This is a genomic window from Kribbella jejuensis, assembly GCF_006715085.1.
In the GTDB taxonomy this organism is placed as follows: Bacteria; Actinomycetota; Actinomycetes; order Propionibacteriales; family Kribbellaceae; genus Kribbella; species Kribbella jejuensis.
In genome coordinates, this window is record NZ_VFMM01000001.1 from 56,297 (window position 1) to 281,808 (window position 225,512).

Annotated in this window: 220 protein-coding genes and 1 pseudogene (2 of these 221 running past the window's edge); 87 read left to right on the top strand and 134 right to left on the bottom strand. The window is 68.8% G+C overall.

Annotated elements, in window-relative coordinates; all coding sequences use genetic code 11:
* Positions 1–683, top strand: the final stretch of a protein-coding gene (locus FB475_RS00290) for a HelD family protein (protein WP_141851367.1). 1,285 nt of this gene lie to the left of the window's left edge; only the last 683 of its 1,968 coding nucleotides appear in the window; the start codon falls outside the window, past its left edge; it ends in the stop codon at positions 681–683.
* Positions 684–704: 21 nt separating this feature from the next.
* Here the strand turns inward: FB475_RS00290 and FB475_RS00295 are convergent, their stop codons facing one another.
* From FB475_RS00295 to FB475_RS00330, 8 genes are all read right to left on the bottom strand, one after another.
* Positions 705–1,154, bottom strand: coding sequence for a type II toxin-antitoxin system VapC family toxin (locus FB475_RS00295; RefSeq protein WP_141851369.1), 450 nt, complete (start codon positions 1,152–1,154; stop codon positions 705–707).
* A complete protein-coding gene (locus tag FB475_RS00300; protein ID WP_185758973.1) occupies positions 1,144–1,413 on the bottom strand; it encodes a type II toxin-antitoxin system Phd/YefM family antitoxin in 270 nt (89 codons plus the stop codon). Before FB475_RS00300 ends, FB475_RS00295 begins: the two co-directional genes overlap by 11 nt.
* A 70-nt stretch (positions 1,414–1,483) precedes the next feature.
* Positions 1,484–2,599, bottom strand: a complete 1,116-nt coding sequence (gene aroB, locus FB475_RS00305) for a 3-dehydroquinate synthase (RefSeq protein WP_141851371.1) — start codon at positions 2,597–2,599, stop codon at positions 1,484–1,486.
* Positions 2,596–3,096, bottom strand: a complete 501-nt coding sequence (locus FB475_RS00310) for a shikimate kinase (protein WP_141851373.1) — start codon at positions 3,094–3,096, stop codon at positions 2,596–2,598. The genes aroB and FB475_RS00310 overlap by 4 nt, the downstream gene beginning before the upstream one ends.
* A complete protein-coding gene (aroC, locus tag FB475_RS00315) occupies positions 3,093–4,292 on the bottom strand; it encodes a chorismate synthase (protein WP_141851375.1) in 1,200 nt (399 codons plus the stop codon). Before aroC ends, FB475_RS00310 begins: the two co-directional genes overlap by 4 nt.
* A gap of 44 nt (positions 4,293–4,336) precedes the next feature.
* Positions 4,337–4,744 carry a type II toxin-antitoxin system VapC family toxin gene (locus FB475_RS00320; RefSeq protein ID WP_141851377.1) on the bottom strand — a complete coding sequence of 136 codons (408 nt, stop codon included), beginning with the start codon at positions 4,742–4,744 and terminating at the stop codon, positions 4,337–4,339.
* The gene (locus FB475_RS00325; protein WP_202878216.1) at positions 4,741–5,010 is read right to left on the bottom strand and encodes a type II toxin-antitoxin system Phd/YefM family antitoxin; all 270 of its coding nucleotides are present in this window, start codon (positions 5,008–5,010) and stop codon (positions 4,741–4,743) included. Before FB475_RS00325 ends, FB475_RS00320 begins: the two co-directional genes overlap by 4 nt.
* Before the next feature lie 36 nt (positions 5,011–5,046).
* The gene (locus FB475_RS00330; protein ID WP_141851379.1) at positions 5,047–5,268 is read right to left on the bottom strand and encodes a hypothetical protein; all 222 of its coding nucleotides are present in this window, start codon (positions 5,266–5,268) and stop codon (positions 5,047–5,049) included.
* 104 nt (positions 5,269–5,372) lie between these two features.
* Between FB475_RS00330 and FB475_RS00335 the strand changes: the two genes are divergently transcribed.
* On the top strand, positions 5,373–6,488 hold the full coding sequence (locus FB475_RS00335; RefSeq protein WP_141851381.1) for an ADP-ribosylglycohydrolase family protein: 1,116 nt from the start codon (positions 5,373–5,375) through the stop codon (positions 6,486–6,488).
* Here FB475_RS00335 and FB475_RS00340 read toward each other — a convergent pair.
* The 10 genes and pseudogenes from FB475_RS00340 to FB475_RS37355 all read right to left on the bottom strand — a co-directional run.
* The gene (locus FB475_RS00340; protein ID WP_141851383.1) at positions 6,473–8,053 is read right to left on the bottom strand and encodes an FAD-binding protein; all 1,581 of its coding nucleotides are present in this window, start codon (positions 8,051–8,053) and stop codon (positions 6,473–6,475) included. The two genes, FB475_RS00335 and FB475_RS00340, sit on opposite strands and share 16 nt — an antisense overlap.
* 87 nt (positions 8,054–8,140) lie before the next feature.
* The gene (locus tag FB475_RS00345; RefSeq protein WP_238331886.1) at positions 8,141–8,836 is read right to left on the bottom strand and encodes a prepilin peptidase; all 696 of its coding nucleotides are present in this window, start codon (positions 8,834–8,836) and stop codon (positions 8,141–8,143) included.
* Between the two features lie 119 nt (positions 8,837–8,955).
* A complete protein-coding gene (locus FB475_RS00350; protein ID WP_141851385.1) occupies positions 8,956–10,515 on the bottom strand; it encodes an FAD-binding oxidoreductase in 1,560 nt (519 codons plus the stop codon).
* Complete coding sequence (locus FB475_RS00355) at positions 10,502–11,326, bottom strand: shikimate dehydrogenase (RefSeq protein ID WP_141851387.1); 825 nt, start codon at positions 11,324–11,326, stop codon at positions 10,502–10,504. Before FB475_RS00355 ends, FB475_RS00350 begins: the two co-directional genes overlap by 14 nt.
* 1 nt (position 11,327) lies before the next feature.
* Entirely contained in the window at positions 11,328–12,530 is a 1,203-nt protein-coding gene (gene mltG / locus FB475_RS00360) for an endolytic transglycosylase MltG (protein ID WP_141851389.1), read from the bottom strand.
* Complete coding sequence (gene ruvX, locus FB475_RS00365; protein WP_141851391.1) at positions 12,527–12,985, bottom strand: Holliday junction resolvase RuvX; 459 nt, start codon at positions 12,983–12,985, stop codon at positions 12,527–12,529. The genes mltG and ruvX overlap by 4 nt, the downstream gene beginning before the upstream one ends.
* Before the next feature lie 13 nt (positions 12,986–12,998).
* Positions 12,999–15,668: an alanine--tRNA ligase gene (alaS, locus tag FB475_RS00370; RefSeq protein ID WP_141851393.1), complete on the bottom strand. Its 2,670-nt coding sequence runs from the start codon at positions 15,666–15,668 to the stop codon at positions 12,999–13,001.
* A gap of 5 nt (positions 15,669–15,673) precedes the next feature.
* Positions 15,674–15,925: a DUF6167 family protein gene (locus FB475_RS00375; protein ID WP_141851395.1), complete on the bottom strand. Its 252-nt coding sequence runs from the start codon at positions 15,923–15,925 to the stop codon at positions 15,674–15,676.
* Positions 15,922–16,332, bottom strand: a complete 411-nt coding sequence (locus tag FB475_RS00380) for a DUF948 domain-containing protein (protein WP_141851397.1) — start codon at positions 16,330–16,332, stop codon at positions 15,922–15,924. Before FB475_RS00380 ends, FB475_RS00375 begins: the two co-directional genes overlap by 4 nt.
* A gap of 173 nt (positions 16,333–16,505) precedes the next feature.
* Positions 16,506–16,577: pseudogene (locus FB475_RS37355) on the bottom strand (excalibur calcium-binding domain-containing protein); the annotation flags it as partial.
* 16 nt (positions 16,578–16,593) lie between these two features.
* On the opposite strand from FB475_RS37355, the gene FB475_RS37360 reads away from it, so the two are divergent.
* Positions 16,594–17,109, top strand: coding sequence for a hypothetical protein (locus FB475_RS37360; protein WP_185759362.1), 516 nt, complete (start codon positions 16,594–16,596; stop codon positions 17,107–17,109).
* Between the two features lie 210 nt (positions 17,110–17,319).
* Here FB475_RS37360 and FB475_RS00390 read toward each other — a convergent pair whose 3' ends face one another.
* The 5 genes from FB475_RS00390 to FB475_RS00410 form a co-directional block, all read right to left on the bottom strand.
* Positions 17,320–17,628, bottom strand: coding sequence for a nuclear transport factor 2 family protein (locus FB475_RS00390; protein WP_141851399.1), 309 nt, complete (start codon positions 17,626–17,628; stop codon positions 17,320–17,322).
* Positions 17,625–19,100, bottom strand: a complete 1,476-nt coding sequence (locus FB475_RS00395) for a replication-associated recombination protein A (RefSeq protein WP_141851400.1) — start codon at positions 19,098–19,100, stop codon at positions 17,625–17,627. The genes FB475_RS00390 and FB475_RS00395 overlap by 4 nt, the downstream gene beginning before the upstream one ends.
* Positions 19,101–19,151: 51 nt before the next feature.
* Complete coding sequence (locus FB475_RS00400; protein WP_141851403.1) at positions 19,152–19,778, bottom strand: VC0807 family protein; 627 nt, start codon at positions 19,776–19,778, stop codon at positions 19,152–19,154.
* A gap of 84 nt (positions 19,779–19,862) precedes the next feature.
* Positions 19,863–22,316 carry an accessory Sec system translocase SecA2 gene (gene secA2, locus FB475_RS00405; RefSeq protein WP_141851405.1) on the bottom strand — a complete coding sequence of 818 codons (2,454 nt, stop codon included), beginning with the start codon at positions 22,314–22,316 and terminating at the stop codon, positions 19,863–19,865.
* A 45-nt stretch (positions 22,317–22,361) separates the two neighbouring features.
* The gene (locus tag FB475_RS00410; protein WP_141851408.1) at positions 22,362–23,162 is read right to left on the bottom strand and encodes a GNAT family N-acetyltransferase; all 801 of its coding nucleotides are present in this window, start codon (positions 23,160–23,162) and stop codon (positions 22,362–22,364) included.
* A gap of 63 nt (positions 23,163–23,225) precedes the next feature.
* Here FB475_RS00410 and FB475_RS00415 point away from each other — a divergent pair, with 63 nt between their 5' ends.
* Positions 23,226–23,846, top strand: a complete 621-nt coding sequence (locus FB475_RS00415; RefSeq protein WP_141851410.1) for an AMIN-like domain-containing (lipo)protein — start codon at positions 23,226–23,228, stop codon at positions 23,844–23,846.
* An 8-nt stretch (positions 23,847–23,854) separates the two neighbouring features.
* On the opposite strand, the gene FB475_RS00420 is transcribed toward FB475_RS00415, so the two are convergent.
* Positions 23,855–25,864: a GxGYxYP domain-containing protein gene (locus tag FB475_RS00420; protein WP_141851412.1), complete on the bottom strand. Its 2,010-nt coding sequence runs from the start codon at positions 25,862–25,864 to the stop codon at positions 23,855–23,857.
* A 321-nt stretch (positions 25,865–26,185) separates the two neighbouring features.
* Here FB475_RS00420 and FB475_RS00425 point away from each other — a divergent pair, with 321 nt between their 5' ends.
* Both FB475_RS00425 and FB475_RS00430 read left to right on the top strand, forming a co-directional pair.
* A complete protein-coding gene (locus tag FB475_RS00425; protein WP_141851414.1) occupies positions 26,186–26,491 on the top strand; it encodes a hypothetical protein in 306 nt (101 codons plus the stop codon).
* Positions 26,488–26,754, top strand: a complete 267-nt coding sequence (locus FB475_RS00430; RefSeq protein ID WP_141851416.1) for a hypothetical protein — start codon at positions 26,488–26,490, stop codon at positions 26,752–26,754. The genes FB475_RS00425 and FB475_RS00430 overlap by 4 nt, the downstream gene beginning before the upstream one ends.
* 34 nt (positions 26,755–26,788) lie before the next feature.
* Here FB475_RS00430 and FB475_RS00435 read toward each other — a convergent pair whose 3' ends face one another.
* The 3 genes from FB475_RS00435 to FB475_RS00445 all read right to left on the bottom strand — a co-directional run bounded on the left by FB475_RS00435 (position 26,789) and on the right by FB475_RS00445 (position 30,165).
* On the bottom strand, positions 26,789–27,541 hold the full coding sequence (locus FB475_RS00435; protein WP_141851418.1) for a hypothetical protein: 753 nt from the start codon (positions 27,539–27,541) through the stop codon (positions 26,789–26,791).
* A 5-nt stretch (positions 27,542–27,546) separates the two neighbouring features.
* Positions 27,547–29,619: a M64 family metallopeptidase gene (locus FB475_RS00440; protein ID WP_141851419.1), complete on the bottom strand. Its 2,073-nt coding sequence runs from the start codon at positions 29,617–29,619 to the stop codon at positions 27,547–27,549.
* 75 nt (positions 29,620–29,694) lie between these two features.
* Entirely contained in the window at positions 29,695–30,165 is a 471-nt protein-coding gene (locus FB475_RS00445; RefSeq protein WP_141851421.1) for a hypothetical protein, read from the bottom strand.
* 20 nt (positions 30,166–30,185) lie between these two features.
* On the opposite strand from FB475_RS00445, the gene FB475_RS00450 reads away from it, so the two are divergent.
* Complete coding sequence (locus tag FB475_RS00450; protein WP_185758974.1) at positions 30,186–30,887, top strand: class I SAM-dependent methyltransferase; 702 nt, start codon at positions 30,186–30,188, stop codon at positions 30,885–30,887.
* On the opposite strand, the gene FB475_RS00455 is transcribed toward FB475_RS00450, so the two are convergent.
* Positions 30,872–31,225 (bottom strand): GntR family transcriptional regulator, encoded by a 354-nt coding sequence (locus FB475_RS00455; RefSeq protein ID WP_141851425.1) that lies wholly within the window; start codon positions 31,223–31,225, stop codon positions 30,872–30,874. The two genes, FB475_RS00450 and FB475_RS00455, sit on opposite strands and share 16 nt — an antisense overlap.
* 115 nt (positions 31,226–31,340) lie before the next feature.
* Here FB475_RS00455 and FB475_RS00460 point away from each other — a divergent pair, with 115 nt between their 5' ends.
* A complete protein-coding gene (locus FB475_RS00460) occupies positions 31,341–32,006 on the top strand; it encodes a class I SAM-dependent methyltransferase (protein WP_185758975.1) in 666 nt (221 codons plus the stop codon).
* Here the strand turns inward: FB475_RS00460 and FB475_RS00465 are convergent.
* Complete coding sequence (locus FB475_RS00465) at positions 31,999–32,565, bottom strand: TetR/AcrR family transcriptional regulator (protein WP_141851429.1); 567 nt, start codon at positions 32,563–32,565, stop codon at positions 31,999–32,001. The two genes, FB475_RS00460 and FB475_RS00465, sit on opposite strands and share 8 nt — an antisense overlap.
* A 39-nt stretch (positions 32,566–32,604) precedes the next feature.
* On the opposite strand from FB475_RS00465, the gene FB475_RS00470 reads away from it, so the two are divergent.
* On the top strand, positions 32,605–32,991 hold the full coding sequence (locus FB475_RS00470; RefSeq protein WP_141851431.1) for a nuclear transport factor 2 family protein: 387 nt from the start codon (positions 32,605–32,607) through the stop codon (positions 32,989–32,991).
* A gap of 31 nt (positions 32,992–33,022) precedes the next feature.
* On the opposite strand, the gene aspS is transcribed toward FB475_RS00470, so the two are convergent.
* From aspS to FB475_RS00485, 3 genes are read right to left on the bottom strand one after another with little or no spacing between them, the layout of a single operon-like run.
* Positions 33,023–34,798 carry an aspartate--tRNA ligase gene (gene aspS / locus FB475_RS00475; RefSeq protein WP_141851432.1) on the bottom strand — a complete coding sequence of 592 codons (1,776 nt, stop codon included), beginning with the start codon at positions 34,796–34,798 and terminating at the stop codon, positions 33,023–33,025.
* The gene (hisS, locus tag FB475_RS00480; protein ID WP_141851434.1) at positions 34,795–36,123 is read right to left on the bottom strand and encodes a histidine--tRNA ligase; all 1,329 of its coding nucleotides are present in this window, start codon (positions 36,121–36,123) and stop codon (positions 34,795–34,797) included. Before hisS ends, aspS begins: the two co-directional genes overlap by 4 nt.
* Positions 36,120–36,809 (bottom strand): MBL fold metallo-hydrolase, encoded by a 690-nt coding sequence (locus FB475_RS00485; protein WP_141851436.1) that lies wholly within the window; start codon positions 36,807–36,809, stop codon positions 36,120–36,122. Before FB475_RS00485 ends, hisS begins: the two co-directional genes overlap by 4 nt.
* Positions 36,810–37,044: 235 nt before the next feature.
* Between FB475_RS00485 and FB475_RS00490 the strand changes: the two genes are divergently transcribed.
* Entirely contained in the window at positions 37,045–38,271 is a 1,227-nt protein-coding gene (locus FB475_RS00490) for a DUF349 domain-containing protein (RefSeq protein WP_141851438.1), read from the top strand.
* Between the two features lie 36 nt (positions 38,272–38,307).
* On the opposite strand, the gene FB475_RS00495 is transcribed toward FB475_RS00490, so the two are convergent.
* Together FB475_RS00495 and FB475_RS00500 are read right to left on the bottom strand one after the other, a co-directional pair.
* A complete protein-coding gene (locus tag FB475_RS00495) occupies positions 38,308–38,973 on the bottom strand; it encodes an HAD family hydrolase (protein ID WP_141851440.1) in 666 nt (221 codons plus the stop codon).
* A gap of 41 nt (positions 38,974–39,014) precedes the next feature.
* Positions 39,015–39,953, bottom strand: coding sequence for a GlxA family transcriptional regulator (locus FB475_RS00500; RefSeq protein ID WP_141851442.1), 939 nt, complete (start codon positions 39,951–39,953; stop codon positions 39,015–39,017).
* 70 nt (positions 39,954–40,023) lie between these two features.
* On the opposite strand from FB475_RS00500, the gene FB475_RS00505 reads away from it, so the two are divergent.
* Together FB475_RS00505 and FB475_RS00510 are read left to right on the top strand one after the other, a co-directional pair.
* Positions 40,024–40,656 carry an HD domain-containing protein gene (locus FB475_RS00505; RefSeq protein ID WP_141851444.1) on the top strand — a complete coding sequence of 211 codons (633 nt, stop codon included), beginning with the start codon at positions 40,024–40,026 and terminating at the stop codon, positions 40,654–40,656.
* Between the two features lie 56 nt (positions 40,657–40,712).
* Positions 40,713–41,576 carry a hypothetical protein gene (locus FB475_RS00510; protein WP_141851446.1) on the top strand — a complete coding sequence of 288 codons (864 nt, stop codon included), beginning with the start codon at positions 40,713–40,715 and terminating at the stop codon, positions 41,574–41,576.
* A gap of 19 nt (positions 41,577–41,595) precedes the next feature.
* Here FB475_RS00510 and FB475_RS00515 read toward each other — a convergent pair whose 3' ends face one another.
* Genes FB475_RS00515 through FB475_RS00525 form a run of 3 tightly spaced genes read right to left on the bottom strand, consistent with a single transcriptional unit; the run spans position 41,596 to position 43,607 of the window.
* On the bottom strand, positions 41,596–42,165 hold the full coding sequence (locus FB475_RS00515) for a GrpB family protein (protein WP_141851448.1): 570 nt from the start codon (positions 42,163–42,165) through the stop codon (positions 41,596–41,598).
* A 4-nt stretch (positions 42,166–42,169) separates the two neighbouring features.
* Complete coding sequence (locus FB475_RS00520; protein WP_141851450.1) at positions 42,170–43,012, bottom strand: hypothetical protein; 843 nt, start codon at positions 43,010–43,012, stop codon at positions 42,170–42,172.
* 1 nt (position 43,013) lies between these two features.
* Positions 43,014–43,607, bottom strand: coding sequence for a papain-like cysteine protease family protein (locus FB475_RS00525; protein ID WP_185758976.1), 594 nt, complete (start codon positions 43,605–43,607; stop codon positions 43,014–43,016).
* A 186-nt stretch (positions 43,608–43,793) separates the two neighbouring features.
* On the opposite strand from FB475_RS00525, the gene FB475_RS00530 reads away from it, so the two are divergent.
* Positions 43,794–44,690 carry a hypothetical protein gene (locus FB475_RS00530; protein WP_141851452.1) on the top strand — a complete coding sequence of 299 codons (897 nt, stop codon included), beginning with the start codon at positions 43,794–43,796 and terminating at the stop codon, positions 44,688–44,690.
* A 3-nt stretch (positions 44,691–44,693) separates the two neighbouring features.
* On the opposite strand, the gene FB475_RS37365 is transcribed toward FB475_RS00530, so the two are convergent.
* From FB475_RS37365 to FB475_RS00585, 11 genes are all read right to left on the bottom strand, one after another.
* The gene (locus tag FB475_RS37365; RefSeq protein ID WP_238331887.1) at positions 44,694–45,662 is read right to left on the bottom strand and encodes a hypothetical protein; all 969 of its coding nucleotides are present in this window, start codon (positions 45,660–45,662) and stop codon (positions 44,694–44,696) included.
* A gap of 31 nt (positions 45,663–45,693) precedes the next feature.
* The gene (locus FB475_RS00540; protein ID WP_420359195.1) at positions 45,694–48,057 is read right to left on the bottom strand and encodes a RelA/SpoT family protein; all 2,364 of its coding nucleotides are present in this window, start codon (positions 48,055–48,057) and stop codon (positions 45,694–45,696) included.
* A gap of 132 nt (positions 48,058–48,189) precedes the next feature.
* On the bottom strand, positions 48,190–48,729 hold the full coding sequence (locus FB475_RS00545) for an adenine phosphoribosyltransferase (RefSeq protein ID WP_141851455.1): 540 nt from the start codon (positions 48,727–48,729) through the stop codon (positions 48,190–48,192).
* Positions 48,729–49,955 carry a protein translocase subunit SecF gene (gene secF, locus FB475_RS00550; protein ID WP_141851457.1) on the bottom strand — a complete coding sequence of 409 codons (1,227 nt, stop codon included), beginning with the start codon at positions 49,953–49,955 and terminating at the stop codon, positions 48,729–48,731. The genes FB475_RS00545 and secF overlap by 1 nt, the downstream gene beginning before the upstream one ends.
* The gene (secD, locus tag FB475_RS00555; RefSeq protein ID WP_202878374.1) at positions 49,955–51,664 is read right to left on the bottom strand and encodes a protein translocase subunit SecD; all 1,710 of its coding nucleotides are present in this window, start codon (positions 51,662–51,664) and stop codon (positions 49,955–49,957) included. Before secD ends, secF begins: the two co-directional genes overlap by 1 nt.
* 134 nt (positions 51,665–51,798) lie before the next feature.
* Positions 51,799–52,260 (bottom strand): preprotein translocase subunit YajC, encoded by a 462-nt coding sequence (yajC, locus tag FB475_RS00560; protein WP_141851459.1) that lies wholly within the window; start codon positions 52,258–52,260, stop codon positions 51,799–51,801.
* 224 nt (positions 52,261–52,484) lie between these two features.
* Positions 52,485–53,534, bottom strand: a complete 1,050-nt coding sequence (gene ruvB, locus FB475_RS00565; RefSeq protein ID WP_141851461.1) for a Holliday junction branch migration DNA helicase RuvB — start codon at positions 53,532–53,534, stop codon at positions 52,485–52,487.
* A 3-nt stretch (positions 53,535–53,537) separates the two neighbouring features.
* The gene (gene ruvA, locus FB475_RS00570; RefSeq protein WP_141851463.1) at positions 53,538–54,140 is read right to left on the bottom strand and encodes a Holliday junction branch migration protein RuvA; all 603 of its coding nucleotides are present in this window, start codon (positions 54,138–54,140) and stop codon (positions 53,538–53,540) included.
* Between the two features lie 30 nt (positions 54,141–54,170).
* Positions 54,171–54,767, bottom strand: a complete 597-nt coding sequence (ruvC, locus tag FB475_RS00575; protein WP_141851465.1) for a crossover junction endodeoxyribonuclease RuvC — start codon at positions 54,765–54,767, stop codon at positions 54,171–54,173.
* A gap of 89 nt (positions 54,768–54,856) precedes the next feature.
* Positions 54,857–56,014 carry a GNAT family N-acetyltransferase gene (locus FB475_RS00580; protein ID WP_141851467.1) on the bottom strand — a complete coding sequence of 386 codons (1,158 nt, stop codon included), beginning with the start codon at positions 56,012–56,014 and terminating at the stop codon, positions 54,857–54,859.
* Between the two features lie 10 nt (positions 56,015–56,024).
* Positions 56,025–56,486 carry a hotdog fold domain-containing protein gene (locus tag FB475_RS00585; protein WP_141851469.1) on the bottom strand — a complete coding sequence of 154 codons (462 nt, stop codon included), beginning with the start codon at positions 56,484–56,486 and terminating at the stop codon, positions 56,025–56,027.
* Positions 56,487–56,749: 263 nt separating this feature from the next.
* Here FB475_RS00585 and FB475_RS00590 point away from each other — a divergent pair, with 263 nt between their 5' ends.
* Positions 56,750–57,019: a hypothetical protein gene (locus FB475_RS00590; RefSeq protein WP_141851471.1), complete on the top strand. Its 270-nt coding sequence runs from the start codon at positions 56,750–56,752 to the stop codon at positions 57,017–57,019.
* 3 nt (positions 57,020–57,022) lie between these two features.
* Here FB475_RS00590 and FB475_RS00595 read toward each other — a convergent pair whose 3' ends face one another.
* The 9 genes from FB475_RS00595 to FB475_RS00635 form a co-directional block, all read right to left on the bottom strand.
* Complete coding sequence (locus tag FB475_RS00595; RefSeq protein ID WP_141851473.1) at positions 57,023–58,792, bottom strand: heparinase II/III family protein; 1,770 nt, start codon at positions 58,790–58,792, stop codon at positions 57,023–57,025.
* A 12-nt stretch (positions 58,793–58,804) separates the two neighbouring features.
* The gene (locus tag FB475_RS00600; protein ID WP_141851475.1) at positions 58,805–59,566 is read right to left on the bottom strand and encodes a YebC/PmpR family DNA-binding transcriptional regulator; all 762 of its coding nucleotides are present in this window, start codon (positions 59,564–59,566) and stop codon (positions 58,805–58,807) included.
* A gap of 32 nt (positions 59,567–59,598) precedes the next feature.
* On the bottom strand, positions 59,599–60,192 hold the full coding sequence (gene pdxT / locus FB475_RS00605; protein WP_141851477.1) for a pyridoxal 5'-phosphate synthase glutaminase subunit PdxT: 594 nt from the start codon (positions 60,190–60,192) through the stop codon (positions 59,599–59,601).
* The gene (locus FB475_RS00610; protein ID WP_141851479.1) at positions 60,189–60,740 is read right to left on the bottom strand and encodes a DUF6891 domain-containing protein; all 552 of its coding nucleotides are present in this window, start codon (positions 60,738–60,740) and stop codon (positions 60,189–60,191) included. The genes pdxT and FB475_RS00610 overlap by 4 nt, the downstream gene beginning before the upstream one ends.
* Before the next feature lie 23 nt (positions 60,741–60,763).
* Positions 60,764–61,654, bottom strand: a complete 891-nt coding sequence (locus tag FB475_RS00615; RefSeq protein WP_141851481.1) for a carbohydrate ABC transporter permease — start codon at positions 61,652–61,654, stop codon at positions 60,764–60,766.
* Positions 61,651–62,646 (bottom strand): carbohydrate ABC transporter permease, encoded by a 996-nt coding sequence (locus tag FB475_RS00620; protein ID WP_238331888.1) that lies wholly within the window; start codon positions 62,644–62,646, stop codon positions 61,651–61,653. The genes FB475_RS00615 and FB475_RS00620 overlap by 4 nt, the downstream gene beginning before the upstream one ends.
* Positions 62,643–64,064 (bottom strand): N-acetylglucosamine/diacetylchitobiose ABC transporter substrate-binding protein, encoded by a 1,422-nt coding sequence (gene ngcE, locus FB475_RS00625; RefSeq protein WP_141851483.1) that lies wholly within the window; start codon positions 64,062–64,064, stop codon positions 62,643–62,645. Before ngcE ends, FB475_RS00620 begins: the two co-directional genes overlap by 4 nt.
* A gap of 436 nt (positions 64,065–64,500) precedes the next feature.
* The gene (gene pdxS, locus FB475_RS00630; protein ID WP_141851485.1) at positions 64,501–65,400 is read right to left on the bottom strand and encodes a pyridoxal 5'-phosphate synthase lyase subunit PdxS; all 900 of its coding nucleotides are present in this window, start codon (positions 65,398–65,400) and stop codon (positions 64,501–64,503) included.
* 72 nt (positions 65,401–65,472) lie between these two features.
* A complete protein-coding gene (locus tag FB475_RS00635; RefSeq protein WP_141851487.1) occupies positions 65,473–66,825 on the bottom strand; it encodes an aminotransferase-like domain-containing protein in 1,353 nt (450 codons plus the stop codon).
* Positions 66,826–66,891: 66 nt separating this feature from the next.
* Here FB475_RS00635 and FB475_RS00640 point away from each other — a divergent pair, with 66 nt between their 5' ends.
* Positions 66,892–68,547, top strand: a complete 1,656-nt coding sequence (locus tag FB475_RS00640; protein WP_141851489.1) for a bifunctional 3'-5' exonuclease/DNA polymerase — start codon at positions 66,892–66,894, stop codon at positions 68,545–68,547.
* Here FB475_RS00640 and FB475_RS00645 read toward each other — a convergent pair.
* Both FB475_RS00645 and FB475_RS00650 read right to left on the bottom strand, forming a co-directional pair.
* Entirely contained in the window at positions 68,529–69,500 is a 972-nt protein-coding gene (locus tag FB475_RS00645) for an RNA polymerase subunit sigma-70 (RefSeq protein WP_141851491.1), read from the bottom strand. The two genes, FB475_RS00640 and FB475_RS00645, sit on opposite strands and share 19 nt — an antisense overlap.
* Positions 69,501–69,541: 41 nt before the next feature.
* Positions 69,542–70,030 (bottom strand): hypothetical protein, encoded by a 489-nt coding sequence (locus tag FB475_RS00650; RefSeq protein ID WP_141851493.1) that lies wholly within the window; start codon positions 70,028–70,030, stop codon positions 69,542–69,544.
* Positions 70,031–70,107: 77 nt separating this feature from the next.
* Between FB475_RS00650 and FB475_RS00655 the strand changes: the two genes are divergently transcribed.
* A complete protein-coding gene (locus FB475_RS00655; RefSeq protein WP_141851495.1) occupies positions 70,108–70,896 on the top strand; it encodes an S-methyl-5'-thioadenosine phosphorylase in 789 nt (262 codons plus the stop codon).
* Positions 70,896–71,876: an NAD-dependent epimerase/dehydratase family protein gene (locus FB475_RS00660; RefSeq protein ID WP_141851497.1), complete on the top strand. Its 981-nt coding sequence runs from the start codon at positions 70,896–70,898 to the stop codon at positions 71,874–71,876. Before FB475_RS00655 ends, FB475_RS00660 begins: the two co-directional genes overlap by 1 nt.
* Here FB475_RS00660 and FB475_RS00665 read toward each other — a convergent pair.
* On the bottom strand, positions 71,859–73,010 hold the full coding sequence (locus FB475_RS00665; protein WP_238331889.1) for a sensor histidine kinase: 1,152 nt from the start codon (positions 73,008–73,010) through the stop codon (positions 71,859–71,861). The two genes, FB475_RS00660 and FB475_RS00665, sit on opposite strands and share 18 nt — an antisense overlap.
* Positions 73,010–73,705: a response regulator transcription factor gene (locus FB475_RS00670; protein ID WP_141851501.1), complete on the bottom strand. Its 696-nt coding sequence runs from the start codon at positions 73,703–73,705 to the stop codon at positions 73,010–73,012. The genes FB475_RS00665 and FB475_RS00670 overlap by 1 nt, the downstream gene beginning before the upstream one ends.
* Positions 73,706–73,827: 122 nt before the next feature.
* On the opposite strand from FB475_RS00670, the gene FB475_RS00675 reads away from it, so the two are divergent.
* The 4 genes from FB475_RS00675 (at position 73,828) to FB475_RS00690 (ending at position 77,972) form a co-directional block, all read left to right on the top strand.
* Complete coding sequence (locus FB475_RS00675; protein ID WP_141851503.1) at positions 73,828–74,478, top strand: glycosyltransferase family 2 protein; 651 nt, start codon at positions 73,828–73,830, stop codon at positions 74,476–74,478.
* Complete coding sequence (locus FB475_RS37120) at positions 74,475–75,728, top strand: DUF2064 domain-containing protein (protein WP_202878217.1); 1,254 nt, start codon at positions 74,475–74,477, stop codon at positions 75,726–75,728. The genes FB475_RS00675 and FB475_RS37120 overlap by 4 nt, the downstream gene beginning before the upstream one ends.
* A gap of 266 nt (positions 75,729–75,994) precedes the next feature.
* Entirely contained in the window at positions 75,995–77,167 is a 1,173-nt protein-coding gene (locus tag FB475_RS00685; protein ID WP_141851505.1) for a DUF2029 domain-containing protein, read from the top strand.
* Positions 77,124–77,972: an ATP-grasp domain-containing protein gene (locus FB475_RS00690; RefSeq protein ID WP_141851507.1), complete on the top strand. Its 849-nt coding sequence runs from the start codon at positions 77,124–77,126 to the stop codon at positions 77,970–77,972. Before FB475_RS00685 ends, FB475_RS00690 begins: the two co-directional genes overlap by 44 nt.
* Here the strand turns inward: FB475_RS00690 and FB475_RS00695 are convergent.
* Positions 77,969–78,229, bottom strand: a complete 261-nt coding sequence (locus FB475_RS00695) for a WhiB family transcriptional regulator (protein ID WP_141851509.1) — start codon at positions 78,227–78,229, stop codon at positions 77,969–77,971. The two genes, FB475_RS00690 and FB475_RS00695, sit on opposite strands and share 4 nt — an antisense overlap.
* Positions 78,230–78,313: 84 nt before the next feature.
* On the opposite strand from FB475_RS00695, the gene FB475_RS00700 reads away from it, so the two are divergent.
* Entirely contained in the window at positions 78,314–79,255 is a 942-nt protein-coding gene (locus FB475_RS00700; protein ID WP_141851511.1) for a threonine ammonia-lyase, read from the top strand.
* On the opposite strand, the gene FB475_RS00705 is transcribed toward FB475_RS00700, so the two are convergent.
* Positions 79,252–80,688 (bottom strand): glycosyltransferase family 87 protein, encoded by a 1,437-nt coding sequence (locus FB475_RS00705; RefSeq protein ID WP_141857728.1) that lies wholly within the window; start codon positions 80,686–80,688, stop codon positions 79,252–79,254. The two genes, FB475_RS00700 and FB475_RS00705, sit on opposite strands and share 4 nt — an antisense overlap.
* A 199-nt stretch (positions 80,689–80,887) precedes the next feature.
* Here FB475_RS00705 and FB475_RS00710 point away from each other — a divergent pair, with 199 nt between their 5' ends.
* Positions 80,888–81,922, top strand: coding sequence for a LacI family DNA-binding transcriptional regulator (locus FB475_RS00710; RefSeq protein WP_238331890.1), 1,035 nt, complete (start codon positions 80,888–80,890; stop codon positions 81,920–81,922).
* Here the strand turns inward: FB475_RS00710 and FB475_RS00715 are convergent.
* Together FB475_RS00715 and yicI are read right to left on the bottom strand one after the other, a co-directional pair.
* A complete protein-coding gene (locus tag FB475_RS00715; protein ID WP_141851513.1) occupies positions 81,898–83,805 on the bottom strand; it encodes a beta-galactosidase in 1,908 nt (635 codons plus the stop codon). The two genes, FB475_RS00710 and FB475_RS00715, sit on opposite strands and share 25 nt — an antisense overlap.
* Complete coding sequence (gene yicI / locus FB475_RS00720) at positions 83,802–86,006, bottom strand: alpha-xylosidase (RefSeq protein WP_141851515.1); 2,205 nt, start codon at positions 86,004–86,006, stop codon at positions 83,802–83,804. Before yicI ends, FB475_RS00715 begins: the two co-directional genes overlap by 4 nt.
* 126 nt (positions 86,007–86,132) lie before the next feature.
* Here yicI and FB475_RS00725 point away from each other — a divergent pair, with 126 nt between their 5' ends.
* The 3 genes from FB475_RS00725 to FB475_RS00735 all read left to right on the top strand — a co-directional run bounded on the left by FB475_RS00725 (position 86,133) and on the right by FB475_RS00735 (position 88,526).
* Positions 86,133–86,810 (top strand): response regulator transcription factor, encoded by a 678-nt coding sequence (locus FB475_RS00725; RefSeq protein ID WP_141851517.1) that lies wholly within the window; start codon positions 86,133–86,135, stop codon positions 86,808–86,810.
* A 629-nt stretch (positions 86,811–87,439) separates the two neighbouring features.
* Complete coding sequence (locus FB475_RS38310) at positions 87,440–88,258, top strand: sensor histidine kinase (protein WP_420359218.1); 819 nt, start codon at positions 87,440–87,442, stop codon at positions 88,256–88,258.
* Positions 88,259–88,325: 67 nt separating this feature from the next.
* On the top strand, positions 88,326–88,526 hold the full coding sequence (locus FB475_RS00735; protein WP_238331891.1) for a DUF1918 domain-containing protein: 201 nt from the start codon (positions 88,326–88,328) through the stop codon (positions 88,524–88,526).
* A 2-nt stretch (positions 88,527–88,528) separates the two neighbouring features.
* Here FB475_RS00735 and FB475_RS00740 read toward each other — a convergent pair whose 3' ends face one another.
* Positions 88,529–89,416 (bottom strand): LysR family transcriptional regulator, encoded by an 888-nt coding sequence (locus FB475_RS00740; protein WP_141851521.1) that lies wholly within the window; start codon positions 89,414–89,416, stop codon positions 88,529–88,531.
* A 45-nt stretch (positions 89,417–89,461) separates the two neighbouring features.
* Here FB475_RS00740 and FB475_RS00745 point away from each other — a divergent pair, with 45 nt between their 5' ends.
* Positions 89,462–90,370 carry a DMT family transporter gene (locus FB475_RS00745; protein WP_238331892.1) on the top strand — a complete coding sequence of 303 codons (909 nt, stop codon included), beginning with the start codon at positions 89,462–89,464 and terminating at the stop codon, positions 90,368–90,370.
* Here the strand turns inward: FB475_RS00745 and FB475_RS00750 are convergent.
* Complete coding sequence (locus FB475_RS00750; RefSeq protein WP_141851523.1) at positions 90,332–91,441, bottom strand: DNA glycosylase AlkZ-like family protein; 1,110 nt, start codon at positions 91,439–91,441, stop codon at positions 90,332–90,334. The genes FB475_RS00745 and FB475_RS00750 overlap by 39 nt on opposite strands.
* Before the next feature lie 99 nt (positions 91,442–91,540).
* On the opposite strand from FB475_RS00750, the gene FB475_RS00755 reads away from it, so the two are divergent.
* Together FB475_RS00755 and FB475_RS00760 are read left to right on the top strand one after the other, a co-directional pair.
* Positions 91,541–92,386: a hypothetical protein gene (locus FB475_RS00755; RefSeq protein WP_141851525.1), complete on the top strand. Its 846-nt coding sequence runs from the start codon at positions 91,541–91,543 to the stop codon at positions 92,384–92,386.
* Positions 92,387–92,501: 115 nt separating this feature from the next.
* Positions 92,502–92,756, top strand: a complete 255-nt coding sequence (locus tag FB475_RS00760; RefSeq protein ID WP_141851527.1) for a GlsB/YeaQ/YmgE family stress response membrane protein — start codon at positions 92,502–92,504, stop codon at positions 92,754–92,756.
* Between the two features lie 28 nt (positions 92,757–92,784).
* Here the strand turns inward: FB475_RS00760 and FB475_RS00765 are convergent, their stop codons facing one another.
* The 3 genes from FB475_RS00765 to FB475_RS00775 are packed head-to-tail and all read right to left on the bottom strand — an operon-like array spanning position 92,785 to position 96,915.
* On the bottom strand, positions 92,785–95,154 hold the full coding sequence (locus FB475_RS00765) for a glycoside hydrolase family 65 protein (protein WP_238331893.1): 2,370 nt from the start codon (positions 95,152–95,154) through the stop codon (positions 92,785–92,787).
* Positions 95,151–95,894: a beta-phosphoglucomutase family hydrolase gene (locus tag FB475_RS00770; protein ID WP_141851529.1), complete on the bottom strand. Its 744-nt coding sequence runs from the start codon at positions 95,892–95,894 to the stop codon at positions 95,151–95,153. Before FB475_RS00770 ends, FB475_RS00765 begins: the two co-directional genes overlap by 4 nt.
* A 19-nt stretch (positions 95,895–95,913) precedes the next feature.
* Positions 95,914–96,915: an acetylxylan esterase gene (locus FB475_RS00775; protein WP_141851530.1), complete on the bottom strand. Its 1,002-nt coding sequence runs from the start codon at positions 96,913–96,915 to the stop codon at positions 95,914–95,916.
* Positions 96,916–97,023: 108 nt separating this feature from the next.
* Here FB475_RS00775 and FB475_RS00780 point away from each other — a divergent pair, with 108 nt between their 5' ends.
* Positions 97,024–98,655: an MOSC and FAD-binding oxidoreductase domain-containing protein gene (locus tag FB475_RS00780; protein ID WP_141851532.1), complete on the top strand. Its 1,632-nt coding sequence runs from the start codon at positions 97,024–97,026 to the stop codon at positions 98,653–98,655.
* Positions 98,656–98,672: 17 nt separating this feature from the next.
* On the opposite strand, the gene FB475_RS00785 is transcribed toward FB475_RS00780, so the two are convergent.
* Positions 98,673–99,698, bottom strand: a complete 1,026-nt coding sequence (locus FB475_RS00785) for an enolase C-terminal domain-like protein (RefSeq protein ID WP_141851534.1) — start codon at positions 99,696–99,698, stop codon at positions 98,673–98,675.
* The gene (locus FB475_RS00790) at positions 99,695–100,711 is read right to left on the bottom strand and encodes a DUF4037 domain-containing protein (RefSeq protein WP_141851536.1); all 1,017 of its coding nucleotides are present in this window, start codon (positions 100,709–100,711) and stop codon (positions 99,695–99,697) included. Before FB475_RS00790 ends, FB475_RS00785 begins: the two co-directional genes overlap by 4 nt.
* Before the next feature lie 36 nt (positions 100,712–100,747).
* Here FB475_RS00790 and FB475_RS00795 point away from each other — a divergent pair, with 36 nt between their 5' ends.
* The 5 genes from FB475_RS00795 to FB475_RS00815 all read left to right on the top strand — a co-directional run bounded on the left by FB475_RS00795 (position 100,748) and on the right by FB475_RS00815 (position 107,531).
* Complete coding sequence (locus FB475_RS00795; protein WP_238331894.1) at positions 100,748–101,392, top strand: HAD family hydrolase; 645 nt, start codon at positions 100,748–100,750, stop codon at positions 101,390–101,392.
* Between the two features lie 77 nt (positions 101,393–101,469).
* Positions 101,470–102,258, top strand: a complete 789-nt coding sequence (locus tag FB475_RS00800) for a universal stress protein (RefSeq protein WP_141851540.1) — start codon at positions 101,470–101,472, stop codon at positions 102,256–102,258.
* Positions 102,259–102,306: 48 nt separating this feature from the next.
* Positions 102,307–105,051 (top strand): helix-turn-helix transcriptional regulator, encoded by a 2,745-nt coding sequence (locus FB475_RS00805; RefSeq protein WP_141851542.1) that lies wholly within the window; start codon positions 102,307–102,309, stop codon positions 105,049–105,051.
* Entirely contained in the window at positions 105,048–106,181 is a 1,134-nt protein-coding gene (locus tag FB475_RS00810) for an N-acetylglucosamine-6-phosphate deacetylase (protein ID WP_185758982.1), read from the top strand. Before FB475_RS00805 ends, FB475_RS00810 begins: the two co-directional genes overlap by 4 nt.
* A gap of 78 nt (positions 106,182–106,259) precedes the next feature.
* Positions 106,260–107,531: an ABC transporter ATP-binding protein gene (locus FB475_RS00815; RefSeq protein WP_141851546.1), complete on the top strand. Its 1,272-nt coding sequence runs from the start codon at positions 106,260–106,262 to the stop codon at positions 107,529–107,531.
* Here the strand turns inward: FB475_RS00815 and FB475_RS00820 are convergent.
* Positions 107,521–108,345, bottom strand: a complete 825-nt coding sequence (locus tag FB475_RS00820) for an alpha/beta fold hydrolase (RefSeq protein WP_141851548.1) — start codon at positions 108,343–108,345, stop codon at positions 107,521–107,523. The genes FB475_RS00815 and FB475_RS00820 overlap by 11 nt on opposite strands.
* A gap of 89 nt (positions 108,346–108,434) precedes the next feature.
* Here FB475_RS00820 and FB475_RS00825 point away from each other — a divergent pair, with 89 nt between their 5' ends.
* Positions 108,435–108,857: a MarR family winged helix-turn-helix transcriptional regulator gene (locus FB475_RS00825; protein ID WP_141851549.1), complete on the top strand. Its 423-nt coding sequence runs from the start codon at positions 108,435–108,437 to the stop codon at positions 108,855–108,857.
* Between the two features lie 64 nt (positions 108,858–108,921).
* Positions 108,922–111,684 carry a helix-turn-helix transcriptional regulator gene (locus tag FB475_RS00830; protein WP_202878218.1) on the top strand — a complete coding sequence of 921 codons (2,763 nt, stop codon included), beginning with the start codon at positions 108,922–108,924 and terminating at the stop codon, positions 111,682–111,684.
* Here FB475_RS00830 and FB475_RS00835 read toward each other — a convergent pair.
* The 3 genes from FB475_RS00835 to FB475_RS00845 are packed head-to-tail and all read right to left on the bottom strand — an operon-like array spanning position 111,681 to position 114,181.
* A complete protein-coding gene (locus tag FB475_RS00835) occupies positions 111,681–112,409 on the bottom strand; it encodes an SDR family oxidoreductase (RefSeq protein ID WP_141851551.1) in 729 nt (242 codons plus the stop codon). The two genes, FB475_RS00830 and FB475_RS00835, sit on opposite strands and share 4 nt — an antisense overlap.
* Positions 112,410–112,421: 12 nt before the next feature.
* On the bottom strand, positions 112,422–113,891 hold the full coding sequence (locus tag FB475_RS00840; protein ID WP_141851553.1) for an MFS transporter: 1,470 nt from the start codon (positions 113,889–113,891) through the stop codon (positions 112,422–112,424).
* The gene (locus FB475_RS00845) at positions 113,888–114,181 is read right to left on the bottom strand and encodes a muconolactone Delta-isomerase family protein (RefSeq protein ID WP_141851556.1); all 294 of its coding nucleotides are present in this window, start codon (positions 114,179–114,181) and stop codon (positions 113,888–113,890) included. Before FB475_RS00845 ends, FB475_RS00840 begins: the two co-directional genes overlap by 4 nt.
* Positions 114,182–114,341: 160 nt before the next feature.
* Between FB475_RS00845 and FB475_RS00850 the strand changes: the two genes are divergently transcribed.
* Positions 114,342–115,679: a dihydrolipoyl dehydrogenase family protein gene (locus FB475_RS00850; protein WP_141851558.1), complete on the top strand. Its 1,338-nt coding sequence runs from the start codon at positions 114,342–114,344 to the stop codon at positions 115,677–115,679.
* Here FB475_RS00850 and FB475_RS00855 read toward each other — a convergent pair.
* Complete coding sequence (locus tag FB475_RS00855; RefSeq protein ID WP_141851560.1) at positions 115,676–117,736, bottom strand: transglycosylase domain-containing protein; 2,061 nt, start codon at positions 117,734–117,736, stop codon at positions 115,676–115,678. The genes FB475_RS00850 and FB475_RS00855 overlap by 4 nt on opposite strands.
* A gap of 66 nt (positions 117,737–117,802) precedes the next feature.
* Positions 117,803–121,228, bottom strand: a complete 3,426-nt coding sequence (locus FB475_RS00860; protein WP_141851562.1) for a glycoside hydrolase family 84 protein — start codon at positions 121,226–121,228, stop codon at positions 117,803–117,805.
* 146 nt (positions 121,229–121,374) lie between these two features.
* Here FB475_RS00860 and FB475_RS00865 point away from each other — a divergent pair, with 146 nt between their 5' ends.
* Genes FB475_RS00865 through FB475_RS00875 form a run of 3 tightly spaced genes read left to right on the top strand, consistent with a single transcriptional unit; the run spans position 121,375 to position 122,899 of the window.
* Positions 121,375–121,869 (top strand): DUF3592 domain-containing protein, encoded by a 495-nt coding sequence (locus FB475_RS00865; RefSeq protein ID WP_141851564.1) that lies wholly within the window; start codon positions 121,375–121,377, stop codon positions 121,867–121,869.
* A 35-nt stretch (positions 121,870–121,904) separates the two neighbouring features.
* Positions 121,905–122,372 carry an SRPBCC domain-containing protein gene (locus FB475_RS00870; protein WP_238332248.1) on the top strand — a complete coding sequence of 156 codons (468 nt, stop codon included), beginning with the start codon at positions 121,905–121,907 and terminating at the stop codon, positions 122,370–122,372.
* Positions 122,372–122,899: a hypothetical protein gene (locus FB475_RS00875; RefSeq protein WP_141851568.1), complete on the top strand. Its 528-nt coding sequence runs from the start codon at positions 122,372–122,374 to the stop codon at positions 122,897–122,899. Before FB475_RS00870 ends, FB475_RS00875 begins: the two co-directional genes overlap by 1 nt.
* Here FB475_RS00875 and FB475_RS00880 read toward each other — a convergent pair.
* Genes FB475_RS00880 through FB475_RS00890 form a run of 3 tightly spaced genes read right to left on the bottom strand, consistent with a single transcriptional unit; the run spans position 122,889 to position 126,326 of the window.
* Positions 122,889–123,380: a hypothetical protein gene (locus FB475_RS00880; protein ID WP_141851570.1), complete on the bottom strand. Its 492-nt coding sequence runs from the start codon at positions 123,378–123,380 to the stop codon at positions 122,889–122,891. The two genes, FB475_RS00875 and FB475_RS00880, sit on opposite strands and share 11 nt — an antisense overlap.
* Entirely contained in the window at positions 123,377–125,830 is a 2,454-nt protein-coding gene (locus FB475_RS00885; RefSeq protein WP_141851572.1) for a molybdopterin oxidoreductase family protein, read from the bottom strand. Before FB475_RS00885 ends, FB475_RS00880 begins: the two co-directional genes overlap by 4 nt.
* Before the next feature lie 58 nt (positions 125,831–125,888).
* Entirely contained in the window at positions 125,889–126,326 is a 438-nt protein-coding gene (locus FB475_RS00890; RefSeq protein WP_141851574.1) for an SRPBCC family protein, read from the bottom strand.
* Positions 126,327–126,448: 122 nt separating this feature from the next.
* Between FB475_RS00890 and FB475_RS00895 the strand changes: the two genes are divergently transcribed.
* The 4 genes from FB475_RS00895 (at position 126,449) to FB475_RS00910 (ending at position 129,437) form a co-directional block, all read left to right on the top strand.
* Positions 126,449–126,937, top strand: coding sequence for a DUF6328 family protein (locus tag FB475_RS00895; protein WP_141851576.1), 489 nt, complete (start codon positions 126,449–126,451; stop codon positions 126,935–126,937).
* A gap of 111 nt (positions 126,938–127,048) precedes the next feature.
* Positions 127,049–127,828 (top strand): sigma-70 family RNA polymerase sigma factor, encoded by a 780-nt coding sequence (locus FB475_RS00900; protein WP_185758985.1) that lies wholly within the window; start codon positions 127,049–127,051, stop codon positions 127,826–127,828.
* Between the two features lie 93 nt (positions 127,829–127,921).
* Positions 127,922–128,605, top strand: a complete 684-nt coding sequence (locus FB475_RS00905; protein WP_141851580.1) for a GAF and ANTAR domain-containing protein — start codon at positions 127,922–127,924, stop codon at positions 128,603–128,605.
* Between the two features lie 82 nt (positions 128,606–128,687).
* Complete coding sequence (locus FB475_RS00910) at positions 128,688–129,437, top strand: GAF and ANTAR domain-containing protein (protein WP_337678193.1); 750 nt, start codon at positions 128,688–128,690, stop codon at positions 129,435–129,437.
* Here the strand turns inward: FB475_RS00910 and FB475_RS00915 are convergent.
* From FB475_RS00915 to FB475_RS00945, 7 genes are read right to left on the bottom strand one after another with little or no spacing between them, the layout of a single operon-like run.
* Positions 129,420–131,159, bottom strand: coding sequence for a complex I subunit 5 family protein (locus FB475_RS00915; protein ID WP_202878219.1), 1,740 nt, complete (start codon positions 131,157–131,159; stop codon positions 129,420–129,422). The two genes, FB475_RS00910 and FB475_RS00915, sit on opposite strands and share 18 nt — an antisense overlap.
* 2 nt (positions 131,160–131,161) lie before the next feature.
* A complete protein-coding gene (locus FB475_RS00920) occupies positions 131,162–131,530 on the bottom strand; it encodes a sodium:proton antiporter (RefSeq protein WP_141851584.1) in 369 nt (122 codons plus the stop codon).
* A complete protein-coding gene (locus FB475_RS00925) occupies positions 131,527–132,489 on the bottom strand; it encodes an MnhB domain-containing protein (protein ID WP_141851586.1) in 963 nt (320 codons plus the stop codon). Before FB475_RS00925 ends, FB475_RS00920 begins: the two co-directional genes overlap by 4 nt.
* A complete protein-coding gene (locus FB475_RS00930) occupies positions 132,486–132,776 on the bottom strand; it encodes a Na(+)/H(+) antiporter subunit B (RefSeq protein WP_202878220.1) in 291 nt (96 codons plus the stop codon). Before FB475_RS00930 ends, FB475_RS00925 begins: the two co-directional genes overlap by 4 nt.
* Complete coding sequence (gene mnhG, locus FB475_RS00935; protein ID WP_202878221.1) at positions 132,776–133,108, bottom strand: monovalent cation/H(+) antiporter subunit G; 333 nt, start codon at positions 133,106–133,108, stop codon at positions 132,776–132,778. The genes FB475_RS00930 and mnhG overlap by 1 nt, the downstream gene beginning before the upstream one ends.
* Complete coding sequence (locus tag FB475_RS00940; protein ID WP_141851590.1) at positions 133,105–133,365, bottom strand: MrpF/PhaF family protein; 261 nt, start codon at positions 133,363–133,365, stop codon at positions 133,105–133,107. The genes mnhG and FB475_RS00940 overlap by 4 nt, the downstream gene beginning before the upstream one ends.
* On the bottom strand, positions 133,358–133,867 hold the full coding sequence (locus tag FB475_RS00945; protein WP_141851592.1) for a Na+/H+ antiporter subunit E: 510 nt from the start codon (positions 133,865–133,867) through the stop codon (positions 133,358–133,360). Before FB475_RS00945 ends, FB475_RS00940 begins: the two co-directional genes overlap by 8 nt.
* Positions 133,868–134,726: 859 nt before the next feature.
* Between FB475_RS00945 and FB475_RS36585 the strand changes: the two genes are divergently transcribed.
* The 6 genes from FB475_RS36585 (at position 134,727) to FB475_RS00965 (ending at position 138,234) form a co-directional block, all read left to right on the top strand.
* Complete coding sequence (locus FB475_RS36585) at positions 134,727–134,888, top strand: hypothetical protein (RefSeq protein WP_185758987.1); 162 nt, start codon at positions 134,727–134,729, stop codon at positions 134,886–134,888.
* Positions 134,889–136,393: 1,505 nt separating this feature from the next.
* A complete protein-coding gene (locus FB475_RS00950) occupies positions 136,394–137,029 on the top strand; it encodes an HhH-GDP family DNA glycosylase (RefSeq protein WP_141851594.1) in 636 nt (211 codons plus the stop codon).
* A gap of 39 nt (positions 137,030–137,068) precedes the next feature.
* Positions 137,069–137,458: a VOC family protein gene (locus FB475_RS00955; protein ID WP_141851596.1), complete on the top strand. Its 390-nt coding sequence runs from the start codon at positions 137,069–137,071 to the stop codon at positions 137,456–137,458.
* 41 nt (positions 137,459–137,499) lie between these two features.
* Positions 137,500–137,886: a DUF2231 domain-containing protein gene (locus FB475_RS38015; protein ID WP_202878222.1), complete on the top strand. Its 387-nt coding sequence runs from the start codon at positions 137,500–137,502 to the stop codon at positions 137,884–137,886.
* Positions 137,880–138,002, top strand: a complete 123-nt coding sequence (locus FB475_RS38020; protein ID WP_202878223.1) for a DUF2231 domain-containing protein — start codon at positions 137,880–137,882, stop codon at positions 138,000–138,002. Before FB475_RS38015 ends, FB475_RS38020 begins: the two co-directional genes overlap by 7 nt.
* A complete protein-coding gene (locus FB475_RS00965) occupies positions 137,968–138,234 on the top strand; it encodes a PCC domain-containing protein (protein ID WP_475422006.1) in 267 nt (88 codons plus the stop codon). The genes FB475_RS38020 and FB475_RS00965 overlap by 35 nt, the downstream gene beginning before the upstream one ends.
* Positions 138,235–138,271: 37 nt before the next feature.
* Here the strand turns inward: FB475_RS00965 and FB475_RS00970 are convergent, their stop codons facing one another.
* Positions 138,272–138,688 (bottom strand): CBS domain-containing protein, encoded by a 417-nt coding sequence (locus FB475_RS00970; RefSeq protein ID WP_141851598.1) that lies wholly within the window; start codon positions 138,686–138,688, stop codon positions 138,272–138,274.
* A gap of 125 nt (positions 138,689–138,813) precedes the next feature.
* Between FB475_RS00970 and FB475_RS00975 the strand changes: the two genes are divergently transcribed.
* Both FB475_RS00975 and FB475_RS00980 read left to right on the top strand, forming a co-directional pair.
* Positions 138,814–139,197 (top strand): hypothetical protein, encoded by a 384-nt coding sequence (locus tag FB475_RS00975; RefSeq protein WP_141851600.1) that lies wholly within the window; start codon positions 138,814–138,816, stop codon positions 139,195–139,197.
* Positions 139,194–140,417, top strand: a complete 1,224-nt coding sequence (locus FB475_RS00980) for an NRAMP family divalent metal transporter (RefSeq protein ID WP_141851602.1) — start codon at positions 139,194–139,196, stop codon at positions 140,415–140,417. Before FB475_RS00975 ends, FB475_RS00980 begins: the two co-directional genes overlap by 4 nt.
* A 4-nt stretch (positions 140,418–140,421) precedes the next feature.
* Here the strand turns inward: FB475_RS00980 and FB475_RS00985 are convergent, their stop codons facing one another.
* Positions 140,422–141,381: a TIGR03557 family F420-dependent LLM class oxidoreductase gene (locus tag FB475_RS00985; RefSeq protein WP_141851604.1), complete on the bottom strand. Its 960-nt coding sequence runs from the start codon at positions 141,379–141,381 to the stop codon at positions 140,422–140,424.
* Between the two features lie 225 nt (positions 141,382–141,606).
* Here FB475_RS00985 and FB475_RS36590 point away from each other — a divergent pair, with 225 nt between their 5' ends.
* Positions 141,607–142,119, top strand: a complete 513-nt coding sequence (locus tag FB475_RS36590) for a GAF domain-containing protein (RefSeq protein ID WP_185758991.1) — start codon at positions 141,607–141,609, stop codon at positions 142,117–142,119.
* Here FB475_RS36590 and FB475_RS00995 read toward each other — a convergent pair.
* On the bottom strand, positions 142,060–143,133 hold the full coding sequence (locus tag FB475_RS00995; RefSeq protein ID WP_238331895.1) for an iron-containing redox enzyme family protein: 1,074 nt from the start codon (positions 143,131–143,133) through the stop codon (positions 142,060–142,062). The two genes, FB475_RS36590 and FB475_RS00995, sit on opposite strands and share 60 nt — an antisense overlap.
* Positions 143,134–143,148: 15 nt before the next feature.
* Between FB475_RS00995 and FB475_RS01000 the strand changes: the two genes are divergently transcribed.
* The gene (locus FB475_RS01000) at positions 143,149–143,349 is read left to right on the top strand and encodes a CDGSH iron-sulfur domain-containing protein (protein WP_141851608.1); all 201 of its coding nucleotides are present in this window, start codon (positions 143,149–143,151) and stop codon (positions 143,347–143,349) included.
* Here the strand turns inward: FB475_RS01000 and FB475_RS01005 are convergent.
* From FB475_RS01005 to FB475_RS01035, 7 genes are all read right to left on the bottom strand, one after another.
* Positions 143,318–143,968, bottom strand: a complete 651-nt coding sequence (locus FB475_RS01005) for a methyltransferase (protein WP_141851610.1) — start codon at positions 143,966–143,968, stop codon at positions 143,318–143,320. The two genes, FB475_RS01000 and FB475_RS01005, sit on opposite strands and share 32 nt — an antisense overlap.
* On the bottom strand, positions 143,965–145,044 hold the full coding sequence (locus tag FB475_RS01010) for a carboxylate-amine ligase (RefSeq protein WP_185758993.1): 1,080 nt from the start codon (positions 145,042–145,044) through the stop codon (positions 143,965–143,967). Before FB475_RS01010 ends, FB475_RS01005 begins: the two co-directional genes overlap by 4 nt.
* A gap of 9 nt (positions 145,045–145,053) precedes the next feature.
* A complete protein-coding gene (locus FB475_RS01015; protein ID WP_141851614.1) occupies positions 145,054–146,070 on the bottom strand; it encodes a DNA topoisomerase IB in 1,017 nt (338 codons plus the stop codon).
* Positions 146,071–146,075: 5 nt separating this feature from the next.
* On the bottom strand, positions 146,076–146,291 hold the full coding sequence (locus FB475_RS01020; protein ID WP_141851616.1) for a hypothetical protein: 216 nt from the start codon (positions 146,289–146,291) through the stop codon (positions 146,076–146,078).
* Positions 146,292–146,358: 67 nt separating this feature from the next.
* Positions 146,359–146,877 carry a DUF1360 domain-containing protein gene (locus tag FB475_RS01025; protein ID WP_141851617.1) on the bottom strand — a complete coding sequence of 173 codons (519 nt, stop codon included), beginning with the start codon at positions 146,875–146,877 and terminating at the stop codon, positions 146,359–146,361.
* 7 nt (positions 146,878–146,884) lie between these two features.
* Complete coding sequence (locus FB475_RS01030; RefSeq protein ID WP_141851619.1) at positions 146,885–148,480, bottom strand: alpha-amylase family glycosyl hydrolase; 1,596 nt, start codon at positions 148,478–148,480, stop codon at positions 146,885–146,887.
* Positions 148,481–148,525: 45 nt separating this feature from the next.
* A complete protein-coding gene (locus FB475_RS01035; RefSeq protein ID WP_141851621.1) occupies positions 148,526–149,698 on the bottom strand; it encodes an alcohol dehydrogenase catalytic domain-containing protein in 1,173 nt (390 codons plus the stop codon).
* A 97-nt stretch (positions 149,699–149,795) separates the two neighbouring features.
* Between FB475_RS01035 and FB475_RS01040 the strand changes: the two genes are divergently transcribed.
* Positions 149,796–150,149: a hypothetical protein gene (locus tag FB475_RS01040; protein WP_141851623.1), complete on the top strand. Its 354-nt coding sequence runs from the start codon at positions 149,796–149,798 to the stop codon at positions 150,147–150,149.
* 62 nt (positions 150,150–150,211) lie between these two features.
* Here FB475_RS01040 and FB475_RS36595 read toward each other — a convergent pair whose 3' ends face one another.
* Positions 150,212–150,355 carry a GPGG-motif small membrane protein gene (locus FB475_RS36595; protein ID WP_185758995.1) on the bottom strand — a complete coding sequence of 48 codons (144 nt, stop codon included), beginning with the start codon at positions 150,353–150,355 and terminating at the stop codon, positions 150,212–150,214.
* A gap of 150 nt (positions 150,356–150,505) precedes the next feature.
* Here FB475_RS36595 and FB475_RS01045 point away from each other — a divergent pair, with 150 nt between their 5' ends.
* Positions 150,506–151,810 (top strand): cytochrome P450, encoded by a 1,305-nt coding sequence (locus FB475_RS01045; RefSeq protein ID WP_141851625.1) that lies wholly within the window; start codon positions 150,506–150,508, stop codon positions 151,808–151,810.
* Here FB475_RS01045 and FB475_RS01050 read toward each other — a convergent pair.
* The 3 genes from FB475_RS01050 to FB475_RS01060 are packed head-to-tail and all read right to left on the bottom strand — an operon-like array spanning position 151,807 to position 157,564.
* Positions 151,807–152,883, bottom strand: a complete 1,077-nt coding sequence (locus FB475_RS01050) for an enolase C-terminal domain-like protein (RefSeq protein ID WP_141851627.1) — start codon at positions 152,881–152,883, stop codon at positions 151,807–151,809. The genes FB475_RS01045 and FB475_RS01050 overlap by 4 nt on opposite strands.
* On the bottom strand, positions 152,880–154,670 hold the full coding sequence (locus FB475_RS01055; RefSeq protein ID WP_141851629.1) for a thiamine pyrophosphate-requiring protein: 1,791 nt from the start codon (positions 154,668–154,670) through the stop codon (positions 152,880–152,882). The genes FB475_RS01050 and FB475_RS01055 overlap by 4 nt, the downstream gene beginning before the upstream one ends.
* Positions 154,667–157,564: an FAD-binding and (Fe-S)-binding domain-containing protein gene (locus FB475_RS01060; protein ID WP_238331896.1), complete on the bottom strand. Its 2,898-nt coding sequence runs from the start codon at positions 157,562–157,564 to the stop codon at positions 154,667–154,669. The genes FB475_RS01055 and FB475_RS01060 overlap by 4 nt, the downstream gene beginning before the upstream one ends.
* 101 nt (positions 157,565–157,665) lie before the next feature.
* Between FB475_RS01060 and FB475_RS01065 the strand changes: the two genes are divergently transcribed.
* From FB475_RS01065 to FB475_RS01085, 5 genes are all read left to right on the top strand, one after another.
* Positions 157,666–159,120, top strand: coding sequence for a sugar porter family MFS transporter (locus FB475_RS01065; protein ID WP_272952075.1), 1,455 nt, complete (start codon positions 157,666–157,668; stop codon positions 159,118–159,120).
* A 255-nt stretch (positions 159,121–159,375) separates the two neighbouring features.
* On the top strand, positions 159,376–160,719 hold the full coding sequence (locus FB475_RS01070) for an extracellular solute-binding protein (protein WP_238331897.1): 1,344 nt from the start codon (positions 159,376–159,378) through the stop codon (positions 160,717–160,719).
* A 136-nt stretch (positions 160,720–160,855) separates the two neighbouring features.
* Positions 160,856–161,710: a carbohydrate ABC transporter permease gene (locus tag FB475_RS01075; protein WP_141851635.1), complete on the top strand. Its 855-nt coding sequence runs from the start codon at positions 160,856–160,858 to the stop codon at positions 161,708–161,710.
* A complete protein-coding gene (locus FB475_RS01080) occupies positions 161,711–162,640 on the top strand; it encodes a carbohydrate ABC transporter permease (protein WP_141851637.1) in 930 nt (309 codons plus the stop codon).
* A gap of 112 nt (positions 162,641–162,752) precedes the next feature.
* Positions 162,753–163,466: a hypothetical protein gene (locus FB475_RS01085; RefSeq protein ID WP_141851639.1), complete on the top strand. Its 714-nt coding sequence runs from the start codon at positions 162,753–162,755 to the stop codon at positions 163,464–163,466.
* Positions 163,467–163,500: 34 nt separating this feature from the next.
* Here FB475_RS01085 and FB475_RS01090 read toward each other — a convergent pair whose 3' ends face one another.
* Positions 163,501–164,382 (bottom strand): nucleoside hydrolase, encoded by an 882-nt coding sequence (locus tag FB475_RS01090; protein ID WP_185758997.1) that lies wholly within the window; start codon positions 164,380–164,382, stop codon positions 163,501–163,503.
* Between the two features lie 114 nt (positions 164,383–164,496).
* Between FB475_RS01090 and FB475_RS01095 the strand changes: the two genes are divergently transcribed.
* The 4 genes from FB475_RS01095 (at position 164,497) to FB475_RS01110 (ending at position 167,393) form a co-directional block, all read left to right on the top strand.
* On the top strand, positions 164,497–165,474 hold the full coding sequence (locus tag FB475_RS01095) for an LLM class F420-dependent oxidoreductase (RefSeq protein ID WP_141851642.1): 978 nt from the start codon (positions 164,497–164,499) through the stop codon (positions 165,472–165,474).
* Positions 165,467–165,895: an SRPBCC family protein gene (locus FB475_RS01100; RefSeq protein WP_141851644.1), complete on the top strand. Its 429-nt coding sequence runs from the start codon at positions 165,467–165,469 to the stop codon at positions 165,893–165,895. Before FB475_RS01095 ends, FB475_RS01100 begins: the two co-directional genes overlap by 8 nt.
* The gene (locus FB475_RS01105; RefSeq protein WP_141851646.1) at positions 165,892–166,449 is read left to right on the top strand and encodes a hemerythrin domain-containing protein; all 558 of its coding nucleotides are present in this window, start codon (positions 165,892–165,894) and stop codon (positions 166,447–166,449) included. The genes FB475_RS01100 and FB475_RS01105 overlap by 4 nt, the downstream gene beginning before the upstream one ends.
* Positions 166,450–166,547: 98 nt before the next feature.
* Positions 166,548–167,393: a helix-turn-helix domain-containing protein gene (locus tag FB475_RS01110; RefSeq protein WP_141851649.1), complete on the top strand. Its 846-nt coding sequence runs from the start codon at positions 166,548–166,550 to the stop codon at positions 167,391–167,393.
* On the opposite strand, the gene FB475_RS01115 is transcribed toward FB475_RS01110, so the two are convergent.
* On the bottom strand, positions 167,309–168,445 hold the full coding sequence (locus FB475_RS01115) for an MFS transporter (RefSeq protein ID WP_202878224.1): 1,137 nt from the start codon (positions 168,443–168,445) through the stop codon (positions 167,309–167,311). The genes FB475_RS01110 and FB475_RS01115 overlap by 85 nt on opposite strands.
* 118 nt (positions 168,446–168,563) lie before the next feature.
* On the opposite strand from FB475_RS01115, the gene FB475_RS01120 reads away from it, so the two are divergent.
* From FB475_RS01120 to FB475_RS01145, 6 genes are all read left to right on the top strand, one after another.
* A complete protein-coding gene (locus tag FB475_RS01120) occupies positions 168,564–169,313 on the top strand; it encodes an ABC transporter ATP-binding protein (RefSeq protein WP_141851654.1) in 750 nt (249 codons plus the stop codon).
* A complete protein-coding gene (locus FB475_RS01125) occupies positions 169,310–170,068 on the top strand; it encodes an ABC transporter permease (RefSeq protein ID WP_141851656.1) in 759 nt (252 codons plus the stop codon). The genes FB475_RS01120 and FB475_RS01125 overlap by 4 nt, the downstream gene beginning before the upstream one ends.
* A 15-nt stretch (positions 170,069–170,083) precedes the next feature.
* Entirely contained in the window at positions 170,084–170,923 is an 840-nt protein-coding gene (locus FB475_RS01130; RefSeq protein WP_141851658.1) for a MerR family transcriptional regulator, read from the top strand.
* An 84-nt stretch (positions 170,924–171,007) separates the two neighbouring features.
* Positions 171,008–171,847, top strand: coding sequence for an SAM-dependent methyltransferase (locus tag FB475_RS01135; protein ID WP_185758999.1), 840 nt, complete (start codon positions 171,008–171,010; stop codon positions 171,845–171,847).
* Between the two features lie 108 nt (positions 171,848–171,955).
* On the top strand, positions 171,956–173,002 hold the full coding sequence (locus FB475_RS01140; RefSeq protein ID WP_141851660.1) for a cation diffusion facilitator family transporter: 1,047 nt from the start codon (positions 171,956–171,958) through the stop codon (positions 173,000–173,002).
* Positions 173,003–173,109: 107 nt separating this feature from the next.
* Positions 173,110–173,823 (top strand): VIT1/CCC1 transporter family protein, encoded by a 714-nt coding sequence (locus FB475_RS01145; protein WP_141851662.1) that lies wholly within the window; start codon positions 173,110–173,112, stop codon positions 173,821–173,823.
* Here FB475_RS01145 and FB475_RS01150 read toward each other — a convergent pair.
* The 8 genes from FB475_RS01150 to FB475_RS01185 all read right to left on the bottom strand — a co-directional run bounded on the left by FB475_RS01150 (position 173,820) and on the right by FB475_RS01185 (position 183,330).
* Positions 173,820–176,318, bottom strand: a complete 2,499-nt coding sequence (locus FB475_RS01150; protein ID WP_141851664.1) for a family 78 glycoside hydrolase catalytic domain — start codon at positions 176,316–176,318, stop codon at positions 173,820–173,822. The two genes, FB475_RS01145 and FB475_RS01150, sit on opposite strands and share 4 nt — an antisense overlap.
* Positions 176,315–177,346, bottom strand: a complete 1,032-nt coding sequence (locus FB475_RS01155; RefSeq protein ID WP_141851666.1) for a LacI family DNA-binding transcriptional regulator — start codon at positions 177,344–177,346, stop codon at positions 176,315–176,317. The genes FB475_RS01150 and FB475_RS01155 overlap by 4 nt, the downstream gene beginning before the upstream one ends.
* 31 nt (positions 177,347–177,377) lie before the next feature.
* On the bottom strand, positions 177,378–178,199 hold the full coding sequence (locus FB475_RS01160) for a carbohydrate ABC transporter permease (protein WP_141851668.1): 822 nt from the start codon (positions 178,197–178,199) through the stop codon (positions 177,378–177,380).
* Positions 178,196–179,110 (bottom strand): carbohydrate ABC transporter permease, encoded by a 915-nt coding sequence (locus FB475_RS01165; protein WP_141851670.1) that lies wholly within the window; start codon positions 179,108–179,110, stop codon positions 178,196–178,198. Before FB475_RS01165 ends, FB475_RS01160 begins: the two co-directional genes overlap by 4 nt.
* An 11-nt stretch (positions 179,111–179,121) precedes the next feature.
* On the bottom strand, positions 179,122–180,453 hold the full coding sequence (locus tag FB475_RS01170; protein ID WP_141851672.1) for an ABC transporter substrate-binding protein: 1,332 nt from the start codon (positions 180,451–180,453) through the stop codon (positions 179,122–179,124).
* A 119-nt stretch (positions 180,454–180,572) separates the two neighbouring features.
* Entirely contained in the window at positions 180,573–181,208 is a 636-nt protein-coding gene (locus FB475_RS01175) for a TetR/AcrR family transcriptional regulator (protein ID WP_202878225.1), read from the bottom strand.
* A 39-nt stretch (positions 181,209–181,247) separates the two neighbouring features.
* Positions 181,248–182,570, bottom strand: coding sequence for a serine/threonine-protein kinase (locus tag FB475_RS01180; protein ID WP_141851674.1), 1,323 nt, complete (start codon positions 182,568–182,570; stop codon positions 181,248–181,250).
* A gap of 145 nt (positions 182,571–182,715) precedes the next feature.
* Positions 182,716–183,330 carry a DJ-1/PfpI family protein gene (locus tag FB475_RS01185; RefSeq protein ID WP_141851676.1) on the bottom strand — a complete coding sequence of 205 codons (615 nt, stop codon included), beginning with the start codon at positions 183,328–183,330 and terminating at the stop codon, positions 182,716–182,718.
* 63 nt (positions 183,331–183,393) lie between these two features.
* Between FB475_RS01185 and FB475_RS01190 the strand changes: the two genes are divergently transcribed.
* Positions 183,394–184,725 carry an aminotransferase-like domain-containing protein gene (locus FB475_RS01190; protein ID WP_141851679.1) on the top strand — a complete coding sequence of 444 codons (1,332 nt, stop codon included), beginning with the start codon at positions 183,394–183,396 and terminating at the stop codon, positions 184,723–184,725.
* 56 nt (positions 184,726–184,781) lie between these two features.
* A complete protein-coding gene (locus FB475_RS01195) occupies positions 184,782–185,573 on the top strand; it encodes a RibD family protein (RefSeq protein ID WP_141851686.1) in 792 nt (263 codons plus the stop codon).
* Here FB475_RS01195 and FB475_RS01200 read toward each other — a convergent pair.
* Positions 185,507–186,574, bottom strand: coding sequence for a DUF5937 family protein (locus FB475_RS01200; RefSeq protein ID WP_141851688.1), 1,068 nt, complete (start codon positions 186,572–186,574; stop codon positions 185,507–185,509). The two genes, FB475_RS01195 and FB475_RS01200, sit on opposite strands and share 67 nt — an antisense overlap.
* A 99-nt stretch (positions 186,575–186,673) precedes the next feature.
* Here FB475_RS01200 and FB475_RS01205 point away from each other — a divergent pair, with 99 nt between their 5' ends.
* Complete coding sequence (locus FB475_RS01205; protein WP_141851691.1) at positions 186,674–187,882, top strand: MFS transporter; 1,209 nt, start codon at positions 186,674–186,676, stop codon at positions 187,880–187,882.
* Here the strand turns inward: FB475_RS01205 and FB475_RS01210 are convergent.
* Both FB475_RS01210 and FB475_RS01215 read right to left on the bottom strand, forming a co-directional pair.
* A complete protein-coding gene (locus FB475_RS01210) occupies positions 187,830–188,483 on the bottom strand; it encodes a Rid family hydrolase (protein ID WP_141851693.1) in 654 nt (217 codons plus the stop codon). The two genes, FB475_RS01205 and FB475_RS01210, sit on opposite strands and share 53 nt — an antisense overlap.
* Positions 188,480–190,060 (bottom strand): flavin monoamine oxidase family protein, encoded by a 1,581-nt coding sequence (locus FB475_RS01215; protein WP_141851695.1) that lies wholly within the window; start codon positions 190,058–190,060, stop codon positions 188,480–188,482. Before FB475_RS01215 ends, FB475_RS01210 begins: the two co-directional genes overlap by 4 nt.
* A gap of 232 nt (positions 190,061–190,292) precedes the next feature.
* Between FB475_RS01215 and FB475_RS01220 the strand changes: the two genes are divergently transcribed.
* Positions 190,293–191,123, top strand: coding sequence for a ZIP family metal transporter (locus FB475_RS01220; protein WP_141851697.1), 831 nt, complete (start codon positions 190,293–190,295; stop codon positions 191,121–191,123).
* On the opposite strand, the gene FB475_RS01225 is transcribed toward FB475_RS01220, so the two are convergent.
* Both FB475_RS01225 and FB475_RS01230 read right to left on the bottom strand, forming a co-directional pair.
* On the bottom strand, positions 191,104–191,568 hold the full coding sequence (locus tag FB475_RS01225; protein ID WP_141851699.1) for a GyrI-like domain-containing protein: 465 nt from the start codon (positions 191,566–191,568) through the stop codon (positions 191,104–191,106). The two genes, FB475_RS01220 and FB475_RS01225, sit on opposite strands and share 20 nt — an antisense overlap.
* A 20-nt stretch (positions 191,569–191,588) precedes the next feature.
* Positions 191,589–192,212, bottom strand: a complete 624-nt coding sequence (locus FB475_RS01230; protein WP_141851701.1) for a VOC family protein — start codon at positions 192,210–192,212, stop codon at positions 191,589–191,591.
* A 106-nt stretch (positions 192,213–192,318) separates the two neighbouring features.
* On the opposite strand from FB475_RS01230, the gene FB475_RS01235 reads away from it, so the two are divergent.
* Entirely contained in the window at positions 192,319–193,866 is a 1,548-nt protein-coding gene (locus FB475_RS01235) for a N,N-dimethylformamidase beta subunit family domain-containing protein (RefSeq protein WP_141851703.1), read from the top strand.
* Here the strand turns inward: FB475_RS01235 and FB475_RS01240 are convergent.
* The gene (locus FB475_RS01240; RefSeq protein ID WP_141851705.1) at positions 193,855–194,460 is read right to left on the bottom strand and encodes a TetR/AcrR family transcriptional regulator; all 606 of its coding nucleotides are present in this window, start codon (positions 194,458–194,460) and stop codon (positions 193,855–193,857) included. The two genes, FB475_RS01235 and FB475_RS01240, sit on opposite strands and share 12 nt — an antisense overlap.
* An 88-nt stretch (positions 194,461–194,548) precedes the next feature.
* Here FB475_RS01240 and FB475_RS01245 point away from each other — a divergent pair, with 88 nt between their 5' ends.
* The 4 genes from FB475_RS01245 to uidA are packed head-to-tail and all read left to right on the top strand — an operon-like array spanning position 194,549 to position 199,384.
* Entirely contained in the window at positions 194,549–195,835 is a 1,287-nt protein-coding gene (locus FB475_RS01245) for a sugar ABC transporter substrate-binding protein (protein WP_141851707.1), read from the top strand.
* Positions 195,836–195,837: 2 nt separating this feature from the next.
* Positions 195,838–196,707 carry a carbohydrate ABC transporter permease gene (locus tag FB475_RS01250; protein ID WP_238331898.1) on the top strand — a complete coding sequence of 290 codons (870 nt, stop codon included), beginning with the start codon at positions 195,838–195,840 and terminating at the stop codon, positions 196,705–196,707.
* A 1-nt stretch (position 196,708) separates the two neighbouring features.
* Positions 196,709–197,584 (top strand): carbohydrate ABC transporter permease, encoded by an 876-nt coding sequence (locus tag FB475_RS01255; RefSeq protein WP_141851711.1) that lies wholly within the window; start codon positions 196,709–196,711, stop codon positions 197,582–197,584.
* Positions 197,585–197,596: 12 nt separating this feature from the next.
* Positions 197,597–199,384 (top strand): beta-glucuronidase, encoded by a 1,788-nt coding sequence (gene uidA, locus FB475_RS01260; RefSeq protein WP_141851713.1) that lies wholly within the window; start codon positions 197,597–197,599, stop codon positions 199,382–199,384.
* A gap of 7 nt (positions 199,385–199,391) precedes the next feature.
* On the opposite strand, the gene FB475_RS01265 is transcribed toward uidA, so the two are convergent.
* From FB475_RS01265 to FB475_RS01290, 6 genes are all read right to left on the bottom strand, one after another.
* The gene (locus tag FB475_RS01265; protein WP_141851715.1) at positions 199,392–202,055 is read right to left on the bottom strand and encodes a carbohydrate-binding protein; all 2,664 of its coding nucleotides are present in this window, start codon (positions 202,053–202,055) and stop codon (positions 199,392–199,394) included.
* Positions 202,056–202,063: 8 nt separating this feature from the next.
* On the bottom strand, positions 202,064–202,885 hold the full coding sequence (locus tag FB475_RS01270; protein ID WP_202878226.1) for a carbohydrate ABC transporter permease: 822 nt from the start codon (positions 202,883–202,885) through the stop codon (positions 202,064–202,066).
* Positions 202,882–203,754: a carbohydrate ABC transporter permease gene (locus FB475_RS01275; RefSeq protein WP_141851717.1), complete on the bottom strand. Its 873-nt coding sequence runs from the start codon at positions 203,752–203,754 to the stop codon at positions 202,882–202,884. Before FB475_RS01275 ends, FB475_RS01270 begins: the two co-directional genes overlap by 4 nt.
* A complete protein-coding gene (locus tag FB475_RS01280; RefSeq protein WP_141851719.1) occupies positions 203,755–205,068 on the bottom strand; it encodes an ABC transporter substrate-binding protein in 1,314 nt (437 codons plus the stop codon).
* 30 nt (positions 205,069–205,098) lie between these two features.
* A complete protein-coding gene (locus FB475_RS01285; RefSeq protein ID WP_141851721.1) occupies positions 205,099–207,183 on the bottom strand; it encodes a glycoside hydrolase family 36 protein in 2,085 nt (694 codons plus the stop codon).
* A gap of 130 nt (positions 207,184–207,313) precedes the next feature.
* Positions 207,314–208,318 (bottom strand): LacI family DNA-binding transcriptional regulator, encoded by a 1,005-nt coding sequence (locus FB475_RS01290; RefSeq protein ID WP_141851724.1) that lies wholly within the window; start codon positions 208,316–208,318, stop codon positions 207,314–207,316.
* Between the two features lie 89 nt (positions 208,319–208,407).
* On the opposite strand from FB475_RS01290, the gene FB475_RS01295 reads away from it, so the two are divergent.
* A complete protein-coding gene (locus FB475_RS01295) occupies positions 208,408–209,460 on the top strand; it encodes a serine hydrolase domain-containing protein (protein ID WP_141851726.1) in 1,053 nt (350 codons plus the stop codon).
* Positions 209,457–209,969 carry a pyridoxamine 5'-phosphate oxidase family protein gene (locus FB475_RS01300; RefSeq protein WP_141851728.1) on the top strand — a complete coding sequence of 171 codons (513 nt, stop codon included), beginning with the start codon at positions 209,457–209,459 and terminating at the stop codon, positions 209,967–209,969. The genes FB475_RS01295 and FB475_RS01300 overlap by 4 nt, the downstream gene beginning before the upstream one ends.
* Here the strand turns inward: FB475_RS01300 and araA are convergent, their stop codons facing one another.
* The 8 genes from araA to FB475_RS01340 all read right to left on the bottom strand — a co-directional run bounded on the left by araA (position 209,970) and on the right by FB475_RS01340 (position 220,079).
* On the bottom strand, positions 209,970–211,463 hold the full coding sequence (gene araA / locus FB475_RS01305; RefSeq protein ID WP_141851730.1) for an L-arabinose isomerase: 1,494 nt from the start codon (positions 211,461–211,463) through the stop codon (positions 209,970–209,972). It abuts the gene before it with no gap.
* 25 nt (positions 211,464–211,488) lie between these two features.
* On the bottom strand, positions 211,489–212,166 hold the full coding sequence (locus FB475_RS01310) for an L-ribulose-5-phosphate 4-epimerase (protein ID WP_141851731.1): 678 nt from the start codon (positions 212,164–212,166) through the stop codon (positions 211,489–211,491).
* Positions 212,163–213,827, bottom strand: a complete 1,665-nt coding sequence (gene araB, locus FB475_RS01315) for a ribulokinase (protein WP_141851733.1) — start codon at positions 213,825–213,827, stop codon at positions 212,163–212,165. The genes FB475_RS01310 and araB overlap by 4 nt, the downstream gene beginning before the upstream one ends.
* Before the next feature lie 93 nt (positions 213,828–213,920).
* Complete coding sequence (locus FB475_RS01320; RefSeq protein WP_202878227.1) at positions 213,921–214,943, bottom strand: LacI family DNA-binding transcriptional regulator; 1,023 nt, start codon at positions 214,941–214,943, stop codon at positions 213,921–213,923.
* Positions 214,944–214,989: 46 nt separating this feature from the next.
* On the bottom strand, positions 214,990–216,228 hold the full coding sequence (mmsB, locus tag FB475_RS01325; RefSeq protein ID WP_141851736.1) for a multiple monosaccharide ABC transporter permease: 1,239 nt from the start codon (positions 216,226–216,228) through the stop codon (positions 214,990–214,992).
* Entirely contained in the window at positions 216,225–217,763 is a 1,539-nt protein-coding gene (gene mmsA / locus FB475_RS01330; RefSeq protein WP_141851738.1) for a multiple monosaccharide ABC transporter ATP-binding protein, read from the bottom strand. The genes mmsB and mmsA overlap by 4 nt, the downstream gene beginning before the upstream one ends.
* The gene (chvE, locus tag FB475_RS01335; protein ID WP_141851740.1) at positions 217,760–218,896 is read right to left on the bottom strand and encodes a multiple monosaccharide ABC transporter substrate-binding protein; all 1,137 of its coding nucleotides are present in this window, start codon (positions 218,894–218,896) and stop codon (positions 217,760–217,762) included. The genes mmsA and chvE overlap by 4 nt, the downstream gene beginning before the upstream one ends.
* Positions 218,897–219,092: 196 nt before the next feature.
* Entirely contained in the window at positions 219,093–220,079 is a 987-nt protein-coding gene (locus FB475_RS01340; RefSeq protein WP_141851742.1) for a cytochrome c oxidase assembly protein, read from the bottom strand.
* Between the two features lie 97 nt (positions 220,080–220,176).
* Between FB475_RS01340 and FB475_RS01345 the strand changes: the two genes are divergently transcribed.
* Positions 220,177–220,911: an HD domain-containing protein gene (locus FB475_RS01345; RefSeq protein WP_185759001.1), complete on the top strand. Its 735-nt coding sequence runs from the start codon at positions 220,177–220,179 to the stop codon at positions 220,909–220,911.
* A 1-nt stretch (position 220,912) separates the two neighbouring features.
* Here the strand turns inward: FB475_RS01345 and FB475_RS01350 are convergent, their stop codons facing one another.
* Positions 220,913–222,235, bottom strand: a complete 1,323-nt coding sequence (locus tag FB475_RS01350; protein WP_141851746.1) for a TIGR01777 family oxidoreductase — start codon at positions 222,233–222,235, stop codon at positions 220,913–220,915.
* Between the two features lie 59 nt (positions 222,236–222,294).
* On the bottom strand, positions 222,295–223,014 hold the full coding sequence (locus FB475_RS01355) for a GntR family transcriptional regulator (protein ID WP_141851749.1): 720 nt from the start codon (positions 223,012–223,014) through the stop codon (positions 222,295–222,297).
* A gap of 143 nt (positions 223,015–223,157) precedes the next feature.
* Between FB475_RS01355 and FB475_RS01360 the strand changes: the two genes are divergently transcribed.
* The 3 genes in view from FB475_RS01360 to FB475_RS01370 are tightly spaced (at most 4 nt apart) and all read left to right on the top strand, a layout consistent with a single transcriptional unit that may run on beyond the window.
* On the top strand, positions 223,158–224,522 hold the full coding sequence (locus FB475_RS01360; protein ID WP_185759003.1) for an ABC transporter substrate-binding protein: 1,365 nt from the start codon (positions 223,158–223,160) through the stop codon (positions 224,520–224,522).
* A gap of 4 nt (positions 224,523–224,526) precedes the next feature.
* The gene (locus FB475_RS01365; RefSeq protein ID WP_141851753.1) at positions 224,527–225,495 is read left to right on the top strand and encodes a carbohydrate ABC transporter permease; all 969 of its coding nucleotides are present in this window, start codon (positions 224,527–224,529) and stop codon (positions 225,493–225,495) included.
* Positions 225,492–225,512: the beginning of a carbohydrate ABC transporter permease gene (locus FB475_RS01370; protein ID WP_141851755.1), read on the top strand. Its footprint extends 792 nt past the window's final position; only the first 21 of its 813 coding nucleotides appear in the window; its start codon is at positions 225,492–225,494; its stop codon lies off the right edge, out of view. The genes FB475_RS01365 and FB475_RS01370 overlap by 4 nt, the downstream gene beginning before the upstream one ends.

Genomic DNA, 225,512 nt, shown 5'->3' on the forward strand with positions numbered 1-225,512 from the left:
GCGCGGTGTTGGAGCGCGTTCCGACGTACGGCCATGTGATCGTCGACGAGGCGCAGGACCTCTCCCCCATGCAGTGCCGGGCGATCGCGCGGCGCAGCGACCACAACTCGATCACCGTGCTGGGCGACCTGGCCCAAGGTACGACGCCGTGGGCCGCCACCGACTGGCGCTCGCAACTGACCTATCTTGGCAAGCCGACCGCGGAGATCGTTGCCCTGAGCACCGGTTATCGAGTGCCGGCCACCGTGGTCGAGCTGGCCAACCGGCTGCTGACGGCGCTCCAGGTCGAAGTCCCGCCGACCAGATCCTTCCGGTCCGACGGTGAACTCACCATCACCCACGTCGACGACCTCGCCGCCGGCTGTGTCGCCGCAGTACGCCGAGCCCTGGCCGGCGAAGGCTCGATCGGCGTGATCGCCGCCGACCACCGACTACCGGCACTCACCGACGCGCTGAAGGCTACCGGCATCGAGTTCTCCGCGGCAGACGGCGACGCTCGCGTCACCGCCGTACCGGCAACCCTCGCCAAGGGCCTGGAGTACGACCACGTGATCGCGATCGAGCCCGCCGAGATCATCACCGCCGAACCCCGCGGCCCGAACCGCCTCTACGTCGTCCTGACCCGAGCCGTCTCCCGCCTCGACGTCCTGCATCATCGCGCCCTACCACCCGAGCTCCACTGACTGCAGTTTGGGCCTCGGGCCTCAGCGGGTCTTTGGTCGGGTGACTGGAACGACAGTGAGCAGCCCTTCAAGACCTTTGAAATCGTCGGGGTTTGTGGTGAAGAGCGGGATGTCCTCCGCGATGGCGATCGAGGCGATCATCAGGTCTGCGACGCGGCGCCTGGGTTTGCGTCCTGCGCTCACGACAGCGGCGCAGACGCGACCGTACGCGCGAGCAGCCTCTGCGTCGAACGGGATCGGGTCGAACTCGCTCTCGGCGCGTTGCAGGACGTCCATCCGACGTGCACGCTCTGCGTGTTCGTCGTAGTCGTCCTGTTCGTGGTTGCTGCGGACCTCATGCGGGCCTGCCGACAGCTCCGCGAGCGTGATGGCACTGATGGCGATCTCTGCCGGAAGCTCCGCGGGATCGATCCACTTGCGCAAGATCATGATGTTCGTGTCCAGCAGGCCCTGCTGATGCTCAGTGCGCATACGGGTCATCCGACTGCTGGTCGGACGTGGCGTCCTGGTCGGCACGGAAGGCGTCGACGGACATTTCAGGGGCGGTCCGGGACATGGCCGCGAACTCGGCGCGCGGGACGAAGCGTCGGCGGCGTCGCAACGGAATCAGTTCGCCGATGCGGTGGCCGTCCCGGGTGACGGTGAAGGACTGTCCGCTCTGGACGGCGTCCATGATCTCCTTCGATTTGGTCCGCAGATCGCGCTGGGTTATCTCCGGCTGTCCGGTCATGGCACCCACCATAACCTGACGTGCCACAGCGTGCTACCGAAGAGCACGTGCCTCTTGTCGAACAGGCTGCCTAGCTGATTTCGCTGTAGGCGGCGATGAGGAGGCTGGGGTCGGGGGCTTCCAGGATGGTGGGTTTGGCGAGGGCGTCGAGGATGACGAAGCGGAGGCGGTCGGCGCGGGTCTTCTTGTCGAGCTTCATCGCGTCCTGGAGGTGCGGCCAGGCGTCGGCGCGGTAGCTGACCGGGAGGCCCAGGGACTCCAGCACAGCGCGGTGGCGGTCGGCGGTCGCGTCGTCGAGGCGGCCGGCCGCGCGGGCCAGTTCCGCGACGAAGACCATGCCGATGCTGATCGCGGCACCGTGGCGCCACTTGTACCGCTCGACGCGTTCGATCGCGTGGCCGAGGGTGTGGCCGTAGTTCAGCGCCTCGCGGCCGATCCGGCCGCCCACGGTCGTGGTCCGTTCGCGCAGGTCGGCGCCGACGGTGTCGGCCTTCACCTGGATCGAGCGGGCGATCAGTTCCTCGGTCGCGGCGTACGACGGGCTGGTGGCCGCGACCGGGTCCTTCTCGACCAGGTCGAGGATCACCGGGTCGGCGATGAAGCCGCACTTCACGACCTCGGCGAGGCCGCTGACGTAGTCGTTCTTCGGCAGCGATTCGAGCGCGGCCAGGTCGCACAGCACACCGGCCGGCTCCCAGAACGCGCCGACCAGGTTCTTACCCTCAGCGGTGTTGATTCCGGTCTTCCCGCCGACGGCCGCGTCGACCATGCCGAGCAGGGTGGTCGGGATGTGGACCACCTTCACGCCGCGCAACCAGGTCGCGGCGACGAATCCGGCCAGGTCGGTGGTGGTCCCGCCGCCGACGCTGACGATCGCGTCCGAGCGCGTGAACCCGGCCTGCCCGAGCACCGACCAGCAGTACGCCAGGACCTCGGCGGTCTTCGCGTCCTCGGCATCCGGAATCTCGATCGCGTGCGCGGTGAACCCGGACGCAGTCAGATCGTCCCGGATCGCGTCGCCGGTCTCCCGCAACGCCCGAGGATGAACCACCGCCACCCGCTGAACACCGTCGCCCAACAGTGCCGGCAACTCCCCCAGCAAGTTGTTGCCGATGACAACGTCGTACGGTGCGGCGGCAGCCACCCGGATCCTGGTCGAGTCCGCGGAGGCGCTGTCCTCGCTCATCCGAGGTGCTCCTGGATTTCGTCGGCGATCTCGTCGGGAGTTTTGTTGTCCGTCAGGATCGTCAGCTTGGCTACCTCGGTGTAGAGGGGGCGGCGGGCTTCCATCAGGTTGCGGAGCTGGGTGCGGACGTTGCCGAGGAGCAGCGGGCGGGCGACGCTGAGGCCCACTCGCTTGGTCGCCTCGGCCAGGCTGACGTCGAGGAAGACGACCGTGTGGCCGGCCAGGTCGGCGCGGGTCTCAGGGTCGAGGATCGCGCCGCCGCCGAGGGACAGCACCTCCCCGGAGTCCTGCAGCGCCGCGGTGATCGCGGCGCGCTCGAGCTTGCGGAAGTGCGGCTCACCCTCGTCGACGAAGATGTCCGAGATCGGCTTGCCCGCGGCGGCCTCGATGTCCACGTCGGTGTCGCGGTGCCGGACGCCGAGGCGCTGCGACAGCACCGCGGCGATCGTCGACTTCCCGGATCCGGGCGGGCCGACCAGGACGACGATCGGGCTCACTCCCACTCCCGCGGCGTGATCGTCTTCGGCAGGTTCGCCAGGTACGACTGGTGGTTGCGCGCGGTCTCCGCGACCGAGTCGCCGCCGAACTTCTCCAGCGACACCTCCGCCAGCACCAGCGCGACCATCGCCTCGGCGACGATGCCGGCCGCCGGTACGGCGCAGACGTCCGAGCGCTGGTGGTGCGCCGCCGCGGCCTCGCCGGTGGCGGTGTCGATCGTGCGCAGCGCCCGCGGAACCGTCGCGATCGGCTTCATCGCGGCCCGCACCCGGAGCGTCTCGCCGGTGCTCATGCCGCCCTCGGTACCACCCGAGCGCCCGCTGGTACGGCGTACCTCGCCGGCTTCGGCGACGATCTCGTCGTGCGCCTTCGAACCCGGGGTGCGGGCGAGCTCGAACCCGTCGCCGAGCTCGACGCCCTTGATCGCCTGGATGCCCATCAACGCACCGGCCAGCTTGGAGTCCAGCCGGCGGTCCCAGTGCACGTAGCTGCCGAGGCCCGGCGGGAGCCCGTCGACGACGACCTCGACCACGCCGCCGAGCGTGTCGCCGGCCTTCTGCGCGGCGTCGATCTCGGCGACCATCTGCTTGCTCGCGTCCGGGTCGAGGCAGCGCACCGGGTCCTCGTCCAAGCGAGCGACATCGGAGTAGGCCGGGATCACGCCGTACGGCGCCTTCACCGTGCCGAGCTCGACGACGTGGCTGACGATCGTCACGCCGTACGCCTGTCGGAGGAAGCGGGCCGCCACCTCGCCGAGTGCGACCCGGGCCGCGGTCTCCCGGGCGCTGGCGCGCTCGAGCACCGGACGGGCCTCGTCGAAGCCGTACTTCTGCATGCCGGCCAGGTCGGCGTGACCGGGCCGCGGGCGGGTCAGCGGCGCGTTGCGGGCCAGGCCCGCGAGGGTCTCCGGATCGACCGGATCCGCACTCATCACCTGCTCCCACTTCGGCCACTCGGTGTTGCCGACCTGGATCGCGACCGGGCTGCCGAGGGTAAGTCCGTGCCGGAAGCCGCCGAGGAACGTCACCTCGTCCCGCTCGAACTTCATCCGGGCGCCGCGGCCGTAGCCGAGCCGCCGACGGGCCAGGGCGTCGGCCACGTCATCAGTGGTGACCTCGACCCCGGCAGGGAGACCTTCGAGTACGGCGACGAGCGCTTGTCCGTGCGACTCGCCGGCGGTAAGCCAGCGCAGCATGCCCCGATTCTTTCACGCGGTGTGCCGGTGCCTGGACACCGGTCTCAGCCAAAGGGATTGAGCAGCCGAGCCCCGGTCCGCTCGACGTCGGCAGTGTTGCGGGTGACAAGCGTCCAGTCGTGAACCAGCGCGGTGGCCGCCAGCAACCCGTCGACCACCGGCAGCGAAGACCGCGCGCTCAACCGGCCCCAGGTTTCGGCGATCTCCTGGGTCACGGGGACGATTCGGTCAGAGAACCCATGAACGAGACCCCGACACCAGTCATCGAGCGCGGCGGCCTGCTGCGGATCCCGGCCCGTCAATCGCTCGATCCCTCTCGTCAGCTCACCGATAACCAGAGCACTCACGTACAACTGACTCGACCGAACCGAATTCAACCACCTGACAACACCTGCGTCGGGCGCCTTCTTCCGGAACTCCGACACGACATTCGTGTCGAGCAGGTAGCTCATTCGAAATCAACCGGCCGCTCCGGATCGATCGGGCGCTCGATCTCCAGATCGCTCATGTCGGGCGCCGACATCAGAAAACTCTTGAAGTCCTCCACGCGTTCCACTCCCACCATCCGCCGGTAGTCGACGATGTCCAGCACGACCGCGACTTGCTGCCCGTGCTTGGTGACGAACTGCGGTCCGTTGGTGTGCACTGCGCGGATCAGTTCGCTGAAACGCTGCTTGGCTTCTTGCAGTTGCCACTGGTCAGGAGCGGTCGTCGTCATGAGAACAGTCTAGACAGACCGGACAGAATCTGCAATTCAGCCGCAGGCCTGGTTTTCGGCGGTCGGACCGGTGCGGACGGCGAGGACGGCGTTGAAGGTCTTCGCGATCGGGGAGTCCTTGCAGCCGGTGCTGGCGGTGGCAGCCTGACCACCGGCGATCGCGGCGCCGGTGAGGGCGGTCGTGGCGAGTGCCGCCACGGCCAAGCGCCCGGCGGTACGACGGAATGCGGTGGTCATCGTCTGCTCCTTCTCAGCCATCGGTTGCTTGTACCAACGACAGTAGAAGGAACGGACGCCGCACGAACTGGCCCCAGATCCCGTCTTGAAGGTAGCGCTGGCACCACCATCGATAGGGTCCTGGCATGACGCGGTTGGGTGAGGAGATGTGGCGGGCGCGGGTGCGGGGGTGTCTGCTGGGTGGGGCGATCGGGGACGCGCTGGGTGGGCCGGTGGAGTTCGAGGACGGGCGGTCGATCGTCGCGAAGTACCCGGACGGAGTGCGCGAGTTCCTGCCCGGCGGACCGGGCTGGCCGGCCGGGACGATCACCGACGACACGCAGATGACGTTGTTCACCGTCGAGGGGCTGATCCGCGCGAGCGTGCGGACCGATCGCGGGCTCGGTTTCACTGTGGCCGTGGTCCAGCACGCGTACGACCGGTGGCTGGACACGCAGACGCTGACCGGGCCGAGCGGTGAGCGGGATGGCTGGTTGCAGGGCGAGCAGTGGCTGTACGTACGGCGCGCACCGGGCAACACCTGCCTGACCGCACTGGAACAGGCGCGGCAGGGCGGGTCGAAGATCCCGCAGTTCGGCGCGCAGGCGGTGAACGCTTCGAAGGGCTGCGGCGGTGTCATGCGGGTCGCGCCGTTCGGGCTGTTGCCGCGGCAGTTCCCGGCCGAGTGGGTGTTCGACTCGGCCGCCGACGCCGCCGGCTACACGCACGGCCACCCGACCGGCAAGCTCGCCTCCGGCACCCTCGCCGCGATCATCCGCGAGCTCTGCAACGGCGCATCCCTCGAGGAGGCGATCACGCAGGCGACCAATCTGCTGACCCAGCACGAGGGCCACGAGGAGACCAGTACGGCGCTCAACTTCGCGCGGCACCTGGCCGCGACGGCACCCGCCGGACCGGTCACCGTCGAACGCCTCGGTGGCGGCTGGGTCGCCGAGGAAGCGCTCGCGATCGCCGTGTACGCAGCCCTCGCGTACCCGGCGCCGGAGCAGTTCCTCGACGCCATCGCGCTCGCGGTCACCCACTCGGGCGACAGCGACTCCACCGGCGCGATCTGCGGGAACATCCTCGGCGCCCTGCACGGCGAGACGGCTCTCCCCGCAGAGCTCGTCTTCGCCGTCGAGGGCCGAGCGGCGATCCTGCAGCTCGCCGACGACTTCGCCCTGGAGTTCACCCAAGGCAGGCGCTTGCACGGCGACTACGGCCCGCACACCGCATGGACGGCGCGCTATCCAGGCTGGTGAATCGAGAGCTTGTGGTGGAAGACGTTGCGCGGGTCCCACTTCGCCTTGATCTGCTGCAGTCGTGGGTAGTTGCCGAGGTAGTACAGGTCGTGCCACGGCACACCTGACTTGTTGTACGCCGGATCCGCGAGATCGGTGTCCGGGTAGTTGATGTACGACCCCGCGCTGATCGCGTTCGGCACCGGTACGCCGCCGGTGTCGCGGTAGATGTCGGCATACACCTTCCGCGCCCAGGCGAGGTGCTTGGCATCGTCGGTCGCCGACTCCCATGACGCGGCGAGCACCATCTTCGCCATCACGTCCCGCTGCGCGGCGGCGGTGGCGTTCGAGGGGACGGTGTTCACCTTGCCGCCGTACGGGACGAGCAGGATCGACGAGTCCGGACCGTCATAGGCCGGGTCGGTCAGCCCGCGGTACATCGCCAGGATCTGCGCGTCGGTGTAGCCCTTCTTCAGGTACCCGGCCTTGTACTTCGCCCGGCTCGGCGTCGCGGTCTCGCCGATCGAGCGCGCCATCGTCAGGTGCAGGAACGGACCGACGCCGATGTCGACGGTCTGCGGCTTGACCTGGACGCCATCCGTGATCGCCGCGTTGAATGCGTTCATCAGCTGCTCGGAGTCCGGCACAGCGGCGTCGATCTGGGTGGAGAGCAGGAACTGCCCCGCCTTCTGCTGAGTGATCACGAACGGCGCGTAGAGCGTCGCGTACGGCGAATCCGGCGTGTTGTGCTGCTCGAAGAATGTGAACCAGTTCCGCACCGTCCGGACGAAGTCGCCCTGGGTGGTCTTCGACCAGTCGTACACCAGCAGCGTGGAGCGCAGCGCGGCCGGTGCCTTGGGCAACGATTCCTCCGGCGTCCGGCCGGTCGCACCGCTGCTGCGGAGCAGGTACCGGATGACGACGCCGAAGTTGCCGCCGCCACCACCGGTGTGCGCCCACCACAGGTCGCGGTACTCGTTGTCCCGGGTCGCCACCACCGTCCGGGCCCGGCCGCGCGCGTCGACGACCACGATCTCCACGCCGTACAGGTGGTCGACGACCGAGCCGTACTTGCGCGAGAGCGGGCCGTACCCGCCGCCGGCGAAGTGGCCGCCGACGCCGACGCCGAGGCAACCGCCGCCCGGCACGGTCACACCCCAGCCGAAGAACAGCTCCTTGTACAGGTTCTCGAGGATCGCGCCGGAGCCGACCGAGAAGGCCCGGTACCGCGGATCCCAGGTGATGTCGTTGTTCGTCGACATGTCCAGCACGACCTCGATGTCGCTGCTGTCCACGAAGTCCTCGAAGCAGTGCCCACCGCCGCGGACCGCGATCCGCTTGCCGCCGCGGACGGCTTCCTGGACGGCCGCGACGGCGTCCTGCGGCGAGCGGATGACCCGGATGTAGTCGGGTCTGCCGACGAAGCGCCGGTTCTGCCCGCGGGTGACGAGGTCCTGGTAGCGAGGGTCGCCCGGGCCCATCTTGGGCGCCTCGGCACTGGTCACGGCGGACGCCGTACCGGGAATGGCGAGTGCTGCACCGGCGACGGCCGTTCCGGCCAACACGCCACGACGGCTGACTGGCATGGATTCCCTCCCGAGAGTTGAGTACCTCGACCCTAGGAACAGCGGCGATGCTCGCACATCAACCATCTGGTGGAGTGCAGGACTCCACTATCCGGCGTACAACCGCTCCAACGGCGCACCGAGCAGTACGCCGGCCAGCGCCCCGACGAGCATGAACGGCCCGAACGGAACCATCTGCTTGCGGGTCATCACCCGTGTCGCGATCAGCACGATCCCGACCACCGCACCGAGGAAGAACCCGCCGTACAGGCCCGACACGAACTGCCCCCACCCGAGCCATCCGAGCGGCAGGCCGAGCAAACCCGACAGCCGTACGTCGCCGAACCCGACGCCGCGCGGGAACGCGAACCACAGCACATAGAACACAGCGAACCCGATCGCTCCCGCAATCGCCGCCCGCCGCAGTGATCCCCACTCCCCCGTGGCGATCGCTGCGATCAGCAGGGCAATGCCGACCAGACCGTACGTCGGCCAGATGATGATCGACGGCAAGAACCGTGTGCGCGCGTCGATGTAGCCAAGAACCGCACCGGCCACCGCCAGCACGAGCCACGCGGGCAGTACGGCGTCCATGCCGAGCAGCCGGCCCAACAGCCCACCGGCGATCGCTGCCAGACCACCACACCAGGCCGCCGCTCTCGCGCCGGCCAGTGACACGTAAAGCGTCTTGGTCTCCCCCTCGTCCAGCACCGGCTCGGGGATGCGCCGCAGCAGCCAGGGGCCGAGGACGTACGCGGCTGGACCGCAGACGACCACGCCGATCCCGGCTGCAAGCACTGACACGATCGTGCAGCCTAGCGTCTCCGAGCGGACCGCCTGACCAGCACACGCGTGCCGATCAGCGCGCCGGCCCCGACCAGCAGCAGGCCGGCGAGCAGTACCAGCAGGTCGAGCCGCCAGAACTACATCAGGGTGTAAGCGGTGTGGAAGAAGTTGGTCGGGTCGTACTTCTTCTTCGTGGCCTGCAGTTTCGCCGAGCTGGCGCCGTAGTACGCGCTGACCGGCCGGCCCGCCTCGAGGTAGTTCACGTACGCGCCCGCCGAGAAGGACCGGACCGCGCGGTGGCCGTTCGCGATGAAGGTCTTCGCCGCGCTGTTCTGGGCCGACGAGTACCACTGGATGGTGCCCAGGGCGCTTCGCCACGGCCAGGACGATCCGCCGGCCGGTTGCTTCGCGGCCTGTCCGCCGAGCGGGTCGAGGATCGCGGAGGCCGGCGTACCGGCTCGGGCCGCTGCCTTCACCGCACCGAGCAGCCCCGTGATCGTGGCCGCGTCCATCGGGCCCTTGAGTACGTCGGAACCGGCGAGGAAGCCCTGCCGCGGACTCGTCGTGCCGCCGCCCAGGTACTTCACCGCGTCCAGGTGTGACTTCACCGAGATCGTCCGCGCCGACGCCTTCGCGCCGACGAACGACTCCAGCTGCGCCGCGGCCGCGTTCGCGTTGCCGGTGGTGGAGACACCGAGCACGTGGACGGACAGCGTTCCGTTGCTCTTGGCATCGATGTGCAGATTGCCCCACGCCGTGGTCGGCGCGGTCTGCGCGAACTTCTGCCAGCCGCGGACCACCGCCGCCGCCTGCGACTCCGGCCAGGTCAGCCGGAAGAATCCGAGCTTGGTCGCGGGGATCGTGGCGAACCGGAACGACGTGACCACGCCGAGGTTGCCGCCACCACTGCCCCGCAGCGCCCAGAACAGATCGGGTTCGGACGAGGCGCTGACGTTGTGCGCCTTCCCGTCGGCGGTGATCACGCCCATCGACACCACGCGGTCGCAGGTCAGCCCGTACGTCCGGGTGTGGACGCCCATCCCACCGCCGAGCGTCAACCCGGCGACACCGACGGTCGGGCAGGTCCCGGTCGGCAGCGAACGCCCGTACCGATCGAGGAACGCGTGGACGTCGTACAGCCGGGCGCCGGCGCCGACCGTGAGGATGCCGTTCGCGTAGCTCATGCCCTTCAGGCCGCCGACGTCCAGCTGCATGCCGTTGGCGATCGTGGACGCGCCGACGTACGAGTGGCCGCCGCTCTTCGGGACGAGGACGAGCTTGTTGGCCCGAGCGAAGTTGATCGCGCTCTGAACGTCGGCGGGCACAGCGGCTTTCACGACAGCAGTCGGGCGGACGCTGTCCCAGCGCGGGTTGAACAGCTGATGCGCGGCGGCGTACCCGGAAGAGGCCTGCAGGTAGAGGCGGCCCTTGAGCGAGCGGGCGAACGCATTCCAGTTGGGCGCGGCCGAAGTGAGGGTCGGCGCAGAGTCGGAAGGCGTACTGCTGCTGGGCGTCGTGCTCGGCGTCGTTGAGCTCGGCGGAGGTGCCGTGCTCGACGGCGCGGTTGTGGGTGTGGGTGTGGGTGTGGGTGTCTGCGACGGTGCCGTTCCGGCGGCATCCTTCTTCGCGTTGCCGCAGCCGGCCAGGGTGGCGGCGGCACCGGCGATCAGGACCGTACGACGGTCAAGCAGGCTCACGATCCCCCAGCTCCTCACGGGCAGCGGTCCTCATGGCCGCCAGAGGAGCCGGCGACCTACCGGTCATCATCTCCACCTGGAGGGTCGCCTGGTGCACGAGCAGGTCAAGTCCGTTCAACAGCTCTGTACCGATCCGGTGCGCCGCGAGCGCCAGCCGGGTCGGCCAGGGGTGGTACGCGACGTCGAACACCACCGGCGCAACGCCGGCGAAGTGCTCCGCCCACGGGTCGACCGCGCCACCGGGCAGCGTCGACACGCACAGGTCGAAGCCGCCGATCTGCTCCACCTGGGAGAAGTCCGCGACGGACGTCCGGAGTCCCAACTCCGCGGCCAGGTCCCGCAACCGCTCGGCCTTCGACACGTCCCGGACGACGACGGTCACCTCACTGACCTTCATCCCGCGCAACGCCGCGAGGGTCGACGCCGCCGTCGCCCCACCGCCCAGGACAACCGCGGTCTCGGCAGCCGTGATGCCTTGCTCGGCGAATGCGTTCACCAGCCCCGGTACGTCGGTGTTGTACGCGGCGCGGGATCCGTCCGGCTCGAAGATCATCGTGTTCGCCGCACCGATCAGCTCCGCGACCGGATCGACGGTGTCGACCAGATCGAGCGCGACCCGCTTCAAGGGCATCGTCAACGACAGCCCACGGACGTCGTCGCCGAGCCCGGCCACGAACCCGCGCAGCTCGTCCTCGCCGACCTCGTACGCCTCGTACGTCCAGTCCAGCCCGAGCGCGGCGTACGCGGCCCGGTGCATGGCCGGCGACAACGAGTGCGCGATCGGTGAACCCAGCACGGCACAACGGGTCACATCAGCACCTGTTCTTGTGCGCCTGGCACCACAGCTGCAGCTTCTTCACGTTCGCCTGGTGTTCCGCGAACGTGGTCGCGAACGCCGTCTCACCGGTGTCCAGGTTGACCAGCGTGAAGTACTTCCACGGACCCGGCGCCGGGTTGATCGCGGCGCTCAGCTCCTCGCGCGTCGGCGAGTTGATCGGCGTCGGCGGCAGGCCCTTGTGGTTGTACGTGTTGTACGGCGAGGGGTTCTTGCGCTGCTCGGGCGTCGTGTAGACGCCGCCGTCCTTGCCGACCACGTAGTGCACGGTCGAGTCCATGCCCAGGTACATACCGGCGCTCAGCCGGTTGTAGATCACCCGGGCGACCTTCGCGTAGTCCTGCTGACGGTTGGTCTCGGCGCCGATGATGCTGGCCACGATCACCGCCTGGTACGGGTCCAGGCCCTTGCGCTTCGCGCTGTTCACCAGGTCCAGCGAGGCGGCCGCCTTCGCGTAGTTGGCGGTCATCAGCTTGATCATCGTGTACGCGTTCGCGTTCTTCGGCACGTCGTACGTCCCGGGGAACAGGAAGCCCTCCGGGTTGTTGTGCGCGTACGACGGCAGGCCGAGCAGGGACGGGTTGGCGAGTGCCTTGGCGGCCGCGCCCGGCGGCAGCTTCATCTTGGAGCCTTGCAGGATCAGCGCGACCTCGGCCTTGGTCTTGCCGGCCGGGAAGCTGATCCGGGTCACCAGCACCGACAGCTGCGTGTCCAGCATCAGGTCCAGCGCGGCCTTCGCCGACATGTGCTTGCGGAGCGTGTACGTCGCGGCCTGGATCTGCAGCGACCGCGGGTCGTCGCGGGCCACCCGCTCGAAGGCGCGGGCGCTCTTCACGACCTCCTTCTTCTCCAGGGTGTCCGCGATCGACGAGACGGCCTGGCCCTTGGAGATCTCCACGACCACCGTGCCGGTGCCCTGTCCCTGGTAGTCCGGCGCGGAGAACACCCCGGCGAGCGCGTCCTTGGCCTTGCCGAAACCGAGCACCGCACCGGCCACGATGGCCCCGACGACGAGCAGCGAGACCAGGCCGGCGAAGCAGCCGAACGCGCGACGGCCACGGGCCCGGCGGCGGTTCGCGCGCCGCTCCACCCGGGTCTCGGCGCGCAGACCCAGGCCGCTACCGAGGTCGTGCTGTTCCTCGCCCTCGTTCAGGTCTTCGTCCACCGATGGTCCGTTCACAGGGGCCTCCCGGGTGGGTTGCCGGTCTCGCGCTCCAGGTCGAGCGCGTGCTGGAGAATAACGACCGCGGCGGCCTGATCGACAACGGCCCGCCGTTTGGAGCCCTTCTTTCCCCGTTCCCGCAACTGCCGTTCGGCGGTGACCGTGGTGAACCGTTCGTCCACCAGCCGGACCGCCGTCCCCGAGTTCTGCTCGCGTACCTTCTCCTGCACCTGCTCCGCCGTCTCCCGGATCTTCACCGCGGACGGCCCCTCTCCCCCGGACAGGGAACGCGGCAGCCCGACCACGATCTCGAACGCCTCCAGTTCGGCGGCGAGTGCCGCGATCCTATCCAGATCACCCGGTCCGCGGCGGACAGTCTCCACCGGAGTCGCCAGGATCCCGCGCGGATCGCTGCTGGCGACACCGATCCGGGCGTCCCCGATATCCAGCGCGATCCGCACGCCTGTCCTCATCAGCGGTGGTCCATCAGCCCGTGACCTGGTGACCGATGGCGTGCTCGACGGCACTCAGCGCGTCGTCGGCACCGGCCGGGTCCGTGCCGCCACCCTGCGCGACATCGTCCTTGCCGCCGCCGCGGCCGCCGAGCTTCTCGGCCGCGATCCGGACCAGGTCACCGGCCTTCAGCCGCCACTCGCGGGCGGTGTCGTTGAGCGCAATCACCACACCGGGCTTGCCGTCGTTCACGCTCAGCACCGCGACCACGACCGGCTTCTCGTTCCCCATCCGGCCGCGCACATCCAGGGCCAGCTTGCGCAGGTCCCCGCCGTTCACGCCGTCCGGTGCGCGGTGGCCGACGAACTGGACCCCGAAGACGTCCCTCGGGTTGCTCGCCAGTTCGGCGCCGGCCTGCAGCACCTGGGCGGCCCGCATCCGTTCGAGCTCCTTCTCCGCCGTACGTAGCCGCTCGGCCAGGTCCGCGACCTTGGCCGGCAGCTCCTCCGGCCGGGTCTTCAGGTTCTCGCTGAGCAGCCGGACCAGCGCGCGCTCCCGGCCGAGGTAGTGCAGCGCCTCCATACCGACGAACGCCTCGATCCGGCGGACCCCGGCGCCGACCGAGGACTCGCCGGTGACGGCCAGTGCGCCGACCTGCGAGGAGTGCTTCACGTGCGTGCCACCACACAGCTCGCGCGACCACGGGCCGCCGATCTCGACCACGCGGACCTGCTCGTCGTACGTCTCACCGAACAGCGCCAGCGCGCCCCACTCGCGGGCCTCGGGCAGCGTCATGTACTGCGCGGACACCGGGAGGTCCTGCCGGACGGCGAGGTTCGCGACCTCCTCGATCTCCGAACGGGTCGCCGGGTCGAGCGCCGACGTCCAGGCGAAGTCGAGCCGCAGGTACCCGGGCTTGTTGTACGAACCGCTCTGCAGCGCGTTCGGGCCGAGCACCTGGCGGAGCGCGGCATGCACCACGTGCGTACCGGAGTGCGCCTGGCAGGCCGAGACCCGCCATTCGTGGTCGACCTGGGCGTGTACGTCGGTCCCGGGACGCAGTACGCCCTCGAGGATCTCGACCCGGTGCACGATCAGGCCCTTCACCGGGCGCTGGACGTCCAGCACCTTCAGCCGCAGCCCGTCGCCCACGATCAGGCCCTCGTCCGCGATCTGGCCACCGGACTCGGCGTAGAACGGGGTCTTCTCGAGCACCACCTCGACGGTCTCGCCCTGCTCGGCGAACTCCGCGACGGCGCCCTCGCGGAGCAGCCCGCGGACCTGCGAGTCGGTCGACAGCTCCTGGTAGCCGGTGAACTCGGTGACACCCTTGTCCCGCAGCTCGCGGTACCCGGAGGTGTCCGCGTGCCCGGCCTTCTTCGCGCGCGCGTCGGCCTTGGCCCGCTCGCGCTGCTCCTTCATCAGACTCTTGAAGCCCTCGGTGTCGACGTTCAGGCCCTGCTCGGCGGCCATCTCGACAGTCAGGTCGATCGGGAAGCCGTACGTGTCGTGTAGCTGGAACGCCTTCGCGCCCTCGAGCTGGTGTGCACCGGACGCCTTGGTCTCGCGGACCGCCACGTCGAAGATCGTCGTACCGGCGGTGAGGGTACGGCGGAACGCCTCCTCCTCGGCGTACGCGACCTGGCTGATCCGGCCGAAGTCGGTCTCCAGTTCGGGGTATGACTTCTTCATCTGCTCGAGGCTCACCGGGAGCAGCTCGACCAGGCTCGGGTCCTCGTAGCCGAGCAGCCGCATCGACCGGATCGCGCGGCGGAGCAGGCGGCGCAGTACGTACCCGCCCTGCTCGTTGCCCGGGGTGACGCCGTCGCCGATCAGCATCAGCGCGCTGCGGACGTGGTCCGCGACCACCCGGAAGCGGATGTCGTCCTCGTGCTCGGAGCCGTACTTGCGGCCGGTCAGCTCGGACGCGCGCTCGATCACCGGGTAGATCTCGTCGATCTCGTACATGTTGTCGACGCCCTGCAGCAGGTACGCGACCCGCTCCAGGCCGAGACCGGTGTCGATGTTCTTCTTCGGCAGCTCGCCGAGGATCGGGTAGCCCTCCTTGCCGCCACCCTCACCGCGGATGTTCTGCATGAAGACCAGGTTCCAGAACTCCAGGTAGCGGTCGCCCGCCTCCCAGTCCCGGTCCGCGCCGAACTCCGGGCCGCGGTCGATCAGGATCTCCGAGCAGGGGCCGCACGGGCCCGGGATGCCCATCGACCAGAAGTTGTCCTTCATCCCGAGCCGGACGATCCGGTCGTCGGGCAGCCCGGCGACCCGCTTCCAGATGTCGATCGCCTCGTCGTCCTCGTAGTACACCGAGGCGTACAGGACCGACTCGTCGAAGCCGTAGCCGCCTTCGTGCTGGGGCTTGGTGACCAGCTCCCAGGCGTACTCGATGGCCTTCTCCTTGAAGTAGTCGCCGAAGGAGAAGTTGCCGTTCATCTGGAAGAACGTGCCGTGCCGGGTGGTCTTGCCGACCTCGTCGATGTCGAGCGTGCGGACACACTTCTGCACGCTGGTCGCCCGCGGGTACGGCGGGGTCTGCTGGCCGACGAAGTACGGCACGAACTGGGCCATGCCGGCGACGTTGAAGAGCAGGTTCGGGTCCGGCGACGGCAGCGGCGCACTCGGCACCACGGTGTGGCCCCGGTCCTCGAAGTACTGCAGGAACCGCCGCCTGATCTCACTGGTTTCCATGGGTGTTACCGGTAGTCCTTACGCTGCGTCGAATCAGTCTGGGATGCGTTCTCGATGCCGAGCGCGTCCCGTAGCTCGGTCTCCCGCTCGGCCATGCCCTCGCGGACCTGGTCGCCGAAGTGCCGGACCGCGGACGCCAGCTTGGCCGCGGACTCCTGCATTCCTGCCGGAGCGAGCACCTGGGCCTTCTTCTTCAGCCGGGTGACGGCGTACACGCCGACGGCGATCCCGATGATCAGCCAGAAGATCCGCTTCACCGCTTCCGCGCCTTCCGCTCGGCCTTCATCTCGTCCTTGACGCGCTTCGCGACGTCCTTGCGCTGCTGCTCGCCGAGCGCTCGGCGGACGCCGTACGTGAACGCGGCCGCCTTCACCAGCGGACCGCCGGCGGTGGCCGAGAACAACGACATCAGCGCGGCCGCGTTCGTGGTCACGGTGGTCGCGTTGTCGGTGATCGTGTCCACCTTCGCCAGCTGGGCATTGGTGGTGGCGACCGTGGTGGTCACCTCGCCGAGCAGCGGGATGCTGGAGTCGGAGACACCCTTGACCATGATCCGGGTCTCGTCGAACACCTTGCCGAGCTTCAGGATCGGATAGGCCAGCAGGCCCACCAGGATGAGCAGCGCGCAGGCGGCTATCAACCCCGCGACTTCACCGACGCTCATGGAAACGATCCACCTTCCGTAGCGACCTCGTGCTTGTGCCCACCATGTGCCCATCTTGTGGACCGCATGACCTTATCGCGCGGCCATACCGCACTCCGCTCCAGGACACCATCCCTCACATCACAGTCCCTCACCAAACCGGATCTCCCGGTTCCGCACTGGTCCGGTGACGCTCAGGAATTACCGCGCTCACAGGCGATTCCGTCGCCGTTGCGGTCGAGCTCGGGGGTGTAGCCGGGGTCGCCGCGGTAGAGCGGGGCCTTGCCGGCGGCTCGTACTTGGGCGCAGTCCTTGTACGTCGGTGTGCTGGTGGGGGTGGTGCTCGGGGTGGTGGAGGTCGCCGGGGTGGTCGTCGGTGACGCGCTCGGTGATGGGGTGCTAGGCGATGGGGTGCTAGGCGATGGGCTGCTCGGTGGTGGGGTGGTGGTTGTCGGGCCGGTGGATGCGGTTGCGGGCGGAGGCGTCGGGCTCGCGGTGGTCGAGGTGCCGGTTGTCGGTGCGGTCGTACCAGCTGTGGTTGGCCCGGCTGTCGCTCCGGTGGTCGTCGGCGCGGTTGTGGGGCCGGTGGTTGCCCGTGCGGTGGTTGTCGGGTCTGTCGTGGTGGTGCCCGCGGTCCCTGGGGGTGCCGCCCAGGTGGGCGGGTCAGGCGTGGCAGTGGCCGCCGGTGGGAGCAGCGACGGGGTGCCGAGCGGCCTCCCGACCGGGAGGGACGGGCGTGCGCCCGACCGCGTCGTACCGTCCGTGCGCTCGACCGTCGGAACCGCCTGCGGTGCCTGACTGCTGGCCGGGTCCGGCCTGCCGAACGGCACGAACAACCACACACCCGCCAGCGCGACCGCAACCGCGGCGACCAGGCCCAGCTTCAGCACCGGCAGACGCCGCCGGCTGTGCCGCGCTCCGAACTTCCGTGCATGTCGACCTAAATGGAACTGCCTCACGACTACCTTTCGCCCCCAGGCCGTTGGGCAGCCTACCGATCCGAACGCCTCAATCGAAGCTCACGATCAGTACCCGTACGGCTCCGTCCGGTGCCCACCGCAGCTCCATCGAGCCCGTTCCCCCGCCTGACCAGCGAAAACGCGCCACGTCGTTACGGTCCTCGACCAACGTCATCGTCTCGGTCGGCGGATTTTCCCGGTACGCCGCCGCGATCGCCGTCCGCCCTTCGAACGGCCCAACCGGAATATCGGCGAACCGCATACTCGCGTCGACGGCGAACCGCTCCGCGAACGCATCCCAGTCGCCACTCACGACGGCCCGATTGAACGCCTCGACATGCTCCGCCACCCGACTCATGGACTGCCTCCGACCTCGCGGTCGCGGAGGATCTTGCGGATGGCGGCGACGCGGTCGGCGTACGACGCTTCGCCGCCGCGGCGGGTGGGGTTGTAGTAGTCGGTGCCGTCGATGACGTCCGGTGCGTACTGCTGGGGGACGACGCCGCGCGGGTCGTCGTGCGAGTACTGGTACGAGGAACCGTGGCCGAGCTTCTTCGCGCCGGCGTAGTGCGCGTCCCGCAGGTGCGGCGGTACCGGACCGACCTTACCCGCCTTCACGTCGGCGATCGCCGCGTCGACGGCCATGATCACCGCGTTCGACTTCGGCGCCAGCGCGAGCGCGACCACCGCCTGCGCGAGGTTGATCCGCGCTTCCGGCATCCCGATCAACTGCACCGCCTCGGCCGCCGCCACCGCGACCCCGAGCGCGGTGGGGTCACCCATCCCGATGTCCTCACTCGCCGAGATCACCAACCGCCGCGCGATGAACCGAGGATCCTCCCCCGCCTCGATCATCCGCGCCAGGTAATGCATCGCCGCGTCGACGTCGGACCCGCGGATCGACTTGATCAACGCCGACGCCACGTCGTAGTGCTGATCCCCCGCGCGGTCGTACCGCACCGCGGCCCGATCAACCGCCGTCTCCAACGTCACCAGGTCGATAACCGCGCGCCGGCGCTCTGCCTCTTCCGTGGCTTCGGCGTCGTCCTCGTTCTGCGCGGTCGCCTCGTCCTGTGTCGCGGCGGCCAGCTTCAACGCCTGTTCGTGCTTGGCGCGGGCACCACCTGCCGCGGCTTCCAGGTAGGTGAGGGCGCGGCGCGCATCTCCGCCTGCCATCCGCAGCAGGTGGTCGCGGGCGTCGGGAGCCAGCTCGAACTCGTCGTTCAGGCCGCGCTCGTCGGTCAGCGCGCGATCGAGCAGCAACGAGATGTCGTCGTCGGTGAGCGATTCCAGGGTGAGCAGGAGGCTGCGCGACAGCAGCGGCGAGATGACCGAGAAGAACGGGTTCTCGGTGGTGGCGGCGACGAGCGTCACCCAGCGGTTCTCGACGCCGGGCAGGAGCGCGTCCTGCTGAGCCTTGGTGAACCGGTGGACCTCGTCGATGAACAGCACCGTCTCGACCGAACCGGTCGCGCGAGCCAGATCGCGGCGGGCTCCGTCGATCACCTGCCGGACGTCCTTCACACCCGCGGTGACCGCCGACAGCTCGACGAACTTCCGGTTCGTCTGGTGCGACACGACGGCCGCGATCGTGGTCTTCCCGGTCCCCGGCGGACCCCACAGCAGCAGCGACATCGGCTGGTCGCCTTCGACCAGCCGCCGCAACGGCGACCCCGGCGCCAGCAGATGCTGCTGCCCGACCAGCTCGTCCAGACTCCGCGGCCGCATCCGCACAGCCAGCGGCGCCGCGGTGTGATCCACGTCCGCCAAGCTCCCGCCCCCACGAGCAGGTGCCGGCGCCCCGGGAAGATCGAACAACCCATCACTCACCCCAGCACCCTATCCACCCGCACCGACAATCCATTCCCGCCAGCCGCCGGATCAGGCGTTCGCGCGGTGCGGGGCGAAGACCTGGTGCCAGGTGCCGCTGCGGTGGAGCAGGACGATGGTGGGGACTTGCAGGGCGACGATCGTCACGACGGTGATGATCGGGTCGGTGGCCGGTACGACGGAGATCGGCAGGGTGTAGGAGAGCACGACGCGGACGATCGCATCGACGACCGCCGCGATACCCCACCACACGGTGATCCACTTCCAGGCTTCTCGGTACCGGGTGTTCGTCGCCCACAGCTCGTCCATGATCGGCGCCCGGCGCGGCATCATGGCGCGGGTCACGACGTACGTCATCGGCTCCGGGTGCCGGAGCGACCACAGCGTGATACCGGCGAACGGAAGGCTGATCCAGGCGTTCCGGACGAGCAGCAACCGCGCGTCCCCACCGACGACCGCGACGACGGTGCTCGCCACCATGCTGATGACGACAGCCATTCCGACCAGGTCGGTACGCCGGCTGCGCACCAGCGACACCGCCGAACTGATCAGTCCTGGGATCACGCCGACGAGCAGTGCGGTCAGGTCGCTCGCACCGAGAGCCTTGAGACCGTAGTACAGGGCAAGCGGGACGGCGATGTCGACGACGAGGAGCCAGGGACCGCGGCGGATGGGCATGACCTCAGGTTCTTCGACCCAGCCGCCGGGACGCATCGAGCCGACGGCTGTCCTGCCCTAGACCAAAGTAGGTGTCAGCGCCGGTTACTTCTTCGGGTCATCCTCGGCGTCCCGGAGCTCTTCCGGTAGCTCGTCGTCGTCGGCCTCGCGGAGCTCCTCGGGGAGGTCGTCGTCGTCGAACTCCTCGGGGAGGATTTCCTCCGGTTCGGCGCCGGACTCGGGCTTGATCGCGTTGCGCAGGCGGCCGAGGATGCGGTCTGCCTCGGTGCCGAACGGGTTGTCGTTGACCAGGTACGTCCAGGTCGCGGTCGGCCGTGGGATGCCGCTGGCCTCCTCGTTCAGGCCCTCCGCGGTGATTTCGGCGGTCTTGAACGTCTCGACCGCGTCGTCCCAGGCATCCGAGATCAACGTGTCGAACGACGCGATCGCGGACTTGTTGAACTCGTCGATCGGCTTCAGGTGCACGATGCCGCCGGCCAGCGAGCGCAGGTGGATGCCCTCGCGCAGGTCGGCCAGGTACGCCAGGTGGTCGGTCCAGCGCCGGTCCAGATGCCCGAGGGCGATCCGCCGCGCGGCGGCCTTCACCACGTCCGCCCCGACCTCGTCGACGAGTTCGTCGTACCGCTCCTTGGCACGCTCGGCGAGCTCGGTCGCGGCGAGGTCCTCGGTCAGTACCTTCTCCCGGGTCTCGAGCAGGATCGCGCGCTGCTGCCCGGTCAGGCGGTTGTACTGCCAGGTGGTCCGGTGCAGTTCGGCGTTGGCACCGTCCGCGACCCGCTGCGCGTGCTCGAGGACGCCGATCGACTTGCGGTCGGTCAGCCGGCCGGCCTCGTCCGGGTGCGGACGCAGGCCGGAGGACACCGAGTACCGCGTGACGAGCTCGTCGCCGAGCGAGGCGAAGAACAGCGTCCCGCCCGGGTCGCCCTGCCGGCCGGCGCGCCCGCGCAGCTGGTCGTCGAGCCGCCGGGACGCATGCAGGCCGGTACCGATCACGTACAGGCCACCGAGCTCGATGGCCTTCTCCTTGTCGTGCGACTCGTCCTTGCCGCCGAGCCGGATGTCGGTACCGCGGCCGGCCATCTGCGTCGACACGGTGACCGTCCCCGGCACACCGGCGTCGGCGATGATCGCCGCCTCTTCGGCGTCGTTCTTCGCGTTCAGTACGACGTGTTCGATCCCGGCCGCCGCGAGCCGGTCGCTGAGCTGCTCGGACTCCTCGACGCTGTGCGTGCCGATCAGGATCGGCCGTCCGGTCTCGTGCACCTCGCCGATGTGCTTGACCAGCGCCTCGTTCTTCTGGTCGACGGTCAGGTACAGCCGGTCCGGATCGTCGACCCGGATGTTCGGCTTGTTCGGCGGTACGACGGCCACCTCTACGTCGTAGAACTCCTGCAGCGACTCGCCGACCACGACCGCGGTACCGGTCATGCCGCACAGTGTCTTGTACCGCTTGATCAGCGCCTGCACGGTGATGCTGTCCAGCACCTCGCCGGAGTCGCTGACCGGGACGGCCTCCTTCGCCTCGACGGCAGCCTGCAGACCGTCGGGCCAGCGCTGCAGCTTCGCGATCCGGCCGCGGTTGTTGTTGATCAGGCTGACCTTGCCGTCGCGGACCAGGTAGTCGACGTCCTTGCGCAGCAGCACCTCGGCGTGCAGCGCGACGTTGACCTGGGTCAGCCGGTCCAGGTTCTCGTCGTCGTACAGGTTGATGTCCCCGAGCGCGGCCTCGACCTTGTCGGTGCCCTTGTCGGTCAGCCCGACGGTCCGGCCGTCGCCGTCCACCTCGTAGTCCACGCCCGCGCGCAGCGTCCGGACCAGCTGGACGACGTCGTCGTCGAGCGCCTCCGAGCGGGTCGCGCCGGCCAGCACCATCGGGACGCGGGCCTCGTCGATCAGGACCGAGTCGGCCTCGTCGACCAGCGCCACGTCCGCCTCGAGCGTGACCCGGTCCGCGACGTCGGTGACGAGGCGGTCCCGCAGTACGTCGAAACCGATCTCGGTGACCGGTACGTAGCAGACCTCGGCCTGGTACGCCTCGCGCCGTTCATCCGGGGTCGACGCCTGGCCGACGTGCGACACGGTCACGCCGAGCAGCTCGTACACCGGGCTCATCCACTCGGCGTCACGTTTGGCCAGGTAGTCGTTCACCGCGAGCACGTGCACCCGGCGGCCGCCGACCGCGTACCCGGCCGCGGCGATCGCGCCGGCCAGAGTCTTGCCTTCACCGGTCGCCATCTCGACGATCCGGCCCTGCAACATCGCCAGCGCGCCGACGACCTGGCCGTCGAACGCCCGCTCGCCGATCGCCCGCCGGCCGGCGTCCCGGGCCAGCGCGAGGAACTCGATCTGCTCGTCCTCGTGCAGCCCGCCGGTGGTGCGCAGTTCCGCGACCGCCTCGGTGAGCTCTTCGTCGGTCAGGGAGAGGACCGATTCCTCCGCCTCGCCGACCAGCTGGGTGAGCTGTTCGTACGGGCCGAGATCGATCGAGCCGGGGCGCTGCAGCAGCCGGCGGAAGCGGGAAGCGATTTTCAAGGCCATGATGCTGGCAACGTACAGCGTTGGGCCGTCGTTCCGCGCGTCAGGTCAGGGTGTCCATTCGTACGGGGTGGTAACGGTTACCGCGTGCAGGCCGAGTTTCTGCAGGATCGGGCGGGAGTCCTCGGAGGCGTCGACGCGGAGGAATTCGTAGCCGCGGTCCTTCGCCAGGCGGGCGCGGTGGCTGAGCAGAGCGGAGTAGAGGCCCTTGCGCCGCCATTGCGGCAACGTGCCGCCGCCCCACAGGCTGGCGAATCCGGTCCCGGGATGGAAGCGCACCCACGCCGCCGACAACGCCGGGCCGCCGGTGAGCACGTCCTCGACCAGGAACACCGACAGGCGGTCCGGGAACATCCGTGCCTCGCCCTGCAACTGCTCGACGATCCGCGCCAGCCCGCTGTCCCACAGCGTGTGGGTCAGCTCGGCGATCCGCCGGTAGTCGTCAGGGCCGTCGGCCTCGCGCAGCCGGACCTTCGACGGCAGCGCGGACGGTCGCTCGAGGACCCGGTCGACCTCGCCGAGGATCAGCGTCTCCGGGGTCTCGCGGCTGAACCCCGCCCGGACCAGCCGCTCCCCCAGGTCGGCCGGTTCGTCGTACGCGTACGTCTTCCATTCGAACGGGAGCCCGCGCTCGCGGAAGAACGCCAGCTCCTGCGCGATCACCGCGTCGGGGTCGTCCCCCAGCCCGCGTGGCGCCTCGACGAACCCGGCACCGTCCGGCCCTTCGACGTACGACCGATGGACGACACCTCCTGGGCCGACATGCTCCTGCTTCCACCCCGGAATCGCGTCCGCGTCCGGGAGCCGGATGCGGCGGTGGAACACGTCGAGCAGCTCGTCAGGAGTCATCTGCGCAGTCAACCAACTGCCGCGGGGCTGCGTCTAACCCATTGTCCTGAGAGGGGGGACATCATGAACATCCACCACATCACCCGCAAGACGATCCTCGCCACACTCACCGTGCTGGCCGTCCCCGCCGCCGCGTTCGCCGCGCCCGCGCTGACCGGATCGTCCGCCGCCCCCCGAACGACTTCAGTCAGCACCGCCGCCGCCTCCTGCCCACGCGGTTGGGGATCGCTGCCGGAGGTCAACAACCACGTACGGTCGCCGCTGTCGAAGCCGCCGACGACCGTCACCGGTGTCCGCACCGGGCGCCACGCCTGCTTCGACCGGCTCGTCGTCGACCTCACCGGCGGCGCCACCGGGTACGACGTGCGCTACGTGAGCAGCGTCCGGCAGGACGCTTCCGGCCGGCTCGTCCCGCTCCGCGGCGGCGCCCGGCTGCGGATCGTCGTCCGCGCACCGGCGTACGACATCAGCACCGGTCGCGCGACGTACACGCCCAGGAACGCGAATGAACTGGCGAACGTGAGTGGGTACAGCGCGTTCCGGCAGGTCGCGTTCGCGGGGAGTTTCGAGGGGCAGACGACGCTCGGGCTGGGCGTCCGGGCCCGGCTCCCGTTCCGCGTGTTCACGGTCCCGGGGCCGGGCTCGCACGCCCGCCTTGTGGTGGACGTCGCCCACCACTGGTAATCAGTTGCCTACAGCACCCGGTTGAGCAGGTCGTAGAAACTGTTCGCCAGCACCAGTTCGTACGGATCGCCGAGCAACGCACCGAGTTCGGCCATGTCGGACGGCGCCCACGACCAGGCGCCGATCAGTCCCGAGATGAACAACGGCTTGGTACCGTCCCAGCCGGCGATCCGCTGGTCCAGCGCGGCCTTGAACTCGGCCGCCCTACCGGGTGCTCCCCATCCGCCGGTGATCGGGATGCCGCCGTGGCGGACGGTCAACGTGTCGCCGTCCCACGTCTGCATGATCCCCTTCGTCGGGGTGTAGTCGGCGTACCCCTTGGCGATCTCCTCGGACAGCTGCACCCACGTGCCGTTCGCGCGGCCGCTGTATGCGTAGACGATGTCGAGCCCGGTACGGCGCATGAACGAACCCGACATCTTCAGGTACTGCGTGAGCTCGGCCGGGGCCCACGACGCCGGGTAGGTGTAGCCCGCGCCGGACGGGCCGCAGACCAGCAGGTCGTTCGCGGTCGCCGTGCGCTGGAAGTAGCTGTAGATGTTCGGGCCGGCCTCGGCCAGTAGCGGGTCGATCGTCCAGTTCGTCGGTACTTCGCCGCGCTTCGGGTCGTCCCAGATCTCCCGCAGGCGGCGCTGGCAGTACTGGATGTTGTCGCCCTCGCCGAACGTCAGCGTCAGGTAGACCTTGTTCTTCGGCTTGTCGATCCGCTTGATCGGACGGGGCTTCGGCGAGATCGGTGAGGTGCAGCCCGCGTGCACGCTGCCGTTCATGTAGAAGTCGGCCGCGACCACGGGCGATCCGCCCTTGCTCGCGAGGTCCACGCCGTCCCACTCACCGGAGACGTCGTTCGCGAACCAGCCCATGTACGGCGCCAGCGTCGGCCACTTCGCGTAGTGCTCGATGAGCAGGTCGCCGGTCGCACCGCCCGGTGGTAGCCAGCTCACCAGGGCCTTGGTGGCCACCACGTAGTCGCGGAAGTACGGGAACGGCTCGACCCGGGTGGGCGACGTGTCGGTCGCGCTGACCAGGTACTGGTTCCACATCTCCACGGTGACGACGAGAGACGTCGTACCGGCCGGTGGTGCGATGCGGTAGATCCAGTAGTTGCCGCCGTCGGCGAACCGGTTGCCCTCCCCGCCGATCGAGGAGTGCGAGCCGTCGAACAGGTACGGCGCCTCTTCCGGCGTGTTCGGCTCGAAGGTGGCGATCACGGTGTCGTTGGCCTTGATCGACACGTGCCGTACCGACGCACCCCAGCCGTCGTCGGTGAACGAGTCCGCGAACCGGACGTACACGGCCTCCTTGCCGAGCTTCGCGGAGACGTCGAGGTTGTAGGTGCCGCGGTTCGACGAGTCCCGGATCTGCTGGGTCTCGCGGGCGATCTCCTGCCAGACAACGCCTTCCACGTCGACCACACGGGTCGGCGGGAGACCGGCCAGGAGCTGCTTGGTGACCCGCGGGAACAGGTTGTCCAGCTGCCACCGGTACGTCTTCACGCGGTCGTCGTCGAACATCCCGCGCAGGTCCTTCACGATCTTCAGGCCGTATGCCTTCGCCTGGTCCGCGTCGGCGACGACGGAGTTCTCCAGGCCGGCCAGCGTCGTCGCCACGTTCAGCGAGTCCGGTACGGCGGCGTCGTACACGATCGCGCCGCGGATCCGGTGCCGGTACTTCGCGACCAGGTCCATCGGGTTCTTGTACAGCTTCGTCGGCAAGCGCATGTCGGACAGCCACTTGGCGTCCGGCACACTCTCGGTCCCGGTGTCGTAGATGAAGTACAACTCCGGTTCGGAACGGTTGACCACGCCTTGCAACGTTGTCAGCAGGGTCTGGTCCTGCCCGCTGAGCTTGCTGACGTCGCCGTAATCCAGGTGTCGTGGGCGGTTGAACACCGGCAGCAGCCGAGCGGGGCTGCCGGACGTCGATGAAACTGCAGCTTCTGCGGTAGAAGCGAAAGGCTGGACCAGCCCCGCCGTGACCGCACCGCTGCCCGCCAGGAACGCACGTCTCGAAACCATCGCGACCACTCCCTGAGGTTGACATCGATGTCAAATCAGCCCGGAATCTAGCAACCCCGAGAGAGCGTGTACATAGCTCGCGGCAGACTGCTGGAATCGTTTCCGTGGCTCGCCCTCGACCGATCGGGCCGGGCGTTGGGTCCGAGACGTTGAGCGCGAACGCAAATCGCTGACGGCCGGAGCTCGGTCGAGGAAGGTCAAAAACCCTTGTGTGCTTGGGGTTGTGCGGCTCCGGGAGCAGTCGGAGACTGACCGCAAGGGCCCGTCCGCCCCGGGGTCTGCGACCTGCCGGTCAAACCCTCAGTCGCACCGAGGTGCCTGATGACCCAACCCCCGCCCGCACCAACGCCCTGTCCGATCCTGCACCTGGATCTCGGTCCGCTGGACCTGAACCTTCTGGGCCTGCACGTCCACCTGAACGAGGTGATCCTGAACGTCGAAGCGATCCCCGGCCCGGGCAACCTGCTGGGCAACCTGTTGTGTGCCATCGCCGGACTGCTGGACGGTGTCGATCTCAGCGGCGTGCTGGGCAACCTGCTGCAGAACCTGATCGACGCCTTGATCCGGCTGCTGCAAAGCCTCGGTGCCGGCGCCGGTGCCGCCCGTCCGATCACTCCACCCGCGTGACCGAGCCGGTCGACGAATCCACCCGGCGCGTCGAGCAGGCGGCCGCGGACCTGGCGGAGCTGCGACGGCAGCTGCTGCGAGCGGGAGAGGGACAGCTCGCTCCGGCAGAGCTGCGTGCGTCGCTCGAGGCGTACTGGCACACCCACCGGCCCGTCCTCGTCGCACTGGCCACGGCGCTGGGCGAGCAACTCCGGCTCCAGACGCTGGAGGCACTCACCCAGTGGCGGGACCAGCCGGCCACACGAGATCGGGACCGGAGATAGGTCATTGCCTCTCCCCGGTCCCGATCGGCTCTCGTCAGTTGCCGGTGCCGGTGCGGCCGCCTCGGGCTTCGATGGCGTCCGGGACGGTGGAGGCCGGGAGGCCTACCAGTTCGGCTACCTGGGTGAGGCGGCCTTGGAGTTGGGCGGCCAGTGGTGCGGCGCCTACGTGATCGGTGGTGCTCGGGTCGTCGATGCGGTGCAGACGGACGTGGATGTCGCCGCGGGTCTGTTCGGTGATGTCGGCGGCCGGTACGCGCGCCGTGAATTCGTAGATCTCCCGCGGCGTCACGTTGTGGCCGCGCTGCTCCGCCGGTCCTTCGAGGTTCGGGAAGGACCGTTGCGTGTTCGGGTCCGCGACAGTGCCGGCGTGCAGCAGCCGATCCTGGTACGTGACTTCGTACGCGTCGGCGCCGTGGAACGTCGCCGACTGTGCGAGCGGTCCGTCGACCAGGTGGCTGTCGACAACGGTCAGCCGGTCGCCGCGGACGCGGATCCGCAGCCGGACGTACTGCTCGTCCGGTGCGCCGGTACGACGGGTGTGCGCGGGCTGCTGATCCGGCCAGGCACCGGCCGGGCGCGCTGCCTCGCGGGCGCGGGCGGCCGCGGCGTGGTCGTACGCCGGCTTCGTCGCGCGCGTCGAGTCCGGGCGCAGCTCGTCACCCTTCACCGGTCCGGCGTGTGGCGGTACGGCGGCGTGCTGCCGGCGTACCTCGCCCGCCGGGGCTTTCGTCGGCCGGCTGTCCGGCCTCGCCGCGCGTTCCGCGGGGCTGCCTTTCGAATGCTTCATCGTCCTCACCAGTTCCGGCCGTAGCGGTAGTTGTGGATCCAGCGGTAGTAGATGCGGTCGAGCGTGATCCCCCGCCGGCCGTCGATGACGCCGAACCAGTCGGTGTTGTGCACGTACAACTGCGGCTTGCCGGAGCGCCCGGTCATCCGGGCCGGTTCGAACCGGTCGACCGAACCGAGATTCCACTCCCCGACCCAGTCACCGACGTAGTCGGCCTTCAGCCCGGCCCCCGAACTCAGCATCCGCCCGAGGTACTCCGTCGACCAGTCCTGGTAGTTCCACACCCACAGGTCGCAGCGCCCGGTCCCGTCGATGTCGGCCGCGAAGAACTGGTCGTGCCGGCCGAGACCGTCCCAGCCCGGTACGTCGCCGTCGTAGCGGTGCACGTACGCGAGCCCGGAACCGGTCGAGCGGAACATGCCGAGGTACGCCATCGACCAGTCGTCGCCGTTGAACACGAACAGGTCGCACTTGCCGTCGCCGTCGAAGTCGCCGAGGATCAGCCGGTCGTGCTGGGCGAGGCCACCCCATCCCGGGATGTCACCGTCGTAGCGGTGGATCATCGAGTACCCGGCCGAGCTCGCGCGGAACAGGCCGACGTAGGCCATCGACCAGTCGTCGCCGTTGAAGATCGCGAGGTCGTCGGTGCCGTTGCCGGTCAGGTCACCGACGAAGAACTCGTCGTGCCGGGCCAGCCCGCCCCAGCCCGGGATGTCACCGTCGTAACGCTGACTGACCCAGAACCCGTTACCGGTCGAGCGGAGCAGACCGACGTACGGCATCGACCAGTCGTCGGTGTTCACCACCACCAGGTCGTCGCTGCCGTCGCCGTTCAGGTCGGCGACCAGGAAGCGGTCGTGGGCGGCGAAGCCTCCCCAGCCGGGGATGTCGCCGTCGTAGCGCGCGACCAGCCGGAGGCCGCCGGCGCCGTCGGACTTGAGCAGCCCGAGGTACGGCATCACCCAGTCGACGCCGTTGAAGATCGCGACCTCGTCGGTGCCGTCGCCGTCGAAGTCACCGACGTACACCTGGTCGTTCGGCATGAACTGCCAGGAGCCCGGGACCCGTTCGACCGCGCTGAAGCTGTGCTCGAGCGCGGTGCCGTCGGCGCGGAACAGCTGGATCGACGTGCCGTGGTGCAGCAGCAGGTCGCTGCGGCCGGTGCCGTAGAAGCGGCCGGCGTACGCGTTCCGGAAGGTGTGCTCGGTCTCGTGGTCGCGGGCGGTCTTGATCGAGGTGTAGCAGACCGGGCAGTACGGCGGCGTGTTGCTGTTCATCCGGCAGTTCTCGACCGGGCGGTAGATCCCGGTGTTCATCGTGCCGCCGCCCTCGAACAGGCCGACGTCGGTGTTGCTGTTCCAGTCGGCCGGGCGCGGGCCGTTGTTGTAGTTCGCCGCCGAGCCGGTGCCGGTCGGCAGCGGGGTGCTCGGCGCGATCAGGTTCGCCCACTTGGTGGTCGCCCGGTCGGTGATCGTGGTCAGGTTGATCCAGCCCTGCTCACCACCGGTGTACGCGCCGCCGGCCGAGTACTCGTCGGCGAAGCCGCCGATCCCGTGGCCGAACTCGTGCGCGATCACGGTCCAGTTAACGCCCATCGGGACGTGCGCCCGGCCGCCGCCACCGCAGCCGCCGTAGTTCGGGTTGTTGAGTACGACGAGCAGCTCGTTCCAGTCCGGCACCCACTTGTTCAGCGCGGCCTGGATCCGCGCCTCGGTGTCCGGCCCGTACTCGAGCCAGCAGTGCGCCCAGGACCCGCTGAAGATCATCCCGAGCGCGGTGTCGTGGATCGTCTCCGAGGCGATCGTGTCGTCCGACGGGTCGGTCGGCGTACCGTGCTCGTCGTACGTCCGGGTACTGACGCCGGAGTCGACGGAGTCCAGGTTCACCCGGTAGATGTTGTACGCCGACGCGTCCTCACTGAAGTAGTCGTGCCCGAAGACGCCGTCGATCAGCGTCGTCTGCACCCAGTTGTTGTACGCGACCTGATCGACCGCGGTGAACCCGTCCCCCAGCACCGCGATGTTCCGCTTCACCCCAGGCGGCCCTGCCTTGCGCAGCACAGTCATGCTGTCAGCCATTGCTCCCCCTAACCCAGTGGCGCCCCCAACGAACACCCCTACTCGGGCGGAGGGTTCACCGGCGCCGGTGATACATCAGGGTTTGCGGCGGGGGAAGCGGGAGCGGAACGTGCCGTCGTACTCGAGCTGCATGTAACCGGACGAGTGCACGCCGACCGCGAAGAACGCGACCAGCACGAAGACGATCCCGGCAATGGCCGAGATGTGCCAGAACGCCGCGGCGATGCCGACGAAGGCCGACCCCTGCGCGACCGCCTTCGCGAACGAAACGAGCCTCGACCGGGTCACCCGGTGCCGGTACTCCTCCTGCAGGTTCAGGATCAGAAGCGCCGCGAGCAACGGGATCGACACCGCGAACGCGACCACACAGATCGTCGCCGTCAGATCGAGCGGCTGCACGGTCAGGAACGGCTGCACCACCACCAGCCCAGCGGCACCGAGCCCGCCGTACGTCAGATTGGACTGCCGGATCCATTCCTGCTGAGCAGCCGGATCCGAGGTCGCCTCCGCCACCTCAGCCTTAATCCGCTCGATCTCATCCTCCATGGCGAGCAATAGTAGGGCCCGTGAGGTATTACTACGCCGAGCACCAGACGGCCTACCGGCGGCTGCGGGAGGAGGGGTTGACGCAGTGGAACGATCTGTTCGGTGAGAGCTGGACCTTCGACGACTTCCCGAACCGGGAGTTCCTGGAGAGCGTTCTCGGTCGGTTGCCGGCTGGGGGCTCCGTGCTCGAGTACGGGTGTGGGACCGGGCCGGCGGCGTGTTTCCTTGCGGAGCGGGGATTTCGGGTCGATGCGATCGACCTGATCCCGGAGGCGATCGAGTTGGCTCGGGGGTTTGCTCGGGAGCGCGGCGTGCACGTGAACTTCTCGGTGCAGGACGTATGCGCGTTCCCTGCGGGGAGTAAGCGGTACGACGTGGTGCTCGACAGCTACTGCCTACAGTCGATCGTGACCGACGCCGACCGCACACGGGTACTCCAGGCCGTGCGCGAACGGCTCGACGGGTACTACGTCCTCTCGACGGCCGTGCACGACTCGGAGCGCGTCTACGACGGCGGCTTCCGGTACGACCCGCGCACCGGCATCTGCTACCAGGAGATCGCCGGGCCGGCCGAGGACGCCGTACGGTTCGACGGCAGCTGGTACCTCCCGCACCGGCGGCACCTGCGACCGGAAGCGCTCCGGGACGAACTGGAACGCGCGGGGCTGCACGTTGTCGAGCAGGAGGGCGGCGACCTCGTCGCCCGCTACCAGGCGCGTTGAAGGATCTCGGTGGCCTCGGCGAACGAGAGGCCCGCCTCGTGGGCGGCCTGGGCCAGCTTGGCGGCGGCCGCGTGGGTGGCGGCGTCGTTGATCTGGCTGCGGGACGCGAGGACGAACGTGCCGTTGCGGCCGCGGGTCTCCACCAACTGGTCGGCCTCCAACTCCTTGTAGGCGCGGGCAACCGTGTTCACCGCCAGTCCGAGGTCCAGCGACAGCTGCCGTACGGTGGGCAGCCGGGTGCCGCGCGCGAGTTCCCCGGAACGGATCAGCGCCTCGAGCTGAGAACGCACCTGCTCGTACGGCGGCGTCAGCCCAACCGGGTCGACCGTAATGTCCATCCGCTCAGCATCTCAGCTGAATCCCGCCGCCGACGCCCACACCACGAGCCGGAGATACTTTCGGCACGTACCGAAAGACTACCCGGGACGGGAACGCCGGCGGACCGTCGACCCTATGAGAGTCGGACAAGGTGGTACCGGGCCGGGAGCGCACACGCGCGACGGCAGCGCGGTGGAGTTGTACGAGGTCACGCCGGCGCACGGTGAGGACGAAGTGATCGACGCGGCGATCGACCCGCACAGCAGCATCCTCGAGCTCGGGTGTGGGGTCGGGCGGATCACCCGGCCGCTCCTGGCCCGGGGGCACCACGTGGTCGCGGTGGACGAGTCGCCCGAGATGCTCGCGCGGGTCACGGGCACCGAGACGATCTGCTCGACGATCGACGAATTGCGGCTGGACCGCCGGTTCGACGTCGTGCTGATGATGTCGTTCCTGATCAACGTCGCCGACGACGCCGAACGCCTCCGGCTCCTGCGGACGTGCGCGCACCATGTGCGCCCCGGCGGGTCGGTCGTCCTCCAGCAGGAGATCGCCCGGCACGCCCCTGCCGTACTCGAGGACGAACACCGCAAACTCGTCATCGCCGACGTCGAGGACCTCCCCGGCGGGGCTCAGGCGGCGACGTTGACCCACATCGTCAACGGGCGTTCCTGGTCGCAGCGGATCGTCACCAGGTACCTGTCCGAGGACGAACTGACCGCCCAGCTGGCCGCGGCCGGCCTGCAACTCGGCGGCTACCTCACGCCTGATCGGATGTGGGTCAGAGCGCACCTCAGCTGAAGCACAGCCGCCCCACAGACTCCTCGAACGCGGCGCCGGCCGCAGCCGCGGTCATCCGCCCGGCCGACAGCTCACCGGCCGCCGCATGACCGATTGCCAGCACCGCCGCGACCAGCCAGTCGACGGTTGCCGCCGGCGCGAGCAGCTCCGCGGCGGCGGCGCGCTGCAGCACCTCCCGGAGTCCGCCGGTGATCGGCTCGTGGGCGGCTCGGTCGGCGCCGCTGCCGCGGTGCGCGAACAGCGCCGGGTTGAGCAGCGCGGGGTTCGCCTCGATCACCCGCCACGACCTGGTGGCCCATTCGGCGACGGCCGCCCGCGGCTCGTCTGGAAGCGCCGTACCGGTCAGCTGCGAGGCCACCTCGCGTGTCACGCGCTCGACGATGTGGTCGAACAGGTCGCCCCGGCGGTCGAAGTGCGCGTACAGCGTCTGCCGGCTGACCCCGGCGCGCGCGGCGATGTCGGCCAGCGAAGGGTCCTGGCCGGCGGCCAGCAGTTCCTCCGCGGCGCGGACGATGCTCACGGCGTTCGCCTGAGCGTCTTCGCGCTTTTTCCTAGACATGCTTGTCAAGGTTAGCGGATCGGGATTACCTTGACATACATGTCAAAGATAAACTCGATCCGTACCGAGACCGATCTCGTCGACTATCTGACCAGGTATCCCGTCGAGGTGGCCTTCGGCTCCGACCCGCCCGAGGACGTGTTCGATCGCTACCACCGCGAGGACTTCCTGATGGTCAACGACGGGGTCTCGCTCGACCGGCAGCGGTTGATCGCCCACGTCCGCCCGGCCCGCAAACGGGCGACCTCCGTCGAGGTCGAGGTGCACGACGCGGTCGTCGGCGAGGGCTTCGCCGCGGCGCGTTACACACTGACCGCGACGATGCGCAAGGGCAGCCCGATCGTGACCGAGATCCGTGCGTTCAGCACTCTCGCCGAGGACGGCCGTCTGCTCCGCACCGAGCAGTTCACGGACATCACGAGCTGACCGGTCAGCGCCGGTCAGCTCGGGGTGGTCGTTACTTTTCCTTGGGTTCCGGCTTGGCGTCGACGCCTGCTTCCTTGCGCTGCTCCGGGGTGATCGGGGCCGGGGCCGCGGTCAGCGGGTCGAAGCCGCCGCCGGACTTCGGGAACGCGATCACGTCGCGGATCGACTCGGTACCGGCCAGCAGTGCGGTGATCCGGTCCCAGCCGAACGCGATGCCGCCGTGCGGCGGGGCGCCGAACTTGAACGCGTCGAGCAGGAAGCCGAACTTCTCGGTCGCCTCCTCGTCGCTGAGGCCCATCACCTTGAAGACCCGCTTCTGCACGTCCTCGCGGTGGATACGGATCGACCCGCCACCGATCTCGTTGCCGTTGCAGACGATGTCGTACGCGTAGGCCAGCGCCGACCCCGGGTCGGTGTCGAACGTCTCCAGCGACTCCGGCTTCGGGGACGTGAAGGCGTGGTGTACGGCGGTCCAGGCGCCGGACCCGACCGCGACGTCACCGGCGGCGGTCGCCTCGTCGGCCGGCTCGAACAGCGGCGCGTCGACGACCCACACGAACGACCAGGCCGACTCGTCGATCAGACCGCCACGGCGGCCGATCTCCAGCCGGGCCGCGCCGAGCAGCGCCCGCGACGTCTTCACCGGACCCGCGGCGAAGAAGATGCAGTCGCCCGGCTTCGCGCCGACGTGGTCGGCGATGCCCGCGCGCTCCTCCTCGGACAGGTTCTTCGCGACCGGCCCGGCCAGTTCGCCGTCCTGCCCGACGAGTACGTACGCCAGCCCGCGGGCGCCGCGCTGCTTCGCCCACTCCTGCCACGCGTCGAGCTGCTTGCGCGGCTGGTCCGCACCACCCGGCATCACGACGGCACCGACGTACGGCGCCTGGAACACCCGGAACGGCGTGTTCTTGAAGTACTCCGTGCACTCGACGAGCTCGAGGCCCATCCGCAGGTCCGGCTTGTCGGAGCCGAACCGCGCCATCGCCTCGCCGTACGTCATCCGCGGGATCGGCGTCTGGACCTCGTACCCGACGAGCTTCCAGAGCGCGATCAGGATCTCCTCGGCGAGCGCGATCACGTCGTCCTGGTCGACGAAGCTCATCTCGATGTCGAGCTGGGTGAACTCCGGCTGCCGGTCGGCACGGAAGTCCTCGTCGCGGTAGCAGCGGGCGATCTGGTAGTACCGCTCCATCCCGGCGACCATCAGCAGCTGCTTGAACAGCTGCGGCGACTGCGGGAGCGCGTACCACGAACCGGGCTGCAGCCGGGCCGGAACCAGGAAGTCGCGGGCTCCCTCCGGCGTCGAGCGGGTCAGCGTCGGCGTCTCGATCTCGACGAAGTCGTGCTGGGCGAGCACCTCACGCGCGGCCTGGTTGACCTTGCTGCGCAGGCGGATCGCCGTACCCGGACCTTGCCGGCGCAGGTCGAGGTACCGGTACTTGAGCCGGATCTCCTCGTTCACCGGGGTCGCGTGGTGCTCCTCGACCGGGAACGGCAGCGGGGCGGCCTCGTTCAGCACCTCGACCTCGTTGGCGATCACCTCGATCTCACCGGTCGGCAGGTTCGGGTTCGCGTTGCCCTCCGGCCGCGGCGACACCTCGCCGACGATCTTCAAGCAGTACTCCGAACGCAGGCCGTGCGCCGCGTCCTCGTCCCGGATCACGACCTGGACGGTGCCGCTCGAGTCGCGCAGGTCGATGAACGCCACGCCGCCGTGATCGCGCCGCCGCGCCACCCAGCCCGCGAGTACGACGGTCTCGCCGGCGTGCTCGGCACGCAGCGAACCAGCGGAACGGTTACGGATCACGACTTCTCCTCTGTGATGATGCTTGGACGTAGGTCTTCGGCGGGCGGGGCCCAGGTGGCGGCGTCGGCCGCGACCTGCTCACCGCTGCGGATGTCCTTCACTTCAGGCCCGTTCTCGGTGCTGAACCAGACGAACGGAATCCCCCGCCGATCGGCGAACTTGATCTGCTTCCCGAACTTCGCAGCGCTCGGCGCAACCTCCACCGGCACACCGCGTCCCCGCAACTGCGCGGCTGTCCGCATGGCTTCCGGCCTGTCCTCTTCAGAGTTCAGGGCGATGAGCACAGCCGTCGGCGTACGGCGATTCGCTTTCAGCAGGCCCTTCGAGATCAACCGGTGCACGAGCCGCGACACGCCGATCGAGATACCGACACCGGGGTACGTCGTCTTGCCGTCCGAGGCGAGCGAGTCGTACCGGCCTCCGGAGCAGATCGACCCGTAGCCCTCGTCCCCGATCAGCTGCGTCTCGTAGACGGTGCCCGTGTAGTAGTCCAGCCCGCGCGCGATCTTCAGATCGGCGACGAGCAGACCCGGGGCGTGTTCGTTCGCCGCCGTCATGATCTGCGACAGCCGCTCGAGCCCCTCGTCGAGGATCTCGTGCTGCACCCCGAGCGCCCGCACCTGATCCGCGAACGACGCGTCGGTGCTGGAGATCTCGGCGAGCCGCAGTACCTGCTTGGCGGTCTCCGCGGGCAGGCCGGCCTCGGTGAGCAGTTCGGTCACCTTGTCCGGGCCGATCTTGTCGAGCTTGTCGACGATCCGGAGCGTGCCGGTGATGTCCTCGATGCCGAGGCCGCGGTAGAACCCCTCCGGGATCTGCCGGGTGTTCACCTGGATCCGGAACGGCGGGATCGGCAGCTTGCGGAACGCGTCCGCGATCACCAGCGGCAGCTCGACCTCGTAGTGGAACGGCAGCTCGCCGCTGTCGATGATGTCGATGTCGGCCTGGGTGAACTCGCGGTACCGGCCCTCCTGCGGGCGCTCGCCCCGCCAGACCTTCTGGATCTGGTAGCGCCGGAACGGGAAGACCAGCTTGCCGCTGTGCTCCAGGACGTACCGCGCGAACGGTACGGTCAGGTCGAAGTGCAGGCCGAGGGCCGCGTCCTCGTCGGCGTTCGCCGCCAGCCGCCGGACGCCGTAGATCTCCTTGTCGGCGTCCTCGCCCTGATTGGACAGCCGCTCGACCGGCTCGACCGCACGGGTCTCGATCGAGGCGAAACCGTGCAGCTCGAACGTCTCCCGGATCGTGTCGAGGAACTGCAATTCGACGATGCGATCCGACGGTAGGAATTCGGGGAACCCGCTGAGTGGGGTCACCTTGCTCATAGGTTTGGTATCTCCAGGTCCTGCAAGTAGGGGTTGGTCGCCTTCTCCCGGCCGATCGTGGTCTGGCCACCATGACCCGGCAGGACGACGATCTCGTCGCGCATCGGCAGGATCTTGGTGGCCAACGTATGCAGCATCGCCGGATGGTCGCCGCCTGGCAGATCCGTCCGGCCGATCGACCCGGCGAACAACACGTCACCGGAGAACAGCACCGCGGGCACCTCTTCGGGCCCGTCGTACGGGGTGGTGAAGGTGACCGACCCGCGGGTGTGCCCGGGGGTGTGGTCGACGGTGAAGTCCAGGCCCGCGAGCTCCAGGCTCAGCCCGTCCTTGAGCTCCGCGACGTCGTCGGGCTCGGCGAACGAGTGGTTGCCGCCGAGCAGCATCCGCGCCGTCTCCGGGCTGATCCGGGCCATCGGGTCGGCGAGCAGGTGCCGGTCGTCGGGGTGGATCCAGGCGGTCGCGTCGTACGTCCCGCAGACCGGGAGCACCGAGAACATGTGGTCGATGTGACCGTGCGTCAGCAGCACCGCGACCGGTTTGAGCTTGTTCTCGCGGACGACCTGCTCGACGCCCGCGGTCGCGTCCTGTCCCGGGTCGATCACGATGCATTCCGCGCCCTGGCCGGTGGCGACGACGTAGCAGTTCGTACCCCACGACCCCGCGGGGAACCCGGCGATGAGCACGACAAGCCTTCCTGGAACCGTTCTGGACCCACCAAGGCTACCGGTCCGCCCGCGGTGAGTTCGAACCGGATTGTGACTCAACACCGTTGCGCCTGAGCTGGGAGTTTGTGATTGTTCAGGGATAGGCGTCGAGTAAGCGGCTCGACGCGCCCAAGGCGGGTCCTGTTCGCGCGTTGGACCGGGGACTGACCAGAATGGGCACGAGCGCAGTGCATACCGCCGGAAGGGGCGAGTTGTGGCCGGAGAGAACTGGGGCCGGGTAGCCGAGGACGGAACGGTCTTCGTACGGACGAAGGACGGTGAACGGGCGGTCGGCCAGTGGCCGGACGCGAACCCCGAAGAGGCGCTCGCCTTCTACACCCGCCGCTACGACGCGCTGGCGTTCGAGGTCGAGCTGCTGGAGCAGCGGGTCCAGGCGGGTACGGTCTCGCCGGACGACGCGCGCGCCGCGGTCAAGAAGGTGAGCAGCTCGCTGGAGGACGCGCAGGCGGTCGGCGACCTGGACGGCCTGCGGGACCGGCTCGACGCGCTCACCCCGCTGGTCGCCCAGCAGCGCGAACGGCGCAAGGCCGAGCGGGCCGCGAAGGTCGAGGAGGCGCGCGCCGCCAAGACCAAGATCGCCACCGAGGCCGAGACGATCGCGGCCGGCACCGACTGGCGGCACGGCGTCACCCGGCTGCGCGAGCTCCTGGACGAGTGGAAGGCGCTCCCCCGGCTGGACAAGTCGTCCGACGACGAGCTGTGGCACCGGTTCTCCTCCGCGCGGACGACGTACACGCGGCACCGCAAGCAGCACTTCGCCGAACTGTCCTCCAAGCGGGACGAAGCCGCGCAGGTGAAGGAGCGGCTGGCCGCGGAGGCCGAGTCGCTCGCCTCCTCCACCGACTGGGGGCCGACGTCCGGCCGCTTCCGGGATCTGATGCGGCAGTGGAAGGCCGCCGGCCCGGCACCGCGTGAGGTCGACGACAAGCTCTGGGCCCGCTTCCGCGCCGCCCAGGACCTGTTCTTCGGCGCGCGGGACGCCGTACAGGCCGAGGAGAACGCCGAGCAGGTCGAGAACCTCAAGGCCAAGGAGGCCCTGCTCGTCGAGATCGAGAGCATCCTGCCGGTCGAGGATGCCCGGACGGCCCGCGAGCAGCTCCGCGACTACCTGGACCGCTGGGACCAGATCGGCAAGGTACCGCGCGACTCGATGCGGACCATCGACGCTCGCCTGCGTGCCGTTGAACAGGCCGTGAAGTCCGCCGAGGACGAGGTCTGGAACCGCAGCAACCCCGAGGCCCGGGCCCGCGCCGAGGCCACGGTCAAACAACTGCAGTCCCTGATCGCCGACCTGGAGAAGCAGGCCGCCAAGTTCGAGTCGCAGGGCAACACCCGCAAGGCCACCGAAGCCCGGGAAGCCATCGCCGCCCGCCGCGAATGGCTGACGCAGGCCCAGAACGCCCTGTCCGACTTCAGCTGACCGGCTTCCGGTCTCGGCGGGGCGGTTGTCGGGCGCTCAGGCCAGGGGCGTGTCGTCGAGTGCCTGCCGGAGGTCGGCGGGTGTGTCGTACAGGGCGATCGCGCCCGCATCCCGCAGTTCGTCGTCGCCGAAGCCGCCGGAGCGGACGACGACCGCGGGCATGCCTGCGTTGTGTGCAGCCTTGACGTCCCAGACCGAGTCGCCGATCACGACACTCGGGGAGTCCGGCGACACGCCGAGCTTCTTCAGGGCGACCTGCAACAGGTTCGGCGCCGGCTTGGAGGCTTCGACGTCCGCGCTGGTCGTCCACTCGTCGACGATGTCGCGAGCGTCCAGCTTGTCCAGGAACGCGTCGACGTGGTGCTCCTGCGCAGAGCTCGCCAGCACGAGCCGGTGGCCGCGCTCCTTGATCGCCAGCAAGAGCTCACGGGCCCCCGGCAACAGCGCCATCTCCTCGAGCAGCGCGTCGACCTCTTTACCCTGCCGCTCCCGGACCTGATCGCCGACGCGACTCTCCAGCTCGTCGCCGCCGAGCTCGGTGACCAACTGATCCCCACCCATCCCGATCAGCCGATGCAACCGCCACACCGGATACGTTTCCCCCACCGCCCGCAACGCTCGATACCAGGCAAGCGCATGCTGATAGTTGGAATCAACCAGCGTGCCATCGATGTCCACGACCGCGATCACAGAGTCACTCACTCCCCAGCGGTACCCGTCCATCCGCCCGTCAACCGGATCCGTCAGTCCACCACGCGGAAACAGGCACGGTAGTTCGCCGGTGAGGTGCCGACGTAGCGGTGGAAGGCGGCGCGGAACGCTGCCGGGGTTCCGAGGCCGCTGAGCCGGGCGATCTGCTCGACCGGGCCGACCGTCGTCTCCAGGAGTTCGCGCGCCCAGTCGATGCGCGCCGCGGTCAGCCAGGCCATGGGCGACGTACCGGTCTCCTGCTGGAAGCGCCGGATGAACGTCCGGCGCGACATGTGTGCTCGGCCGGCGAGCTCGTCGACGGTCTGCGGCTTCGCGAGGTTGTCGAGCATCCAGCCGCGGACCGCCGCGAGGTCGTCGCCGTGCGCGGGCGGGCGGAGCCGTTCGACGTACTGCGCCTGACCCCCGGAGCGCTGCGGTGGTGCGACGAGCGATCGCGCGCGGGCGTTGGCTGCTGCGGCGCCGTAGTCCTGCCGGATGATGTGCAAGCACAGGTCGACGCCTGCGGTGACTCCAGCTGAGGTGAGGATGTCGCCGTCGTCGACGTACAGGTCGTTCGGCCGTACGTCGATGCGGGGGTACCGGCGCTGCAGCAGTCCGGCTTGCTGCCAGTGCGTCGTGGCCGGGCGCCCATCGAGCAGTCCGGTGGCGGCGAGTGCGAACGCTCCCGTACAGATCGAGACCAGGCGAGCGCCGCGCTCGTGCGCCGACCGGATCGCGTCCAGTGCGGCCGGTGGGACCAGTGCTTCCGGGTCCTCGAACCCTGGGATCGCGACGGTGTCCGCGTTGGACACCGCTTCCAGTCCCGCGGGGGCGTTGACGGTGAAGCCGCCGCACCGCACCGGGCCACCGGCTGGATCGGCGCAGACGGTGACGTGGTATTGCTCGCCGAAGACCTGCGTCGGTATGCCGAGATCGAGCGGAAGGACACCGGGCAGCGCCAGTACCGCGACCTGGTGCCGTGGTGCCGTCATGGCACGATACTAGCGATGGTCGGCCCGCGTGCCACTGGGAAGGCGGCGGCGGGGCTCATAGCGTGCGGGCATGGATTTCTCGCTCGAGCTGCCGACCGGGCAGTTGGCCACGGCGATCCTCGCCACTGTGACGGCTTCCGTGACGAAGCCGATTCTCAATCACAGCGTGCGGAGCTTTATCTTCGCCCAGCTCGTCGCGGCGTCCGACGGGTGCCTCCAGGATCCGGCGTACGACACGGACCTGCTGTTCGCGGCGACCGTCATGCATGATCTGGGCACCGGCGAACAGGCTCCCGGCAAGTCCCGCTTCGAGGTGGAGGGCGCGGACCTGGCTGCGAAGCTGCTGTCGGCGCACGGGGTCGCCGCGCCCGACGTCGACCGCGTCTGGGAGGCGATCGCTCTGCATACCTCGGCGGGCATCGCCGAACGCCGCGGTCTGCTGAGTTTCCTCACCCGCGAAGGTGTAGCCGTCGACTTCGGCCGCGACGTGGAACGCGTCATGGAGTGGGCTCCGCAGATCCACGCCGCCTATCCCCGACTGGCCATGGCTCGCTCGCTAACCGATGCGATCGTCGCCCAAGCGGCCAGATCGCCCAACGCAGCTCCGTACTATTCCTTCCCCAGCGCGCTCCTGCACGAACGCAGTTCCACCGGCACCACAGCCCTCGAACAGGCCACCATCGCCTCGCCCTGGGGCGAGTAGCGGCCGGCTGTGGACAACGCTGAGCACGGTCTTGCGAATTCGGCGATCATGCCGGGATGCTTCCCGCTGACTTCCCGTACTTCTTCTGTGGGCAGCCGTTCCGGCCTTATCAGGTGGGGCGGAAGCTCAAGTGGCTGCTCGGGCTCGGTGACGTCCGCCAGGTGATGAAGGGCGTGTACGTCGACGTCCGGGTGCCCGACTCGCCGCAACTGCGGGCCGACGCGATGCGGCTGGTCACGCCTGAGGACGGGGTCGTGTGCGGGGCGGCCGCCGCGTGGTTGCACGGGCTCGACACGACGGCGCTGGGACCTGCCGAGCTCGTGGAAGCCCAGTGGACGCGGAAGGCGCGCGACGAGGTGCAGGTGTACGGCGTACGCGTTACCAGCCCGATCGACACCGCGGTGGAGTTGGCGATGCGGCTTCCCCGCCCGTTCGCACTGTCTGCGGTCGACGCGTTCCTCCGTACTGGCAAGACCGACCTGTTCGCGCTCCGGGCCGCCTCAGCCGCGTACGAAGGCCGCCCCGGGTACCTCCAGGCCCAGGACATCCTCCGCTGGGCCGACCGCCGTGCCGCCTCCCCCGCCGAATCCTGGCTCCGCCTCCGCCTCATCGACGCCGGCTTCGGCCGCCCCCAGCCCCAGGTCCGCGTCCTGGGCCGCAACCGCACCTACCGCCTGGACCTCGGCTACCCCGACAACCCGATCGACGGCCGCCGCCTGGGCCTGGAGTACGACAGCGACGCCTGGCACTCCACCACCAAACAACAACTGAAAGACGAGACCCGCCGCACCGAACTAGCCGCCCTCGGCTGGCACATCATCCCAGTCCACCGCCCCGACCTCTGGGGCCGCTACCCCGCCCTGGAACTAGCCGTAGGCAGCTTCCTCTGCCAACACCCCCGCCTCCCCCGCCGCTGGTGACGTCCTCGGTCGCACCACCTCAGCTGACGGTCCAGTTGGTTTGGGTGGACCAGTGTTCGGCGGATTGCATGAGGAGGGTGGTGGCGGGGGCTTTGATTTGGCCGTAGTCGAAGATGTCGGGGACGGATTGGGCCAGGCGTTGTTTGAAGGCGCCCCAGGCGGTGCGGGCGGCTGGGTTGGCGCGGAGGTAGTCGCGGAACAGTAGGGCGAAGCGGGTGTTGGGGCCGGTGGCCAGGCGGAAGTGGATGTTGGTGGGGCGTTCGCCGATGGGTGGGGCGAAGACGAGCTTGTCGCAGGCCTGGCCGTTGGAGGTTTCGGTGCGGTTCCACGGTTCGGGGCGGCAGCGGAAACCGGCGGACTCCATCAGGTCGACCAGGTACGGCGAGAGCTCCGCGACCCGGACCTGGGCGTCGATGCAGTTCTTCGCCGCAAGCCCGGGTACGGACGTGGAGCCGACGTGATCGATGGCCAACGCCAGGTCTCCCAGTACGCCGCGGAGTCGCGCGGCGAGGTGGTCGAATTCGTGCGGCCATTCGGGGTCGTAGTCGACGACGCGGACACCGGAGCCCAGCTCATCCTGAAACGGCATGAGGTCATCGTGGCAAGTGGACCGGTTCACCGCGCTGAGGGGACCAGGGCGGTGAACCGGCGAGCGGCAGTTTGGTTCGGATCTTTCGGCGATGGACGAGGTAGAGGATGGTCAGGAGGAGGGCGGTGAAGGTTGCGGTGATTGGGAGGGTGTAGTTGGGGTGTGAACTAGGGGTGGTGGGAGCGGAGTCGCTGTAGCCGCCTGCCAGGCCGGAGGTGTTGTACTCGGAGCCGGGGAGCTTGGTGGCGTAGCGGTGGGCTACTAGGGCTTGATAGGCGGGGATCGTGATCGGGTTCGGGCCGATCGACTTGATGGCTGATGCGTTCAGGGGGCGGATGTGGGTCGCGGTCAGGACGTACCAGGCGCCTAGCTGGGGTTCGGTGAAGACGGTTGCGCCACCGGCCGCGGCCACCATCGTCGCCTCGGTGTTGCCGGAGGCAACGTTCACCGCTTGCCATCCGCCGTGCTTGTCAGGAGCTGTGTAGACGGTCACGGCGCGGCCGCCGGCAGTCGCGCTGGTGGCGGCGTACCAGAACGTGGCGACGGGCGCCGATGCGTCGCGAACGAAGTCGGCGTTCAGCGCGTAGATCGGATGCGTGTCTAACGCAACTGTCGTGCCGGCCTTCGCGGCACCGCTCTTCGCGGTATCGCCGGACGTGCCGCCGGCCTTGGCCAGCAGGCTGAGCGCGGTCGCCGACCGCGCGGCGGTGGTTGCCTTGGACAACGCCGCCGGTGCAACTGGCTGCGGTCCGGCGGCGCCCGCGAAACCGGCGGCACCGACCGCGAAGCCGAGGGCGGCGGCCAATACGGCGGCGTAACGGAGCAGGATGTTCTTAGGAGCGCGCATGTCAGGCTCCGATCCGGTACAGGGAATGGGTCCAGGTGAACTGGGAGTTGGACCTGTACCAGCTGTACGTCGAGTAGTTGTACCGCTGGTCGTCCGGCCACGGGTCGTAGTACTCGATCGTCGTGTCGGACGAGTCGTACCCGATGATGTCCATCATGTGTCCGCCGCCCGAGGTCCAGCCGATCCGCGTCATCACCGGGCGGCCGGCCGCGATCTCGGTGACGAGCGTGCTGAAGCCGAGCGTTCCGGAGACGTAACTGCCGGAGCTGATCCCGATCGCCCGGAACGCATTCTGGTCGTTGCCGAGGGTGGCCTGGTTGTTCGGGCAGGTGCCGTTCATCGCGTAGCCGAAGGCAAGGTTGCAGAACTGGTTCTGGCTGTAGGAGTAGCCGTAGAACGCGGCGACACTGTTGCCGCTGGCCGCCCAGCACCAGTTCGTCTTCTGCTGGGCCTGACCGGTGACGTTCAGGTAGTAGCTGGACGGCGCCGCCGCACTGGCGGCCGGGGCGAGCGGCGCCAGCGTGGCGAGTCCGAGGATCGTGGCCAACAGCAACGACCAGAAGCGGCCGGGTCGGCTGGGGCGGAGCCTGCGCATGAGTCCTCCTCTACGAGGTACTGCGGGTTGGGCGGAGTCCATCGTCAGGAGCCGGCCCCGGCGCGGCAAGAACTCGGTGACGGCCCGGTACTGCGGTGTGAACGGCACGCTCGCGTGAACAGTGGGTGATCGGAGAGTGCCGCTGAGTGGTGTGAACGTTTACACTTCCGGCAAGGAGCGTGGGCCATGGTGAAAACCGTCCGAGCACCGGTCCCGGTGGTCACTCCGGAGGCGTCGTTCGCGGACGCCCTCCGGCTGGCGATCGCCCGCCGCGGCCTGGCTCTGAACCGGATCCGGACCCATCTCGCCGACCGCGGACTGCACGTCGGGGTGGCCACTCTCAGCACCTGGCAGAGCGGTCGCCGGATGCCGCGCGATGAATCGCGGGCGATCGTCACGGCGCTCGAGGAGCTCCTCGAAGTACCACCGGGCTGGCTGACCGTACGGATCCCGCCGCCGCGTACGGAGACGCAGCCGTACTCCGTGGTCGACTACGCCGAGGCCCTCTCCCGGATGCTCGACCGGCTTCGGCGGGACGCCCACGGGCGGCTGCGCAACGTCACGGTGCTCGAGGAGGTGCGGGTGGATGCACAGCGGAGCGCCTACCTGCGGCGCGTGTGCCAGAGCGTGGTCGCCGTACAGCCGGTGGATCGGCTGATCATCGCGCACCAGGGCGAGGCCGGTTGCGACGCGGAGCGGCTCGCGCTGCGGGCGGAGAGTGGCTGCCGGACCGGCCGGGTCGCTCGCTCCCCCGAGGCCGGCGCGCTGCTCGGGGAGCTGCTGCTCGACCGGGTGCTCGCGGTCGGCGAGACCGCCGTCGTCCGGTACGAGATCGAGGATCGCAACACGTTGCCCTCCACCGACTACCAGCGGTTCAGCGAGTGGGGCGGGATGCACTACGTCCTGGAGGTCCAGTTCGACCGCGCCGCACTACCGGTCCGCGTCCACGAACTCCGTCGCCGGCACACCGCCGGCCCCAACCTCGTCCAACGCGACCTGATGCTCACCCCCGACGGCCGCGTCCACGTCATCGAACCATCCGCCCCACCCGGCACCATCGGCATCGCCTGGGAGTGGGACTAGCTTCTAGCTCCGGAAGCCGGCGTGGACGTGGTCGTGGTGGGTGCGGTCGGAGAAGAACGCGGTGCCGGAGAGTTGGTACGGGCCCCCGACGTTGTAGGAGCCGAGGGATTCGGCGGTGCGCATGTACGAGGTGACGAGTGAGCGCGGCGTCGACGGGGAGACGACCGCCCGGCCGTTGATCTGCCAGGTGTCGAACGCCCGGCCGCGTGGGTGGTCGCTCGGGCGATCGGTGCCGAAGACATCGATCGGGTGACCGGAGCGGATCACGCTGATGCCGATCCGGTACGTCTTCGCCAGCTCGAGCATCGTCGTCAGCACGCTGTCGTGGACCTGACCCGAGCGGATGTCAGCGGCCGATGCCGGCGGCAACGAAATCTGCTCGCTCGCCAGCACCTGCCGCGCGGCCGCCGACAAGCTCGCCACCGGCGCTCCGGGCTGTGCCGGGTGGGTCGCGGTCACGCGCCAGGTTCCTTGGGGTGATCTGCTAAGGCGTACGTCGACCGTCGTACCGCCGCTGATCAGGCGGTTCGCACGGATCGAGTAGACGCGGCACGGCACGAGCACGCTGGCGGAGTCGCTGAGGATGCCGCCGTACTGCGCGTCGATCACCTCTACCACCGCCCTCGCGCCGTTCGGCTGGAGGAGCTTCACCACGGCAGCCACAGCAAGCCGCTTGACCTCAGGCTCGATCTCGCCCGGCCCAGGAGCCCACGAACGCACCGCCGGCAGCCCGACCGTCGGCGAGGTGGAGGGTGCCGGACTTGTGACGGTCGGGGGTGTGGTGACGGACGGGGCGGCACTCGACGGGGTGTCACTGGACGGGGTGCCACTGGGTGGCGGGGCGCTGGACGGCGGGGCGCTGGACGGCGGGGCGCTGGACGGTCCGGAGGGGCTCGGGTGGTTCTGGGCTGACGAATTGCTGCAGCCGGCCAGCAACCCCGCACCCGCGATCAAGAACACCCGACGCCTCATAGTCGCAGTGTGCCCCGACCCACCAACCGGGCTACTGCGTCACGCGATACACGTCGAACACGCCCTCCACCGACCGAACCGCCTTCAGCACGTGACCGAGATGCGTCGGATCGCCCATTTCGAAGGTGAAACGGGACTTCGCGATCCGGTCGCGCGTCGTCGTCAGCGCCGCGGACAGGATGTTCACGTGGTAGTCCGACAGCACCCGGGTGATGTCCGACAGCAACCGCGCCCGGTCCAGCGCCTCGACCTGGATCGCGACCAGGAACACCGACTGAGCGGTCGGCGCCCACTCGACTTCGACGATCCGCTCCGGCTGGGTCTTCAGGTTCTCCACGTTGGCGCAGTCGGCACGGTGCACCGAGACGCCCGCACCCCGCGTGATCCACCCGATGATCTCGTCACCCGGCACCGGCGTACAGCACCGAGCGAGCTTCGACAGTACGTCGGTCGCGCCCTTGACGATCACACCCGCGTCGCCGCGTGCGGTCCGCTTCCGCCGCTCCCGCGACTGTGGTAGCCGGAGGCCCTCGGCCAGGTCCTCGGCCGCGCCCTCCTCACCGCCGTACGTCTCGATCAGGCGCCGTACGACGGCCTGGGCGCTCACGTGCTGCTCGCCGACCGCGGCGTACAGCCCGGTGACGTCCGGGTACCGCAGAGAGTTGGCGACTGCGGTCAGGGTCTCGTGCGACAGCAGGCGCTGCAGCGGCAGGCCCTCCTTGCGGAGCTGCTTCGCGATCGCGTCCTTGCCCTGCTCGATCGCCTCGTCGCGGCGCTCCTTGGAGAACCAGTGCTTGATCTTGTTCCGCGCGCGGGGGCTCTTGACGAACGTCAGCCAGTCGCGGGACGGACCCGCGCCCTGCGCCTTCGAGGTGAAGACCTCGACGACGTCGCCGTTCTCCAGGGTGCTTTCCAGCGGTACCAGCCGACCGTTGACGCGGGCACCGATACAGCGGTGCCCGACCTCGGTATGGACGGCGTAGGCGAAGTCGACCGGGGACGAACCCGTCGGCAGCGACATCACGTCACCGCGCGGGGTGAAGACGTAGACCTCGGTGTTGTTGATCTCGAACCGCAGCGAGTCCAGGAACTCCGACGGGTCCGAGGTCTCCCGCTGCCAGTCGACCAACTGGCGGACCCAGGGCATGTCGTTCGGGCCGCCGATCTCGGTGCTCGGCGTAGCCGGCACCGCCGAGGTCGGGTCCTCCTTGTACTTCCAGTGCGCTGCGATGCCGTACTCCGCGCGGCGGTGCATCGAGAACGACCGGATCTGCAGCTCGACCGGCTTGCCCTGTGGGCCGATCACGGTCGTGTGCAGCGACTGGTACATGTTGAACTTCGGCATCGCGATGTAGTCCTTGAACCGGCCGGGGACCGGGTTCCAGCGCGCGTGCATGATGCCGAGGGCGGCGTAGCAGTCGCGGACCGACTCGACCAGGACCCGGATGCCGACCAGGTCGTAGATGTCGCCGAACTCGCGGCCGCGGACGATCATCTTCTGGTAGATCGAGTAGTAGTGCTTCGGCCGGCCGGTGACAGTGGCCTTCACCTTGGCCGAGCGCAGGTCCTCGTGCACCTGGTCGATCACGGTGGCCAGGTACTCGTCGCGGGACGGGGCGCGCTCGGCGACCAGCCGGACGATCTCGTCGTACACCTTCGGGTGCAGGGTCGAGAACGCCAGGTCCTCGAGCTCCCACTTGATCGTGTTCATACCGAGCCGGTGCGCCAGCGGGGCGTAGATCTCCAGCGTCTCGCGGGCGATCCGCTCCTGCTTCTCCTGCCGCAGCGAGCCGAGGGTGCGCATGTTGTGCAGCCGGTCGGCCAGCTTGATCACCAGCACCCGGATGTCCTTGGACATCGCGACGACCATCTTGCGGATCGTCTCGGCCTGCGCGGATTCGCCGTACCGCACCTTGTCGAGCTTGGTGACGCCGTCGACGAGCATCGCGATCTCTTCGCCGAAGTCGCGGGTCAGGTCCTCGACCGTGTACGGCGTGTCCTCGACGGTGTCGTGCAGCAGCGCGGCGCACAGCGTGGTCGCGGTCATCCCGAGCTCGGCGAGGATGGTGGCGACCGCGAGCGGATGCGTGATGTACGCGTCGCCGGACTTGCGCATCTGGCCGGTGTGGTACTTCTCCGCGGTCCGGTAGGCGCGCTCGATCATCCCGAGGTCGGCCTTCGGGTGGGTCGCGCGGACCACCCGGAACAGCGGCTCGAGCATCGGCGCCCGGTTCGGGTGCCGGGTGCCGCCGAGACGGGCGAGCCGGGCCCGGACCCGGGCCGGCGCCATCCGCGGCGGTTGGCTGGCAGGCGGCGGCGACGCCGGAGCCGGACGCACCGGTGACGGCGCGCGCGGCGGCTCCTGCGGTACGGCGTTCGGTACCGCAGATGTCATCGCCGGGTCTTCGCCCACGTTTGTGTCCCTCCGCCGACAGGCCACCAGTCTAGAGGCCTTCGTCCAGCCAGGCGGAACCGCCTGTGGACAACACGCCGGGTCACCCGACGGCTGCGGAGAGTGTACCGGGAACTACACCGTCAGCAGTGCGCTGACCTGCTCGCCCTCGAGTCGCTTGCGGCCCGGGAGGAACGACAACTCGATGAGGACCGCCGTACCGGCGACCTCGGCACCGCAGCGGCGGATCAGCCGCAGGCAGGCCTCGACGGTGCCGCCGGTGGCCAGCACGTCGTCGATGACCAGCACCCGGTCCCCCGGCGCGAACGCGTCCTGGTGCACCTCGATGGTCGCCTCGCCGTACTCGAGCGCGTACGACTCCTCGTACGTCGCGGCCGGCAGCTTGCCCTTCTTCCGTACCGGGACGAACCCGGCACCGAGGGCGAGCGCGACCGGGGCGGCGAGGATGAACCCGCGTGCCTCGATCCCGACCACCTTGTCGACCACCGGGTTGCCGTCGTCGTCCTTACCGGCCGCCGCGAGCGCCTCGACCACTTGGCCGAAGCCGGTGTGGTCGGCCAGCAGCGGGGTGATGTCCTTGAACACCACCCCCTGCTGCGGGTAGTCGGGGATGTCGCGGATGCCGTCGGCGAGGACCTGCTCCAGCGACCGCATCACTTACCGCGCTTCGACCGCGGCTTGCGGGTCGGCTGCGGACGCCCGGCGGCCGCCGCCTTCATCGGCCGCGAGGACGGCGCCGGTGCCGCACCGGCCGAACCGGTCGCCCGGTCCGCCTTCCGCGGCGAGTCCTGTACGGCGGACCGCGCGGTCGTCTGTGTGGTCGTCTGTGCGGTCGTGGATGCACCGGCCGGCGCACCCGCGGTCGCCACCTCGGCCGGAGCCGTTGCCGCCTTCGCGGCCTGCGCCTTCTTCGCGGCGACCCGCTTGTTCAGCGCCTGCATGGCCGGCTCGCGCTCCTTGAAGACCGCGAGCAGCGACGGGGCGATGAAGATCGACGAGTACGCACCGACGGCGATACCGACGAACAGCGCCAGCGACAGGTCCTTCAGCGGGCCGGTGCCGAGCACCACGGTGCCGACGACCAGGATCGCGCCGACCGGGAGCAGGGCGGTGACCGTGGTGTTGATCGACCGGACCACGGTCTGGTTGACGGCCAGGTTGGTGGCGTCGGAGTACGTGTAGCGGTTCGACCCGGTGATCCCGCGGGTGTTCTCGCGGACCTTGTCGAACACGACGACCGTGTCGTACAGCGAGTAACCGAGGATCGTCAGGACGCCGATCACAGTCGCCGGCGTGACGTCGAAGCCGACCAGCGCGTACACGCCGACCGTGATGGTGACGTCGTGGATCAGCGCGATGATCGCGGCCAACGAGGCCTTGGCCTCGCGGAAGTACAGCCAGATCACGATGAAGACCAACGCGAGGAACACCACCAGCGCCCAGATCGCCTTGTCGGCGATCTGCTTGCCCCAGGAGGCGCCGATCTGCTGCGAGGTGACCTGGTCGGCCGGGATGCCGGCCTGCTTGCCGATCGCGTCGCGGACCCTGCCGATGTCGGTCTGCTCCAGCGGCTTGGTCTGGACCCGGACCTTCTCGTTGTTGATCGTGGTGACCACCGGGTCGCCGAGGCCCTTGGCGTTGGTGGCCTTCACCGCGTTGGTGAAGTCGTCCACGGTGTGGCTGGTGACCTTGACCTTCGCCTCGTACTCGACGCCGCCACGGAACTCGATACCGAGCGCGAGGCCGCGGGCGAACAGGCCGGCCAACGAGATGATGACCAGCACCGCCGACAGGCTGAACCAGAACTTGCGGTGGCCGATGAAGTCGTAGGAGACCTCACCGCGGTGCAGCTTGGCACCGATCTGTCCGAGCTTCGACATCAGACCTCGCCTCCCACCGGCTTGCGCGTCGACGGCGTCCGGCGCGGCCGGGCCGACGGTTTGGTCTGCCCGGGTAGTCGTTCGACGCCGAGATGCTCCGGATCCAGGCCGGACAGCTTGTGGCCGTGGCCGAAGAAGTCCGTCCGGGCCAGCATCGTGACGACCGGCTTGGTGAACAGGAAGACCACGACCAGGTCGATCAGCGTGGTCAGGCCGAGCGTGAACGCGAAGCCGCGGACGCTGCCGATCGCCAGCACGTACAGCACGATCGCGGCGAGCAGCGAGATCGAGTCGGCGGCGATGATCGTGTGCTTGGCGCGCGCCCAGCCGGTCTCGACCGAGGAGCGCAGGCTGCGGCCCTCACGGACCTCGTCGCGGAGTCGTTCGAAGTAGATGATGAACGAGTCCGCGGTGATACCGACCGCGACGATCAGACCGGCGATACCGGCCAGCGTCAGCGTGAACCCGATCGCCTTGCCGAGCAGGATCACCAGGGTCCCGGTGAGGATGCCGGCCGCGACCAGCGACAGCACCACGACGATGCCGAGTCCGCGGTAGTACAGGAAGCAGAACACGACGACGAGGGCCAGACCGGCGATACCGGCCCAGATACCGGCCGAGAGCTGGTCACCACCGAGCTGCGGGGAGACCGTGTCGACCGAGGAGATCTCGAACTTCACCGGCAGCGAACCGTACTTCAGCACGTTCGCCAGGTCGCGGGCCTCGGACTCGGTGAACGTACCGGTGATCTGCGCCTGACCGCCCGGGATCGGGTTCTCCACGCTCGGGGTCGAGATCGTCACGCCGTCCAGCACGATCGCGAACAGGTTGTTGCCCTGGCCGCGCTGCGAGATCGCCGTGGTGGCCTTGAGGAACTTGTCGCCACCCGAGCCGGTGAACTTCAGGTTGACCTGCCACTGCAGGCCGTTCTGCGGGATGCCGGCGGAGGCGTCGGACAGGTCGGTACCGGCCATGATCGCCGGGCCGAGGAGGTACTTGTACTGACCGGCCTTGTCGCAGGAGAACAGCGGCTTGTTCGGGTCGTCGGCCTGCTTGTCCTTGTCCGCGCACTTGAAGGCCGCGAAGCCCGCCTGGGCGGCGGCGTCCGGCGTCCACTTCAGCGGGTCGGTGCTCGCAGCCGGGGTCGACGGCGTCGTACTCGCCTTCGGGGTGGTACTCGCCTTGGGGGTCGGCGTCGGGGTCGGCGTGGCCTGACCCAGCGCGCTCGTCCAGGCGCGGCCCTTCGGCGTACTGCTCGTGCTCGGCTTGATGGTGGCGCTCGGCGTCACCTTCGCGCTCGGCTTCGGCGTCGTACTGGGCTTCGGCGTCGTGGTCGGCTTGGTCGTCGGGGTCGGCGCCGGGGCGGCTGTGGCCTCCGCGCTGTAGACGATCCGGAAGTACAGCAGGGCGGTCTGACCGACCTGCGACACCAGGGATTCCTTCGTGGCACCGGGTACCGCGACGTTGATGATGTTCGACCCGGAGGTGGTGATGTCGGACTCGGCGACACCGGCTCCGTTCACCCGTTGGCCGATGATGTTCTTCGCCTCGTTCAACTGGTCGGCGGTGACCTTGCCGGCGTCGCCGATCGGCTTGGCGGTCAGCGTGATGGTGGTGCCGCCACGCAGGTCCAGACCGAGTTTGGGCTTCCAGGTCTTGGTCAGCGCCATGATCCCGAACAGCAGAACGACCACCACCAGCAAGGTGATCAGGCTCCGCCCGGGGCGGGATGTCGAAGTCGTTGCCACGTCAGATTCAACCTTTGTGCTTCTGGGCGCGCCGCAGTGTCACTGGATCTCTCACAGGACGCCGGACGGCGCGCCGCAGGCCGGTGGGACGGAAATCAGTTCTCGGTGTGCGTCGGCGGCAGCTTCGGGGTGTCCTGCACCTTGCTGCCGGCCTTGTCCGCACCGGCGTCCGGTACGTCGACCTTCTCGGCCGTGACCGCTTCGTCCGCATCGGCGGTGGTGGCGGTGCTGTCGTCGGCAGCGGCCGGGTCGTCGGCGGCGTCCTCTTCGGGGATCACCCGGCCGATCGCGGCCTTGACCACCTGGACGAGCACGCCCTCGGAGATCTCCAGCGTCACGTAGTCGTCATCGGTCTCCTCGACGATGCCGACCAGACCGCTGGTGGTGATCACCTTGGTGCCGGGCGCGAGCTTGGCGACGGTGTCCGCCTGGCGCTGGCGCTGCTTCTTCTGCGTGCGGCTCATGAACCAGATCATTCCGACGATCAGGATCAGCGGCAGCAGCAGCGTGATGCCGCCACCCCCGGAGGAGGCCATCGGTACGGCGAGGAGTTGCATCGGGTCTCAGAATCCTTCGTCGGGGTCGGTTGTACGGGCGTCCACACGCTCCGCGGAGCACGCGGTCGCAGCGGAAGACCTGGAGGTCAGGCCACCGGGGAGTCTAACCCTGAGCGTCAACAACTGCCTCATGACACCGGGTCACGTTTGAGTTACTCGCTACGGAGTGTCTACGTACCGGCGCCGGCAGTGGTTCCCGGCTCTTCAGTTAGGGGCTGGTCTCCTCAGTCTTCTTCGTCGAAGAGCGTGTCCGCGAAGGTCGCGCCCTTGGGAACCTTCAGGCCGATGTGCCGCCAGGCCGCGGGCGTGGCGACGCGGCCGCGCGGCGTCCGGGCCAGGTAGCCCGATCGGACCAGGAAGGGTTCCGCTACTTCCTCCACGGTCTCACGTTCCTCGCCGACCGCAACCGCCAGCGTGGAAAGACCGACCGGTCCGCCGCCGAACCGTCGGCACAACGCGTCCAGCACCGACCGGTCCAGCCGGTCCAGGCCCATCTTGTCGACCTCGTACAGATCGAGGGCGGCCTTGGAGAGCGCGAGCGTGATGATGCCGTCCGCGCGGACCTCGGCGTAGTCGCGGACCCGGCGGAGCAGCCGGTTCGCGATTCGCGGCGTACCCCGGGAGCGGGAGGCGATCTCGGTCGCGCCCTCCGGGGTGATGTCGACCTCGAGCAGCGCGGCCGAGCGGTTCACGATCTTCTCCAGCTCGGCGGCCTCGTAGAACTCCAGGTGGCCGGTGAACCCGAACCGGTCGCGCAGCGGCCCGGGCAGCAGGCCGGCCCGGGTGGTCGCGCCGACCAGTGTGAACGGTGGGATCTCCAACGGGATCGCGGTCGCGCCGGGCCCCTTGCCGACGATGACGTCGACGCGGAAGTCCTCCATTGCCATGTACAGCAGCTCTTCGGCGGGCCGCGACATCCGGTGGATCTCGTCCAGGAACAGGACTTCGCCCTCGCTGAGCCCGGACAGGATCGCGGCCAGGTCGCCGGCGTGCTGGATCGCCGGACCGCTGGTCACCCGCAGCGGTGCGGACAGCTCGCTGGCGATGATCATCGCCAGCGTCGTCTTCCCCAGCCCGGGCGGGCCGGACAGCAAGACGTGGTCGGGCGCGCGCTTCCGCCCGCGGGCGGCGTGCAGTACGAGCTCGAGCTGTTCGCTGACCCGGCGCTGGCCGCCGAACTCGGCCAGCGATCGTGGGCGGAGCGCCGACTCGATCTTGCGTTCCTCGAGGTCCACCGCATCCGCGGAGACCAGCGGCCGGACGTTGTCTTCCATGGGTTACGCCTTCGAGAGCACGCGGAGCGCGGCCCGCAGCAGGTCGGGGACGGACGGGTTCGGGTTGTCGGCGGCCAGCGGCGACACCGCGGTCACGGCGTCCTCGGCGTCCCGCGCGGACCAGCCGAGGCCGACAAGACCCGCCTGCACCTGATCACGCCACGCCTCCTGCGCCTGCAGCGGCCGCCCGGTCACGGTCTTGGACGGTGCACCGATCTTGTCCTTCAACTCCAGGACGATCCGCTGCGCGCCTTTCTTCCCGATCCCGGGCACCTTCACCAGTACGGCGAGATCCTCGGTCGCGACGGCCTGGCGCAGCTGGTCCGGGCTGAGCACCGCGAGCGCGGCCTGGGCCAGCTTCGGCCCGACCCCGGACGCGGTCTGCAACAGCTCGAACAGGTTCTTCGCGTCGTCGTCGGCGAACCCGTACAACGTCAGCGAGTCCTCGCGAACCACCATCGAGGTGGCGATCCGGGCCTCCTGGCCCGGGCGCAGACCGGCCAGCGTGCCCGGGTCGCAGTACACCTGCAGGCCCACTCCCCCGACTTCGACCACGGCACTGTCGACCCCGATGGCCGCCACCGGTCCACGTACAAAGGCGATCATCGCCAACCTCCCAGCCCGTTCAACTCACACTCACCGCTTGCCCTGCTGCGCCGCCACCGCGGCCCTGAGCCGGGCCACCTGCAGCCGCGCCTGTGCCTGGGCGGCCGCCTCGAGGTTGGTCCGGGTCGTGGCCGCCTGCTGAAGCTTGCTCGCCACCCCACCACGCCAGACCTGGCAGATCGCCAGCGCCAGCGCGTCGGCGGCGTCGGCCGGGGTCGGACGCTCGCTCAGCCGGAGGATCCGGGTCACCATCGTGGTCACCTGTTCCTTGTCGGCGCGGCCCGATCCGGTGACCGCGGCCTTCACCTCGCTCGGCGTGTGCAGCGCCACCGGCAGTCCGCGGCGGGCAGCCACCACCATCGCGATCCCGGACGCCTGCGCCGTCCCCATCACCGTGCGGACGTTGTGCTGCGCGAACACCCGCTCGACCGCGACCGCATCCGGCTGGTACTTCGCGATCCACGCGTCCAGCTCTTCCTCGATCTGGACCAGGCGCCTGGACACGTCCAGCTCGGCCGGCGTCCGGATCACCCCGACGGCGACCAGCGCCGGCGGCTTCCCCGGTGTCCCCTCGACGACGCCGAGGCCGCACCGGGTCAGTCCCGGGTCGACGCCGAGCACCCGCATGGACCACCTCCGAACGTTTGTTCGACAACCCTAGACGGCGGCGGTCCCACGGCCGAAATCGACGCGCCGTGGCCCCGCAGGACGCGAGATCAGAAGTAGTCGAGCATGTACGGCGTCCCGCCGCCGAAGACCGCGTCCAGAGCGGGGTCCTGGTCTTCTCCCCCGGCCATCAGGCTGGCGACCCGGAGCGTGGCCGGCGGCGTACCGGCGTACAGCGCGGCCAATCCTCGTGGACCGAGCCGGACCGCATCGGCCGACGGGTCGGCCGGCTTCAACTGGGCGGCACCGTCGGCGAGCGACAGGTGCCAGTCGCCGGTGTTCGTGGGCAGCTCCGGGTCGTCGATCCGCAGATCCACCTCGAGTACGGCGCCTTCGGGGTAACCGCGGGCTGCGAGAGCGGCCGGGGCGTCGACGAGCCGGAGCATCCAGCGGTTGATCCGCGCGTCGCCCTGCGCCTCGTGCTCGGCGAGCAGGTGGATCGGGTCGGACGGAGCGCAGTACGCGTGCACGGTCGTCGCGATCGACGAACCCGAACCGACCGTGGCCCACAGCGCCCGGGCCGTCTCCTCGGAGCCGGCGATGAGTTCGTCGACGGAGAGGTCGCCGTCGGACCAGCTGTAGACGACGAAGCCGTCCTCGGCCAGGTAGGCGAAGTTGTCCTCGTCCTTGAGCCACGCCTCGATCTCGGACCGCGGCCAGATCAGCGGACCACTCGAACGGCGTACCGCGTGGGCCTTGGACGCCAGCTCCAGGAAGCGGTCGGCGTCGTCGACGCCGGCCTTGCGTACCGCCGTACCTGTGCCGCCCAGCGTCCGCAGATCGGCCGCCTGGAAGGAGAACTTGTACCGGCCGCCGGCGAACTCGTAGCCGAGGTGCCGGTAGAGAACAGTCGTCGCGGGGTACAACGCCGTCAGCGGATAGCCCTTCTCGGCGCAGCGCTTCAGGACGTCCCGCATCATCAGACTGCCCACGCCACGGCCGCGGTACTCCGGGGCGACGACGACGCCGGCCACGCCACCCATCGGGACCCGGCGCCCGCTCCACCACTGCTCGAACGGCCAGATCCGCGCCGCGGCGACGAGGTCGGCACCGTCCATCACCCCGAGGATCCGCTGGTCCGCGACGAACTGCAGCGCGTTCTTCTTCCACTCGTCCCGGTCACCACCTGGGCCGAACGACCTGATCCGTACCTGCCACACCGAGTCGAGCTGTTCCTCGGTGACGTCCACCACCCGCAGTTCAGTCACGCGGGAGACCCTACGTCTTCTTGTCCGTCACCCACAGATGAATTGTCCCCTCGACGACCACCGTGCCGTCGTCCCGCGTCGCCTTCACCTGCACCGGTACGTCGGGACCGGCCGTCCATGTGCCCGGATCGGTCTCGGCCGAGCAGGTGAGGTCGGAGGTCGACTTCGCGAGGTACTTCACTTCCATGCTTTTCGGCAGCCACCGCTTCCCTGCCGGGATCGTCGCCTCCGCGAGCGCCCCCATGGCGGCCTCCAAACCGTTGCACACGGCAATCGCATGCACAGTCCCGATGTGGTTCAGGACGGCCCGCCGCTTGCGCAACCGGAGTGCCGCGTAGTTGGGACTGACCTGAACGAACCGCGGCCGCACGGACCGGAAGTACGGCGCCCGCCAGGTGAACCCCCAGGAAAACACCCGCTCCCCACCCGGCACCCCACGCAACCGCTCCCACAACCCCAGCACCTGACTCATCCCCACATGTTACCCACCAGTCACTTCCCGGTGAAGCTGTCCGCTCGAGAAATGTTCCCGCGGCTAGCAACGTCGCGGCCCGGTCGCACGTCCAGGTGAGGAAACGAGGAGGGTGCGCGATGAAAGAGTTGAGTCTGGGGATCGCCGCCGCGGCCGTGATCGCAGGTGCTCTGTGGGCTGTACTCCCGGAAGCTGCGAGCGGGCCGCGACCGGCGGGCGGCGTGCCTCGGATCGTGAATTCCGATACGGACAGTCCCAGTGGAATGGAGGCTGCGCTCGTCACCACGTTGACCGTCGACGCGAACGGCTGCGTTCGCGGGGGCGGGGGCGTGACGCTCGTGTGGCCGCGTGGGTACACCGTGCGCGGCGACGCACAGTCCTTCCAAGTCCTCGACGGAGGGAACCAGGTGGTCGCGCAGTCAGGTGTACAGCTCACCATCGGCGGCGGTGGCGCCGACAACCTCCGGGACACCTGGACCGACCGGGACTGCGCCGGCGGGCAGCTCTGGATGGTCGGACACGCTTCCCACTAGCAATTAGCTGAAGGTGAGGGTGAGGGTGCCGGTTCGGGTCAGGAGGGGTGGGTGGGCTGTCAGGACGGCGCGGGTTATCTCGGGGCCCCAGATGGTGGCGAGTTTCGGGTCGGTGAGGGGGATGGGCTCGAGTTGGATCAGGAGGTCGCCCTCGTAGCCGATGGTCAGGTTGTCGACGATGATCGTGTGGCCGTCGTGGACCGGGCGGCCGTTGAGGATCAGGTGCCAGACGAGTTCGGTCGGCTCGTTGTCCAGCTCCCATGTGTCGGTCAGCCCGGCCGGCGACAGACTCCGGTGCCAGGAGCGGATGCCTGCCTCGGCGGGGTAGGCGTGCGCGAGGTCCAGGCCCGCGGCGGTCATGCCGGTCGCGCGGTACGAGCGGCCGGCCTGCTGCGAGAAGCCGTTGATCCGCGGCAGGTTGTGGTAGTCGCTCTGCATCGTGAAGATCTCGTAGCGCTCCGGCGAGAACGTCTGCCGGGTGTACGTACCGACGCCGAGGTCGATCACCCGCGGTACGCCGTGCTTCGCGACGACGAATGTCCCGACGTCGTTGTGATTGTGCGACTCGTCGTTGTGCCCGCCCTTCCACGCCAGCAACAACTCGTCCGTCCGCCGGACCACCACCTCGGTCTGCGGAAGGTAGACGTTCTGATCCTCGACGACCTCCTCGTCGACCATCAGCCCCGGTTCGAGCAGCGCGCCGACGACCCGGAGCATCGACGGGATCTGCGGTACCAGCGGATCGTCCTGGCGCCGGATCGCCCGCGCGTGCCGGCGTGCTGCCGGTTCGCCGGTGTGGACGCCCAGCCGATAGAGCGGGTACGCCGCCGAGGGATCGGCCAGCTGCGCCGGGCAGTCCGCGAAGTTCACGTACCACCGGTCGGCGATGTGCATGGCCGGCAGGTACGCCGTGATCGGCCGCAGCTTGGGATGACCGAATCCGTCGAGCCGGCCGGACGTTGCGTCGTACAACAACACCAGGTTGTCCGCGAGCGATCCGCCGGCGCGGGTCCAGTACGAGGCGCCCTCGTCGCAGCCTCCGTCGTCCGGGTACGAGTCCAGGAACACGTCGAGTCCTTGGACGACGAGGTCGACGATCCGGGCGCGCCGTACCGGGTCGGGCTCGAGGAGCAGCGCGCAGGCGGTGATGTTCGAGTGGATCCAGGGGTTCCAGTTGTTGGTGAATCCAACGAGCCAGCGCCAGTCCCGGACCTCGAGGAACGGCGTCAGCACCCGCCGGTCGACCTCGGCCGCGATCCGCCGCCGGGTCGGCTCGTCCAGCACCGGACCCAGCAGGTGCTGCACCCAAGCGAGCAGTCCGCCCGTTTCGGCACAGAACAGATCCAGGTCTCGATCACCCGGCCGCGGCAACGCCTCGCCGCGCGCGATCGCCGACGACGCATGCGCCGGCAGGGTCCACGTCGCCTCGTCGCAGACCAGCCAGACCCCGTCCACCACATCCGCGATCCACCGCTCGGACCCTGTCAACAGAGCGGCCAACGCACTGAGGACGATCCGCCGCCGGCGCTCGAAGTACGGCGTCTCGTAGCTGACGCGGTCGCCCTCGCGCTGATACCGCGCAAAGTCCCGCGCCAACAGCACGGGCCACTCCCGGGCCGCCGTTTTCTCTGCGTCGGCAAGCACCGCGGCCCGGTCGGCCGCAGGCACGTCCGACCAGGCCGAAGCACCGATTCCCGGCAGGAGCTGCCCTACCTCCCCCAGGGTTTGCTCGAGCAACTCGGCCGGCAACAGTTCCCGCAACGTCCGGCCCATCGGCCCGACCTGTCAGCCGACCTCGGCCATGATTTCGTCCGAGACGTCGAAGTTGGCGTAGACGTTCTGGACGTCGTCGCTGTCCTCGAGGGCGTCGATCAGGCGGAAGATCTTGCCGGCGCCGTCGGCGTCCAGTTCCACCGTCATCGACGGGACGAACTGGACGTCGGCGGAGTCGTAGTCGATGCCGGCGTCCTGCAGGGCGGTCCGGGCCGCGACCATGTCGGTGGCCTCGGTGATGATCTCCCAGGAGTCACCGAGGTCGTTCACCTCGTCGGCGCCGGCCTCGAGCACGGCCTCCATCACGTCGTCCTCGGACAGCGACTTACCGTCCTGGTCCTTGGCGACGACGATCACGCCCTTGCGGTTGAACAGGTAGGCGACCGAGTTCGGGTCGGCGAGCGAGCCACCGTTGCGGGACATCGCCGTCCGTACGTCGGCGGCGGCCCGGTTGCGGTTGTCGGTGAGGCACTCGACCAGCATCGCGACGCCGTTCGGGCCGTAGCCCTCGTACATGATCGTCTGGTACTCGGCACCGCCGGCCTCGGCCCCGGAACCACGCTTGACCGCGCGGTCGATGTTGTCGTTCGGGACCGACGACTTCTTCGCCTTCTGGATGGCGTCGTACAGGGTCGGGTTCCCGCCAGGGTCGCCACCGCCCATCCGGGCGGCCACCTCGATGTTCTTGATCAGCTTCGCGAAGAGCTTGCCGCGCTTCGCGTCGATGACGGCCTTCTTGTGCTTCGTGGTGGCCCACTTGGAGTGGCCTGACATGGCGAACCAACCCTTCTGACTGCTACGAACGTCTACCGGCCGCGGACCAGCTCGGCGAAGTAGCCGTGCAGCCTGGCGTCCCCGGTCATCTCCGGATGGAACGACGTGGCCAGCAACCGATCGTGGCGAACCGCGACGATCCTACCTGCGGCCGGGCCCGACCTCACCGTCGAGAGTACCTCGACGTCCTGTCCGACGCGCTCCACCCACGGTGCACGGATGAACACCGCGTGGTACGGCGTGTCCAGCGCCGCGAACTCGAGGTCGGACTCGAACGAGTCGACCTGCCGCCCGAACGCGTTCCGGCGGACCGTCACGTCCAGCCCGCCGAGCGTCTCCTGGCCGGCGATCCCGCCGGTGATCTCGTTGGCCAGCATGATCATCCCTGCGCAGGTCCCGAACACGGGCATCCCGTCCGCGATCCGCTTCTGCAGCGGTTCGAACAGGTCGAACGTCCGGGCCAGTTTGTACATCGTCGTCGACTCGCCGCCCGGCAGCACCATCGCGTCGACCTGCTCGAGCTCCGCGGGCCGACGGACCGCACGCGCCTCGACGCCGACCGACGTCAGCATCGCAAGGTGCTCCCGCACATTGCCCTGCAGTGCGAAGACACCGATCACACTCACAGGGTCACTCTCCGTTGCCAGTTGAGCGTGACCTCGATGCGGCCCTCGTCGAAGACCGCGGGTAGATCGTGCTGGTGCAGGAGCGCCAGTACGTCCTCCAGCAACGGCTCGCCGGGCGCGACGTTGCCGGTGTCGGGATGCCAGAGCTTGAGCTCGAGCATCCCGAAGTCGACCGCGTGCCAGACGTCGGTGTCGGTGAAGAACACCAGCCCGCGCGGGTTGTCGGCGGCCTCGAGCGCCTCGCGGGCGGCGTGGTGATCCGATGTGTACCGGACCACCACCAGCCCGCGGCTCTCCAGCTCGCTCAGGACCGTGTCCAGCCGGTCCGGATCAGTACTTGCCGGCCACCCCGCGGCCTCGGCGTCGAGATCCATCACCGCCTCGCCGATCAGCAGCGGTACCAGCGACGCCGCGTCCATCGACGGCGCGTCCTGTTGCACCGCCTCGGTCAGGGCGGCCGTGATGGCCGCGTGGTCGGCGTACCCCGATCGCACCAGGACGCGGGCCAGGCCACGCAGTTCCCGGGCGGTCCGCTCGTCGACGTGCATACCGCCCAGGTTAGTCGACCGTGCTACTTCACACCGCCGGCGGTCACCGAGACTTGCAGTTGCCGCTGGAAGATGATGTAGACGACCAGTACCGGTGCCACCGTGATCACCACGGCCGCGAACAGTGCACCGAAGTCCACCGCGTACCCGGCCTGGGACGCGAACGACGCCATGCCCTGGGAGAGCACGTAGTTGTTCGAGTTGGTGTTCAGCGCCACGGGCAGCAGGAACTGGTTCCACAATCCGAGGAAGTTGAAGATGGCGACCGACGCCATCCCCGGCCGCGCCATCGGCAGCATCACCGAGAAGAACGACCGCCACTCCCCCGCGCCGTCGATCTGCGCCGCCTCGTACACCTCTCCCGGCAGCGCCTTGAAGAACGCGTGCAGGAAGAACACTGTGAACGGCAACGCGAACGCGACGTAGGTGATGATCAACCCCGGCAGGGTGTTCAGCAGCGCGAGATTCTTCAGCACGAAGAACAGCGGCACGATCGCCAGGAAGACCGGGAACGTCAGTCCGGCCAGCATCGAGTAGTAGATCAGCCGGTTGCCGGGGAACGTGAACCTGGCCAGCACGTACGCGCACATCGCGCCGAGGATCATCACCAGCACCAGCGAGGAGCCGACGACGATCACGGTGTTCAGGAAGTACCGGCCGATACCGGCTGTGGTCCAGGCGTTCGCGTAGTTGCTGAACCGGAGCTTGTGCGGCAGCGACAGCGGGTTGCCCAGCACCTCCTGGGTCGACTTGAACGAGGACAGCAGGGTCCACAGCAGCGGCAGGATGACCAGCAGCGACCACACGATCAGCGCGATGTGGGCGGTGGTGGCGACTCCCTTGCCTTCCCGGGATCCCTTGCCGGAGGCACGGGGCGCGGCCACCACGCCGGCCCGGTCGGCGGTTGTCGTCATCGGCGTACCTTTCGCTCACGTCCGCCGGTCAGGGCGTTCACCAGGAAGACCAGCAGCGCGAACAGCATCGTCACGGCGGCCAGGATCACACCCATCGCGGTGGAGTAGCCGAACTGACCCTTGCTGAACGCCGTGGTGAACAGTTGCTGCGGCATGACCAGTGTCGAGTTCTGCGGGCCACCGCCGGGGTTCAGCGCCTGCATGTACACGAAGGCGTCGAGGGCGGCGATCCCGAGGTAGATGTACGCCGTCTGCACGTTGTCGCGGATCAGCGGCAGGGTGAGGAACACCGCGGTCCGGAACCGGCCGGCGCCGTCGATCCGGGCCGCCTCGAACACCTCCGGGTCGATGCCCCGGATGGCGGCGATGAACAGCACCATGTAGAAGCCGACGAAGCCCCAGATCATCACGAACATCGAGGCCGGCATCGCGGTCCGGGCGTCACCGAGCCAGGCGTAGTTCTCGAACTGGTGCAGCCCGATCTTCGACAGCACCGCGTCCAGGATGCCCGAGGCCGGGGTGAACACCTGGGCCCAGATCAGGCCGATCACGATCGCCGGGATCACGTACGGGAAGAACGACACGATCCGGTAGAAGCCGGAGTTCCGCAGCCCGCGGACCGTACCGGTGCCCGAACCGCCGATCGTCACCAGCGTGGCCAGCGTCAGCGCCAGCACGATGGTCACGAGCGGTACGACGATCGCGAGCTCGATGTTGTTGCGGACGGCCTTCAGGAAGATGTCGTCGTGGAACAGCTTCACGTAGTTGTCGAAGCCGACGAAGTTCATTCCCGAGCTGAAGCCGGACCAGTCGGTCAGCGAGTACCACAGCGCCTGGACGAACGGCGAGACCACGAAGATCACGAAGACCGCGAGCGGCAGTCCGAGGAACACGACCATGAAGCTGACCCGGTCGAAGGTCAGCGGGCGGCGGCGCCGGCGGGCGGACCTTTTCGGTCCGCCCTCCGTCACGACATCTTGCGTGATGGTCACTTGGTGACCGGAATCTTCTTGATGGAGCTGTCGTTGCGCACCTTGTCGGTGATCTGCTGCAGGCCCTTGGTCAGGCCGGCCGCGTCCAGCTGACCGGACAGGAACGAGTTCCAGACCACGAGCTGGTCGGTGTTCATGCCGTACAGGCCGAACACCTGGTAGTCGAAGACGTTGGTGCCGGCCGCGTCCAGCATCTGCGTCTGCGACTGCAGAGCGGTCGAGCCGAAACCGTCCGCGGGCACCAGACCCTTGACGATCGTCGGCGCGAGCCGGGTCTTGGCGAAGTTGGTCGCCGCGTCCTTGGACAGCATGGCCCGCAGCAGCTCCTTGCCACCGGCAACGTTCTTGCCCTTCGACGGCACGATGAACGGCTCGCCGGCCGCGCTCCGCAGCGACTCCCACGGCAGCTTCGGGCTGGAGGTGAGCGTGGGCTCCGGGATGCCCTTCATGTCGAAGCCGGCCTTGGTGGCCTTCTTCATCTCGTTCTCGATCCAGGAACCCGACGGGTACAGGATCGCCTGCTGGTCGTTGCTCCACTTGGCCTGCGCGGCGGTGAACTGCGTACCGGCGCCGCCGGGGACGAAGTACCCGTTCTTGACCATGGTCTCCATGGCCTTGAACACGCCCTGGAGCTGCGGCAGCGACCAGCAGTTCTCCTTGAGGTTCTCCAGCGCCAGCCGGACCTCGTCGCCACCCTCCTTGATCGCGGAGTCGACGGCCAGGGTGTGGTAGTACGTCGCGGCTTCCTTGCCCCAGACGAACAGGTACTTGCCCTTCGCCTTGGCCTTCGCGCCGAGGTCGAGCAGCTCGTCGTACGTCTTCGGCGGGGTCCAGCCGTTCGCCTTGAACAGGCTGTCGGAGTACCACAGGCCGTAGAGGGTGAGTACGTAGTTCATGGCAACGAACTTGCCGTCGAACGTACCGGGGTTCTTGGCGCCCGGGTACAGCGTGTCGGCGATCTTCTTGCCCTCGTAGTTGTTGGCCTCGAAGACGTCGTCCAGGGTCTCCAGCTGATCCAGGATCGTGTTGAAGCCGATCTGGTTCGCGCCGGAGTTGTCGATCAGGTCCGGCGGGTTGCCGCCGACGAAGCGCGGCTGCAGCTGCTGGGCGATCTGCGTGGACGGCGACACCTTGACCGTCGAGCCCGAGTGCTTCTGCTGCACGATGTTGGCCGCGAACGACACGTAGTCGTAGCCGTAGCCGCCGTTGAAGATGACCGCGTCGACGGTCGACTTGTCCGCCATCCCGAACGGGTTGTCCGCGCTCTTCGTGCCGCCCTGCTGCGAGCCGCTGTTGCTGTTGTTGTTGTTGCCACTGGTCGCGCAACTGGCGAGTGCACCGCCAAGGGGAAGCACCGCGGCCGCCGCCAGGCTCCCTCGCAGGAGACTCCGACGTCCGATCTTGCTGGTCTCGCTCATGTGGTCCTGCCTCTTCTCACTAGATTCCCGACGGTGCTGTTGGCACCTGCCCCTTGTGGTGAGCGTCCCCCGGTCCGTAGGCGGCCAGCGCTCGGCGCGGCTGGAAGCTCTGAAATCCAGCCACACGGTCAGCAGCAGTACGCACTCGAACGCGCACTGCTCGCTCAAGTAGTTTCGCATTGTCTTTGCCAAAGTCGTTCGGCGTCAAGCCTTCGAGCGGCGAGTCGTGAACCGGTGCCGCAACCCCGAAGTCCCTTGTAAAACACACGCTCCCACGCTTGCCGTACTCCACCCGGACCGCGACCGACGCGCCCAATCCGATCCCATTTCGTAACCTCATGGCAAGTGGATAGCTGCTCGAAAAGGCAGAAACCCGATCACCGGCGTGCAGCCAGTGATCGGGTCTCTTGAGTATGTCTTTACTTACCAGCCGCAGTTACCAGCCGCGTTCGGCGAGGCGGTGCGGCTGCGGGATCTCGTCGACGTTGATGCCGACCATGGCCTCGCCCAGGCCGCGGGAGACCTTGGCGATCACGTCGGGGTCGTCGTGGAAGGTGGTTGCCTTGACGATCGCCTCGGCGCGCTGGGCCGGGTTGCCCGACTTGAAGATGCCGGAGCCGACGAACACGCCCTCGGCGCCCAGTTGCATCATCATCGCGGCGTCGGCCGGAGTGGCGATGCCGCCGGCCGTGAACAGCACGACCGGGAGCTTGCCGAGCTGGGCGACCTCCTTGACCAGCTCGTACGGCGCCTGCAGCTCCTTGGCCGCGACGTACAGCTCGTCCTCGGGCAGGCTCTGCAGCTTGCGGATCTCCTGGCGGATCTGCCGCATGTGGGTGGTGGCGTTGGATACGTCACCGGTACCGGCCTCACCCTTGGAGCGGATCATCGCCGCGCCCTCGGTGATCCGGCGGAGCGCCTCGCCGAGGTTGGTCGCGCCGCAGACGAACGGGACGGTGAAGTTCCACTTGTCGATGTGGTTCGCGTAGTCGGCCGGGGTGAGCACCTCGGACTCGTCGATGTAGTCGACGCCGAGGCTCTGCAGCACCTGCGCCTCGACGAAGTGGCCGATCCGGGCCTTGGCCATCACCGGGATCGAGACCGCGTTGATGATCGAGTCGATCATGTCCGGGTCGCTCATCCGGGACACGCCGCCCTGGGCGCGGATGTCGGCCGGGACCCGCTCCAGCGCCATCACCGCGACCGCGCCGGCGTCCTCGGCGATCTTGGCCTGCTCGGCGGTGACGACGTCCATGATCACGCCGCCCTTGAGCATCTCCGCCATGCCGCGCTTGACCTTGGCGGTCCCGGTCGCGGGCGTCTGGTTCTCGGTCACTGCATCCTCCTGGTCGTGGGCCTCGGTTCCAGGTTAGGAGGCATCGGGCAATTGACTTCAGTCCACTCCGAATCAAGTGGACTGAAGCGCATCGCCGAGCCGGGCGACCACGAGCCGCAGCGTGGCGGGTGGTGCGGTGAATGGGATGCGGATGTGCCGCCGGTCCGTCGCCTCCGGCGTGAACAGGTCGCCAGCGCCGAGCAGCAGGCCCTGTTCGCGGGCCGCGTCGAGGACGCGGCGGGCTCTGGTCTCGGTCAATTCGAGCCAGAGCGTCATGCCGCCGGTCGGAGTGGGCCACGCCACACCGTCGAGGGTCCGCAGTCCGGCCTCGAGCGCGTTCAGGTTGGCGCGCAGCCGGGTACGTCGTCGTCCGATCACTTTGTCCAACTTCGGCACGATCGCCTGCGCCAGCAGATCATCCAGCGCACTGGGCGAGGCAACGCTCAACTGGGCCGCCGTATTGATCCGCCGCCGCAGCTGCTTTCCCGTCCGCACCCACCCCACCCTCAGACCACCCCACACTGTCTTGGACAGCGATCCAACACTCACGGTCCTGGGATATCGGCTCAGCGGCTCGGCCTGCATCCCGTTCGCCAACCACAGCGGCCGCATCGTCTCGTCACTGATCAACGCCGCTCCATAACGACGCGCGATCTCCACGACGGCCTGCCGCCGATCAGCAGGCAGACTCAGTCCGGTCGGATTGTGGTTGTCCGCCTGCAGATAGATGACTTTCGGTCGATGCCGTCGGCAAAGATGCGCCAACTGGTCGGTGTCCCACACCCCAGCCGGCCACCCGGCCACATCGAGCCGATGCTTGCGCAACAGGTCGAAGGCAGCCGGGTACGTCGGTGTCTCGGTGATCGCCACACCTGGCCCCAGGTCCAACCCTGCGAGCGCCGCGTTGAGACCCGCCGCCGCGCCCACGGTCAGCGTCAGCTGCTCAGGCTCGGTAGGCACGCCCTCTTTGGTGAGGCGGTCGGCCAATGCGGCTCTCAGTTCCTGCGAGCCGCCGGGCGGCGGTCCGTCACCGCCCATCGCCTGGGGTAGCCCGTCCTGCACGATCTGCGCCGCCGCCTCGGCGACATCGTGCGGTGCGGCGGTCGTCGCGAAGCGCAGATCCAGTACTGGCCGGTCGCCCGGCGTCACCGTCGACGCGGGCGCCACCGGGTCGAGCAGGCGGTCCAGTGGGCGTACGACGGTCCCGGATCCGCGTTTCGTTTCCAGTACGCCGTCCCGCCGCAGGTTCTCCAGCGCACGGACCACGGTCACCCGGCTGACGCCCAGGCGTTCGGCGAGTACCCGTTCCGAGGGCAGGCGGGAGCCGATCGAGAGGTCGCCGCGCTCGATCCGCCGCAGTACCAGCCCCTCGACCTGCTCGGTCTTGGTGCCGTCTGCCGTATCCAGGTCCCCCACCCGCCACATAAGTCCAGCTTCCCACAACTGGCCTGATGAGCGCGGAGTGTCCGTCGTGGGTGCTTGGATTCGGGTATGGACGAACGGTGGGCGATTGCTCCGGAGGAGGGTGGCGGGGCGGTGCTCGTTGCCTTGCATCCGGACGGGCAGCCTGCCGGGGAGGTGCTGCACGAGCCGGATCTCGTGCAGGCAGTGGCATCGCGGCCGCAGGTGTCGCGGTGGGTGTGGCGGGCCTCGGCGGACATCTATCCGCGGCTGCTCGCGGCGGGGGTGCGGGTCGAGCGGTGCTACGACATCGAGAACACGGAGGGTCTGCTGCTCGGGCACGAGGGCCGGCTCGGCGAGCCACGGTCGGCCGCGGCCGCGTGGGGACGGTTGAGCGGCGGTCCGGTCCCGGCGGATCCGCCACTGCGCGCCGTCGTACCGGGTGAACAGTCGTCGTTGTTCGAGATCGCTGCCGAGCCGGTCCCGTTCTCCGCGTTGTTGAAGGTGTACGCCGACCAGCTCCGGCGGCATGCGCTGACCGAGTTCCCGGACCGGATGCGGTTGCTGACGGCAGCGGAATCGTCGGCGATGCTGATCGCCGCGGAGATGGACCTGGCCGGGTTGCCGTGGAGCGCGCAGGCGCATCGGGAGGTGCTGAGCGAGCTGCTCGGCGAGCGGTTCGCGGGTTCGGGCGAGCCGCGGCGGCTGACCGAGCTGGCGGACGAGATCTCGGCGGCGTTCGGTCACCGGGTCCGGCCGGAGCTGCCGGCGGACGTGCTGAAGGCGTTCAAGCAGGCTGGGTATCAGGTGAAGAGCACGCGGAAGTGGGAGCTCGAGCACCTCGATCATCCGGCGGTCGCCCCGCTGCTGGAGTACAAGAAGCTCTATCGGATCTACACGGCCAACGGGTGGTCGTGGTTGAACGACTGGGTGCACGACGGGCGGTTCCGGCCCGGGTTCGTGCCCGGTGGGACGGTGTCGGGGCGGTGGATCACCAACGGTGGTGGCGGGCTGCAGATCCCGAAGGTGATTCGCCGCGCGGTGGTGGCGGATCCCGGGTGGCGGTTGGTGGTCGCGGACGCGTCGCAGCTCGAGCCGCGGATCCTTGCCGCGATCTCCCGGGATCCGGCGTTGATGGAGGTCGCGAGCGATCCCGGTGATCTGTACAAGGCGGTCTCGGACCAGGCCTTCTCGGGTGATCGCGCACAGGCGAAGATCGCCGTCCTGGGTGCGATCTACGGGCAGACGTCGGGCGACGGGCTGAAGAACCTCGCGATGCTGCGCAAGCGGTTCCCGAAGGCGGTCGCGTACGTGGACGACGCGGCCCGGCTGGGTGAAGAGGGCCGGCTGGTCCGTACGTACCTCGGCCGCACCTGCCCGCCCGCCGGCCACGCGCTGGACGCCGCGCTGCTGGAGGGCCCGCCCGGCGACCTCCCGACCACGGACCCGCGCCACGCGAGAGCCCGAGGCCGCTTCACTCGCAACTTCGTCGTCCAGGGCAGCGCCGCCGACTGGGCCCTCCTCATGCTGGCCGCCCTCCGCCAAACCCTCACGGCATTGAAGGCCGAGCTCGTCTTCTTCCAGCACGACGAAGTCATCGTCCACTGCCCCGCCGAAGAAGCCCCCCAAGTAACCGAGGCCATCCAAAACGCGAGCACCCTAGCCGGCACCCTCACCTTCGGCCCCACGCCCACCAACTTCGCCTTCACCACCGCCACCGTCAAGGTCTACGCCGACGCCAAGTAGGGCGCGGGGAGGCCGAAGAGCTTGTGGTTGGTGGTTTCGTGGGCGGTGATTTCGGCGATCTTGCCTTGTTCTATGCGGAAGATGTCGAGGGCGAAGAGGGTGTAGGTGTTGGTGGTTGGGGGTTTGAGGTAGGCGGCGAGGGTTGGTTGGTGGTTGATGGTGGTGGGGTGGAAGCGCCAGTGGCCGCGGAAAGCCGGGGTGAGGTTGGGGGTGAGGGAGCGGATCGCGTCGTCGATTCCCTCGAACCAGAACGGGTACGGCGGCATCGTGATGCGGATGTCTTCGTGCATGAGGGCGGCCAGGGCTGCGGGGTCGGCGTTGTCCCAGGCGGTCACGTAACGCCGCAGGAGGTCGCGCTCGGACTCGGTGGTGTCGCGGGCGGACCAGTCGGCGCGGTGGGACGGTAGGTGCTCGCGCAGCACCGGGCGGGCACGTTGGAGGGCCGAGTTGACGGCCGCGACGGACAGGTCGACCGCCTCCGCCGTCTCGCGGGCGGTCCAGCCGAGGACGTCGCGGAAGATGAGTACGGCGCGTTGCCGCGGGGGCAGGTGCTGGATCGCGAGCAGGAACGCCAACTCGATCGTCTCCCGCCGGATCGCGACCGCATCCGGCTCGGCCGCGCGGTCGAGCAGTACGTCGGGGAACGGCTGCAGCCACGGCACGTCCTCCCGGGGCGGCAATGCGATCGCGGGGAACGAGGCCGGCTCCAGGTGGTACGGGAGTACCCGGCGCGGCCGCCGTACGTCGATGCACGCGTTCGTGGCGATCCGGTACAACCACGCGCGTACCGACGACCGCCCCTCGAACCCGTCCCGCCCCCGCCACGCCCGCAGCAACGTCTCCTGCACCACGTCCTCGGCGTCGTCGTAGGACCCAAGCATCCGATAGCAGTGCACGCGCAGCTCATGCCGGTACCGCTCGGCCTCCTCCGCAAACCCGTCCACCGACTCCATAGCGTCCATTCAAACCCACGAGCAGCCGAGCCCCGGCGTACCTAGTCCTCCAGTTCGATGGTGGTCGGCATTGGGGCGTGGCCGGCCAGGCGGAACCAGGTGACGATGCGGCGGCGGCGCAGATCGCGGGTGGAGACGACGACGTCGTTGTGGAAGCGGCGGGCCAGTTGGACGCGGCGCATGGCGAGGCTGAGCTCGGCGGACCAGGGTTCGATGTCGGTGCCGGTGGCATGGATCGCGCGGGTCAGCGCGGACTCGGCCTGCTCGCGGTCCTCGATCGGGTCGAGCGAGGCCGCCCGAGCGCGGTGCGCGGCGTCGACGAGCAGCAGGGCGGACGCCGGGTCGAGGACGTCGCTGCCGGCCAGTTCCGCGACCAGGGCCGAGCGGCGGGCCAGTTCGGTCTCGAGGGCGGCCCGGGCGAGGTCGACCCGGTGGTGCAGGCGGTCCAGGCGGCCCGCGGTCCAGCTCGCGTAGGCGCCGACCAGGAGCAAGACCAGGCCGACCGCGACCAGCACCCACGAGTTGTCCACGGCCCCATTCTTACGGAGCGCTGACGATCCCCACGGATCCGGCGGTCGCCGCGGTCGCCGGCACTAGCGTCTGGGGCATGGCTGACATCGGCGTGATCGGCGGGTCCGGGTTCTACTCGTTCCTGTCCGGTGCGGAGCGAATCGAGATCGACACCCCGTACGGGGCGCCCAGCGAGGCGCCGGTGGTCGGGGACCTGGACGGGCGGGAGGTCGCGTTCATTCCGCGGCACGGCACGGATCACCGGTTCCCGCCGCACCGCGTGAACTACCGCGCGAACCTGTGGGCGCTGCGTTCGCTCGGTGTGCGGCAGGTGCTCGGGCCGTGCGCGGTCGGTTCGCTGCGGCCGGAACTGATGCCCGGTACGTTCGTCGTACCGGATCAGTACGTCGACCGCACGTGGGGACGCGAGCACACCGTGTACGACGCGGCGCCGGTCGTGCACGTCTCTTCCGCGGACCCGTACTGTCCGATCGGCCGCGCCACGGTGATTGCCAACGGCAACGTCGTACCGGACGGCACGATGGTCGTCATCAACGGGCCGCGTTTCTCCACCCGCGCGGAATCCCAGTGGCACGCTGCCCAGGGCTGGTCCGTCGTGGGCATGACCGGCGCGCCCGAAGCCGCGATCGCCCGCGAGTTGGCCCTCTGCTACACCTCGATCGCCGTGGTGACCGACCACGACGCCGGCATCGCCACCGGCACCGGCGTCACCCAGACGGAGGTGTACGAGGCCTTCAAACTGAGCATCGAGCGCCTTCAGCAGTTGCTGAGAGACGTCATCGTCCAGCTTCCGAAGGCGGACGCAGACTGCACCTGCCGCCACACTCTCGACGGCACCGCAGCCGCAGAGGCGGTGGGGGCGTGATGCGCGTTCTGTTGACCGGGGGTGCTGGGTTCATCGGGCAGCATGTCCACGAGCAACTGGTTGCCGAGGGCCACGAAGTGGTGGTGTTCGACCTGCGGGATGGTGGTCGCGATGTTCGCGATGCGGAGGCTGTCGCCGCGGCGGTTGAGGGGGTTGGCACCGTGGTGCATCTGGCCGCCAAGGTCGGGTTGGGTGTTGATCTGAACGACATCGACGACTACGTGTCGCACAACAGTCTCGGTACGGCGGTGTTGCTCAAGTCGATGGGCCGCGTGCGGAACCTCGTGTACGCCAGCTCGATGGTCGTGTACGGCGAGGGACGGTACGACTGCGACGAGCACGGGCAGGTGGCGCCTGGGCCTCGGCGGGTCGAGGACTTGCAGGCGGGGCGGTTCGAACCACCTTGTCCGTACTGCGGCGCGTTCCTGCGGCCTGGGTTCGTCACCGAGGACGCGCGGCTCGATCCGCGGAATGCGTACGCGGCGAGCAAGCTCAACGGTGAGCACCTCGCCGCCGCCTGGGCGCGCGAGACCGGTGGGCGGGTGACCGCGCTGCGGTTCCACAACGTCTACGGACCGGGGATGCCGCGGAACACGCCGTACGCCGGAGTCGCCGCCATCTTCCGCTCCGCACTCGAACGCGGTGAGACCCCACGCGTCTTCGAGGACGGCAGGCAGCGTCGTGACTTCGTCCATGTCCGCGACGTCGCGACCGCGGTAACGCTGGCCGCACAAGCACTCCCCCAGCAACCCGCGTTCACCGCGTACAACGTCGGCAGCGGCACCGTCACCACCATCGGCGAGGTTGCCACCGAACTCTGCACCGCGTACGACGCTCCGGCTCCGATCGTCACCGGCGACTACCGCCTCGGCGACGTCCGCCACATCACGGCGTCGTCCGACTGCATCAAAGCCGACCTCAGCTGGAAACCGACGTACGACCTCGCCACCGGACTGACCGAGTTAGTGCACGGGCGGTAGATCGATCTCGAAGGCGCAGCCGCCGTCGATGTTGCTGACGGCAATCTTCCCGTCGTGGGACTCGACCACGCCGCGGGCGATCGCCAGCCCGAGCCCGCCGCCACCGGAAGCAGCGGCCGCGGTTTCGGGCGTGCGCTGCTCGTCGCCGCGCCAGCCGACATCGAACACCCGCTCCAGATCGTCCGCCGGGATCCCGCCACAGCCGTCGGTCACCGCCAGCCGAACCCGCCCGTCGGACTCGCGGTCGACAGCCAGCGTCACTGTCCCACCGGGGGCGGTGTGCCGGATCGCGTTGCCCACCAGGTTCGTCACCGCGCGCGTCAGTTCGTCCGGATCGCCTTGGACAGCGAGCCGGTCGTCCCCAATCGGCGTCGAGACCGCGAGCCGCACCCCCTCGGCCCGCGCGTGCTCGTTGTGCTCCCCCGCGACGTCCTCCGCGAGCTCGCGCAGACTCACCGCCGACCGGCGCCGCGGCCGTGAGTCCACAGGCGCGGCCGACAACCGGGACAGTTCGAACAGGTCGTCCACCAACCCGGTCATCCGATCGACCGTCGAGCGCATCTGCCTCAACGCACCCGGTACGTCGTCGATCACGCCGTCCTCGAGCCCCTCCGACACCGCCCGCAACCCGGCCAGCGGCGTGCGCAGGTCGTGCGACATGAACGCGACCAGCTCCCGCCGGCTCGCCTCGAGCGCCCGTTCGCGCTCGTGCGACGCGACCAGCTTCTTCCGGGTCATCTCCAGTTCGTTGGTCAGCTCGGCGAGCTCCGCCGGTACGGCGCCACCGGCCGACTCCGGCGCGTCGTACGACGTCCCGAGGTGCCGCAACCGCCGCCCGACGTCACGCGATCCGGTGCTGATCCAGTGCCCGAGCAGCACCGACATCGCCAACCCGAGCAGCGCCGCGAACGCCAGCGTCCACAGCACCACCCACGAGTCGTGCTCCGAGATGAACATCGCGCGCACGCTCTGCAGTACGGCGGCCAGCGCGGCCGCCATCGGCGCGAGCGCGGCCACGATCATCGTGATCCGCAACGACCGGCGCCGGAACTGCCACAGGATCGCGCCGCCGACCGCGGCCACCACCAACGTCCACAAGGTGGTGAGCGCGAGGATCGTCGCCATGTCTTTCATCAGGCGTCACCGGAGAACAGGTAGCCGGTCCGCGGCACGGTCAGCACCAGCTTCGGATCCGACGGATCGGCCTCGATCTTCTCGCGCAATCGCCGGACGTGCACGGTGACCGTCGACGAGTCGCCGAAGTCCCAGCCCCACACGCGGCGCAGCAGCTCGGCCTTCGTGTACGCCTTGCCGGCGTGCGACACGAGGTACGCGAGCAGGTCGAACTCGCGGTGCGTCAGCGACAGCTCCTCCTCGCCGAGGTACGCGCGCCGCGCCGCCGTGTCCACGGTGACCGGTCCCGCGCTCAGCTTCGTCGGCGTCAGGTCCAGCCCGGCCAGCCGCTCCTCCCGCCGGACCATCGCCTGCACGCGCAGCGTCAGCTCGCGCGGGCTGAACGGCTTGACCACGTAGTCGTCGGCGCCGACCTCGAGGCCGACCAGCCGGTCCTCCTCCTCGCCGCGCGCGGACAGCATGATCACCGCGGCACCGTCGTCGGCCGCACGCAACCGGCGCAGTACTTCGAGACCGGACAGCCCGGGCAGCATCACGTCGAGGACGACGACCGACGGCTTCCACTGCTGCCAGACCTCGACTGCGGACAGGCCTTCCGCGACCACGCGGGCGTCGTACCCGGCCTTGGTCAGGTACGCCGAGACGACATTGGACACGGTCGGGTCGTCGTCGACGACCAGCACACGAGTAGCCACGCTCAGAGCGTAGATCCTCCGGCCCGCGGACAACCGCACCAGGAGCGGAACGCAGTACGCCGTAAGCGACCCGTAGCCGCAAACCGGCCCCCTACAGCGGCCCTCGTCCTTACCGTCGAAGCATGCCCGTCGATCTCGTCCTGCCGTGCCTGAACGAGGCGGCCGCGTTGCCCTGGATCCTCGAACGGCTCCCCGCCGATGTCCGGGCCATCGTCGTCGACAACGGGTCGACCGACGGCTCCGCCGAGGTCGCCGCCCAGCTCGGGGCGACGGTCGTCGCGTGCGGAGTGAAGGGGTACGGCGCCGCGTGCCACGCCGGGCTGGAAGCCGCGTCGGCGGACGTGGTCGCGGTGATGGACGCGGACGCATCGCTCGATCCGCGGCAGCTCGTGCGGGTGACCGCGCCGGTCGAAAGCGGTCGCCTGGACTTGGTTCTGGGGCGCCGGCGGCCGATCTCGCGTGGTGCATGGCCGTGGCATCTGCGACTCGCGAACGCCGAGCTGTCGCGGCGGATCCGGCGGCGGACCGGCGTTTCGTTGCACGATCTGGGGCCGATGCGGGCGGCACGTCGTACGGCGCTGCTCGGGCTCGGGCTGGCGGATCGGCGGTCCGGATACCCGTTGGAGACCGTGGTGCGGGCGGCCGATGCGGGGTGGCGGATCGCGGAGGTCGACGTCGACTATCTGGCCCGGTCGGGACGCTCGAAGGTGACCGGTACGCCGTTGGGCGCGGCGCGGGCCGTGCTGGACATGTCGAAGGTGCTGGCGCGGTGAATGGCGCGGTGAATGGCACGGTGATCGTGATCGCGAAGGAGCCGGTCGCGGGGCGGGTGAAGACGCGGTTGCAGACCGAGTTCACGCCGCGCGAGGCCGCTGCGTTGGCGCGGGCGTCGCTGATGGACACGCTGAGCGCCGTCCGGGCGACGGGTGCGCGGGTGGTGATCGCGCTGGAAGGGTCGCGGGTGCCGGGTGGATTCGAGGTGGTCGCGCAGCGCGGAGAGGGGTTGGGTGAGCGGATCGCGGCGGCGTTCGAGGACGCGTACGACGGTTCGCCGATGCTGCTGATCGGGATGGACACGCCGCAGGTGCCGCCGGAGCTGCTCGGGTTCGAGTGGGGCGGGTACGACGCGGTGCTCGGGCTGACCGAGGACGGCGGGTACTGGTGTCTGGGGTTGCGTACTCCGGATCGGCGGGCGTTGGCCGGCGTACCGATGTCGACCGAGCACACCGGGCGGGATCAGCTGCGGCGGTTGCGGGCCCTGGGGTTGCGGGTCGGGATGCTGCCGACGTTGCGGGACATGGACACGCCTCGGGACGCGGCGTACCTGGCGGCGGAGTTCCCGGAGTTGCGGGTGTCGCGGTTGTACCGGCGGTTGCAGCACTCGGCGCATCCGGGGTTGCTGTTCGACCAGGCGCTGGGTGGTACGGCGCGGGTCGTTGCTACCGGCATCGATGGGCGGAAGGTGCCCTCGCTGTCGGAGCTGGAGCGGTGGTCGGCGCCGGCTGACGACGTTGATCGGTTGGCGTTGAGTCGCTGCGAGGGGCCGGTGCTGGATATCGGATGTGGACCCGGGCGGATCGTGACGGCGCTGGCGGAGCGTGGGATTCCGGCGCTCGGGGTCGATGTGTCGCCGCGGGCCGTTTCGCTGACCACCTCGCGCGGGGCGGCGGCGTTGCATCGTCCGGTACAGGAGCCGTTGCCGGGCGAGGGTCGCTGGGGCAGCGTCGTGCTGATGGACGGCAACATCGGCATCGGCGGCGACCCGGTGGACCTGCTCCGCCGCTGCGCCGAACTGGTCCGCCCCGACGGCCTCGTCCTGGTCGAGGTCGACCCCGACGACACCCTCGACGACACCACGCCCATCGTCCTGCACACCCCCACCGGCCGCCGCTCCACCCCGTTGCCCTGGGCAAGAGTAGGCACCCACACCCTCCTCCGCCACGCCCGCCGAACCCCCCTCCACCCCACCGAAGACTGGCGCACTCCCCACCGAGCATTCCTAACCCTCCGCCGGACCGCCTGATGCCCGGCACCCCCGCTCCGCCCCACCGGGGCGATCGCACCCCTGCCGGCTCGTCCCGCACAGACCCAGCCGCCGCAGCCGCGCGGTCGGCTGGGCTGGGTGTGGTCGCGACTGGGGTGTGTGCGGGGGTGATGTTCGCGGTGGGCCGAGGGTGGTGGGCGGACGTTGTGCTTGTGGTGGGGGCGGTGGTGGTTGGTGGGTTTGTTTGGCGGTTCGGGCGTGGGCTGAGTGTTGCGGCTGTGGTGGTTGTGGCGGGGGTTTGTCAGGTGCTGGGGGTTGTGCAGTCGCCGATCACCAGTACGGATGCTTATCGGTACGTGTGGGACGGGCGGGTGCAGTTGGCCGGGCATTCGCCGTACCGGTATGTGCCGTTGGACGACGCGCTCGCGACGTTGCGGGATCCGGTGTTGTTTCCGGGGTTGTCGCCGGAGCAGCGGTCGGGCGTCAGTGGGATACCGAAGGATCCGGCGGGGTTGCCGGTGGACGACGTGCGGACCCGGATCAACCGGCCGGGCGTACCGACGATCTACCCGCCCGTGGCCGAGGCGTACTTCGCCGCGGTAGCGCTCGTGACCCCTTGGTCCGCAGGCACCTTGGGCCTGCAGATTGCCGCGGCATTGATCGCGATCGCGCTCGCCTGGCTACTCGCCGTACAGGACCCGCGCGCAGGCGCCCTGTGGGGTTGGTCACCGATCGTCGCCCTGGAGGCGGGCAACGCGGCGCACGTCGACGTACTCGCGGCACTCCTGATCACCGCCGCCGTGATCACCGCCGCACGCCGTCCCAAACTCGCCGCGATCCTCCTCGGCGCGGCCGGCAGCGTGAAACTCCTTCCCCTCCTGCTGCTGCCGGCATTCCGCCACAAACGCCCGATAGTTGCCCTCAGCACCTTCGCCGGCAGCTACCTCCCGCACCTAGTTGCCGTCGGCACCTTGGTGCTCGGGTTCCTGCCCGGCTACCTCAACCAGGAAGGGTTCGACGACGGCAGCTCCCGATCGGCGATTCTCGCGCTCCTGCTGCCTCCTGAGGCCCGCCAGCTCACCGCCGCCGCGCTCGCCGTCGGCGCCGCCGCCCTCGCCTTCCACCGCGCCGGACGCGACCCGATCGCGCTCACCTGCTGCTGGCTGTACGGCGCCGCGCTGCTGATCGCCACCCCGACCTACCCCTGGTACGGCCTCCCGCTGATCGCCCTCGCCGCGCTCGCCCACCGCCCCGAGTGGATCGCCGTACCGCTCGCCTCCTACCTGGCCTATGCGAGCTTCGGACACGAGACCCGCCAAGGCCTGATCCACCTCGCCGCGGCTGTCATCGTTGTCGCGGCAACCACTCTCCGTCACCGAAAAGTTGCCGAATCAGGTTTGACCGAACGGCCCCTGCCTGCCAACACTGGCGGGCGTGACGAAACGCATCGCCCTCGCGACCTCGGCCGAACTCGCTGAGTTGCACCCCGACGACCGCCCGCTCCTGGAGGCGCTCCGCGCCGAAGGGCTCGACCCGGTCGTCGAGGTCTGGACCGACCCGTCGGTCGACTGGTCCGCCTACGACGCAGTCCTGCTGCGCACGGTCTGGGACTACTTCGTGCGGTACGACGAGTTCACCGAGTGGCTCGCCCAGCTCGACAAGGCCGAAGTACCGCTGCTGAACAGCACCGACCAGGTCCGCTGGAACAGCGACAAGCAGTACCTGCTCGAACTCCGCGAGCGCGGCGTGGCGATCGTCCCGTCCCAGGTCGCCGCAGGCGCCTGCCTGCGCGAGGTGGTCGCCGGGCTGAACGGCCAGCAGATCGTCGTCAAGCCGACCGTCAGCGGCAACGCCCTGCACACGGTCCGCGGGGCGGCCGGCTCCCCCGAGCTCGAGCAGGCGCTGGCCGAGCTGCCCGACCTGGTCTACCTCGTGCAGCCCTTCATCCCGGAAATCCAGTCCGAGGGCGAGTGGTCGCTGCTGTTCTTCGACGGCGAGTTCAGCCACGCGGTCGTGAAGCGACCCGCGAACGGCGACTACCGCGTGCAGGAGTCCTACGGCGGGCAGACCGCGCTCACCCAGCCGCCGGCCGCCGTTCTGGAGAGCGCCCGGGCCGCCCTGGAAGCCTCCGGCCCGACCCCGGTCTACGCCCGTGTCGACGGGGTCGTGGTCAACGACCGCTTCCTGTTGATGGAGATCGAGCTCATCGAGCCGTACCTGTTCTTCCCGCAGTCCCCCGCCGCGATCCAGAAGCTGGCAAAGGCAGTCGCCACCAGGCTCTAACTCGCAGCGCTCGAAGGATGGCCGCGGCGGCGCCCGTACAGCAGGGTCTCGCCCGCGGCCGTTCCGGTGTACTTCGTCCGCCGCGCCCACTCGCGGCACTCGTCGAGCACCGGGCACGACTTCAGGCACAGCTCCCGCGCCTTGCGCTGCTCCCAGCGGCTGGCGGTCTCGTCGTACGCCGGCGCCTGCCCGATACACGCGGCGCGGCTCATCCAGCGGTCGGCGGGATCCACGATCACGGTCAGCGTCGGCCTCATGACACCGACGGTAGATCGCCGGTGAGAGCCCGCCGCACATGTCTCGAAATATGATCGGATTACTAGACTTTTAGGCTCTCGGGTATGCCGACACTCGACGACATCCGCGAGGCCGCCCAGGAGCTCGAGGGACGGATCCACCGCACACCGCTGCTGACCTCGTCAGCCTTGAACGAACGGTTCGGCGCCGAGCTGGTCCTCAAGGCCGAGCTGTTCCAGAAGACCGGCAGCTTCAAGGTCCGCGGCCTGCTGACCAAACTGCTCCGCCTGACGGCCGCGGAGCGGGAACGCGGCGTGATCACCGTCTCGGCCGGGAACGCGGCCGGAGCCCTCGCCTGGGCCGCGCGGAACGCCGGCGTACCGGCGACCGTGGTGATGGCGACGACCGCCGTCCCGGCGAAGATCGATGCCGCCCGCGAGTACGGCGCGACCATCGAGCTGGTCGAGGGCGACCTGATGGCGCAGTACGAGCGGATCAAGGACGAACGGGGGCTGACCGGGGTCCATCCGTTCGACGACGAGGACGTGATCACCGGACACGCGAGCCTCGGGCTGGAGCTGTTGGCGGACCGGCCCGACCTCGGCACCGTCCTGGTGCCGGTGGGTGGTGGCGGACTGATCTCCGGCGTCGCGACGGCGGTCAAGCTGCTGAAGCCGCAGGTTCGCGTGATCGGGATCGAGCCCGAGGGAGCCGATGTGGTCAGCCGCAGCCTCGCCGCCGGCCGGCCGCAGAAGCTCCCGACCGCCCGGTCGATCGCCGACGGCCTCGCCGCGCCCGTCTGCGGGACCCGGAACTTCCCTCTCATCCAGCAGTACGTCGATCAGGTTGTCCGCGTGAGCGAGCAGGCTCTGCTGGAGGCGACCCGCCTGGTCATGTCTCGCACCAAGCTCGCCGTCGAGCCGGCGGCGGCCGCGCCGTTCGCCGCTCTGATCGAGGGCAGCATCCAGCTCGACCATGCAGGACCGGCCGCCGCGGTTCTCAGCGGCGGCAACCTCGACGTGTCGAAGCTGATGCTTCAGGTCTAGGCGGTCACCAGCGTGCGGGACGGTACACCGTCGGACGGGTCGTCGACCGCGTCGCCGCGACGGACCGGATCGTTCTCCGGGAGGAGGATGTCGCGGGCGACCACCAGCATCAGCCACAGCGTGCCGGCCATCCGCAGGATCACCGAGAACCAGTAGATCCGGTCCGGCACGTTCGGATCGCCCGGTTGCAGGAACTGCGCCAGATGCATCCAGACCAGCATCCAGTAGAAGCACTCGCAGGCCTGCCAGATCAGCCAGTCCCGCAACCGCGGCCGGGCCAGCGCCACCAGCGGCAGCAACCACAGCACGTACTGCGGTGAGTACACCTTGTTGATCAGCAGGAACGCTGCGACTACCAGGAACGCGAGCTGGGCGAACCGTGGCGGCCGCGGCGCCATCAGCCCGAGGATCGCGATCGACAGGCAGAGCCCGGCGAAGATCACGATGTTCAGCTGGTTGACGTCGGTGACCTCGTGCTTGGCGAGCTTGAGGACGTACCAGATCGAGCCGTAGTCGCTCTCCCGCTGGTCGTTGAACTGCCAGAACGAGAGCCATTCGTTCTTGGCCAGCAGGTAGATCGGTGCGTTCACCAGACCCCACGCGACCACCGCTGCGATCGTGGCCTGGAACCACGGCCACAGCTTCCGGCCGCGCAGACACACGATCAGCAGCGGCCCGAGCAGCAGGAACGGGTAGAACTTCGCCGCCGTCCCGAGCCCGAGCAGTACGCCGAACCAGATCGGCTTCCCGCGCGACCAGGCGAACATCGCCCCGGCCGTCAACGCGACCGCGAACAGGTCCCAGTTGATCGTCGAGGTCAGCGCCAGCGCGGGCGCGGCAGCGACGTACAACGCGTCCAGGGGCTGCCCACGGGCCGCGCCGGGTTTTCGCGCGACGCCCCGGGCTGTGGCGACGGTCAGGCCGACGACCAGCAGCGCGCAGAGGAACAGCATCACGGTGTTGACCAGGAAGAACACCCCGGCCGTGTCGCGCTTCTGCTCCACGGTCAGGTCCTTCTTCGGGTCGCCGGTCATCAGCCAGGTGATCCGGGCCGCGACCTCCATGAAGCCGCCGGTGAGCACCGGGTACTCGAGCACGGGGTAGTTGCCGGTGTCCAGGAACGGCCGGTTGCCCTCGGCGAAACCGCGTTCCTGGTAGAGGAAACCGATGTCGGAGTAGCACAGCGCCTTGAACGGCCGCCAGCTCTGCCGGTCCCAGCCGGCCTCCATACACGGCGCCTTCTGCAGTACGCCGAGACCGAACGTGATCGTGCAGACCGCGAGCGCGATCCGCAGCGGGGTCCACCACGACGACCCGAGCCGGGCGAACCGCCCGGACGGTCCACCGAGCCCGACGGTCAGGCCGGCGAGGGCCGGATCGGCCTCCGACGGTGTCGGCGCGAGCTCGCGTTGTGGTCCGGTCACGGTGGGCATCATCTCCTATCGGCTCACCCGGCAACAGCCCGGGTCAGGCACCGCTAGGCGCCGAGGTTACCCAGGTTGGTAGTCGGCATCCCGCAGGTCCCCCCGGCGTGGCGTGTGTGGCGACTCGTCGTGGTCCTGCTGCCGGGAACCGCCTGCGGTCGGCTACCGTCGATAGGTACGTCGAAGCGCTTCAACTACGGTAGGAGCGGTGGAGAGGAGCACCATGGTCACGATCGCGGACGTCGCCCGGCACGCCGGTGTGGCGACCAGCACGGTGTCCTACGTGCTCAGCGGCAAACGGACGATCTCGCCCGACACCCGCGAGCGGGTGCAGCGGAGCGTCCGCGCGCTCGGCTACCGGCCCAATGCGAGCGCTCGCGCCCTGGCCAGCCAGCGGTCGAACGTGGTCGCGCTGGTGATCCCACTGCGGACCGACATGCATGTCCCTGTGCTGATGCAGTTCGCCGCCGCGATCGTGACCGCGGCGCGCCGGTTCGATCACGACGTGCTGCTGCTGACGGCCGACGAAGGGCCCGCGGGACTCGAGCGGGTCGCGCAGAGTTCGCTCGTCGACGCGCTCGTGGTGATGGACGTCGAACTCCAGGACGAACGAGTACCCGTGCTGCGCGACCTGCCGATGCCGTCGGTACTGATCGGGCATCCGGAGGAGGCCGGCGGGCTGACGTGTGTCGACCTCGACTTCGTTGCCGCGGGCGCCCTGTGCGTGGACCACCTGGCCGATCTCGGGCACCGGTCGGTGGCTCTGCTCGGTACGCCGTCCACGGTTTACGAACGGCAGACAGCGTTCGCGGAGCGCACGCTGACCGGGTTCGCCGAGGCAGCCGCCCGACGTGGGGTGGTCGGGGTGGAGACGCCGTGTGAGCACACGTTCGACGCGATCCTGGAGACCGTCGGGCAGCTGCTGCACGACCATCCGGACCTCACCGGGCTGGTGGTGCAGAACGAGCCGATCATCGGGCCGCTGCTCGACGTCCTGCGGCGGCTCGGCCGGCGCGTGCCGGAGGACATGTCACTGGTCGCGATCTGCGCGGACGACGTCGCCGAACGGCACGTGCCGCAGCTCTCGTCGGTGACGATCCCGGCGGAACAGATGGGCACCCTGGCGGTCGAGTCGCTGATCGCCAAGCTCGCCGGCTCGACGGTTCCGGAACTGACCCTGCTGCCGCCGACGCTGACCGCCCGCGGCAGCTCGGGTCCTTACTCGGACCGCACGACCGCATAACCTCCGGCCGGCACGGTCACCTCACCGTCGACCGGCGCGCCACTCACCAACTCGACACCGGTCGCCGGTACGACGACATCCTCGTCGCCGTGGTTGATGCGGAACGTCCACGTGGTGTCTCCGGACCGCCGGCGCACCGTCTCCAGCGGCTCACCGGTACCGGTCAGCTCCTGGACGAGCCCGGCGGCCGTCTCGTCGTCCAGCTCGGTCGAGACGTACCACGCCGTACCCGCTCCGGCCTGCCGCCGGGTGATCGCGGGCCTCCCGTCCAGCACTCCCCCGGCGTACCGATCGACCACCTCGGCCGACACCGCGTGCACGTCCTCGCTCCACAACCGGCCACGCCCACCCGACGCCAGCGCGACCTCGTCCGCGAGCGGGTGGAACTCCTCGATGCGTACGCCGAGCAGGTCCGTGAGCGCATGCCGGACGCGCAGGTCCGTGTCCACGATCCCGCTGAAGTAGCCGACCACGAGCTGCCCGCCGTTCTCGACGTACGTCGTGAGGTTCGCCGCGGCCTCGTCCGAGATCAGGTACAGCGACGGCACCACGACGACGCCGTACGACGAAAGGTCCGCGTCGGGCGCTGCGAAGTCGACGGTGACGCCTGCGCGCCAGAAGTGCCGGTGCGCCGCGCGGACGGCCTTCAGATAGTCGAGCTCCGACGACGGCAGGTGCGTGCCCTGCATCGCCCACCAGCACTCGACGTCCCAGAGGATCGCGACCTCCGCCACAACGTTGCTCTCAGCAACCTCTGCCAATCGGGGCAGGACTGCCCCGAGCTCGGTGATCTCGCGGAACATCCGGCTGTCCGGCCCGGCGTGCGGGACCATCGCCGGGTGGTACATCTCCGCGCCACCGCGCGATGCCCGCCACTGGAAGAACAGTGCACCGCGCGAACCGCGGGCGACGTGCGGCAGGCTGTGCCGCGCCATTCGTCCCGGCTCTTTCGTGTGCCAGCGGCGCCCTTCGTTCAGAGCGCCGGCCGCCTGCTCCATCAGCAGCCACGGCTTTCCCCCGGACCAGCCGCGAGCCAGGTCGGCACCGAACGCGGTCTGCTCCTCGGCGCCGATCCCGGCCTGGTCCGGGTAGTGGTCGATGGCAACGACATCGACCTCGGCGGCCCACTGCGCGTGGTTCACCGGCACCCAGCCGCCGAACACGAAGTTCGTCGTGATCGGCGCTTCGGAAGACGCTCGTACGACGTTCTTCTGCTCGCGGAACGCGGCCAGCAGTTCGTCCGACCAGAACCGCCGGAAGTCCAGGTACTGCGTCGGATTCACCAGGTACTGCGTTTTCCGCGGCGGCTCGATGTCGCGCCAGTCGGCGTACCCCTGACTCCAGAACGCGGTCGTCCACGCCTCGTTCAGCCGGTCGAGCGACCCGTATCGCTCCCGCAGCCAGTCGCGGAACCGTTCCGCCGCGAGCGGGCAGTAGCAGGTCGTCCCGTACTCGTTGTGCACGTGCCACATCGCCAGCGCCGGGTGGTCCGCGTACCGCTCGGCCAGCGCCCCGGCGATCCCCCGCGCGGCGTCCCGGTACGCGGGCGCGCAGGCGCAGTACGTGTCCCGGCTGCCGTGGGTCAGCCGTACGCCGTCCGCGGTCACCGGCAGCGCTTCCGGGTGCAGCCGGCTGAACCAGGGCGGCGGCGACGCGGTCGGGGTGGCGAGATCGACACTGACACCGCCGTCGTGCAGCAGGTCGAGGACCTGGTCGAGCCAGCCGAAGGTGTACTCGCCCGGCCGCGGCTCGATGCTCGACCACGAGAAGACGCCGACCGTCACCAGGTTCACTCCGGCCCGGCGCATCAGGTCGACGTCTTCCTTCCAGACCGCCGGATCCCACTGCTCGGGGTTGTAGTCTCCGCCGTACCACAGCGTCATGCGCGGACCTCCACGGTGAACGTGCAGGTCCCTTCGAGGACACGCGACTCGACCTTGCCGCCGCGGTACGCCAGCTCCACCGTAGCGTCCGGCCCGACCGGGACGGTGACGACCTGTCCTTCCGACGGCTGGAACCAGCGAAGTTCGGCGCCGTCGGCCCAGTCGTACTCCGGGCGGTCGTCGACCGCGCCGATCGGGATCACCGCGCCCTCGCGGACGTACAGCGGGACGCTGTCGAACCCATGCGTCTGCTGAACCCAGCCGGGCCCGGTCAGCACCTCGCCGGTCAGCAGCGACGTCCAGCGGCCACCCGGAAGATAGAACGAGACCTCACCGTCAAGGCTCATCACCGGCGCGACGAGGAGGTCCTGACCGAGCATGTACTGCCGGTCCAGGTACGCGGCCGCCGGGTCGTCCGGGAACTCGAGCAGCATCGGCCGCATCATCGGCACCCCGTCGCGGTGCGCCTCCTCGCCGGCGGCGGTCAGGTACGGCATCAGCGACAGCTTCAGCTTGGTGAACTTCCGCAGTACGTCGACCGCTTCCTCGTCGAACGCCCACGGGACGCGGTACGACGAGGAGCCGTGCAGGCGCGAGTGCGACGAGAGCAGCCCGAACGCGACCCAGCGCTTGAAGATCGCCGGATCGGGCGTGCCCTCGAACCCGCCGATGTCATGGCTCCAGTAGCCGAAGCCGGACGCGGCCAGCGACAGTCCGCCGCGCAGCGACTCCGCCATCGCCTCGAACGTCGATTCGCAGTCGCCGCCCCAGTGCACCGGGAACTGCTGACCACCGACCGTCGCGGAGCGGGCGAACAGCACAGCCTCACCGGAACCGCGGTTCTCTTCGAGTAGACCGAAGACGGCCGCGTTGTAGAGCTGTGGATAGTAGTTGTGCATCCGTTCCGGGTCCGAACCGTCGTGCCAGACGACGTCGGTCGGGATCCGTTCGCCGAAGTCGGTCTTGAAGCAGTCGACGCCGAGATCGATCAGCGCCTGCAGCTTGGACCGGAACCAGGCCGTCGCGTCCGGGTTGGTGAAGTCGACGATCGCCATCCCGGCCTGCCACAGGTCCCACTGCCAGACCGAACCGTCCGGCCGCTTGAGCAGGTACCCGAGCCGGCGGCCCTCCTCGAACAGCACCGACCGCTGCGCGATGTACGGGTTGATCCACAGGCTGACCCGGAGGCCACGGTCCTTCAACCGGCGGACCATCCCGGCCGGGTCCGGGAACGCGATCGGGTCCCAGACGAAATCGCACCAGTGGAACTGGCGCATCCAGAAGCAGTCGAAGTGGAACACGCTCAACGGCAGGTCGCGCTCGGCCATCCCGTCGACGAACGAGGCCGTCGTCTCCTCGGTGTAGTCCGTGGTGAACGACGTCGACAGCCACAGTCCCATCGACCAGGCAGGCACCCGGGCCGGGCGTCCGGTCAGGTCGGTGTAGCGGCGCAGCACGTCCTTCGGTGTCGGGCCGGCGAAGACGTAGTACTGGAGTTCCTGGCCCTGGACGCTGAACTGGTTGCGGGAGGTGACCTCGGAGCCGACCTCGAACGACACGAGGGCGGGATTGTCGACCAGAACCCCGTACCCCTTGCTGCTGAGGTAGAAGGGGACGTTCTTGTACGCCTGTTCGCTGGACGTCCCGCCGTCGGCGTTCCAGCTGTCGACGACCTGACCGTTCTTGACGAGCGGACCGAACCGCTCCCCGAGGCCGTAGATCGTCTCGCCGACCCCGAGCGCGAGCTGCTCGTGCAAGTAGTGGTTGCCCTCGGCATCCGTGATCAGGCCGACGCTGCGCTCACCGGAGTTGGTCAGCGGCCGGCCGTCCTGCTCGAACCGGACGTCCCACGGTCCCTCGAGCGCGATCACCACGCTCAGCTCCCCCGACGTCAGCCGCGCCTCGGCCGCGCCGACCTCCACCTTCACCGGATGCTCGGTGCCGGTGTTCAGCCGGTACGACGGATGCGCGGGCCGGCCGCCGAGGTGGTGGCCGATGTGGACCCCGATCACGCCGCGGGCCGGCGAGCTGAAGGTCATCGTGAACTGCGGCTGGTTGAGGGTGTCGCCGCGCCGCTCGATCCGGCGGGCCGGTGCGAACACGACCAGCTCGCGCTCGCCCGCCTCGACACTCTCGATCTCGGCCGGCCGCAAGCGGGTCAGCCCCGGACGCAACTGCCAGTACCCGTCGGTGAACTTCATGGTGTTCGGCCTCCCGGTTGTCGAAGCGCTTCGACAACGCTAGAGGGGCCGACCAGCGCCGTCAATTCGGCGGCAATTCGCCAGGCTCTCAGCAGACTCTCAGCGGGTTGCGGTGACACTGTCGGCATGCGAGTGCTGATGGTCGAGGACGAACTGCGGCTGGCCGACACGGTGCACCGCGGGCTGACCGACGCCGGCTTCGTGGTCGAGTTGGTGCACGACGGCGAGAACGCTGTCTGGGCGGCGACCGAGCACAGCTACGACGTGATCGTGCTGGACATCATGCTGCCGAAGCTGAACGGGTACCGCGTGCTGGAGCTGCTGCGGGCGCGCGGGATCTGGACGCCGGTGCTGATGCTGACCGCGAAGGACGGCGAGTACGACCAGACCGACGCGTTCGATCTGGGCGCTGACGACTACCTGACCAAGCCGTTCAGCTTCCTGGTGCTGGTGGCCCGGCTGCGCGCGCTGATCCGGCGCGGCGGCCCCGAGCGTCCCGTCGTACTGATGGCCGGCGACCTGTCGCTGGACGTGGCCCGCCGGCGGGTCGAGCGGAACGGGCGGGAGATCACGCTGACGCCGCGCGAGTACGGGCTGCTCGAGTTCCTGATGCGGCACCGCGGCGACACGGTGAGCAAGTCCGAGATTCTGCAGAACGTCTGGGACCCGGCCTTCGAGGGCGACCCGAACGTGGTCGAGGTGTACGTCCGCTACCTGCGGAAGAAGATCGACACGCCCTTCGCCCGGCACGCCATCGAGACCATCCGCGGCATGGGTTACCGGCTCAATCCCGAGGGCGGCTGAGAACCACCTGAGGGCGGACCTGCGAAACTGGTGGGGTGAGCACGGTCGTGCGACGTCGCGTTGACGGGTGGTACCGGACCGCCGGCGGCCTGCGCCAGGCCAGTGTGCGCAGCCGGTCGACCGCCGCTGCGGTCATCGTGGTCGCGGTCGCGCTGCTGATCGGCGCCTTCGCGCTGCTGCTGCTCCTGCAGCGGGCGCTGATCGCCGAGGTCTCCGACGCCGCCGAGGGCCGGGTCGCCGACGTCGCCCGCCAGGTCAGCACCGAGGGGACGAAGGGCCTCAGCGCGGACCTGGCCAACACCACTCGCGCCAGCCAGCTGATCCAGGTACTGGACCCGAGCGGGAAGATCGTCGCCGCCTCGTCGTCGCGGGTCGACAACTCGCCGCTCACCGACCTGCGGCCGCCGGACGGCGCGCTGATGCGGTCCGAGGTCGGCGAGATGCCGCTGATCGACGACGACCACTCGTTCCTGATCGTCGCCCAGGGTGCGTCGTACCACGGGACGACGTACACCGTGGTGGTCGCGTCGTCGGTGCAGACCCAGCGCCAGACGGTCCGGACCGTCTCGAAGTACCTGCTGATCGGGTTTCCGCTGTTGCTGCTCGTCGTCGGCATCGCCGGCTGGCTCATGATCGGGCAGGCGCTGCGGCCGGTGGAACGGATCCGTTCGAGGGTGCAGGGTATCGGGTCGCGGGACCTGACCGAGCGAGTACCGGTACCGGAGACGCGGGACGAGATCGCCCGGCTGGCCATCACGATGAACGAGATGCTCGACCGGCTGGAGACCGGGCAGGCGACCCAGCGTGCGTTCGTCGCGGACGCCAGCCACGAACTGCGCTCGCCGCTCGCCACCCTCACCGCCGCGCTGGAGGTGATCGAGGCCGACACCACCGGGAAAGCGTGGCTCGAGCTGCGGCAGGTGATGGAGACCGAGACCGACCGGATGCGGCAGCTCGTCGAGGACCTGCTGCTGCTCGCGAAGGCCGACGACACCGGCATCCGGATGCGGCAGACCGACGTCGACCTCGACGACCTGGTCGAGGCCGAGATCAAGCGGCTGCGCAACTCCAAGCCCGAACTCACGGTGAAGGGCGACGTCCATCCCGTCCGCGTCACCGGCGACCCGGCGCGGCTGAGTCAGGTACTGCGGAACCTCGTCGACAACGCCGCCCGCGCCGCGCACACCACGGTGATGCTGACAACGGCCGAACGCGACGGCACCGCGATCATCACGGTCGAGGACGACGGCGACGGCATCCCGGAGGAGGACCGCCAGCGCGTCTTCGAACGCTTCGTCCGCCTCGACACCAGCCGCTCCCGAGCCAGCGGCGGCTCCGGCCTGGGTCTGTCCATCGCCCGTGAAATCACCCGAGCCCACCACGGCACCATCACCCTGACTCCTTCCCCCACCGGCGGCACCACAGCGACGGTCATGCTTCCGATTTGATCCGCGCGGAGGCAGGGGGTGGCATCCGTCGCCGACCTGGATCAAGCTGGTGGTGAAGGAGGTGGGTGTGGTGAAGGCTGTGGCAGGCGATCAGGTTGTCGTGGAAGGCAGTCACGTGATGGCGCACCGGCGGGAAGGGCAGATCGTCGAGGTGCACGATCCGTCCGGCGCCCCGCCGTACCTGGTCCACTGGACCGACACGGACTCCGACTCCCTGTTCTTCCCGGGGCCCGACGCTCACATCGTGCACACCGGAGAAACCGGCTAGCGTCAGTGACTGATCGTTCCTGCCGCGGTCTGTAGTTCACTCAGGATTGTCCGGACCGCTCGGCGGGCGGTTCGTTCTGGGCGATGCAGGGCGTCTACGTGGCGGCGGGTTTGGACGCCACGTAGGGGCTTCAGGACGATTCCCGGATGGGGTCGCGCGGTCCAGCGTGGGATCAGCGCCAGGCCGGCGCCGGCGGCGACCATCTCCGCGACCACGGTGAACTCGTTGACCCGGTGAACCACCTCGAGGCGCCGGTCGGCAGCTGCGCCGATTGCCTCGATCGTCGCCAGCAGTGGGAAGCCGTCGTGGACCGTGATCCACGGCTCGGCGGCCACGTCCCGTGGCGTCAGCGACCGCTTCGCCGCGAGCCGATGATCGACGGGTACGGCGACGTCCATCGGTTCGTGGAGCAACGGCGTGACCGTGACCGTGCGCGGCCAGGCTGCAGTGTGATCCAGCCGGTGCGCCAGGACGACGTCGTACTCGCGGGTGAGCGGCGGGAACTCGTCCTGCGGTACGTCCTCGTCGTGCAGGCTGAGCCGCGGCGCGGCGCCGGACCGGAGCAGCCGTGGGAAGAACGCCGCGGCCGCGCTGTGGAAGGCGGCGATCGTCACCACGCCGTCGGGCTGCTCGACGAACTCCTCCACGGTCTGCCGCGCCCGCGCCAGCGCGGACTCCACATCCGCCGCCGCACCCGCGAGCGCACGGCCGGCAGCGGTCAGGACGACCCGCCGGCCGTCACGTTCGGTCAGCGGCACCGGCATCGACCGCTGAAGCAACCGCAGTTGCTGGGAGATCGCCGACGGAGTGACCAGCAGGGCCTCGGCCGCCGCGGTCACACTCCCCAGCTCACCGACTTCGCGGAGCACGCGCAGTTGCCGTTCGTCCATTGTCATACTGTAGGTGCACTTCACTGTTGCTGAAGAAGTTGGTACTTGGCTTCAACGTCGCCACGCGTCACCGTGGACGTCGTGCCCGGATCCCGCCGTACCGACCTCGTCCTGCTGCTCGTCGCTGTCGTCTGGGGTTCGAGCTACCTCGCTGCCAAGACCGCGACCGGCAGCGCGCCGGTGCTGACCGTGCTGTTCCTGCGGTACGCCATCTCCGCGATCGCGCTGGTCCCGCTGGCCCGCGGCATCCGCCGGAACGAACTGAAGGCCGGTCTGATCCTGGGCCTCACCCAAGCGTCAGTCCTCGTGCTGGAGACGTACGGCGTGACGCACACCAGCGCGGCGAACGCCGGACTGATCATCAGCCTGACGCTCGTCCTGACCCCGCTCTTCGACCGTCGCGGCCTACCGCCGCGGTTCTACCTCGCGGCGGCGCTGTGCGTGATCGCCGTCGGGTTGCTGATGTCCGCGCACGGCCTGCACACGCCAGGGGTCGGCGATCTGCTGATGCTCGCGGCCGCCGTCGTCCGCGCGGGTCACGTCGCACTGGTCGGCCGGCTCGCCACCGGGCTGCGACCGTTGCAGCTGACAACGGTCCAGACCCTCGTCGGTACGGCGTTGTTCGCGGTACCCGCCGTACCGCATCTACCCACGCACGCGGGCGTCGGGACCTGGGCGCAGCTGGTCTATCTCGCCTTGTTCTGCAGCGTTTTCGCGTTCCTCGCGCAGACCTGGGCGGTGCAGCGGACGTCCGCCAGCCGGGCGAGTCTGCTGCTCGGCACCGAACCGATCTGGGCCGTTGCCATCGGCATCGGTCTCGGCGACGAGCGACTGACGGTGCCCGCGGTGATCGGCGCCCTGCTGATGCTGGCCGGTACCACCTGGGGTCAGTCGATCGAGCGTGCGCACCGCGGCTCACGCACGGATCAGCTCGAGCTGCAGCCACTTGGCTAGGTCGCGGATCTCGCGCTGGACGGCGGCCATCAGGGTCTTCGAGAACGGCTCGTCCTCGTGGATCGCGTCGACCCGGAACACGCCGGCCTTCCGGTCCGACATCGCGTCGAGCTTCCCGACCAGGCGGTCGTTGTGCAGGATCGGAAGCGCGAAGTACCCCCAGCGGCGCTTCGCGACCGGCTTGTACATCTCCAACTGGTAGTCGAACTCGAAGATCTCGGTCAACCGCTTCCGGTCGTACACCAGCCGGTCGAGTGGCGACAGGATCGCGGTCCGGCCGGTGAACCGCTGCCCGAGCAGCCCGAGCAACTCCGGGTCGACCCGCCATTCACCGCGGACCCCGTCGACGACGGCCCGCTCCCCCGCCGCGCCGGCGTCGAGCGGCTCGCCCGGGCAGGCCGGGCCCTTGGCGCGCAGCAGCCCCATCGACCGTAGCCGCTGCTCGTCGCGGATCCGCAGCGCCTCCGCGAGCGGCACCGGAGGATCGTCCGGGTAGACCCTGGACGCCAGGTCCCACAGGCGGTCCCGGCCGTCGCGGCCCGCGATCGCCACCTCGCCGCGCTGCATCATGAACTCGAGCAGCTGCGACACGTTCCGGTTGTTGGTCCAGCCGCTCGACTTCCACGGCCGCACGCAGGTGTCCGGCAGCTCGCGCATCACCAGCGGGCCGTCCTGACGCAGGCGTTCCAGGATGTCGAGGCGGCAGCCCTCGTTCGCCTGCACCCAGTCGCGCCGGTACGACTGCCAGTCGAGCGGCTCGCCGTCGGCCGGCCACGCCTGCATCTCGGCCCGGTACAGCGCCAGCGTCTCCGGCAGCCGGACGAATCCGCGCAGCTCGATCAACTCCTGGGACGCCAGCGCGTCGGCCAGCTCCGACGGGTCGTACGACGAGCCGAGCCTGCTCCAGACGACGAGATCCGCATTCGGTGCGACGTAGGCCGTCTGGTCGAGCTGCAGCACGTTCAGCCCGCGGACCACGGCGTACAGATCGGCGGGTCGTTCGCTGGTCAGCAGCTGCGCCCGGACGGCCAACCGCCTCGCGTCGCGTTTCGTCAGCTGGTGAACGGTCACCTGCAAAGACTAAATCCGAGGTCGGACAGTATTCTGGGAACCGGGAGAGGTGTAGCCGAGCGGGTGGGGACCGAGGCTCGGGTGGCAGGGGGTTGTTTCGTGGCGGTAGGTAGTCGGGCGTTGCTGCCCTGTGTTCTGTTGCTGGCGCTCGCCGGTGGTGCAGCCGGCTGTTCGGCCACGGAAGGGACGGCCGTCGAGCCGTCCGGTCCGCCGCCGATCATCTTGTCGCGCACGCCGGCGGCGGTGAAACCGGCGACCAACTGCTCGCAGTCGACCGAGGCGCTGCCGCCGGCGGCCGACACCGACGGCGTCGTGCTGACCGCCAGCACCGACCCGAGCCGGACGTCGCTGCTGCTGAAGAACACCGGCAGCATGACTGTGGTCGTCGTACCGGACGCGTCGTTCAGCAGCCGCTTGCTCGCCGCGCCGTTCGCCAACCCGAAGGACGCGGCGTCACGCGCGGCGTTGATCGCGATCAACAACAGCGGCGCGGCCGAGCTGCACGGCGTTCCGTCGTACGTGCCGAAGACGCAGGTCATCAGGCTGCCTCCGCAGTGGGCGATCTGCGCGCTCAGCGACAACGTGAAGGAGCCGGCGAGCGTCCGCTACGTCCAGAACCAGGCGTCGAGTGCGCAGTACTTCGTCGTGAAGGCGCTCGCGGATCAGCTGCTGCTGAGAACGAGTATGGCGCGCAGCCGGGCGACCTTGGTCCGCTGCGCCCGGACCACCACGACGATGCTCAAGGCGAATCCGGACCTGCCGGACATCGAGCTGTACGTCGCGATCCTCGGCCCGCGGTCCGCCTGCACCGCCGGTTACAAGGCACTGCTGCGTGGCGACCAACGCGCCGCGGGTCAGCTCGGCGCGAGCGTACTCACCCAGCTCGGCGGCGCCCCTCGGCTGCTGCCGGACAGTCCCCTGCTGGGCGTCACCGCCGGCCCGTGAGCGAGTGCGGCCAGGGTCGGGTCCGGGTCGGGTCAGGGGAAACTCCACTGCCGCTGCCCCCGGCGGAACCGGAGACTGGAGTCACACAGTTTCGACACCTCGGAGGACTTCAGTCATGGTGGGCTTCATCATCGCCGGTCTCGTCATCGGTGCACTCGCCCGGTTGTTCACGCCCGGCAAGCAGAAGCTCGGCCTGCTCGCCACGCTGCTGCTCGGCCTGGCCGGCTCGGTGATCGGCGGCACGATCGCCGCCGTCCTCGGCACCGGCGGCATCTTCGACCTCAACCTGATCGGGTTCGTGGTCGCGGTGATCTCGTCGGTGATGCTGGTCGGCACCGCCGAGTCGCTGGCTGCCAAGAACAAGAACTGACCTGCGGCATCCAGACAGCGCCGTCCGCTCAGACGTCCTCGTTGACCGCAATCGCCGGCCGTGGCTCACGACCCGGCGGCTGCGGCGGCCGGGGCAGCAGCGGGCGGCGCTTCTGCAACGTCCGCACCACCGGCTGATCGACGGTGACCGTGACCTCCTCGCCCGCGTGCCGGAAGGTGATCGAGGCGTCCGGCCCGTTGTGCACCGTGTACTTCACCGCGAGCGGGTCGATCTCCACCTTCAGCCGGACACCACGCCAGCGGACCGTGAAGCTCAACCCGGACAGCCCGATCGGCAGCGCCGGATCGAACGAGAGAGTCCCGTCCTGATCGCGCAGCCCGCCGAAACCGGCCACCAGCGCACTCCACGCGCCGCCCAATGACGCCATGTGCAGGCCGTCCCCAGTGTTGTGGTGCAGGTTGCGCATGTCGATCAGCGCGGCTTCGTACGCATAGTCGTACGCCAGGTCGAGATGACCGACCTCGGCCGCCATCACCGCCTGCACGCACGCGGACAAGGACGAGTCCCGCACCGTCAGCCGCTCGTAATAGTCGAAGTTGCGGGCCTTCTCCTCGGGCGTGAACGCGTCACCGCACCAGTAGGTCGCCAGCATCAGGTCGGCCTGCTTCACCACCTGCGTGCGATAGAGCTGGAAGTACGGCGCGTGCAGCATCAGCGGGTACTTGCCCTTGTAGGCCTCGAAGTCCCACACCGCGTACCCGGTGAAGCCCTCGGACTGCGGATGCACGCCGAGGCTCTCGTCGTACGGCAGGTACACCGCGGCGGCCGCGTCCCGCCAGGACGCCTCCTCCTCGCTGTCGACGCCGAACTCGCGCGCCTTGGCCGGCAGCTTCGTGGCCATCGCGGCCGCGGCCCTGAGGTTGCGCGCGGCCATCAGGTTGGTGAAAACGTTGTCGTCGGCAACGGCACTGTACTCGTCCGGACCGGTGACCCCGGGCAGGTGCCAGCGGCCGTCACGGTCGTGGTGGCCCAGCGACATCCACAGCCGGGCCGTCTCGACGAGCAGCTCCAGCCCGACCTCGTTGAGGAAGGCATCGTCACCGGTGGCCCGGTGGTACCGCATGACGGCCTCGGCGATGTCGGCGTTGACATGGAACGCCGCCGTCCCCGCGGGCCAGTACCCGGAGCACTCCTGGCCGCGGATCGTCCGCCACGGGAAGGCCGCGCCCCGGAAGCCCAGCTCCGCGGCCCGCTGCTTCGCCATCTCCAGGGTCGAATGCCGCCAGTGCAGCGCGTCGGCGGCCGCGCCCGGCATCGTGTACGTCAGTACGGGCAGCACGAAACCCTCGGTGTCCCAGAACGTGTGGCCGTCGTACCCCGCGCCGGTCAGGCCCTTGGACGGGATCGCCCGCCGCTCGGCCCGTGCACCCGCCTGCAGCACGTGGAAGAGCGCGAACCGGACGGCCTGCTGCAGCTCGGGATGTCCTTGCACCTCGACGTCCGCGCCGTCCCAGAAGTCGTCGAGAAAGGCGATCTGCTGCTTGGTCAGTCCGTCCCAGCCGGAGAACCGGGCACTCGCCAGCGCGGCCGCGACCTGGTCCCGGATCGCGGTCTCGGACCGCAGGCTGGACCAGCCGTACGCCAGGTACTTCACCACGCGCAGGCTCTCGCCCGGCTGCAGCTGGGCGATCACCGTGGTCCGGGCCCAGTCCTCCCGCACGTCCTGGTCCATCGCGTACCGGACCGAGGTGTCCACCTCGTGCGACATCGCGGCGGCCATCAGCTGCTGACTGCGCGTCGTACGGTGGATCAGTACTGTCCCGTGCTCGCCGCCGTCGTGGCTGACCGGCTTCAACGGATTGTCCAGTACGGCGGCCACGCGCGGATCGTCGGACAGCTTGGGCTGGGCCTCGTTCGCGACCAGCTCGGACTGCATGACGAATCGGGCCGGCTGGTCCACCGGCTCGACGATGTACTCGATCGCGGCGACCGCGCGCTGGGTCAGTGACACCAGGCGGCGACTGCGGACCTTGATCCGCTTGCCGGCCGGCGACGTCCAGTCCACGTCCCGCTCGAGGATGCCGGTCCGGAAGTCGAGCGAGCGCTCGTGTTTGCTCAGGTACCCGTAGCGGATGTCGAACGGCGAGTCGTCGACGAGCAGCCGGATCAGCTTGCCGTTGGTGACGTCGACGAGGGTCTGCCCGGACTCCGGGTACCCGTAGCCGGCCTCGGCGTACGGCAACGGGCGCTGCTCGTAGAACGAGTTCAGGTAGGTGCCGGGGATCGCGTACGGCTCGCCCTCGTCGAGGTTTCCGCGCAGGCCGATGTGACCGTTCGACAGCGCGAACAGCGACTCCGACTGGGCCAGCTTGTCCATCGCGAGCCGAGTCTCCCGCAGCCGCCAGGGCTCGACCGGGTGGTGGCCTCTGTCGATCACTTGTCCTCCAGCAAGTCTGCGAGGTCCCGCACGACGATGTCGGCGCCCTGAGCCTTCAGTCCGGCGGCCTGGCCGACCCGGTCGACGCCGACGACCTGCCCGAAGTGGCCGGCGCGGCCCGCGGACACTCCCGCGAGCGCGTCCTCGAAGACGGCGGCCGCGGAAGGTGCGACACCGAACCGGGCGGCCGCGGCGAGGAAGGTGTCCGGGGCCGGCTTGCCCAACAGATGCTCGGTGCGGATCGTCACACCGTCGACGACCTCCTCGACGTACTGCGCGAGGCCGGTCACGTCGAGTACCTCGCGGGTGTTCGCGCTCGACGACACCACCGCCCGGCGCAGGCCCGCCTGCTCGACGGCCTGCAGGTACCGCCGGGAGCCCTCGAAGACGTGTACGCCGTCGGTCCGGATCCGCCGCTGGACGGCCTCGTTCTTCCGGTTGCCGAGGCCGTTCACGGTCATCGCGGCCGGTGGATCGTCCGGGCTTCCGTCCGGCAGCACGATGTGCCGCGCGGCCAGGAAGTCCCGGACACCGCTGGCCCGGGGCTTGCCGTCCACGTACGCGTCGTACTCCGCGCGCGCGTCGAACGGCACGAACGCGATGCCGTGCTGCGCCGAATAGTCGCGCAGGAACTCGTCGAACATCTCTTTCCACGCAGCAGCGTGGACAGCAGCCGTGTCGGTAAGCACGCCATCCAGGTCGAACAAACAGGCCTGGATCCCCGCAGGTAGTCCGAGCATGCCGTCAACACTAGAGGACCTACCGTGCAGCCTCCTGGAAGATCCGCGCGAACCAGTCGAGTTGGGCTAGTTGCTGGTAGGTTTGGCCGCCCTCGTGTTCGTTGTACTGGTAGACCTCGATGTGCTTCTGATCGCTGGCGTAGTGGTTGTACGCCGCGAAGACCGTCGACGGTGGGCACGTGGCATCCATGAGGGCGACGGAGAACAGGGCCGGTGCGGTGGCCAGGCGGCCGAGGTTGACGCCGTCGAAGTAGCTGAGGGTGTTGAGGACCGTGTCGACGTCCTGCCGGAAGCCCTTCAGGTACCGGGTGATCTCGCCGTACGGGTCGTTGTCGGTGATCTGCAGCGCCCGCTCGAAGTGGCACAGGAACGGTACGTCGGGAGCGCAGCCGAGCAGGTCGATCCCGGCCAGCGGCGCGAGGCCGGCCGCGGCGATCGAGATCCCGCCGCCCTGGCTGCCGCCGGTGACGATGATCTTGCCCGGGTCCACGAACGGCGACGTCCGGGCCGCGTCCAGTGCCCGCACCGCGTCGATGTACACCCGGCGGTAGTAGTACGTCTCCGGGTTCGTGATACCCAACGTCATGAAGCCCGGCGTGTGGTTCAAACCGGCGTACGGCGTGTCGTCCGGGGTGCTCTCGAAGCCACCCTGGCTGTAGCCCTGGCCGCGGGTGTCCATCACGAAGTGCGCGTAGCCTGCCTGCGCCCACAGCGTGGTCGACTGCGGCAGACCGCGACCGCCGCTGTAGCCGTGGTACTGCACGACGGTCGGCAGCGGACCGTCGGCGCCGGCCGGGACGTGCAGCCAGCCCCGCACCGGGGTGCCGCCGAAGCCGGCGTACGTGACGTCGTAGGTGTCGATCACCGCGAGCTTGTTGTCGATCTCGGTGAACGTGGCGGACAGGTCGTCGGTGCGCGCCTTCTCGATCGAGCGGCGCCAGAAGTCGACCAGGTCGGCGGGCGCGGCCACCTCGGGCCGGTACGCGCGGAGCTTGTCGAGGGAAAGGTCGAACATGGCCATGAACGCCAAACCTACGCCCAGCGGCCGTCCCGCGGTAAGCGGTGTCCAATTGGTGTACACGGCGAGATGGAGATGGACGGAGGGCGTCAGCGGTTGGAGTCTGATCAGATGAGTAGTGGGACTGTGCAGTCGGTGAACGTCGGTCTGCCCAAGAATGTGGAGTGGAACGGCCGGACCGTTTACACCGGCGTCTGGAAACAGCCTGTCGAAGGCCCTGTGACGGTTCGTCGGCTGAACCTCGACGGCGACGGTCAGGGCGACACCGCGGGCCACGGCGGTGAACAGCGGGCGGTCTTCGTGTACCAGATCGCCTCCTACCGGCACTGGGAGCAGCACTTCGGCCGGGACGACTTCGTCTACGGGCAGTTCGGGGAGAACCTCACGGTCGACGGACTGCCCGACGACGAGGTCTGCATCGGCGACCGGTACCGGATCGGCACGACGGAGCTGGAGGTGACGCAACCGCGGGTGACCTGCTACCGGGTCGGTCTGCGGATGGGTGAGCCGGAGCTGCCGTCGCTGCTCGTCAGCCACCATCGTCCGGGGTTCTACTGCCGGGTGATCACGGAAGGCGAGATCACTGCCGGTGACTCGATCCTGAAGACTGCTACCGGACCGGGTGCGTTGAGCGTGTCCGACACGGACGCGCTCCTGTATCTGCCCGGGCGGGACGTGGAGAAGCTGCGGACCGCCGTACGGATTCCTGCGCTCAGCCCTGGTTGGCAGGGCTCGTTCCGTGACCTGCTGAAGGAGGAGGTCACTCCGAAGCCTGCCTGGGACGGTTTTCGGGAGCTGCGGGTGGAGGAGGTCGTCCCCGAGTCCGACAGCGTGTTCTCGATTCGGCTGGCTGGTGACGAGTTGCCTCCGGCGATGGCTGGTCAGTACCTGACCTTCAAGCTGCCGGGCGCCGTACGGAGCTATTCGCTGTCCACGTCTCCCGGCTACCGCGTCAGCGTCAAGCAGGAGCCGCACGGTGTCGGCAGTGCCTACATGAGCCAACTGCAGCCCGGGAGCGTGCTGGAGGTCGCGGCGCCCCGCGGTGACTTCGTGCTGGACGAAGACACCGGGCCGGTACTACTGCTCTCTGCCGGTATCGGCGTGACGCCGGTCCTCGCCATGCTCCACTCCCTGAAGGGCACCAGCCGCGAGGTGTGGTGGGTACACGCAGCCCGTACGCCGGCTGACGACGCGCTGGCGGCTGAAGCACACGCCCTGCTGGCGCAACTGCCGCATGCACATGAGCACGTGTACTACAGCTCGACGGACGGCCGGCTGACCAAGGAGAGGCTGCTGGAGTTGGGGTTGCCGACCGACGCCACGGCGTACGTGTGCGGGCCGCAGTCGTTCATGACCGACATGCAGGGAGCGTTGAACAGCTTGGGCATCAGCCGAGTCCGCACGGAGTTGTTCGGTGCGTTGGCATCGATGAATCCAGGTGTTGTCAGCGAACCGACCAGACCACCACACCAGCCGGACGGAGCGCCCGGCACAGGTCCACTGGTGACGTTCGCGCGGAGCGGTATCTCCACGGCCATGCGAGAGGGCACTCTGCTCGAACTGGCTGAAGCATGCGACGTACCAACCCGCTGGAGCTGCCGGACCGGCGTCTGCCACAACTGCGTGACTCCCCTGCTCGCAGGAGAACTCAGCTACTCCCCCACCCCGCTGGAGCCCCCGCCGGACGGACAGGTTCTGCTCTGCTGCTCCCGTCCGACCACCGACCTGGTTCTGGACATGTGACGGATCCTGCAGGAGATCTACGGCAGAGAGAGTCCGAAGCCGGGCTCGTCGGAGAGTACGACATAACCGTCGTCGAGGGTGTAGCTGCCTGGGCCGGGGACGCCCTCGATGATCGGGGTGTTCCCCAGGCCGGCTGCCAGGTGGGCGGCGTACAGGGTCTTGAGTGGCAGGCCCCAGGCGTGCGGTGAGGCCTCGGCCTTCAGTACGGGCATGGTGTGGCGCCACTTGGTGAGGCCGTGGCCGATGACGTCCATCAGGGCCACGTCTATCAGGCCCTCGTCGGCCAGTGCGAGTACATGCCCGACGTTCGGCTCGTACTCGCCGTCGGCGACCCGGGTCGATCCCTGGAGCCGTTCGCGCAACGTCTGCAGGTCCGGACGCCGTTCCGCGAACGGCTCCTCGATCCAGTACAGGTCGCAGTCCTCGACCCCGTCGAGGTACTCGAACAGGCCGTTGACCGTGAACCCGTCGTTGCCGTCGACCAGGATCGCGGCGTCCGGGTACAACTCGCGCGCGAGCCGGGTCGCCTCGATGTCTCGCGCCAGACCGGTCCGCGCGTCCATCCAGCGGTGCCCGCGGCCGATCTTCAGCTTGAAGTCGCGAAACCCGAACGCGTGGTCCTGCGCGAGATTCGCCCGGATCGCGTCCAGCCCGCCGTCCAGGTCGTCGAAGTAGATCCCGCCGCTGTAGCAGCGGACCCGCGGCGATCCGGCGCCGCCGAGCATCGCATAGACCGGCAGCTCGAGGATGTGCGCCGCCAGATCGTGCAACGGGTAGTCGAGGAACTCCGCCGCCGCGTCGATCACCCCACGCTCCGGATCGATCAGCTCGGCCAGTGGGCGCCCGATCAGCGGTCCGGGATCCCCGTCGTGCAGCGGAAGTCCCCAACCGGTGGCGCCGCGGCTCGTCTCGACGACGTACGCCGTGACGCTGCCGCCGTTCCCGTGGCTGCCGAGGAACGAGTTGCGGCCGATCGTCCGCAGGTACTCGTACCGGACTTGCACGGTGCTCAGCGAGGCAATCACGTGCTGCGACAACGTCATCGGAAGACTCCCAGCAGGCGGCGGTAGGCAGACGGATTGCTCAGTACGTCGGTGCTGTCCACGAACTGATCGATCGACCCGATCGGCCCGACCCGCTTCAGCTGCGGATCCGACACCGTCGCGTGACAGGCCGTCGCGAACCGCGCGGCATCCAGGACCAGCGCCGGACGGTCGAAGAACAGCCGCGGCGCTACGTCGAGCTCGGCGGTGATCCCGAGCGCGTTGTGCCGCCGGCCGACCAGCTCGTACGCCGCCACCAGTGCCCGCTCCCGGTCCGCGAAGTTGCCCGCGGCAACCGTATCCGTGAGCGCGCGGTCCAGCCCGTCCGGATGGCCGAGCCGGGCGAACGCCGTACCCAGCCATTTCGTGTACGGTGCGTACTCGCGGGACTGCAGCAACGCGAGCCGCATCACCTCGCGGACGAGCCGCGCCGCGACCACCCGGGACCCGAGCTCGTCGCCGACCTCGTGGGTGCGCTGCATGAACGGTTCCTCCTGCGCGATCCGCGTCCACTGGCAGGCCATCAGCCACCGCCAGATCTCGTCCGGGTACCAGGCGAGGGCTGCGCGCACCGGCGCGAGCCGGCCGTCGTCGGCGTACACCTGTCCTTTCACGACACCCAGGAACTGCTGCTGCGGTGTGACCAGCCAGTCGTCGACACCGACGCCCTGCGAAGCGTCGAACCCCAAGTGTCCCCGCAGCCAGTCGCTGAGCGTCGCTACAGTCACGCGGTGCTCTACGGCATGAACATCCGAGCCGAAGCGGACCGGGAAGCCGCGGTACTCGTCCGGCAGCACCGCCTCGACCTGCTTGAGCACCGTCGCGGGCTCGTCGACCAGGACGATCAGCCGTGGACCCCAGTCGTGGTCCATCGAGCGTGCGGTGTCGTAGCCGAGCACATCGGAACCCCAGCCCAGTAGGCCAGCCGCATGACCGGTGCTGCCGAGCACAGGCGCGACCACGTCTGCATAGAACCCAGCCGACAGCTCCTGCGCGTGCACGAACTCGGGCATGCGCAGCATCCTCTCACTCCCAACTACGCTGTGCTCGTGATTTCGCATGTGGTGTGGGACTGGAACGGCACGCTGCTCAACGACAACGATGCCGTGCTCGCAGCTGTCAACGAGGTCTGCGCCGGGTTCGGGCGGCCGGAGCTGACCTGGGCCGAGTGGCAGGCGGCGTACGCGCGGCCGATGCGGCTGTCGTACGAGCAGATCCTGCAGCGCGTCCTGGACGACGCGGAGTGGGAGCAGGTCGACAAGCTCTACCACCAGCGGTACGACGCACTCCTGCACACGTGTGAGCTCGCCATCGGTGCCCACGACGTACTGCGTGCCTGGGGCGCCGGCGGACGGACCCAGTCGTTGCTGTCGATGTGGTTCCACTCGCGTCTCACCCCGACCGTGGAGCTGTACGGGCTCACGCAGTACTTCAGCCGGGTCGACGGGCTGCCTGGTGAGGTGGGAGGTGGATCCAAGGCGGACAGTCTGATCCGGCACCTCCAGGAGCTGCAGTTGGACCCGGCAGGCGTCGTACTGATCGGGGACGTGGTTGACGACGCTCACGCGGCGGAGGCGGCCGGTACGCAGTGTGTTCTTGTCACTACCGGTGCGATGACGCGCGAGGCTCTGGAAGCGACCGGGATGCCGGTCACCGGGTCTATCAGCGAGGCACTGGCGTTGCTCGACCAGTGAGGGGCACGTGGTTCTCCCTGGTGTGATGCACCGTGGTCTGACGAGACGGTGGTGTCACCAGACAGAGAGGCACCACCGTGACGCAGGTCGTAGTTCTACTGGAGCAGGGCAGCCAGGACGCCTTGGACTGGGCGGCTGCTGAGGCCGCGGCCCGGGGCGCTGAGCTGCGGGTGGTGTACGCGTTCCGGTGGCCGTACCTGCTTGACGCGCTCGGTGAGCTCACGGTGGAAGAGCGGGACCTGGAAACCGCTGAGGTTGTCGTGGACGACGCCATCGAGCATGTCCGGAAGATCTTCCCGAGCCTGCGGATCAGCTCGACGGTCTTCCCCGGACGTGCGATCGATGCCCTGCTGAGCGAAGCAGACGACGACGCCGCCCTCATCGTCATCGCCCACGGCCACACCTTCGAACGCCGCCTCGCCACCCGCCTCGCCCACCGCGGCTCGCCGTTCGGGTTGCGGGTCCTGGGTCGCCTGCGGGCGGCGATCTCGGTGCGGGGTTCGGTGCGGCGGGGGTCGGTGTCGCTGGCGGTGGTTGGGTTGATGCCGGACCGTACGGTTGGGCCGTCGTCCGGGCGGGTGGTGGTGGCCGTTGACGGGGTCGACCGGTCGGATGCGTTGGGGTTCGCGTTCGGCGCGGCGCGCCTCCGCGGCACCGGCCTGACCGTGCTGCAGACGACAGCCGACGCGAACTGCGTGTCCGCGTGGCGGACCGTCTACCCCGAGGTCGACGTCCGCTGCGGCACCGCCGACGGACCCGCGGCAGTCCTCGCCGAATCCACGGCGGCAGCCCTCACCGTCCTCGCAGCCGACCGCTCCAACACCGAGGTCGCCCGTCTGGCCCGCGGCCCGGTCGTCCTGGTCTAGCCTCCCGGCCGGCAGCTGACCCAGTAGACAGGGCCTAGGCTTGCCCGCGTGAGAAAGCTTCGTGGCCGGCAGCGCGAGTACGACGTACTGAACGGTCTGGTCAGCGAGGCGAAAGCCGGGCGTAGTCAGGTGCTGGTACTGACCGGCGAGGCCGGCGTCGGCAAGTCGGCCCTGCTCGACGCGATGGTCGCCGGCGCCGACGGCTGCCGGGTCACGCGGACGGCAGGGATCGAGTCCGAGATGGAGCTCGCGTACGCCGGTCTGCACCAGCTGTGCCTGCCGTTCCTGGAGCAGCTCGATCGGCTGCCGGCTCCGCAGCGTGATGCTCTGGGCACGGCGTTCGGACTGCGGAACGGTCCGACGCCGGACCGGTTCCTGATCGGGCTGGCGGTGCTGAACCTGCTCGCGTCCAGTGCCGAGCCGGTGGTCTGTGTGGTCGACGACGCGCAGTGGCTGGACCTGATGTCGGCGCGGATCCTCGCGTTCGTCGCGCGACGGCTCGCGGCCGAGTCGGTGCTGATGGTGTTCGCGGTCCGGGACGGGATCGAGCACGCCTTCGACGGTCTCGACGTACTGCCGATCCGCGGGCTGGACGACGCCGACGCACGGGCGCTGCTGGACTCGGTGCTGCCCGGGCCGATCGACCCGCGGGTGCGGGACCGGATCGTCGCCGAGACGCGGGGCAATCCGCTGGCGCTGCTCGAACTCCCCCGCGCGTGGACGGCGGCCGAGCTGGCGGACGGGCTGGCGTCCGGGTCGCTGGCCGGGCGGATCGAGGACGGGTTCGTGCGGCGGCTCGAAGGGCTGCCGAGCGATACGCGCTTGCTGCTGCTCACCGCGGCGGCCGAACCGTTGGGCGACCCGACGTTGTTGTGGCGGGCCGCCGAGCAGCTCGGGTTCGGTGCGGACGCGGCGGCCGGCGCGGCCGAGTCGGGGTTGATCACGTTCGACCAGCACATCCGGTTCCGGCATCCGTTGGTACGGTCGGCGGCGTACCGTACGGCGACCCCGCAGCAGCGGCTCGCCGTCCACCGGGCGCTGGCCGCGGTGACCGATCCCGCGACGGATCCGGACCGGCGCGCATGGCACCGGGCGCAGGCGACGATGACACCGGACGAGGACGTCGCGCTGGAGCTCGAACAGTCCGCGCAGCGGGCCCGGGCCCGTGGTGGATTCTTTGCCGCAGGCACCTTCTTGGAACGGTCGGCCGCGTTGACGATCGACCCCGGTCTCCGGGCGGATCGCATCCTGGCCGCGGCCACCGCGAAACGCAGCGCCGGCGCGTTGGATGCCGCCCTGGACCTGTTGAACGGTGCCGCCACCGGCCCGGCGAGCCCACTCCGCGACGCCGAAATCACCCGCCTCCGAGGCGAAATCGCCTTCGACCGAGGCCACACCGCCGAAGCCGCCCGCACCCTCGTCGAAGCCGCCGCCCACCTACAACCCCACGACCGAACCCAGGCCCGCATCACCTACCTCGAGGCGATGTCGGCCGCCATCTGGTCCAGCGGCCCCGAAACCCCCGGCATCCTCGGCGAAATAGCCTCCGCAGTCCCCGACCAACCGACGGGCGCCGGCACCACCCCCGGCACTTCCGGCGAGCTTCTTCTTCAGGGGTTGGCGATCCGCTTCACCCGGGGCTTCGCTGCGGCGGCTCCGCTGCTGGTGGGGGCGTTGGAGCAGGCGCGACGTGGTGAGCCGGCAGACGAACGCGGGTGGTTGTGGTTGGCAGGCAACCGGGCGAGTGGGATTGTCGCGATCGACGTCTGGGATCTCGACGCCGCTCTCGAACTGGCCACCCGGCACGAGCGGATCGCGCGCGACAGCGGGGCACTCGTCCAACTCCAATGGGCGCTCAACTTCCGCGCGAACGTCGTCTCGATGACCGGCGACCTGACCGCGGCCGCGGGGTACGTCGAGGAAGAGCGGCAGATCGCCACCGCCACCGGCAACCGCGTCCTGGGCATCGGCGCCATGCAGCTCGCGGCCCTCCGCGGCGACGAATCCGCCGCGACGCCGCTCATCGACGCGATGATCCGCGAGGCCCGGGCCCAGCAGCAGGGCCGGATGACCGCGATCGCGACGTACACCAACGCCGTCCTCAACAACGGACTCGGCCGCTACGAAGCGGCCCGCGACGCCGCACGCCAGGTCTTCCTGCAGGACCCGGTCGCGTACGATGCTCTGGTCGTCGGGGAACTGTCCGAAGCCGCGTCGCGCACCGGCGACACCGAACTCGTCGAGACCACCCTCACCTGGCTGAGCGACCGCGTCGCCGCCGTGCCGACCGACTGGGGCCGCGGCATGGAAGCGCGCGCCCGCGCCCTCCTCACCAACGACGAGAACGCGTACCGCACCTCGATCGAACACCTCGGCAAGACCGCGCTCCGGATCGAGCTCGCCCGCGCCGAACTCCTGTACGGCGAATGGCTCCGCCGCGAAGGCCGCCGCCAGGACGCCCGCGAGCACCTCCGGACCGCCCACGAAGAGCTGACCGCGATGGGCGCCGACGCCTTCGCCGAACGTGCCCGCCACGAACTCCTCGCCACCGGCGAGACCGTCCGCAAACGCACCCCGGAAACCACCAACGACCTGACCGCCCAGGAGGCCCAGATCGCCGGCCTCGCCCGCGACGGCCTGACCAACCCGGAGATCGCCGCCCAACTGTTCATCAGCCCCCGCACCGTCGAATGGCACCTCCGCAAAACCTTCGCCAAACTCGGCATCACCTCCCGCCGCCAACTCCGCACCCTCCAAACCTTCGCAGCAGCAGGCCGCGGCGGCCCACTGTGACGGTGCTGGAAGGTCGTACGGCGGCCGGGCGTGGGGTGCGGGTGCGGTACTCCGCCGCTGGGATCGAGGCGGTTGATGACCATCCGTCGGCGCCGGAGGTGCTGGTGATTCCCGGGCTGGTGGACCTGCAGGTCAACGGGTATGGCGGGCTCGACGTCAACGATCCGTCCGCCAACGCGCTGCCCGCGCTCGTTCGGGCCCTCTGGGCGCAGGGCGTGACCACGGTCTATCCGACGATCGTCTCCGCCGACGATGCGACCACGACCAGGCTCGTGACGGCGGCCGCGGCCGCGCGCGCCGACGATCCGGTCGTGCGGTACGGCGTACCCGGTCTGCACCTCGAAGGTCCGTACATCTCGTCGGTGGACGGTGCGCGCGGAGCGCACGATCCGGCCGTGATCCGGGACCCCGACGCGGACGAGTTCGACCGCTGGCAGAACGCCGCGGACGGGGCGATCGCGATCATGACCGTGGCCCCGGAACGTACCGGCGCGATCGAGTTCACCCGGCACCTCGCGGCGCACGGCGTACTGCCGTCGATCGGCCACTCGCTGGCGACGGCCGATGACGTCCATGCGTTCGCAGCCGCCGGCGGCAGGTTGTCGACGCACCTCGGCAACGCGCTGCCGGCGCAGCTCGACCGGCATCGGAACCCGATCTGGCCGCAGCTCACCGAGGACCGGTTGACCGCCGGATTGATTGCCGACGGCCACCATCTGCCGGGCGACACGTTCGCCGCGCTGGTCCGCGCGAAGGGCGTCGAACGCTGCGTCCTCACCAGCGATGCAGCCGCGCTGGCGGGCTGTGCCCCGGGCGACTACCAGACCGCGGTCGGCGGCTCGGTCACCGTGACTCCCGACGGCAGCCTTCGTCTGACCGGTACGCCGTACCTCGCGGGCAGCGGCGCGTCGCTCCTCGACTGTCTCCGTTGGTCCACCAACTATCTCCCGTTGGACGTCGCCGTCACGATGGCGACGTCCACGCCCGCCGATCTCCTCGGCCTGCACGACCGCGGCCGCCTCGAAGCAGGTGCCCGAGCCGACCTTCTCCAGTTCAACCGCACGCCGGCCGGAGGCCTCGGTGAACTGACGACCGTCGTCGTCAACGGACAAGCCGTCCTGAAACCCTGAACAGTCAAGCGTTCAGGCACTTGCACGTACATGCGGCCGTGCTTGCCGGTGGACCGGAAGTTCCCGTATAAGGCGTACATGACGGCGATCCGGCTCGATGGTGTGTCCAAGGTGTTCGATGGCGAACACCTGGCCGTCGACGAGCTGTCACTGGAGATCGGGGACGGCGAGTTCATGGTGCTGCTCGGGCCGTCGGGATGCGGGAAGACCACGCTGCTGCGGATGATCGCGGGCCTGGAGCGCGTGACGTCGGGCGAGGTGTGGTTCGGGCGGACCAGAGGGACCGACCTGGCGCCACGCGAACGCGGCGTCGCGATGGTGTTCCAGACCGGCGCGCTGTACCCGAACCGGACCGTGCAGGAGAACATCATGTTCCCGCTGCAGATCGCCGGGAAGGACGACGCCGAAGCGGGGTCGACCGCGGTCGGGCTGGCGCAGATCCTCAGCATCGAGTCGGTGCTCGACCGGATGCCGTGGACGTTGTCGGGTGGCCAGCGGCAGCGGGTGGCGATCGGACGGGCGCTGGTCCGGCGGCCGAAGGTGTTCCTGCTCGACGAACCGCTGTCGAACCTCGACGCGACCATGCGGACCGAGCTCCGGCAGGAGATCGGCGCGATGACCCGCGACCTGAACGTGACCACGCTGTACGTGACCCACGACCAGGTCGAGGCGCTCACGCTCGCGAACCGGATCGCGGTGATGCGCGACGGCCGGATCGAGGACGTCGGGACGCCGACGCAGGTCTACAACGACCCGGCGACCGCGTTCGTGGCCGGTTTCCTGGGCACGCCACGGATCAACCTGATGTCCGCGACCGTCAACGTGACCGCGCACCACCGGGTCCGGCTCGAATTCGGCAGCCAGTCGATCGGCCTCGACCCGACCGACCGCCGCTCGCTGATTCTGCGACACCACCACGGCGCACCGGTGATCGTCGGCGCCCGCTCGAACGCGTTCAGCCTGATCACCACGCAGGACGCCCCGAACCAGCTGACCGGGACGATCCGCGCCTTCGAGTTCCACGGCCAGCAGTCGATCGCGTTCGTCCAGTGCGGGATCGAGATCGTGGACCCGGACCGGATCGGCCGCCCCAGGCCGGCGCACGCATCACCGTTGGCCGAGCCAACACCGTCGCTCCTCGGCCGGTTCCGCCGCCGGATCGGCCTGGGCGCCGCACCTGCTACGCCGGTCGAGTTTCACGGACCGTCCCACCGCCGCGCGGACCTCGTCGTCGAACTCCCGGTCGACACCGAACTCCAGCGCGGCACCCGGATCCAGCTCGCCCTCGACACCAGCAAGATCCACATCTTCGACCACACCGGCCACCGGGTGGACCGCATCACCCGCTGACGCCGTGACCAAGCTGCACGGCGTCGAGTAGTTGCTCGGGTGTCTCCAGTTGGGGAAGGTGACCGGTGCGCGGCAGCAGTGTGTACGTCGCTCCTGGGATCGCCGCGGCGTACGCCTTGCCGTACTCGGGGCCGGCGATCCGGTCGCTCTCACCCCAGATCACGTGCACCGGGATCTCGATGCCGGCCAGCCGCGTCAGCAACGTCGGGTCGGACATCGTCGGGCCGGTGTAGCCGATCAGCGCACGGACGTCCGGGCTCGGCCCCGTGACCTCACGCGGGTCGGCGGGCGCACCGGCCGTGGCTGTCCCGCTCACCGGTGTCGGTGTCGGTGTCGGCGCCTTCGACGGGTCGTGCCGGGACAGCGCCTGGAGCTCAGGGATCGACAATCCGCTCACATCGGTCAGCGGATGATCCTCGACCTCGATGCCGATCCCGTCCACGATCACCGCGCCGCCCACCCGCGGGCTGTGCTGCAGCGCGATCTCCGCCGCGAGCCAACCACCGAAGGAGTTGCCGATCACGGTCACGTCAGCGAGCTCGAACTCCTCGAGCATCCCGACGTACGCCGCCGCCAGGTCGCGAACATCTCGGATCGCATCGCGTCGCGGCGTCCCACCGAAGCCGGGATGGGTGGGCAGCAGGACGCGCGAACGCGTGCGCTCGGCCAGCAGGTCGGCGAATCCGGCCATCGTCAGTACGCCGCCACCACCGTGCAGGAGCAGAAACGAACGAGTGCGATCACGGTCCTGGACAGTGATGCCGCCGGCGGTGGTCAGGGACCGGAGCGATCCGGCAGGAATCGGCGTACTCATCGTTCACCCTCCACGGGGAATCTCAGGATGTTTATATCAGGAACCTTATATCAATAAGCTGATCTAAGCAACCTGATACAATAAGTCCCATGAGGCACCAGCCCGCGGATGTCGCCCTGGCCGTCAAGCGTCTGCAGTACCGTCATCACCGCGCGCTGAGCCAGGCGCTCGCGCCGCTGGGCCTGTCACTGGTGCAGTGGGACACGCTGCGCCACCTGGAGCGCCACCCCGACGCGTCGCTGCACGACCTGGCGGTGCTCACGTTCCAGACCGACCAGTCCTTCGGGTCGCTGGCGACCCGGATGGCCGATCGCGGCCTGATCGAGCGTGTCCCCGGCCCCGGCCGTGCCGTCAAACATCGGTTGACCCCGAAAGGCGAGCAGCTCCGCGCGGACGGCCAGGATGCGGTGAACGCCGTCTTCAAGACGTCGTTCACCAACCTCTCCGCGAGCCAGCTCGAGCAACTCGGCGACCTCCTCGACGCGGCGCTCGGCCCGAACCCGACGGCCTGAGCAGGTGGTCAACCCGGGCCGGGCCGATTTAGTCTGAGGCCTCCGGGGTGGAAGGCGGCCGACTGTGGAGCGAGAAGAACAGTTCCGCGGTCTGGGGGCGGAACGCGCACGGGAGACGAAGTTGCTCGGCCGGCGGGCCGAGCGCTCCGTACTCGACCGCCTGCTGGCCGACGTCCGCCACGGGACGAGCCGAGTACTCGTCGTCCGCGGCGAGGCCGGGGTCGGCAAGACCGCGCTGCTCAACTACGCGGCCGAGACCGCGACCGGCTTCTCGATGCTGCGCGCTGTCGGCGTCCAGTCCGAGATGGAGCTCGCCTTCGCGGCGCTGCACCAATTGTGCGTACCACTGCTCGATCGCCTGGACCGGATCCCCGAGCCGCAACGCCGTGCGCTCGCGACCGTGTTCGGGCTCGCGCCCGGCCCTGCGCCGGACCGGTTCATGGTCGGCCTCGCCGTCCTGAGTCTGATCTCGGACCTCGCGGACGAACAGCCTGTGCTGGTTGTCGTCGACGACGTCCAATGGCTCGACACCGCCACCGCTCAGACGCTCGGCTTCGTCGCCCGGCGGATCGGCGCCGAAGCGGTCGGGTTGTTGTTCGGTGCCCGCGAACCCGGCGTGGAGCTGAGCGGTCTGCCCGAACTCGGGGTCGACGGTCTGCCGGACGACGACGCGCTCGCGTTGCTCGGTTCGGCCGTCGAGTTCCTGCTCGACGAGCCGATCCGGAACCGGATCGTCGCGGAGACCCGCGGCAATCCGCTGGCGCTGCTGGAGCTGCCGCGCGGCCTGACCGCGACCCAGCTCGCGGCGGGCTTCGGTCTGGTAGGTCAACAAGGTCTGCCGGGGCGGATCGAGCAGAGCTTCCTGCGGCAGGCGGACACCCTGCCCGCACCGACCCGGCAGCTGCTGCTCGTCGCGGCGGCTGAGCCGATGGGCGATCCGGTCCTGGTCCGCCGGGCCGCCGACCAGCTCGGCATCGACGAGGTGTTCGCCGAGATCGACGGCCTGGTCACCCTCGGCGAGCGGGTCACGTTCCGGCATCCGCTCGTGCGGTCGGCACTGTACGGATCGGCGTCCGCGACCGAGCGCCGCGCCGTCCATCTCGCGCTGGCCGACGCGACCGACGAAGCGGCCGATCCCGACCGCCGCGCCTGGCACCGGGCCGCGGCGGCGACCGGTCCGGACGAAGCCGTCGCCCTGGAGCTGGAGCGATCCGCGGATCGCGCGCAGGCCCGTGGCGGCTTCGCGGCAGCCGCGGCGTTCCTGCAGCGCGCGGTCTCGTTGACCCGAGATCCGGTACGGCGGACCGAACGCGCACTGGCCGGCGCGCACGCGAGCGTCCAGGCGGGCGCGTTCGCGACCGCGTGGGCACTGATCGCGACCGCGCAGGCGGGTGAGCTCGACGATCTCGGCCGCGCCCGGATCGATCTGCTCCGGGCCGAGGCGGCGTACGCGCAGCAGCGCGGCGGTGACGCGCCCGGTCTGCTGCTGCGCGCGGCCGCGACCCTCGAACCTCTCGATGCGCGACTCGCTCGGGACACATACCTCGACGCCTGGAGCGCGGCGCTGTTCGCGGGGCCGTTGGCCACGGAGACCGGTCTCCGCGAGGTGTCGCTCGCGGCCCGGACGGCGCCACGGTCGGCTACGAAGAGTTCCGACGTACTGCTGGACGGCCTGTCCTCGTTGTTCGTGGAGGGGCAGGCTCACGCGGTGCCCCTGCTCGAGAAGGCCGCGCTCGCGTTCGGCGGGCAGGAGGCGAGTCCCGAGGAGGTACTGCGGTGGGGCTGGCTCGGCACGGCAGCCGCCGCGACCGCGTGGGACTTCGAGTCGTGCCTGTCCACGGCCACCCGGCAGGTCGAGATCGCCCGCGGCGCCGGCGCGCTGGCGGTCCTCGCGGTCGGCGTCAACGTCCTCGGCCAGGTGGTCGCGCTGGCCGGTGACTTCGCCGAGGCGACGTCGCTGCGGGCCGAGGCCGACGCGGTCCGGGAGGCGACCGGCACCCACATCGGGCCGTACGGCGCCCTCGTCCTCGCGGCACTCCGCGGCCGCCCGGACGAGGCGTTCCCCTTGATCGACGACACGATCGCGAGCACGACCGCCGAGGGGCAGGGTACGGCGGCGCAATACGCGCGCTGGGCCCGCGCCGTGGTCCTGAACGGGCTCGGCCGGCATGACGAAGCGTTGCCCTGGGCAACATCAGCGAGCGACGACACACCCGAGCTCTTCGTGTCCTCCTGGGCGCTCAGCGAGCGGGTCGAGGCGGCGGTCCGGGCCGGCCGGGCCGCCGAGGCCGCCGCCGCGCTCGAACGGCTGCAAGCGAAGACCCGCGGCATCGACGCGCCCTGGGGCCGCGGCATCGAGGCCCGCGCGCGGGCGCTCGTCCTCGACGCCGAGGACGCGTACCTGGAGGCGATCAAGTACCTCGACGGCACCCGGCTACGTCCGGACCTGGCCCGCGCCCACCTGGTGTACGGCGAATGGCTGCGGCGCCGTGCCCGCCGGGGCGACGCGCGCACCGAGCTGCGGGTCGCGTTCGAGGCGTTCGCGTCGATCGGGATGACCGCGTTCGCGGAGCGGGCACGCCGGGAACTGCAGGCGACCGGCGAGACGGTCCGCCGACGGGCAAGTACGCCGGCCGCCGGCAACGAACTCACGCCGCAGGAGTTGCAGATTGCCTTGCTCGTGCGTGACGGCCTGTCGAATCCCGAGGTCGGCACCCGCCTGTTCCTGAGTCCACGGACCGTCGAATGGCACCTCCGCAAGATCTTCGACAAGCTCTCGATCAGCTCCCGCCGCCAACTGCGCGAGGCCCTGCCCGACGAGTCTTAACCTCTGAGCAGTTGTTGACCCCCGTCGATGTCGTACGTCGCGCCGGTCAGCGCGGTGTTCGTCATCAGGTGCAGGATCAGCGTCGCGACGTCGTCCGGGCCGACGACGCGGCGAATCGGCAGCGTGGTCCGCAGGTCGGCGCGGCGCTCGTCCAGCTGGTCTCCGAGCAACCGCGCCGACAGCGGGGTGTCGACGAATCCGGCGGCGACCGCGTTCACCCGGATCGGCGCCAGCTCGAGCGCTGCGTTCGCTGCGATCGCCTGCAGGCCGACCGTTCCGATCGCCGCGACGCTCAACCCGACACCCGGCCGACGCGCGCCGGTGCCGCTGATCAGCGTGAGCGAACCGCCCGGACGCACGCGACCGATACAGAGCTGGGCAACTCGCAACGATCCGAGCAGCTCTTCGTCGAGGACGCGTCGGGCGTGGTCGAAGTCGAGCTCGGCGATCGGTGTGTAGAACGGGCCGCCGCCACTCACCAGGACGTGGTCGAGCTGCGCCGGCAGCTCCCCGAACACCTCCGTGAGGCGGGCCGGATCGCTCAGATCCAGCGCCGGCGCGCTCTCCGCGTCGACCTCGGCCGCCGCCTTCGCGAGCCGTTCGGGATTCCGGCCGGTGATGACCACCCGGGCTCCGGCGGCACGTGCCTGGTGCGCGGTTGCCAACCCGATGCCCGAACTCCCACCGATCACGACCACCCTCTGGCCGTCCAGACTGCCTCTCATGGTGTTCTCCTTCTAGTTCGATACGGGGACCGCGCAGCCGTGCACGCGCGGCGTGGCCGGGAGCCGGGTCGCGGACGGCCGCCCGCGCGCGACGTAGGTGAAGGTGATCAACGCCGCGATGACGCTCAGTCCGGCCATCACGAGCATCGCCGTCTGGTACCGGCGCGCGAGCGGCTCGACGAGGTCGTTCGAACCGCCGACGCCGAGCAGCGCCGGGACGAGCGCGATCAGTACGACGCCACCGACCCGTGAGGCGGCGTCGTTGATCGCCGACGCCTCACCCAGGTCGGCGTCGTCGACAGCGGCCAGCACGCCCGCGGTCAGCGGCGCGACGGTCAGACCGATGCCGAGCCCCCAGAGCAACGCCCCGGGCAGGATCGCCTGGACATAACTCTCGCCGGGGCTCGCCGCCGACAGCCACGCGAACCCTCCGGCGACGATCAGGATGCCGGCCGCCATCGGCCAGCGGATCCCGACCCGCGCGACCAGACCACCGACGAACGGCGAGACGACCAGGAACACGGCCGACTCCGGTATCAGCGCCGCACCCGCCTCCGTCGCGCTGTACCCGAGCCGCAACTGACACTGCAGTACAACGAGATAGCTGGCCGCGGACAATGCGCCGTAGAACAGGATCGTCGCAGCGTTGATCGCCACGAACTGCCGAATCCGGAACAGCGCCGTCCGCAACATGGCGGCCGGTCTGCGCTGCTCGACCGGCACGAGCGCGATCAAGCACACGACGCCGACCGCACCCGACACGAGTACGACGGCACTGCCCCAGCCCGAGGCGGGGCCGGCTGTCAGTGCGTAGATCAGCCCACCGAGTCCGAGGACGGCGAGCAGCGCGCCGGCAATGTCGACCGACAACGGTCGGCGGGCACGGCTGCTTTCCGGTACGCCGCGCAGTACCCACAACGCGGCGGCGATCAGCGGGATATTGAGGAGGAACACGTACCGCCAGGAGCCGTGGTCGATCAGCCAGCCGCCGCCGTACGGGCCGAGCGTCGTACCGAGCGTCGACACGCCCGCCCAGACGCCGATCCCGCGGGCCCGGTCCTCCGGCCGGAGGGTGCCGTTGAGCAAGGCGAGGCTGCTCGGAACGACCATCGCGCCGCCCGCTCCTTGCACGACGCGGGCCGCGATCAGCGCCCCGATGTTCGGGGCAGCCGCGCAACACAGCGACGCGATCAGCATGACCGCGAGACCGGCCACGAGGATCCGGCGCCAGCCGAAGTGGTCGGCGAGGGCGCCGGCCAGCAGCAACATCGAGGCGACGGTGACCAGGTAGCCGGTGAGAACCCACTGCAGCCCACTCACGCCGGTATCGAGATCACGACCGATCGCCGGGATCGCGACGTTGATCATGTACGCGTCGATGAAGCCGACCGTCGACGCCAACACGGTCGCCGTCACGAGCAACGCCCCGGCTCGTCCGCGCAGCGCAATCCCCGCCGCCGCCCGCTCGTCCCGGGTGGTCATGACAGACCCGGGTCGTTCGGATGCGGGCTCAGCTCGGTCACCTCGTCGGTTCGCCAGATCCGCAGCGGCATCGAGGCCAGCACGTTCTCCAGGTCCTCAGCGTCGTCGGCGACGAACAGTCCGAGGGTCCGCCACTCCCCCGGCGCCAGCGGCGGGCGCCACAACCGCTTCACCCGGCCCTGCCCGGCGAGCTCGGCGGTGTGCGCAGCCTCCCGGGCCCGGACCTCGGCAACCTCGGCGTCGGTGACCCCCTCCGGCACCCGGGTGGTCATCGTGACCAGAAATTCCATCTCCAGCCTCCGGCTCGTGGATGTTCCCGGGACCACCATCCGCCCGCCCGGCCCGTTACCGCCCCAGTGACAGACCCTGGTCGGTGCAGACCAGGGACACTCACTGGCTTCGCGGGCGCGTGACCGGGCTCAGGCTGAGGTCAACCGAAGGGAGTGCGAGATGGACAGCAAGCGCGAGTACGACGCGATCGTGCTCGGCGCCGGTGCGCCGGGAGAGCATTGCGCCGCGACGTTGGCCAAGGGTGGCGCGCGGGTCGCCGTCGTCGAGCGCGAGCTGCTCGGGGGCGAGTGTTCGTACTGGGCCTGCATCCCGTCGAAGACCCTGCTACGTCCGGGTGAGGCGCTGGCCGAGGCGCTCGACGCACCCGGCGCTCGCGAGGCCGTCACCGGCCGGCTCGACGTGCGGGCGGCGTTGGCGTGGCGCGACTTCATGGTGTCGAGCTACGACGACTCCGGTCAGGTCGCGTGGGCCAAGGACGCCGGGATCGACGTACTGCGCGGCAACGGACGGCTCGCCGGACCGCACACGGTGGCTGTCGACGACCGTACGTATACCGCCGACGCGATCGTGGTCGCCACCGGCGCCGACCCGATCATCCCGCCGGTGCCCGGGCTGCGGGACCTGCCCGGCGTGTGGACGAACCGCGACGTCACCGGCCTGGTCGACGTGCCGGATCGGCTGCTCGTCCTCGGTGGCGGTGCGACCGGGGTCGAGATGAGTCAGGCGCTGGCCCGGATGGGCTCGCACGTCACGCTGCTCGAACGCGACGAGCACCTGCTGCCGCGGGAGCCCCGAGCCGTCGGCGCGGCGGTCGCGGAGGCGCTGATCGCCGACAACGTCGACGTTCGCGTCGGTACCGGCGCGGAGCGGGTCACGCTGGCGGGATCGTCGTACGTCATCGACCTCAGCGACGGGACGCAGGTGTCGGGCGATCGCGTCCTGGTCGCGACCGGCCGCCGGCCGCGGGTGGACGGCATCGGGCTGGAGACCGTCGGCATCGAGGCGAACCCGCACGGCATCGCGGTCGACGACACGTTGCTCGCGGCACCGGGGATCTGGGCGATCGGCGACGTCACGGGCCTGTGGCAACTGACCCACGTCGGCGAGTACCAGGGACGAGTTGCCGCGAGCAACATCCTTGGCACCCCGCGGAAGGCGGACTACCGAGCCGTGCCGCGAGTCGTGTACTGCTATCCGCAAGCAGCTTCGGTCGGCGCCGCGGACGGTCCGTACTCGAGCACCATCCAGCTCTCGGGCGTGCCACGGACTTCGACGTACCTGCGTTCGTACGACACCCAGCCGGGGTTCCTGACGTTGATCTCGGACGGCACTCTGATCACCGGCGCGTACGCCGTCGGTCCCGAGGCCGGCGAGTGGCTCCAACAGGCCACGCTGGCGATCCGGGCGAAGGTCCCGCTACCGGTACTGCTCGACGTCATCCAGCCGTTCCCGACGTTCTCCGAGGCGTTCCTGCAAGCGCTCAGAGCACTCCCCTAGTTGGACAGGCTGCCCAGCACGCGTGACGGCGGTGCGACGAACGAGTCGTGGGGCAAGCCCTCCAGTGCCCCGCGCATCGCCGACTCCCACAGCGGCCCGGCTGTCCCGGAGCCCGTGGGGTCGGCGATGTCCTCGCCGTTCAGCTTGTGGCCGTACATCAGGTTCGTGTACGGCGGGGTCCCGTCGGCGACGACCGCCGCCGCCGCGAGGTTCGGGGTGTAGCCGGAGAACCACACGGCCAGGTTGTTGTTGATCGTGCCGGTCTTGCCGGCCAGGTCCCAGCTGCCGAAGCTCAGGTTGCCGCCGGTACCACCGGGCTGCATCACCGCGCTGAGCACCCGGTTCACGCCGTCCGCGACCCACGGCTCGAGGACCTGCTTGCATGCCTGGCCGGGGGTCGCGAGGCTCTTGCCGTTCTCGTCGGTGATCGACGTGACCAGCAGCGGCGCGCAGTAGACACCGCGGTCGGCGAACGTCGCGTACGCGTTCGACAGCATCAGCGGGGTCACGTACCCGACGCCGAGCGTCATCGAGACGACCTGGTCGAGCGGGCGCAGCGTCTGCGCGTTGTACATCCCGAGCTTGGCCGCGATGGTCGCGATCGAACACAGTCCGGTCTTGCGGGACAGCTGCAGGAAGTACGTGTTCACGGAGTACCGGGCGGCGTCGACCATGGTGAAGTCGCCGCTCTTGGTCGAGTTCTTCGGCGTGTAGTCCTGGTCCCGGGTCCAGCCGTCGCAGGTCCGGTACGGGACCATGCTCAGGTCGATCTGCTTGGGCGAGTTGATCTTGTAGTCGATCGGGATGCCCTGCTGGATCGCCGCCGCGATCGTGAACGCCTTCATCGTCGAGCCGTTCTGGAACCCGCCGTACCCGCCCGCGTACGACTTCTCGACGTTGTAGTTGTACGCCGTCTGGTCGCGGCCCTCGCCGTACGGCTTGCTCTGCACCATCGCCTTGACCAGCCCGGTGCCCGGCTCGACGATTGTGATCGCGGCGACCGTGTTGTCGGTCGGTTTGGTGTGCTCGTCGATCGACTTCTGCGCGGCGGCCTGGATCCGCGGGTCGAGCGAGGTCCGGATCGTCAGTCCGCCGGTCTTCAGGTAGTGGTCGCGCTGCTGGGCGGTGCCGCCGAGTGCGGGGTTGTCGAGCAGCTTGGAGACGATGTACTCGCAGTAGAACGGGTACGGCGAGTTCGCGCAGCCGTTCAGGATCGGGTGCACCCGGGAGGGGTCGATCACCGGTGTCCGGATCGCCCGGTTGGCCTCGGCGACCGAGATCGTGCCGAGCTGGAGCATCCGCTCGATCACGGTGTTCCGCCGCTGCATCGCCTGCTCCGGGTGCGTCACCGGGTCGTACCCGCTGGGGTTCTTCACGATCCCGGCGAGCATCGCGGCCTGCGGGAGCGTAAGCGCGGCGGCGCTGACGCCGTAGTAGTGCTGGGCCGCCGCCTGGACGCCGTACGTGCCGTCACCGAAGTTGGCGAGGTTCAGGTAGCCGTCGAGGATCTGGTCCTTCGACTGCTGCTCTTCGACCGCGACCGCGTACCGCAGTTCGATCAGCTTCCGTTCGTACGTCGGGGCCGTCGCGGCGCGCTGCTCCGCGGGCGTCTTGGCGTTCTCGAGCAGGGTCAGCTTCACGTACTGCTGGGTGATGCTCGAACCGCCCTGCTCGGTGCCCTCGGCGTGGTTGCGGATCAGCGCGCGCAGTGTGCCTTGCAGGTCGAGCGCACCGTGCTGGTAGAAACGCGAGTCCTCGATCGAGATGATCGCCTTCTGCATCACCGGCGCGATGTGCGCGATGCCGACCGGCGCCCGGTTCTCGTCGTACAGGTTCGCGATCAGGCTGCCGTCCGCGGCCAGGATCCGGGTCCGGACGTCGGCCGGCCCGCTGTTCAGCGGTTTCGGCAGGCTGCGCAACGTGTCGGCGACCTGTTCGGTGCCGAATCCGGCGAACCCCGCGATCGGTATCAGCAGACCGGCCGTCAAGGCACCCGCCAGCGCGCTGACGCCGAAGAACCTGGTCAGCAACCGAACCCCCTGCCCGGCTGAACTCACTCCTCCAAAGTAGGTCGCGGTCCGGCCGGACACACACGCCTCTCAGCGTCCTCTCATCGGGCCTGGCTACTGCGCCGGGTAGACCTCCAGTTCATAGAGGGAGTAGCCGTACTGCGTGGCGCGATGTACGCCCTGCATGCGGACGTACCGGGCAGTGGTGTCGAGCCAGAGCGTGTCGGTGCCACCGTCGCCGTTCGTGATCTCGGTCGCGGTCGTCCAGGTATTCGCGTCGTCGGACACCTGGATGGTGTACGCCGAGCCGTACGCCGCCTCCCAGCGCAGGACGAGCTTGCCCAGACGGGTGGGAGTACCAAGATCGACCTGGAGCCACGAGGCGTCGTTGTAGCCCGAGGCCCAGCGGGTAGTGGTGTCACCGTCGACGGCCAGGCCGGCGGTGAACGACGTACCGGGTTCGATGCTGGAGGCAACGACCGGGCGGTGCAGGGCGACGTTCGTGGCGCCGGTCCGGGGCCGGACCGCGACCGGCAGGACAGTGTCGAAACTGGTCTGGCCGACGGTGAACGTGACGGGGATGTCAACATTCGACAATCCGGCATCCGAGGGTGGCGTCAGCTGGACGGGGACGGACTGTGTGAAGCCCCGCTTGACCGTGACCGAGGCCGCGGTCTCGACGGTCCAGCCGGCCGGGGCGGCGACGCTCAGCGTGCCGCTGACGTCGGTGTTCCGGTCGGCGGAGATGTCCACCGTGAACGTCGATGCCACGCCTCGGACCACATCGGTGCGCTCGTTGCCGACGCTGACCGTTGCCAGCGGGGTGTCGGTCCACAGCGGCACGACCTCGGCCACCTCCGGCGTACCGCTCTTCCAGACCAGGCGGACGGCCTCTGCCCTCAGATCGGCCACCGGCAGCTCGGCGTACGCCGACGACACCGAGCCGACGCGCTGCCATCCGCCGCCGACCTGGACCTCCACGTCCGCCGTACCGGCGCTCCGCTGGAGCACCGTCAGGCCTGCCAGCTCGCGCGGCGCCGACAATCCGATGGTCAACGAGTCACCGGCGGCGGGTGCGGTGGACGGCACGTACGCGGTGTCCGGATTGCCGTCCACCGCCTGCTGGAACGACGATCCCGCGGCCGGCGCCGGCGTACCGCTCGCGGTGAGCGTCGTCGTGTGCCCGCCGATCGTCTCGACGGTGAACTCACGGACGACCAGCCAGTAGTCGCTCGCGCTCAACGACCGGTACCGGACGTAGCGTGCGGTTGTCCCGGCCGGGGCTGTGGCGCGTACCTCGGCCGTGGTCGCGCGGGTCAACTCGGTCCAGCGAGTGCCGTCGGAGGAGTACTCCAGGACGCCGGAGTGGATGTAGTCGTTCGGGCTCGACGTCTTGCCCATCAGGAGCGTGATCGCTCCGATCGCCGACGGTTGGCCGAGATCGACCCGCACCTCGGAGCCGGTGGTCGGCGCGCCGTCACTCCAGTAGAACGTGTTCGGGTCGCCGTCGATCATCCGCGCCGGCACGTTGTCCTGGTACGTACCGAGGCTCGTGGTCGCCGTACGCCCGGGTTGCACGCCGAGCCAGCGGTCGTGGACCCGGGCCGCCTCCGCGATCAGCGCGTCGACGACCCCCTCACCGATCCGCGGATACGTACCGCTGTGCGGAAGCCGGCTGTCGCGGATCGCCTTCGCCTGGGTGACGAGCGCGTTCATCCGCTGCCGCGCGGTCCAGGCCGCGGCGCCGTCACCCGCGTCCAGCGCGCCGAGCAGGTCGAGCGCGCGGTTCATCGCCTGACCCCACAGTTCGGTGGCCTTCAACCACGACTCCGCCTGGTCGGTGAAGGCCGGGTCGACCACCTTGGCGCGGATCGTCGCGGGGGCCGCCACGATCGCGTTCACCCGCGGCCGCAGTACGGCGATCGCCTGAGCATGTCGACCGGACCACCACAGCTGCCAGAACTGGTCGACCGCGGCACCGAGGACCGGCGCACTCTCCGGGTGCAGCGTGCCGTCGTACGTGTTCAGATCGGCGAACACCTGCAGCGCGGCGATCGTCGCCGGATCGCCGCCGGCGCGTTCGGCGAGGGCCTGGCGCCAAGAGGCCTGCGCGTCGTACTTCGCCGGATTCCAGCCGAGCTCCGCGAACGAGTAGAGCGCGACCTTGCTGACCGCGGCCTGGTTCATCGGGTTCGAGATGACCCCGGCGACGCTGTCCGCGATGGCCGGTTCGCGACCCGTGTACGGCGCGAGCAACAGCCGGCCCGCGGCGTAGTCGTTGACCGGGTAGTTGTCCCAGATCAGGATGTTGTGCCCGAACACGGCCTTCGCCTGGGCGGCCTGCGCCGCGGTGATCGTGCGCGGCACCACGCCGATACCGGTCCAGTGCACAACCACGTCACTGTCCAGCTGCTCGCGCAGCGCCTGCTTGTACGGCGTTTCGCTGACGTTGTAGTACTCCGTCGGCACCATCTGCAGCGGAGCCACGTCCGGCTTGGTCTCGACCCATTCGCGCTGCACCCGGTTGAGCAGGTCGCTCTGCGCACGCCCGGCGGCGCCACCGCCGGTGCCGTACTTCGCCTTGTCCGCGGCGCAGTGCCACGTGTTGTAGTCGATGTCGTCGAGCGGCACGTTGAACGACCGCGCGCCTACGTCGTACAAGGCCTCGAACTTCGCGATCAGCGCCTGGAAGTCGGCCTCGGACGTGTAGCAGATCGACAGCCCGGGCGAGAGCGCGAAGGTGAAGTCGACCTTGTTCTGCCGGGCCCGGTCGACCAAGGCGGCGAGTTGCGCCAGCTTGTCGGCCGGGTACGGGTCACGCCACTGCTCGCGGTGGTACGGGTCGTCCTTCGGCGCGTACTCGTAGGTGTTCATCCGGTGCTCGCCGAGGTAGCTGAGCTCGTCCAGGCGGTCGGCCTGCGACCACGGCGTGCCGTAGAAGCCTTCGATCGCGCCGCGGTACCGCATCGTCGGCCAGTCACGGATCGCGACGCCGGGCAGCCAGTCCTGGCCGGTTCGCCGCTGGATCAGCTGCGCGAACGACTGCGCAGCGTAGTAGGTGCCGTCACCGTCGACGCCGTCGAGGACGACCTGGGCGCGGTCGTCGCGGTCGCGGCCGGCGGCCAGTACGTATCCCTCGGCGGGCAGGCCGGTGCTGTCCTTCACGCCCAGGGCGGTCAACACCGACGCGCTGCGGCCGAGCCAGATCGTGGTCGGCGTACCCGGGTCGGCGCCGTCGGTGGTGCGGACGGTCCGCACGCCGGCGCGGTCGAGCGCCTGCCGGACGACGCGCTCGGCGTCGGCGTCGGTGCGCGCGGTGCGGACGAGACCGACGACCGGCGTGATCGGGAAGCCGTCCGGCCGCTGCACGAGCTGCTGCGGCTGAGGCGAAAGGGCGGCGGGCGCCGCGGCGGACGTGGCGGTGGGCGCGGTGGGGGCGGTGGGGGCCATGGTGTCGGCCGGCTGAGCGGTGGCCGGCGGCGCGATGGTAAACGGAGCGGCCAGGGCGAGCACGCAGACGGCAGACCTGAGCAGGCGCATCGAGTCTCCTCGGGCAGGCGGGTGCCGACCAGTTAGCCACTGCGCAGAACTGCTCGTCAAGGGCTGAACGTAGGCAACTTCAGACACTGGCCACGGCGCGCCGTTTCGAGTGGACACGCCGGTCGGCCTGAGTTCTCTTTAGAGCTGTGAGCACCCAGTACTCGGCGCGGCGGCTGACCCGCCGGAAGCGACTCGGCGTCGTCGCGACCTGGACCGTGTTCACCGCGATGGCGCTCGGGATCTTCTCGGTCGGCGTCGTCACGCTGATCTGGGGCGTCCACCGGATCGACGATCTCAGCGACCTGTCCGCACACCAGGTCCGCGCGGTCGGCCACGTCGTTGCCACCCGCAAACTCCCGCACAACCCGCAGGGCACCGGTGGCGGCACCGAGGCAACGATCGGCTTCACCGCTGCCGACGGCACCTTTCACACCACCACGCAGACCCTCCAACTGTGGTCGCGGTCCCGCCACGTCGGCGACAAGGTCGCCGTCGTGTACGACCAGCGCAGCCCGGACTCGTTCTACACCACATCGCTCGGCGTGGAGCGCCTCCGCAACATCCTGATCCTGCTGCTGGCCGCGACGATGCTCCTCGGCACACCGGCCGCGTACATCTTCTACGCCCGGGATGCTCTGTAGCGACTACCCACGCGCGGTATGGGCACTGGTTGGGCATGGCGCGAACTAAACATGCAGAACAGACAAATCGGGCGCCGCAGCTCAGATATGTCAGGACGCTGGTTTGTGACGCGGACCGCCTGTGGAATCTCATCACCCGCCCGGAGCTCCTCAGCAGCTGGCTCGGACCAACACTGCTGAGTGACACGCTGTACGGCGGCTTCGTGGTGGTGACCGGCCCGGACACGCAGGAGACCGGCATTGTGACCACCTGCTCCCCGCCCCACTACTTCCAGGCCGATTTCAACGATCCGTCGCACCGCTCGAGCAAGGTGCTCGTGGACGTGGTGCCGGCCAGGCGCGGATCCCACCTGATCCTGACGCACGGTGGCATCCCGGCTGGACGCCTCCATCACTACGATCTGTTCTGGACGTCCGCCCTCGAGCGCCTCGTCCAGGCCTGCGCCGGTAACGCACCGTTGTCGTCGGCCAGTTACCTCCCCACATCGGCAGGAGGTTCGTGATGTACGACGTCCTGGTCCTCGTCGAGGAGGAGCTGAGCGTCCCGGACACCGAACGCCTGGTGCAGCTGTACGCCGCCAAGCCGGAACCCGTCCGGTTCCACCTGATCGTCCCGTGCGAGGACGCCCAGGCCCAGGTCGAGGCGTCGCTGTCCGGGATCGCCGGCTCGGACATGTTCGGAATGACCGGACCGCGGTACGGATTCCGCCCGCCCGACGAGGTGCACCAGGTGGCCGACGAGGCCCAGCGGGCCGCCGACGCCGAGGCATCGGCGTCGCTCGAACGCAGCCTGCGACGGCTCCGGTCGCTCGGCCGGGAAGCCGAGGGCAGCATCACCCACCGGCATCCGGTCGACCAGCTCGTCGACGACATCCTGCGGGTGCAGGGTCAGGAGGTCGTGGTGGTGACCCGGCCGCATGTGATCGCGGAGCTGCTGCACGTCGACTGGTCGGCGCAGGCCCGCCGGCATCTCGGCGTACCGGTCCTGCATCTGCTCGAGCAGCAGCCGGACGATCCTCTTAAGGAGTGACCATGATCTGGGCGGCATTGGTCTTCAGCGATGCGTTCGCCCAGCGCAGCTGACGCAGGGTCTGCGGGTGGCAGGTCTTGGTCAGGCTGAGCAGCTCGGAATCCTTCAGAGCCTGCGCGGTCTGGGCCAGGACCTCCCAGTCGAGCGACACCCCGGCCGCCTTGCGGTGGATCTCCCGGAGATCCTTCAGCAGCAGCAGCGCCGGATCGTGATGTCCACCGATCAGCTCCGACCCGAACTGCCGGACCGTTGCCAACAGCCCCGACTCGCCGGCGGGCTCGGCGTCCAGCTCGACGTCGTAGTTCTTGCCGTGCTTCGCGAGTTCACGGACATGATCCTGCGACCACTTCGCCAGGTCGCGGCCGAGGTAGAAGATGTCGTGATCGGCCTTGTGCCGGCTGGACGCCTGCAGCAGGTCCGTGGCGAGATCGTTCTCGGCCCGGTGCAGCTCGCGGATCGCCAGGCCCACCTTGTTCGTCATCGGTTGCCCTCCACAACATCATCGCCGAAGTCCTCGACGACCATCGCGTCGATTCCACCTACGGTCCGGCGAATGCCACCGCCGACCGGCTTGGACGCCGTCGTCGTGGGTGCCGCCGACGGCGCGCCACCCGGCGCGATCCGTTCGGCCGCCGCCGCCGCGCACTTGAACAGCGGTTGCTTCGAGCAAGGATCCCAGTCGGTGACGGTCAGCTCGTTCGCGGCCCGCTCCGGCGGCCCGTCGGGTGCGTCCCAATAGCCGTAGTGGAACGGGAGGAACAACGTCCCCGGCCGGATCCCGCTGACCCGCAACCGGGCCTCGACCTGCCCACGCGGCGTACTGATCCGGAGCAGGTCACCCTCGTCCCAGCCCTGCTGCTCGGCATCCAGTTGCGACAGCTCCACCCAGACCTCCGGCGCGGCGTTCTGCAACTGCCGGACGCGGCCGGTCTTGGTGCGGGTGTGGAAGTGGTACAACGTCCGCCCGGTCGTCAGTAAGTACGGGTACTCCGGCGTCGGCGGATCGTGCGGCGCCAGGTACTCCGCTGCCTTCAGGACTGCCTTGCCCGACGGGTTCATCGCCTTGTACTCGACCGGATCGAGCGGAGCCCCGGTCACCAGGTCCTTGCCGTAGCTCTCGCAGTACGACGGTGCGCTCCAGAACTCACCATCGGCGTAGATGTGTTCGGTCCCGTCCGGGTGTTCGGCGTTGCACGGCCACTGGATCCCGCTGCCGCCGCGAAGCTTGTCGTAGCTCAGGCCGGTGTAGTCGCACGGCCGGCCGGCGCTGCATTCCTTCCACGCCTCGAACGCGCCTTCGGCATCGGTCCACTTCACCAGCGGCTGCCCGTCCTTGTCCTTCAGTTCCAGCCGCTGCGCGTAGTCGATGAAGATGTCCAGATCGGCCCGCGCCGAACCCGGCGGCTCGACTGCCTTGTCCGACAGGTGCACCGTGCGGTCGGCATTCGTGAACGTCCCGGTCTTCTCACCCCACGTTGCCGCGGGCAACACCACGTCGGCCAGCGCTGCGGTCTCGGACAGGAAGATGTCCTGGACGACCAGGAACAGCCGCTCCTGGGTGAGGATCTTGCGGATCCGCTGCAGCTCCGGCAACGAGACCGCCGGGTTGGTGCCGCTGACGTAGAGGAACCGGATCGACCCGTCCTCGACGTAGCGCAGCATCTGCATCAGGTGCGTCGGCTCGGAGTAGTGCGGGATCTGTTGCGGGTCGACGTTCCAGACCCGGGCGAGGTCCGCGACCTGCTCGTCGTTCGCCCAGTTCCGGAAGCCCGGCAGATCGCCGTCGGCGCCGCACTCGCGGGTGTTCTCGGCGGTCGGCTGCCCGTTCATCTGCAGGATTCCGCAGCCGGGACGGCCGAGCATGCCACGGAGCAGGTTGACGTTGTTGACCTGGACAGCAGCGGCGGTGGCCTGGTGCGACTGGTAGAAGCCTTGCAGCACAGTCGACAACAGCCGTTCCGCGGTCCCGAGCAGGCGCGCCGCAGCGCGGATGTCGTCCGCCGGCACGTCGCAGATTTCCGCGGCCCAGTCCGGGTCGCAGCCGACGACCTGCTTGGCGAGTTCGTCGTACCCGACGGTGTTCCGGTCGACGTAGTCGCGGTCGACCCAGTCGTGCTCGATCAGCTCGTGCAGCAGCGCGTTCATCAGCGCGACGTTGGTACCGGGCCGAGGGGCCAAATGAATCGTCGCGGCCTCGGCCACCGGCGTACGGCGGGGGTCGACGCACAGGATCTTCGGCGGGTTCGGACCGGCGAGGCGGTCGAGGATCCGGGTCCACAGCACGGTCTGGGTCTCGGCCATGTTGTGCCCGTACAAGGCGATCACGTCGGCATGGTCGATGTCGGTGTACGAACCGGGCTGGCCGTCGCACGCGAACGTCTCCTTGAGCGCGGCGGCAGCGGTCGCCGTACACAGCCGGGTGTTGCCGTCCATGTGGTTCGTACCGATGCCGCCGTGGCCGATCAGGGCGAGGGTGTAGTACTCCTCCAGGAACAGCTGCCCGGTCGTGTAGAAGCCGATGGAACTGGGCCCGCGCTCGGCGAGCAGCTCCTTCGTCCGTCCGGCGACCGCCGACATCGCGGTCTCCCAGTCGGTCTCGACCAGCTGACCCTCCCGGCGGATCAGGGGCGTCGTCAGCCGGTCCGCGGAGTTGTTGGCCTGGTAGCCGAACAGGTCCTTCGGTCCGAGCCTGCCGTGGTTCACCCGGTCGACGGCGCGGCCGCGCACGCCGACGATCCGGCCGTCCTTGACCGCGATGTCCAGCCCGTCGCCGTTGGAGTGCAGGATCGTCGCCGACTGCACCCAGCTGTCGACCTGGTCCGGGCTGATCCCGTCGTCCAGCCGGAGGTCCACCCGGACCGGCCAGCGCTCCCCCGGCCCGTACCCCGCCCGCGTCCCCCACGGCTCCGCAATCCGGTCGATCGATCCCATGGCGGCCCGGTGCCCCCGCCGTACAGCAACAAACCGCGACTGCACCGCGGCAAGCCGGTCAGGTTCGCCGTCGCTCAGCGATCAGCTTGATCCGCCGCAACGCCTCGTCGTTGCGTGGGTGCAGCATCAGATCGGCGAGGGGTTTGGGCAACAGCGAGATCGGCCCGCTGACCGCTTGCTCGGTCATCACCAACCGGCAGCCGGTGGGGGTGTCGGTGGCGGTGAACTCGACCTCGCCGTGGCCGGCCGGCCAGACCCGGAGCCGCAGCCGCAGCCGGCGCGCGGGCTCGTACTCCAGCGACGACGTCGTGTCGTTCAGCAGCAGCGGCCAGGCGCCGACCGAATGGTGGATCCGGCTGCCCGGCTCGGGCCAGTGCGGGTCGACGTCCCGGATCCGGGACGCGCCCACCACCCAGGCGGCGTACGACCAACCGTCGGTCAGGATCGCGAACACGTCCTCGGCACTCGCTTCGATCAGGCACTCGTTCTGGCTCATGCACCGCCCTGTACCCCTTCGTGATCATCGATTGCGCACCGCGGTCGAGCAGCCGACGCTCTCGCCCGTACCCGGCCGTGGTCACGAGCATCAAGCGCTGACCGTCGGGTACCGGGAAAGGCATGGAGGCGCCCAAGGAGTCGCTCACGTACGAACGCGACGGGGAGACGTCCGGTGAGCGGTTGGACCGGCACTGGAGCGAGCTGCTCCAGGAGCTCCGGCTGGTGCAGACCGGGACGCAGATCCTGTTCGCATTCCTGCTCGGCATCGCATTCCAGAGCCAGTTCCACACCACGGACGAGTTCACGCACGGCGTCTACGCGTGCACACTGACCGCCGCCGCCCTCGCGGTCGTGTTGTTCCTGGCGCCGGTGGCGTTCCACCGCGCGCTGTACCGGCAGGGCCTGCGGGACCGGTTGGTCAAGATCTCCGACCGGTTGGCGCGCGGCGGGATGACGTTCCTGGTCCTCTCGATTTGCGGTGGTCTGCTGATCGCGTTGGACGTCGTACTCCCCCGCGCCGCCGCCGTGGTGGTGGTGATCGGGGTGCTGCTCTGGTTCGTCGCGTTCTGGCTGGTGCTTCCCGCCTACGTCCGGCATAAACACCGATGATTCAAAACAATGATTCAGGCCTGTCACCGCGGGTACCCGGGGGTAGTCCCGGTTGCGGTCCAAACCATGCGCCGTGCTCGGCCGGGACGGACACAGGCAGGACAACCCGCAATGGCATCGAGTAGTCCAGCGCAGGCGTCGTACGCCGAAGAGTCCGCCCGGACCGAGCACCTGCTCCGGGCCGCGCACGTCAGCCGCGGCCCACGCCGCGAACAACTCCTCGACGAGGCGATCGTCAGCGGCATGCCGCTCGCCCGGACGCTCGCCCACCGGTACCGCGGTCGCGGTGTCGACGACGAGGACCTCGAGCAGATCGCCATCGAGCACCTGATCCGCGCCGCCCGCAACTACCGGCCGTCGCCGGGTTCGGATTTCCGGTCGTACGCCGTACCGACGATCCGCGGCGGGATCCGGCACCACTTCCGCGACAACGCCTGGGCGATCAAGCTGCCGCGGCGGCTGCAGGAGATCCAGGCGCGGCTGAACGCCGTGCAGGGCAAGCTGGCGGTCGCGCTCGGGCACTGGCCGGACCGCCGCGAGCTCTCCGAGGCGATCGGTGTCGAGGTGAACGAGATCATCGAGGCCGAACAGGCCCGCGGCTGCTTCCAGCCGACGTCGCTGGACGCGGAGCAGACCACGGACACCGGCGCCTCGGCACCGGCGCGGGAAGTCGCCCAGCCCGGCAACACCTACGAACTCGTCGACCAGGTGCACTCGCTGCAGCCGGTCGTCGACAACCTTCCGGAACGGGATCAGCTGATCCTGCGCAGGCGCTTCGTCGACCACCTCACCCAGGCGGAGATCGGCGCCGAGCTCGGCGTCAGCCAGATGCAGGTGTCGCGGCGCCTCCGGATGATCATGAGCAACCTACAACTCGCACTGTCAGCCTGACCGGGAGTACCGAGCGTGCCCGACCGGAGGGCACGAGCGGCGGCACAGTAGGACATCATCCGGTCGGGCCGGGGCCCGGGTTGGGAGGCTAGGATGGTGGATCGGGCGGCGGTGCTAGCGCGGCTGGCCAGACTCGTTGCTGCCGTTGATCCGCGTCGGCAGCTGGTGGTCCGGCTGTGCGAGGCGAGCAGGCAGCTGGTCGGTGCCCGGGGAAGTTCGATCAACATCAACAGTGCCGAGATCGGCAACCGGCTGACCCTGGCCGCGACCGACAATGTGGCGGCGCAGTTGGAGAATCTGCAGGACATCCTCGGCGAAGGGCCCTGCCGGGACGCCTTCCGGCTCAACCGGCCAGTGGTCACCGACCTGCAGGCAGCGGCTGAGCAGCTGTGGCCGGCGTTCGCGCGGTCGGCCCTTGAATCGGCGGGTGCCGTTACCATCCATTGCTTCCCGATGCGGTCGGCCGGCCATCCGTTCGGTGTCTACAGCGTCTACACGAAGAACGGTCTGCAGGAGCCTGCCGACGTTGTGCAGTTCCTCGCCGACGCGGTCGGCGTCGCCGTACTGTCCGATGCCTCGGCCGCTGAGCCCGACAGCCCCTTGACGGCCAGGTCCGTGGTGCATCAGGCGACCGGCATGGTCGTGGTCCAGTTGCAGGTATCGCCGGACGACGCCCTGGCCATCCTGCGGGCCCATGCGTTCGCCCACGATGCGACCGTGCAGCAGATCGCCGAGCAGATCGTCGACCGCCGCCTCGACTTCCGGGAGGGCAGCTGATGGCAGCTGGCGCACCCGGCAGGCCTGAGCCGGGTGTGCGGGTCATCTGGGTTCGCGGCCCGCTGCGATGCATGATGAACAAGTGACAGATATCGATCGACGAGGCAGCGACACGGAAGATCCCGGCGCCGAGCCTCCGGCACGAACGAATTCTGAGCAGGCAGCCGACGTCTTCTCGCGGCTCGCGCTGGAGATGCACGAGGCCGAGGGCGTGGAGGAGACCATCCAGGCGGTGGTCGAGTTCGCGATCCAGGCGTTGAACTGTGCCTATGCGGGCGTCGCGCTGCGACACAGGGGCGGCGGGCTGGAGATCCCAGCGGTCACCGATCCCGTGGTCGCCGAGATCTACCAGTTCCAGACAGCCGGCGGCGACGGTCCGCTGGTGCTCTGCATGGAGGAGCGAGCGACGGTCCTGGTGCCGGACCTGGAGCAGGACACCCGGTGGGTCGACTGGGCCAAGAAGGTTCTCGAGCTCGGAGTACGCAGCGTGCTCGACGTACCGCTGTGGACGTCGTCCGGGCCGCTCGGCGTACTGGGGCTGTACAGCAAGGAACCGGACGCCTTCGGACCGGACGACATCGCGGTCGCCTACATCCTGGCCCGGCACGCCGCGGTCGCGGTCGCGAGCGCGCGGCGCGAGGAGCACCTGAAGGTCGCGGTCGATGCCCGTAAGCTGGTCGGGCAGGCGATGGGGATCCTGATGGAGCGGTACAACCTCGACAGCGACCAGGCCTTCCAGGTGCTGCGCCGGTACTCCCAGGACACCAACACGAAGCTGCGCGAGGTCGCGCAGCACCTGATCGACAGCCGTCGCCTACCCTCCGGTAAGTAGTACCGCGGCGCAGGTGAGCAGGCCGGCGATCGAGTAGGCGGCGTAGTCGTTCACGGAGCCGGTGTGCAGACGCCGGAGGAACGTGATCGAGCGCGGTTCGGGGCGGCGTACATACCAGCCGCAGAGCAGGACTCCGGCGACGATGCAACCGATCGCGATCAGGAGTTCTTCGGGTGCGAAGTACTGGAACGCTGGTGTGGTCACGGTGACCGTGGCATGGCCGGCGAGCGCCGCGGCGGCGTATGCATTCTGGTCGAGCAGTACGGCGGCGGCCGGCGCGGCGACGTGGTTCACCACCACGCGCGGGAGCACGCCGAACGCCACGCAACCGACTGCCAGCACCCCGAACGCGACCAGGGCGCCGGGCCGCGTCCGCTCCAGCGGGTCGTACTCGTCGTCGCGCCGGCGGAAGAACGCCAGGTATGTCGCCCGGCCGAGTGCGGCCACTGTCAGCACTTGGGCAAGCAGCACCGCGACGAACGCGGCGGGATGGTCCGAGCGGAGTGCGTCGTGGATGAGCCCCAGCGATGCGTAGCCGTTGAGCGGCGGCACGCCCGCGATCGACGCCGTACCGAGCAGGAACGCTGCGGTCGTCAACGGCCGGTGGCGGGCCAGACCGCCCATCTGCGACAGCCTGGTCATCCCGGTGGCGTGCACGATCGCGCCGGCGCAGAGGAACAGCAGCGTCTTGAACAGGGCGTGATCGACGAGGTGATAGACGAACCCGGTGACCGCCGTGAGCGAGCCGGCGCCGACGGCTGTCAGCAGCACCCCCATCTGGGAGACGGTGTCGTACGCCAGAAGTCTCTTCAGATCGTCCTGGCCGAGCGCGAGAGCGGCACCGGCGATCGCGGAGAGCGGGCCGAGGACGAGCAGGATGCCGGGCAGGGCGGTCCGGTGTACGGCGTACACGTCCAGGGCGACTCGTGCGATCGCGACCACGCCGAGGTTGACCATGAGCCCGGAGAACATCGCTGACACGGGGCCCGGCGCAGCGGAGTGTGCGTCGGCCAGCCAGCCGTGGAACGGCATCAAACCGGCCTTCGTGCCGAAGCCCGCGAGGAGGAGGGCAAGGGCGACCAGGTCCGCCCTACCGGCGTTTCCGGTCAGAGCGTGCTGCAGTTGGCCGAGATTCAGGGCGCCGTGCCGGGAGTACAGCAACGCGGTGGCGACGAAGACGAAGAAGCCGGCGAGGTTGGTGAGCACCATCATCTTGAAGGTTGCCTCGAGCGCCCATGGCCGCTCGAGGAAGAAGCCGGCCAGCCCGTAACTGGCCAGCGCCGCGACCTCGAACCAGACGAACAGGTTGAGCAGATCGGCCGTCAGCGCCGTACCGATCATTGCTGCGAGCAACAGTTGCGCGAGGCATGCGTACCAGCCTGCCTCGTGGGCGCCGAGGCCGCCGAGCTCCGACAAGCTGTAGAGCAACAGTAGCGTGCCGATCGTTGCGGTCAGCAACGCGTAGGTGAGGCCGAACGGTTCGGCGGTGACGGTGATCCCGAGCTGCGCGCCGTCGACCGGGCCGACGTGGCCTACTGCGTGACCTTGGAGCTGTCCGGCGTACACGTCTGTGGCGAACGTCAGCAGGATCGCGGATGCTCCGCCCAGAGCCAGTAGTGAGACGACCATCGGGGCGCGGGGCGAGAGCCTGCTGAGCAACGGCGCGAGTACGGCGCCACCGATCGGTAGCACCACCGGCAGCGGCAACAGCGCGGGATCCACGGTCAGCCGCGCAGATCGCGGACCCGGTCCGCGTCCAGGGTCCGGTAGTGCTGAGCGATCCGCACCACGGTGACGAGCAGCACGGCAGTCACGGCGACACCGATCACGATCGCGGTCAGACAGACGTTCTGCAGCACCGGATCCGCAACGTTGCCCCGGGCAAGGTCTTGCTCCGATTGTCCTCCGGGCGGCTTCAGCAACACCGGCGCGGTGGATCCCCGGCGATAGGCCGCCGAGAGCAACAACAAGTACCCCGAGGACTCGATCAACGACAACCCCATCACGATCTTGACCAGATTCCGCCGGGTCAGGATGACCGCGACGCCCAGCGCGAACACCACCACCCCGACGAGATAGTTGACAAGGATCATCGACTGTCCTCCCCGTCACCCCCGGGTTGGGTCGAGTCTGCGGCATCGGGATTCGCTGGAGTCCAGTCGTGGCGGATCGCGAGGAACGAGAAGATGACGATGGTCAGGCCCGTACCTACCTCGATCAGCTCGGCTACGGAGAACGCCTGCATGGTGCCACCGCTGCGGAACGTCTGTTCCGGTGCCAACGGCAACCAGTTCGCGCCGAACGAACCTTTCAGTGCGAGCCCGAGCGCCAGCACGACGATCACCAGCAGTGCGCCGATCAACTCGAGCACCTCCAGCGGACCCGGGCGTACCAGTCTGGCGATCCGTCGGTAGCCGAACCCGGCGTACACAAGCAACACGACCCCCACGAGCACGACGCCCGCGGGGAACCCGCCACCCGGTGAGTATCCCTGCACGACCAGATACCCACCCGCGACAGCAAGCACCGGCAACACCCATCTGATCGCCACTCGCACCACGACCGTCATCCCCTGCGCCGCCTCGGGCGCCGCGGTCCCCACCGGCTCCGCGTCCGGCGTCTCCGGCCGGCCGGCACTCGCCTCACCTGCGTTCGCCGCAGCATCATCGTCTTCGCGGGTGTCGGCGGCTCGGGCGGTGCGTTCGGTCGGGCCGACGGGCTCGTCGCCAGGGTTCTGGTACCGCTGCTCCTCCTGCCCCGCCTCCTCCTCGCCGAAGTAGTCGTGCCGCCGTTCCCGATGCCGCGCGAGCAACAGCACACTGACCACCGCCGCGAGCAGCAGGAACGTCTCCCCGAACGTGTCGAACGTCCGGGTCCCGTAGACAACCTCGCTGACCGGTTCCGTCGTACGCCAGTCAGGCAGCGCGACCGTCATCGCCTGCCGTGCGATGTGCGGCAGAGCGGCACCTTCGCGCGGCAGGTCGACGACAGCCACACCGAGTACCCCCGCAGTCGCGACCGCGAACACCCATCCGACAACGGCTCTTCTCATGGCCGGTCGTCCGGATCGTCAGCCGGCTCGCCGAGTTCGGTACGGTCCTCGACGTCGGTCCGGACCTTGCCGATCGCGATCAGGTACAGCGTCGGCAACGCGATCGCCCCGACCACGATCTGCGCGTGCGCGTCGTCCGGTGCACCGAGTACGACGAAAAGCAATCCCAGCACGGTCCCGACCAGCGACAACGCCATCGCGGCACCGGCCAGATTGCGCAACCTGACCACGAGTACGGCACCGGTGAGCACGACGGCGAGGCACAGGTAGTCGAGCACCCAGAACATCACGACCTCCCCCGCTCCCGCGGTTCGTCTGCGACCGCGCCGGACCATTGACGGATACCGGTCTTGTACGCCGCCCTGCCGAGCGCGTGTGACGCGGCCGGGTTCAGCACGAGCAGCAGGAACGCCACGATCAGCGCGTGTACGCCGTACTGCGACAGCAAACCCTTGCTGACGGCAACCGCCAGCAAGGCCGGTATCGCTCCCATCGTGATGACCTTGGACGTGCACTGGATGCGCGAGTACACGTCAGGCATCCGCAGGACCCCGATCGCCCCGGTGAGCGAGAAGAACAGCCCGACCAGCGACAGCACGACGACAAGTGCGGTTCTCACAACAGACCACGCTCCAGAAACCGCGCCCAGACGAGCGCACCGAGGTAACTGAACGACGCCATCCACAGTGCGACGTCGAGGTAGATCGTGCGGTCCGCGTACGCGGCGAAGAACAGCAACGACAAGGTCGCCTGGGTCGAGACCGCGTTCAGGGCAACGACCCGGTCAGTCACCGAGGGGCCCATTGCGAGCCGCACCACCAGCAACCCGGCCACGGCCAACTCGAGGATTGCCACTAATCCCAAGATCTCAACCATCGACGTCTCCATACCCGGTTCGCGTGCGGGCGTCGATCCGGTGCTCCAGCGGGCCGATGATCTCGCCGTACCGCCAGCCTGCTGCTGGTACGGCGACGCAGTGGTACAGGAGTTCGCGGCGCGACCGATCCAGGTCGATGAGCTGGTTGTCGACGATCAGCGAGCTGATGATCCCCACCGCGGCCACGCGGCTCTCGTCCTCGAAGCGCGTCGGCACGATCACCATTCCTGTTGCCAAAGGCAATGACAGCGTCCAGATCCGGCGCGCCAGCGAGAGGTTGGCCCGAAGTACCTTGAAGGCAACGAAACCGGCGAGCCGAAGCATCGACAGCGCCCGCCACGGCCGAACAACTGAGCCCAGCGGCGCAAGCGACCAGGCAACCAGCAGGCTGACGACCGAGCCGGTGACAAGTGATTCAACGGTCAACAGTGAGGTCAGCGCCAGCCAGACGAGAAAACACCAGAACGTGAGCACTCCGACCGTCGTCGCACGCCTAGCCATCGGCACTCCTTCCGCCCCTTCGAGCGGTACCCGTGAACGCGCCGGCACATTCGTTGCCTTATGACAACGATGCCGTGTTGACGTGAGCACGAGCGAGGGGTGAGATGGGAGCGAACAGCCCTCCAACAGCAAGGGGCCGCCCCGTCCGGTCCGCTAGGACAGGTTGATGGACGTACTTCACGGCACTGCCGACCGCGACCTCCGTCGCGGCTCCCTCGCACGCCCGGCCGCCGCGAAGCACCTCATCAGGGCGGCCACGTCCCCTCGCACCCCCCGTCCGGCCGCACCCACCGGCGCCGGCTAACAGCTCGGTCGAGCCGGGAAGCGCCGAGTGCGGTCAGCAAGAAGACTGGGTCTCCCGCCTCCCGGCCCCACCGAGTAACCCTGCACGCCCGCGCCACCCCGGGCCTCTGCACCGCATTAGCACCCACGGGGAACGCGCCCACGGGTCCCATAGGCACCTGAACGAGACGCACGCCGGGCCCGTACGCGCCACATGTACTAACAACGGTTCGTACCCACGCCACCTGCACCCACGAGCCCGCAGACACGGCACATGTACGCACGGCCCGTACCCACGACACGTGTACGCACGAGCCCCCACGGCACGTGTCTCACTAGCCCGCACAGGCCTCACGTACTCACAATTCGTATGTGGCACACGCCCGTACGCGGCACATGTACGCACGCGCACCTACGGCACCTATACGCACGGGATCCAGGGCACCTGTGCTCACGGTTCGTACACACGGCACGTGTACGCACGGGCTGCAGGCGCTCGGGCGCCACCCGAGGACGCATGGGGTGCCCGCGGGGCGGGAACCTGTATGCGGAGAGTGTCGTTCACGAGGAGGCTGATATGAGCACAGTCCCGTCACCCCAAGGTCCCATACCGCCGGTCGTCGACCCAGACCTGACCGACCCGGCCGCCCCACCAGACGATCCGGACATCTCCCCGGACCCCGACATCGAACCCAAGCCCGACGAGGACCCCGACGAGCAACTCCCCCGCGACACGTAAACCGCCACACCCAGCACCTAACCAAGCCCGAGTACTTCGGCCCGCGCACTCCGGCTCCTGGTACTTACGCCAACATCTGAGGCGCCAGTACCAGAACCGAAGAACGCGGGCCGAAGTACTTGGGGACCACGCAGCCCCGATGCCGGGGCGGCTGTACCAAGCGGCGTATTCCAGGGGCGCACTTTGGCCAGAGCAGCTGGCGGCGCCGTACCCCTCCCAGCACCCCAGCCCCAGAGGCGTCGTACCGGGCCGCAATACCCCGGGAGGCGTCGTACCGGCCGCAGCACCCCGGGAGGCGTCGTACTGGTCGTAGTACTCCACGGGCGCAGGCCAGCCGCAGTACCCGGGAGAGGTCGTAGTGGCGGCAGTTCCGGGCGCAATGCGGTTCGCCGCGTCGGCGTACTTGTCCGGTGGCCCGGGGCGCAGTCCGGGGCGCAGTCCGGGGCGCAGTACTCGGCGGCGTCGAACCGGGCCTAGCGGCCGGGGCGCGGTCTTGGGCGTGGTGCTCTGGGTGCAGCATGCGGGTCGCTGTGGGCCATGGGCGTGGGACGGGGCTCGCAGTAGGTGCCGGGTGGGAATGGGGGCGGCTGCTGGAGAGGGGTGATCGGTCGCCGACTGGTCACGGGATCGGCGACCGATCTGCTTGAGGCGGGTCGGGCCACGGTGGCGTGGCCACCGGGTTTCTGCGTTCCAACGTGGCTGGCGCGGTCGCGCTTCAGCGGCGGTCAGGTGCCCGTCGCGTTGTAGTGCTCGCCGGTGGCGGCGCAGCGTGGGTGGGCTGCGGAGCGGCTAGCGGTCGCCTCGGTTTGGGGCGCTAGTGCTCGCCGGTGGCGGCGCAGCGTGGGTGGGCTGCGGAGCGGTTAGCGGTCGCCTCGGTTTGGGGCGCCGGGGTGGTTGGCTGGTGGGTTTTGGGCTGAGGTGGTGCGGGGTTCGTCTGGTGCGGTTTGGTCGCCGGGGCCGTCGTCGGTGGAGGTGCGGGCGCTAAGGTCGATGCGGCGGGTGCGGGCGAGGTACAGCGTTCCGCCGCCGATCAGGGCTGCTACGACCAGGACGCCCACGACGATCCATACCGCGCCCTTGTAGTCCTGGGGGCTTCCGTTGGCCGAGCCTGGCGGGTTCGGGGCCGGGGAGTTCTCACCGAGGGTCGGGGAAGGAGTCGGCGCCGCCTGAGCACGTGCCGAGCCAAGCGCGCCGACTTCGGCGGCTGCCGAGGCCAGCGTGCCGCCTACGGCGGCTGCTGAGCGGCTCGTGATGGCCCGAGTAGCCGACTGGTCGCGCATGCTGGCTCCAGTGGTCGAGGAGGTGCGGGCGCTGGCTCCCGTGGTCGAGGAGGTGTGCCTAGAGGCCGAGGCGGGTGTGGCTTGGGCGGTTGTTGCGCCGGTTGTGGCGGGTGCTAGTGCGAGCACCAGCAGAGCCGCTGCGGCGAGGGTTCGCGATGCTCTGCTCATCATGGGTTTCCGGTGCCCGGGATACATACCAGCAAACGAGCCGGGCACCACGGGAGCATGCCTGACATCGTTGATCTGATCATCGAACGGCACGGACGGACGTACGCCGACGAAGCCGGTATCACCCTCGCGGACAAGCCCTCGCCGCTGTTCCAACTGCTCGTACTCGCGTCCCTGCTCAGCGCACGAATAACGGCGGGCGTCGCCGTCGCCGCCGCTCGGGAGCTGTTCGCGGCCGGATACCGGACGCCGCGGAAGATGATCGATGCAGGCTGGCAGGCGCGCGTGGATGCGTTGGGGCGCGGTCATTACCGGCGGTACGACGAACGTACGTCGACCATGCTCGCCGACGCCGCCGAGCACCTTCTCGATCGCTGGAACGGCGATCTGCGCAAGCTGCACGACGAAGGTGGAGACGATCCTGATCGGCTGCGTCAGCTCCTGCAGGAGTTCAAGGGCATCGGCCCGTCCGGCGCGGACATCTTTCTCCGCGAGGTCCAGGCGGTCTGGCCGGGCATCGCGCCGTACGTCGACCCACGCGCCGAGCAAGGCGCACACCGACTCGGCCTGACGAAACCGCCGCGCGCCGACACCCCCGCCCGCCACGCATCCCTCGCCGCCGCGCTCGTCCGCCTCTCCCGCGACCAGAAGGCCGCCGACGACCTCAAGCGCCAGCTCGCTGAGCGCAGCTGAGCTGTTCGCGGGAGCTGTCAGCCGGGCACAGGGGTAGGCATGGTTACCAAACGTGGCGATGGTGTCGGGGATCTTCGGGTGGCGACGGTCTGCGTGAACGCGACCGACATGGAGCGCGCCGCCGACTTCTGGTCGGCGGCACTGGGGTATCGGCGACCGGAGCGGATCGGTGAGCAGGACCAATTCGCCAAGCTGGAGGATCCGGCGGGGACCGGGCCCGCGGTCCTTTTGCAACGTGCTGAAGCAATTCCTGCTGCGCCGACGCCGGTTCATCTCGACCTGTACACGTCGGATCGCGATACCCACATCGACCGCCTGGTGAAACTGGGCGCGACGCGGGCCGAGGATTGGTCGTACCCGGAGGAACACGAGTTCGTCGTACTCCGGGACACCGAGGGCAACGAGTTCTGCGTCATCAACGTCAACTGACGGCCCGTGCACGGAGGGTTTCGGGTGGGGGCCGCGCGGGCATGGACGAGAGATCGCAGGGGAAGCGGCCGCGGACCGTAATGGCGGGGCCGTACGGGCATCCGTTTCATCCGACGCTGGTCATGGTGCCGATCGGTGCCTGGGTGGCGAGTGTGGTGTTCGATATCGTTGCATTGGCCAACGGGTCGGACGAGAATGTGTTTGCCGAGGGCGCCTACTGGTTGATTGCCATCGGCATCGTCGGGGCGGTGCTGGCGGCGGTCTTCGGGCTGATCGATCTGCTCGCGATTCCGCGGAAGACGGCGGCATTCCGGACCGGGATCACGCACATGGCTCTCAATCTGACCGTCTTGGTGTTGTTCCGATCGACTTCGCCATCCGCGCCGGGCGCGGGTACGAGTCGGCCGACGTCGTCGGGTTCGTGCTGAGCCTGATCGCGCTGGCGATTCTCGGTGTCTCCGGCTGGCTCGGAGGGAAGCTCGCTTACCGGTACGGCGTTCGCGTCGCCGATGAGCAGACCCAACGCGAAGGCTTCGCCCACTGAGCCTGACAGCACGAAAAGTGGTGGCCTCATGGAGTGGAGAGAGCTTAACTCCGACGACGGACCGGTTGCGCACGTACATGCCGTACTGGGCTTGTCGAACGGACACGTCCGCGGCGGGCACCTGCTGGCCGGCGAGGTATTTCCGACGCTCGAGGTGATCGTCCACGAGTCCCCCGCGAGCCTCCGCAAGACCCAGCGTCCCGAGCTGGGCCTTGCGCTCATCGATCTCTGAAACAGTTGCCGGAGGCCACCGCATACAGGCGCGATGGTCAGCTCGGCTCGGAGATCTCGCTGACGGTTCGGCCCGCTCGGCCCGGGGCTGCCTGGACCAGGTCCGCCTGGGCGAGCATCCCGACCAGTTCGTGGCCGTCGATCACCGGCAGGCGGCGTACCTGGTGGGCTTCCATGGTCTGCAGCGCCTCCTCGATCGAGTCGTCCGCGCCGATCGTCACCGGCTTGCCCTGAGCGAAGGTACCGGCTGTGGTCTGGTTCGGATCACCGCCCTCGGCGATGCACTTCACCACGATGTCCCGGTCGGTCAGCATGCCCTTCAACCGGTTGTCCTCGCCACAGATCGGCAGCGCGCCGACGTCCAGATCCCGCATCTTCCGGGCCGCGACAGTCAGCGTCTCGTTCTCGCCGACGCATTCCGCACCGGGCGTCATCAGGTCTCTTGCGACGGCCATGTTGGTTCACCATCCCGAGTAGGTTCGTCAGTACGCCGCGAGCGGTGCCCAGCACCACCTCCAGGAAACAGCCCGCGACACCGGCTCTCAGGTTGACGTGCGTGGCGCCGGGGAACTGGTTCGCCATGAAGATGGTTGCCGTCTGTATCGGTTGCCTGCTGGTGGTGACCGGCTGCGAGTCGACCGCCGACCGGGTCCAGATCAACGCTCAGAGTCTGCACAGCGACGCCGTCGACGGCGCCACGCTGGCTGGTGAGATCATCGCCGGGCGGGCCGGAGCGACGTTCGCCCGCGCGCACGCCCAGGAACTGCAGGACGACACCAGCCAGATCGACAAGAACGTCTACGACCAGCGGCTGCCGCGGTACAACGACCTGCAGCAGCTCGCGGACCAGATCGGTGCGGCGCTCGGGTCGATGGCGGTCAAGCCCGACGACAAGTCGCTCGCCCAGAGCGCCCGCGCCACCCTGCTCCGGCTCGCCGACGACGCCCAGCGGATGACTTCATGAAGAAGATCTTCAGTGTTGCCCTCGGCATCATCGCGGCGCTCGGCGGATTCGTCGACATCGGTGAGCTGGTCTTCAACAGCCAGGCCGGCGCGCTCTTCGGCTACCGCACGCTCTGGGCCGTGCTGATCGGCGTCATCGTGAGCGTGGTGCTCGCCGAGCTCAGCGGCCGGGTCGCGATCGTCGCGCACAAGGCGAACTTCGACCTGGTTCGCGAGCGCTACCCGCGATGGTTGTCCACGACAACGATGGTGGCGGGCCTGGCGGTCTGCCTGATCACGCTGTCGGCCGAGCTCGGCGGTCTCGGGCTGATCCTGCACTACGTGCTCGGCTGGAACGAGGGCTTCTTCACGCTCGTCGGCCTGCTGATCATCGTCGCCTCGAGTCTGCTGCTGTCGTTCAACACGATCGAGCGGCTCTTCGGGTACCTGGGCCTCGGCCTGGTCGTCTACCTGGTCGCCGTGTTCCACCACGGGCCGGCCTGGCACCAGATCGGTCGCGGGTTCCTGCCGAGCGGCGGCGGACCGCAGTACTGGTACTTCATCGTCGGGATGATCGCGGCGGCGATCATGCCGTACGAGATCTACTTCTACTCCTCGGGCGCGATCGAGGAGAAATGGACCACCGACGACCTGTCCGTCAACCGCGCCAACTCCGGCCTCGGATTCCCGCTCGGCGGGCTGATCGCGGCCAGCCTGACGATCGTCGCCGCCCAGCAACTGATGCCGCTGGGCATCACTCCGGACAGCCTCGGAACGGTGCTCCAGCAGGCGATGCACGAGCTCGGACCGATCGCCTTCTACGCGGCCGTGGTCGGGGCGTTCGCCGCGATCGCCGGCGCGACCATCGACAGCGCCTTCTCCTGCGGGTACGCGCTGGCCCAGCACCAGGGCTGGCCCTGGGGCGAAACGAAGGGCATCCGCGGCGCGCCCCGCTGGTACATGACGATGCTCGCCGCGGCCGGGATCGGTTTCGCGATCGTCCAGACACGCGTGCACCCGGCCCAGCTCACGGAGTACGCCGTGATCGCCTCGGCGGTCGCGATGCCGCTGTCGTTCTACCCGATCGTGCGGGTCTCGCACGACCGCGAGGTGATGGGCGAACACGCCACCGGCCTCCTCGGCCGGCCGATGGCCTGGCTCTCGTTCGCGGTGATCTGCGTCGTCGCGATCGCCGGCCCGATCCTGATGCTCGTCACCCACATGGGCGCCCTGAAGCGATGAGTTCTCAGGAGAGTTCGCGCAGTGCCGGTCCGAGCTCCTTGGTGAAGAAGTCGAAGAACCCGGACGGATCCGGCCCGGCGTTGATCAGTGCAAGGTGGTCGTAACCAGCCTCGACGTAGGGGCGGGCGACCTCGAGATGCCGTTCGACGTCCGGGCCGCAGCCGAACTGCCCGCGCAGGTGTTCCGCGGTCACCAGCTCGGTCGCGGCGTCGAAGTTCGCCGGGTTCGGTAACTCCGACTGCACCTTCCAGCCGGCCAGCGCGAACCGGAACGACCGCCGCGCCGACTCCGCGCCGTCCTCGACCGAGGAGGCCCACGCGAGTGGAACCTCGGCGTACTTCGGACCGTCCCCGCCCGCCTCCTCGTACGCGGCGACCAGGTCGTCGCGCGGCTCGGTCGCGAACAACGCGTCGCCGAGCTCACCGGCCAGTCGCGCTGCCTCCGGACCGCCGGCGGCGACCGCGATGCCCGGCAGCTCGTCCGGCAGGTCGAAGACGCGCGCGTCCTCCAGCCGCAGGTGCTTGCCCTCGTACGAGTGGTAGCCGCCGCTCCAGAGCAGCCGGATGATTTCCAGGGCCTCGCGCAACATCTCGTGCCGGGTCGCGACCGGCGGCCAGCCGGCGCCGACCACGTGCTCGTTGAGCCGCTCCCCCGCACCGACACCGAGCGTGAACCTGCCCCGGGACAGGATTCCGAGGGTCGCGGCGGCCTGCGCCACGATCGCCGGGTGGTACCGCACGAACGGGCACGTCACCCCGGTGGCGAGACCGATCGCCGAGGTCCGGGCCGCGATCGACCCGAGCATCGCGAACGCGAAGCCGGAGTGCTCGTGCTCACCCACCCACGGATGGAAATGGTCGCTGACCTCGACGAAGTCGAACCCCGCCTCCTCGGCGCGGACCGCCTGCTCGACGATCTCGGCCGGCCCGTAGGCCTCGGCGATCAGTTTGAACCCGATCTTCACGTGTCACCCCTCGTCGGACGATCGGCAGGCATGACGAACTGCGCTGCCACGGGTCAGCGGCCCGGTGCCCGGCAGCGGTCGCCGGCAAACGGATCGTTGCCGCATGACAACGAAAGTACGCTTGACGCGGCCTGGGTTCGGTTGTCTCATGGAGGCGGATCCTCAAACAGTGCGGGACCGTTCAACGCTGTTGCCAATGGCAACACCGCCATCCAGGGGATCGAGATGCACGGTCAGCTCGCGCGCGAGTTCGCGGAGACGACGGCACGGTTACAGAACCGGAAGAGACCGGGTGAGCTGCTCGACGCGATCGTGGAGCTCGCCGCCCCGGCAGTCGGTTGCCGGCACGTCGGGCTGCTGCTCTGTGGGCGCGGCCGCACCCTGCGGCACGCACGGTCGACCGACGCGGAGGCGGCGGAGGCCGACCAGGTCCAGATCGCCGTCCGGCAGGGCCCGTGCTGGTCGTGTCTGGCCCGCCCGGACGGCCCGGCCGAGGTCCTTGTCGACGACACAGTCGACGATCCGCGCTGGCCGGCCTGGAACGGCCCGGTGGTCGAACTCGGCGTCCGGAGCGTGCTGAGCTCCCGCCTGGCCACAGCCGACCGGACCATCGGTTTCCTCACCTGGTACGACGAACTGCCGCACGGCTTCGGCCCCGACTCCGTCGCGGTCGCCCATCTACTCGCCCTGCACGCCGCCGTACCCCTCGCCCACGCCCTCGAGCACACCCTGAACTGACTGAACTGACGCCGTCCTGTCAGCCAGGGCGTCCCACTTCGAGAGCAGGTGGGCAGCGAAGAGATCATCGACGACCAGCGCACAGCGAGCACCGAACAGGACGTCGCCGACCGCCTCGGGATGCTCCTCGACGTAGCTGCCGCACAGGTCATGCGCCGCGATCTGTTCGTGGACGGCATCCGCCTCCACATGCTCGGTGAAATAGCGGGCCTCGTCCTCGGACGCACCCAGCCGGATCGCGCCGGTCGCGTACTGCCGGTTCGGCAACGTGGAGGTCATCTCCAGCGCCGCCAGATGACCGACGAGCGCGCCCGTCCAGCGCTGATGCATCGCGAACAGCGACATCACGTTCGAGATGGCCAAGGTGACAGCCGGTACGTCGGGTACGTAGTGCCCGTAGCTGTCGTCGAGCCCCAGCCAGCGCATCGTCGTACGGAACAGCTCGGAGTGCATCCGCTCGGGGCGGCCGCCGCCGTACTCGTCGGCCTCGATCTCGACCAGGGCCGCCTTCGCCGCACCGCTGAGCCGGGCGATACCGAAGCTGTGCGGATCGGCCTCCTTGAGCTGGTACACGGACCGGTTCAGCACGAACTCACGGAACTGCTCCTGTGTCGCGTGCCGCCTCAGGTACGGCGCCAGGCGCGGGCCGTCGGCGTTGTCGAGCAAGCACCGCAGCTGCACCGCGACCGGTTGCGCACTCGGCGTCACCGAGCAGTTCGCCTTCAGCCATTGGATCCACGGCTGCTCCAGCCGCGTCCGGAAGGCAATGATCTCCGGATCCCACTGCCGGTCGGGATCGACGCCCTCGAAGCCGCGGTACTGCAGCTCGTAGGCGATCCACAACGCCAGCTGAACGTCGTCGTCGTACGGATCGGTCGTGGCGACTGTCTCGCGAGGAACGGCGGCGCCGAGCGTGATGCCCTCGATCATCCGCGCACTGAGCGGACCGCGGGCCGGTGGTAGCTGCATGGCGGACCGGTACCCGGCCGGATACTCGTAGATTCGCCTGTCCATGGGTACCGCAAGGGCATGACAGAGATCCGCGCCTACCCGGACGGGCCGTTGCTCGTCCGCGGCGAGTTCGAGCTGCTGGACGAGAACGGCGATCCGATCCCGGCGTCCCGCCGTACCATCGCCCTGTGCCGCTGCGGCCGGACCGCGATCCCGCCGCTCTGCGACGGTACGCACACGCTGCCGCTCAGCCGGTCGTCGGCGCGTTCGCCCGAATGACCGCCACTTCCTCCTCGACGAGGTGCGCGGGAATCGTCCCGGCGGCCTGTTGCGCGCGCATCAGCGGACCCAGCGGCCCGCGGACCCGATTCCGGATCTCGACGTTCACCAGACTAGCTCGGCGCAGCCGTTCGACGGTCTGGTCGAACCCGATCAGTGACGAGTGCACCAACAGCAGTACGCCGCCCGGGCGCAGATGAGCTGGTGCGCCGTCACACAGCGCATCCAGCACGATCCGGCCGTCATGTCCGGCTTCCCACGCCCGACAGGCGCCGAAATGCGGTACGTCGGGACGCGGCGACGGTACGTACGGCGGGTTGCTGACGATCAGGTCGAACCGCTCCCCCGCGACCGGCGCGAACGTGCGACCGCGCAGCGTCCGGACCCGCAGGCCGGCCCGGAACGCATTCAGCCGAACCGTGAGCAGCGCCCGCCGCGATACGTCGACAGCTGTCGTCTGGGCCCCGCACTCCGCCGCCGTCAACGCCAGCACACCACTGCCGGTGCAGATGTCCAGCGCTCGTGAGTGCGTCCCGAGGTTCTCCGCGCGGATCGCATCCGCCAGCATCCACGAGTCCGAGATCGGCGCGAACACACCCGGCAGGGTCAGCAATCTCATCCGCTGAACACCTCCGCGAGCCAGGGCATCATCCGTTGCGGACCCAGCGAGCGGAGGTGGTCCACCGGCGGGTCGTCGATCAGTGCTCGTACGTCGTCCAGGCCGCCAGGTGCGTACGGCTCCGAAGCGTCGACGAGATCGTGCAGGCAACGCCCGGCCGGCCGCGCTGCGCCGGTGCGGAGGTCGAGGAGCTCGCCGTGAACGCCGTCCCGGAGCGCGATCCAACGGTTCTCGGCGATCCGCCAGGACGGCGCCGGCTCCGAGAGCTGGCCGAGGTGGTAGAGCTCTGTCAGCCGGGCGGACAGCGCGTACACGAACCGCACGATCGCCCCCGCCCGCTCGGTCGTCGCCGGTACGTCGAGAACCCGCAACTCCAGCGTGCCGAAACGGACGTGTGGGCGCAGCTCCCACCACCATTCCGACGGGTCCGTCACGGCGCCGCCGCGCACCGCCCACGCAAGGTCGTCGGCGTGCTGATCCCAGGAGGCGATGATCGGCGGCACACCTTGCCGCGGGAGCTGGCCGGCAATCACCGGCCGCACGGAGCAGAGCCCGGTGTCGCGGCCGCCCGCGAACGGCGCCGTACCTGCCAACGCGGCAAGCTCCGGCAGGAGATCCCGTAGCGCGTGGTAGATGGCCAACGTGCAGTCGGCGTCGCCGAAGGCGAGGTGGATCTGCAGCGACGACACCAGTTGGCGCTCGACGATTTCGCGGTACCGGCTGTCGAGGCCTGCCGCGCGCGAGGTCGCCGCCAACTCGACGGGCCCGTCGATCAGCGGATGCACCGCGGTGGCGACCACGGCACGATCCGGACCGCACATCGTGGACAACAGCGTCCGGCACTGCCGCAGCTCCTCGACCGCCAAGGACGGGTCCTTGTGCACGGAGGTCGCGATCTCGATCTGGCACGCGGGGAGCTCCGCCTTGATCCGCGGGTCGTCGACCGCGACCAGTACGTCCGCGGCTCTCGCCGGCAGCCAGCTCACCCGGTCCACCAGCAGGAGCTCCTCCTCCAGCCCGACGGTTCCGGGAACAGTACTCGCGAAGATCGCACCCAAGGATGAGCCGCTGACCACCGCCCTCACCTACGTCCGGGCGTCCTGGTCGAGGATCCTGTTCACGGACCGTTCCACGCCCGCGCGGACGTCTTCGTCGCCGAGGTCGTCGCCGACCCGCCGGACCGTCTCGGCAATGGTGCGGCCGTGCTCGAACTGCTCGACGACGCGCGGATCGATGTACGACGAACGCGCCACCGCCGGCGTGTTGCCGAGGTGCTCGGAGACCTCCTCGAGCATCTCCTTCTCGGCCGCGACCAGAGCCTTCTTCGTTGTCGGCGGATCGGCCTCCGCGAGATCCACCGCCGCATGGACCGTCGCGGTCCAGGTGCGCAGGTCCTTGACGGTGAAGTCGTCGCCCACCAACTCGTGGAACCGCTCGTTGATCATGCTCGCGTTGATCTCGTGATACCCCTCGTCGTCGCGGTACACCAGCAGCCGCGGGCTCTTGTGCCGCCCGCGCTTCAGCGATCGCACCGCCGCGACCAGCTTGTCGTCGTCGAGTTCCGCGGTCCGGCGGATCCCGCCCTTCGCGCGGAAGTCGAAGACCAGCTTTCCTTTGCTCACCCGTACGTCGCGACGCAGCAGCGTCGCAGCCCCACGACTGCCGTTCTGCTCGGCGTACCGGGTGTTGCCCGTGCGGAAGACGCCGTAGTCCAGCATGCGCAACGCGACCGCGAGCACCCGCCGCCGGTCCAGGCCGTCCCGGTCGAGGTCCAGGTCGACCGCCTCGCGGAACGCCGGGAGCTTGCGCGCCAGCTGCCGGACCCGGTCGTGTTTGCCCGCGTCCTGGGCGGCCCGCCAGTCGTCGTGGTACAGGTACTGCCGGCGCCCGGCCTCATCAGTACCGACCGCCTGGATGTGACCGTTCGGGTACGGGCAGATCCACACGTCCTTCCAGGCCGGCGGAATCGCCAGCGTCCGGATCCGCTCGAGCACCTCGGTGTCGTCGATCACGTTGCCCTCGGCATCGTGGTAGCTGAACCCCGAACCCCGCCGCCGGCGGCTGAAACCCTCGGCGTCGGGATGGCTGCGGCGCAGTCGCATGACAATCAACCGACCGGCACGTCGGCGACGACGGCGTAGTGGTGCTCCGGTGCGTCCGGTGGTGTGTTCAGGTCACCGGCCACGATTACGTCATCACCACGGGCCTTCAGCTCGGACACCAGCTCAGCCAACGGCCCCCGCACCGTTTCGGCGATCGCCCGCTGCCGCCGCAGCCAGCGGTCGCCGAAGCGTCCCCAGACGTTCCACGTCATGAACCGCACTGGTTGCTCACCTTCCTCGGATCGTCCTTCCGGTACCCGCGACGAGGTGGCGACAAGCCGGTGAGACCTAGCCCTTCTGCTCCGCGGCCTGCTGCAGCCACGCGTAGATCAGCTGCAGGTAGTCGGCGCCCGCGACGGCGGTCAGCGCGGACGCGGCGATCCGGGTGAAGCGCGGCGCGAACAGGAACCCGAGGCTGAAACCGGTCGCCACCCAGACCGACAGGCAGAACGGGCAGCTCACCAGCTCGCCGATCGCGTGCCGGAGCTGGCCGTCGGTCCGGACGTCCTCCATCACCTCGCCCGGTGCCCCGGGTTCGCGGTACCGCGTGAACGGCATCCGCAGCGGACTGGTGATCGCGTCCTTGCTGACCAGCCGGGAGAGCTTGTGCGTCCCAGCCGTCATCAGCAGCAGGTCGTACGGCGAGATCCGCCGGCCGTCCGTACCACGCAACGCCGCTACGACGCCCGCGACACCGACCAGCCCACCGAAGACCGTCATGACGACCGCGTATCCACCCAGCGGCCGATCCGCCCCCTGCCGGTACTCGCCGGCCTCCGACCGGACCGACTCCGAGACCTTCGTCATCACGCCATCACCTCGTGTCGTCGTGTACCCGCAGCCAGCGGTACCCATTGCCGGCCAGCATGACCGAGTCCTTGCGTGCCGGGTCGTAGCGGCTGTCGGCGAGCAGATCGGCACCGACGTCGTACGGAAGCCGCAGCCGTACCTCGTCGGTGGACAGGTTGGCCAGCATCAGCACCGAGCCGTCCGCGCGGTGATGCAGTACGCCGAACACCGCCGGGTGGTCGAACGAGACCGGCTCGGACCGGTGGGACGGGAGTTCGCCCAGCTCGCGCCGGATCCGGACCAGCTGCGACACCCGGCTCAGCAACGAGTCCGACCGCAACTCCTGGTCCTCGACGTTGATCCGCGAGAACGCGAACGGGCCGGACCGGATCGGGCCCGGGCCGACCACACCGGGCGGCGCCTTGCTGAAGCCGCCGTTCAGCTCGGCGGACCACTGCATCGGCGTGCGGACCGGCATCCGGTCCGGCAGCGACAGGTCATCGCCCATCCCGATCTCGTCGCCGTACCGGACAACCGGTGCCCCGGGCAACGACTGGACGATCGCGTGCGCCACCGCGTTCCGGCGCGGGTCGCCGTCCAGCATCGGGGACAGCCGGCGCCGGACACCGCGGCCGAAGATCCGCATCTCCGCGGCCGGTGCGAACGCCGCCAGCACCTCGGCACGCTCGTCGTCGGTGAGCCGGTCGAGGTCCAGCTCGTCGTGATTGCGCAGCCAGTTGACGTACGTGCAGCCGTCCGGCGGATCCGGTTGCGCCCGCAACGCGCGCACCAGCGGCTCGGCCGAGCGGCGCGCGAGCGCGAGGAACAGCAGGTTGTTCGTCCAGAAGTCGAGTACGGCGTGCAACCGGTCGCCGGCGCCGAAGTAGTCGCCGTACTGGTCCGGCGATACGTCCGCCTCGCCCATCAACGGCGCGTCACCCGCCGCCGCGGCCAGTTCGGCGAGCAGCCAGTAGCCGTCGTCGTGCTCGTCGGCCAGCGCCGCCTGCCGGACCAGGTACGGCGCGGCGTCCACCCGGAAGGCGTCCACACCGCGGTCCAGCCAGTGCCGGATGATGCCGGCGATCTCCGCGCGGACCTCCGGCCGGCGGACGTCCAGGTCTGCCTCGTGCCGGTAGAAGGCGTGCCGGTAGTACCGGCCGGCGTGGTCGTCGTAGGCCCAGACGGAGTCCTCGACGCCCGGGAACACCGGCTCGGGCACCGCCGGGTCGTCGCGCGGCTCGGCCGCCCAGACGTAGAAGTCGCGGTACGGCGAGGCCGGGTCGTCGCGGGCCGAGCGGAACCACGGATGGTGGATCGAGGTGTGCTGGACGACGAGTTCGATCAGCACCCGCAGGTCGGCCTGGTGACACCGCTCGACCAGGTTCTCGAAGTCCGCCATCGTGCCGAACCGGGCGGAGACGTCGCGGTGGTCGACGATGTCGTACCCGGCGTCGAGGTACGGCGACACGTAGAACGGCTGCAACCAGATCGTGTCGGCGCCGACCGCCCGGATGTGGTCGAGTTTGCGCTGGACGCCGTTCAGGTCGCCGACACCGTCGCCGTCGGAGTCGAAGAACGTCGCCGGGTCGAGCTGGTAGATCACCCGTCCATCGAGTCGCATGGCCTACCGGTACCCGCCCGGCAACTCATGACGCGCACGGTGCCTTCACGGGTGCAGCAACACCTTCACTACGCCGTCGGTCTTGTGCTGGAAGGTCTTGTACGCCGCAGGGCCTTCCGCGAGCGGCAGGTGGTGCGTCGCGAACGTGTCGACGTGCAGTGGATCCTCGTCGGTCAGCAGCGGCAGGATCTGGCCGCTCCAGCGGTGGACGTTGGCCTGGCCCATCCGGAGCTGGATCTGCTTGTCGAACATCGTCAGCATCGGCAGCGGATCGGCGGCGCCGCCGTAGACGCCGATCAGCGAGATCGTGCCGCCGCGGCGGACCACGTCGATCGCGAGCAGCAACGCCGCCATCCGGTCCACGCCGGCCTTCTGCATGAAGCCGCGCTGGATCGCGTCCGGCAACAAGCCGGCCGCCTGCTGGGCCAGCCGGGCGACCGGTGATCCGTGTGCCTCCATCCCGACCGCGTCGATCACCGAGTCGGGACCGCGCCCGTCGGTCAGGTTCCGGATCTCCTCGGCGATGCCGCCGGAGTACTTCAGTGTCTCGACGCCGTTCGCCTCGGCCCGCTGCAAGCGGTCCGGCACCAGGTCGACGCCGATCACCCGGTGGCCGCGGTGCAGCGCGACCCGGCACGCCATGTCACCGATCGGTCCGAGACCCAGTACGACGACAGTGCCGCCGTCCGGGATCGCGGCGTACTCGACCGCCTGCCAGGCCGTCGGGAGTACGTCGGACAGGTAGACGAAACGGTCGTCCGGCGGACCCTCCGGCACCTTGATCGGGCCGTACTGCGCCTGCGGCACCCGGAGGTACTCTGCCTGACCGCCGGGCACCTGCCCGTACAGCTTGGTGTAGCCGAACAGCGCCGCGCCCATCCCCTGGTCACGGACCTGCGTCGTCTCGCACTGGGTCTGCAAACCCTGCGCACACATGTAGCAGGACCCGCAGGCGATCTGGAACGGTACGACCACCCGGTCCCCCGCCCGCAGTCCGCCGACCTCGGACCCGGTCTCCTCGACGACTCCGATGACTTCATGGCCGAGTACGTCACCGACGTCCAGGAACGGGCCCATCACCTCGTACAGATGCAGGTCCGACCCACAGATCCCGCTCGATGTCACCCGGACGATCGCGTCCGTCGGTTCCTCGATCCGCGGGTCCGGTACGTCGCCGTACCCGATGTCCCGTTTTCCCTGCCAGGTCAGGGCCTTCATATCGTCTCCTCGACAGCTCGCGGAAGCTCTCCGGTGCCCACTGGGCCGGCAACAGAACCGGTTGGTTATTCGACGCGCAGGCGGGCACCGGTCGGGTATGACTGTGAAGCTGAACGAGAAGGCGTTCGAGCACGCGAAGTCCCTGGTCGGCAAGGGACAGACGACCAAGGACGAGCGGGACGACTGGAGCGAGCACGCACCGACCGCGGCGGAGCAGAACGCGTACCTGGACAAGCACGGCTGGAGCGACTACGGCCTGTGGTTCCTCGGCGTCGACACCGAGATGGACGAGGAGACCAAGGGTCACTACAAGTTTCCGTACGGCGACTTCCGGCGGGTGCACCGCTGCGGCGTGATCAGCGCCGAGTCACGGGCCGCGCAGAACGACCATACCGACATCCAGCACGCACTGGAGGAGATCCACAAACTGCTGGACGGCGACCACGCCTGACCGGCCGAACAGGGGTCGAGGCGCCCCGCAGCGGGGCGCCTCGACGTGGTTGAACGGGCGGGTCAGGTGAAGATGCTGACGCCACCAGGGCCGACCAGCAGGCCGATGACGATCAGTGCGATACCCCACAGCACCGCACCACGGAAGATCGTCACGATTCCGGATACCACCAGGATCACCGCGATGATCCACAGAATGAATTCCATGGTCCTTTTCCCTTGAAGCGAGCCGGGAAGACCCGGCGGGACGATTCCCCGTGCGGACCATCCAGTGCCCGCGCCGACCGATCCAAAACCGGTGCCAAACCGGTCTCGAACCGGTTGTTTCGCCGCGGTCTCGGCGGACACCTGACAGGTATGCCGACTCATCTGCCTTCCGCCTCCGCCCTGGACAGCGGACGAATCCTGCGCGACGTCCTCGGGCCCGTCGTGGCCCAGGGACCGATCCTCCGCCGGCCGCGGCTCGGCATCCTGGCCGAACGCCTGCACGCGGACGACCGCGCGCTCCGTCAGGTCCGGCGGCTGCGCCGCAAGTACGGCGAGGGTCCGGTGCTCGTGCACCTGCCGGGGCGCACGATCGCGCTCGTCCTGGCTCCCGAGGACGTGCATCGGATGCTCGCGGAGACACCCGAGCCGTTCGCGGCAGCGGCCGGTGAGAAGGTCGCCGCACTCACGCACTTCCAGCCGCACGCCGTCCTGGTCACCCATTCGGCGTTGCGTGGGCCGCGCCGGGAACTGAACGAGCAGGCTCTCGGCTTCCGGCAACCCGTCCACCAGCACGGGCACCGGTTCGTCGAGGTGGTGCGGGAAGAGCTCGGTGCGCTGTACGCGACGCTCAGTTGGGAGGACTTCCGCACGATCTGGTCCCGGATCGTGCGGCGGATCGTCCTCGGCGACGCGGCCCACGACGACGTGGATCTCACCGCGCACCTCGACCAGCTGCGGGCCGACGCGAACTGGGCCCAGTTCGGCCCGAACCACGACCAGCTCCGGAGCCGCTTCCTCGCGTCGCTCAAGGAGTACGTCGACAAGGCGGAACCAGGCAGCCTGGTCGAGTCGCTGGCCGGGCAACCCGAAGAGCTGGACCCGGCCGGGCAGGTGCCGCATTGGCTGTTCGCGTTCGACGCCGCCGGCATCGCGCTCTGGCGGTTGTTCGCCGTACTGGGGACCCGTCCGGCACTGCTCGAGCCGATCGTCGAGGAGGCACACCACCCGGAAGCCTCACCTTTGCTCGCGCAGGCCGGCGCCGCCGTGCAGGAGTCGGTCCGGCTCTGGCCGACGACCCTCGTCGTTCTCCGTCAGGCCGCTGAGCCGACCACGTGGCGGGACCGGACGGCGCCGGCCGGTACCGAGTTCGCGATCGTCAGTTCGGTGTTCCACCGCGACGACGAGGCACTCGAGTTCGCGAACGGTTTCGAGCCCTCGATCTGGCTGGACGGCCGGTCCGACGGGACGTGGCCGATCATCCCGTTCAGCGAAGGACCGGCTGCCTGCCCGGGGCGGAACGTCGTACTCCTCACGACCAGCACCGCGGTCAGCCATGTCGCCACGCACTACGACCTCGATGTCGATCCGACCACCCGCGCGCGGCTGTCCGGTCCGATGCCCGGGACCTTCAACCACGCGACTGTCCGGATCGGTTTCTGGCCGCAGCAGCACTAGGCGACGCGATAGGCCGCGGCCGCGGACGGCCGCCAGGTCAGCCCGTGGCCCGGCGTGTCCGGCGGCGTCACGGCACCCTCGACAGGAGTCGGCAACCCGTCGAAGAGCATCGACTCGATTCGCGTGTGGTCGTGGAACCACTCCAGGTGGCGAAGATTCGGTACGGCGGTCAGCGGGGCGATGTGCAGGCCTGGAGCGCAGTGCCCGGACAGCTGCAGGCCGTGCGCCTCGGCGACCGCGGCGATCCGGAGCAGCTCAGTGATCCCACCGCAGCGCGTGATGTCGGCTTGCAGGCAATCCACGGACCCGGACATCCGCTCGAAGTACACCAGGTCGTACCCGTACTCCCCTGCTGTCACGTCGATCCCGGTGTGGTCGCGTACCACCCGCAGCCCGGCGAGATCGTCCGATGACACCGGCTCCTCGAACCACGTCACGTCGTACTCCGTCAGCCGCGAAGCCACCCGGCAGGCCTGGCCGACCGTGTACCCGCCGTTCGCGTCGACGTAGAGGTCGGCGGTGCCGATCACCTTCCGCGCCTGCGCGACCCTGGCCAAGTCCCGGTCCTCGCACGTTCCGCTGCTCTCACCGATCTTGATCTTGACCCGCGGGATCCCCTCGTCGACCCACCCGGAGAGCTGCTCGGCCAGCTGCCGTTCGTCGTACGTCGTGAAGCCGCCGCTGCCGTACACCGGCACGCTGTCATGCACCGCGCCGAGCAATCGGTGCAACGGCAGGCCGAGCAGCCGCGCCTTCAAGTCCCACAGCGCGCAGTCCACGGCGGACATCGCCATCCCGGCGACGCCCGGCCGGCCGATGTTGCGCAACGCCGCCCGCATCGCGTTCCAGGACCCGATGACGTCCATCGGGTCGCGGCCGGTGACCGCCTTGGCGAGATCACCGGTGACGACCGTGGCGCAGGCCGGCGAGCCGTACGTCCACCCGGTCCCGGTCACGCCGTCGGCCGAGACCTCCACCAGGACCAGCGTCGTACTGTCCCAGGCGAAGGTCCCGTCGCCCTCCGGCCCGTCGGTCGGGATCGTGTACGCCGACGCCCGCACAGCTTCGATCATGACTTGCCGGGCAGGAACTCCTGCACCTTCGACTTGACGCCTTCCTTGACCATCGCGACCCGGTCGCTGTCACCGCGGACGATCGACTCCAGCGCCTTCTCCATCTGGTCCCAGGTCGCGTGCGGCGGGATCGGTGGCACCGCCGGGTCGGTCCGGAACTCCACCACGCACGGCCGGTCGGCGCGCAGCGCCTCCTCCCAGGCCGGCACGACCTCCTCCGGCTTCTCCGCCGTCACGCCGTGCAGCCCGAGCAGCCTCGCGTACCCGGCGTACGGGAACTCCGGCAGTTCCTGGGAAGGCAGGAACTGGGGCGAGCCTCCCATCGCCCGCAGTTCCCACGTCACCTGGTTGAGGTCGTTGTTGTGCAGTACGGCGACCACCAGCCGCGGATCGGCCCAGTCCTGCCAGTACTTCGCGATCGTGATCAGCTCGTTGATCCCGTTCATCTGCATCGCGCCGTCGCCGACCAGCGCGTACGCCGGCCGGTTCGGCTGCCCGAACTTCGCGCCGATCACGTACGGCACGCCCGGCCCCATGGTGGCCAGCGTCCCGGACAGTGAGCCGCGCATGTCGCCGCGGATCTTGATGTGCCGCGCGTACCAGTTCGCGGCCGAGCCGGAGTCCGACGCCAGGATCGCGTTCGCCGGCAACCGGTCCGACAGCTCGTGGAAGACCAACTCCGGGTTGATCGGGTCGGCGGACGTGTGCGCGCGCCGCTCCATGACCTCCCACCAGCGCCTGACGTTGCTCTCGATCCCTTCCCGCCAGGACCGGTCCTGCTTGCGTTGCAGCAGCGGGATCAGCGCTTGGAGCGTCCGCGCGGCGTCGCCGACCAGGTTCACCTCGAACGGGTACCGCATCCCGATCATCGTCGGGTCGAGGTCGATCTGGATTGCCCGTGCCTTACCGAACTCCGGCAGGAACTGGGTGTACGGGAAGTTCGAGCCGACCACCAGCAAGGTGTCGCAGTCCATCATCAGCTCGTACGACGGACGCGTGCCGAGCAGGCCGATCGACCCGGTCACCCACGGGAGCTCGTCGGGCAGGACGTCCTTGCCCAGCAGGGCTTTCGCGACCCCAGCACCGGTGATCTCCGCGACCTCCGTGACCTCGTCGGCCGCGCCGCGCGCGCCCTGGCCGACCAGGATCGCGACCCGCGAACCCTCGTTCAGGATCTCCGCCGCGCGGTCGATCTGCTCCGCCGCCGGCTCCGGCAGCGACCAGCTCAGGTCCGTGCTCGACGGCACCATCTTGAACGCGTGCGAGGGCGCGGTGTACTCGAGCTCCTGCAGGTCCGACGGGATGATCAGCGCGGTCACGGTCCGGCGGGAAGCAGCGATCCGGATCGCCCGGTCGAGCACGTTCGGCAACTGCTCCGGGACCATCACGGTCTCGCAGTAGTCCGACGCGACGTCCTTGTACAGCGTATGCAGGTCGACCTCCTGCTGGTAGCTGCCGCCCATCGCGCTGCGGGCCGTCTGGCCGACGATCGCCACTACCGGGACGTGGTCGAGCTTCGCGTCGTACAGGCCGTTGAGGAGGTGGATCGCGCCGGGCCCGCTGGTCGCCGTACAGACGCCGACCCGGCCGGTGAACTTGGCGTAGCCGACCGCCTCGAAGGCCGCCATCTCCTCGTGCCGGGCCTGCACGAACCGGGGTTTGTTCTCCGCCTTCTGCCAGGCGGCGAGCAGCCCGTTGATACCGTCCCCGGCGTACCCGAAGACGTGGTCCACGTCCCACTCGCGCAGGCGCTGGAGTACGAAGTCGCCAACTGTCGTGCTGCTCATGACAACCCTTTCTGCAATCCGGTGGCCAGCAGTTCGGCCAGATGTACGGCCCGCCGGTCGGTGGCTTGTTCTATTTGCGTACGGCAACTGAAGCCGTCGGCAACGATCACGGTGTCCTTGCTCGCGGCCCGGACCTTCGGCAGCAGCACGCGTTCGGCGGCCGCCATCGACACGTCGTAATGACCGCGTTCGAAGCCGAAGTTCCCGGCCAGGCCACAGCAGCCGGAGTCCAGCTGCTCGCGGTCGATCCCGGCCCGTTCCATCAGGCCGGCGTCGGAGGACAGCACCGCGTGCTGATGGCAGTGCGTCTGCACCATCGCGTGCACGTCGAGCTGAGGTGGATCCCAGTCCTTCAGGAGCTCGCCGAACGTGACGAACTGCATCGACAGCCGCCGGATGTCCTCCTCGTCCGGCAGCAGCTCCGGGGCGTCCGACCGGAACACCGCGCTGCACGACGGCTCGAGGCCGACGATCGGTACGCCGGCCCGGATCGTGTCCCGCAGTACGTTGGCGGTTCGCCGCAGTGCCCGCTTGGCGATACCGAGCTGGCCGGTCGAGATCCAGGTCAGCCCGCAGCACACGGGACGATCCGGGAGCGTGACCTCGTAGCCCGCGGCTTCCAGTACCTGGACCGCGGCCCGGCCGATCGACGGGTGGAAGAAGTTCGAGAAGGTGTCCGGCCAGAGCACGACCCGGCGGTCCGGTTCCTGCGGGCGCCGGCGCTGGGGTCGCTTCGCGAACCAGTCGGTGAACGGCTGCTCCGCGAACCTTGGCAGCTGTCGTTCGTCCGCGATCCCGCCCGCTCGTTTCAGCAGCTTGGCGAGCCTCGGCGCTTGGGTGACAGCATTCACAGCCCGCGGCGCACGACCGCCCAACTGGGCGGCGATCGGCAGCCACCCCATCGAGTAATGCGCCATCGGCCGCAACCGATGCCTGTAGTGGTGCGACAGGAACTCCGCCTTGTACGTCGCGACGTCGACCCCGACCGGGCAGTCGACCTTGCAGCCCTTGCAGGCCAGGCAGAGGTCCAGCGCGTCCCGGACCTCAGTCGATCGCCAGCCGTCCGGGATGACTTCGCCGCGGACCATCTCGAACAGCAGCCGCGACCGCCCGCGGGGCGAGTGCTCCTCCTCCCGGGTCACCAGGTACGACGGGCACATCACGTCGCCCTCGGCCGACGAGGACTGCCGGCACTTGCCGATCCCGACACAGCGCAACGTCGCCTTGCTGAACTTTCCGTCGTCGCGCGGGTAGCTGAACTCGCTCGGCAGCGGCGGATGGGCGAACCCGGTGCCGAGCCGCAGGTGCGAGTCGAGCGGGTTCGGATCGACGATCTTGCCCGGGTTCATCCGGTTCCCTGGATCGAAGATCGTCTTGAACTCGCGGAACGCCTGGATCAGCTCCGGCCCGAACATCGTGGTCAGCAGCTCGCCCCGGGACTGCCCGTCGCCGTGCTCCCCGGACAGCGAACCGTCGTACCGCTTCACGAGTCGCGCAGCCTCCTCGACGAACTTGCGGTAGTGCGCGATGCCGTCGGCCGTCCGCAGCTCGAACGGAATCCGGGTGTGCACGCAGCCCTGCCCGAAGTGCCCGTACAGCGACGTCTCGGTCTCGTCGTACCCGAAGCTGTTGAGCAGCTCGCGCAGGTCGTGGAGGTAGTCACCGAGGTCGTCCGGATGGACGGCAGAGTCCTCCCAGCCTTCCCAGTTCTCGTGCTTCGCGGCCGGGTGGGCGGTCGCGCCGAGACCGGCCTCCCGGAGCTCGATCAACTGTTGCTCACGGCCCGGATCGTCCAGGTAGCGGATCGTTGCCTGATCGTCCTTCAGGTCGTCCATCAGGCCTTTCGCGGCCCGGTCCGCCTCCTCGAAGGTGTCGCCGGCGAACTGCACGGTCAGCCAGCCGCGGCCTTCGGGCATCCGTTCGATCGCGGTGTCGACCTTGTGCTCCTCGTGCTCGAGATCGAGCAGTACCTGGTCGAGTCCTTCGAGCTGCCACGGCTTGTGCGGCAGAATCCGGCGTACGGCGTGACCGGCCTGCTCCAGGCTGGGATAGCCCAGGACGACCATCACCTGGTACTTCGGGACCTTGACCAGCTCGAGCTCCGCCTGCAGGACCGTGACCAGCGTCCCCTCGCTACCGACCAGCGCCTTCGCGAGATCGAAGCCGTTCTCCGGCAGCAGCGAGTCGAGGTTGTAGCCGGACACCCGACGCGGGATCTTCGGGAAGCCGGTCCGCAGCTCCGCGAGGTACCGGTCCCGGAGCTCGCGCACCTGGCGGTAGATCTCGGCCTGCCGGTCGTTGCCTTCGGCTACCTCATCCGTTGGGCCGACCCACATCCGGACGCCGTCGTAGGTCAGCACCTCGAGTCGCCGGACATTGTCGACGGTCTTCCCGTACGCCTGGGCGCTCGCACCGCACGAGTTGTTGCCGATCATCCCGCCGATCGTGCAGCTCTGGTGCGTCGAAGGTTTCGGCCCGAACATCAACCCGTCCGGACCCAGCGCGCGGTTCAGGTCGTCGAGCGCGATCCCCGGTTCGACGACACAGGTCCGCTCGGCGGCGTTCACCGAGACCACGTGGTTGCAGTACTTGGTCCAGTCGATCACTACCGCGGCGTTCGTACTCTGCCCGGCCAGGCTCGTACCACCGCCGCGCGACAGAACCGGTACGTCAGCCTGCCGGCACACCTCGATGGCCGCCACAGCCGCATCCACCGTGTGTGGGACGACCACCCCGAGGGGTATCTGCCGATAGTTCGAGGAGTCGCACGAGTACGCCGCGAGCGACCCTGCATCGAACCGCACTTCACCGTCGACGGCCGCCGCCAGCGCGCCTGCCAGGCCATCGGGACCATCAGGCGTGCGGGAGCGGCCGATCTCTACGTCTACCGCCACCGGCGACCTCCAGACCTCGACCACCCGGCCGGTACCCGGGGCACTTTGCAGCAAACGCGTTTCGAGCGGTTCGCACCGGTCAACCGGGGAGGGGATACCGGATCGATCTAGGAGGCGCATTCGGCATGGCGCCGCAGCAAGAATCGGCCGCCGGAGTACTCGATCACCTCGATACCCGGGTGCCGACCTCGTTCTACTGGTCGCTGACGTTGCTCGCGACCGTCGGCGGGTTTCTGTTCGGGTACGACACCGCGAACATCGGGTCCGTCGTCAACTTCCTGCCCTGGAACCTCGGCTCACTAGCGCTCGGCTACCTGGTGGCCGGCGCGTCCATCGGTGCCGCGGTCGGCGCGCTCGCCGCCGGCCCCACCTCGGACCGGCTGGGCCGCAAGTCGCTGCTGGTCGTCGACGCCGCCATCTACGCGCTCGGCGCGCTGCTGTCGGCGTTCGCGTGGGACGCCTGGGTGCTGCTGGTCGCCCGCACACTGATCGGCCTGGCGATCGGCGCCGACTCAGCGATCGCCACCGCTTACATCGCGGAGTACGCGCCCAAGGCGCGCCGCGGTGCGCTCGGCATCCTGCAGCAGTGGATGATCACGGTCGGGATCCTGATCTCGTACCTGATCGCGCTGGCCGTGCTGATCCCGCTCCCCCAGCACGTGCACTCCTTCGACTGGCGCCTGCTGCTCGGCCTCGGCGCCGTACCGGCTGTCTTCGCGCTGGTCCTGCGGACCCGGATGCCGGAGTCGCCGCGCTGGCTGATGCGCCAGGGCCGGTACGACGACGCCCACGACGCGCTCGCCAAACTCGACATCGACGTCAGCGCCGAGCAGATCGAGCGCAGCGCCCGTGAGGTCGACGAACGCGAGTCACAGGCGGGTCGCCCGGCCCGGAACTGGACCCGCGGCGTGAAGCGGGCGCTGATCGTGGTGTGCGTGTTCTTCGCGTTCCAGCAGATCACCGGCATCAACCTGCCCTTCTACTACGGGCCGAAACTGCTGCAGCCGTATCTGCAGAACGGCGGCGACAAGGTACAAGCAGCCGTCGCGGCCGTCGCGATCACGGCCGGGATGAGTGTGGTCAACGTCGTCGCGACGTACTTCGCGTTCAAGTTCATCGACCGGGTCGGGCGCCGCAAGCTCGCGCTCGGCGGGTACGCCGTGATGGCGGTCGCGATGCTGATCGGAGCGGCCGGTGTCGCGTTCACCGGCGGGCTGACCCGGATCATCCTGATCATGATCGGGCTGAACGTGTTCATCGCCGCGTTCGCGATCGGCGTCGGCGGGACCGGCTGGCTGATCCAGGGCGAGTACTTCCCGACCGCCGTCCGCGGCCGCGCCGCCGCCCTCGGCGCGGCAGCCGACTGGATCGCGAACTTCGCGCTGATCCTGCTCGTCCCGACAATGCTGAACGGCTTCGGCCTGGCCTGGCTAATGGTCCTGTTCGCCGTCCTGTCCGCGGTCGCCCTACTGTTCGTGAACTCGTACATCCCCGAAACCAAGGAACTCTCCGTCGAAGAAATCACCGAAATCTTCGAACGCCAAGCCGCAAGCTGACAGCCGGACGACCTGCGGGCGCGCATCTTGACGATTGGGTGACGAAAGCCTGTGCGGCGGTTCGGGTGGGTTTTTCGGCGGTCCCACGGGGGTACAGACCGGAGGCGCTCATCCTGCCGGCTGGGTCCGGAGAACCGGGAGAGTGAGTGCACGAACTCGAGGTTCGCAACGATCCTGTGCCGCGGCGACGGGGGCCACGACGCTTCCCGGGTCCGCGCGGACGCCACGTCGGCCAGTGGACAGAGGTGAATCAGCGTGGCTTCCGATCGTTCGAAGATGTCGGCCGGGTTGTCCCGGCGCTCGTTCCTCGGTGGTCTCGGAGTGGCCGCGCTCGGCGCGACCACCGGGTGCAGCGTGCTGGGTGCCGGCGTCGCGGGCACTGAAGTCGCACCTGGAACGGTGACGTACTGGAACCTGTTCGGTGGCGGTGACGGTGCCCGGATGCTCGTCATGGAGGACGCCTACCGAGCCGGTCCCGGATCACCGAAGTTGCAGGCGGCGACCTTCACCTGGGGCAACCCCTATTACACGAAACTCTCGCTGGCAACGATCGGTCAGGTCCCACCGGACGTCGCGATCTCGCATCTGACCCGTTCGGCGAACCTGGCGCGCGCCGGACTCATCAGCGAGATCACCGAGGAGACACTCGGAATGGTCGGGCTCAGTCCCGGTGATTTCAGCGAGAAAGCGTGGAAAGCGCAGCAACTCGACGGTAAGAACTATGCCATTCCGTTGGACACGCATCCCTTCGTCCTTTACTACAACGCCGAGGTCTGCGAGAAGGCGGGTCTGCTCGATTCGGCGGGCAACTTGAAGCCGATCAACGGGACCAAGGGATGGGAGGCTGCCCTCTCGGCCGCCAAGCAGGTCACCGGAGCGTACGGGGCTTCGGTAGCGACGATCGGCGACCAGGCGACCAGTTGGCGCTGGTTCCAGACGCTGTACCAACAGCATGAGGGAGCGACGCCTTGGCTTGCCGACACGGGCCGCACGCTGAGTTACAACCGCGAGATCACGTTGGACACACTGGCGTACATCCAGTCACTGACCAAGAAGGGCCTGATGCCCGCGGACACCGACTACGCGGGGTCGCAGACGCTGATGTTCACCGGGAAGTCCGGCTTCTATCTCCAAGGCGAATGGGAGATCACAACGGCCCAGAGCATCAAGGGACTGAAGTTCGGCATGGTCCCGGTCCCCACGCTGTTCGACCGGCCCGCTGCGCAGGGCGACTCCCACACCTTCGTGCTTCCTGCCAGGAGCCGAACCGACGAGCAGCTTCGCCGCGCGATGGGGTTCGTCAAGTCGATGCTCGACCAGAGCCTCACCTGGGCCAAGGGCGGTCATATCCCGGCCTACCTGCCGACGCTGCACAGTCAGGCATACAAGGAGCTCAGTCCCCAGTCCAACTACGCGTCCGCGGCTGACACCGTCGTGTACGACGCACCGGCCTGGTACTCCGGTTCTGGTTCGACGTTCGAGAACATCGTCGGCGCCCAGATCGGACTGGTGCAGCAGGGGCTTGCCTCACCGCAGGCAGCGCTGGCCCGGGCGCGGTCGCAGCTGCTCACTTATGCCAACACCCCGAGTCCGCTATGAGCGGCACCCGGCCTTCGCGTTCAGCCGGACAGGAGGACCGATCATGACGACCCAGTTCTAAACGGCGGCGCCGCCGGACACAACCGGTCCGAAGCAGCGAGAACCTCGCGGGCGCAGGTCGGCCAGGGCGGCGTGGATGTTCGTCGCGCCGTTCGGGATCTTCTATCTCGTCTTCCTTATCTGGCCGGTCGTCTACATGTTCATCACGAGCCTGTTCGACACCAGTCTGGTCAAGCACGGGTTCGGCCCCTTCGCCGGCTTCGCCAACTACCGGGAGATGTTGACCAAGCCGGAATTCTGGTCGGCGATGTGGCACACGATCCAGTTCACCCTCTACACCGTGCCACCGCTGGTCGTCCTGGCCTTCGTCTTCGCCGTCCTGGCGAACCGCATCGGAGGACGGTCCGAATGGCTTTTCCGACTGGCCTTCTTCGTGCCCTTCATCTTGCCGTCGGCAACCATTGCGCTGATCTGGTCGTTCATCTACACCCCGTCGACCGGCCTGTGGAACTCGTTCCAGAAGCTGCTCGGAGCCGCCGACCCGGCACCGGTGCTCGGCACGCCTGACCTGGCCATGGTCGGCATCGCGGTCACCACCGTCTGGTGGACCATCGGCTTCAACTTCATTCTCTACCTGGCCGGGCTGCAGGACATTCCGCGGGAGCTCTACGAGGCAGCCGCGGTCGACGGGGCGAGTCAGTGGCAGCAGATCCGCTCCATCACGATTCCGCTGCTCAGCCGGACCACGACCCTGGTCCTGCTGCTGCAGATCATCGCGAGTCTCAAGATCTTCGACCAGGTCTATCTGATGACGGCCGGCGGACCGGGCATCTCCACCCAGGTCGTACTCGGACTGGTCACGACCACCGCCTTCACCGATTACCGGGTCGGCGCCGCGGCTGCCGCATCGGTCCTGCTCTTCATCGTCATTCTGGCGATCACCGTCGTACGTCCGCTGATCGAACGCATCCAGCAGCGAAGGGAGGCCTAGATGTCCAGCGACAACGGCAGAGCGGTCAAGCAACGGTCCCGCAACGGCGTGTCGGCGGCAGCGCCGGCGCCCGCGCCCGCCGGCGGCAACGTATCGGCGAGGCGATCGGCGGGACGCATGTTCACCGTGGTGTCCTGGATCGTCCTCGTCGGCTTCGCCGCCTTGTGGATCATCCCGAGCCTCTGGGCGATCAAAACCTCGCTGACCCCGAACTCGGTCTCGGCGGTCGGGGCCGGGCCGATCCTGCGGAACTGGAACCTCACGATCGACTCCTACCGGACGCTGCTCAACGGCGGCAACATCTGGAACTGGTACCTGGCCAGCGTCGTCACCTCGGTGGTGACCGTGGCGCTCACCATCTTGTTCGCCTCGATGACCGCCTATGCGCTCTCCCGGCTCAGATTCCGCGGACGCCATCTCGTGTTCCTGCTGATGATTGCCGGCATCATGGTCCCCGCGCAGGTCCTCATCGTTCCGATTTTCCAGGAGCTGAACGCGTTCGGGCTGCTGAACACCTACTGGGCGGTCATCCTTCCGCAGGTGCCGGCCGTGATCGCGGTGTTCGTCTTCAAGCAGTTCTTCGACGGACTGCCGCAGGCGTTCGAGGAGTCCGCCCTCATCGACGGCGCCGGATACTGGCGGATCTACTGGTCGATCGTCATGCCGATGTCCAGACCGGTCATCGGCGCGATGTCGATCGTCACCTTCGTCGGCGTCTGGAACAACCTGATCCTGCCGTTGTTCGTCCTGTCCAACCCGAATCTCATGACAATTCCGGTCGGCCTCGCCACCGTCCAGGGGTCCTACGGGCAGCAACTGTCCGACATCCAGGCCTCCTCCATCCTCGGAGCGCTACCGCTGGTCGTTCTGTTCCTCATCTTCCAGAAACGGATCGTCGAAGGCGTCGCCGGAACAGGCCTCAAGGGATGACGCAGCATCCGTAGCTGACCCGTACGCGGTTTACATTTGTATTACTGGTGGTGAGGCCCGGACCTGGCACCGCGGAGTTCTCCAGGAGCCGATGGTGAGATGAGGGGGATAGATGGCCGACGTACCGTGGGTGCCCGTCGGCATGTTTGTTACAGCGATGGTTCTAGCGGTGGTGACCAGGCTCAGGCCACACAAACCGAAGCCGGAGATCGCCCTGCTGGCGCAGCGGCTCGGGCTGCGGTACACCGCTCGCGACTACGAAATCGGCGAGCTGGTGGCCGGCCTGCATCCTCGCGGCCGGTTCAGGCGCGCGAACGATGTCGTTCACGGTGACTTCTTCGGCTACCCGGTAACGGCTTTCACCTACACCAGTCACGAGGAAGGACGCGACAGTGAACGAGCCCATCGCAACGGATACCATCACGGCTATATCTGGATAACGCTGCCGGTCGAACTGCCGCGCCTCGACATTGACAGAGGTATCCCGGATGTCGCTGGATTCGCCCTCGGCTGGACACCGGTACGAACGGAGAGCGGAGAATTCAACCAGCGGTTCAATCCGCGGGCTGCCGACGACCGCTTCGCGCACGCCGTACTGCATCCGCGAATGATCGAGTTCCTGCTCGCCAGGAATCCTCCCGACTTCCGCATCGTCGGTAATCGGGTGGGCTTCGACCGCCTCGGCGGCGGATATTCGCCCGCCGAGATCTGGTGGTCGGTCCATTTTCTTCGTGAGTTCGTCGATTTGATCCCGGCATTCGTTCGCCGCGATTTCGCCGTTCAGCGCCCGACCGTCGCGGACCGGGCGTGGCCGGCGTCGTCGTAGGTGGCTCGGCCGGCGAAGACTTCGTCCATGGGGGTCAGCGGGTTCGGCTGAGCGGTGGGGCCTCGAGGATTCGGTTGAGTTCGGTGGCGAGGTGCGGCGCCGTGCGGGACACGTAACGGTGTTGGCCTGACGGATCGGGGTCGAAGGTGGACCAGCCGGTCGGGTCGATGCGCAGCCGGCCCGGCTCGCTGAGTTCGTAGTAGCGGTCCGCGCCTTCCAGGGCGAGGTGCACGGTGAGCAGGTCCCAGCTGGCCCGGCCGACGCCGGGGCCGCTGTAGTGGCGGTACGCATCGCCGATCACGTCGCCGGTCCGGGTGGAGATCGCCTTGCCCGTGATGACCTCCGCGCCGGCCTCCCAGCCCAGGAACTCGATCGGCGTCGGCCATCCCGCAACGACAGCCCGCGCACTGTCCGGCTCCTCGACGATGTTGAACTCCCGACCCTGCGGGAACGTCCCGGCCATCGCGACCAGCTTGCCGACCTTCGCCTCGACGAGCTGCCGGCCGGTCAGCGGCGAGATGTCGTCCGGCAAGGACTCGAGCAAGCCCTGGAGATTGCCGAAGAATCCCAACGACACAACAGTCACCGAACGATCAGGGGCCCCCGCCAGCGCCCGCCGATGCGTGACCACCGCGGACTCCGGCGGGTCCTGCGTACGTCCGTACCGCTCGGCGAGGTACTTGGCGTAGTCCTGCTCGAACACCGAATCGTCAAGCGGTTCGAGAACGCCGACCGGTACGTCGCGGCCGTACCAGTCGTTCACCACCCGCGCGGCCTGGTACCCGTACCGGCTCGGGGTGTTGACGCCGATCGACAGGATCTCCGCCCGGCCCAGGTCGGCGTAGTGGTGCGCGACCGCGAGGGCGCCGACATCGTCCACGTCGCTGTAAAGGTCCGTCTCGATGACAAGTCTCATGCTGTTCCCGGGAGCTCGGCGGACCATACCAGAGGGTAACCGCGGCTGGACACGAATGCACGGCGTGGCTGCGGGCACCCGGGAGGGTGACCGATTGATTCGGAGGGTTTCAGCGTGAAGATCGGATACTTCCTGTCCAGCGAGGAGTACAGTCCCGCCGAGCTGATCGAGCAGGCCCGGATGGCCGAGGAGGCCGGGTTCGACGGGCTGTGGATCAGCGACCACTTCCATCCGTGGAACGACGAGCAGGGGCAGAGCCCGTTCGTCTGGTCGACGATCGGTGCGATCTCGCAGGTGTGCGAGCTGCCGGTAACGACGGCGGTCACATGCCCGACGGTCCGGATCCATCCGGCCGTGATCGCGCAGGCGGCGGCCACCAGCGCGGTGCTCCTGAACGGGCGGTTCCGGCTCGGTATCGGGACCGGCGAGGCGCTGAACGAGCACATCCTCGGATCCGTCTGGCCGACCGTCGACGTACGGCTGGAGATGCTGGAGGAAGCCGTCGAGATCATGCGCCGGCTGTGGACCGAGGACGGGTTCGTCAGTCACCACGGCAAGCACTACACCGTCGACACCGCCCGGATCTACACCAAGCCCGACCAGCCGTTGCCGATCTACCTGTCCGGATTCGGGCCGGAGGCAACCGATCTCGCAGCCCGGATCGGCGACGGGTACATCACCACGGCGCCCGACGCGGACCTGCTCCGCCGGTTCCGCGACCACGGTGGCGGCGACAAGCCGGCCCAGGCCGGGTTCAAGGTCAGCTACGCGCCGACCGCGGAGGAAGGCGTCGAGCAGGCGCACCGGATCTGGGCGAACTCCGGCCTGCCCGGCGAGCTCTCCCAGGTGCTCCCGTCACCACGGCACTTCGAGCAGGCCTCGCAGCTGGTGACGAAGGAGTCCACGGCCAAGTCGGTTGCCTGCGGCCCCGACGCGAAGACGCACCTCGAGGCGTTTACGCCGTACGTCGAGGCGGGCTTCGACGAGGTGTACGTCGGGAACATAGGACCGCACAGCGTCGACATGATGAACCTCTACCGGACCGAGGTACTGCCCGAACTGCGGCTGCGGAAGGAGCAGGCCCATGGGTGACTACGAAGCGTCCACGATGGTCGACGTCGCACCGAACCTGGTGTTCGACCGGCTGTCCGATCTCGGCAAACTGCCCACGTACATCCCCTGGCTCACCTCGCTGCGGCCGACCGCCGTGCCGGCCACCGCGCAGGGCGCCGAGGCGCGGCGACCGCACGAGGCCGTGCACGAGGACGTCGACGTCACGGTCGGCGGCGGGCACCGCGACGGCTGGATCGAGCTGGTCGACGAGGAGCGCACGCTGCGTTGGGGAATGGACGGTGGGCACAGGTACGGCGGGGAACTGGTCGTCGACTTCGTTGCCGACGGCACCTCGAAGCTGACCGTGCGGCTGCACACCACCGAGCCCACCGGCGTCGACGAGGAACTCGACCGGACCCTGACCACCATCAAAGCGATGCTCGAGAAGGAGCCCTCATGAGTGTGGACGTCGTCGATCTGATCATGCAGGACCACCGGGAGGTGGAGCGGCTGTTCGAGGCGTTGAAGAACGAGCCGGACAAGCGCCCGAACCTGCTGCCGGTGCTGACCACCCTGCTGACGGCGCACAGCCGGGCCGAGGAGGCCGAGGTGTACCCGGTGGCCGCGGCGGAGGCCGGCGAGAAGGAGGAGGTGTCGCACAGCCAGCAGGAGCACATCGAGGCCGACCAGCTGCTCGCCAAGCTGGCCGCCACCGACCCGACGTCGCCCGACTTCGACCAGGTCCTGCAGAACCTGGTCGACGCGATCACCCACCACGTCGAGGAGGAGGAGACCAAGGTCCTGCCGGGCATGCGGTCCAACCTCTCCGACGAACGCCGCGCCGAGCTCGGGGACGCCTTCGCCGCCAGCCGCAAACAGCACCTCGGGGAACAACCCGGCGACCAGACCCGCGAAGAACTCTCCCAGCAGGCGAAGAACGCCGACATCCCCAACACCTCGGGCCTGTCCAAGGACGAGCTCGAGAAGGAGGTCCAGAAGCACGCCGACCGGTAGGTCTTCGAGCGGCTCCAGCCCAGCCGGGCCCTGTCCCGCTGGGCTTCCGCGCGCCATGAGCGGGAATAGGCCGATCGATCCCGGCTGTTGGTCCGTTCATGGCTGATTCTCGTCGGACGGCGGCTCGGTACGACCTCGGCGGGCTGCATCACCGCACGCTCAGCGCGAACGCTCCGATGCGCGTGCCCGGTCCGGTGTGGTTCCTGGTGCTCAGCGGTACGGCGTACCTCGAAACCGCGCGCGGTGTCACCGCGCTCGCCGCCGGCGACGCCGTATGGGTCGACGCGCGGACCGCGTTCGTCGTGGACGGCGACGCCGAGCTCGCGCTCGGAGATCTCCGCGCGGTCGTCGCGGCCGGACCCGTCCCGAGTCCGCTGGTGGTCCGTGGCTTCGCGGACCGGCATCCGGGCGTCGCCGAGCTCGTCCGCAGCTGCCCTCTGGACGGCGCGTGCCGGGGGTCGGTCTTCGCCGAGGGCTACGGAACCCTGATCGGCGCCGCGATGACGGACTCGTTCAACGACCAGGGCGCTCCGGACGAGGACGGTGATCCGCTGGTGGCCCGCGTACTCGACGCGGTGCTCGCCGACCCCGCGCAGAAGTGGAGCGTCGAGTCGCTCGCCGGTCTGGTTCACCTTTCCCGCTCCGCCCTCAGCGCACGGTTCCAGAAGGCGGTCGGCCGGAGCCCGGTCCGCATGCTGCGGGAGGTCCGGATGGGCGAGGCCCGCCGGCTCTTGTCCGAGCCCGGCCTTCCGGTCGAGGCAGTGGCGGTCCGCTGCGGGTACGGCTCGATCGCCGCGTTCAGCCGGGCGTTCGCGGCCGATCATGGTTTGTCCCCACAGGCCTGGCGGACCGCCGTACTTCAGGAAGGACGCAGGACGGCGAACCCGATCCCGCTGAGCAGTGCGCAGACGGCTCCCAGCACAAGGGTCGCCGCGACACCGTGATCGTCCACGAACGCGCCGCCGACCGCTGAGCCGACCGTGATCGCGGTCTGGAACGCGGTCACCTGCAGGCTCATCGCCGACTCGGTGTGTTCACGTTCGGCGGTCGCGACCCACAGCTGGGTCACCACCGGCATCATGCTGAACGCCAGCCCCCAGACGATCACGCCGGCCGCGAGCACGGGCACGCCGGCGGCGTACGCCGTGACCGCCAGGCTGACCGCCAACAGCAGCGGTGCCACCGCGGACGCGAGCCGCAACCGCGTCGCCAGGGCACCGGCCGTGAGATTGCCGAGCAGCCCACCGAGGCCCCACGCGAACAGCAACCACGCCGAGTCCCCCGGCGCGACCCGCATGATCGCGAGCCGGATGTACGGGTAGGCGACGAAGTTGCCGAGGACGCCGAGCACGATCATCACCAGGCCCGCGATCAGCAACGGATTACGCAGCGCGCTCCGCATCATCGTCAGCCCCGCGGACGGATGCGCCGGAACCGGCGGGAACACCAGTACGAGAAACACCAGGCTGACCAGCGTGAACGCGGCCGCCACGCCGAACACGACCCGCCAGCCGGCGGTGTCCGCCCCGATCGACGCGAGCGGTACGGCGACGATCGTCGCGACGCTGACGCCGACCGACAGACTCGTCGACACCAACCGCTCCCGACCGGGCAAGGCATGCACCCCGGCGACGAAGGCGAACGACCAGTACCCGGCGATCGCGACGCCGAGGATCAACCGGCTCAGCAGCACCACCAAGAACCCGGGCGCCAACGCCACCGCCAGATCGGAAACGGCCGCGACCAGCAGCAACCCGACAAGCACCAGCCGCCGATCCGCCTTGGGCAGCACCATCGCGATCGAAGGCGCCGTCACCGCACCCGCGATCGCGGTCGCGGCCACCGCCAACCCGGCGGTCCCTTCCGACACGCCGAGGTCAGCGGCCATCCGCGGCAACACGCTGGCCGGCAGGAACTCACTCGCCACCAGCAGACAGATCCCCAGATCCAGCGCAACCAGGGCAGCGACGGAGGTCCCCAGGCGCGGAGATTTCACAGTAGAAGACACCCCTCAACCCTGTACGCCGAACCGGCGGCCCGCTTGATCCGCCGTCGCGGCCACTTGATCGGACGGCTTGACCTTGACGCAGGGTCAACCCTTCATCCTGATCGGCATGAGTGCGATTCGGGTGCAAGGACTGCGGAAGTCCTATGGGAAACAGGAGGTGCTACGTGGGGTCGACTTCGACGTGGCACCAGGGAGTATCTTCGCGCTGCTCGGGTCGAACGGGGCCGGCAAGACGACCACGGTCCGGATCCTCGCGACCCTGTTGAAACCTGACGCGGGGACCGCCTCGGTGAACGGTTTCGACGTCGCGACGCAGGCCGCGGACGTGCGGAAGTCGATCAGTCTGACCGGTCAGTTCGCGGCCGTCGACGAGATCCTGACCGGGCGGGAGAATCTCGTCCTGGTCGCCAAGCTCCGGCACCTGGCTGATCCCGGCGCGATCGCGGACGACCTGTTGGCGCGGTTCTCGCTGACGGACGCGGGCGCGCGCAAGGTCGCGACGTACTCCGGTGGGATGCGGCGCCGCCTCGACATCGCGATGAGCCTGATCGGGGACTCGCCGGTGATCTTCCTGGACGAGCCCACCACAGGCCTCGACCCGGAGGCGCGGATCGAGGTCTGGACGATGGTCAAGGAGCTCGCCGGATCCGGTACGACGGTGATGCTGACCACGCAGTACCTGGACGAGGCCGAGCAGCTCGCGGACCGGATCGCGATCCTGCACCAGGGCCGGATCATCGCCAACGGCACGCTCGCCGAACTCAAGCAGCTCTTCCCGCCCGCCCAGGTCGAGTACGTCGAGAAGCAGCCCAGTCTCGAGGAGATCTTCCTGGCGATCATCGGAGACCGCAGATGAACACGTACTTCTTCAGCGACACCGTCGCTCTGACGGTCCGGACGTTGCGGCACATCACCCGCAGTCTCGACACGATCATCACGACCGTGCTCACTCCGGTCGCGCTGATGCTGATGTTCGTGTACGTGTTCGGCGGGGCGATCTCGACGGGGACGAAGTACATCAACTTCATGCTGCCGGGGATCCTGCTGATCACGATCGCGTCCGGCATCTCCTACACCGCGTTCCGGCTGTTCATGGATCTGAAGAGCGGGATCCTGGAGCGTTTCCAGTCGATGCCGATCGCCCGGTCGGGCCTGCTCTGGGCGCATGTCGTCACCTCGATGGTCGCCAACGTGATCGCGCTCGTGATCGTCGTCGGGGTCGCGCTGCTGATGGGCTTCCGCTCGAGTGCCGGCGTACTGGCCTGGCTCGCGGTGACCGGCATCCTGTTGCTGTCGACGCTCGCGCTGACCTGGCTGGCCGTGATTCCCGGGCTGACCGCGGGATCGGTGGAGAGCGCGGGCGCGTTCGCGTACCCGCTGATCTTCCTGCCGTTCGTGAGTTCGGCGTTCGTGCCGACGCAGACGATGCCCGGACCGGTGCGCTGGTTCGCCGAGCATCAGCCGGTGACGTCGATCGTCAACACGATCCGCGCGCTGTTCGCGGAGCAGCCGGTCGGCAACGACATCTGGACGGCGCTGGCGTGGTGCGTCGGCGTGCTCGTCGTGGCGTACGCGCTGGCGATCGTCGTCTATCGCCGGAAGTCCGCCTGAGGCAGGCTTGGGTTCATGCTCACCATCAGCCAGCTGGCGGCGTACGCCGGTGTGACGGTGCGGGCCGTACGGCACTACCACAAGATCGGGCTGCTGCCGGAGCCTGGACGGGACCGTTCCGGCTACCGGTCGTACAACTCGGGCGCCGTTGTCCGGCTGATCCGGATCCACACGCTGGCCGACGCCGGCGTACCGCTGGCCCGGGTGCAGGAATTGCTCGACGCGGAGCCGGACGAGTTCGAGGACGGCGTACAGAAGATCGACAAGGAGCTGCGCGCGGAGATCCGCCGGCTGCAGGACAGCCGCCGGCGGCTCGCCCGGCTCGCGGCGGGCGACCACCTCGCACTGCCGCCGAGCGTCCTGGGCTATCTCGACCTGCTCCGCGCGCACGGCGTCAGCGAGCGGTACATCGAGATGGAGCGCGACGCCTGGATCATGATCGCCGCGCAGGTGCCCGAGCTGATCGACGTCATCATCGCCGCAAAGCACAAGGAGCTGGACGATCCGGACGCGCAGAAGCTGTACAGCCTGGTGAGCGAGGCGGTCGACCACCCGAACGGCGAGGAGTTGCTGTACGAGATCGCCGACCTTCTGGAACGCATCTACAGCCGTGCCTACGAGGCCGGTCAGCTGGGTGTCGACCCGTTCGACGAGAAGCTTGTCGAGCTGCTGGACTCGGTGATGATCGAGTCCGCGCCCGAGGCCGCGCGGCTCCTCGAGATCATGGAAGAACGCGGCTGGAAGGGCTGGACCCGGATCGAACAGGTCCCTACCGAAAGGCTCGGACTTCAAGCCTCGGTAAAAGCCGTTCCAGGGCACGCCGTGGCGGGTGTCGGTGACGCCCTGGAGGGGTAGGGTCGAGGTGCCGGTGTCACGGTCTGTTGTGCGCCGGTTACGATGACACATCGGTACCGGACCCGCAGTACGAATGGGATATTGATGGCTGATTCGCAGGACGTCGACCCGGGGATGTACGAGAAGCTGAACCTGGACCGGCCGCACCCTGCCCGGGTGTACGACTACTTCCTCGGCGGCAAGGACAACTTCGAGGTCGACCGGCAGGCCGCCGAGCATCTGCTCAAGGCGTTCCCGGGCTTCCGGACCGCCGCCCTGTCGAACCGGATGTGGATGCACCGGGCCGCGAAGTACGCCGCGGAGCAGGGCATCACGCAGTTCCTCGACATCGGCACCGGCATCCCGACCGAGCCCAACCTGCACGAGGTCGTCCAGGAGATCGTCCCGTCGGCGCACGTGGTGTACGCCGACAACGACCCGATCGTGCTCGCGCACTCGCGCGCGCTGCTGGTCAGCAAGCCGGAGGGCAGGACGGCCTACCTCGAGGCCGACGTCACCGACCCGCAGGGGATCCTCGGCGCCGACGAGGTCAAGGAGCTGATCGACTTCAGCAAGCCGGTTGCGCTCAGCATCGTCGGCGTCTTCCACTACCTCCCGGACCACCTGCAGCCGTACGACCTGGTCCGCCAGCTCCTCGAGCCGCTGGCGTCGGGTTCGCTGCTGATCTTCTCGCACTGCACGCCGGACTTCGCGCCGGAGCTGTGGGAGCGGGCGATGGTCGTCTACAAGGCCGACGGCGGCGAGGCGCAGGTCCGCAGCAAGGAAGAGGTCACCCGCTTCTTCGACGGCACCGAGCTCGTCGAGCCCGGCGTGGTGTCCCCGTTCCGCTGGTTCCCCGACGAGGAGACCGAGCAGTACGTCGAGCGCGGCGAGTTCACCGACATCATGTGCAGCCTCTGGGTCGGCGTCGGCCGCAAGCCGTAGCCGTACCTTCACGGCCCTGTCCCCCGGCTTGCCGGGTGGATGGGGCCGTTCCGTTTGTTGTTACCTTTTCAGCGAGGGCTTTCCAGATCAGCAGTGGAGGACGAGCCGATGAGCGCCGGCGGACACGGGCACGGTCACGGGCACGGACACGGTCATGGGCACGGTCATGGGCACGACGGCGGTTTGCTCGGGAAGGTCAAGGAGATCTTCGTGCCGCACTCGCACGACAGTGCGGACAAGGTCGACTCGGCCTTGGAGGCGAGCCAGGAAGGGATGCGCTGCCTGAAGATCAGCTTCGGCGGTCTGATCCTGACCGCGCTGATCCAGACGGTGATCGTCGTCTACACGAACTCGGTGGCCCTCCTCGGCGACACCCTGCACAACTACGCCGACGCGCTCACCGCGATCCCGCTCGCGATCGCGTTCGTCGTCGGCCGCCGGCTCGCCACCCGCAGCTACACGTACGGTTTCGGCCGCGCCGAGGACCTGGCCGGCATCGTTGTCGTCGTACTGATCGCGCTGTCGTCGGCGTACGCCGGGTACGAGGCGATCAGGCGCTTCGTCCACCCGTCGGACGTCAAGCACCTCGGCGTACTCATCGTCGCCGGGGTGGTCGGGTTCCTCGGTAACGAGATCGTCGCGCAGTACCGGATCCGGACCGGCCGGCGGATCGGTTCGGCCGCGCTGGTCGCCGACGGGCTGCACGCCCGTACCGACGGGTTCACCAGCCTGGCCGTGGTGCTGAGCGCGATCGGTGCCGGGCTCGGTTTCCGGCTGGCGGACCCGATCGTCGGTCTGCTGATCACGGTGGCGATCCTGTTCGTCCTGCGGGACGCGGCGCGCGAGGTGTACCGCCGGCTGATGGACGCGGTCGATCCGGCGCTGGTCGACCAGGCCGAGCAGGTCATCCGCGCCACGCCGGGGGTCGTCGACGTCCAGGGTGTCCAGCTCCGCTGGCTCGGGCACAGCCTGCGCGCCGAGGCCCGGATCACCGTCGACACGGACACCTCACTCGTCGAGGCCCACCGCCTCAGCCACCAGGTCGAGCACGAACTGATCCACGGAGTCCGGCGCCTCACGTCCGCCACCATCCATCCCGAACCGCCGGCCGTCGAGGCCGGCCATGCCCACGACCTGGTTGCCCACCACCGCTGAGGTTCGGCTCACCTTCGTTGCCGCGACGTCCTTTTGCTGCCTACGCTGGCGTAACAGGTGCTGCAATCCGACTGAGGTAATGCTCACCTCGGTAGGGAGGACGGACGATGACCGCGCAGCTCGCGGAACCCGAGATCCACCACTCGCATCGCGACGTCACCGGCGGATGGTTGCGTCCGGCAACCTTCGGGGTGATGGACGGCCTGGTGTCGAACTTCGCGCTGGTCGCCGGTGTGGTCGGCGGCGGCGCGACCGGCAAGGTCGTGCTGATGACCGGACTGGCCGGCCTGGTCGCGGGCGCGTGTTCGATGGCGTCCGGCGAGTTCACCTCGGTCTCGTCGCAGACCGAGCTGATGCAGGCCGAGATCGCGATCGAGAAACGCGAGTTGGAGATTCACCCGGTCGAGGAGGAGCGCGAGCTCGCGCTGATGTACGAAGCCAAGGGGCTGCGTCCCGAGCTGGCCGCCGAGGTCGCTCGCGAGCTCACCGCGAACCCCGAGGTCGCGCTTGACGTCCACGTCCGCGAGGAACTCGGCGTCGACCCCAACGACCTGCCGTCGCCCTGGGTCGCGGCCGGCTCGTCGTTCGCCGCCTTCGCCGTCGGCGCGATCATCCCGCTGATCCCGTTCGTCGTCGGCGCCACCACGATCCTGCCCGCCCTGCTGCTCAGCGCCCTCGGCCTGGTCGTCACCGGCGGCATCGTCGGCAAGATCACCGCCCGCCCGTTCTGGTACGGCGGCGGCCGCCAACTCCTCCTCGGCGGCCTCTCCGCAGCGGTGACCTTCGCCATCGGCCTCGCCGTCGGCACCGGCCTGTCCTAGAAGGTGAAGTGTCCCGGCGAGAGCTTCACGGACTCGCCGTTCGGAAGCGTGACCTCGGCTGTCGAGTCGGGCGGGACTTCGACGGTCAGGTTCTCCTGGTCCCAGGAGACCGCGATCCGGCCGCGGGGGCTGGTGAAGGTTCCTTCGGCGTGGGTGATGGCCGGGTGACGGGCGGGGGCGACGACGAAGGATTCCCAGGCCACGGAACCCGGCGCCTGGCGCAGGCCCAGGACGTGGGTGTGGAGGAAGTGCGCCACAGCGCCTTTGGTGTAGTGGTTGAGCGAGTCGTGCGGGATTCCGTCGGCGTCGACGCCGTCCCAGTTCTCCCAGATCGTGGTCGCGCCGCGGTCGAGCATCGCCAGCCAGGACGGGGACGTGCGCTGGAACAGCAGTTCGTACGCGACGTCGGCGTACCCGAACTCGGCGAGGACCGGGAGTAGGTTGCCGGTGGAGAGGAATCCGGTGCCGAGGTGGGTGCCGGCTTCGCGGATCAGGTGCACGAGTCGTTCTACGGCGAGACGCTGCAGATGCTCCGGGATCAGCTCGAAACCGAGCGCGCGGACGTACCCGGCCTGGGTGTCGCCACTGGTCCGTCCGTCGTCGCGGAGGAACTCGTCGCGCCAGGCGGCGCGGACACGTTCGGCGATCTCGGCATAGCCGGTGGCTGCCTCGTCACGACCCAGGATGTCCGCGATCCGTGCAAGCATTGCGGTCGATCGGTAGAGGTACGCCGTACCGACCTCGCCATGGTCGTCGGATTGCTGCCGCCCCGGCGTCTGAGGCTCGCACCACTCGCCCCAGTGGTAGGTGCCGTCCCAGATGTACTCCCGGTTCGGACGCGACGGATGGTGATGGGTGCGGGCCGCTTCGAGGGCCCAGTCCACCCAGCGGACCATCGCCTCCCAGTTCTCGGACAGCACCGCACGGTCGCCGTACGTCTCGTAGAGCTCGACCGGTACGGCGACGATCGCGTCGCCCCAGCCGGCGGAGCCCGTCGTCCTCGCCAGCCGGTCCTCGAGGTTGAGCTTGGTACGGCGGCCGTCCGGGGAGAAGTTCGCGATCCGGCCGTCGGGCAACTGGTCGTCCCGGACCGAGCGCAGCCACTTCCGGCTGAAGCCGAGCACGTCGTACAGCCGGGCGGCCGTCGGCGCGAAGACCTGGTAGTCGCCCGTCCACCCGAGCCGCTCGCGAGTCGGGCAGTCGGTCGGTACGTCGACAGCGTTGCCGCGAAAACTCCACACCGCGACCTCGTGCAGCCGGTTGAGATCCTCGTTGCTGCAGGCAAACGTCGCCGTCGGCACCAGATCGGTGTGCACCACGTGCATCCTGAGGTTCTCGGCAGGACCGCGGACCCGCGCGTAGCGGAAGCCGTGCACGGTGTGCCGCGGTTCGAACCTTACCCCGTGGCCGCCGACAACCTCATCGCGCTGCACGAACGGATCCTCCATCGCACCCGGCAGGAACATGTCGAGATGTTCCGTCGTCAGATCACCGCGGGGCCACGCGAACTCGCCATGGTCCACGACGGTCCTGCTACCGGCCGGGCCTGGATCGAACGAGATCCAACCGGAAGCATTCTGCCCGAAGTCGGCCAGGACCGTCTCCGCGTCGACCTGCCTGAGCGACGAAGGCGGCCTGGACGAGATCCGGCGCACCGGCGGCGCCGGGGACCAGTCGATGCCAGGCGCAACCACCTGGTCGACGAGCACCGGCCGCGGCGCACCGGGCGGCCTGCCCAGATCGACGGCCTGGCCGTCCATCAGATCGGCCCGGACGATCTGGGAGCCGGCGCTCGCCCAGTCCTCGCCGGTCCGGACGATCCGGCGCGAGCCGTCGCGCAGCCAGAGGTGGAGTTCGGCACGAGCGGCAGTCGTCGTACCCCAGCCGGACGGCAACCGGAACCCGCCGGTCCTGCCGCGGTACCAACCGTCCGACAGCAACAGTTCGAGCCGATTCGGGCCGCGCTGCAGGGATTCCGTGACGTCCATCGCCTGCGCGTAGAGCGTGCGGTCGTAGGACGTGGACCCCGGCGTCAACTCCGCCGTACCGGCGCGCCGACCGTTCACGAAAGCCTCGTAAACCCCGAGCGCCGTCGCATACAGCCGCGCAGACTCCACTTCGACCGACAATTCGAACCCGGTCGAGAGCACGTACGCCGGCCGGTTGCCGTAGCCGGGGTCGTCAGCTTCGTACGGCGAGATCCACCGCGCCGACCAGTTCTCGTCGAGCAGCCCGACCTCGAAGCTGCTCGGCTCCGACCAGTCCGCTCCGCGGACGCGCCACGACACGCGCTGACAGCTCCGAAGCGGTTCCCACGGCCAGTCGACGTACAGGTACTCGTTGCGCACCGCAACATGTCGTACGCCGTCAATCGTTGCCTCGAGCTCGTACGCCGACGCCCCCGTCGGCTGCCACGACAACCGCGGTGCCGGACCCGACACCGTGAACTGGTCTCCCCCGTAGTCGATCCGCAGCCCGTGTGGGACCGCGCTCACGAGCTCCGCCGCGCGGTGCTTTCGCGGACCACCAGGCGATGCGGCACGATCGTCGCCTGCGCCGCGGCCTCGCCGTTCAACTGGAGCATCAGCTGCTCGACCGCCAGCCGGCCGTGATCCGCGTCGTCGACCTTGATCGTGGTGAGCGGCGGACGGAAGAAGTCCGAGCCCGGCGCGTCGTCGAAACCCGCTACGCTGATGTCCTCGGGGATCCGGCGCCCGGCCCCGGCGAGCGCGTTCAGGACACCCAGCGCCATCTCGTCGTTCGCCGTGAAGACCGCCGTCACTGACGGATCCGCCGCCAGCCGCCGACCGGCCTCGTACCCGGAGCGGGCCGTCCAGTCACCGGCCACCGGCTCGACGACCTCGGCTCCCGCCTTGCGCAGCGCGCGTTCCCAGCCGGTACGCCGGAGTTGGCTCGACATCCAGTCGCCCGGCCCGGCCACGTGGTGGACCGTCCGGTGCCCGAGCGACAGCAGGTGATCCACCACGTCCGCGGCCGCCTGGGCCGCGTCCGCATGCACGGTCGGACCGTCGTACTCCGGGACCTCACTGGTCGACACCATCGGCAGCGTGGTGTCCAGGGCACGCAAGGTCTTCGCGGCGGACACCCACGGGGCCATGAAGATCACGCCGTCGCAGCCCGCCTGCGCGAGTCGGCCGATCCCGTCCTGCAGGGTCGCCGGATCGAACCCCGCGAAGGTGGCGAGGCTGACGCCGAGCCCGAGTTCGGCGGCCGCCTGCTCGACACCGATCATGATCGACACGGCACCGAGCCCCATCTGCCGGTCGGTCAGCTGATGGGTGAGTAAGCCGATCACCCGGCCCCGGCCGGTCGACAGCGCCCGCGCGACCGGGTCCGGGCGGTATCCGAGCTCTTCGATCACCCGGCGTACCCGGTCCGCGGTCTGCGCGTTCACGTCCACGCCGCCGCGGGCCACCCGGGACGCCGTCTGGCGGGAAACCCCCGCGACCCGTGCGACATCAGTGAGCGTGGCTCGCACCACGGGCACCTTCTTCCCGGCCATCTGTTCCCACCTCCCTCCGAATCACGGCAGCCTACTTGACCGCTCCGCTGCTGATGCCCTGGACGACTTGCCGTTGCGCGAACACGTAGAACACCACCACCGGCAGCACCGAGATCGCCGTCGCGGCTAGGAGGATGTTCTGCACCGGGGTCTCGGCTGAGACGAAGTTCGTCAGGCCGCGCTGGATCGGCATCAGCCGGTCGTCGTCGAACAGCACGAGCGCCAGCAGATACTCGTTCCACACCGCGAGGCCCTGGATCACCGCGACTGCGATCAGGCCCGGTCGGGCCAGCGGCAGGATCACCCGGGCAAAGGTGTTCAACGCCGTACTGCCGTCGATCGCCGCCGCTTCCTCGAGGTCCTTGGGCAGGTTCGCGAAGAACCCGCGCATGATCAGCGCCGACAGCGGGACGCCCGCGGCGACCAAGATCAGTACGTATCCGACCCGGCTGTTGGTCAGTCCAAGCATCACCATCAGCTTGTACTGTGCGATGAACGAGGCGGGCGCGGGGATGATCATCAGCGCGAGTAGGGCGAACGTGACTGCGGACTTCCCACGGAACTCGATCCGCGCCAGCGCGTAGCCCGCCATGCTCGACACCACCAGGATGCCCATCACCGCGGAGACCGTGTAGATCACGCTGTTCGGTAGATAGGTGCCGAGATCGCCGTCTGTCCAGGCGGTCACGTAGTTCGACCACTGCGGCTTGGCCGGCAGCAGCTTCGTCCCGCGGTACAGCTCGTCGCTTGTCTGCAACGATCCGATCAGCAACCACGCGATCGGGAACAGCGCGCCGACGGCAGCCAGCACCAGCAATGCGTACAGACCGCCGCGGCCGGCCAATGCCTTCATTTCCGTCTCCTCGACAGCCAGAGATGCATCATCGCGAGCAGCACCAGGGCGCCGCCGAAGATCACCGACATCGCGGCGGCCGAGCCGAAGCGCGTGTTCGTGAACGCCTCCTGGTAGATCCGCAGCGTCGGCACCATCGTGTGGTAGCCGGGACCGCCGTTCGTCAGCACCTGCACGGTGCCGAACACCTGGAGCGCGCCGAGCAACGTCAGGAGCGACACGATCGCCGTCACCGGGAGCAGCTCGGGCCAGGTGACGTACCGGAACTTGGCCCAGCCGCGCGCGCCGTCCAGACTCGCGGCCTCGTACAGCTCGACCGGCAGATCCTGGAGTCCGGCCAGGTAGAGGATGAAGCCGAAACCCCAGTGGTACCAGAGGAACACCGCCGCGACGGCCGGTAGCGCCGTACCGGGGTCGCCGAGCCAGTTGTGCCCGGACATCCCGACGGTGGTGAGCATCCGGTTGAGAATGCCGGCGTTGGGCGCCAGCAGCCAGGAGAAGATCATGCCGATGACCACGACCGAGAACACGCCGGGCAGGTAGAACGCCGTCCGGAAGAGGGCCTTGCCACGGTGTACCTTGTGGACCGCGATCGCCATGCCGAGGGACAGCGCGTTACCGAGGAGGAAACCGGCAACGCCGAAGATCAGCACGTTGCGCATCGAGGACCAGAACACGGTGTCGTGCAGAACGAACCGATAGTTGGAGAGTCCTACGAACGGGGTGGATTTGCTGACGCCGTCCCATTCCTGGAAGCTCAGCACGATCGCCTGGACGAACGGCAGCAGCGTAAAGATCGCGAGCAGGACCGCCGCCGGCAGCAGGAACAGGTACGCCATCAGCTCACGCCGCCGGGCCAGCGGGCTCCGGCGCCGGGTCGCGGGTCGCGCCTGGACGACTGCGACTTGCACCGAACCCACGGTCACTTGGCCCTCTTCTGGGCCGCGTCCATCTCGCCGAGCACCTGGTCCACGGTCTTCTCCTTCAGCACGAGGCTTTGGACGCCGCTGATCAGCGCCGTCCGGGCATCGCTGCTGAACGGGCTCGGAGCGATCTCGATGGCGTCGGCAAGGGAGGCGAAACCGGCGACCTGCGGCGGCAGGTCAGTCGCGGCGACCTTCGGGTTCGCCGGGATCAGCCCGACCACGTCGACGAACACCTTCGCCTGCTCGGGTTCGGTCAGCCATTGGACGAACTTGACCGCCGCGTCGACGTTCTTGCCTTTCGGGTTGATGCACGCGCCCTTGCCGACGCCGCCGTACACCCTTGGCTTCCGCGTGCCGCCGGTGGCCTTCGGGATCCCCATCGAGACGTAGTCGGTGAAGTCCGGGGCGGTCGCCCGGGCGACACCGATCGCGACTGACGCGTCGAAGATCGCCGGTGTGTCCTGGACGTTGAAGAAGCCCTTCTCCACCGTCGGGTTGTCGCCATCCCCGCCGGGAAGCGTTTTGTTGACGATCAGACCGGCGTCGCGCAGGTCGGCCAGCAACTTCAGGCCGTTGCGCCAGCCGTCCGACGTCCAGCTCGCCTTGCCCGCGAGGGTCGCGTCGATCTCGGCGTCGGTCAGCCAGTTCGATGCGTGGCTCAGCAGGAATCGGTCGGCGAGCGACGCGGCCATCAGGAACGCACCGTTGCCGGTCTTGGCCGAGACCTTCTTCAACTGCTCGATCCACGCGGCGGTGTCGGTCGGTGGGGTGTTCGGGCCGACCCCGGCCGACTCGAACGTCTTGGTGTTCAGCAGCAGACCCATGGTCTGGATCTCCCAGTGGGCCGAGTAGATGCCGGCGTCGAGTCCATTGACCGTACCGGCCTTCACCGTGGTGAGGTCCAGCGCGATCGGCGAGAAGTTCGCCTTCCAGTCCCCGGTCAGCTTCGGTCGCAGGTTCATCGCCCAGCCGGCCTTGTAGTACGGGATCATCTCCGGCAGCGTCAGCGTCGAGTAGATGTCCGGCATGTCGCCGGACTGCGACTTCGCCTGCAGCTTCGCCGGGAAGTTCGCCGGGCCGGGGCTGTCGACCGTCACCCGGACGCCGGTCTGCTGCTCGTACCTCCCGACCAGCTTCTCGAGGGCCTTGACCTGACCGCGGGACTGGTTCATGAAGGTCAGCGAGGTGGATCCGCCGCCCTTGGCCGAGTCCTGGCCACAACCGGTCAGCAACGGGCCGGACGCGACCACTCCCGCCGACGCCGCCGCCAGCCCGAGCAGCCCGCGGCGCGTCATCCGCACCGGGCCGCGAACACCTGATGTGGGCATTGTCTTCCTTCCTCACCGACAAGACTGTTACCGGTAACAACCGGCATGGCCAGCATCTTGTTACCGGTAACAGAACTCTGTCAATGTCCCACCGCGGGCTGTCCGGATCCGGACTCGGGTCAGGTGGTCCAGCGGGTGATGGCTCGGTCGAGGTAGGTGGCGACCAGGTCGGGGAGGTCGATGTCGGCGCCCAGTAGCCACTGGAGCTCGAGGCCGTCGAGGACGGCGACCAGGGTGCGGATCTCGGCGTCGATCTGGGCGTCGGTGAGAGGGGCGATCTCGCCGTCCTCGACCGCCTCGCGGAGCTTGCCGGTCCACAGTTCGCGGCCGGTCAGGTAGCGCTGCTGGATGAAGTCGCGCGCCGGGTGACCCGGGTTGGTGGCCTCTGCGGCCAGCGTGATGAACAGTTCGAGCCGGCCGCGGTGCTCGACGTGAAACTCCATCAGCCCGCGCATCTGCCGGAAGTACGCGAGCCCGCGGACGTCCTCGGGCATCGAGGAGCGCTTGGTCTGCGCCGTCCAGTCCTCGAGTACGGCGGTCAGCAGGCCCTCTTTGCTGCCGAAGTACTGGATCAGGGTCGCGGGCGACGCGCCGACCCGGTCGGCGATCGCGCGCAGCGAGCCGCCGAGATACCCGAGCTCGCCGAACACGTCGGCCGCGGTCCGGATGATCCGTTCCCGTCGCTGGACACCCTTGCGGTACGGGCCGCGGACCATCGACGGTGCCTCGTTCGCCGCATGCCCTCCCGGTGTCACGTTCCCTGTGCGAAACCTTATCAGGCGTTTACGTTTGCCTCAGGGGGTCGGCAGGTTCGACGGTGGTGGGGTCGTCGAACCCGTCGGAGTCGACGTGGTCGTCGGCGGTGTGGAGGTCGGCGTACGCGACGGGGTCGGTGAGGACGGTGTCCTCGTCGGCGTTGTGGTCGGCGTCGACGACGGTGTGGTTGTCGGAGTGGTCGTCGGCGTGGCGGTCGGCGTCGTGGTGGGGGTGGTGCTCGGCGTTGAGGTCGGCGTGGACGACGGGGTGTTCGTCGTACGCCGGGTGGGCTGGCTCGTCGTCGTGGTGCTGGAGGGTTCGGTCGTCGGTGTCGTGGTCGGCGTACCGGTGGTGCTCGGTCGGGGGCCGATGTCGACGGTCGGTGGAGTGTTGTTGCCGGTGTTGTGCAGTACGACGCCGGTCGTCACCGCGGCCGCGACGGCCAGCAGGGCGAGCGCGGTGATCACGATCGGCCTGTTGGACTTCGGGGCCGGGCGTTCCGGGGCCGGGATCGGTGCGACGAGCGGCTGGGTCACGACCGGTGCCGTGGCGGCGAACCGGTCGGCGGCCGCGCGGACATTGGTCAGGTCCGCGGCGGTCGGGCGCTCCGCCGGGTCCTTCGCGAGCATCCGCAGCAGCAGGCCCTCGAACGGGCCCGCCAGCTCCGGGCGCAGCCGGCTGGGCGGGACGGGCTCGGCGTCGACGTGCTGGTACAGCACCGCGGTCGGGTGGTCGCCCATGAACGGCGGCCGGCCCGTGATGAGCTGGTACAGCACGCAGCCCAGCGCGTACACGTCGGACTCCGGGCCGCCCTTGAGACCGCGGGCGCGCTCAGGGGACAGGTAGTACGGGCTGCCGAGGATCTGTCCGGTCATCGTCAGCTCGTGGGTCTCGGCGCCCGGCAGTACGGCGATGCCGAAGTCCGCGACCTTCACGACGCCGTCCGCGGACACCATCAGGTTGCTGGGCTTGATGTCGCGATGAACGACGTTCTCCGCGTGCGCGACCGCGAGACCGGCCGCCGCCTGCTCGATGATCTCGACCGCCCGCTCCCAGGGCAGCGGGCCGTCGTCATCGACCTCCCGAGCGACCGAACGGCCCTCGACCAACTCCATCACGAGATAGAAGTTGTCGTCGTCCTGCCCGAAGTCGTAGACCGCGACGATGTGCGCGTCGCTCAGCCGCGCGGCGGCCCGCGCCTCGCGCTGGAACCGTTCGGCGGCGGCGGGGTCCTGGCCGGACCGCAGCATCAGCTTGACCGCGACCTCACGACCGAGCAACTCGTCGGTGGCCCGGAAGACCTCTCCCATCCCACCACGCCCGAGGGACTCCCCCAGCCGGTACCGCTCCGCAATCAACATCCGTCCCCGTACCCAAGCCGTCCGCCAGTTCAACCGTCAAGGCTACTCGCTATACAAGCCGTGACACGCCATGCACCCCGAGCTATCGACCGGGCCGGAGGTACCGACGGGTGGTGCGCTGATCCTGGGCGAGCATCTGAGGTTTCTACACGTGGACCTCGGACAGGTACGGACCGACCGCGCGGAGTGCCATTGCGACGTACTCGTCCTTCTCGCCGACCGGGGCCACGTAGTGCATGGCGTCGTGCGCAGCCTCGGCAGTGTGCAGCTTGGTGATCGTCCATGCGGCCAAGTAGGACGACGCGAGACAGCCGCCCGCGGTCGCAAGGTTGCCGCGGGCAAAGAACGGCTGGTTGAGGACCTCAACGCCCGCGGCCAGGACCCAGGGCTTGGAGGTCAGATCGGTGCAGGCGGGTACGCCGTCCAGGTGGCCGAGCTTGGCCAGGACGAGCGTTCCGGAGCATTGCGCGGCCAGTAACTGGCGGTCCGGATCGAGGCGGCCCAAGGTCGCCATGATGGCTGGGTCCTCGACGACCTCGCGGGTCTTCCGGCCGCTGCCGACGATCACCGCGTCGGCCTCGCAGGCCTCGTCCAGGTCGATCATCGCGTCGATGGTGACACCGTTCATCGATCGGACACGGGGTGTGGGGCTCGCGATCGACACCCGCCAGCCGGGTGCGCTGACCCGGTTCAGGATGCCGAGGGCGATCAGCGAGTCGAGTTCGTTGTAGCCGTCGAAGGTCAGAATCGCGGTGTGCATGGATGTCAGGCTAGGCGGATTCATGCATGACAGTCGAAGAATTGTCCTGGATACAATCGCGGCGTGAGAGTGCCGAAGTACAAGGCGGTCGTCGACTCGCTGGCCGCCGAGATTCGCAGCGGACGGTTGGCGGCCGGGCATCGGCTCGCGACGCACCGCCAGCTGGCGGTGAACGAAGGGATCGCGATCGTCACGGCCTCGCGGGTGTACGCCGAACTCGAGGCGATGGGACTCGTCAGCTCCGAGCAGGGCCGCGGCACGTTCGTCCGCGATCTCGCCGCGACAACGGCCGAAGGGACCGACCAGCGCGCGGTGGCCGCCGATGCGATCGACCTGAACTTCAACGCACCGTCGGTCCCCGGCCAGGCCGAACTGCTCCGCCAGGCACTCCGAGAGCTCGCGGGCGCCGGTGACCTGGAATCGCTCCTGCGGTACCAACCGCACCTCGGCCGCGCCCAGGACCGCGCCGCTGTCGCCGATCACCTAGCGCGCCGCGGACTAAGCGTCGGCCCGGAACGCGTGCTGATCACCAACGGCGCCCAACAAGGACTGGCCGTCACCGCGATGGCACTCTTCCAACCCGGCGACGTGATCGCGGTCGACGCCGTCACCTACCCCGGCTTCCTCGTTCTCGCGCGCACTCTCGGACTGGAGCTTGCCCCGCTGCCGGCGAGCGGCCCTGATCTGGATGCGCTCGACCAGCTGTGCCGCCGACGCCGGGTCCGTGGCGTGTACGCGATGCCGACGCTGCACAACCCGCTCGGCTGGGTGTACGACGAGTTCCAGCGCGAACGTCTCGCCTCGATCGCCACGCAGTACGACCTGACGATCGTCGAGGACGCGTCGTACGCCTACCTCGTCGAGGACGCCCCGCCGCCGGTGGCCGAGTTCGCCCCCGACCGCACCGTCTACGTCTCGGGCCTGTCGAAGAGTGTCGCGCCGGGTCTCCGGATCGGCTTCGTCGCCGCACCCTCGACGATGATTCCCGCGCTGGAGCGCGTCATCCGCGCAACAACCTGGCACACGCCGGCCATCACCGCAACCATCGCAACCAATTGGCTGAACGACGGCACCGTCGCGCGCCTCGAGCAGCAGAAGCGCGAAGACGCCCGCCTCCGCCAATCGATCGCCGCGGAGGTCCTCGACAGCCTGCCGTACCTGAGCCACCCGTCGTCGTACGTGATCTGGCTCCCCCTCCCCCAGGACGCCCGCCCCGACCGCATCACCACAACCCTCGCCACCAAAGGCATCGCCACCTCCACTGCCGCCCCCTTCGCCGCCACCCCCACAATCCCCCAAGCCCTCCGCCTCGCCCTGGCCTCGGTCCCCCTCCCCACCCTCCACCCCACCCTCCAAACCGTCCGCCAAGAAGCCACCCAGGACGCGCTCCGCTGAATCCTGTCGGTGCCGACTGGTAGACCTTGTCGCCCAGCGAGCCGAGGGAGACGACGATGCCGGAGCGACCGCGGGTGGTGGTCAGCGTCGAGGCCAGTGCTGACGGAAAGGTCGCGTTCGCACGCGACGCACTGCTGATGCACCAACCGAGTTCGGACTTGTGGGCAGCGATGAAACCGCAGGCGTCCGACCCGGTGGATGTGCTCGAGGTAGTGCGCCGCCAGTACGGCTGCAACGCAATCCTGGAGGGCAGCGGCAGCCTGGTGGCCGAGGATCCGGCCGAGCTGCCACCGCACGACGGTGTCCTCGACGGGCACTTCCTTCCGGCGGAAATCACCCGTCAGCTGTCGCCGCCGCACATGTGGTTCACGGTGGTCGACAGCCGGGGCCGGGTTCGGTGGACAGAGAAGCATGCCGACTGGGATCCGCTGGTACTGGTCTCGCGGTCGACGCCGGCCGACTATCTCGGGTATCTGCGGCGCGAACGGATCTGCTATCTCGTCGCCGGTGACGACCGGGTTGATCTGTGGCAGGCGCTGGAGTTGATGAAGAGCGAGCTGGGGATCACCTGTGTGTTGTCGACTGCGGGCGGCGGGTTGAACGGTGTGTTGCTCAGAGCGGGCCTGATCGACGAGCTGTACCTGACGGTCCTACCTGCGCTGATCGGTGGGCTGGGTACGCCCTCGGTGATGGACGGGCCGCCGCTCGCCGTTGGCGAGGCTCCTACGCCGTTGGAGTTGTTGTCCGTCCACACCGACACGAGCGGATCGGTTCGGCTGCACTATCGGAGTACGGCGGATAGTAGGTCTGGGCCGAGGGATGTGAGGTCGGGGAGGTTGAGGGTGTAGCGGACGTAGCGGCCCTGGCGTTGGGAGGTTAGGAGGCCGGCTTGGCGGAGGACTGTGAGATGGCGGGAGACTTCGGGTGGGGTCAGGTCCCAGGCGGCGGCGAGTTCGCCGGTGGTGTGGGGGCCTCGGGCGAGGGTGCGGAGGAGGCGTAGGCGGACGGGGTGGGCGAGGGCCTCCAGCCTCAGCGTGATCGTTTCCAAGGAGACCGAGGGAGCGGGCTCGGCGACGGGGTACTGGACGACTGGTTGCCAGCCTGGCGCGTGGACCGCGACCAGGTGCGGACGGCCGAAGACGGTCGGAAGAAAGGTGACGCCCGCGCCGGTGGTCGCGTTGTCCTGGAGCTTGTCGACGATGATCGAGTTGCCGTCGAGGGCCACCGCGCTCGAGACCGCGGCGAGGGCCGCACCGATTCCCTGGCGTTTCAGCAGGTCGTTCTTCACCCGCAGATCGGTCGCCAGCTGTACGGCGACGCCCGCCCAGGCCGCGTCGAAGAAGGCCTCGGCGCATTGCGAGAGAGTCTCGCGTACCCGCGCCCGCACGGCTGCCGGATCGGCGAGCAGCCGTTCCGCGAACGCCTCCTGAAGAGCACCACGAGCCTGCGCGAGGTCCAGCGCCCGATCGCGCGCCGAGGCGTCGACGAGCGGTGACGGCGTACCGAAGTGGACGCGGTTGCTGCCGCACGTGGTGACGAGCGCCGCGGTCACATAGGTCTCGTCGTCGATCCGGTCCACGTCGTCCAGTTCCTCGGCGAGCGTCGCCCGCGGACGAGCCGGTACCAAGAAGTCCGCCCGCGACGAACGCCAGAGGAACTCCGCCTCGCGCAGCCGCTCGGCCAGCTCCGGCCGCAGCCCGGCCCAGACGTCGGCCGCCCAGCCGGCAAGTTGAGGATGATGCCCCGGTTCGGCCAGCGCGTGCAGCATCGCCGTCAGCTCGGCCAGCGGCGACGCGGCGAACCGCAACCGTTCGGGCGAGGACCCGCCGAGGTCGATCCGCAACGTCATGTCCTCATTGTTGCTGGCCCGCCCAGCACCACCCACGACAGTTGACGAAGACCGTCAACTGTCGTGGTGCGCCCGCCGTACGAACGCACCGTTGGCTCCATGACCAAACTCACGGCGCAAGCCCTCGTCCGCGCCTCCGGCGGGCCCCGGTACGCCGTTGCGCTGACCGTCGACGCGCTCGGCACCGGCCTGCTCCGGCCCTTCCTGCTCCTGTACGGCGTGACCGTACTGCGGCTGTCCGCGACCGCCACCGGGATCGCGATGACGGCCGGCGTCGTCGTCGCACTGGTATGCATGCCCGGCGTCGGCCGCTGGCTGGACCGGGGCGCCCGCAGTACGGTCGTCGCGGCCTCCATGCTGATCCGGGTCGTCGGTGTGGCGCTGCTGCTGGCCACGCGGCCCGGACAGGTCTGGCTGTTCGCGGCCGCGGTGCTCTTCCTTGGCATCGGCAACCAAGCGTGGCCGGCCGCCCACGCAGCTCTCGTCGCCACAGTCGCCCAAGGCCGCGACCGCGACGCCGCCCTCGCGGCCGGCCGTTCCCTCCGCAACGCAGCGCTCGGCGTCGGCGCACTCCTCGCCACGGCCTGCCTGGCAGGCGGCCCCACCGCGCTCCATGCGATGGCGGCCGCGACCGGGCTCGCCTACCTGGTCGCCGCCGCCCTGGCGTGGTCGGTCCACGTCCAGGCGCCTCCGACGAAAGGCGCAGTCCCGACCGACGCGCCCCCGATGCTCACGCTCCTCGCGGCCAACGTCATCTACGTCTTCTGCCTGAGCGTCCCGGAGATCGCGATCCCGGTGGTCATCGTGACCCAACTGCACGCCTCCCCCGCATGGTCGGCGGCGATCTTCGTCGCCAACACGGTTCTCGTCGTCACCCTGCAGGTCCCGGTCACCATCGCGATGTCGCGCTTCTCCCGGCGCACCGTGCTCGCCTTCGCAGGCGTCGTACTGGCCGTGTCCTACCTGGGCTTCCTGGCCGCGACGTCGCTGGCCCCGGGATGGCGGGCCCCCGCCGTCGCCGCTGTCTCCATCCTCTGCACGCTAGGCGAAGTCATGTACGCCGGCAGCGCCACCGCTCTCGTCGCCGCGGAAACGCCGCCTCAGCTCCTAGGCCGCGCCCTGGCCCGCTTCCAGCTCTCGACCGGCTTCAGCCTCGCCGTCTCCCCCGCCGTCATCACCACCCTCGCCGCCCGCAGCGAGGCCACTGTCTGGCTGACCCTCACCACCACAACTGTCCTGGCCGCCACGGCGATCGCTACCGAGCCGGGTAGGCAGCGTCGACCTCGACCTCAACCAGCCAGCCGCTGACCGGCAGGTTCTCGATCTCCAAGGCGAAACGCGACGGACGGGCCTTGTTCACCACGAACGGTTTCGCCGGTGGCGCCGTCCCCAGCGGGACCGGCACGTACGCGCCGGTGCTGAGGTCGGTGTTCGCGAAGTACTGGCGGTACGCGCGGTTCCAGCCGGCGAAGTCGGCGGTTGCCGCACCGGTCGGATTCTGCAGGAAGACGCGCATCGTATAGACGTCGGCGTACGACAGGCCGACCGCGGCCAGGTTCTCGCCGATGCGCCGCAGTACGTTGATTCCTTGGGCTTCGGTGATCGTGACGCCCGCGGGCAAGTTGCCGCCGGGGAAGATCGCGGTGTCGACGTACGACGCCTCGCTGCCGGCCGGGGCACCCGTGTTCAAGGCCGACGGGCCGATCCCGCTCGTCTTGTAGACCGGCGTGTTCGCGCCGATACCGACACCGGTCGCGATCAGCGGATTCGACTGACCGGCCGGCAGCGCGGGGACGACGGTCCCCGGTCGCGGCGGCTTCGGCCGGTCCCACCAGCCCGCCGCCGTACCTGCGCCGGCCGTGAACGAGACGACCAGCGCGACAACTCCGGCGATCAAGCGTGTCTTCATCGGCCCGCCACCACCCGGCTGTGCAGCGCGGTCACGGTCGCCCGCGCCGACGTCATCGCGCCGTGCTGCCAGGCGATCGCATGCGACAGGTGGTCGCCGGCGAAGTAGATGTTGCCGGTGGCATCGAGCAGCCGCGCGTAGATCCCGTCGGTCTGCGACGGCCAGCTGACCCAGGACCCCTCGGAGTACTTCGTACCCAGCCAGTTCACCGAGAACGAGGCCTTCACGTCCTTCGTGTACACGTCGCCGTGCATCTTCGCGCCCTGCATCAGTGCCCGCTGCAGCCGCGCCGCGGGCGTCAGCGCGCCGTACGTGTTCGCATTGGTGCCGGTGTTGTAGTAGCCGATGACCGTCCCGCGTTCGCCGTGGAAGTTGTACGACGGATACCAGGTGTTGACCGTGTCCAGGCTGCTGTTGGTGATGCCGCCGTAGATCCGGTGGTCCTCCTCCCACCACCGCCGACCGTACTCGATGCCGATCTTGCCCGCGTTCGTCGGCCGCGCGTACTTGAGCGCCTCCGTGATCGCCGCGGGCAGGTTGGACGGGACCTTCGCGGCCAGGTGCGGCGGCAGGGCGCAGATCGCGTAGTCCGCGGTGATCACCCGGGATCGGGTGCCGGTCTTGTACGTCACCTCGACGCCCGCGCCGGTGTTCCGCAGGGCGGTCACCTCGGCGCCGTACCTGATCTTCTCCTTGCCGATCGCGCGCTCGAACGCGTACGGGATCCGGTCCATCCCACCGACCGGCTGGAACATCATCATCGCCTGGTCCCAGCCGAACTCGAACGAGAAGTAGTTGCCGACACCGCTGGCGAAGACGTCGCTCAGCGCGTACGGCGCGGCCGTCGTACCGCCCTCGAGACCGGCGCCGGGCTCGACGGTGTAACCGCGGCGGCCGTCCGTGCCGGTGTAGGCGAAACCGGACGCCTTGTTGCCGATCGATCCGAAGCTGCTCAGGAAGCTGATCAACGCCTGCTTGTCGGTCTCCGTCAGCAGTGCGTCGAGGGCGCCTTGGTCGGTGGCGGTCGCGAGGAGCTCGGCGACGTACCCGTACACGTCGGCTTTCGCGGTCCGGTGCCGGATCGGCTTGTTGGAAAGGGCTGTGTTGCCCTCGCGGTACAGATATGCGTCCGCGTTCTGGTTGACGAACGGCTCGATCGCCACGCCGAGCTCGCGGCAGTAGTCCAGCGTGACGTGATGCTGCGGCAATCGGGCCGGGCCGGCATTCATGTACTGGCCGGGCGAGAAGGTCGCCCGCTGCGTGTTCCCGGCCAGGTCGGTCTCGACCGTCCCGCCGCGGACCGTCCAGTTCCGGCCACCCGGGCGGTTGCGGGCCTCGAGCAACGTCACTTTGTAGCCGGCCTTGAGCAGCTCGTACGCCGAGGTGAGACCGGCGATGCCGGCGCCGAGGATCACGACGTGCTTGTTCCGCCCGTTCAGCTCGACCCGCGACGGCGCGGCGTACGCGGGGGTGTCGGCCACGCTCGTCAGGCCGAGCGCCGACATCGTGGAGTACAGCACACCGGCCCCACCGGTGATCCCGACCTGCTGCAGAAACTGACGTCTGGTCTGCGCCATGCCTTACTCCTCACTGGGCAACGGATAGCTGACCAGAAAAGTAAGGACTTGATGTTTTCGGACCGTGTCAGCACCGTAACAGCAAGACACTCGTACTGGTAGGTAGGTTTCAGCGGGCTCTCAGACTCCGCCGAGTGACGAAGTTCCCATCGCTCAGGGGTTGTTAGGTCAGCCTTGCCTCTCCTACCCTCCATCCTGTAATTGGGTGTTCAACCACGTCTCGGAGTCCTTCATGTCCAGCTCCCAGGTCGCCGTGCTCGGTGCGATCGCCGGCTTCACCATTTACCTCGGGCTCCCGATCGGCCGGTTGCGGGCTCCGGCGCCGCGACTCAAGGCGGGGCTGAACGCGCTCGCGATCGGCATCCTGGTCTTCCTGTTCTGGGACGTCCTGACGCACGCGTGGGAGCCGATCGACGAGGCGCTGGCCGGCAAGCACTGGGGTACGTCGCTCGGCAACGGCCTCGTCCTCGCTGCCGGACTGGCGATCGGGCTGCTCGGGCTCGTGTACTACGACCGCTGGACCGCGCGCCGCCGTGCGACCGCGTCGAGCATCGGTCCCGGCGCCGCCTCCACCGGCGATCCCGCGCTGAAGCCGCAGGCCAAGTCCGCCGCGGCCGGGCTGGCACTGATGATCGCGACCGGGATCGGGCTGCACAACTTCGCCGAAGGTCTGGCGATCGGCAACTCCGCCGCCACCGGTGAGGTGTCGCTCGCGGTGCTGCTGATCATCGGCTTCGCCCTGCACAACGCCACCGAGGGCTTCGGGATCGTCGCACCGCTCGCGGCGGCCGGTGAACGGCCGAGCTGGACGACGCTCGCACTCCTCGGCCTGATCGGCGGCGGCCCGACCTTCGTCGGAACCCTGGTCGGCCAGCGGTTCGTCAACGACTCGATGTCGATCGCGTTCCTCGGCCTCGCCGCCGGCTCGATCCTGTACGTCGTGATCGAGTTGCTCTCCGTGGCCCGCAAGGCCGGCCTCAAGGAGCTCACCACCTGCTGCATCCTGCTCGGCCTCCTGGCCGGCTTCGCCACCGACGCCATCGTCACCGCTGCGGGCGCATAGGCTCCAACAGGTGCACGACGGTCGTCTCGGTGCCCGCGGGGTCGGGCGTCGGGTCGCCGTAGATCTCCCACGTACATCCCGCGGATTCGCGGTGGTTCGAGGCCATCCAGCGGGTCATCGCGTCGTAGGCCTCGGTCAGGTCGTACGAGCCGCGGTGAACGGCGACCGCGACCTCGCCGCCCGGCGTCTGCGTCGGGCACACCTCGCCGGCCGCGTCGAAGGTCCGCGTCACCTCGACGCCGAACTCGCAGAGCAGCGGCGCGCCGGGGCGATGGTGGTACACGAAGACGTTGTGGCCGTCGGTCCACAGGCCCGGCTGCGTGCGGACGAAGTCCCAGACCAGGTCCAGCGCCGGGCGCCAGGCCGAGCCGACTTCGCCCGCCGCAACCTCTCGTCGTACCGCCGCCAACCGGCGCGGGCCCACAGTCCGTACGTCGACATCCATCCGTCGATCGTAAGGCCGCGTCAGTGGCTCGAGGTCGCGCGAACCGGTTCCCAGCTGAAACCGTCCGGGTCGGTGAACGTGGTGCCGTCGGCGAGCAGCGTGATCCGGTGCGAACCGGTCCCGTCCACCGGTACACCGGCGTCCTTGGCCAGCGCCTTGCGCCCGTAGAGCGCGAGCTTCACCCGGCCGTCGCCGTCGAACTCGACGTACTTGCGCCCGAAGCTCTTCGCCACCGTCAACCCCTGCTCGACGTAGAACTTCTTGCTCGCGGCAACGTCCTGGCAGCCGAGCAGCAGTGCGACCGAATCGATCGCCCGGGTCGCCGGGCCGGTGTCCTTCTTCTCCGACGTGGCGATCTTCCAGATCGTCCCGTCCGGGCCCTGCACGGTACCGCCGTACCCCCACAGGGACTTGGCCACCGGCTTGATCACGCTCGCACCGGCCTCGACCGCCGAGTTGAACAGCGAGTCGACCGTACTCGGCTGACCCACGATGAGCGACAGCGTGAACGCCCGGAACCCACTGGTCTCCGCGGCGCCCGAACGCACCCGCACCTGCCCGGTCAGCCCGAAGGCGTCACCGAGGAACTTTTCGGCCGCTGCAACGTCGGCCGCTTCCAGAACCACACTCTGAAGGTTTGTCATGCCTCAAACCTAGAAACCGAAGCCGCACCTACGCTTCTTGATTCCTGACCGACTCAGCGAGCTGTCAGGTCCTGCTGCCTAGCATGCACGCGGAAGGAGGCGGTGGATGCGGGGCACGAAGGTGCTGGCGGCCGCGGCGTTGCTGCTGGCACTGCTCAGCGGCTGCACGCGCACAGCCGGGTCGGGTTCACCGCTCGAGGGCCAGCAGCAGGACACACTCGGGGGCCAGTACTTTCCGGGCAGCAGAGCGTGGCAGATCCCCGCGGACCTGGTCGCCGGCCCGATGGAGCTCGCCGGGTACGCCGACCACGTCAGCGTCCGCAGCGGCGAACCGTTCCGGCTGTTCGTCACCTCGTCCGACGGCGCGTTCACCGTCCGCGCGTTCCGGATCGGCTGGTACGGCGGTGCCGGCGCGAAACTGATCTGGACCTCGGCGAAGATCCCGGGCACGCACCAGCCCCTGCCGCTGCTGACGCGGAACAGGATGATCACCGCCACCAACTGGACTCCGTCGCTGACCGTGCAGACCAAGGACTGGCCGCCCGGCAGCTACCTGTTGTTGCTCCGGGCATCGACCGGCAAGGAGAAGTACGTCCCGATCGTGGTCCGCTCGGACAGCGCCCGCGACGCCGTCCTGATCGTCAGCGCGGTGAACACCGACGAGGCGTACAACGCCTGGGGCGGCTACTCGCTCTACCACGGCCCGCGGCGCAAGCCGGCCAAGCGGTCGCTGATGGTCACCTTCGACCGTCCGTACGACGTGGACGGCGCGCGCGGCGTGTTCAACGACAACCTCCCGCTGGTCCAGTTGGCCGAGCAGAGCGGCGTACCGGTGGCGTACGCGACCAGCGTCGACCTGCAGGCCGATCCGGGCCTCGCCGACGGCGCCCGAGCGATCGTCTTCGGCGGACACGACGAGTACTGGTCGACGCGGATGCGGCAGGTCGTCACCGCCGCCCGCGACGCCGGCACGAACCTGGCGTTCCTCGGCGCGAACGCGGTCTTCTGGCGGGTCCGGTACGCCGCCGACGGGCATGGGCCGAACCGGATCATGGTCGGCTACAAGGACGCGACGCTCGACCCGGTCCACGACTCCCCCGAGACCACGGTGCACTGGCGGGCCACGCCGTACCCGGATCCGGAGAACAGCCTGACCGGCATGCTGTACGAGTGCTCCGACGCGACCGGCGCCTTCACCGTCCTCGACCCGAACTTCTTCCTGTACGCCGGCACCGGCGCGGGCCTGGAGTCGTCCTACCCCGGCCTGATCGGCGACGAGGCCGACCGCGCCTACCCGATCGCCGGTACGCCGTCCGACCTGCAGGTCGTCGCGCACTCGCCGGTGACCTGCCACCGCAAGCACTCGGTCTCGGACGCGAGCTACTACACGACCGATTCCGGCGCCGGGGTGTTCGACACCGGAACCATCGAATGGGTCCGGGCGTTGGAGAGTCCGGACCCGGCGAACCACGTCGGCCCGGACTCGGTGGCCTTCGCCCGCAAGGTCACCCTGAACCTGCTCACCGCCCTGGCCGCCGGCCCCCTGGGCCGCACCCACCCCGCCTTCGGCAACCTCCCCTTCCTCCACAACCAGGCAACCACCACCACCGGCCTCGGCGGCCCGGTCGGCCGATCCCTGGGCTCACTCCGGTAGGGACTGCGGGCCGAGGAGGTCCTGCAGTGCGGACGTCATCGCGGCGACGAGGTCGCGACGGCCGGGATCGATGAGCCACTGAAGTTGCAGCCCGTCCCACAACGCGACCAGAGACTCGGCGATGCCGTGCGGGTCGCGCGGATTGGCGACGCGGCCTTCCTGCTGGTCACGGCGCAGCGCGAGCGCCAGCATGCGGATCGTCTGTTCGTACCGGGTCCGGAACCACTCGTGCGCAGGGTGGTCGGGCGCTGACGACTCCGCCGCCATCAGCGCGAGCAGCCGCAGCATCTCGGGCCGCTCGACGTTGCGGCGTACGTACTGCAGGACGGCATACGCGACGCCCTTGTCCTGGCTGTCGGCCTGGAACGAGTCGGCGTGCGCGGAGTCGGCGCTCTCGAGGACCGCGACGAGCAGGGCGCTCTTGCTCGGGAAGTGGTGGACGACGCTGGTCAGGCTGAGGTCGAGCTGCTTCGCGATCTCCCGCAGCGACCCGCCGCGATACCCACGGGCCGAGAACACCGACGTGGCAGAGGCCACGATCTCGGCCTGTCGGCGCGCGCTCTTCGCGTACGGCCCGCGCCGCGTGTCGCTCATGCCCCAACCCTAATGCCCGGAGAACGGTGAGAAATTCACCTATTCCAAATTGTGGCAACTGTTCGGTTTTCGCGCTACTGTCCTGCCCATGTTCAGCTCACGCGTTGCGAAGACACTCGCCGGCGGCGCGGCCGTCGCACTTCTGATGGCCGGCTGTGGCCGGTCCGATGCCCGATCGGCCGAAGCGCCGGCGGGCGCAGCCGTCGACACCCAGCCCGCGAACGGCACGATCACCGTGTGGGCGATGGGAACCGAGGGCGAACTCCTGCCCAAACTGGCCGCCGAGTTCAGCAAGGCGAACCCAGACGCGAAGGTCGAGGTGACCGCCGTTCCCTGGCAGGACTACGCGAAGAAGGTACAGACGGCGATCGCCTCGGGAGACACTCCGGACGCCACCATGGTGGGTGCGGTCGACCTCGCGGCGTTCGCGTCCATGGGTGGGCTGGAGAAGGTTCCGTCCGGCCTCGTCGACCAGAGCACCTTCTACCCCGGCGCGGTCCAGAGCACAGAGTTCGAAGGCGCCGAGTACGGTGTTCCGTGGTACGTCGAGACGCGCTCCTTGTTCTATCGCAAGGATCTCGCGCAGGCCGCGGGCGTGTCCGCGCCGAAGACCTGGGACGAGTACGGACCGTTCCTGAAGGCTCTCCAGCAGCACGGAGCCAAGTGGGGTCTGTCCCTGCCGACCGGCGCCAACGCGACGTGGCAATCGGTTGTGCCGTTCATGTGGCAGGCGGGCGCGGAACTGATGAGTGCGGACGGGAAGCAGTTCACCTTCGACACTCCCGACGCCCGGAAGGGACTCGAGTTCTACCAGCAGTTCATCACATCGAAGCTGTCGAACCCGAACGGTCCGGTGAGCCTGGGCGAGATCGAACCGCAGTTCGTCGCCGGGTCCACCGCGGCGCTGATCTCCGGTCCGTGGGAAGAAGGCCTGCTGAAGTCGGCCGGCGGCGAGGCATTCGTCAAGGACAAGGTAGGCGTCGCGCCGCTTCCGGCGGGTCCGAAGTCCAACGCCAGCTACATCGGCGGCGGCCAGTGGTCGGTGTTCAAGGACGCGAGGAACCGCGACGGCGCCTGGAAGTTCATCCGGTGGATGTCGGCTCCGGAGGTTCAGAAGACCTGGTACGGGCTGTCCGGCGACCTACCCGCCGTCCAGTCCGCGTGGAGCGAGGGGAAGCTTGCGACCGACCCGACCTTGGCCGTGTTCCGCGACCAGTTGACGACGGCGCAGTCGGGGCCGAACACGACGACCTGGCGGCAGGTCACCGCCGTACTCGACGCCGAGTTCGAAAAGGTCGCGAAGGGCGTCTCGACGCCGCAGGCAGCGCTCAAGGAGATCCAGCAGCGCGCGTCGACGATCGGAACGGGTGAATAGCTGTGGCCCGCCGGACCTTCGTCGCCTGGGGCTTCTGCGGACCCTTCATCGCACTGTTCGCGACCTTCGGGGTGTGGCCGGTCGTCTCGTCGCTGTCGATGAGCGTCACCGACATCACCGCGCGGGACATCCGCACCCCGTTCAGCGTCGACTTCGTTGGCGTGTCCCACTACACGGCACTCTTCGGGGACCCGGTCTTCCGGCGCGCCGCGGTCAACACGCTGTACTTCGTCGCCGCCGGCATCCCGTTGACGATGATCATCGCGCTGGCACTCGCGGTCGCCCTCAACTCCGGCATCCGGCGCGCGAAAGCCCTGTTCCGGGTCGGCTACTTCGCTCCGGTGGTCACCAGCGTCGTCGCGATCGCGGTGGTCTGGAGGTACCTGTACGAGCCGGACGGCATGATCAACTCGGCCCTTGCCGTGATCGGGATCCACGGGCCGGACTGGTTGAACGACCCGCACTGGGCGATGCCGGCGCTGATCGTGATGGCGGTCTGGCGGCACTTCGGCATTCCGATGGTGATCTTCCTGGCCGGCCTGCAATCTGTGCCGGCCGACCTGCTCGAGTCGGCGCGGGTCGACGGCGCCACCCGGTGGCAGGCGTTCCGCAACGTCACGCTGCCGCTGCTCAGACCGACGACCCTGGTGGTCGCCGTACTGCTCAGCATCGGCTACCTGCAGTTCTTCGAAGAGCCGTTCGTGATGACGAGCGGCGGCCCGCTGGGCAGCACGACCTCGATCAGCTACTACGCCTATCAGCAGTTCGGTTTCGGCAACTACGGCATGGCGTCAGCCGCGTCGTACGTGCTGGTAGCCGCGATCGCACTGCTCAGCTTCGTCCAGTTCCGGATCTTCCGAGCCAAGGCCTGACATGACCACCATCACCGCGAGTACCACCGCGGCAACTGCCACCCATACCGCGTCCCGCTCGCTGCGACCCGCACGCATCCTCCTGTACGGCGCACTCGCGCTCGGCCTGATCGCTACGCTGGCGCCGTTCGCGTGGATGTTCCTGGGATCGGTCAAACCGACCGGGGAGATCGTCGCCGCTCCGAGCGCCTGGCTGCCCCGCTCCCCCACGCTCGGCAACTTCGGCCAACTGCTGTCCAAGCAGAACTTCGGGCTCTATTTCTTCAACAGCACTGTGGTCGCCGCGAGCTGCGTCCTCGGAAACTTGCTCTTCAGTTCGATGGCCGGGTACGCGTTCGCGAAGCTGGACTTCGCCGGGAAGAAGCTGCTGTTCGGCCTGGTCCTCACGATGCTGATCATCCCAGGCGTCACCACGTTCGTGCCGCTGTTCGTCCTGGTCAGCAACCTGGGCATGAGCAACTCCTACCTCGGGCTGATCCTGCCCTTCGTGGTGACTCCGCTCGGCGTGTTCCTGATGCGCCAGTTCATCCGGGACATCCCCGACTCGCTCCTCGAAGCCGCCCGGCTCGACGGCGCCGGCGAAGTACGGATCTTCCTGCGGGTCGTCGTACCGCTGTGCCGTCCGCCGTTGGCAACCCTGGCGATCCTGACCTTCCTAGCCCAGTGGAACAACTTCCTCTGGCCACTGGTCATCGCCCAGACCGAGGACCACTACACCCTGCCGGTCGCCCTCGCACTCTTCTCGGTCGGCGCGAACGGCACCAACTACGGCCTGCTGCTCGCCGGTGCCGTCACCGTCGTCACGCCGATCGTGCTGCTCTTCCTCGTACTTCAGAAACAGTTCATCCAAGGCATCGCACACACCGGCATCAAATAGGGAGCCCGAAAAATGCTGCGTCCGCAGGACGGACCGACCCGCGAACGACGATCGCTGACCGGATTGTGGAGGTTCCGGCTGGACGCCGAAGGGGCCGGCCGCGGCGAAGGCTGGTGGCGATCACCCCTCGCCGACGCCATGGACGTCCCGGTACCGGCCAGCTACAACGACATCTACCCGGATGGGACGATCCGCGACCATGTCGGAGACGCCTGGTACCAGACAACTGTCTGGGTCCCGGGCAGGTGGACGGGGCAGCGCACGGTCCTGCGATTCGACGCGGCGACGCACCGCGCAACGGTCTGGGTCAACGACACCGAGGTCGCCCAGCACGAAGGCGGCTATACCCCGTTCGAGGCCGACGTCACCGGCCAGCTGCGACCGGGCGGCGAGAACCGCGTCACGGTCGTCGTCAACAACGAACTGAGCTGGGCGACGATCCCGCCGGGCATCGTCGAGGAACGCCCCGACGGCCGGAGCGTGCAGCGCTACTTCCACGACTTCTTCAACTACGCAGGACTGCATCGGCCGGTGTGGCTGTACACGACTCCCCCGACGTACATCGCCGACCTCACCCTCGACACCACCCTCGACGGCACCACTGGACTCGTCGGATACCGCGTCGACAGCAGCGGCGACGCTGAGGTACACGTGGTACTGCGTGATGCATCCGGGCGCGAAGTCGCCGCGTCGGACGGCGCGGGCGGCACGCTGCGAGTGCCCGGCGTACACGCGTGGGGACCCGGCGACGGGTACCTCTACGAGCTCGAGGCCCGCCTGTTCGACGCGACCGGGCTCGTCGACAGCTACCGGCAGCCGGTCGGCGTGCGCACGGTCGAGGTCCGCGGGCAGCAGTTCCTGATCAACGGGAAACCGTTCTATTTCAAGGGGTTCGGCAAACACGAGGACGCGGCCGTCCGCGGCAAGGGGCACGACGACGTACTCATGGTGCACGACTTCGCGCTGCTGGACTGGATCGGCGCGAACTCGATCCGTACCGCGCACTACCCGCACGCCGAGGAAGTCCTCGACCACGCCGACCGGCACGGCATCGTCGTCATCGGCGAGACACCGGCCGTCGGCCTGAACCGCAACATCGGCGGCGGGGTCTTCGGCTCCGGGAAGCGAGTGTCCACGTTCGCCCCGAACGCGGTCGGGGACGACGCCCAACGGGCTCATCAGCAAGCGATCCAGGAACTCATCGCCCGCGACAAGTTCCATCCGAGCGTCGTTCTGTGGTGCCTCGCCAACGAACCCGACAACATCCAGCCCGAAGCACGCGACTACTTCGCCCCGCTCGCCGCGCACGCCCGCACGCTCGACCCCAGCCGGCCGATCGCCTACGCCAACGCGCTGATGGCGGCACCCGACGAGTGCGTGGTCACCGACCTGTTCGACGTCGTGCTGTTGAACCGCTACTACGGCTGGTACTTCGGTCCGGGCGACCTGGAATCGGCCGAGATCGAACTCGAGGCGGAACTGCGCCAATGGGCGAAACTGCACGACAAGCCCATCATCATGACCGAGTACGGCGCCGACACCTATCCCGGCCTCCGCAACCTCGTGCCCAGCCCCTGGAGCGAGGAGTACCAGACCGAGCTCCTCGACGTCTATCACCGGGTCTTCGACCGGATCGACGCGGTCGTCGGCGAACAGGTCTGGAGCTTCGCCGATTTCGCCACCATGCCGGGCGTGTTCCGGGTCGACGGCAACCGCAAGGGCATCTTCACCCGTGACCGCCGACCCAAAACCGCCGCCTTCCACCTCCGCGCCCGCTGGCGCGAAGGCGAAGCGACCTAGCTGTCCATCAACTGTCAGGTGTCAGGGTGCTGCCGGCCACGAACCTGGCCAGGGTGACGGTGTCGAGGTGAGGAGCCGGGCCTGTTGGGTTGCCGAAGGTCAGTGCGCCGGCTCGGGTGGTCAGCGTCAGCGGGATGGTCTTGTCCCAGAAGCTGTTCCACGAGTAGTTGTGCCGGAAGGCGCCGCGGACCGTCGAACCGCCGGCCTCGGTGACGTCGAGGAAGCGGCTGATCACCTGTGGGTTGTAGTTGATCGGATCGGACTTGTCGGCGTTCGACGCTCCGAACACCAACTGGTACTCGCCCGCGCCGAAGCCCGCCGGCCGGGCCATGGTGATCGTGTTCGCGGCACCCTTGCCTACGTTGACGACGTCATGCACCACGCCATCGGCGTCCGCGGAGCCGTTGGAACCCGTTGCGGCGGGCAAGCTCTCGACGGCGGCCGTTCCGGCCAGGGTGAGCGATTCCGCCTCGGCGCGGTGGACGTTCGCCGGGTCGGCTTCCGCTGCCAGCTGAGCAGCACCTCGTGAGGTGGTCACGTCGCCGAGCAGGAGATCGCCGGGAGGTGCACTCACCGTGAGCTCGTTGATGCCCTGTGGCAGGTAGACCCGAGCGGTGGCGGCCCACGCACCGGGAGCGGCGACCTTGGGCAGCGCGACGGGTCGCCCGTTCACGAGCAGCTTGAGCTGACGGTGTGCCTTGGTCGTGACGAAGTGCGCGGTGATGTCGTAGTAGCCGGTGGCCGCCGCCGCCGCGTAGACGGTCGCGGTCGCGGGTCCGCCGAGCGCGGCGTATCCCGCTGTACCGGCTTGTGCGTAGGAGAGCTGAGCGCCACCGGCGAGTCGAGCCTCCGCGGCCGGGTAGACCGCGTTCTCGCCGGAGGTGTTGTCGTACAGGTCGAAGCGGTCCAGCACGATGTCGAGACCGGGCAACTTCGTGGTGCCGTCCGCCGATCCGCGAATCGAGAGCGTGTGCGCGCCCGCGGTCAGGGTGAGCGGGACGTCAGTCGTACCGCGGTAGGTCCAGTGCAGGCCCGCCGAGTAGTCGACGTACTTGCTGAAGACACCGTCGACGAAGAGCGCGTGCTTGCCCGGTACGCCGTTCGTTCCGGCCAGGATCGACAACCGGTACGAACCGGCATGCGGGACGGTCACCGGCCAGGTCGCGCCGGAGCCGGCCTGGTTGAACGAGCCGACGTCGCGCGAGTTCGACGCCATGAAGTTCCACTCACGCGTCGGGTCCTCGTAGTACACGGTCGCGTTCGTCAGCGCGGTGTTCTCGGCCTCGACACTGCTCACCAGGTCGGTCGAGACGGGCTGCCGCGCGGCGAGCGCCGGGGTGATCTGCACTTGGTACGCCGAGTAGCGATCGTTGTTCGGCACCGTCAGCTGGACGTGACCGTTGCTGACGGCAACACGAGTGGACAGTACGACGGGCGGTTGGAGTGCGGCGCCTTCGGCACCGTTCAGCCGATCGGCACGAACCGTGACGTCGACCGTGCTACCGATCCGGTCGAGACCGGTCAGGTCAAGATTCACGTCCTGGCTGCCGCCACCGAAGAGGACCGTCGCCTTCTTGTTGACGGAGTCCACCGCCGCCATGCCCTGCAGGGTGTCGACGGCGTTCAGGCGCGGCGGGGTGACCTTGACCGTCTTGGTGCCGGCCAGGTCGCCGTACCACTTGAACATCCACCAGCCACCGTTGCCACCGTTGTTGCGGGAGCTGTTGTCCGACAGGTTGCCCGAGTAGTTCCAGTACGCTGTCTCGGCGTCGACCTTCTTGTCCTCGAACATCGACATCCACTGCACGAGCTGACCAGGCGTACCCATGTCGCGCAGCATGCCGAACTCGGTGATGTTCACCGGGATCTGCGGAAGGTCGAGATTGGCCAGAAGCGCCTCGTACTGCGCGTAGTTGCCGCGGAAGGTGGCGAGGTTGTTGGTGCCGAGCTCGTGCCAGATGAACAGGTCGGGCAGTTCGTTGTGCGCCTTCGCATAGGACAACAGATCCGCGCTGGGCTGCTGGTGCCAGGCGTACCAGCCCGGCCCGCCGATCTTGGCGTGGCCGAGTCCGTGCTCGGCGTAGACGTCCTGGATGGTCCGGTAGGCGGCCGACCAGTCCGCGAGGAAGATGTCCTTCTGATAAGCCCAGTCGCCGACCGGGTACCACGGTCCTTCGGGCTCGTTGAACGGGACGAAGACGATGTCCTTCGGGTGCGTCGACGTGGTCGCGATCTTCTCCGCGACCTGCCGGATGATCGGCAGGTAGTCCCAGACCCCGTCGTTGTTCGCGTCACCGGGACGCCGGCCCTTGTTGTACGGCCAGTCCGGATACATGTCCGGGACGTAGACGAGCAGATCCTTGCCGGCTCCGGCGAAGAACGACTTCTCGACGTTCAGTACGTCCCCGTTCGGGTGCTGCGCGCCGTCCGGCGGCTTCTGGGAGGTGTTGGTGACGTGTGCGCCGTTCAGCACGGCCTGGGACGGCACGCCGTCGTCGCTGAGGCCGTACAGGGTCCCGCTCGCGCCGCCGCGGAAGTCACCGGTGGTCTGGGAGAAATCGACAGCCAGGGTTTCCGCGGTAGGCGCCGCGGTGGAGTGCTGGGCGGTGAGTGCTCCCAGCGTCAGGGCTAGGGCCGACACGAGCACAGTCGATCGCGTGGGTTTGGGCATTGGTCTCCTTATTTGACGGCGCCGCCGGTGATGCCGGAGATGATGCGGCGTTGGGCGACGGCGAAGACGACGAGCAGCGGGAGGCTCATCAGTACGACGTACGCGAAGATGAGGTGCCAGTTGTTGAGGTACAGGCCGGCGCTGGCGACCTGGAACAGGTTCAGCGGCAGGGTGTCCTTGCGGCCGCCGATCACGAAGAACGCGTAGAAGACGTCGTTCCAGATGTACAGGCAGATCAGGATCGTCGCGGTGGCGAGTACCGGGCGGAGCAGCGGCAGGATGATCGTGAAGAAGATCCGCACCGGACCGGCACCGTCCACCCGGGCGGCCTCCTCCAGCTCGGCCGGGATGGTCCGGATGAAGCCGGTGATGAAGAAGATCGCGGTCGACATGTAGATGCCGGTGTAGACCAGCACCATCCCGCTCAGCGTGCCGTCGATGGTCAGCTGCCGCAGCAGCAGGACGAGGGTGATCACCGCGGGCGGCAGCACGATGCCGCTGATGCCGATCGCGTACAGCACCGCGATGACGATCCCGCTCCGCCGGGCCAGCACCCAGGCGGCCATTGCCCCGAGCAACAACAGCAGGACGGTCGACGGCAGCACGATCGACAGGCTGCCGAAGAACGCCTTCCAGACCCGGCCCTCGGTGAAGACCTCGGTGTAGTTGGCGGCCAGGTGCCAGCCGTCCCGGGGCAGCGACAGGCTCGGACTCAGCGCGTCTCCCCGGCTCTTCGCCGAGGTGATGAAGACCAGCCAGAGCGGTACACCGAGCAGGCCGAGCAGGAGGACGACCACGATGCCGGGGCGGACGACACGCCAAGTATTCACAGCACCTGCTCCCGTCGCCGCAGTACCCAGATGGTCGGGAAGGCCATCACCGCGATGACCAGCAACAGCACCAGGCTCATCGTCGTGGCCTGCGCGAACAGGCCCTGACCGAACGTGCGGTAGATGAAGATGTTCAGGATCTCCGTGCTCTGTGCGGGACCTCCGCCGGTGGTCGCCTGGACGATGTCGAAGCTGTTCATCGAGCCGAGCAGAGCGGTCGCGACGTTGAACGTGACGGCGGGTGCCAGCAGCGGGAACCGGACCTGGCGGAACGTCTGCCAGGCGCCGGCGCCGTCGATGCGGGCAGCTTCGAGGACGTCGACGCCGATCGTCTTCAGCCCCGCCAGGTAGATCAGCATCGCCAGCCCCATCCACTTCCACGCATGGATCAGCGCGACGTACAGCAGGGTCCAACTGTCGGCCAGCCAGGCGTGCTGCACCTCGTGCCCGGCGAACCAGCCGAGGATCGCGTTCAGCGCCCCGGTCGGTTTCAGCAACGCCTGGAAGATGTAGCCGACCGCCAGCGCGGACATGATCACCGGGATGAAGAACATCACCCGCGCGAAGCGGTTCAGCCGGGTGTCCGATTCCAGCAGCAACGCCAGTACCAGACCGAACAGGTTCTGGAACAGGGCGACCAGCGCGGCGTAGATCACCGTCGTGCGCAGGTCCTTCAGCAGGATTCCGTTCCCGAGCAGGTCACGGAAGTTCTGCAGGCCGACCGGGTTGATCGCGGTCTTGAAACTCGACCAGTCGGTGAACGCGTAGATCAGGTTGTACAGCGTCGGGACGAGGAAGAACACGATCAGTACGGCGAACGCCGGGGCGAGGAACCACCACGGCTGGGCCGGCCTCGAGGAAGCTCTCATCTAGAATCCCGAGGTCCCCATCGCCTTGGCGAGCTGGGCGAACTGGGCCTGCGTGGTCGAGGCCACCTGCTCGGGCGTCATCTTGCCGGCCAGCATGTTCGCGAGGTTGAGGTACAGGTCGGGGTTGGCCACGGCCAGCGCCTGCATCGAACCGACCGACGTGGCGAGCGACTCGCTGACAGAGTTCAGCGCGTCCGGGACGGTGCTCGGCGACGGTACGCCGGTCTCCAGTGAGACCGTGTTCTGGTCGGCCAGGAACTTCGGGTACTCCGAGCCGAGCCAGAAGCTCAGCAGTTGCCGGGCCGCCGCCTCGCGCTTGCTGTCACCGGTCTTGAACGCGACCAGCGCGTTGGACTGGTCCGGGATGAAGGTGCCGACGTTGCCGCTCGGCGAGATCGGGAAGAAGCCGATCTTCTGGTTCAGCTCGGCGGTCTTGGCCTTGGCCTGCAGCTGGCTGAAGAACGAGTTCACCTGGATCACCATCGCGGCGTCACCGGCCAGCAGCGCCTTGCCCTGGTCGTCGAACGTGGCCGAGGTGATGTTCTTGTTGAACAGCCCCTGGTCGACGAGGTCCTTGTACTTCTTGATCGCGTTCAGGATCGTCGGGTCGGTGAACTTCTCCTGGTTCTTGTTCACCTTGTCCCAGAGGCCGGCCTTCGCGGCGTCGGCGAGCTGGACCTGGACCCACCACTGGGTGGCCCACCGGTCGCCACCCATCTCGTAGAACGGCGTACCGCCCTTGGCCTTGATCGTCTTCGCGTCGGCGATCAGCTCGTCGAAGTTCTTCGGCAGCGAGCTGATGCCGTACTTCGCGAACACCTGCTTGTTGTAGTAGACGCCCTCGACCGCCGGGCTGGTGATCAGTGCGGCGTACCGCTTGCCGTCGAGCTTGCCGGTGATGTCGCGCAGCTCCGGCTTGAACTTGCCCAGCCAGGGCGCGCCGTCCAGCGTCTGCAGATTCGTCGACGCGTTCAGCGCGGTCAGCTGGGACGCGGTCGGCTGCCAGAAGGCCAGGTCCGGTTTGTCCCCGGAGGCAACCTTCGTCTGGACGCCCTGCTCGTACGGGTCCGGGATCGTGACCACGTTGACCTTCGCGCCGGTGGCGGACTGGAAGTCCGCGATCACCGCCTTGGGCACGGTGTTGCTGTTCTGCGCCGCCCAGATGGTCAGCGTGGTGCCGTCGAGCTTGTCCGTCTCGCCCGGCCAGGTCACGGACGCCGAGGTCTGGGTGTTGCCGGTGCCGGGGTTGGTGCACGCTGCCGCGGTGACCAGGCACGTCAGTGCCAGCAGGGCCGCGCCGACTGTTCTTCTCACGGGAACTCCTTGCCAATGGTGGTTCTGGGACTACTCGGTTGGTACCGCTTGCAGCTTCACAACCCGGGCCGCGTGCAGACCGCGTTCGTCGGCGACGGTCAGGGATCCGCCGGACGGATCCAGTTCGATCCGCAGCGGTGACTCGGCCGGGAAGACCGCGGACAGGTGGTCCCACCGCCTCCCGGTCGGCGCCGGTGGGAGCGACACCCGTACCTCGCCCGGCTCGGTGTCCCGCCGCCAGAGCGTCAGGTACAAGGTGTCGTCGTCACGCAGCCCGAGCGTGATCCACGGATCGGTCCACTGCGGGAGCCCCGTCGGCCAGAACGGGATCGACTGAGGCACGCGGTCGCGCAGCTCCCGGTGGGCTTGGACGGCGGCAGCAACCATCAGACGCTGGTGCTCACTGAGCTTGTCGAGCCAGCCGGACAGGTACAGCCGGCCGAGCATCGCCGTAGACAAGGTGAAGACGATCGCGTCGTCGGTCATGTCCGGTTGCGGGTACGCCCAGTTGGCCGCCTGCTCGGGCAGCACGAGCATCGGCGCGCTCGCCGCGACCGGCGCGTACGCGTACAGGTCCTCCTGGTCCGACGTCGACTGCAGGTCGAACCGGGACACGGTTGCGAAGTCCTGCCGCATGCCGCCGGACGCGCAGTTCTCCAACATCAGCTGCGGGTGCCGCTGCCGGAGGCTGTCGATCCACGCCAGGTAGCCGAGGTTGTGCCGCAGCAGGCCGTGACCAGCACTCGCGGCGGCGCCGTCCGATCCCACGCCGGCCCGGATGTTGTAGTCGAACTTGAAGTACCCGACGCCGAGATCGTTGACCAGGCGGTCGACCACCTCGTTCAGGTGCTCGACAGCCTGCGCGCTGCTGAAGTCCAGGTGGTACCGGCCGTGCTCGATCACCCGGACGCCGTCACGCACCAGGAACGCCGTGTCCGGCAGCTTCAGCGCCATCGGGCTGTTCGTACCGACGACCTCGGGCTCGAGCCACAGCCCCGGCACCATGCCACGCTCGCGGATGTGGTCCAGGACCTCGCCGATCCCGCCGGGAAAGCGCCGGGTCGACGGTTGCCACTCCCCGACCGCGTCCCACCAGTCGCCGTTGTCGGCATACCAGCCAGCGTCGATCACGAAGTACTCCGCACCGCTCGCGGCCGCCGCGTCGACGAGCGGATGCAGCAGCTCCGCGCTCGGGTCGCCCATCACGGTGTTCATGTAGTCGTTGAAGACCACCGGCAGCTCTGGCCGGTGTCCGGCCGGGCGGGACGCGCGCCGGAACGCGGTCAGCGTGTCCACCGGACCGCCGAGTTCGATCGCGAGCGCGGCAGGCACGCTCTCGAAGGTTGCCCCAGGCGACAATTCGAGCTGCCAGCCGTGCTGCTCGTCGGTCGGACCGAACAGCGCCAGGTACAGACCGTCGGGCACCTCGCCGAGCTGCCACAGCCACCCGCCGTTGTGCTCGATCTGGAACGACCAGCCGGCGCCGTCGTGCTCGATGACACCCATCGGCAGCTCCTGCGCCGTCGACCAGCTCGACAGGCTGCTCGCCTCGATGCAGCCGCGGGTGCGGAACGACCGGCCCGGAGTCGTCAGGCCGGGCAACCCGGCGTCCCGCAGCGGTTGGCGCGACCAACGACCCTCCGCCAGCCAGTCGCTGCGGCCACGCAGCAGGTACGCCGAATCGATGTCGACGGCACCGAAGTCACCGAACACCAGCGACGACACCGCCTGCAGCGTCACCGGCCCGGACCCGTTGTTGGTCACGATCGTCCGGCTGCGAACGGCGAGGTGCTCGTCGTCGATCGACAGCAGCGACGTCACGTCGAGACCCGTCACGGCGTCGGTCTGCGTCAACGCCAGCGTGTGCCGGTTACCGTACGACGTCAGCTCGTGGCTCAGGTAGCGCAGCCGCTGCCCGATGCTCGTGGCGACGTACCGCGGACCTGCCCAGTCACGCCCGTGCCCCGACGCCAGCAGCTCGACCAACGGTTGCCCGGACGCTGCGGCGGTGTCCTGACCCGGCGCACGCAGGGACAGCGTGGCGGGTGCGTCGTCCCGCCAGGAGGCCGTGAGGGCGAGCCCGCTGCCGGCGCCGGTCAAGCTGATCGAGGTCAAAGCAGGCTCCAGTCGTTGAACGTGTTTCGGCTATGAAAACGTTGATCAGACTAGAGCGCAAGAGGGCGGGCCAAATTTCTGATAGCGATATCATTTCTAACGTGGCAAAGAGATCCCGCCGGCGTCGGGCTCAGTTGCGCCGGGGTCCCGTGCTGCCGCGGAGGACCAGCTGGGTGCGGACACTGACCGTGTCCTGACCGGCACTGCCGTTGATCGAGTTCTCCAGCAGCGCGAAGCTCTGCCGGCCGAGCTCGGCGAAGTCCTGCGCGACCGTGGTCAGCGCAGGCGTGACCAGCGATGCGATCGGCTGGTCGTCGAAGCCGATCACGCTCACATCACCGGGGACGCTGCGTCCCTGTTCGGTCATCGCGCGCAGCACGGCCGCGGCGACCTCGTCGTTGCCCGCGAGGACGGCGGTCACCGACGGGTCGGCTGCCAGCGACTTCGCGAGCTCGTAGGCGTGCAACGGATCCCAGGTCGTGTGCAGGTGTTTCGGCGGACGGATCCCCGCCGCCTGCAAGGCCGCGCTCCAGCCCGCCGTACGCCCGCCGCGCCTGCCGGAGCTCGGCAACGCGATGTGGTGCACCGTCTCGTGGCCGAGGCTGAGCAGGTACGACGTCGCTTCCCTCGCGCCACGCTGATCGGCCAGGTAGGCACGCGGGAGCTTGACCGCCCTGGACGGGGCCGCGGCGGCGACCACGACCGGTACGGTCTGCGGCAAGGCGGTGACCGCGGCGTGGCCGGGCTCGTCGAAGTCGAGCACGATCACACCGGCGACGGAGTGGCTCAGCACCATCGCGACCGCCGTCCGGACGGCGTCCTGCTCGGCGGTCTCGACGACCGTGATGACGACCATGTAGCCGGCCGCCCGGGCCGCTTCCTCGATGCCCTCCACGGTCTTGGCGTAGCCGTAGCGGGACGTGTTGGCGGCCAGCACGGCGACCATCGAGCGGGTCCCGCTGACGAGGGCGCGCGCGGCGGCGTTGGGCTGGTACCCCAGCTCGGCGATCGCGCGTTCGACCAGCTCACGCCGCTTCGCGCTGACCGGAATGGCTCCGGTCAGCACCCGCGACACGGTCGGCACCGAGACCCCGGCGACCCGCGCGACATCGGCGATCGTGGGAGCCTTGCCCATCCGCTCCACACTCCTCCCCGTCGACGCCGATACCCAACCACCTTAATGGGCATGTCGAGACCGCTCGATCGGGTACGACGTACCTTGTGATGAATGAGCTAGCCGAACGCGTCCAGCGTCAGATCGAGGCCTTGGTCCGCACCGGCGCGGAAACCGGTGTGCAGGTCGCCGCCTATCAGGACGGCCGGCTGGTCGTCGACGCGGCGGCCGGGATGGCCGATCCGTCCGTCGGACGACCCCTCACCACTGGTACGCCGATTTTCAGCTTCTCCACCGGCAAGAACGTGACCGCCACGCTGGCACACTTGCTCGTCGCGCGCGGCTTGCTCGAGTACGAAACCCTGGTGGCGGACGTCTGGCCCGAGTTCGGTGCGCACGGCAAAGGTACTGCGACGCTGCGGCATGTGCTGACCCACACGGTCGGTCTGCCGGCGATGCCGCGTGAGATCACCCCGGACGACCTTCCCGATCGGCCCAAGGTCTGTGCGGCACTCGCCGCCGCGGAGCCGCGCTGGCGACCTGGCACGGCCATGGGCTACCACTCCTACACCTTCGGCTATCTCGTCGGCGAGCTCGCCCGCCGCACGACCGGCCGGACAATGAGCGAGCTGCTCCGGCAGTGGATCACTGGCCCACTCGGTATCGAAGGCCAGCTGTACTTCGCCGCCCCGGACGAATCGCTGCCGGGCCTGGCACGCCTGGACCAGGACGCACGGGAATGGCCCGGCGCGCCGGCCGACGACGATTCGATCCTCGCACCGTGGGAGAGCCGGCCGAGTGCCGATCTCGGCCACAAGCTCCAGCGTGCCGAGGTTCCGTCGGTCTGTACCGCGACGGCTCGCGGCCTCGCCGCGATGTTCAACGCCGTCCTGCTGGACGGCCTCGTGGACCCGACGCCCGCCTTCGAGGGTGTGGACCAGGTGTTCGGCACCCCGGCCCGGATGGCCCTCGGCTTCCCGATCGGCCGAATCGGCGCCGCGCCCGACGAGAACTCCGTAGCCTTCGGTTGGCCTGGCGGCGGTGGAAGCTACGCCTACGCGGACCCCGCGAGCGGAACCGCCTTCGCCCTGACCAAGAACCACCTCAGCCCGACCTTCGACACCGCCGTGTCGCTTGCGACGACCATCAGGAGGAAGCTATGACAACGCCGCAGACCACCCTCGACACTACGTTCTCTTCTGCGGGCACGACCCCGATCCCGTGGGAGGTGACCGAGTGGGCATTGCGCGGGATTCAAAAGTTTCAGCTGTGCACCGTACGCCGTGACGGCCGGCCGCACGTGACACCACTGCTTGCGATCTGGGCCCTGGACGCGATGTGGTTCACCACCGGTGACGGCGAGCAGAAGGCCAAGAACCTCGCGGAGAACCCGCACTGCGCCCTGACCGCCGGGACCGCCGACCTCAACGGCACCGACTACGTCGTCGAGGGCGTGGCCAGCCTGGTCACCGATGACTCCGCGAGGCAGGCCGTCGTCACTGCCTTCGAACAGTCCTATGGCTGGCACCTCACCCGCGAGGACGGGACCTGGTACCAGCTGGGCGATGCCGTCCGCGAGGGCACCGTCCAGCTCTACTGCGTGCGGCCGACGAAGGCCTTGGCGTTCACCATCGGCAAGGAGTCGTCCCAGACTCGGTACCTCTGGAGCTGACTACCTGGTGAGCCGGTGGTAGACGTCGTTCCAGTGCAGCTCGCGCTGGAACTCGCGAACCGTGGTCGACTCGTCGATGACGGCGAGCTCGACCGACAGCAGGTCGGCGAAGTCCTCGTACACCTCGCGGTCGAGCGCGGTCGACAGGACGGTGTGATGCGGCGCGCCGGCCACCAGCCACGACTCCGCCGAGGTGGACAGTGACGGCTCGGGCTTCCACACCGCACAGGCGACCGGCAGCTTCGGCAGTGCCTCGTCCGGTTCGACGAGCTGTACGACGTTCGCGGTCAACCGGAAGCGGTCGCCGAGGTCGGCGATCCCGACCACGATGCCGGGACCGGGATCCGCGACGAAGCGCAGCCGGACCGGGTCCTCACGGCCACCGATCGACAGCGGGTGGATCTCCAGCGACGGACGGGCGGTCGTGATCGACGGGCACACCTCGAGCATGTGCGCGCCGAGGATCTTCTCCTCCCCCGGCACCAGGTGATACGTGTAGTCCTCCATGAACGACGTACCGCCCGGCAGTCCGTCGGCCATCGCCTTGCTGGCCCGCAGCAGCACCGAGGTCTTCCAGTCGCCCTCGCCGCCGAACCCGTAGCCGTCCGCCATCAACCGCTGCACGGCCAGACCGGGCAGCTGACGCAGCCCGCCCAGATCCTCGAAGTTCGAGGTGAACGCGCGGAACCCGCCGTCGGTCAGGAACGAGCGCAGACCCAGTTCGATCTGGGCGCCGTACCGTAGCGACTCGTGCCGGTCGCCCCCGGGCAATAGCTCGGGGGCGACGTCGTACGTGTCCACGTACTCGTCCACCAGCGTGGAGATCGCGGCACCGTCGACGCTGTCGACCGCTGCCACCAGGTCGTTGACGCCGTAGGTGTTGACCGAGACGCCGAACCGCAGCTGCGCCTCGACCTTGTCGCCCTCGGTCACCGCGACGTCGCGCATGTTGTCACCGAAGCGGGCGAGCTTGAGCGAACGGAGCTCCGCGACACCGAGCGCTGCCCGGGCCCAGTGCCCCACGCGCTGCTGAACCACCGGCGACTCGACGTGCCCGGCCACGGTCTTGCGCGGTACGTGCAGCCGGGACTGGATGTAACCGAACTCCCGGTCGCCGTGCGCGGCCTGGTTCAGGTTCATGAAGTCCATGTCGATCGTTGACCAAGGCAACGCTGCGTTCGCCTGCGTGTGCAGGTGCAGCAGCGGTTTGCGCAGTGCGTCCAGACCGGCGATCCACATCTTCGCCGGGGAGAACGTGTGCATCCACGCGATCACGCCGACACATTCGGGCGCGCTGTTGGCGTCGAGCATCTGCCGGCGGATCGACTCGGCATCGAGAAGCACCGGCTTCCAGACGATCTGGACCGGGAGACCGGAGTCGGCGAGGCGCTTGGCCACCACCTGGGACTGTTCGGCGACCTGCTCGAGGGTCTCGGGGCCGTAGAGTCCTTGGCTGCCGGTGAGGAACCAGACCTCGGGGTTGTTCACAGACATGTGGTCCTTCCCACTTCAGGCAGAGTCATCGTTGCCCGTAGACGTTCTGGTAGCGGTCGTAGAGGTGGTCGATGGCCGACTGCTCGATCGGGATCGGCTCCCCGAGCTGCCGGGCCAGGTGCACCGAGCGGGCGACGTCCTCGCACATCACCGCGGCTTTGACCGCTGACTTGGCGTCCGGCCCGACCGTGAACACGCCGTGGTTCTGCATCAGTACGGCCGGCGAGCGCGAACCGCGCAGCGTCTCGACGATGCCGCGGCCGATCGAGTCGTCGCCGATGACCGCGAACGGTCCCACCGGGATCGGCCCGCCGAACTCGTCGGCGCACATCGTCGTGACACACGGGATCGCCTCGCCACGGGCGGCCCAGGCGACGGCGTACGGCGAATGGGTGTGGACGACGCCGCCGACGTCCGGCAGCTCCCGGTAGACGTAGGCCTGTGCCTCGGTGTCCGAGGACGGCGCGTGCTCACCTTCGACGACCTGGCCGTGGAGGTCGCAGACGACCATGTTCTCCGGCGTCAGTTCGTCGTACGCGACTCCGCTCGGCTTGATCACCATCAGGTCGTGGCCGGGCACGCGCGCGGACACGTTACCCGCGGTCCAGACGACAAGCCCGTACGCCGGCAGGTGCGCGTGCAGCCGGGACACCTGCACGCGCAACTGGCTGATGGTGGCAGCGGCTTCGGCGACCGCGCTCATTTGGCCTCCACGGCGTTGCGCCGGATCGCTTTCAGCTTTCGCATCAGCTTGGTGTGCCGCCCGAAGTTGTCGTGCAGCTCGAGGTACAGCTCGAACAACTGGTCGTAGACCTTGGCCCGCTCCTCGTCCGGGACGTGCACGCCGCGCCTGACCTTGCCCATGTGCTTGGCCGCGGCCGGTACGTCCGGATAGGCGCCGGCCGCCACCGCGGCGTGGATCGCCGAACCGAGCGCCGGCCCCTGCTCGGAGTCGATGATCGACAGCGGCAACCGGGTGACGTCGGCGTAGATCTGCATCAGCAGCGCGTTCTTCGCCAGGCCGCCGGCGATGATCAGTTCCTTCACCGGTACGCCGCTGCTCGCGAAGGTCTCGACGATCACCCGGGTACCGAACGCGGTCGCCTCGAGCAGTGCGCGGTAACCGTCCTCGGGCCGGGTCGCCAGTGTCTGACCGACGACCAGACCGGACAGCTCATGATCCACCAGGATCGACCGGTTGCCGCTGTGCCAGTCCAGTGCGACCAGCCCGTGCTCCGCGACCGCTTGGTCGGCGGCCAGCCTGGTCAGGTGCTCGTGCAACGACACGCCCGCGGCGGCCGCGGCTTCGTGGTACGACGGCGGTACGGCGTTGTCGACGTACCACCCGAAGATGTCGCCGACACCGCTCTGGCCGGCCTCGTACCCCCAGCTGCCGGCGATGATGCCGCCGTCGACCACGCCGCACATACCGGGAACCTCACGCAGCACGTCGGCGCTCATCACGTGGCAGGTCGACGTACCCATGATCGCGACCATCTGGCCCGCGCTCACGGCCTGTGCGGCCGGTGCGGTGACATGTGCGTCGACGTTGCCGACGGCAACCGCGATGCCTTCGGGCAGTCCGGTCCACGCGGCCGCCTCGGCAGTCAGCTTTCCCGCCGAGGCGCCGAGCTGCCCGATCTGGTGCTCCAGCTTGTCCGCGACGAAACCGCCGAAGCCCGGCGCGAGCTGCTCGAGGAACTCGGTCGACGGGTACCGGCCGTCCTGCAAAATGCCCTTGTAGCCCGCGGTGCAGGCGTTGCGGACGTACTGCCCGCAGAGCTGCCACACGATCCAGTCGGCCGCCTCGACCCAGTGGTCCATCCGGTCGTAGAGCGGGCGGTCCTCCTCGAACAGCTGCAGCGCCTTCGCGAACTCCCACTCCGACGAGATCAGTCCGCCGTACCGCGGCAGCCAGTCCTCGCCACGCTGGCGCGCGAGCTCGTTGATCCGGTCGGCCTGAGGCTGCGCGGCGTGGTGCTTCCACAGCTTCACGTACGCGTGCGGGTTGTCCGCGAGTCCGTCGACCTCGTTCAACGGGGTGCCGTCGGCCAGGCACGGAACCATCGTGCAGGCGGTGAAATCGGTGGCGATGCCAATGACCAGCGCCGGGTCGATCCCGGACGCGGCGACCGCCGCCGGTACGGCGGTCTTGAGCACCTCCCGGTAGTCGTCCGGCACCTGCAGCGCCCACTCCGGCGGCAACCGCCGTCCGGTGGCCGGTAGCCGGTCGTCGATCACGGCATGCGCGTACTCGTGCACGGCAGTACCGAGCTCGGCACCGTCGGAGACGCGGACGACGACGGCGCGACCGGACAGCGTGCCGAAGTCGACGCCGACGACATAGCGTTCATCGGAGCTCATAAGGCCGAGTGTGAGCGCTAACATTCTGGGTTGTCAAGAACAGTGATCTCTCTGCGGACACTCTGCCTAACACGGCCTGTTAACGCTAACTTTTCAGCTACTCGGAGCGGCCGTCGAGTCGCGCACCGCCAGCGTCGGCCGGATCAGCTCCGTGGCCGGATCGGGCTCGCCCTCCAGCGCCCGCAGCGTCAGCTCGACGGCACGCCGGCCGACCACCGAGAACTCCTGGTCCACGGTCGTCAGCGCGGGCCAGACGTACGGCGCCTCGGGCACATTGTCGAATCCAACCACACTGATCTCGCCCGGTACGTCGCGACCCTTCTCGTGCAACGCGTACAGCAACCCCATCGCCATGCCGTCGTTCGCGGCGAACACCGCTGTCACGTCAGGGTCCTCGGCGATCCGCAGGCCCGCCTCGTAGCCGCTTCGTGGCGACCAGTCACCGGCGAGCTCCGGCCCCGGCAGCACATGGCGATCCTCGTGGGCACGTTGCCAGCCCGCACGCCGCTGCGCTGCCTCCACCCACTCCAGCGGGCCGGTGACATGGGCGACATGCCGATGGCCGAGATCGAGCAGATGCTCCACCGCCAGGCGGGCTCCGGCCTCCTGATCGATCCCGACCGCCATCCGCTGGCCCTCGCTGACGCCTTGCACGACGATGATCGGGACCGGTACGTCGAGCAACCCGACCTGCTCCAGCGCGTCGCGATGGGCGACCGCCACCACGATCGCCTCGACGGCCTCGTCGAGCAGCCGGCCGACCGCGTCCCGCAGCGATTGCGACGAGAAGTCCTCCACGGCAACGAGCGAAACGTCGTACCCCGCCTTGTGGCCGGCGTTCTGGACCGCGACCGCGATCATGCTCGGACCGTGCAGCACGAGATGCGCCGAGATCATGCCGATCCGGTGCGACCGGTTCGTCGCCAGCAACCGGGCCGCGTTGTTCCGCCGGTAGCCCAGCTCGGCGATCGCCGCCAGCACCCGGGTGCGCGTCTCGTCCTTGACCAGCTCCGAGCCGTTCAGCACCCGGGACACGGTCTGATGCGAGACGCCGGCCGCGGCCGCCACGTCCGTCATACTCGGCGGCCGTCCCAGACCCTCGCTCGCTCTCACCATAAGGAAATACTAGGGACGGCCGCTGACCTGCCCAGCCCTGCCCGGCTCAGCGGGTGGCGCCGGCGCGGCGCTTGTTGTAGATGTCGAAGGCAACGGCCAGCAAGAGCACCAGGCCTTTGACCACGGACTGGGTCGCCTGTTCGACGCCCATGAGCTGCATGCCGTTGCTCATCACCGCCATGATCAGGCCGCCGACCATCGCGCCGACGACCGTACCGACGCCACCCGCCACCGCCGCGCCACCGATGAACGCGGCCGCGATCGCATCCAGCTCGAACATGTTGCCGGCCGCGGGCTGCGCACCGTTCGACCGGGACGAGTAGATGACGCCGGCGATCCCGGCCAGGAACCCCATGTTGACGAAGATCCAGAAGTTGACCTTCCGGACCTTCACCCCGGACAGCATCGCGGCTGACAGGTTGCCGCCGATCGCGTACACCTGCCGGCCGAACACCGTACTCTTCGTCATCAGCCCGTAGGCGATCACCAGCACCGCGAGGATGATCAGCACGATCGGCAGACCGCGCGCGTGTGCCAACTGCCAGGCGAAGTACATGACGACGGCGGCGACCGCCAGTACCCGGGCGACGAACAGCGGAAACGACTCGACCGGCTGTTCGTACCGGATCCGTGCGAGCCGGGTGCGGAACACACCGACCGCATACCCGGCGACCGCCAGCGCGGCGATCAGCAACGTGAACGCGTCGTACCCCTGACCGCCGATCAGGCCGTTCAAGAAGCCGCTGGCCACCTTCTGGTAGGTGGCCGGGAACGGCGACAACGACACGTTGTTCAGCACCTGCAACGTCAGGCCGCGGAACAGCAGCATGCCGGCGAGCGTGACGATGAACGCGGGCATCCCGACGTACGCGACCCAGAAACCGTGCCACGCACCGACCGCGGTGCCGACCGCCACCGCGGCCACCACGCCGATCCACCACGGCTGATCGTGCTGGATGACGAGGACGGCGGAGACGGCACCGGTCAACGCGACGATCGACCCCACGGACAGGTCGATGTGGCCGGCGATGATCAGGATCACCATGCCGATCGCCAGCACCAGGATGTACGAGTACTGCAGAACGATGTTGGTGATGTTGCCCGGGCTGAGCAGCACCCCGTGGGTCAACGAGGCGAACAGCGCGACGATCACCACGAACGCGATGTAGATACCGCTCTGCCGCAGGTTGCGCATGATCAGCGTGAGCGGATCGCTGGTGCCGACGTGCAGTGCCGTGGCGGAGGCGGGCTGCTCGGTCTGTACAGAGGGTTTGGTGCTGGTCATCCGGCGAGCTCCTTCTCCTGCGTCATCAGCGCCATCAGTTCTTCCTGGGTCGCCTGCTGAACCGGCAGCTCGCCGGTGATCCGTCCGGCCGACAGGGTGTAGATCCGGTCGCAGGTGCCGAGCAGTTCGGGCAGTTCGGAGGAGATCACGACGACCGCCTTCCCGTCGGCGACCAGCCGGTTGATGATCGTGTAGATCTCGAACTTGGCGCCGACGTCGATGCCACGGGTCGGCTCGTCCAGGATCAGCACGTCCGGATTCGTGAACAGCCACTTGGACAGCACGACCTTCTGCTGGTTGCCGCCGGACAGCGTGCCGACGGTGTCCAGGACCGTGCGGGTCTTGATGTTCAGATCCCGGCGGCTCTGCTCGGCGACCTTGATCTCCTCGTTGCCGTTCACCCAACCGGCCCGCGCCAGCTTGCCGAGCGCGGCGGCCGACACGTTGGCGCGGACGTCGGCGATCAGGTTCAGGCCGTACCGCTTGCGGTCCTCGGTGGCGTAGGCGATGCCGTTCGCGATCGCCTCGGCCACCGTCCGGGCCCGGACCTCCTTGCCGTGCACGTACAGCCGGCCGCTGATGTTGCGCCCGTACGAGCGCCCGAAGACGCTCATCGCGAGCTCGGTGCGGCCGGCGCCCATCAGGCCGGCGATCCCGACGACCTCACCGGCCCGGACGTTCAGCGACGCGCCGTCCACGACCTTGCGCGGCTGGGTCGGATGCCAGACCGTCCAGTCCTCGATCCGCAGTACTTCGGCGCCCGGGCTGGAGTCGCGGGCCGGGTAGAAGCTGTCCAGGTCCCGGCCCACCATGCCGCGGATGATCCGCTCCTGGGTGACGTCCCCCGACCTCATGTCGAGAGTCTCGACCGTCCGGCCGTCGCGGAGCACCGTGGTCGAGTCCGCGATCGCGGTGATCTCGCTGAGCTTGTGGGAGATCATGATGCAGGTGATCCCCCGGTCCCGCAGCATCCGGAGCAGGTCGAGCAGGTGCGCCGAGTCGACGTCGTTGAGGGCGGCGGTCGGCTCGTCGAGGATCAGCAGCCGGACGTCCTTCGACAACGCCTTCGCGATCTCGACCAGTTGCTGCTTGCCGACGCCGAGCTGGATCACCGGCGTGACCGGGTTCTCCTCCAGGCCGACCTCCCGCAGCAGCCGGCGGGCGTCGGCGTTGGTGCGGTTCCAGTCGATCAGCCCGCCGCGCCCGCGGCGTTCGTTGCCGAGGAAGATGTTCTCGGCGATCGACAGGTACGGCACCAGCGCCAGCTCCTGGTGGATGATCGCGATCCCGGCCGCTTCGCTGTCCCGGATCCCGGTGAAGGTGACCGGCCTGCCGTCGAGGCTGATCTGCCCGGCGTAACTCCCGGTGGGGTACACGCCGGACAGCACCTTCATCAGCGTCGACTTGCCGGCACCGTTCTCACCACAGATCGCATGGATCTCACCGCGCCGGACAACGAGCGAGACATCCTCGAGAGCTTTCACACCGGGAAAGCTCTTGGTGATGCCCTGCATCTCGAGGACTACATCGCTCATTTCGCTTGGCCGGCCGCGACCTCGGCGGCGGTGTAGTAACCGGAGTCGACGAGCTGCTTCTGGATGTCGGCCTTGAAGACCGTCTGGATCGGCAGCAGGTACGCCGGGACGACCTTCACGCCGTTGTCGTACGACTTGGTGTCGTTCGCCTCGGGCTGCTTCTTCTCCAGGAACGCCACCGACGCGTTGACGGCCTGCTGGGCCAGCAGCCGGGTGTCCTTGAAGATCGTGGAGCTCTGCACCCCGGTGTTGATCAGCTTCACCGACGCGATCTCCGCGTCCTGCCCGGTGATCACCGGCATCGGCTTGGCCGCCGTACCGTAGCCCGCGTTCTGCAGGGCGGTGATGATGCCGCGTGAGATCCCGTCGTACGGCGACAGGACACCGTCGACCTTGCTGCCGTCGTTGTAGCTCGAGGTCAGCAGGTCCTCCATCCGCTTCTGCGCGGTCTCCTGGAGCCAGCGCAGGGTCGCGACCTGCTCCATCTTGGTCTGCTTCGACTTGACCACCAGCGCACCGCTGTCAAAGTACGGCTTCAGCGTGTCCATCGCGCCGTTGAAGAAGAAGTGAGTGTTGTTGTCGTCGAGCGAGCCGGCGAACACCTCGATGTTGAACGGGCCCTTCTTGGTGCCCTTCGAACCGTCCGCGTTCTCCAGCCCCATGCCGCGCAGCAGCGCCTTGGCCTGCGCGACGCCGACCTTGTAGTTGTCGAAGCTGACGTAGAAGTCGACGTTCTTGCTGCCGCGGATCAGCCGGTCGTACGAGATCACCGGGATGTTCTTGTCGGCCGCCGCCTGCAGCTGGCTACTCAGCGCGGTGCCGTCGATCGCGGCGATGATCAGCACGTTCGCGCCCTGGGTGATCATCTGGTCGACCTGCTGGGACTGGGTCGGGATGTCGTCGTTCGCGTACTGCAGATCGACCTTGTACCCCTTCGCCTCGAGCTTCTCCTTCACCGCCTTGCCGTCGGCGATCCACCGCTCCGACGTCTGGGTCGGCATCGAGACGCCGATGGTCAGATCCTTGGGTTGCTGACTGGCGGTGTCGGTCGTCCCGCCCGCTCCTTGTCCCCCACAGGCGGCGAGCCCGATCACGAGCAGCGCGCCGCTCAAAGTCGCCAGAAACCTCTTCATCGCAAACCCGTCCCTTCTGGGCACGACCGGATTGTTAGCGCTCACATGCTGACCCCGGACCACCAGACGGTCAATAGATCAGCGAGAGATCGGACCATCACGGTCTCGTAACAGGACGCGTCGCCAGCCTTCTATGGACACGCTAACAACTGAAAGCTATTCACGGCGCTGCTAGCGAACGAGCTCGGCCGGGGTATCAGTTCCGGGGGGACTTCGGGGTGTCGTCCGAGGACAGGCGTTGGAGCATGCGGTTGTAGGCCTCGTAGGCCTCGTCGCTGTCCGGGTCGAGCTGGCGGGCGGGGTCGGCGCCGACCTCGGCGGCGATCACTGTACGGCGTACGCCGTCCAGCCAGCTGCCGGCCATCCGGTCGCGCTTGCTGGGTGAGGCGACGACGGTGATCATCAGGCCGACCGCGGCGAACATCATCAACCCGTCCCCGCCGGCCCACATCAGCCCGCCGGCGGTGTGGATGTCCGTCAACGGGTCGGGCGCCCAGGACGGATGGTGGCTCATCATCATCGGGAACGGGTCCCGGTCGGTCTGCAGCAGCACGATGCCGACGACGGTGTCCGGCAGCATCCCAATCAGGAACAGCACCAGCCGCAGCAGATACCCCGGATCCGAACGCAACGGCTCCTCGCCGATCAGCGGCAGGAAGAACAGGTAGCCGGCCGCCACGTACAGCACCTGCTCACCCGTCATCAGCCAGGGACGCAGGACCATCTGGTCCATGAAGCCGGTGAGGTGGGTCGCGACGATGACCAAGGTGTAGACGGCCAGCCCGGTCGTGGGCAACGTGAAGATGCCGATCGGACGCGAGGTCAGGAACCGTCGCGCGCGGGCCTGGCGACCGGCGGGAAGTGCCTCGAGAACGACGGTGATCGGATGCCCGAGGACGAGCAGTATCGGTACGACCATGATCAGTAGCAGATGCAGGATCATGTGCATCCAGAACACGTCCATCGCGTAGGCGCCGATTCCGGACGCGATGCACACCCACAGCGCCGCGCAGCCGAGCACGAACGACACCATCCGCCACGCGCGGACCGTGGAACGGCCGCGGAACCACAGGACGCAGTACCCAGCCGCGAGCAGCAGGCCGACCACCAGCCACCCGGGCTCGAGCCGCCAACTCGTGAGGAACGAATGCCAGGTCAGCACACCTGGATCATCCATCGGCATGCCACGTCACCATCCACTCGTCACAGATCATCCGCTTGCCAGGATTACACACACCGGCCACCGTCCTGCCGCGGGCCCATGCCCTACCCTGTTCGGCGTGAGGTCCGGCCTGATTGGTTCGCCCGAGTGGGTCGCGCGTACGGGTGGGGCGTTGGGCGTGTGGGACCAGGTCAGGTTCGGGGCGCAGGCGGTGCGCCAGGAGTTGCGGCCACGTCCGCGCGGTGCCGGCGCCGTACTGGATGCGGGTCGGCTGCCGCCGTCGTCGATAGTTGCCCAGCGCATCGATGAGTACGCGCGGACCACGTTGCCGGATCCGCTACTGGAACACAGTGTCCGGTCCTGGTTGTGGGGCTGTCTGCTCGCCGAGCTGGACCGGATCGAGTACGACGAGGAGCGCCTGTACGTCGCTGCGCTGCTGCACGATGTGGGCCTGGTGAACCGACCCGGACCGGACGCTGCGTGCTTCGCCGTCCACGGTGCCCGGGTCGCGCGCGGTGTGGTGAGCGACGCGGGCGGATCGGAGGATTTCGCGACCGTCGTGGCCGATGCGATCGCGGCCCACTTCAACGTCGAGGTCCCGCTGTCGTGGGGCCCGGAAGCACATCTGCTCCACGCGGGCACCCATCTCGATGTGGTCGGACGACGAATCTCGGAGCTCGCGCGCAGCACGGTCGCCGACGTTCACGCCCAGGCTCCGCGGACCGACTTCCCGGACCACTTCCGCACCGTAGTGCGCGAGGAAGCGACCCAGCGCCCCAAGTCGCGCGCCGCCGTGCTGTGGCGGCTGGGAATGCAACGGTCGATCCACCGTTTCCACAACGGTGCATGGTGATTCAGCGCCCGAGGAGGTGCCGGAGGGCGGGCTCCAGGTCGGGGTGGCGGAACGTGTGATCGAGGTCGCTCAAGCGGGTGGGTACGACCCGTTGCGAGGCGAGAGCAAGTTCGTCGGTGCCTTCTTGACCGAGTAGCACGCGAGGCGCGAAGGCAGGCACTCGCAGGAGGGCCGGGCGATGCAGAAGCCGGGCCAGCGTCTTGGCGTACTCCTCGTTGCGGACCGGCTCCGGCGCGACGGCGTTGACCGGACCGCTCAGGGCATCGTCGTACAGGGCCCGGTGGTAGATGTCGGCGAGGTCGTCGATGCCGATCCACGACTGCCATTGGCGTCCGGATCCCAGTGGACCGCCCAGCCCGGCTGCGAACAGCGGGAACTGGAGCCGCAGTACGCCGCCTGCGGGTGTCTGGACCAGGCCGGTACGGATGTTGACCACGCGGACACCACCGGCCGCGGCGGGACGGGTCGCGTTCTCCCAGTCCTCCACGACGTCGGCGAGGAACCCTTCGCCGCGGCCGGCGGACTCGGACAGCAGTTCGTCGCCGCGATCCGCGCCGTAATACCCGATCGCGGAGGCCGACACGAAGGCTTTGAGTCCGGTATCCGCGGCGAGCCGCGCCAGCGCCGTGGTGGGTCCGATCCGGGAGTCCCTGACAGCTCGACGATGCGCCGGAGTGAACCGGCCGCCGATCGAGGCACCGGCCAGGTGAACGACGGCGTCCACACCTTCCAGCAGCGTCGGCGCCGGCGCGTCGACGTCCCAGACCCGCTCGTCCGGCCCCTTCGCCTGCCCCCGGACCAGCCGAACCACCCGGTGTCCGCTGGTCGTGAGCAGCGCGCCCAACGCCGTACCGATCGTGCCGTGGCTGCCGGTCATCGCCACCGTCATCGGCCGCATCCCGGCCTCGGTCGCGCGATGCAGCGCCGCCAGATCGTCCGCGAACTGCCGATGCCGGTACGCCACCATCGACCGCAGCAACAGCGCCGGCACGTTGCTGTCGATCCGATCGATCACCCGGGTCGTCCCCGGCGTCACTTCCTCGAAGTCGTGCGTATGCCGCCACCGCACCGCCCACGTCAACGGCGCCGACTCGAGGACGTCGACGAACCGCTCCGGCGGCCGCGCTCCCCGATGCCGCGCCACCCACCGCAACCCCAACGGAAACCCGAGCACAGCGGTCCCGTCGGCGAGATCGGTCGCCTCCTGAACCACCCGCACCGGCATCCACGGCGGCGTCAACCGCACCACCGCTCCCGGCCGCGCATACCAAGCGAAGACCTCGTCCCGCGGCGCCTGCACGACCACGCTCTCCGTCAGCCCCATCACCCCTCCCCTCGCCGGTCCTGCCAAAGCCGGTCCTGCCAAACCAGGGTGACGCCGGTTCAGACCGAACGGTAGAGGTCTGCTTCGAAGCGGTAGGCGTCGCCTCGATAGGTGTTGTACCCAAGGAGAATCGGTGTGCCGGCCCGGTCGTAGGCGACCTCGCGGCCGATCAGGACCGGGTTGCCGGACGGGATGGTCAGCAGGGCGGCGGTTTCGGCGGACGCGGCGTCGGCCTGGACCGAGTACGCGCTGCGGTAGACCGACACGGAGCACAGCTCCTCGAGGGCCTCGTACAGCGAGCGGTCGGTCAGGTCGGCGTCGAGGAGCGGAGCGCCGATCGTCATCGGGATGACGTTGGTGTCGACGCAGATCGGCGTCGAGTTCATCCCGCGCAGGCGGACGAGCACCAGGACGTCGCCGCCAGGCGGTATCGCCAGCTTCTCGGCCTCGTCGATGGTCGCGGAGCGCGGGGCCCGCTCCAGCACGGCGGCGGTCGCCTTGAGCCCGCGGAGCCGGGCCATCTCGGTGAAGCTCTGCAGCGTGCTCGGCGGTTCGCCGACAGTCGGGCTCGGTACGAACCAGCCGCGCTGCGGCGACCGCGCGATCCGGCCCTCGTGCTCGAGATCGCCGAGCGCGGCCCGGAGCGTACTGCGGCTCACGTGCAGCTGCTCGGCGAGCTGCCGCTCACCCGGCAGCCGCGATCCCGGCGGGTAGACGCCGCGGTTGATCGCGTCGCTCAACTGGCGGGCGACACCGGCGGCCACGGTCGAGGTCCTCATCGCCGATAACCATACCAGTTCTGGCTTTGGCTCAAAACTGGGCCTTATCTGGCACAACTGGTCTGTTAATGGCTAGCGTGGTCGACGTTCGCCCGGAACGGGGGCTCCGAAAAATCGAAGGCGACAGATCGAAGGAGATCGGCATGACGAAGCGGCACCTGATGGGCGCGGCTGCTGCCCTTCTCGCCACAGCCACAGTGCTGACGGCGTGTGCGCCCGGCGGTTCCAGCTCCAGCTCCAGTTCCGCGAAATCCCCCAGCGGGGTCTCGACCGATGTCGCTGGTGACGACGTCACGTTGAAGGTCCTCGACTTCTGGCAGAACGAAGAAGGCAAGTGGATGGACGCCGTCGTCGCCGGGTTCGAGAAACAACACCCGAACATCAAGATCGAGCGCACCACCCAGGACTGGGGTCAGGTGATGAACACCCTGAACCTCCGGCTCGCCGATCCGAACGGCCCGGACATCGCGCTGGTGAACAACGGCTGGCAGTCGATGGGCACGCTGGCCAAGGGCGGCCGGATCCTGAACCTGGACGCGTACGCGTCGGCGTACGGCTGGAAGGACGAGATCCCGAGCACGATCCTGCGCCAGGAGCAGTTCACGTCCGACGGCAAGCAGATGGGCAGCGGCTCGGTGTACGCCGTTCCGGCCGCGCGCTCCTCGCTGATCGGGCTGTATTACAACAAGGCAGCCCTCGACAAGCTCGGCATCGCCGTACCGAAGACGCTCGCCGACCTGGAGAAGGCGTGTGCCGCGGTCAAGGCGGCCGGCCAGATCCCGATCGCCTACGGGTCGCAGGACAAGGGCAGTTCGACCGCGATCCTGTTCGGGCTGCAGGATCTCTACAGCTCGGCCAAGGACATCGGCGACTTCGTGTACTCCAGCGGCTCGGTACCGATCACGTCCACCGGAATCACCCAGGCCGCCACCGCGCTGAAGAAGTGGAGCGACGCGGGCTGGCTGACACCGAACCACCAGGGCATCCCGTTCGCCGACTCGATGAACAACTTCCTGGCCGGCAAGGGCGTCTTCCAGTTCAACTACACCGGCTCGCTCGGCTTCTCCGCGGCGCAGAAGCAGACGTACGGGTACGTGCAGCTGCCGCAGGCGAACGGCGACCAGGTGGTCGGGACCGGCTCGACGGTCGGCAACCTGGCGATCTCCGCGAAGTCGAAGCACCCCGACGCGGCCGCCGCCTTCCTCGACTACATGGCGAGCAAGGCAACAGCGCAGGCGAGCGTCGACCACGGGTACCTGCCGTTGCTGCACAACGACGTCAAGCAGTCCGCGCCGGACCCCGAGCTCGCGACCGAGATCGCCGCGCAGCAGAAGCTCACCGACAGCAACGGCTTCGTGCCGTACTTCGACTGGTCCACGCCGACGATGCTCGACACCCTCGGCGGCCAGGTCCAGCTGCTGCTGGCCGGCAAGTCCACTCCTGACCAGTTGGCTGCCGCGGGGCAGAAGGATTACGACGCCTTCCAGGCCCAGCGCGCGAAGGGCTGATCGGATGAGTTCCCGTCAGCTCCTGCCCCGGCGGGCGGCCCCGGCTGCCGCCGTGCCGGAGGGCGCCGTCGGTCCCGCTGCCCGCGGTCGGCGGCGGCAGTCGCCCCGCGCCCGCAGACGACGGTGGCTCGGCCTCGCATTCGCAGCCCCGGCGTTGATCATGTACGGCTTCGTGGTCGTCGTACCGATCGTGCAGAGCGTGAGCTACTCGTTCTACAGCTGGGACGGCGTGTCCACCGCGCGGTTCGTTGGCCTGAGCAACTACACGGCGTTCTTCACCGATCCCGAACTCGGCGAGGCGTTGGCGCACGTCCTCGTACTGGTGCTGTTCTTCGCCGGCTTGCCGATCCTGCTGGGACTCCTGTCCGCGGCCCTCCTCGGCCGCGGCAAGCTCCGCGGGGCTGGGCTCTACCGCTGGCTGCTGTTCCTCCCGCAAGTGCTCACCAGCGTCGTGGTCGCGGTCATCTGGAAACGGATCTACGGCCCGAACGGCCCGCTCAACAGCGCCTTGCGTGCGGTCGGTCTCGGCGACCTCGCCCGGAACTGGCTCGGCGACTTCACCTGGGCGCTTCCCTCCCTCGGCGTGATCGGCACCTGGACGGCACTCGGCCTGTGCATGGTGCTGTTCGTCGCCGGCGTCGCCGCGATCCCCAACGAGCTGTACGAACAGGCGCGCCTCGACGGAGCGAGTCCGGTCAAGGAGTTCCTCGCGATCACGCTGCCCGCACTGCGCGGTCAGCTGGCTGTCGCGCTCACGCTCACCGTCACCGGCGCGCTCCGGGCCTTCGACCTCGTCTGGGTCACCACCCAAGGCGGACCCGGTACGTCGACCACGACCCCGGCTCTGCTGCTCTACCGCAAAGCCTTCCTCAACCCGGACGTGGGCATGGCGGCCGCGATCGGCATCGTGCTGGCGATCATCTGCCTGCTCGTTGCCTTGATCATCACGCGATTGTCCGAGGAGAACGCATGATCTCGCGCACCGAGCGG

What these genes read in the sequence shown, in the direction of transcription:
- FB475_RS01320 (WP_202878227.1), bottom strand. Translation starts at nt 214,943, where the DNA reads ATGGTGAGAGCGAGCGAGGGTCTGGGACGGCCGCCGAGTATGACGGAC.
- FB475_RS01025 (WP_141851617.1), bottom strand. Translation starts at nt 146,877, where the DNA reads ATGACGAAGGTCTCGGAGTCGGTCCGGTCGGAGGCCGGCGAGTACCGG.
- FB475_RS00515 (WP_141851448.1), bottom strand. Translation starts at nt 42,165, where the DNA reads ATGCCGTTTCAGGATGAGCTGGGCTCCGGTGTCCGCGTCGTCGACTAC.
- FB475_RS00895 (WP_141851576.1), top strand. Translation starts at nt 126,449, where the DNA reads ATGGAGGCGCCCAAGGAGTCGCTCACGTACGAACGCGACGGGGAGACG.
- FB475_RS01100 (WP_141851644.1), top strand. Translation starts at nt 165,467, where the DNA reads ATGGGTGACTACGAAGCGTCCACGATGGTCGACGTCGCACCGAACCTG.
- FB475_RS00445 (WP_141851421.1), bottom strand. Translation starts at nt 30,165, where the DNA reads ATGGAGGATGAGATCGAGCGGATTAAGGCTGAGGTGGCGGAGGCGACC.
- FB475_RS00715 (WP_141851513.1), bottom strand. Translation starts at nt 83,805, where the DNA reads ATGACGCTGTGGTACGGCGGAGACTACAACCCCGAGCAGTGGGATCCG.
- FB475_RS01055 (WP_141851629.1), bottom strand. Translation starts at nt 154,670, where the DNA reads ATGAGCAGCACGACAGTTGGCGACTTCGTACTCCAGCGCCTGCGCGAG.
- FB475_RS01015 (WP_141851614.1), bottom strand. Translation starts at nt 146,070, where the DNA reads ATGCGACTGCGCCGCAGCCATCCCGACGCCGAGGGTTTCAGCCGCCGG.
- FB475_RS00635 (WP_141851487.1), bottom strand. Translation starts at nt 66,825, where the DNA reads ATGTGGCGGGTGGGGGACCTGGATACGGCAGACGGCACCAAGACCGAG.
- FB475_RS00775 (WP_141851530.1), bottom strand. Translation starts at nt 96,915, where the DNA reads ATGGCCATGTTCGACCTTTCCCTCGACAAGCTCCGCGCGTACCGGCCC.
- FB475_RS01350 (WP_141851746.1), bottom strand. Translation starts at nt 222,235, where the DNA reads ATGGGGCTGACGGAGAGCGTGGTCGTGCAGGCGCCGCGGGACGAGGTC.
- araB (WP_141851733.1), bottom strand. Translation starts at nt 213,827, where the DNA reads ATGAGCTCCGATGAACGCTATGTCGTCGGCGTCGACTTCGGCACGCTG.
- FB475_RS38310 (WP_420359218.1), top strand. Translation starts at nt 87,440, where the DNA reads ATGATCGGGCAGGCGCTGCGGCCGGTGGAACGGATCCGTTCGAGGGTG.
- yicI (WP_141851515.1), bottom strand. Translation starts at nt 86,006, where the DNA reads ATGAAGTTCACCGACGGGTACTGGCAGTTGCGTCCGGGGCTGACCCGC.
- FB475_RS01355 (WP_141851749.1), bottom strand. Translation starts at nt 223,014, where the DNA reads ATGAGGACCTCGACCGTGGCCGCCGGTGTCGCCCGCCAGTTGAGCGAC.
- FB475_RS01005 (WP_141851610.1), bottom strand. Translation starts at nt 143,968, where the DNA reads ATGAGATTGCTGACCCTGCCGGGTGTGTTCGCGCCGATCTCGGACTCG.
- FB475_RS00610 (WP_141851479.1), bottom strand. Translation starts at nt 60,740, where the DNA reads ATGCACGTCGACGAGCGGACCGCCCGGGAACTGCGTGGCCTGGCCCGC.
- FB475_RS01205 (WP_141851691.1), top strand. Translation starts at nt 186,674, where the DNA reads ATGACCAAACTCACGGCGCAAGCCCTCGTCCGCGCCTCCGGCGGGCCC.
- FB475_RS01145 (WP_141851662.1), top strand. Translation starts at nt 173,110, where the DNA reads ATGACCGCGCAGCTCGCGGAACCCGAGATCCACCACTCGCATCGCGAC.
- FB475_RS00340 (WP_141851383.1), bottom strand. Translation starts at nt 8,053, where the DNA reads ATGCCAGTCAGCCGTCGTGGCGTGTTGGCCGGAACGGCCGTCGCCGGT.
- FB475_RS01075 (WP_141851635.1), top strand. Translation starts at nt 160,856, where the DNA reads ATGTTCGTCGCGCCGTTCGGGATCTTCTATCTCGTCTTCCTTATCTGG.
- FB475_RS00525 (WP_185758976.1), bottom strand. Translation starts at nt 43,607, where the DNA reads ATGCGCAGGCTCCGCCCCAGCCGACCCGGCCGCTTCTGGTCGTTGCTG.
- secF (WP_141851457.1), bottom strand. Translation starts at nt 49,955, where the DNA reads ATGTCGAAGCTCGGACAGATCGGTGCCAAGCTGCACCGCGGTGAGGTC.
- FB475_RS36590 (WP_185758991.1), top strand. Translation starts at nt 141,607, where the DNA reads ATGCACGGTCAGCTCGCGCGCGAGTTCGCGGAGACGACGGCACGGTTA.
- FB475_RS00590 (WP_141851471.1), top strand. Translation starts at nt 56,750, where the DNA reads ATGGAGGCTGCGCTCGTCACCACGTTGACCGTCGACGCGAACGGCTGC.
- FB475_RS00940 (WP_141851590.1), bottom strand. Translation starts at nt 133,365, where the DNA reads ATGGTTGAGATCTTGGGATTAGTGGCAATCCTCGAGTTGGCCGTGGCC.
- FB475_RS00510 (WP_141851446.1), top strand. Translation starts at nt 40,713, where the DNA reads ATGCTTCCCGCTGACTTCCCGTACTTCTTCTGTGGGCAGCCGTTCCGG.
- FB475_RS01140 (WP_141851660.1), top strand. Translation starts at nt 171,956, where the DNA reads ATGAGCGCCGGCGGACACGGGCACGGTCACGGGCACGGACACGGTCAT.
- aroC (WP_141851375.1), bottom strand. Translation starts at nt 4,292, where the DNA reads ATGCTGCGCTGGCTTACCGCCGGCGAGTCGCACGGACAAGCGCTCGTC.
- FB475_RS00925 (WP_141851586.1), bottom strand. Translation starts at nt 132,489, where the DNA reads ATGAGAAGAGCCGTTGTCGGATGGGTGTTCGCGGTCGCGACTGCGGGG.
- FB475_RS01245 (WP_141851707.1), top strand. Translation starts at nt 194,549, where the DNA reads ATGTTCAGCTCACGCGTTGCGAAGACACTCGCCGGCGGCGCGGCCGTC.
- FB475_RS01090 (WP_185758997.1), bottom strand. Translation starts at nt 164,382, where the DNA reads ATGAGACTTGTCATCGAGACGGACCTTTACAGCGACGTGGACGATGTC.
- FB475_RS01365 (WP_141851753.1), top strand. Translation starts at nt 224,527, where the DNA reads ATGAGTTCCCGTCAGCTCCTGCCCCGGCGGGCGGCCCCGGCTGCCGCC.
- FB475_RS00505 (WP_141851444.1), top strand. Translation starts at nt 40,024, where the DNA reads ATGGATTTCTCGCTCGAGCTGCCGACCGGGCAGTTGGCCACGGCGATC.
- FB475_RS00655 (WP_141851495.1), top strand. Translation starts at nt 70,108, where the DNA reads ATGGCTGACATCGGCGTGATCGGCGGGTCCGGGTTCTACTCGTTCCTG.
- FB475_RS00465 (WP_141851429.1), bottom strand. Translation starts at nt 32,565, where the DNA reads ATGTCTAGGAAAAAGCGCGAAGACGCTCAGGCGAACGCCGTGAGCATC.
- FB475_RS00740 (WP_141851521.1), bottom strand. Translation starts at nt 89,416, where the DNA reads ATGGACGAACGGCAACTGCGCGTGCTCCGCGAAGTCGGTGAGCTGGGG.
- FB475_RS01110 (WP_141851649.1), top strand. Translation starts at nt 166,548, where the DNA reads ATGGCTGATTCTCGTCGGACGGCGGCTCGGTACGACCTCGGCGGGCTG.
- aroB (WP_141851371.1), bottom strand. Translation starts at nt 2,599, where the DNA reads ATGAGCGAGGACAGCGCCTCCGCGGACTCGACCAGGATCCGGGTGGCT.
- FB475_RS01185 (WP_141851676.1), bottom strand. Translation starts at nt 183,330, where the DNA reads ATGCACACCGCGATTCTGACCTTCGACGGCTACAACGAACTCGACTCG.
- FB475_RS00420 (WP_141851412.1), bottom strand. Translation starts at nt 25,864, where the DNA reads ATGGTTTCGAGACGTGCGTTCCTGGCGGGCAGCGGTGCGGTCACGGCG.
- FB475_RS01215 (WP_141851695.1), bottom strand. Translation starts at nt 190,060, where the DNA reads ATGGCGCAGACCAGACGTCAGTTTCTGCAGCAGGTCGGGATCACCGGT.
- FB475_RS00400 (WP_141851403.1), bottom strand. Translation starts at nt 19,778, where the DNA reads ATGCCCATCCGCCGCGGTCCCTGGCTCCTCGTCGTCGACATCGCCGTC.
- FB475_RS01130 (WP_141851658.1), top strand. Translation starts at nt 170,084, where the DNA reads ATGCTCACCATCAGCCAGCTGGCGGCGTACGCCGGTGTGACGGTGCGG.
- FB475_RS00500 (WP_141851442.1), bottom strand. Translation starts at nt 39,953, where the DNA reads ATGACGGCACCACGGCACCAGGTCGCGGTACTGGCGCTGCCCGGTGTC.
- FB475_RS00880 (WP_141851570.1), bottom strand. Translation starts at nt 123,380, where the DNA reads ATGACGAACAAGGTGGGCCTGGCGATCCGCGAGCTGCACCGGGCCGAG.
- FB475_RS01125 (WP_141851656.1), top strand. Translation starts at nt 169,310, where the DNA reads ATGAACACGTACTTCTTCAGCGACACCGTCGCTCTGACGGTCCGGACG.
- FB475_RS00970 (WP_141851598.1), bottom strand. Translation starts at nt 138,688, where the DNA reads ATGGCCGTCGCAAGAGACCTGATGACGCCCGGTGCGGAATGCGTCGGC.
- ruvA (WP_141851463.1), bottom strand. Translation starts at nt 54,140, where the DNA reads ATGATCGCCTTTGTACGTGGACCGGTGGCGGCCATCGGGGTCGACAGT.
- FB475_RS00860 (WP_141851562.1), bottom strand. Translation starts at nt 121,228, where the DNA reads ATGCGCCTGCTCAGGTCTGCCGTCTGCGTGCTCGCCCTGGCCGCTCCG.
- FB475_RS36595 (WP_185758995.1), bottom strand. Translation starts at nt 150,355, where the DNA reads ATGGAATTCATTCTGTGGATCATCGCGGTGATCCTGGTGGTATCCGGA.
- FB475_RS00725 (WP_141851517.1), top strand. Translation starts at nt 86,133, where the DNA reads ATGCGAGTGCTGATGGTCGAGGACGAACTGCGGCTGGCCGACACGGTG.
- FB475_RS00845 (WP_141851556.1), bottom strand. Translation starts at nt 114,181, where the DNA reads ATGGAATTTCTGGTCACGATGACCACCCGGGTGCCGGAGGGGGTCACC.
- FB475_RS01240 (WP_141851705.1), bottom strand. Translation starts at nt 194,460, where the DNA reads ATGAGCGACACGCGGCGCGGGCCGTACGCGAAGAGCGCGCGCCGACAG.
- FB475_RS01040 (WP_141851623.1), top strand. Translation starts at nt 149,796, where the DNA reads ATGACTGTGAAGCTGAACGAGAAGGCGTTCGAGCACGCGAAGTCCCTG.
- FB475_RS01275 (WP_141851717.1), bottom strand. Translation starts at nt 203,754, where the DNA reads ATGAGAGCTTCCTCGAGGCCGGCCCAGCCGTGGTGGTTCCTCGCCCCG.
- chvE (WP_141851740.1), bottom strand. Translation starts at nt 218,896, where the DNA reads ATGAAGAGGTTTCTGGCGACTTTGAGCGGCGCGCTGCTCGTGATCGGG.
- araA (WP_141851730.1), bottom strand. Translation starts at nt 211,463, where the DNA reads ATGTCTGTGAACAACCCCGAGGTCTGGTTCCTCACCGGCAGCCAAGGA.
- FB475_RS00380 (WP_141851397.1), bottom strand. Translation starts at nt 16,332, where the DNA reads ATGAGCGTCGGTGAAGTCGCGGGGTTGATAGCCGCCTGCGCGCTGCTC.
- FB475_RS01135 (WP_185758999.1), top strand. Translation starts at nt 171,008, where the DNA reads ATGGCTGATTCGCAGGACGTCGACCCGGGGATGTACGAGAAGCTGAAC.
- FB475_RS01195 (WP_141851686.1), top strand. Translation starts at nt 184,782, where the DNA reads ATGCCGGAGCGACCGCGGGTGGTGGTCAGCGTCGAGGCCAGTGCTGAC.
- FB475_RS36585 (WP_185758987.1), top strand. Translation starts at nt 134,727, where the DNA reads ATGAGCACAGTCCCGTCACCCCAAGGTCCCATACCGCCGGTCGTCGAC.
- FB475_RS00320 (WP_141851377.1), bottom strand. Translation starts at nt 4,744, where the DNA reads ATGAGCTACCTGCTCGACACGAATGTCGTGTCGGAGTTCCGGAAGAAG.
- FB475_RS00905 (WP_141851580.1), top strand. Translation starts at nt 127,922, where the DNA reads ATGGTGGATCGGGCGGCGGTGCTAGCGCGGCTGGCCAGACTCGTTGCT.
- FB475_RS01120 (WP_141851654.1), top strand. Translation starts at nt 168,564, where the DNA reads ATGAGTGCGATTCGGGTGCAAGGACTGCGGAAGTCCTATGGGAAACAG.
- FB475_RS00415 (WP_141851410.1), top strand. Translation starts at nt 23,226, where the DNA reads ATGAACATCCACCACATCACCCGCAAGACGATCCTCGCCACACTCACC.
- FB475_RS00460 (WP_185758975.1), top strand. Translation starts at nt 31,341, where the DNA reads ATGAGAGTCGGACAAGGTGGTACCGGGCCGGGAGCGCACACGCGCGAC.
- FB475_RS00335 (WP_141851381.1), top strand. Translation starts at nt 5,373, where the DNA reads ATGACGCGGTTGGGTGAGGAGATGTGGCGGGCGCGGGTGCGGGGGTGT.
- FB475_RS01085 (WP_141851639.1), top strand. Translation starts at nt 162,753, where the DNA reads ATGGCCGACGTACCGTGGGTGCCCGTCGGCATGTTTGTTACAGCGATG.
- FB475_RS00300 (WP_185758973.1), bottom strand. Translation starts at nt 1,413, where the DNA reads ATGACCGGACAGCCGGAGATAACCCAGCGCGATCTGCGGACCAAATCG.
- FB475_RS01170 (WP_141851672.1), bottom strand. Translation starts at nt 180,453, where the DNA reads ATGCCCACATCAGGTGTTCGCGGCCCGGTGCGGATGACGCGCCGCGGG.
- FB475_RS00825 (WP_141851549.1), top strand. Translation starts at nt 108,435, where the DNA reads ATGAGGCACCAGCCCGCGGATGTCGCCCTGGCCGTCAAGCGTCTGCAG.
- FB475_RS00425 (WP_141851414.1), top strand. Translation starts at nt 26,186, where the DNA reads ATGACCCAACCCCCGCCCGCACCAACGCCCTGTCCGATCCTGCACCTG.
- FB475_RS01255 (WP_141851711.1), top strand. Translation starts at nt 196,709, where the DNA reads ATGACCACCATCACCGCGAGTACCACCGCGGCAACTGCCACCCATACC.
- ruvB (WP_141851461.1), bottom strand. Translation starts at nt 53,534, where the DNA reads ATGGAAGACAACGTCCGGCCGCTGGTCTCCGCGGATGCGGTGGACCTC.
- FB475_RS01235 (WP_141851703.1), top strand. Translation starts at nt 192,319, where the DNA reads ATGCGGGGCACGAAGGTGCTGGCGGCCGCGGCGTTGCTGCTGGCACTG.
- FB475_RS01105 (WP_141851646.1), top strand. Translation starts at nt 165,892, where the DNA reads ATGAGTGTGGACGTCGTCGATCTGATCATGCAGGACCACCGGGAGGTG.
- FB475_RS00900 (WP_185758985.1), top strand. Translation starts at nt 127,049, where the DNA reads ATGGCATCGAGTAGTCCAGCGCAGGCGTCGTACGCCGAAGAGTCCGCC.
- FB475_RS01360 (WP_185759003.1), top strand. Translation starts at nt 223,158, where the DNA reads ATGACGAAGCGGCACCTGATGGGCGCGGCTGCTGCCCTTCTCGCCACA.
- FB475_RS00890 (WP_141851574.1), bottom strand. Translation starts at nt 126,326, where the DNA reads ATGAGCCAGAACGAGTGCCTGATCGAAGCGAGTGCCGAGGACGTGTTC.
- FB475_RS00675 (WP_141851503.1), top strand. Translation starts at nt 73,828, where the DNA reads ATGCCCGTCGATCTCGTCCTGCCGTGCCTGAACGAGGCGGCCGCGTTG.
- ruvX (WP_141851391.1), bottom strand. Translation starts at nt 12,985, where the DNA reads ATGAGGACAGGCGTGCGGATCGCGCTGGATATCGGGGACGCCCGGATC.
- FB475_RS01220 (WP_141851697.1), top strand. Translation starts at nt 190,293, where the DNA reads ATGTCCAGCTCCCAGGTCGCCGTGCTCGGTGCGATCGCCGGCTTCACC.
- FB475_RS00870 (WP_238332248.1), top strand. Translation starts at nt 121,905, where the DNA reads ATGGCGCGAACTAAACATGCAGAACAGACAAATCGGGCGCCGCAGCTC.
- FB475_RS00545 (WP_141851455.1), bottom strand. Translation starts at nt 48,729, where the DNA reads ATGCGGTCGCTGGAGCAGGTCCTCGCCGACGGCATCCGCGACATCCCC.
- FB475_RS01295 (WP_141851726.1), top strand. Translation starts at nt 208,408, where the DNA reads ATGAATGAGCTAGCCGAACGCGTCCAGCGTCAGATCGAGGCCTTGGTC.
- FB475_RS00850 (WP_141851558.1), top strand. Translation starts at nt 114,342, where the DNA reads ATGGACAGCAAGCGCGAGTACGACGCGATCGTGCTCGGCGCCGGTGCG.
- FB475_RS01230 (WP_141851701.1), bottom strand. Translation starts at nt 192,212, where the DNA reads ATGACAAACCTTCAGAGTGTGGTTCTGGAAGCGGCCGACGTTGCAGCG.
- alaS (WP_141851393.1), bottom strand. Translation starts at nt 15,668, where the DNA reads ATGGAAACCAGTGAGATCAGGCGGCGGTTCCTGCAGTACTTCGAGGAC.
- FB475_RS01050 (WP_141851627.1), bottom strand. Translation starts at nt 152,883, where the DNA reads ATGATCGAAGCTGTGCGGGCGTCGGCGTACACGATCCCGACCGACGGG.
- FB475_RS01045 (WP_141851625.1), top strand. Translation starts at nt 150,506, where the DNA reads ATGCCGACTCATCTGCCTTCCGCCTCCGCCCTGGACAGCGGACGAATC.
- FB475_RS37365 (WP_238331887.1), bottom strand. Translation starts at nt 45,662, where the DNA reads ATGAGGCGTCGGGTGTTCTTGATCGCGGGTGCGGGGTTGCTGGCCGGC.
- FB475_RS01200 (WP_141851688.1), bottom strand. Translation starts at nt 186,574, where the DNA reads ATGACGTTGCGGATCGACCTCGGCGGGTCCTCGCCCGAACGGTTGCGG.
- FB475_RS00885 (WP_141851572.1), bottom strand. Translation starts at nt 125,830, where the DNA reads ATGGGATCGATCGACCGGATTGCGGAGCCGTGGGGGACGCGGGCGGGG.
- FB475_RS00700 (WP_141851511.1), top strand. Translation starts at nt 78,314, where the DNA reads ATGCCGACACTCGACGACATCCGCGAGGCCGCCCAGGAGCTCGAGGGA.
- FB475_RS01030 (WP_141851619.1), bottom strand. Translation starts at nt 148,480, where the DNA reads ATGCGACTCGATGGACGGGTGATCTACCAGCTCGACCCGGCGACGTTC.
- FB475_RS00695 (WP_141851509.1), bottom strand. Translation starts at nt 78,229, where the DNA reads ATGAGGCCGACGCTGACCGTGATCGTGGATCCCGCCGACCGCTGGATG.
- yajC (WP_141851459.1), bottom strand. Translation starts at nt 52,260, where the DNA reads ATGCAACTCCTCGCCGTACCGATGGCCTCCTCCGGGGGTGGCGGCATC.
- FB475_RS00820 (WP_141851548.1), bottom strand. Translation starts at nt 108,345, where the DNA reads ATGAGTACGCCGATTCCTGCCGGATCGCTCCGGTCCCTGACCACCGCC.
- FB475_RS00330 (WP_141851379.1), bottom strand. Translation starts at nt 5,268, where the DNA reads ATGGCTGAGAAGGAGCAGACGATGACCACCGCATTCCGTCGTACCGCC.
- FB475_RS01080 (WP_141851637.1), top strand. Translation starts at nt 161,711, where the DNA reads ATGTCCAGCGACAACGGCAGAGCGGTCAAGCAACGGTCCCGCAACGGC.
- secA2 (WP_141851405.1), bottom strand. Translation starts at nt 22,316, where the DNA reads ATGGCCTTGAAAATCGCTTCCCGCTTCCGCCGGCTGCTGCAGCGCCCC.
- FB475_RS00660 (WP_141851497.1), top strand. Translation starts at nt 70,896, where the DNA reads ATGCGCGTTCTGTTGACCGGGGGTGCTGGGTTCATCGGGCAGCATGTC.
- FB475_RS01340 (WP_141851742.1), bottom strand. Translation starts at nt 220,079, where the DNA reads ATGCCGATGGATGATCCAGGTGTGCTGACCTGGCATTCGTTCCTCACG.
- FB475_RS00595 (WP_141851473.1), bottom strand. Translation starts at nt 58,792, where the DNA reads ATGGGCCGGACGTTGCGGGAACTGTTGCCGGCCGAGTTGCTCGAGCAA.
- FB475_RS00435 (WP_141851418.1), bottom strand. Translation starts at nt 27,541, where the DNA reads ATGAAGCATTCGAAAGGCAGCCCCGCGGAACGCGCGGCGAGGCCGGAC.
- FB475_RS00760 (WP_141851527.1), top strand. Translation starts at nt 92,502, where the DNA reads ATGGTGGGCTTCATCATCGCCGGTCTCGTCATCGGTGCACTCGCCCGG.
- FB475_RS38015 (WP_202878222.1), top strand. Translation starts at nt 137,500, where the DNA reads ATGGACGAGAGATCGCAGGGGAAGCGGCCGCGGACCGTAATGGCGGGG.
- FB475_RS00965 (WP_475422006.1), top strand. Translation starts at nt 137,968, where the DNA reads ATGAGCAGACCCAACGCGAAGGCTTCGCCCACTGAGCCTGACAGCACG.
- ngcE (WP_141851483.1), bottom strand. Translation starts at nt 64,064, where the DNA reads ATGAGCGAGACCAGCAAGATCGGACGTCGGAGTCTCCTGCGAGGGAGC.
- FB475_RS01300 (WP_141851728.1), top strand. Translation starts at nt 209,457, where the DNA reads ATGACAACGCCGCAGACCACCCTCGACACTACGTTCTCTTCTGCGGGC.
- FB475_RS00980 (WP_141851602.1), top strand. Translation starts at nt 139,194, where the DNA reads ATGAAGAAGATCTTCAGTGTTGCCCTCGGCATCATCGCGGCGCTCGGC.
- FB475_RS00780 (WP_141851532.1), top strand. Translation starts at nt 97,024, where the DNA reads ATGAGTAGTGGGACTGTGCAGTCGGTGAACGTCGGTCTGCCCAAGAAT.
- FB475_RS00840 (WP_141851553.1), bottom strand. Translation starts at nt 113,891, where the DNA reads ATGACCACCCGGGACGAGCGGGCGGCGGCGGGGATTGCGCTGCGCGGA.
- FB475_RS00785 (WP_141851534.1), bottom strand. Translation starts at nt 99,698, where the DNA reads ATGACGTTGTCGCAGCACGTGATTGCCTCGCTGAGCACCGTGCAAGTC.
- FB475_RS00520 (WP_141851450.1), bottom strand. Translation starts at nt 43,012, where the DNA reads ATGCGCGCTCCTAAGAACATCCTGCTCCGTTACGCCGCCGTATTGGCC.
- uidA (WP_141851713.1), top strand. Translation starts at nt 197,597, where the DNA reads ATGCTGCGTCCGCAGGACGGACCGACCCGCGAACGACGATCGCTGACC.
- FB475_RS00770 (WP_141851529.1), bottom strand. Translation starts at nt 95,894, where the DNA reads ATGCTCGGACTACCTGCGGGGATCCAGGCCTGTTTGTTCGACCTGGAT.
- FB475_RS00995 (WP_238331895.1), bottom strand. Translation starts at nt 143,133, where the DNA reads ATGGACAGGCGAATCTACGAGTATCCGGCCGGGTACCGGTCCGCCATG.
- FB475_RS00930 (WP_202878220.1), bottom strand. Translation starts at nt 132,776, where the DNA reads ATGTTCTGGGTGCTCGACTACCTGTGCCTCGCCGTCGTGCTCACCGGT.
- FB475_RS01310 (WP_141851731.1), bottom strand. Translation starts at nt 212,166, where the DNA reads ATGAGCGCGGTCGCCGAAGCCGCTGCCACCATCAGCCAGTTGCGCGTG.
- FB475_RS00975 (WP_141851600.1), top strand. Translation starts at nt 138,814, where the DNA reads ATGAAGATGGTTGCCGTCTGTATCGGTTGCCTGCTGGTGGTGACCGGC.
- FB475_RS01035 (WP_141851621.1), bottom strand. Translation starts at nt 149,698, where the DNA reads ATGAAGGCCCTGACCTGGCAGGGAAAACGGGACATCGGGTACGGCGAC.
- FB475_RS00920 (WP_141851584.1), bottom strand. Translation starts at nt 131,530, where the DNA reads ATGATCCTTGTCAACTATCTCGTCGGGGTGGTGGTGTTCGCGCTGGGC.
- FB475_RS01290 (WP_141851724.1), bottom strand. Translation starts at nt 208,318, where the DNA reads ATGGGCAAGGCTCCCACGATCGCCGATGTCGCGCGGGTCGCCGGGGTC.
- FB475_RS00705 (WP_141857728.1), bottom strand. Translation starts at nt 80,688, where the DNA reads ATGCCCACCGTGACCGGACCACAACGCGAGCTCGCGCCGACACCGTCG.
- FB475_RS00815 (WP_141851546.1), top strand. Translation starts at nt 106,260, where the DNA reads ATGACGGCGATCCGGCTCGATGGTGTGTCCAAGGTGTTCGATGGCGAA.
- FB475_RS01000 (WP_141851608.1), top strand. Translation starts at nt 143,149, where the DNA reads ATGACAGAGATCCGCGCCTACCCGGACGGGCCGTTGCTCGTCCGCGGC.
- FB475_RS00665 (WP_238331889.1), bottom strand. Translation starts at nt 73,010, where the DNA reads ATGAAAGACATGGCGACGATCCTCGCGCTCACCACCTTGTGGACGTTG.
- FB475_RS00640 (WP_141851489.1), top strand. Translation starts at nt 66,892, where the DNA reads ATGGACGAACGGTGGGCGATTGCTCCGGAGGAGGGTGGCGGGGCGGTG.
- FB475_RS01210 (WP_141851693.1), bottom strand. Translation starts at nt 188,483, where the DNA reads ATGAAGACACGCTTGATCGCCGGAGTTGTCGCGCTGGTCGTCTCGTTC.
- FB475_RS00440 (WP_141851419.1), bottom strand. Translation starts at nt 29,619, where the DNA reads ATGGCTGACAGCATGACTGTGCTGCGCAAGGCAGGGCCGCCTGGGGTG.
- FB475_RS00955 (WP_141851596.1), top strand. Translation starts at nt 137,069, where the DNA reads ATGGTTACCAAACGTGGCGATGGTGTCGGGGATCTTCGGGTGGCGACG.
- FB475_RS01155 (WP_141851666.1), bottom strand. Translation starts at nt 177,346, where the DNA reads ATGGCCGGGAAGAAGGTGCCCGTGGTGCGAGCCACGCTCACTGATGTC.
- mmsB (WP_141851736.1), bottom strand. Translation starts at nt 216,228, where the DNA reads ATGACCAGCACCAAACCCTCTGTACAGACCGAGCAGCCCGCCTCCGCC.
- FB475_RS00455 (WP_141851425.1), bottom strand. Translation starts at nt 31,225, where the DNA reads ATGGACATTACGGTCGACCCGGTTGGGCTGACGCCGCCGTACGAGCAG.
- FB475_RS00835 (WP_141851551.1), bottom strand. Translation starts at nt 112,409, where the DNA reads ATGAGAGGCAGTCTGGACGGCCAGAGGGTGGTCGTGATCGGTGGGAGT.
- ruvC (WP_141851465.1), bottom strand. Translation starts at nt 54,767, where the DNA reads ATGCGGGTGCTCGGCGTCGACCCGGGACTGACCCGGTGCGGCCTCGGC.
- FB475_RS01265 (WP_141851715.1), bottom strand. Translation starts at nt 202,055, where the DNA reads ATGCCCAAACCCACGCGATCGACTGTGCTCGTGTCGGCCCTAGCCCTG.
- FB475_RS00585 (WP_141851469.1), bottom strand. Translation starts at nt 56,486, where the DNA reads ATGAGTCAGGTGCTGGGGTTGTGGGAGCGGTTGCGTGGGGTGCCGGGT.
- mmsA (WP_141851738.1), bottom strand. Translation starts at nt 217,763, where the DNA reads ATGAGCGATGTAGTCCTCGAGATGCAGGGCATCACCAAGAGCTTTCCC.
- FB475_RS00470 (WP_141851431.1), top strand. Translation starts at nt 32,605, where the DNA reads ATGTCAAAGATAAACTCGATCCGTACCGAGACCGATCTCGTCGACTAT.
- FB475_RS00945 (WP_141851592.1), bottom strand. Translation starts at nt 133,867, where the DNA reads ATGGCTAGGCGTGCGACGACGGTCGGAGTGCTCACGTTCTGGTGTTTT.
- FB475_RS00410 (WP_141851408.1), bottom strand. Translation starts at nt 23,162, where the DNA reads ATGACTCCTGACGAGCTGCTCGACGTGTTCCACCGCCGCATCCGGCTC.
- FB475_RS00950 (WP_141851594.1), top strand. Translation starts at nt 136,394, where the DNA reads ATGCCTGACATCGTTGATCTGATCATCGAACGGCACGGACGGACGTAC.
- FB475_RS00875 (WP_141851568.1), top strand. Translation starts at nt 122,372, where the DNA reads ATGTACGACGTCCTGGTCCTCGTCGAGGAGGAGCTGAGCGTCCCGGAC.
- FB475_RS01180 (WP_141851674.1), bottom strand. Translation starts at nt 182,570, where the DNA reads ATGTTGATTGCGGAGCGGTACCGGCTGGGGGAGTCCCTCGGGCGTGGT.
- FB475_RS00615 (WP_141851481.1), bottom strand. Translation starts at nt 61,654, where the DNA reads ATGACGACAACCGCCGACCGGGCCGGCGTGGTGGCCGCGCCCCGTGCC.
- FB475_RS01225 (WP_141851699.1), bottom strand. Translation starts at nt 191,568, where the DNA reads ATGGATGTCGACGTACGGACTGTGGGCCCGCGCCGGTTGGCGGCGGTA.
- FB475_RS00325 (WP_202878216.1), bottom strand. Translation starts at nt 5,010, where the DNA reads ATGACGACGACCGCTCCTGACCAGTGGCAACTGCAAGAAGCCAAGCAG.
- hisS (WP_141851434.1), bottom strand. Translation starts at nt 36,123, where the DNA reads ATGAGCAAGGTGACCCCACTCAGCGGGTTCCCCGAATTCCTACCGTCG.
- FB475_RS00295 (WP_141851369.1), bottom strand. Translation starts at nt 1,154, where the DNA reads ATGCGCACTGAGCATCAGCAGGGCCTGCTGGACACGAACATCATGATC.
- FB475_RS00390 (WP_141851399.1), bottom strand. Translation starts at nt 17,628, where the DNA reads ATGAGTCGGGTGGCGGAGCATGTCGAGGCGTTCAATCGGGCCGTCGTG.
- FB475_RS00790 (WP_141851536.1), bottom strand. Translation starts at nt 100,711, where the DNA reads ATGCCCGAGTTCGTGCACGCGCAGGAGCTGTCGGCTGGGTTCTATGCA.
- FB475_RS00600 (WP_141851475.1), bottom strand. Translation starts at nt 59,566, where the DNA reads ATGTCAGGCCACTCCAAGTGGGCCACCACGAAGCACAAGAAGGCCGTC.
- FB475_RS00530 (WP_141851452.1), top strand. Translation starts at nt 43,794, where the DNA reads ATGGTGAAAACCGTCCGAGCACCGGTCCCGGTGGTCACTCCGGAGGCG.
- FB475_RS00540 (WP_420359195.1), bottom strand. Translation starts at nt 48,057, where the DNA reads ATGACATCTGCGGTACCGAACGCCGTACCGCAGGAGCCGCCGCGCGCG.
- FB475_RS01160 (WP_141851668.1), bottom strand. Translation starts at nt 178,199, where the DNA reads ATGAAGGCATTGGCCGGCCGCGGCGGTCTGTACGCATTGCTGGTGCTG.
- FB475_RS00645 (WP_141851491.1), bottom strand. Translation starts at nt 69,500, where the DNA reads ATGGAGTCGGTGGACGGGTTTGCGGAGGAGGCCGAGCGGTACCGGCAT.